This is a genomic window from Priestia sp. P1_B12_1, assembly GCF_056406695.1.
This window is the reverse complement of record NZ_JBFTZR010000001.1, coordinates 741,711-972,396: the sequence shown is the minus strand read 5'-3', so window position 1 is coordinate 972,396 and position 230,686 is coordinate 741,711. Positions and strand designations below refer to the sequence as shown.

Annotated in this window: 230 protein-coding genes, 1 tRNA gene, 1 other RNA gene, 1 riboswitch and 8 other annotated features (2 of these 241 only partly in view); of the genes, 209 read left to right on the top strand and 23 right to left on the bottom strand. The window is 38.9% G+C overall.

What is annotated here, in order from left to right; translation table 11 throughout:
* From dnaE to AC1D0Y_RS05020, 7 genes are all read left to right on the top strand, one after another.
* Window positions 1-1,388: the end of a DNA polymerase III subunit alpha gene (gene dnaE / locus AC1D0Y_RS05050; protein ID WP_477707361.1), read on the top strand. The gene continues 1,963 nt to the left of window position 1, outside the view; 1,388 of the gene's 3,351 nt are visible here — the last part of the coding sequence; its start codon lies beyond the left edge, outside the window; the stop codon is at window positions 1,386-1,388.
* 203 nt (window positions 1,389-1,591) lie between these two features.
* Entirely contained in the window at window positions 1,592-2,821 is a 1,230-nt protein-coding gene (ystJ, locus tag AC1D0Y_RS05045; protein ID WP_013059453.1) for an NADP-dependent malic enzyme, read from the top strand.
* A gap of 79 nt (window positions 2,822-2,900) precedes the next feature.
* A complete protein-coding gene (locus AC1D0Y_RS05040) occupies window positions 2,901-3,503 on the top strand; it encodes a FadR/GntR family transcriptional regulator (protein WP_221840659.1) in 603 nt (200 codons plus the stop codon).
* A 227-nt stretch (window positions 3,504-3,730) separates the two neighbouring features.
* On the top strand, window positions 3,731-4,612 hold the full coding sequence (accD, locus tag AC1D0Y_RS05035; protein WP_013059451.1) for an acetyl-CoA carboxylase, carboxyltransferase subunit beta: 882 nt from the start codon (window positions 3,731-3,733) through the stop codon (window positions 4,610-4,612).
* Window positions 4,606-5,583: an acetyl-CoA carboxylase carboxyl transferase subunit alpha gene (gene accA, locus AC1D0Y_RS05030; protein WP_013059450.1), complete on the top strand. Its 978-nt coding sequence runs from the start codon at window positions 4,606-4,608 to the stop codon at window positions 5,581-5,583. The genes accD and accA overlap by 7 nt, the downstream gene beginning before the upstream one ends.
* A gap of 479 nt (window positions 5,584-6,062) precedes the next feature.
* The gene (gene pyk / locus AC1D0Y_RS05025; RefSeq protein WP_028410522.1) at window positions 6,063-7,823 is read left to right on the top strand and encodes a pyruvate kinase; all 1,761 of its coding nucleotides are present in this window, start codon (window positions 6,063-6,065) and stop codon (window positions 7,821-7,823) included.
* Between the two features lie 79 nt (window positions 7,824-7,902).
* Complete coding sequence (locus tag AC1D0Y_RS05020) at window positions 7,903-8,295, top strand: FxsA family protein (protein ID WP_025750656.1); 393 nt, start codon at window positions 7,903-7,905, stop codon at window positions 8,293-8,295.
* Between the two features lie 39 nt (window positions 8,296-8,334).
* On the opposite strand, the gene ytvI is transcribed toward AC1D0Y_RS05020, so the two are convergent.
* Window positions 8,335-9,444, bottom strand: a complete 1,110-nt coding sequence (ytvI, locus tag AC1D0Y_RS05015) for a sporulation integral membrane protein YtvI (RefSeq protein ID WP_217598428.1) — start codon at window positions 9,442-9,444, stop codon at window positions 8,335-8,337.
* 113 nt (window positions 9,445-9,557) lie between these two features.
* Between ytvI and AC1D0Y_RS05010 the strand changes: the two genes are divergently transcribed.
* The 23 genes from AC1D0Y_RS05010 to AC1D0Y_RS04900 all read left to right on the top strand — a co-directional run bounded on the left by AC1D0Y_RS05010 (window position 9,558) and on the right by AC1D0Y_RS04900 (window position 33,005).
* Window positions 9,558-10,019, top strand: a complete 462-nt coding sequence (locus AC1D0Y_RS05010) for a DUF441 domain-containing protein (RefSeq protein WP_013059446.1) — start codon at window positions 9,558-9,560, stop codon at window positions 10,017-10,019.
* Window positions 10,020-10,379: 360 nt separating this feature from the next.
* Window positions 10,380-11,498 carry a citrate synthase gene (gene citZ, locus AC1D0Y_RS05005; RefSeq protein WP_016765709.1) on the top strand — a complete coding sequence of 373 codons (1,119 nt, stop codon included), beginning with the start codon at window positions 10,380-10,382 and terminating at the stop codon, window positions 11,496-11,498.
* Between the two features lie 75 nt (window positions 11,499-11,573).
* Window positions 11,574-12,866 carry an NADP-dependent isocitrate dehydrogenase gene (icd, locus tag AC1D0Y_RS05000; RefSeq protein WP_255255780.1) on the top strand — a complete coding sequence of 431 codons (1,293 nt, stop codon included), beginning with the start codon at window positions 11,574-11,576 and terminating at the stop codon, window positions 12,864-12,866.
* Between the two features lie 28 nt (window positions 12,867-12,894).
* Window positions 12,895-13,833 carry a malate dehydrogenase gene (gene mdh / locus AC1D0Y_RS04995; protein ID WP_013085194.1) on the top strand — a complete coding sequence of 313 codons (939 nt, stop codon included), beginning with the start codon at window positions 12,895-12,897 and terminating at the stop codon, window positions 13,831-13,833.
* Between the two features lie 133 nt (window positions 13,834-13,966).
* Complete coding sequence (locus AC1D0Y_RS04990) at window positions 13,967-14,443, top strand: MaoC family dehydratase (RefSeq protein ID WP_028410524.1); 477 nt, start codon at window positions 13,967-13,969, stop codon at window positions 14,441-14,443.
* Between the two features lie 178 nt (window positions 14,444-14,621).
* A complete protein-coding gene (locus AC1D0Y_RS04985; protein WP_013085192.1) occupies window positions 14,622-15,338 on the top strand; it encodes a response regulator transcription factor in 717 nt (238 codons plus the stop codon).
* The gene (pnpS, locus tag AC1D0Y_RS04980) at window positions 15,331-17,103 is read left to right on the top strand and encodes a two-component system histidine kinase PnpS (protein WP_014458047.1); all 1,773 of its coding nucleotides are present in this window, start codon (window positions 15,331-15,333) and stop codon (window positions 17,101-17,103) included. The genes AC1D0Y_RS04985 and pnpS overlap by 8 nt, the downstream gene beginning before the upstream one ends.
* A gap of 328 nt (window positions 17,104-17,431) precedes the next feature.
* Window positions 17,432-20,059, top strand: a complete 2,628-nt coding sequence (gene polA, locus AC1D0Y_RS04975; RefSeq protein ID WP_477707360.1) for a DNA polymerase I — start codon at window positions 17,432-17,434, stop codon at window positions 20,057-20,059.
* A 21-nt stretch (window positions 20,060-20,080) separates the two neighbouring features.
* Window positions 20,081-20,914 carry a DNA-formamidopyrimidine glycosylase gene (gene mutM, locus AC1D0Y_RS04970; protein WP_013085189.1) on the top strand — a complete coding sequence of 278 codons (834 nt, stop codon included), beginning with the start codon at window positions 20,081-20,083 and terminating at the stop codon, window positions 20,912-20,914.
* Window positions 20,915-20,974: 60 nt separating this feature from the next.
* Window positions 20,975-21,604 (top strand): sporulation membrane protein YtaF, encoded by a 630-nt coding sequence (gene ytaF / locus AC1D0Y_RS04965; RefSeq protein WP_028410526.1) that lies wholly within the window; start codon window positions 20,975-20,977, stop codon window positions 21,602-21,604.
* Between the two features lie 23 nt (window positions 21,605-21,627).
* Window positions 21,628-22,224 carry a dephospho-CoA kinase gene (coaE, locus tag AC1D0Y_RS04960; RefSeq protein ID WP_263033698.1) on the top strand — a complete coding sequence of 199 codons (597 nt, stop codon included), beginning with the start codon at window positions 21,628-21,630 and terminating at the stop codon, window positions 22,222-22,224.
* Window positions 22,225-22,442: 218 nt separating this feature from the next.
* Window positions 22,443-23,474 (top strand): glyceraldehyde-3-phosphate dehydrogenase, encoded by a 1,032-nt coding sequence (locus AC1D0Y_RS04955; protein WP_013059435.1) that lies wholly within the window; start codon window positions 22,443-22,445, stop codon window positions 23,472-23,474.
* Between the two features lie 422 nt (window positions 23,475-23,896).
* Window positions 23,897-24,277, top strand: coding sequence for an adenosylmethionine decarboxylase (gene speD, locus AC1D0Y_RS04950; RefSeq protein WP_013059434.1), 381 nt, complete (start codon window positions 23,897-23,899; stop codon window positions 24,275-24,277).
* Window positions 24,278-24,370: 93 nt separating this feature from the next.
* On the top strand, window positions 24,371-24,757 hold the full coding sequence (locus tag AC1D0Y_RS04945; RefSeq protein ID WP_098524622.1) for a cytosolic protein: 387 nt from the start codon (window positions 24,371-24,373) through the stop codon (window positions 24,755-24,757).
* A 243-nt stretch (window positions 24,758-25,000) separates the two neighbouring features.
* On the top strand, window positions 25,001-25,462 hold the full coding sequence (nrdR, locus tag AC1D0Y_RS04940; protein WP_013059432.1) for a transcriptional regulator NrdR: 462 nt from the start codon (window positions 25,001-25,003) through the stop codon (window positions 25,460-25,462).
* A gap of 72 nt (window positions 25,463-25,534) precedes the next feature.
* Window positions 25,535-26,962 (top strand): replication initiation and membrane attachment family protein, encoded by a 1,428-nt coding sequence (locus tag AC1D0Y_RS04935; RefSeq protein ID WP_217598425.1) that lies wholly within the window; start codon window positions 25,535-25,537, stop codon window positions 26,960-26,962.
* Between the two features lie 32 nt (window positions 26,963-26,994).
* The gene (dnaI, locus tag AC1D0Y_RS04930) at window positions 26,995-27,927 is read left to right on the top strand and encodes a primosomal protein DnaI (RefSeq protein ID WP_016765700.1); all 933 of its coding nucleotides are present in this window, start codon (window positions 26,995-26,997) and stop codon (window positions 27,925-27,927) included.
* A gap of 96 nt (window positions 27,928-28,023) precedes the next feature.
* The gene (ytxC, locus tag AC1D0Y_RS04925; protein WP_272801026.1) at window positions 28,024-28,884 is read left to right on the top strand and encodes a sporulation protein YtxC; all 861 of its coding nucleotides are present in this window, start codon (window positions 28,024-28,026) and stop codon (window positions 28,882-28,884) included.
* 60 nt (window positions 28,885-28,944) lie between these two features.
* Window positions 28,945-29,193: a binding site (T-box leader), on the top strand.
* A gap of 44 nt (window positions 29,194-29,237) precedes the next feature.
* Window positions 29,238-31,196 carry a threonine--tRNA ligase gene (thrS, locus tag AC1D0Y_RS04920; protein WP_153253804.1) on the top strand — a complete coding sequence of 653 codons (1,959 nt, stop codon included), beginning with the start codon at window positions 29,238-29,240 and terminating at the stop codon, window positions 31,194-31,196.
* A gap of 171 nt (window positions 31,197-31,367) precedes the next feature.
* Window positions 31,368-31,490, top strand: a sequence feature (ribosomal protein L20 leader region).
* Between the two features lie 69 nt (window positions 31,491-31,559).
* Entirely contained in the window at window positions 31,560-32,063 is a 504-nt protein-coding gene (gene infC, locus AC1D0Y_RS04915; RefSeq protein WP_013059427.1) for a translation initiation factor IF-3, read from the top strand.
* A gap of 21 nt (window positions 32,064-32,084) precedes the next feature.
* Window positions 32,085-32,285 carry a 50S ribosomal protein L35 gene (gene rpmI / locus AC1D0Y_RS04910; protein ID WP_013059426.1) on the top strand — a complete coding sequence of 67 codons (201 nt, stop codon included), beginning with the start codon at window positions 32,085-32,087 and terminating at the stop codon, window positions 32,283-32,285.
* A gap of 39 nt (window positions 32,286-32,324) precedes the next feature.
* Window positions 32,325-32,684 (top strand): 50S ribosomal protein L20, encoded by a 360-nt coding sequence (rplT, locus tag AC1D0Y_RS04905; protein ID WP_013059425.1) that lies wholly within the window; start codon window positions 32,325-32,327, stop codon window positions 32,682-32,684.
* Between the two features lie 60 nt (window positions 32,685-32,744).
* On the top strand, window positions 32,745-33,005 hold the full coding sequence (locus tag AC1D0Y_RS04900) for a DUF1294 domain-containing protein (protein WP_028410530.1): 261 nt from the start codon (window positions 32,745-32,747) through the stop codon (window positions 33,003-33,005).
* An 18-nt stretch (window positions 33,006-33,023) separates the two neighbouring features.
* On the opposite strand, the gene AC1D0Y_RS04895 is transcribed toward AC1D0Y_RS04900, so the two are convergent.
* Window positions 33,024-33,401: a hypothetical protein gene (locus tag AC1D0Y_RS04895; protein WP_016765696.1), complete on the bottom strand. Its 378-nt coding sequence runs from the start codon at window positions 33,399-33,401 to the stop codon at window positions 33,024-33,026.
* 132 nt (window positions 33,402-33,533) lie between these two features.
* Here AC1D0Y_RS04895 and AC1D0Y_RS04890 point away from each other — a divergent pair, with 132 nt between their 5' ends.
* Both AC1D0Y_RS04890 and AC1D0Y_RS04885 read left to right on the top strand, forming a co-directional pair.
* Entirely contained in the window at window positions 33,534-34,022 is a 489-nt protein-coding gene (locus AC1D0Y_RS04890) for a dUTP diphosphatase (RefSeq protein ID WP_060745473.1), read from the top strand.
* A gap of 77 nt (window positions 34,023-34,099) precedes the next feature.
* The gene (locus AC1D0Y_RS04885) at window positions 34,100-35,185 is read left to right on the top strand and encodes a M42 family metallopeptidase (RefSeq protein ID WP_028410532.1); all 1,086 of its coding nucleotides are present in this window, start codon (window positions 34,100-34,102) and stop codon (window positions 35,183-35,185) included.
* Between the two features lie 57 nt (window positions 35,186-35,242).
* Here the strand turns inward: AC1D0Y_RS04885 and sspI are convergent, their stop codons facing one another.
* Window positions 35,243-35,449 (bottom strand): small acid-soluble spore protein SspI, encoded by a 207-nt coding sequence (gene sspI, locus AC1D0Y_RS04880; RefSeq protein ID WP_013059420.1) that lies wholly within the window; start codon window positions 35,447-35,449, stop codon window positions 35,243-35,245.
* Between the two features lie 140 nt (window positions 35,450-35,589).
* On the opposite strand from sspI, the gene AC1D0Y_RS04875 reads away from it, so the two are divergent.
* The 3 genes from AC1D0Y_RS04875 (at window position 35,590) to pheT (ending at window position 40,155) form a co-directional block, all read left to right on the top strand.
* A complete protein-coding gene (locus AC1D0Y_RS04875; RefSeq protein WP_176550085.1) occupies window positions 35,590-36,354 on the top strand; it encodes a TrmH family RNA methyltransferase in 765 nt (254 codons plus the stop codon).
* Window positions 36,355-36,402: 48 nt separating this feature from the next.
* Window positions 36,403-36,638: a binding site (T-box leader), on the top strand.
* Window positions 36,639-36,692: 54 nt separating this feature from the next.
* Window positions 36,693-37,727, top strand: a complete 1,035-nt coding sequence (pheS, locus tag AC1D0Y_RS04870; RefSeq protein ID WP_014458064.1) for a phenylalanine--tRNA ligase subunit alpha — start codon at window positions 36,693-36,695, stop codon at window positions 37,725-37,727.
* 13 nt (window positions 37,728-37,740) lie between these two features.
* Window positions 37,741-40,155 carry a phenylalanine--tRNA ligase subunit beta gene (gene pheT, locus AC1D0Y_RS04865; RefSeq protein ID WP_060745471.1) on the top strand — a complete coding sequence of 805 codons (2,415 nt, stop codon included), beginning with the start codon at window positions 37,741-37,743 and terminating at the stop codon, window positions 40,153-40,155.
* 33 nt (window positions 40,156-40,188) lie between these two features.
* Here pheT and rnhC read toward each other — a convergent pair whose 3' ends face one another.
* Window positions 40,189-41,103 carry a ribonuclease HIII gene (rnhC, locus tag AC1D0Y_RS04860; protein ID WP_060745470.1) on the bottom strand — a complete coding sequence of 305 codons (915 nt, stop codon included), beginning with the start codon at window positions 41,101-41,103 and terminating at the stop codon, window positions 40,189-40,191.
* A 143-nt stretch (window positions 41,104-41,246) separates the two neighbouring features.
* Here rnhC and zapA point away from each other — a divergent pair, with 143 nt between their 5' ends.
* The 5 genes from zapA (at window position 41,247) to AC1D0Y_RS04835 (ending at window position 46,944) form a co-directional block, all read left to right on the top strand.
* The gene (gene zapA, locus AC1D0Y_RS04855; RefSeq protein WP_013059415.1) at window positions 41,247-41,507 is read left to right on the top strand and encodes a cell division protein ZapA; all 261 of its coding nucleotides are present in this window, start codon (window positions 41,247-41,249) and stop codon (window positions 41,505-41,507) included.
* Window positions 41,504-42,061, top strand: coding sequence for a CvpA family protein (locus tag AC1D0Y_RS04850; protein WP_014458067.1), 558 nt, complete (start codon window positions 41,504-41,506; stop codon window positions 42,059-42,061). The genes zapA and AC1D0Y_RS04850 overlap by 4 nt, the downstream gene beginning before the upstream one ends.
* A 198-nt stretch (window positions 42,062-42,259) precedes the next feature.
* Window positions 42,260-43,972 (top strand): DNA polymerase/3'-5' exonuclease PolX, encoded by a 1,713-nt coding sequence (gene polX, locus AC1D0Y_RS04845; protein ID WP_060745469.1) that lies wholly within the window; start codon window positions 42,260-42,262, stop codon window positions 43,970-43,972.
* A 19-nt stretch (window positions 43,973-43,991) separates the two neighbouring features.
* A complete protein-coding gene (locus AC1D0Y_RS04840; RefSeq protein ID WP_060745468.1) occupies window positions 43,992-46,355 on the top strand; it encodes an endonuclease MutS2 in 2,364 nt (787 codons plus the stop codon).
* Between the two features lie 181 nt (window positions 46,356-46,536).
* The gene (locus AC1D0Y_RS04835; RefSeq protein ID WP_013059411.1) at window positions 46,537-46,944 is read left to right on the top strand and encodes a DUF350 domain-containing protein; all 408 of its coding nucleotides are present in this window, start codon (window positions 46,537-46,539) and stop codon (window positions 46,942-46,944) included.
* A gap of 151 nt (window positions 46,945-47,095) precedes the next feature.
* On the opposite strand, the gene AC1D0Y_RS04830 is transcribed toward AC1D0Y_RS04835, so the two are convergent.
* Window positions 47,096-48,202 (bottom strand): 5-methyltetrahydropteroyltriglutamate--homocysteine S-methyltransferase, encoded by a 1,107-nt coding sequence (locus tag AC1D0Y_RS04830; RefSeq protein WP_028410538.1) that lies wholly within the window; start codon window positions 48,200-48,202, stop codon window positions 47,096-47,098.
* Window positions 48,203-48,421: 219 nt separating this feature from the next.
* Here AC1D0Y_RS04830 and AC1D0Y_RS04825 point away from each other — a divergent pair, with 219 nt between their 5' ends.
* From AC1D0Y_RS04825 to AC1D0Y_RS04790, 8 genes are all read left to right on the top strand, one after another.
* Window positions 48,422-50,113: an AMP-binding protein gene (locus AC1D0Y_RS04825; RefSeq protein WP_477707359.1), complete on the top strand. Its 1,692-nt coding sequence runs from the start codon at window positions 48,422-48,424 to the stop codon at window positions 50,111-50,113.
* 112 nt (window positions 50,114-50,225) lie between these two features.
* On the top strand, window positions 50,226-50,810 hold the full coding sequence (locus tag AC1D0Y_RS04820) for a TetR/AcrR family transcriptional regulator (protein WP_013059408.1): 585 nt from the start codon (window positions 50,226-50,228) through the stop codon (window positions 50,808-50,810).
* An 80-nt stretch (window positions 50,811-50,890) separates the two neighbouring features.
* On the top strand, window positions 50,891-51,664 hold the full coding sequence (locus AC1D0Y_RS04815) for an enoyl-CoA hydratase (protein ID WP_028410540.1): 774 nt from the start codon (window positions 50,891-50,893) through the stop codon (window positions 51,662-51,664).
* A gap of 18 nt (window positions 51,665-51,682) precedes the next feature.
* Window positions 51,683-52,456: an electron transfer flavoprotein subunit beta/FixA family protein gene (locus AC1D0Y_RS04810; RefSeq protein ID WP_060745467.1), complete on the top strand. Its 774-nt coding sequence runs from the start codon at window positions 51,683-51,685 to the stop codon at window positions 52,454-52,456.
* A 33-nt stretch (window positions 52,457-52,489) separates the two neighbouring features.
* On the top strand, window positions 52,490-53,470 hold the full coding sequence (locus AC1D0Y_RS04805) for an electron transfer flavoprotein subunit alpha/FixB family protein (RefSeq protein ID WP_028410542.1): 981 nt from the start codon (window positions 52,490-52,492) through the stop codon (window positions 53,468-53,470).
* Window positions 53,471-53,882: 412 nt separating this feature from the next.
* Window positions 53,883-54,197 carry a thioredoxin gene (gene trxA, locus AC1D0Y_RS04800; RefSeq protein WP_013059404.1) on the top strand — a complete coding sequence of 105 codons (315 nt, stop codon included), beginning with the start codon at window positions 53,883-53,885 and terminating at the stop codon, window positions 54,195-54,197.
* A gap of 224 nt (window positions 54,198-54,421) precedes the next feature.
* A complete protein-coding gene (uvrC, locus tag AC1D0Y_RS04795; RefSeq protein WP_060745466.1) occupies window positions 54,422-56,188 on the top strand; it encodes an excinuclease ABC subunit UvrC in 1,767 nt (588 codons plus the stop codon).
* A gap of 65 nt (window positions 56,189-56,253) precedes the next feature.
* Window positions 56,254-56,431, top strand: a riboswitch (Lysine riboswitch).
* Between the two features lie 141 nt (window positions 56,432-56,572).
* Entirely contained in the window at window positions 56,573-57,805 is a 1,233-nt protein-coding gene (locus AC1D0Y_RS04790) for an aspartate kinase (protein WP_028410544.1), read from the top strand.
* 51 nt (window positions 57,806-57,856) lie between these two features.
* Here the strand turns inward: AC1D0Y_RS04790 and AC1D0Y_RS04785 are convergent, their stop codons facing one another.
* On the bottom strand, window positions 57,857-58,384 hold the full coding sequence (locus AC1D0Y_RS04785; RefSeq protein WP_013059401.1) for a YslB family protein: 528 nt from the start codon (window positions 58,382-58,384) through the stop codon (window positions 57,857-57,859).
* A gap of 489 nt (window positions 58,385-58,873) precedes the next feature.
* Here AC1D0Y_RS04785 and AC1D0Y_RS04780 point away from each other — a divergent pair, with 489 nt between their 5' ends.
* The 13 genes from AC1D0Y_RS04780 (at window position 58,874) to ssuD (ending at window position 69,942) form a co-directional block, all read left to right on the top strand.
* Window positions 58,874-59,482, top strand: coding sequence for a succinate dehydrogenase cytochrome b558 subunit (locus AC1D0Y_RS04780; RefSeq protein WP_013059400.1), 609 nt, complete (start codon window positions 58,874-58,876; stop codon window positions 59,480-59,482).
* A 29-nt stretch (window positions 59,483-59,511) separates the two neighbouring features.
* Window positions 59,512-61,299: a succinate dehydrogenase flavoprotein subunit gene (sdhA, locus tag AC1D0Y_RS04775; RefSeq protein ID WP_013059399.1), complete on the top strand. Its 1,788-nt coding sequence runs from the start codon at window positions 59,512-59,514 to the stop codon at window positions 61,297-61,299.
* 3 nt (window positions 61,300-61,302) lie between these two features.
* Entirely contained in the window at window positions 61,303-62,076 is a 774-nt protein-coding gene (sdhB, locus tag AC1D0Y_RS04770) for a succinate dehydrogenase iron-sulfur subunit (protein ID WP_013059398.1), read from the top strand.
* A 63-nt stretch (window positions 62,077-62,139) separates the two neighbouring features.
* Entirely contained in the window at window positions 62,140-62,589 is a 450-nt protein-coding gene (locus tag AC1D0Y_RS04765; protein WP_477707358.1) for an acyl-CoA thioesterase, read from the top strand.
* 173 nt (window positions 62,590-62,762) lie between these two features.
* Window positions 62,763-62,987 carry a spore germination transcription factor GerE gene (gerE, locus tag AC1D0Y_RS04760; protein ID WP_013059396.1) on the top strand — a complete coding sequence of 75 codons (225 nt, stop codon included), beginning with the start codon at window positions 62,763-62,765 and terminating at the stop codon, window positions 62,985-62,987.
* A gap of 203 nt (window positions 62,988-63,190) precedes the next feature.
* A complete protein-coding gene (locus AC1D0Y_RS04755; protein WP_060745490.1) occupies window positions 63,191-63,517 on the top strand; it encodes a hypothetical protein in 327 nt (108 codons plus the stop codon).
* A gap of 148 nt (window positions 63,518-63,665) precedes the next feature.
* A complete protein-coding gene (locus AC1D0Y_RS04750) occupies window positions 63,666-64,166 on the top strand; it encodes a cation:proton antiporter regulatory subunit (RefSeq protein WP_013085158.1) in 501 nt (166 codons plus the stop codon).
* Window positions 64,167-65,378 (top strand): cation:proton antiporter, encoded by a 1,212-nt coding sequence (locus AC1D0Y_RS04745; RefSeq protein ID WP_025750630.1) that lies wholly within the window; start codon window positions 64,167-64,169, stop codon window positions 65,376-65,378. It abuts the gene before it with no gap.
* Window positions 65,379-65,568: 190 nt separating this feature from the next.
* The gene (locus AC1D0Y_RS04740; protein WP_060745489.1) at window positions 65,569-66,312 is read left to right on the top strand and encodes an ABC transporter ATP-binding protein; all 744 of its coding nucleotides are present in this window, start codon (window positions 65,569-65,571) and stop codon (window positions 66,310-66,312) included.
* A gap of 33 nt (window positions 66,313-66,345) precedes the next feature.
* Window positions 66,346-67,332, top strand: a complete 987-nt coding sequence (locus tag AC1D0Y_RS04735) for an aliphatic sulfonate ABC transporter substrate-binding protein (RefSeq protein WP_477707357.1) — start codon at window positions 66,346-66,348, stop codon at window positions 67,330-67,332.
* Window positions 67,333-67,342: 10 nt separating this feature from the next.
* Entirely contained in the window at window positions 67,343-68,197 is an 855-nt protein-coding gene (locus AC1D0Y_RS04730; protein WP_050688585.1) for an ABC transporter permease, read from the top strand.
* Window positions 68,198-68,266: 69 nt separating this feature from the next.
* Entirely contained in the window at window positions 68,267-68,821 is a 555-nt protein-coding gene (gene ssuE, locus AC1D0Y_RS04725; RefSeq protein WP_098333395.1) for an NADPH-dependent FMN reductase, read from the top strand.
* Entirely contained in the window at window positions 68,818-69,942 is a 1,125-nt protein-coding gene (ssuD, locus tag AC1D0Y_RS04720; RefSeq protein WP_060745463.1) for an FMNH2-dependent alkanesulfonate monooxygenase, read from the top strand. Before ssuE ends, ssuD begins: the two co-directional genes overlap by 4 nt.
* A gap of 66 nt (window positions 69,943-70,008) precedes the next feature.
* Here ssuD and AC1D0Y_RS04715 read toward each other — a convergent pair whose 3' ends face one another.
* On the bottom strand, window positions 70,009-70,215 hold the full coding sequence (locus tag AC1D0Y_RS04715; protein ID WP_013059387.1) for a hypothetical protein: 207 nt from the start codon (window positions 70,213-70,215) through the stop codon (window positions 70,009-70,011).
* 240 nt (window positions 70,216-70,455) lie between these two features.
* Here AC1D0Y_RS04715 and AC1D0Y_RS04710 point away from each other — a divergent pair, with 240 nt between their 5' ends.
* The 24 genes from AC1D0Y_RS04710 to yihA all read left to right on the top strand — a co-directional run bounded on the left by AC1D0Y_RS04710 (window position 70,456) and on the right by yihA (window position 98,114).
* Window positions 70,456-72,474, top strand: a complete 2,019-nt coding sequence (locus tag AC1D0Y_RS04710; RefSeq protein WP_477707356.1) for a penicillin-binding transpeptidase domain-containing protein — start codon at window positions 70,456-70,458, stop codon at window positions 72,472-72,474.
* Window positions 72,475-72,916: 442 nt separating this feature from the next.
* On the top strand, window positions 72,917-73,549 hold the full coding sequence (locus tag AC1D0Y_RS04705; protein WP_218039679.1) for a DUF47 domain-containing protein: 633 nt from the start codon (window positions 72,917-72,919) through the stop codon (window positions 73,547-73,549).
* 15 nt (window positions 73,550-73,564) lie between these two features.
* Window positions 73,565-74,563, top strand: coding sequence for an inorganic phosphate transporter (locus tag AC1D0Y_RS04700; protein ID WP_013059384.1), 999 nt, complete (start codon window positions 73,565-73,567; stop codon window positions 74,561-74,563).
* 113 nt (window positions 74,564-74,676) lie between these two features.
* Window positions 74,677-75,291 carry a PH domain-containing protein gene (locus AC1D0Y_RS04695; protein ID WP_013059383.1) on the top strand — a complete coding sequence of 205 codons (615 nt, stop codon included), beginning with the start codon at window positions 74,677-74,679 and terminating at the stop codon, window positions 75,289-75,291.
* Window positions 75,292-75,502: 211 nt separating this feature from the next.
* On the top strand, window positions 75,503-75,946 hold the full coding sequence (locus AC1D0Y_RS04690; RefSeq protein WP_013059382.1) for a MarR family winged helix-turn-helix transcriptional regulator: 444 nt from the start codon (window positions 75,503-75,505) through the stop codon (window positions 75,944-75,946).
* Between the two features lie 10 nt (window positions 75,947-75,956).
* On the top strand, window positions 75,957-76,751 hold the full coding sequence (gene racE / locus AC1D0Y_RS04685) for a glutamate racemase (protein ID WP_025601441.1): 795 nt from the start codon (window positions 75,957-75,959) through the stop codon (window positions 76,749-76,751).
* A gap of 113 nt (window positions 76,752-76,864) precedes the next feature.
* Window positions 76,865-77,950: a GerMN domain-containing protein gene (locus AC1D0Y_RS04680; protein ID WP_025601439.1), complete on the top strand. Its 1,086-nt coding sequence runs from the start codon at window positions 76,865-76,867 to the stop codon at window positions 77,948-77,950.
* 134 nt (window positions 77,951-78,084) lie between these two features.
* Window positions 78,085-78,831 carry a ribonuclease PH gene (gene rph, locus AC1D0Y_RS04675; protein ID WP_013059379.1) on the top strand — a complete coding sequence of 249 codons (747 nt, stop codon included), beginning with the start codon at window positions 78,085-78,087 and terminating at the stop codon, window positions 78,829-78,831.
* Window positions 78,832-78,840: 9 nt separating this feature from the next.
* Complete coding sequence (locus AC1D0Y_RS04670; protein WP_025601437.1) at window positions 78,841-79,434, top strand: XTP/dITP diphosphatase; 594 nt, start codon at window positions 78,841-78,843, stop codon at window positions 79,432-79,434.
* Between the two features lie 15 nt (window positions 79,435-79,449).
* Complete coding sequence (locus AC1D0Y_RS04665; protein WP_013059377.1) at window positions 79,450-79,962, top strand: metallophosphoesterase; 513 nt, start codon at window positions 79,450-79,452, stop codon at window positions 79,960-79,962.
* A 126-nt stretch (window positions 79,963-80,088) separates the two neighbouring features.
* Window positions 80,089-80,162, top strand: a tRNA-Arg gene (locus tag AC1D0Y_RS04660).
* Window positions 80,163-80,486: 324 nt separating this feature from the next.
* Window positions 80,487-80,740: a binding site (T-box leader), on the top strand.
* Window positions 80,741-80,808: 68 nt separating this feature from the next.
* Window positions 80,809-82,536, top strand: a complete 1,728-nt coding sequence (gene ilvB / locus AC1D0Y_RS04655) for an acetolactate synthase large subunit (RefSeq protein ID WP_153254654.1) — start codon at window positions 80,809-80,811, stop codon at window positions 82,534-82,536.
* Complete coding sequence (ilvN, locus tag AC1D0Y_RS04650; protein ID WP_013059375.1) at window positions 82,533-83,045, top strand: acetolactate synthase small subunit; 513 nt, start codon at window positions 82,533-82,535, stop codon at window positions 83,043-83,045. Before ilvB ends, ilvN begins: the two co-directional genes overlap by 4 nt.
* A 64-nt stretch (window positions 83,046-83,109) precedes the next feature.
* Window positions 83,110-84,135, top strand: a complete 1,026-nt coding sequence (ilvC, locus tag AC1D0Y_RS04645; protein ID WP_013085141.1) for a ketol-acid reductoisomerase — start codon at window positions 83,110-83,112, stop codon at window positions 84,133-84,135.
* Window positions 84,122-85,657 (top strand): 2-isopropylmalate synthase, encoded by a 1,536-nt coding sequence (locus AC1D0Y_RS04640; protein WP_095378878.1) that lies wholly within the window; start codon window positions 84,122-84,124, stop codon window positions 85,655-85,657. Before ilvC ends, AC1D0Y_RS04640 begins: the two co-directional genes overlap by 14 nt.
* 19 nt (window positions 85,658-85,676) lie before the next feature.
* The gene (gene leuB / locus AC1D0Y_RS04635; protein WP_013059372.1) at window positions 85,677-86,786 is read left to right on the top strand and encodes a 3-isopropylmalate dehydrogenase; all 1,110 of its coding nucleotides are present in this window, start codon (window positions 85,677-85,679) and stop codon (window positions 86,784-86,786) included.
* Between the two features lie 58 nt (window positions 86,787-86,844).
* Window positions 86,845-88,260 carry a 3-isopropylmalate dehydratase large subunit gene (gene leuC, locus AC1D0Y_RS04630; protein WP_013059371.1) on the top strand — a complete coding sequence of 472 codons (1,416 nt, stop codon included), beginning with the start codon at window positions 86,845-86,847 and terminating at the stop codon, window positions 88,258-88,260.
* A gap of 14 nt (window positions 88,261-88,274) precedes the next feature.
* On the top strand, window positions 88,275-88,865 hold the full coding sequence (gene leuD, locus AC1D0Y_RS04625) for a 3-isopropylmalate dehydratase small subunit (protein ID WP_013059370.1): 591 nt from the start codon (window positions 88,275-88,277) through the stop codon (window positions 88,863-88,865).
* Between the two features lie 101 nt (window positions 88,866-88,966).
* Window positions 88,967-89,968, top strand: a complete 1,002-nt coding sequence (locus AC1D0Y_RS04620; RefSeq protein WP_241096601.1) for a tetratricopeptide repeat protein — start codon at window positions 88,967-88,969, stop codon at window positions 89,966-89,968.
* Between the two features lie 221 nt (window positions 89,969-90,189).
* Window positions 90,190-91,476 carry a trigger factor gene (tig, locus tag AC1D0Y_RS04615; protein ID WP_016765666.1) on the top strand — a complete coding sequence of 429 codons (1,287 nt, stop codon included), beginning with the start codon at window positions 90,190-90,192 and terminating at the stop codon, window positions 91,474-91,476.
* A gap of 384 nt (window positions 91,477-91,860) precedes the next feature.
* Entirely contained in the window at window positions 91,861-93,126 is a 1,266-nt protein-coding gene (gene clpX, locus AC1D0Y_RS04610; RefSeq protein WP_013059367.1) for an ATP-dependent protease ATP-binding subunit ClpX, read from the top strand.
* Between the two features lie 152 nt (window positions 93,127-93,278).
* Window positions 93,279-94,946 (top strand): ATP-dependent protease LonB, encoded by a 1,668-nt coding sequence (gene lonB, locus AC1D0Y_RS04605; protein WP_013085136.1) that lies wholly within the window; start codon window positions 93,279-93,281, stop codon window positions 94,944-94,946.
* Between the two features lie 259 nt (window positions 94,947-95,205).
* Window positions 95,206-97,530, top strand: a complete 2,325-nt coding sequence (gene lon, locus AC1D0Y_RS04600) for an endopeptidase La (RefSeq protein ID WP_028410554.1) — start codon at window positions 95,206-95,208, stop codon at window positions 97,528-97,530.
* Entirely contained in the window at window positions 97,527-98,114 is a 588-nt protein-coding gene (yihA, locus tag AC1D0Y_RS04595; protein ID WP_013059364.1) for a ribosome biogenesis GTP-binding protein YihA/YsxC, read from the top strand. The genes lon and yihA overlap by 4 nt, the downstream gene beginning before the upstream one ends.
* 93 nt (window positions 98,115-98,207) lie before the next feature.
* Here yihA and AC1D0Y_RS04590 read toward each other — a convergent pair whose 3' ends face one another.
* Window positions 98,208-98,693 (bottom strand): LiaF transmembrane domain-containing protein, encoded by a 486-nt coding sequence (locus AC1D0Y_RS04590; RefSeq protein ID WP_013059363.1) that lies wholly within the window; start codon window positions 98,691-98,693, stop codon window positions 98,208-98,210.
* A gap of 329 nt (window positions 98,694-99,022) precedes the next feature.
* Here AC1D0Y_RS04590 and hemA point away from each other — a divergent pair, with 329 nt between their 5' ends.
* The 8 genes from hemA to ysxE all read left to right on the top strand — a co-directional run bounded on the left by hemA (window position 99,023) and on the right by ysxE (window position 107,666).
* Complete coding sequence (gene hemA, locus AC1D0Y_RS04585; RefSeq protein ID WP_028410555.1) at window positions 99,023-100,363, top strand: glutamyl-tRNA reductase; 1,341 nt, start codon at window positions 99,023-99,025, stop codon at window positions 100,361-100,363.
* Window positions 100,364-100,377: 14 nt separating this feature from the next.
* Window positions 100,378-101,211: a cytochrome C assembly family protein gene (locus AC1D0Y_RS04580; protein WP_025750612.1), complete on the top strand. Its 834-nt coding sequence runs from the start codon at window positions 100,378-100,380 to the stop codon at window positions 101,209-101,211.
* A 13-nt stretch (window positions 101,212-101,224) separates the two neighbouring features.
* Window positions 101,225-102,157, top strand: coding sequence for a hydroxymethylbilane synthase (gene hemC, locus AC1D0Y_RS04575; RefSeq protein WP_016765662.1), 933 nt, complete (start codon window positions 101,225-101,227; stop codon window positions 102,155-102,157).
* Complete coding sequence (locus AC1D0Y_RS04570) at window positions 102,157-102,930, top strand: uroporphyrinogen-III synthase (RefSeq protein WP_028410556.1); 774 nt, start codon at window positions 102,157-102,159, stop codon at window positions 102,928-102,930. The genes hemC and AC1D0Y_RS04570 overlap by 1 nt, the downstream gene beginning before the upstream one ends.
* A gap of 17 nt (window positions 102,931-102,947) precedes the next feature.
* The gene (gene hemB / locus AC1D0Y_RS04565) at window positions 102,948-103,928 is read left to right on the top strand and encodes a porphobilinogen synthase (protein ID WP_014458109.1); all 981 of its coding nucleotides are present in this window, start codon (window positions 102,948-102,950) and stop codon (window positions 103,926-103,928) included.
* Between the two features lie 16 nt (window positions 103,929-103,944).
* The gene (gene hemL / locus AC1D0Y_RS04560; RefSeq protein WP_013059357.1) at window positions 103,945-105,234 is read left to right on the top strand and encodes a glutamate-1-semialdehyde 2,1-aminomutase; all 1,290 of its coding nucleotides are present in this window, start codon (window positions 103,945-103,947) and stop codon (window positions 105,232-105,234) included.
* Window positions 105,235-105,381: 147 nt separating this feature from the next.
* Complete coding sequence (gene spoVID, locus AC1D0Y_RS04555; RefSeq protein ID WP_098965617.1) at window positions 105,382-106,539, top strand: stage VI sporulation protein D; 1,158 nt, start codon at window positions 105,382-105,384, stop codon at window positions 106,537-106,539.
* Window positions 106,540-106,616: 77 nt separating this feature from the next.
* Window positions 106,617-107,666, top strand: a complete 1,050-nt coding sequence (gene ysxE, locus AC1D0Y_RS04550) for a spore coat protein YsxE (RefSeq protein WP_028410558.1) — start codon at window positions 106,617-106,619, stop codon at window positions 107,664-107,666.
* Window positions 107,667-107,677: 11 nt separating this feature from the next.
* Here the strand turns inward: ysxE and AC1D0Y_RS04545 are convergent, their stop codons facing one another.
* Entirely contained in the window at window positions 107,678-107,875 is a 198-nt protein-coding gene (locus tag AC1D0Y_RS04545; protein ID WP_013059354.1) for a hypothetical protein, read from the bottom strand.
* 230 nt (window positions 107,876-108,105) lie between these two features.
* Window positions 108,106-108,350, top strand: a binding site (T-box leader).
* 82 nt (window positions 108,351-108,432) lie between these two features.
* On the opposite strand from AC1D0Y_RS04545, the gene AC1D0Y_RS04540 reads away from it, so the two are divergent.
* The 23 genes from AC1D0Y_RS04540 (at window position 108,433) to pheA (ending at window position 129,037) form a co-directional block, all read left to right on the top strand.
* On the top strand, window positions 108,433-111,075 hold the full coding sequence (locus AC1D0Y_RS04540) for a valine--tRNA ligase (RefSeq protein WP_098331509.1): 2,643 nt from the start codon (window positions 108,433-108,435) through the stop codon (window positions 111,073-111,075).
* Window positions 111,076-111,171: 96 nt separating this feature from the next.
* Window positions 111,172-112,470 (top strand): bifunctional folylpolyglutamate synthase/dihydrofolate synthase, encoded by a 1,299-nt coding sequence (locus AC1D0Y_RS04535; protein WP_028410560.1) that lies wholly within the window; start codon window positions 111,172-111,174, stop codon window positions 112,468-112,470.
* A 156-nt stretch (window positions 112,471-112,626) separates the two neighbouring features.
* Window positions 112,627-113,184: a DUF420 domain-containing protein gene (locus tag AC1D0Y_RS04530; protein WP_013059351.1), complete on the top strand. Its 558-nt coding sequence runs from the start codon at window positions 112,627-112,629 to the stop codon at window positions 113,182-113,184.
* 185 nt (window positions 113,185-113,369) lie between these two features.
* Window positions 113,370-113,564: a hypothetical protein gene (locus AC1D0Y_RS04525; RefSeq protein ID WP_060745455.1), complete on the top strand. Its 195-nt coding sequence runs from the start codon at window positions 113,370-113,372 to the stop codon at window positions 113,562-113,564.
* A complete protein-coding gene (locus tag AC1D0Y_RS04520) occupies window positions 113,561-114,316 on the top strand; it encodes a prepilin peptidase (RefSeq protein WP_028410562.1) in 756 nt (251 codons plus the stop codon). The genes AC1D0Y_RS04525 and AC1D0Y_RS04520 overlap by 4 nt, the downstream gene beginning before the upstream one ends.
* Window positions 114,317-114,434: 118 nt before the next feature.
* Entirely contained in the window at window positions 114,435-115,508 is a 1,074-nt protein-coding gene (locus AC1D0Y_RS04515; protein WP_286127770.1) for an SPOR domain-containing protein, read from the top strand.
* A 110-nt stretch (window positions 115,509-115,618) separates the two neighbouring features.
* Window positions 115,619-116,188 carry a Maf family protein gene (locus AC1D0Y_RS04510; protein WP_013059347.1) on the top strand — a complete coding sequence of 190 codons (570 nt, stop codon included), beginning with the start codon at window positions 115,619-115,621 and terminating at the stop codon, window positions 116,186-116,188.
* A 15-nt stretch (window positions 116,189-116,203) separates the two neighbouring features.
* The gene (gene radC / locus AC1D0Y_RS04505) at window positions 116,204-116,890 is read left to right on the top strand and encodes a RadC family protein (protein ID WP_013059346.1); all 687 of its coding nucleotides are present in this window, start codon (window positions 116,204-116,206) and stop codon (window positions 116,888-116,890) included.
* A gap of 229 nt (window positions 116,891-117,119) precedes the next feature.
* Complete coding sequence (locus AC1D0Y_RS04500) at window positions 117,120-118,145, top strand: rod shape-determining protein (protein WP_013059345.1); 1,026 nt, start codon at window positions 117,120-117,122, stop codon at window positions 118,143-118,145.
* 19 nt (window positions 118,146-118,164) lie between these two features.
* A complete protein-coding gene (mreC, locus tag AC1D0Y_RS04495) occupies window positions 118,165-119,046 on the top strand; it encodes a rod shape-determining protein MreC (protein WP_013059344.1) in 882 nt (293 codons plus the stop codon).
* Window positions 119,046-119,564, top strand: a complete 519-nt coding sequence (mreD, locus tag AC1D0Y_RS04490; RefSeq protein ID WP_028410564.1) for a rod shape-determining protein MreD — start codon at window positions 119,046-119,048, stop codon at window positions 119,562-119,564. The genes mreC and mreD overlap by 1 nt, the downstream gene beginning before the upstream one ends.
* A gap of 116 nt (window positions 119,565-119,680) precedes the next feature.
* On the top strand, window positions 119,681-120,364 hold the full coding sequence (minC, locus tag AC1D0Y_RS04485) for a septum site-determining protein MinC (protein ID WP_013059342.1): 684 nt from the start codon (window positions 119,681-119,683) through the stop codon (window positions 120,362-120,364).
* A 2-nt stretch (window positions 120,365-120,366) separates the two neighbouring features.
* Window positions 120,367-121,167 (top strand): septum site-determining protein MinD, encoded by an 801-nt coding sequence (minD, locus tag AC1D0Y_RS04480; protein WP_013059341.1) that lies wholly within the window; start codon window positions 120,367-120,369, stop codon window positions 121,165-121,167.
* Between the two features lie 120 nt (window positions 121,168-121,287).
* Window positions 121,288-122,070 (top strand): M23 family metallopeptidase, encoded by a 783-nt coding sequence (locus tag AC1D0Y_RS04475; protein ID WP_028410565.1) that lies wholly within the window; start codon window positions 121,288-121,290, stop codon window positions 122,068-122,070.
* Complete coding sequence (locus AC1D0Y_RS04470) at window positions 122,063-122,929, top strand: M50 family metallopeptidase (protein ID WP_050688563.1); 867 nt, start codon at window positions 122,063-122,065, stop codon at window positions 122,927-122,929. The genes AC1D0Y_RS04475 and AC1D0Y_RS04470 overlap by 8 nt, the downstream gene beginning before the upstream one ends.
* An 83-nt stretch (window positions 122,930-123,012) precedes the next feature.
* A complete protein-coding gene (locus tag AC1D0Y_RS04465) occupies window positions 123,013-124,482 on the top strand; it encodes an Rne/Rng family ribonuclease (RefSeq protein WP_221840672.1) in 1,470 nt (489 codons plus the stop codon).
* Window positions 124,483-124,560: 78 nt separating this feature from the next.
* Window positions 124,561-124,632, top strand: a sequence feature (ribosomal protein L21 leader region).
* A gap of 14 nt (window positions 124,633-124,646) precedes the next feature.
* Window positions 124,647-124,955 (top strand): 50S ribosomal protein L21, encoded by a 309-nt coding sequence (gene rplU, locus AC1D0Y_RS04460; protein WP_013059337.1) that lies wholly within the window; start codon window positions 124,647-124,649, stop codon window positions 124,953-124,955.
* A gap of 9 nt (window positions 124,956-124,964) precedes the next feature.
* Entirely contained in the window at window positions 124,965-125,297 is a 333-nt protein-coding gene (locus AC1D0Y_RS04455) for a ribosomal-processing cysteine protease Prp (protein ID WP_013059336.1), read from the top strand.
* 16 nt (window positions 125,298-125,313) lie between these two features.
* Window positions 125,314-125,607: a 50S ribosomal protein L27 gene (gene rpmA, locus AC1D0Y_RS04450; protein WP_013059335.1), complete on the top strand. Its 294-nt coding sequence runs from the start codon at window positions 125,314-125,316 to the stop codon at window positions 125,605-125,607.
* A gap of 171 nt (window positions 125,608-125,778) precedes the next feature.
* Window positions 125,779-126,315: a Spo0B C-terminal domain-containing protein gene (locus tag AC1D0Y_RS04445; protein ID WP_013085118.1), complete on the top strand. Its 537-nt coding sequence runs from the start codon at window positions 125,779-125,781 to the stop codon at window positions 126,313-126,315.
* Between the two features lie 51 nt (window positions 126,316-126,366).
* A complete protein-coding gene (gene obgE, locus AC1D0Y_RS04440) occupies window positions 126,367-127,653 on the top strand; it encodes a GTPase ObgE (RefSeq protein ID WP_217598409.1) in 1,287 nt (428 codons plus the stop codon).
* 33 nt (window positions 127,654-127,686) lie between these two features.
* A complete protein-coding gene (locus tag AC1D0Y_RS04435) occupies window positions 127,687-128,136 on the top strand; it encodes an ACT domain-containing protein (protein WP_013059332.1) in 450 nt (149 codons plus the stop codon).
* 28 nt (window positions 128,137-128,164) lie between these two features.
* Window positions 128,165-129,037: a prephenate dehydratase gene (gene pheA, locus AC1D0Y_RS04430; RefSeq protein WP_028410569.1), complete on the top strand. Its 873-nt coding sequence runs from the start codon at window positions 128,165-128,167 to the stop codon at window positions 129,035-129,037.
* Between the two features lie 29 nt (window positions 129,038-129,066).
* Here the strand turns inward: pheA and AC1D0Y_RS04425 are convergent, their stop codons facing one another.
* Both AC1D0Y_RS04425 and AC1D0Y_RS04420 read right to left on the bottom strand, forming a co-directional pair.
* Entirely contained in the window at window positions 129,067-129,612 is a 546-nt protein-coding gene (locus AC1D0Y_RS04425; RefSeq protein ID WP_028410570.1) for a transcription repressor NadR, read from the bottom strand.
* Between the two features lie 15 nt (window positions 129,613-129,627).
* Window positions 129,628-130,764: an IscS subfamily cysteine desulfurase gene (locus tag AC1D0Y_RS04420; RefSeq protein ID WP_060745450.1), complete on the bottom strand. Its 1,137-nt coding sequence runs from the start codon at window positions 130,762-130,764 to the stop codon at window positions 129,628-129,630.
* A gap of 89 nt (window positions 130,765-130,853) precedes the next feature.
* Between AC1D0Y_RS04420 and nadB the strand changes: the two genes are divergently transcribed.
* The 6 genes from nadB (at window position 130,854) to AC1D0Y_RS04390 (ending at window position 137,589) form a co-directional block, all read left to right on the top strand.
* Window positions 130,854-132,398, top strand: coding sequence for an L-aspartate oxidase (gene nadB / locus AC1D0Y_RS04415; protein ID WP_060745449.1), 1,545 nt, complete (start codon window positions 130,854-130,856; stop codon window positions 132,396-132,398).
* 36 nt (window positions 132,399-132,434) lie between these two features.
* On the top strand, window positions 132,435-133,328 hold the full coding sequence (gene nadC, locus AC1D0Y_RS04410) for a carboxylating nicotinate-nucleotide diphosphorylase (RefSeq protein WP_060745448.1): 894 nt from the start codon (window positions 132,435-132,437) through the stop codon (window positions 133,326-133,328).
* Window positions 133,285-134,385 (top strand): quinolinate synthase NadA, encoded by a 1,101-nt coding sequence (gene nadA / locus AC1D0Y_RS04405; RefSeq protein ID WP_028410574.1) that lies wholly within the window; start codon window positions 133,285-133,287, stop codon window positions 134,383-134,385. The genes nadC and nadA overlap by 44 nt, the downstream gene beginning before the upstream one ends.
* A gap of 214 nt (window positions 134,386-134,599) precedes the next feature.
* On the top strand, window positions 134,600-135,880 hold the full coding sequence (safA, locus tag AC1D0Y_RS04400) for a SafA/ExsA family spore coat assembly protein (RefSeq protein ID WP_050688557.1): 1,281 nt from the start codon (window positions 134,600-134,602) through the stop codon (window positions 135,878-135,880).
* On the top strand, window positions 135,870-136,835 hold the full coding sequence (locus AC1D0Y_RS04395; protein WP_286127764.1) for a phosphotransferase: 966 nt from the start codon (window positions 135,870-135,872) through the stop codon (window positions 136,833-136,835). The genes safA and AC1D0Y_RS04395 overlap by 11 nt, the downstream gene beginning before the upstream one ends.
* Window positions 136,836-136,929: 94 nt before the next feature.
* Window positions 136,930-137,589 (top strand): YhcN/YlaJ family sporulation lipoprotein, encoded by a 660-nt coding sequence (locus AC1D0Y_RS04390; protein WP_028410577.1) that lies wholly within the window; start codon window positions 136,930-136,932, stop codon window positions 137,587-137,589.
* Between the two features lie 103 nt (window positions 137,590-137,692).
* Here AC1D0Y_RS04390 and AC1D0Y_RS04385 read toward each other — a convergent pair whose 3' ends face one another.
* Window positions 137,693-138,772, bottom strand: coding sequence for a YsnF/AvaK domain-containing protein (locus AC1D0Y_RS04385; RefSeq protein WP_060745445.1), 1,080 nt, complete (start codon window positions 138,770-138,772; stop codon window positions 137,693-137,695).
* 291 nt (window positions 138,773-139,063) lie between these two features.
* Here AC1D0Y_RS04385 and AC1D0Y_RS04380 point away from each other — a divergent pair, with 291 nt between their 5' ends.
* The 7 genes from AC1D0Y_RS04380 (at window position 139,064) to yajC (ending at window position 144,275) form a co-directional block, all read left to right on the top strand.
* Window positions 139,064-139,600 (top strand): BofC C-terminal domain-containing protein, encoded by a 537-nt coding sequence (locus tag AC1D0Y_RS04380; RefSeq protein ID WP_028410578.1) that lies wholly within the window; start codon window positions 139,064-139,066, stop codon window positions 139,598-139,600.
* A 297-nt stretch (window positions 139,601-139,897) separates the two neighbouring features.
* Window positions 139,898-140,509, top strand: coding sequence for a Holliday junction branch migration protein RuvA (gene ruvA, locus AC1D0Y_RS04375; RefSeq protein ID WP_013059321.1), 612 nt, complete (start codon window positions 139,898-139,900; stop codon window positions 140,507-140,509).
* A 16-nt stretch (window positions 140,510-140,525) separates the two neighbouring features.
* The gene (gene ruvB, locus AC1D0Y_RS04370) at window positions 140,526-141,527 is read left to right on the top strand and encodes a Holliday junction branch migration DNA helicase RuvB (protein ID WP_013059320.1); all 1,002 of its coding nucleotides are present in this window, start codon (window positions 140,526-140,528) and stop codon (window positions 141,525-141,527) included.
* A complete protein-coding gene (locus tag AC1D0Y_RS04365) occupies window positions 141,524-141,724 on the top strand; it encodes a DUF2905 domain-containing protein (protein WP_013059319.1) in 201 nt (66 codons plus the stop codon). The genes ruvB and AC1D0Y_RS04365 overlap by 4 nt, the downstream gene beginning before the upstream one ends.
* A gap of 23 nt (window positions 141,725-141,747) precedes the next feature.
* Complete coding sequence (queA, locus tag AC1D0Y_RS04360) at window positions 141,748-142,776, top strand: tRNA preQ1(34) S-adenosylmethionine ribosyltransferase-isomerase QueA (protein WP_025750588.1); 1,029 nt, start codon at window positions 141,748-141,750, stop codon at window positions 142,774-142,776.
* Window positions 142,777-142,799: 23 nt separating this feature from the next.
* Window positions 142,800-143,939 carry a tRNA guanosine(34) transglycosylase Tgt gene (gene tgt / locus AC1D0Y_RS04355; protein WP_013059317.1) on the top strand — a complete coding sequence of 380 codons (1,140 nt, stop codon included), beginning with the start codon at window positions 142,800-142,802 and terminating at the stop codon, window positions 143,937-143,939.
* 72 nt (window positions 143,940-144,011) lie between these two features.
* Complete coding sequence (gene yajC / locus AC1D0Y_RS04350; protein WP_013059316.1) at window positions 144,012-144,275, top strand: preprotein translocase subunit YajC; 264 nt, start codon at window positions 144,012-144,014, stop codon at window positions 144,273-144,275.
* A 35-nt stretch (window positions 144,276-144,310) separates the two neighbouring features.
* Here yajC and AC1D0Y_RS04345 read toward each other — a convergent pair whose 3' ends face one another.
* Window positions 144,311-144,694 (bottom strand): TIGR04086 family membrane protein, encoded by a 384-nt coding sequence (locus AC1D0Y_RS04345; RefSeq protein ID WP_013085105.1) that lies wholly within the window; start codon window positions 144,692-144,694, stop codon window positions 144,311-144,313.
* A gap of 146 nt (window positions 144,695-144,840) precedes the next feature.
* On the opposite strand from AC1D0Y_RS04345, the gene AC1D0Y_RS04340 reads away from it, so the two are divergent.
* A complete protein-coding gene (locus tag AC1D0Y_RS04340; RefSeq protein ID WP_405105263.1) occupies window positions 144,841-145,494 on the top strand; it encodes a DUF421 domain-containing protein in 654 nt (217 codons plus the stop codon).
* A gap of 20 nt (window positions 145,495-145,514) precedes the next feature.
* Here AC1D0Y_RS04340 and spoVB read toward each other — a convergent pair whose 3' ends face one another.
* The gene (gene spoVB / locus AC1D0Y_RS04335) at window positions 145,515-147,065 is read right to left on the bottom strand and encodes a stage V sporulation protein B (RefSeq protein WP_477707355.1); all 1,551 of its coding nucleotides are present in this window, start codon (window positions 147,063-147,065) and stop codon (window positions 145,515-145,517) included.
* Window positions 147,066-147,189: 124 nt separating this feature from the next.
* On the opposite strand from spoVB, the gene AC1D0Y_RS04330 reads away from it, so the two are divergent.
* The 6 genes from AC1D0Y_RS04330 to dtd all read left to right on the top strand — a co-directional run bounded on the left by AC1D0Y_RS04330 (window position 147,190) and on the right by dtd (window position 155,730).
* Complete coding sequence (locus tag AC1D0Y_RS04330; protein ID WP_025750585.1) at window positions 147,190-147,483, top strand: post-transcriptional regulator; 294 nt, start codon at window positions 147,190-147,192, stop codon at window positions 147,481-147,483.
* Between the two features lie 137 nt (window positions 147,484-147,620).
* Window positions 147,621-149,858 carry a protein translocase subunit SecDF gene (gene secDF, locus AC1D0Y_RS04325; protein ID WP_050688551.1) on the top strand — a complete coding sequence of 746 codons (2,238 nt, stop codon included), beginning with the start codon at window positions 147,621-147,623 and terminating at the stop codon, window positions 149,856-149,858.
* 140 nt (window positions 149,859-149,998) lie between these two features.
* Entirely contained in the window at window positions 149,999-152,341 is a 2,343-nt protein-coding gene (gene recJ / locus AC1D0Y_RS04320) for a single-stranded-DNA-specific exonuclease RecJ (protein WP_286127763.1), read from the top strand.
* A 15-nt stretch (window positions 152,342-152,356) separates the two neighbouring features.
* Complete coding sequence (locus tag AC1D0Y_RS04315) at window positions 152,357-152,869, top strand: adenine phosphoribosyltransferase (RefSeq protein ID WP_013059309.1); 513 nt, start codon at window positions 152,357-152,359, stop codon at window positions 152,867-152,869.
* Between the two features lie 185 nt (window positions 152,870-153,054).
* On the top strand, window positions 153,055-155,253 hold the full coding sequence (locus tag AC1D0Y_RS04310) for a RelA/SpoT family protein (RefSeq protein ID WP_013059308.1): 2,199 nt from the start codon (window positions 153,055-153,057) through the stop codon (window positions 155,251-155,253).
* Window positions 155,254-155,268: 15 nt separating this feature from the next.
* Window positions 155,269-155,730, top strand: coding sequence for a D-aminoacyl-tRNA deacylase (gene dtd / locus AC1D0Y_RS04305; protein ID WP_028410584.1), 462 nt, complete (start codon window positions 155,269-155,271; stop codon window positions 155,728-155,730).
* On the opposite strand, the gene AC1D0Y_RS04300 is transcribed toward dtd, so the two are convergent.
* Window positions 155,721-156,605: an N-acetylmuramoyl-L-alanine amidase family protein gene (locus tag AC1D0Y_RS04300; protein ID WP_231504553.1), complete on the bottom strand. Its 885-nt coding sequence runs from the start codon at window positions 156,603-156,605 to the stop codon at window positions 155,721-155,723. The two genes, dtd and AC1D0Y_RS04300, sit on opposite strands and share 10 nt — an antisense overlap.
* A gap of 166 nt (window positions 156,606-156,771) precedes the next feature.
* Here AC1D0Y_RS04300 and AC1D0Y_RS04295 point away from each other — a divergent pair, with 166 nt between their 5' ends.
* The 8 genes from AC1D0Y_RS04295 to pstA all read left to right on the top strand — a co-directional run bounded on the left by AC1D0Y_RS04295 (window position 156,772) and on the right by pstA (window position 164,868).
* Complete coding sequence (locus AC1D0Y_RS04295) at window positions 156,772-156,948, top strand: hypothetical protein (RefSeq protein WP_013059305.1); 177 nt, start codon at window positions 156,772-156,774, stop codon at window positions 156,946-156,948.
* A gap of 87 nt (window positions 156,949-157,035) precedes the next feature.
* Window positions 157,036-157,268: a binding site (T-box leader), on the top strand.
* A 68-nt stretch (window positions 157,269-157,336) separates the two neighbouring features.
* Window positions 157,337-158,605 carry a histidine--tRNA ligase gene (gene hisS / locus AC1D0Y_RS04290; protein ID WP_028410586.1) on the top strand — a complete coding sequence of 423 codons (1,269 nt, stop codon included), beginning with the start codon at window positions 157,337-157,339 and terminating at the stop codon, window positions 158,603-158,605.
* 12 nt (window positions 158,606-158,617) lie between these two features.
* Window positions 158,618-160,396 (top strand): aspartate--tRNA ligase, encoded by a 1,779-nt coding sequence (gene aspS / locus AC1D0Y_RS04285; RefSeq protein WP_028410587.1) that lies wholly within the window; start codon window positions 158,618-158,620, stop codon window positions 160,394-160,396.
* Window positions 160,397-160,514: 118 nt separating this feature from the next.
* A non-coding RNA gene (ssrS, locus tag AC1D0Y_RS04280) (6S RNA) lies at window positions 160,515-160,696 on the top strand.
* 162 nt (window positions 160,697-160,858) lie between these two features.
* On the top strand, window positions 160,859-161,623 hold the full coding sequence (locus AC1D0Y_RS04275; RefSeq protein ID WP_028410588.1) for a tRNA threonylcarbamoyladenosine dehydratase: 765 nt from the start codon (window positions 160,859-160,861) through the stop codon (window positions 161,621-161,623).
* Window positions 161,624-162,045: 422 nt separating this feature from the next.
* Window positions 162,046-162,930, top strand: coding sequence for a phosphate ABC transporter substrate-binding protein PstS family protein (locus tag AC1D0Y_RS04270; protein ID WP_028410589.1), 885 nt, complete (start codon window positions 162,046-162,048; stop codon window positions 162,928-162,930).
* 124 nt (window positions 162,931-163,054) lie between these two features.
* Window positions 163,055-163,942 carry a phosphate ABC transporter permease subunit PstC gene (pstC, locus tag AC1D0Y_RS04265; RefSeq protein WP_013059300.1) on the top strand — a complete coding sequence of 296 codons (888 nt, stop codon included), beginning with the start codon at window positions 163,055-163,057 and terminating at the stop codon, window positions 163,940-163,942.
* Window positions 163,939-164,868: a phosphate ABC transporter permease PstA gene (pstA, locus tag AC1D0Y_RS04260; RefSeq protein WP_028410590.1), complete on the top strand. Its 930-nt coding sequence runs from the start codon at window positions 163,939-163,941 to the stop codon at window positions 164,866-164,868. Before pstC ends, pstA begins: the two co-directional genes overlap by 4 nt.
* A gap of 46 nt (window positions 164,869-164,914) precedes the next feature.
* Here the strand turns inward: pstA and AC1D0Y_RS04255 are convergent, their stop codons facing one another.
* Entirely contained in the window at window positions 164,915-166,192 is a 1,278-nt protein-coding gene (locus AC1D0Y_RS04255) for a replication-associated recombination protein A (protein WP_028410591.1), read from the bottom strand.
* Window positions 166,193-166,418: 226 nt separating this feature from the next.
* On the opposite strand from AC1D0Y_RS04255, the gene cymR reads away from it, so the two are divergent.
* From cymR to AC1D0Y_RS04150, 21 genes are all read left to right on the top strand, one after another.
* Window positions 166,419-166,835 (top strand): cysteine metabolism transcriptional regulator CymR, encoded by a 417-nt coding sequence (cymR, locus tag AC1D0Y_RS04250; RefSeq protein ID WP_013059297.1) that lies wholly within the window; start codon window positions 166,419-166,421, stop codon window positions 166,833-166,835.
* 23 nt (window positions 166,836-166,858) lie between these two features.
* Window positions 166,859-168,001 carry a cysteine desulfurase family protein gene (locus AC1D0Y_RS04245; RefSeq protein ID WP_028411684.1) on the top strand — a complete coding sequence of 381 codons (1,143 nt, stop codon included), beginning with the start codon at window positions 166,859-166,861 and terminating at the stop codon, window positions 167,999-168,001.
* 106 nt (window positions 168,002-168,107) lie between these two features.
* Entirely contained in the window at window positions 168,108-169,220 is a 1,113-nt protein-coding gene (gene mnmA / locus AC1D0Y_RS04240) for a tRNA 2-thiouridine(34) synthase MnmA (protein ID WP_028410593.1), read from the top strand.
* A gap of 157 nt (window positions 169,221-169,377) precedes the next feature.
* Window positions 169,378-170,037: a tetratricopeptide repeat protein gene (locus AC1D0Y_RS04235; protein ID WP_013085089.1), complete on the top strand. Its 660-nt coding sequence runs from the start codon at window positions 169,378-169,380 to the stop codon at window positions 170,035-170,037.
* A gap of 24 nt (window positions 170,038-170,061) precedes the next feature.
* Window positions 170,062-172,419 (top strand): SF1B family DNA helicase RecD2, encoded by a 2,358-nt coding sequence (recD2, locus tag AC1D0Y_RS04230; RefSeq protein WP_477707354.1) that lies wholly within the window; start codon window positions 170,062-170,064, stop codon window positions 172,417-172,419.
* Window positions 172,420-172,560: 141 nt separating this feature from the next.
* Window positions 172,561-172,752 carry a hypothetical protein gene (locus AC1D0Y_RS04225; RefSeq protein WP_013059292.1) on the top strand — a complete coding sequence of 64 codons (192 nt, stop codon included), beginning with the start codon at window positions 172,561-172,563 and terminating at the stop codon, window positions 172,750-172,752.
* 25 nt (window positions 172,753-172,777) lie between these two features.
* On the top strand, window positions 172,778-172,912 hold the full coding sequence (locus AC1D0Y_RS04220) for a YrzQ family protein (protein ID WP_013059291.1): 135 nt from the start codon (window positions 172,778-172,780) through the stop codon (window positions 172,910-172,912).
* Window positions 172,913-173,026: 114 nt separating this feature from the next.
* A complete protein-coding gene (locus AC1D0Y_RS04215; RefSeq protein WP_013059290.1) occupies window positions 173,027-174,088 on the top strand; it encodes an AI-2E family transporter in 1,062 nt (353 codons plus the stop codon).
* Between the two features lie 51 nt (window positions 174,089-174,139).
* Window positions 174,140-174,351 (top strand) — a binding site (T-box leader).
* A gap of 125 nt (window positions 174,352-174,476) precedes the next feature.
* A complete protein-coding gene (alaS, locus tag AC1D0Y_RS04210; protein ID WP_028410594.1) occupies window positions 174,477-177,110 on the top strand; it encodes an alanine--tRNA ligase in 2,634 nt (877 codons plus the stop codon).
* An 84-nt stretch (window positions 177,111-177,194) separates the two neighbouring features.
* Window positions 177,195-177,464 (top strand): IreB family regulatory phosphoprotein, encoded by a 270-nt coding sequence (locus AC1D0Y_RS04205; RefSeq protein WP_013059287.1) that lies wholly within the window; start codon window positions 177,195-177,197, stop codon window positions 177,462-177,464.
* On the top strand, window positions 177,465-177,881 hold the full coding sequence (gene ruvX, locus AC1D0Y_RS04200) for a Holliday junction resolvase RuvX (protein ID WP_013059286.1): 417 nt from the start codon (window positions 177,465-177,467) through the stop codon (window positions 177,879-177,881).
* A gap of 154 nt (window positions 177,882-178,035) precedes the next feature.
* Window positions 178,036-178,320, top strand: a complete 285-nt coding sequence (locus AC1D0Y_RS04195) for a DUF1292 domain-containing protein (protein WP_013059285.1) — start codon at window positions 178,036-178,038, stop codon at window positions 178,318-178,320.
* 412 nt (window positions 178,321-178,732) lie between these two features.
* Window positions 178,733-179,836, top strand: a complete 1,104-nt coding sequence (gene mltG, locus AC1D0Y_RS04190) for an endolytic transglycosylase MltG (RefSeq protein WP_028410595.1) — start codon at window positions 178,733-178,735, stop codon at window positions 179,834-179,836.
* Window positions 179,837-180,017: 181 nt separating this feature from the next.
* A complete protein-coding gene (locus AC1D0Y_RS04185) occupies window positions 180,018-180,674 on the top strand; it encodes an O-methyltransferase (protein WP_477707353.1) in 657 nt (218 codons plus the stop codon).
* Window positions 180,671-181,600 carry a peptidase U32 family protein gene (locus AC1D0Y_RS04180; RefSeq protein WP_028410597.1) on the top strand — a complete coding sequence of 310 codons (930 nt, stop codon included), beginning with the start codon at window positions 180,671-180,673 and terminating at the stop codon, window positions 181,598-181,600. Before AC1D0Y_RS04185 ends, AC1D0Y_RS04180 begins: the two co-directional genes overlap by 4 nt.
* Window positions 181,601-181,639: 39 nt before the next feature.
* A complete protein-coding gene (locus AC1D0Y_RS04175) occupies window positions 181,640-182,902 on the top strand; it encodes a peptidase U32 family protein (RefSeq protein WP_013059281.1) in 1,263 nt (420 codons plus the stop codon).
* A gap of 7 nt (window positions 182,903-182,909) precedes the next feature.
* Entirely contained in the window at window positions 182,910-183,545 is a 636-nt protein-coding gene (udk, locus tag AC1D0Y_RS04170) for a uridine kinase (protein ID WP_013059280.1), read from the top strand.
* A 218-nt stretch (window positions 183,546-183,763) separates the two neighbouring features.
* Window positions 183,764-184,240 (top strand): transcription elongation factor GreA, encoded by a 477-nt coding sequence (greA, locus tag AC1D0Y_RS04165; RefSeq protein WP_013059279.1) that lies wholly within the window; start codon window positions 183,764-183,766, stop codon window positions 184,238-184,240.
* A 119-nt stretch (window positions 184,241-184,359) separates the two neighbouring features.
* Window positions 184,360-184,917 carry an isochorismatase family protein gene (locus AC1D0Y_RS04160; protein WP_028410598.1) on the top strand — a complete coding sequence of 186 codons (558 nt, stop codon included), beginning with the start codon at window positions 184,360-184,362 and terminating at the stop codon, window positions 184,915-184,917.
* 122 nt (window positions 184,918-185,039) lie between these two features.
* A complete protein-coding gene (locus AC1D0Y_RS04155) occupies window positions 185,040-186,806 on the top strand; it encodes a peptidoglycan D,D-transpeptidase FtsI family protein (protein WP_264388250.1) in 1,767 nt (588 codons plus the stop codon).
* 117 nt (window positions 186,807-186,923) lie between these two features.
* The gene (locus tag AC1D0Y_RS04150) at window positions 186,924-187,589 is read left to right on the top strand and encodes a YrrS family protein (protein WP_028410600.1); all 666 of its coding nucleotides are present in this window, start codon (window positions 186,924-186,926) and stop codon (window positions 187,587-187,589) included.
* A 12-nt stretch (window positions 187,590-187,601) separates the two neighbouring features.
* Here the strand turns inward: AC1D0Y_RS04150 and AC1D0Y_RS04145 are convergent, their stop codons facing one another.
* Window positions 187,602-187,817, bottom strand: coding sequence for a YrzA family protein (locus tag AC1D0Y_RS04145; protein WP_014458162.1), 216 nt, complete (start codon window positions 187,815-187,817; stop codon window positions 187,602-187,604).
* 138 nt (window positions 187,818-187,955) lie between these two features.
* Between AC1D0Y_RS04145 and AC1D0Y_RS04140 the strand changes: the two genes are divergently transcribed.
* The 6 genes from AC1D0Y_RS04140 (at window position 187,956) to AC1D0Y_RS04115 (ending at window position 192,353) form a co-directional block, all read left to right on the top strand.
* Window positions 187,956-188,597, top strand: coding sequence for a class I SAM-dependent methyltransferase (locus tag AC1D0Y_RS04140; RefSeq protein WP_013059274.1), 642 nt, complete (start codon window positions 187,956-187,958; stop codon window positions 188,595-188,597).
* 17 nt (window positions 188,598-188,614) lie between these two features.
* Window positions 188,615-189,310 (top strand): 5'-methylthioadenosine/S-adenosylhomocysteine nucleosidase, encoded by a 696-nt coding sequence (gene mtnN / locus AC1D0Y_RS04135; RefSeq protein WP_477707352.1) that lies wholly within the window; start codon window positions 188,615-188,617, stop codon window positions 189,308-189,310.
* Between the two features lie 141 nt (window positions 189,311-189,451).
* Window positions 189,452-190,375: a PLP-dependent cysteine synthase family protein gene (locus AC1D0Y_RS04130; protein WP_028410603.1), complete on the top strand. Its 924-nt coding sequence runs from the start codon at window positions 189,452-189,454 to the stop codon at window positions 190,373-190,375.
* Window position 190,376: 1 nt separating this feature from the next.
* Window positions 190,377-191,510, top strand: a complete 1,134-nt coding sequence (locus AC1D0Y_RS04125; RefSeq protein ID WP_028410604.1) for a bifunctional cystathionine gamma-lyase/homocysteine desulfhydrase — start codon at window positions 190,377-190,379, stop codon at window positions 191,508-191,510.
* 81 nt (window positions 191,511-191,591) lie between these two features.
* Window positions 191,592-191,822, top strand: coding sequence for a YrhC family protein (locus AC1D0Y_RS04120; RefSeq protein WP_013059270.1), 231 nt, complete (start codon window positions 191,592-191,594; stop codon window positions 191,820-191,822).
* 390 nt (window positions 191,823-192,212) lie between these two features.
* Window positions 192,213-192,353, top strand: coding sequence for a YrzI family small protein (locus tag AC1D0Y_RS04115; protein WP_014458165.1), 141 nt, complete (start codon window positions 192,213-192,215; stop codon window positions 192,351-192,353).
* A gap of 169 nt (window positions 192,354-192,522) precedes the next feature.
* On the opposite strand, the gene sigK is transcribed toward AC1D0Y_RS04115, so the two are convergent.
* Window positions 192,523-193,251, bottom strand: a complete 729-nt coding sequence (sigK, locus tag AC1D0Y_RS04110; protein WP_028410605.1) for an RNA polymerase sporulation sigma factor SigK — start codon at window positions 193,249-193,251, stop codon at window positions 192,523-192,525.
* 216 nt (window positions 193,252-193,467) lie between these two features.
* On the opposite strand from sigK, the gene AC1D0Y_RS04105 reads away from it, so the two are divergent.
* The gene (locus AC1D0Y_RS04105) at window positions 193,468-193,617 is read left to right on the top strand and encodes a hypothetical protein (protein WP_013085077.1); all 150 of its coding nucleotides are present in this window, start codon (window positions 193,468-193,470) and stop codon (window positions 193,615-193,617) included.
* A 174-nt stretch (window positions 193,618-193,791) separates the two neighbouring features.
* Here the strand turns inward: AC1D0Y_RS04105 and pssA are convergent, their stop codons facing one another.
* On the bottom strand, window positions 193,792-194,331 hold the full coding sequence (gene pssA, locus AC1D0Y_RS04100; RefSeq protein WP_013059266.1) for a CDP-diacylglycerol--serine O-phosphatidyltransferase: 540 nt from the start codon (window positions 194,329-194,331) through the stop codon (window positions 193,792-193,794).
* A gap of 114 nt (window positions 194,332-194,445) precedes the next feature.
* On the opposite strand from pssA, the gene AC1D0Y_RS04095 reads away from it, so the two are divergent.
* Window positions 194,446-195,228 (top strand): phosphatidylserine decarboxylase, encoded by a 783-nt coding sequence (locus AC1D0Y_RS04095; RefSeq protein ID WP_028410606.1) that lies wholly within the window; start codon window positions 194,446-194,448, stop codon window positions 195,226-195,228.
* 73 nt (window positions 195,229-195,301) lie between these two features.
* Here the strand turns inward: AC1D0Y_RS04095 and AC1D0Y_RS04090 are convergent, their stop codons facing one another.
* A complete protein-coding gene (locus tag AC1D0Y_RS04090; protein ID WP_028410607.1) occupies window positions 195,302-195,442 on the bottom strand; it encodes a sporulation histidine kinase inhibitor Sda in 141 nt (46 codons plus the stop codon).
* Between the two features lie 549 nt (window positions 195,443-195,991).
* Here AC1D0Y_RS04090 and AC1D0Y_RS04085 point away from each other — a divergent pair.
* The 8 genes from AC1D0Y_RS04085 to AC1D0Y_RS04050 are packed head-to-tail and all read left to right on the top strand — an operon-like array spanning window position 195,992 to window position 201,084.
* Window positions 195,992-196,504, top strand: coding sequence for a YqeG family HAD IIIA-type phosphatase (locus AC1D0Y_RS04085; RefSeq protein WP_013059263.1), 513 nt, complete (start codon window positions 195,992-195,994; stop codon window positions 196,502-196,504).
* A gap of 3 nt (window positions 196,505-196,507) precedes the next feature.
* On the top strand, window positions 196,508-197,614 hold the full coding sequence (gene yqeH / locus AC1D0Y_RS04080; RefSeq protein WP_060746214.1) for a ribosome biogenesis GTPase YqeH: 1,107 nt from the start codon (window positions 196,508-196,510) through the stop codon (window positions 197,612-197,614).
* A gap of 19 nt (window positions 197,615-197,633) precedes the next feature.
* Complete coding sequence (aroE, locus tag AC1D0Y_RS04075; RefSeq protein WP_477707351.1) at window positions 197,634-198,473, top strand: shikimate dehydrogenase; 840 nt, start codon at window positions 197,634-197,636, stop codon at window positions 198,471-198,473.
* Window positions 198,474-198,491: 18 nt separating this feature from the next.
* Entirely contained in the window at window positions 198,492-198,791 is a 300-nt protein-coding gene (gene yhbY / locus AC1D0Y_RS04070) for a ribosome assembly RNA-binding protein YhbY (RefSeq protein WP_013059260.1), read from the top strand.
* Window positions 198,792-198,851: 60 nt separating this feature from the next.
* Window positions 198,852-199,424, top strand: a complete 573-nt coding sequence (locus tag AC1D0Y_RS04065) for a nicotinate-nucleotide adenylyltransferase (RefSeq protein ID WP_028410609.1) — start codon at window positions 198,852-198,854, stop codon at window positions 199,422-199,424.
* On the top strand, window positions 199,411-199,983 hold the full coding sequence (gene yqeK / locus AC1D0Y_RS04060; protein ID WP_028410610.1) for a bis(5'-nucleosyl)-tetraphosphatase (symmetrical) YqeK: 573 nt from the start codon (window positions 199,411-199,413) through the stop codon (window positions 199,981-199,983). Before AC1D0Y_RS04065 ends, yqeK begins: the two co-directional genes overlap by 14 nt.
* A complete protein-coding gene (gene rsfS, locus AC1D0Y_RS04055; protein WP_013085071.1) occupies window positions 199,976-200,329 on the top strand; it encodes a ribosome silencing factor in 354 nt (117 codons plus the stop codon). The genes yqeK and rsfS overlap by 8 nt, the downstream gene beginning before the upstream one ends.
* Complete coding sequence (locus tag AC1D0Y_RS04050; RefSeq protein WP_028410611.1) at window positions 200,326-201,084, top strand: class I SAM-dependent DNA methyltransferase; 759 nt, start codon at window positions 200,326-200,328, stop codon at window positions 201,082-201,084. Before rsfS ends, AC1D0Y_RS04050 begins: the two co-directional genes overlap by 4 nt.
* Window positions 201,085-201,124: 40 nt before the next feature.
* Here the strand turns inward: AC1D0Y_RS04050 and comER are convergent, their stop codons facing one another.
* Complete coding sequence (gene comER, locus AC1D0Y_RS04045) at window positions 201,125-201,955, bottom strand: late competence protein ComER (RefSeq protein WP_025750559.1); 831 nt, start codon at window positions 201,953-201,955, stop codon at window positions 201,125-201,127.
* A 96-nt stretch (window positions 201,956-202,051) separates the two neighbouring features.
* On the opposite strand from comER, the gene AC1D0Y_RS04040 reads away from it, so the two are divergent.
* From AC1D0Y_RS04040 to AC1D0Y_RS04030, 3 genes are all read left to right on the top strand, one after another.
* Entirely contained in the window at window positions 202,052-202,684 is a 633-nt protein-coding gene (locus tag AC1D0Y_RS04040; protein WP_477707350.1) for a helix-hairpin-helix domain-containing protein, read from the top strand.
* 96 nt (window positions 202,685-202,780) lie between these two features.
* A complete protein-coding gene (locus AC1D0Y_RS04035) occupies window positions 202,781-203,347 on the top strand; it encodes a ComE operon protein 2 (protein ID WP_014458174.1) in 567 nt (188 codons plus the stop codon).
* Window positions 203,348-203,415: 68 nt separating this feature from the next.
* Window positions 203,416-205,707, top strand: a complete 2,292-nt coding sequence (locus AC1D0Y_RS04030; RefSeq protein ID WP_477707349.1) for a DNA internalization-related competence protein ComEC/Rec2 — start codon at window positions 203,416-203,418, stop codon at window positions 205,705-205,707.
* 57 nt (window positions 205,708-205,764) lie between these two features.
* Here AC1D0Y_RS04030 and AC1D0Y_RS04025 read toward each other — a convergent pair whose 3' ends face one another.
* Entirely contained in the window at window positions 205,765-205,899 is a 135-nt protein-coding gene (locus AC1D0Y_RS04025; RefSeq protein ID WP_013059251.1) for a YqzM family protein, read from the bottom strand.
* A gap of 326 nt (window positions 205,900-206,225) precedes the next feature.
* On the opposite strand from AC1D0Y_RS04025, the gene holA reads away from it, so the two are divergent.
* Complete coding sequence (gene holA / locus AC1D0Y_RS04020) at window positions 206,226-207,242, top strand: DNA polymerase III subunit delta (protein WP_477707348.1); 1,017 nt, start codon at window positions 206,226-206,228, stop codon at window positions 207,240-207,242.
* Between the two features lie 34 nt (window positions 207,243-207,276).
* On the opposite strand, the gene rpsT is transcribed toward holA, so the two are convergent.
* Window positions 207,277-207,543, bottom strand: a complete 267-nt coding sequence (gene rpsT, locus AC1D0Y_RS04015) for a 30S ribosomal protein S20 (protein WP_013059249.1) — start codon at window positions 207,541-207,543, stop codon at window positions 207,277-207,279.
* A gap of 256 nt (window positions 207,544-207,799) precedes the next feature.
* Between rpsT and gpr the strand changes: the two genes are divergently transcribed.
* The 24 genes from gpr to era form a co-directional block, all read left to right on the top strand.
* Window positions 207,800-208,912 (top strand): GPR endopeptidase, encoded by a 1,113-nt coding sequence (gene gpr / locus AC1D0Y_RS04010; RefSeq protein ID WP_013059248.1) that lies wholly within the window; start codon window positions 207,800-207,802, stop codon window positions 208,910-208,912.
* An 84-nt stretch (window positions 208,913-208,996) separates the two neighbouring features.
* Window positions 208,997-209,332, top strand: a complete 336-nt coding sequence (locus AC1D0Y_RS04005) for a DUF3679 domain-containing protein (RefSeq protein ID WP_014458177.1) — start codon at window positions 208,997-208,999, stop codon at window positions 209,330-209,332.
* A 128-nt stretch (window positions 209,333-209,460) separates the two neighbouring features.
* Window positions 209,461-211,284 carry a translation elongation factor 4 gene (lepA, locus tag AC1D0Y_RS04000; protein ID WP_013059246.1) on the top strand — a complete coding sequence of 608 codons (1,824 nt, stop codon included), beginning with the start codon at window positions 209,461-209,463 and terminating at the stop codon, window positions 211,282-211,284.
* Between the two features lie 175 nt (window positions 211,285-211,459).
* Window positions 211,460-212,599: a radical SAM family heme chaperone HemW gene (gene hemW / locus AC1D0Y_RS03995; RefSeq protein ID WP_477707347.1), complete on the top strand. Its 1,140-nt coding sequence runs from the start codon at window positions 211,460-211,462 to the stop codon at window positions 212,597-212,599.
* A 91-nt stretch (window positions 212,600-212,690) separates the two neighbouring features.
* Entirely contained in the window at window positions 212,691-213,719 is a 1,029-nt protein-coding gene (gene hrcA, locus AC1D0Y_RS03990; protein WP_013059244.1) for a heat-inducible transcriptional repressor HrcA, read from the top strand.
* Window positions 213,720-213,824: 105 nt separating this feature from the next.
* Complete coding sequence (gene grpE / locus AC1D0Y_RS03985; protein ID WP_028410617.1) at window positions 213,825-214,385, top strand: nucleotide exchange factor GrpE; 561 nt, start codon at window positions 213,825-213,827, stop codon at window positions 214,383-214,385.
* Between the two features lie 30 nt (window positions 214,386-214,415).
* Window positions 214,416-216,233, top strand: coding sequence for a molecular chaperone DnaK (gene dnaK / locus AC1D0Y_RS03980; RefSeq protein WP_013059242.1), 1,818 nt, complete (start codon window positions 214,416-214,418; stop codon window positions 216,231-216,233).
* 235 nt (window positions 216,234-216,468) lie between these two features.
* A complete protein-coding gene (dnaJ, locus tag AC1D0Y_RS03975) occupies window positions 216,469-217,599 on the top strand; it encodes a molecular chaperone DnaJ (protein WP_013059241.1) in 1,131 nt (376 codons plus the stop codon).
* Window positions 217,600-217,716: 117 nt separating this feature from the next.
* Window positions 217,717-218,658 (top strand): 50S ribosomal protein L11 methyltransferase, encoded by a 942-nt coding sequence (gene prmA / locus AC1D0Y_RS03970; protein WP_028410618.1) that lies wholly within the window; start codon window positions 217,717-217,719, stop codon window positions 218,656-218,658.
* Window positions 218,659-218,677: 19 nt separating this feature from the next.
* Complete coding sequence (locus AC1D0Y_RS03965; protein ID WP_427075305.1) at window positions 218,678-219,430, top strand: 16S rRNA (uracil(1498)-N(3))-methyltransferase; 753 nt, start codon at window positions 218,678-218,680, stop codon at window positions 219,428-219,430.
* Between the two features lie 5 nt (window positions 219,431-219,435).
* Window positions 219,436-220,794, top strand: coding sequence for a tRNA (N(6)-L-threonylcarbamoyladenosine(37)-C(2))-methylthiotransferase MtaB (gene mtaB / locus AC1D0Y_RS03960; RefSeq protein ID WP_025750549.1), 1,359 nt, complete (start codon window positions 219,436-219,438; stop codon window positions 220,792-220,794).
* A 226-nt stretch (window positions 220,795-221,020) separates the two neighbouring features.
* Entirely contained in the window at window positions 221,021-221,194 is a 174-nt protein-coding gene (rpsU, locus tag AC1D0Y_RS03955; RefSeq protein ID WP_013059237.1) for a 30S ribosomal protein S21, read from the top strand.
* A gap of 15 nt (window positions 221,195-221,209) precedes the next feature.
* Window positions 221,210-221,653: a GatB/YqeY domain-containing protein gene (locus AC1D0Y_RS03950; protein WP_013059236.1), complete on the top strand. Its 444-nt coding sequence runs from the start codon at window positions 221,210-221,212 to the stop codon at window positions 221,651-221,653.
* A 249-nt stretch (window positions 221,654-221,902) separates the two neighbouring features.
* On the top strand, window positions 221,903-223,045 hold the full coding sequence (locus AC1D0Y_RS03945; RefSeq protein WP_477707346.1) for an NfeD family protein: 1,143 nt from the start codon (window positions 221,903-221,905) through the stop codon (window positions 223,043-223,045).
* On the top strand, window positions 223,045-224,028 hold the full coding sequence (gene floA, locus AC1D0Y_RS03940) for a flotillin-like protein FloA (protein WP_013059234.1): 984 nt from the start codon (window positions 223,045-223,047) through the stop codon (window positions 224,026-224,028). Before AC1D0Y_RS03945 ends, floA begins: the two co-directional genes overlap by 1 nt.
* A gap of 31 nt (window positions 224,029-224,059) precedes the next feature.
* Window positions 224,060-224,521 (top strand): hypothetical protein, encoded by a 462-nt coding sequence (locus AC1D0Y_RS03935; protein WP_028410622.1) that lies wholly within the window; start codon window positions 224,060-224,062, stop codon window positions 224,519-224,521.
* A 59-nt stretch (window positions 224,522-224,580) separates the two neighbouring features.
* Window positions 224,581-224,865: a sporulation protein YqfC gene (gene yqfC / locus AC1D0Y_RS03930; protein ID WP_013059232.1), complete on the top strand. Its 285-nt coding sequence runs from the start codon at window positions 224,581-224,583 to the stop codon at window positions 224,863-224,865.
* A 16-nt stretch (window positions 224,866-224,881) separates the two neighbouring features.
* Complete coding sequence (yqfD, locus tag AC1D0Y_RS03925; protein WP_028411649.1) at window positions 224,882-226,069, top strand: sporulation protein YqfD; 1,188 nt, start codon at window positions 224,882-224,884, stop codon at window positions 226,067-226,069.
* A gap of 3 nt (window positions 226,070-226,072) precedes the next feature.
* A complete protein-coding gene (locus AC1D0Y_RS03920) occupies window positions 226,073-227,047 on the top strand; it encodes a PhoH family protein (RefSeq protein ID WP_028410624.1) in 975 nt (324 codons plus the stop codon).
* A gap of 63 nt (window positions 227,048-227,110) precedes the next feature.
* The gene (locus AC1D0Y_RS03915) at window positions 227,111-229,219 is read left to right on the top strand and encodes an HD family phosphohydrolase (RefSeq protein ID WP_028410625.1); all 2,109 of its coding nucleotides are present in this window, start codon (window positions 227,111-227,113) and stop codon (window positions 229,217-229,219) included.
* Window positions 229,216-229,686, top strand: coding sequence for an rRNA maturation RNase YbeY (gene ybeY / locus AC1D0Y_RS03910; RefSeq protein ID WP_025750544.1), 471 nt, complete (start codon window positions 229,216-229,218; stop codon window positions 229,684-229,686). The genes AC1D0Y_RS03915 and ybeY overlap by 4 nt, the downstream gene beginning before the upstream one ends.
* Window positions 229,670-230,041, top strand: a complete 372-nt coding sequence (locus tag AC1D0Y_RS03905) for a diacylglycerol kinase family protein (protein ID WP_025750543.1) — start codon at window positions 229,670-229,672, stop codon at window positions 230,039-230,041. The genes ybeY and AC1D0Y_RS03905 overlap by 17 nt, the downstream gene beginning before the upstream one ends.
* A gap of 91 nt (window positions 230,042-230,132) precedes the next feature.
* A complete protein-coding gene (locus AC1D0Y_RS03900; RefSeq protein ID WP_013059226.1) occupies window positions 230,133-230,531 on the top strand; it encodes a cytidine deaminase in 399 nt (132 codons plus the stop codon).
* Window positions 230,524-230,686, top strand: the start of a protein-coding gene (era, locus tag AC1D0Y_RS03895) for a GTPase Era (RefSeq protein ID WP_013059225.1). It continues 743 nt past the right edge of the window; the window shows 163 of its 906 coding nt (coding positions 1-163); its start codon is at window positions 230,524-230,526; its stop codon lies beyond the right edge, outside the window. Before AC1D0Y_RS03900 ends, era begins: the two co-directional genes overlap by 8 nt.

The window sequence follows — 230,686 nt, the reverse complement described above, 5'->3', positions numbered from 1 at the left end:
TCGTGTATCAAGAGCAAATTATGCAGATTGCTTCAAAAATGGCCGGTTTTTCTCTTGGAGAAGCAGATTTGTTGAGAAGAGCAGTTAGTAAAAAAGAACGGGCAGTGCTGGATCGTGAACGAGCTCATTTTATCCAAGGAAGCAAGAAGAAAGGATATGACCTATCTGTTGCTAATCGAGTGTATGACCTTATTGTGCGTTTTGCTGATTATGGCTTCAACCGAAGTCATGCCGTTGCTTACAGTATGGTAGCCTATCAGTTAGCTTATTTGAAAGCACATTACCCGCTGCAGTTCTTTTCAGCTTTACTAACGAGCGTTATTGGAAACGAAGGGAAAATTGCTCAATATATTAATGAACTAAAAAGAAAAAAAATACAAGTTCTCCCGCCTTCTATTAACAAGAGCATGTATTCGTTTAACGTAGAAGGTGAAAGTATAAGGTATAGCCTTGCAGCCATTAAACATATTGGTGCAGCAGCTATGCAGGAAATAACAGAAGAGCGAAAGAAAAAAAGATTTGAAGACTTATTTGATTTTTGTGCCCGTGTTTCACAAAAAACCGTGAATAAAAAGGGGCTTGAAGCTTTGATTCTATCTGGAGGCTTTGATGAGTTCGGAGAAAATCGAGCTACTTTATTAGCAACGATTGATGTAGCGTTTGAACATGCAAGCTTGGTACTCCCAGATGATGACTTTGGATTTGGAGATGAATTTTCGTTAAAGCCTAAATATATGGAAAGAGAGGAACTGAAAATAGAAGATCGGCTTCAGTATGAAAAAGATATGCTAGGTTTTTATTTATCAAGCCACCCTGCTTCTCAGTATGAAGCCCTGAATTCCTTTTATTCTGTTGTTTCTCTTCACGATATGAAAGAATACGCTTCAGGAAAAGCGGTCTCTCTTTTAGTATTTGTGTTGGAAATTCGCGTCATTCGAACGAAAAAAGGAGAGCAAATGGCCTTTTTACGCATCACGGATGAAAGTGGAGAAGGAGAAGTTGTTGCGTTTCCCCGCGTATTTGAGCAGAATCGTCTGCTGTTTGAACAAGGGAAAGTTTTACTGATACAAGGAAAGATAGATGAAAGAAATGGGCAGCAGCAAATTGTATGTCAACGTGCTGAAGCTGCTAGTGAGGCGGTTCAAAAACTACCTTCAGAAGAATTATACTTACGTATAGAAACAAAGCAAGGTACAGAAAAGCTGCTTCATACTATTTACCAGCATTTTCAGTCTCATAGAGGGGAAATCCCCGTGAAAATTTATTATGAGGCAGAACGTCAATTGGTCAAGCTTCCCGTTCACTATTCTATTGAACGAAGCGACGAGTTAATAAAAACTTTAAAAGCAATGCTAGGAGAGAAGCACGTTGTGTTCAAGAAGATATAGTCTTTACAGATTTCATGTGATGTTATATGGTAAAATAGTTAAAAAAGTGGTCTGACCACCGTTTTTTATGAAATATAAGAATTAGATGCGTTTTTCTTGAAATGAAATGTAATTGGATTTATAACATCATATGAGTAGTGTGGGAAAGAACATGGTTCAGGCGCAGTATTTGTTATCATTTTGTTTATTGGGAGTGAAATTCATTGTCTTTACGTGAAGAAGCATTGCATATGCACCGCATTAACAAAGGTAAACTAGAATCAAAGTCCAAAATTCCTGTTCGAAACGCAGAGGATTTAAGCCTTGCTTATTCTCCTGGTGTAGCAGAACCTTGCAAAGAAATATATGATGATGTAAACAATGTATATGAATATACGATGAAAGGAAATATGGTAGCTGTTGTATCTGATGGCACTGCCGTATTGGGCTTGGGCAATATAGGTCCTGAAGCTGCTCTGCCAGTAATGGAAGGGAAAGCTGTCCTTTTTAAAAGTTTTGCCGGCGTAGATGCATTCCCAATTTGTTTAAACACGACAGATGTGGACAAAATTATAGAAACTGTTAAATTGCTAGAACCTACTTTTGGAGGCGTTAATTTAGAAGATATTGCGGCTCCTAACTGTTTTGAAATTGAAGAGCGGTTGAAAAAGGAAACAAATATCCCGGTTTTTCATGATGATCAGCATGGGACGGCTATTGTTACGGTAGCGGGCCTTCTTAATGCCCTGAAGCTGACAGGAAGAAAAATGTCACAAATCAAAGTGGTAGCAAATGGAGCAGGAGCTGCTGGCATTGCTATTATTAAATTATTATACAGCTATGGAGTGCGCGATATCATTATGTGTGATTCCAAAGGAACGATTTATGACAAGCGTCCTCACGGCATGAACCGTATAAAAGATGAAGTTGCAGCCTATACAAATCGAAGCAAAGTAGAAGGTACGTTAGCTGATGCCTTAGAAGAAGCTGACGTATTTATTGGAGTGTCGGTTGAAGGAGCACTCACACCGGAGATGATTGGAAAGATGAATCCAGACCCAATCATTTTTGCAATGGCAAATCCGGTGCCTGAAATTATGCCAGAAGAAGCTAAAAAAGCTGGCGCGAAAGTAATCGGCACCGGACGTTCTGATTTTCCTAATCAAGTGAACAATGTCTTAGCGTTTCCGGGGATATTCCGAGGTGCACTAGATGTACGTGCTACTCATATTAATGAAAAAATGAAAATGGCTGCAGTTGAGGCTATTGCTAATTTAATTACGGAAGAGGACTTGAATACAGACTATGTGATTCCAGGTCCATTTGATGCACGAGTGGCTCCGGCAGTAGCCGCCGCTGTTGCAAAAGCAGCTATGGAAACAGGCGTTGCCCGAATAAAGGTAAAGCCAGAAGCCGTAGCTGAAAACACACGTCGCTTAGCGATTATTGAATAAGGTTACATCAACTGTTCTTTGACAGGCATGATGCTTCAAGCATGCCTGTTAAAGTAATGTAAAGTGAGTGGTAGTAAACTTGAAGAATGAACGTTCAAAAGTATATGTAGAAATTCTAAAACAAATTCGCCAGCTAATGGAAGACGATCGTTTAACTACGGGGGATAAAATCCCGTCAGAACGAGAGCTTTCTGAACGGTTAGGCGCAGGACGTTCTTCCGTTCGAGAAGCGCTCAGAGCGTTAGAGCTAATTGGGTTGATTGAAACTAGAAGAGGTGAAGGTACGTTTATTAAAGAAGTAGGGGATCATCAATTTATTGATTTATTAGCTACTTTTTTAGTACAAGACGGTAAAACAAAATCAGATTTAATTCAAACGAGATATATTCTTGAAAAGAGCTGTTTGTATTTTGTTTTAGCGGAACAGGACGAAATCAATGTTTCGAAACCAATTCAAAAGCAGAATGACGATTGTTTGAAGAACTTGTTTGACTATTTGTTTTCTTTGCAGCCTAATCGGCTACTACACCGAATCTGGCTGATTATTTGCCGTTTTTCTCAAACTTTTCAACAAAACTCAGCGCCAAGCGACATTCTGATAAGTGAATTAGTAGAGGCGTTAGCTAAAAAAGATGAAGCAGCTGTATTAAATCTTCACCATCAGTGCTACAAACAAGTGTGAAAGAAGGAATTTGTCGAAAGAGACATGCCATCTTTCTACACAAAATCAAACAGTCATCTAGTAAAGTAAATAGCAACTAATAAAGTGAAGCGAACAATTCGTCCAATTTTTGTCTATCCGTCACTTGATTTGTATTTGAGGCGGATTTTCACAACTTGTAAATAGTAGAAGAAGAGGAAGAATAAAGGTTCTTATGATAAAGAAAAGAACCAAAAGGAGGTTACACCTTGTTACGAGATTTATTTACAAAAAACACAAAAACTCCAAAAAAACGAAAATATGCTACGATTCCTTCTGAGCATATGAGACAAGATGTACCTGAAGGAATTATGACCAAGTGTAAAAAGTGTAAAAAAATAATGTATACGAAAGAGTTAAATAAAAACTTAAAAGTATGCTTAAACTGTGGATATCATCATCAAATGACAGCACCAGAGCGTATCGAAAGCTTAATCGACAGCGGAACGTTTGTTGAATACGACAAAGATATGACGTCAGAAAATCCTCTTGGGTTCCCTGATTATCTTGAAAAGCTCGAAAAAGATCGTGAGAAAACTAATTTAAGTGAAGCGATTGTTACGGGTGAAGGAGATATTGAAGGCATTAAAGTAGTAGTTGCTGTTATGGATTCACACTTCCGTATGGGAAGCATGGGTTCTGTAGTCGGCGAGAAAATTACTCGCGCCATTGAAAAAGCGAAGGAAATGCATGTTCCATTCCTTATTTTTACAGCTTCAGGCGGTGCACGTATGCAAGAAGGTGTTCTGAGCTTGATGCAAATGGCTAAAACTAGCGCAGCTCTTAAAATGTTCAGTGATGAAGGCGGCTTAATCATTTCGATTATGACACATCCTACTACAGGGGGCGTGTCAGCAAGCTTTGCTTCGTTAGGTGATTATAATTTAGCCGAGCCGGGCGCGTTAATTGGCTTTGCTGGAAGACGTATTATTGAACAAACAATTAGAGAAGAGCTTCCAGAAGATTTTCAGACGTCGGAATTTCTGTTGAAGCATGGTCAGCTAGACGGAGTTATTGACCGTCATGATTTAAAAGAAACGTTAACAACTATTTTAGATATACACGTAGCAGGAGGTGACATCGAGTGGTAAGTGAATTAGAATTTGAACGCCCAATTGTCGAGTTGCGAAACAAGATTGCAGAGCTTAAAGAGTTTGCTAAAAACACAGAAGTGGATTTATCTAGCGAAATTGATAAGTTAGAAAATCGCTTAGAAAAAGTAGAAAACGATATTTACAATCATCTAAGCCCATGGAACCGTGTTCAAATTGCTCGTCATCCTGAGCGTCCTACAACACTCGATTATATTTCGCGCTTGTTTACAAACTTTTTAGAGTGTCATGGAGATCGCTTTTATGGAGATGATGAAGCAATCGTAGGAGGAATTGCCAAGTTTAATGGCGTGCCTGTTACCGTGATTGGACATCAGAGAGGTAAAGATACGAAAGAAAATATTCGCCGTAATTTTGGTATGCCTCACCCTGAAGGCTACCGTAAAGCACTACGTCTAATGAAGCAAGCGGAGAAATTTAACCGCCCAATTATTTGCTTTATTGATACAAAAGGAGCTTATCCAGGAAAAGCGGCAGAAGAGCGCGGACAAAGCGAAGCTATTGCGAAAAACCTTTTCGAAATGGCTGGCTTAACTGTACCTGTTATTTGCATTGTAATTGGAGAAGGAGGAAGCGGGGGAGCCTTGGCATTAGGTTTAGGAAATCACCTTCATATGCTTGAGAACTCCACGTATTCAGTTATTTCTCCAGAAGGAGCGGCAGCCATTCTTTGGAAAGATTCTTCTCTTGCGAAAAAAGCTGCTGAAACGATGAAGATTACAGCACCAGATTTGAAAGAACTGGGTATTGTAGATGAAATGGTTTCAGAGGTAAAAGGTGGAGCTCACCGAGATATCGATGCACAAGCTGGATACATGGAGGGCATTATCAAGAAATCATTAAAAGAGCTGATGAATTTATCAAAAGAAGAGCTAGTGGAAGAGCGTTATTTAAAATACAAAAAAATCGGACAATTTGCAGCTGAAAACGATGCCATTACTATAAAATAAAGAAACGTGCACTCTTGAAAAATAAGGGTGCGCGTTTTTGTGCGGTTTGTATAGCCCTTCTCTATTGTGTTTACAAGTTCTTCGTGGTATTTTATAGACAGCAAAAACCTTTAAGTAAAAGTAGAAAAAGAGTGTTTTTTAAAAATTTCCTATGGTTATTAGCAGCTGTGCGAGCGTTTGTCTTTTCTCCAAAACGTGAGATATATAAGACATATCAGGCAGCAAGTATTGCTGTATGAATTGCAGGGAATAGTAAAACAAGAAGCAAACGATGAAGAAATTCATCGTTAAAGTGCTGTGTATTTGTTTGCTATTTGATTCAGCGCTACGTAGGTATTTCATAAGTTACACGTAAAGCAAGGTGAACAAGTCAGGGCAACAAAGTATTTGTTCACAGCCTGCTAGTACAAGGTTAGTAAAAGAAATAGCTATTTGCCCTATCTAAAGAGTAAATAGTAAATATATAGGAGGAAATTTGAATGCGTAAAACTAAAATTGTATGTACTATTGGACCAGCGAGTGAAAGTGTAGAAAAATTAGTTGAACTAATTAACTCAGGCTTAAACGTTTGTCGTCTAAACTTCTCTCACGGTGACTTTGAAGAGCACGGTGCACGTATTGTTAACATTCGTGAAGCTGCGAAACAAACAGGTAAAACAGTAGGTATCTTACTTGATACAAAAGGACCTGAAATTCGTACAAACACAATGGAAAATGGTGCAATTGAGTTACAAGAAGGCTCTGAAATCATTGTTTCTATGACAGAAGTAGTGGGAACAACTGAAAAATTCTCAATTACATATCCAGGTCTAATTGAAGACGTACACGTAGGATCAAAAATCCTTTTAGATGACGGTTTAATCGGTCTTGAAGTACTAGAAATCAATAAAACTGACGGTGAAATCAAAACAAAAGTACTTAACCCAGGTACATTAAAAAATAAAAAAGGTGTAAACGTGCCAAACGTAAGTGTAAACCTTCCTGGTATCACTGAAAAAGATGCTAACGATATTGTATTTGGTATCGAACAAGGCATTGATTTTATCGCTGCTTCTTTTGTGCGTCGCGCATCTGATGTATTAGAAATTCGTGAACTACTAGAAAAACACAATGCAGCTCACATTCAAATCATCTCAAAAATTGAAAACCAAGAAGGCGTAGATAACATCAAGGAAATTCTTGAAGTTTCAGACGGTTTAATGGTTGCTCGTGGTGACTTAGGAGTAGAAATTCCTGCTGAAGAAGTACCATTAGTACAAAAAGATTTAATCAAACAATGTAATGCGCTTGGCAAACCAGTTATTACAGCTACACAAATGCTTGATTCAATGCAACGCAACCCGCGTCCAACTCGTGCGGAAGCAAGTGACGTTGCCAATGCTATCTTTGATGGTACAGATGCAATTATGTTATCTGGTGAAACAGCTGCAGGTTCTTACCCAGTTGAAGCTGTACAAACAATGCATTCAATCGCTTCTCGTGCTGAGCAAGCTCTAAACTACTCTGAGATTTTACAACAGCGCAGCAAGCAAGTTGGCCCATCTATTACAGATGCAATTGGACAATCTGTTGTACACACAGCGCTTAACTTAAACGCTAGTGCAATCGTAGCGCCAACAGAAAGTGGTTATACAGCGAAAATTGTTTCTAAATATCGTCCGCAATCTCCAATCGTAGCTGTTGCAGCAAATGATTCTGTTGCACGTCGTCTGTCTCTAGTATGGGGTGTTACACCAGTTGTTGGTGAGCGCGTAAATACAATTGACGATATGTTAGATCACGCTGTAAATGACGCAGTAAAAACAGGCGTTGTAGCACACGGCGACTTAGTGGTTATTACAGCTGGTGTTCCAGTTGGAGAATCAGGTGCAACGAACTTAATGAAAGTTCAAGTTGTAGGTGACGTTCTTGCTAAAGGACAAGGAATTGGTCGTAAAGCAGCAGTTGGTAAAGTAGTTATTGCTAAAACTGCTGAAGAAGCAAATGCAAAAATGACTGAAGGTGCTATCCTTGTTACAAACAGCACAGATCGCGATATGATCAGTGCAATTGAAAAAGCAGGGGCTCTTATTACAGAAGAAGGCGGTCTAACAAGCCATGCAGCTGTAGTAGGGTTAAACTTAAGCATTCCTGTCATTGTAGGCGTAGAAAACGCAACAAGCGTATTCTCAGAAGATCAAGATATTACAGTTGATGCTTCACGTGGTGTTGTATACAACGGACACGCAAGCGTACTGTAAGAACACGTAGATGATAGAAAAAAGAGAAGGGGAATCCTTCTCTTTTTGTTTAGGCAATTCAATAAGCGAAGAGGTGATGATGGTGAGGAAGCTCCTTCCGCTCCTTCTTATTGTACCTGCTGTTGAGGTAATGATTTTGATTTATTCAAGTCATCTCATTGGTGTAATGTCAACATTTTTACTGATTATTGCTACCAGTTTTATTGGTGCGTTTCTAGCGAAAAAACAAGGAACATCTCTTTTTCAAAAAGCACAGCGTCAGATGAGCCAGGGACATGTTCCGAGCGGTGAAATCCTTGATGGTATGTGTGTACTATTTGGCGGACTGTTTCTGCTGTTTCCAGGCTTCTTGACAGATGTTGTAGGCTTTATCTTTTTACTGCCGTTTACACGCAGAATCGTTAAGCCTTTCCTTTTAACGTGGCTAAGAAGATTTTTTCAAGGACGTAATCGAATGACGATTATTCGTTAACTAGAAAGTGTGTGAAAGAAGCTTCTTTCACACACTTTTTCATTTTCCTATAATAAACTGCCACGTTTCTTTAAAAACCCCCGTTGTATGAAGAGTTTTTAGAATAACAAGAATAACAGGGCCAACTATTAATCCGAAAAATCCAATCAGTTGATATCCTACAAATAAAGCAATTAATGTAGCGAGAGGATCAAGACCAATGCTTGATGACAAAATTTTTGGTTCCATAATTTGTCGCTGCACAAGTACTACAGCATATAGTACCGAGAGCCCTACAGCAAATGACATGTTATCTGTTGCAAAGGCATAAATCATCCAAGGAACAAAAACCAGTCCTGTTCCGAGGTAAGGAAGAATATCTACTAAGCCAATTAATAAAGCGACCGTAATAGCATAATCAACCCTAAGAACAAGTAAACCAAAAAGAACGATGATTGTGGTAATCGAAATAAGCGTAAGTTGAGCTTTAATAAAACCAAACAGTGCATTTTTAAGCTCCACAACAACTGTCTGTCCATTTTCTCTTACTTTTTTAGGAATAAACACGCTGCTTTTAGCCATCAGCTTGTACCAATCTTTACTAATAAAAAAAGTAGCCAGCAATGAAAAAATAAGCACAGTCGCTGCATTAGGCAATACGGATAAAAGTACTGGGATGCTTTGCAATACATTTTGCAAAAAATCGCCCACGGTTTGAGCGATATGGTTGCCTACCCCTTTAATGTTCGATAAAATAGTTGCTTGCTGACCGGTATTTAAGTTATTAAACATAGAAGTAATGCGTTCATAAAACGGAAGTATTTGTTCTGTAGCAATATTTTCAATAAATATGACCACTTCTTTGAAATTTGTGGGAACAACTTTCGCTAAATACGTACTTCCTGCAATGATTTCTGTGATAAGTAACGTAATAAGTCCGGCCAAAAGAGAGAAGATAAGAACCATTGACAGTAAAACAGCTAAGTAGCGGGGTAAGCGCAGCTTCAATTCAAATAGATTAACCATAGGGTTTATAAAAAAAGCGATGCAGCAGGCGATAATAAATGGATATACGAGAGAAGAGACATAATAACTAAGAAATATAGATGCTGCAATAATTGCCAACACACAAGCTAAGCGAAATAGTCGGTGTAAATGAAGCTTGTACACAATAAATAGAGGCCTCCTTGTAAACGATAGTTAACAAAAGAAAAAGCTACTCATAAAATATTTACGTAATACGCTTTAGATTTATCACAATAAAAAAAGAAAGGATGAGTAAAATGTTCTCACAACCCATGCTTTTTTTAGCTGTTTTACTCGTAATTGGATTAGTGGCTAAAAATCAATCATTAATCATTGCAGTTGCATTTTTACTTATTTTAAAATTAATCGGGTTAGACGGTAAGGTTTTTCCGTTTCTACAATCAAAAGGAATTAATATTGGAGTAACGGTTATTACAATTGCCGTTCTTGTGCCGATTGCAACAGGAGACATAGGATTCAAACAATTAGGAGAGGCTGTGAAATCTTCTTATGCCTGGATTGCTCTAGGAGCGGGAATTGCTGTAGCAATTATTGCCAAATATGGACTTACACTCTTGGAAGATGATCCGCATATTACGACCGCTTTAGTTTTTGGCACAATTCTTGCTGTGGCGCTGTTTCAAGGGGTGGCAGTAGGTCCGTTAATCGGTGCTGGAATTGCTTATTTATTTATGAAATTAACCGAACTTTTTTCGTAGAAATTTTTGTATAATAATAATTTTTTTAAAATTTCTTCTCTCTTTTGATTCACAAAAGTCAGATAATTGTTTATAATATATTTTGAGGCCGCATCTTTTTACATACAATTGTATGTTTTACCTATAGGGCTGTAACAAAGCAATGACACATGCAGATGTTTTGATTTTGTGTGTTATTGAAACAAATGGAAATGTAAGCATTTTCTTTACGTGGGGTAAAGGAATGTTCTTCCAAGATATATATTCAAAAGAGGCGCTTCGTATATCATTTAATGTCTAGTTGAGCAGAGGCTCAATTTTGTTTTTCACGTTTTACACAGAAAGGTATGGGGAATTTTTTCTGTAAAGGAGTGGAGATTTATGACAGCAACTCGAGGTCTAGAAGGGGTAGTCGCTACAACGTCAGCAGTAAGTTCAATTATTGATGACACTTTAACATATCAAGGCTACAATATTGATGATTTAGCGAATTATGCAACATTTGAAGAAGTGGTGTATTTACTATGGCACGGAAAATTACCTAACAAAGAAGAATTATCTGTGTTTTCTAGATTACTAGCAGAAAACGCTAAATTACCCCAAGAAGTCTTAGATCATTTCAAAACTTATCCAATTAAAGATGTTCATCCAATGGCAGCTTTAAGAACAGTCGTATCACTATTGGGGTTGTACGATCCTGAAGCTGATTTAATGGATGAAGAAGCAAATTATCGCAAAGCTGTTCGTTTGCAAGCACAATTACCAACGGTGGTAACGGCTTTTTCAAGAGTCCGTAACGGATTAGAGCCAATTGAACCAAACGAAAACTATAGCATTGCCGCTAACTTTTTATATATGTTAACCGGCGAAGAGCCAACTGATATCCAAGTAGAGGCATTTGATAAAGCACTTGTCTTACACGCTGACCATGAGCTAAATGCTTCAACTTTTACAGCTCGTGTCTGTGTGGCAACGTTATCCGATATTTATTCAGGAATTACAGCCGCTATTGGAGCGTTAAAGGGTCCTCTTCACGGGGGAGCGAATGAAGCTGTTATGAAAATGTTGTCTGACATTCAAACAGTTGAAAACGCAGAACCTTACATTCGCGAAAAGCTCGCGAAAAAAGAAAAGATTATGGGATTTGGACATCGTGTGTATCAACAGGGTGATCCTCGTGCCAAGCACTTGAAAGAAATGTCTGAAAAACTTACCAAACAAGCAGGAGATACAACGCTATACGATATGTCAGTAAAAATTGAAGAGATCGTAACAGGCGAGAAAAAGCTTCCGCCAAACGTTGACTTCTATTCAGCTTCTGTATACCACAGCTTAGGGATTGATCACGATCTATTTACTCCGATCTTTGCCGTAAGCCGCGTATCAGGATGGATTGCTCACATTTTAGAGCAGTATTCAAACAATCGTTTGATTCGTCCAAGAGCTGATTATATCGGTCCTGGAAAACAAACGTACATTCCGCTTGAAGAGCGCAGCTAAACAATGTGACGAAGGTGCTCACGTTCGTTGAGCACTTTTCCATAAGTGAAAGTAGACAAATTTTTTAAGGAGGTCATTCTCATGACAAAAGGTGAACAAATTTCTGTAGCAAACGGCGTATTAAACGTACCAAATAACCCAATTATTCCATTTATCGAAGGTGACGGAATTGGTCCGGATATCTGGGCAGCAGCTTCTCGCGTATTAGAAGCAGCGGTTGCAAAAGCATACAATGGTGAAAAAGAAATCGTTTGGAAAGAAGTATTAGCAGGTGAAAAAGCATTTAATCAAACTGGCGAATGGTTACCGGAAGAAACGTTAGATGCAATTCGCGAATACATAATTGCAATCAAAGGACCATTAACAACACCGGTAGGCGGTGGAATTCGTTCTCTAAACGTGGCATTGCGTCAAGAATTAGACTTATTCACATGCTTACGTCCTGTTCGCTACTTTGACGGCGTACCTTCTCCAATTAAGCGCCCTGAAGATACAGATATGGTTATCTTCCGTGAAAATACTGAAGATATTTATGCTGGTATTGAATATGCGAAGGGTTCTGAAGAAGTACAAAAGCTTGTTTCATTCCTACAAACGGAATTAGGCGTAAATAAAATTCGTTTCCCTGAAACTTCTGGATTAGGTATTAAGCCTATTTCTTCTGAAGGAACAGAGCGTCTTGTGCGTGCAGCAATCAACTATGCAATTGAACAAGGACGCAAGTCTGTTACGCTTGTACACAAAGGTAACATTATGAAATATACAGAAGGCGCATTTAAAAATTGGGGCTATGAGCTAGCTGAAAAAGAATTCGGCGATAAAGTATTTACTTGGGCTCAATATGACCGCATCGTTGAAAAAGAAGGTGCACAGGCTGCAAACAAAGCTCAAGCAGAAGCAGAAGCAGCAGGAAAAATTATTGTAAAAGATTCAATTGCTGATATCTTCTTACAACAAATTTTAACTCGTCCACGTGAATTCGATGTAGTAGCAACAATGAATTTAAATGGAGATTACATTTCAGATGCATTAGCAGCGCAAGTTGGTGGTATCGGAATTGCTCCAGGAGCAAACATCAACTATGAAACTGGACATGCTATCTTTGAAGCAACTCACGGTACAGCACCTAAATATGCTGGTTTAGATAAAGTAAATCCATCTTCTGTATTATTATCAGGTGTGTTAATGCTTGAACACCTTGGCTGGAACGAAGCAGCGGATTTAATCATGAAATCAATGGAAAAAACAATTGCTTCAAAAGTAGTAACATATGATTTCGCACGTTTAATGGACGGCGCAACAGAAGTGAAGTGTTCAGAGTTCGCTGATGAATTAATTAGCAATCTAGGAAAACAAGTAACAGTTTAATAGCTATTCATTTAGGGGAGGAATTATAATGGCAAATATGCGTAAAAAAGTATCTGTTATCGGAGCGGGCTTTACAGGAGCTACAACTGCTTTTTTAATTGGTCAAAAAGAGTTAGCTGATGTTGTATTAGTTGATATTCCGCAATTAGAAAATCCAGCTAAAGGTAAAGCGCTGGATATGTTAGAAGCAAGTCCTGTACAAGGATTTGACGCTAACATTACAGGAACAGCCAACTACGAAGACACAGCTGATTCTGACATTGTCATTATTACAGCTGGTATCGCGCGCAAGCCAGGTATGAGTCGCGATGATTTAGTAACAACGAACCAAAAGATCATGAAGTCTGTTACTCAAGAAGTTGTTAAATACTCACCAAACTGTCATATTATCGTGTTAACAAACCCGGTAGATGCTATGACGTACACAGTATTTAAAGAATCTGGTTTTCCTAAAAACCGCGTAATCGGTCAATCAGGCGTATTAGATTCTGCACGTTTCCGTACGTTCGTAGCGCAGGAGTTAAACATTTCGGTAAAAGATATCACAGGTTTTGTACTTGGTGGACATGGCGATGATATGGTACCTCTTGTACGCTACTCGTATGCTGGCGGTATTCCTCTTGAAACGCTTATTCCAAAAGCGCGCCTTGAAGCAATTGTTGAACGAACACGCAAAGGCGGCGGCGAGATCGTTAACTTATTAGGCAACGGAAGTGCGTACTATGCTCCTGCTGCTTCTTTAGTGGAAATGACAGAAGCGATCTTAAAAGATCAGCGTCGTATTTTACCAGCGATTGCTTACCTAGAGGGTGAATATGGTTATAACGGCATCTACTTAGGTGTTCCAACCGTATTAGGAGCTGCAGGAATTGAGCAAGTAATTGAATTAGAACTGACTGATTCTGAAAAAGCTTCTTTAGATCAATCAGCAAAATCAGTTAAAACTGTCATGGGTGTATTAGCTTAATACAATAAAATAGGTTTGAGTATAGGTTTTTATCAATATTCAAACAATATTCACAAGGAAAATTCGGGGGAAACCTCGAATTTTTCTTGTATATAAAGAAAAGCTATTACTATATACAAAAGGTGGAATGATGATGGTATTAGGTAAAAAACAAAAAATAGGTCGAAGTATTGAAGATATAAAAGTTGGAGAAAAATTAACGCTAACTGAACGAATTGAAGATAAAGATATCTTATTGTACTTAGGGCTGACAAATGATTCTAACCCTTTATACATTCAGCATGATTACGCATCCCAGACACCTTTTAAGAAACCTATTGTGCCAAGTATTATGATTACTGGTATTATGACAGCAGCCATTTCGAAGTATTTGCCCGGACCTGGAAGCCACGTTGCAGAACATACGGTAGCCTTCCCCAAAAAGATTCATCACTATAGCACGATTGAATTTTTATTTGAAGTGACAGAGGTAGATGTTTCTTCTAGAACTGTTACGATTGAGGTGGAAGCGGTCAATGAGCAAAAAGAGAAAGTAGTAACGGCGCAGTTTCTTGTGTATCCGCCGTTTAGACTTCCATCAGTGGAGACACACGACTTTGAAAATTTTTAAAATGCCGTAAATATTTATAAGTATAGAAGAAACTCTTTGACCCTATTTTCTGAAAATGTTGAAATGTATTGGAGAACGAGGCTAAAACATTGTATGATAAGAGAAGATAAATAGAAAATAATATCATTTGGATGAAGCTGCGGTTTAATTTAACTAGATGGAGGCTTATATCGTTAATATGAGTAAGAAATTATTAGTCGTAGATGATGAACAATCAATTTCAACATTATTACAATATAATTTACAACAAGCTGGCTTTACAGTAGAAACAGCTGAAGACGGGGAAGAAGGATACAACAAGGCACTAGAAGGAAAACCGGATTTAATTGTGTTAGACTTGATGCTTCCTAAAATGGATGGAATCGAAGTTTGTAAAAAGCTTCGTCAGCAAAAAGTGATGACGCCTATTTTAATGTTAACTGCAAAAGACGATGAGTTCGACAAAGTATTAGGGTTAGAGCTTGGCGCAGATGACTACATGACGAAACCATTTAGTCCTCGAGAAGTAGTAGCGCGTGTAAAAGCTATTTTACGCAGAACACAAATTATTGCTCAGGAAAATGAACAAGAGGAAGATGGCGAACGCATCATGATCGGTGATTTAAAAATTCTTCCAGATCATTATGAGGCCTACTTTAATCAAGAGCAGCTTGAGCTTACTCCAAAAGAATTTGAGTTATTATTATATTTGGCAAAATACAAAGGACGGGTATTAACTCGTGATCAGCTGCTAAGTGCAGTGTGGAATTATGATTTTGCTGGAGATACGCGAATTGTAGATGTGCACATCAGCCATTTGCGTGAGAAAATTGAACATAATACGCGAAAACCTGTTTATATAAAAACGATTAGAGGATTAGGATATAAACTGGAGGAACCAAAGGTAGATGAATAAATTTCGTTCAAGGCTACTTTTGGCTCTATTAGTACTTATTATTATTGTATTAGTAGGTCTTGGCCTGCTGCTGGGACAGTTGTTTAAAAACTTTTATTTTCAGACGTTTCAAGAGCGAATGGAAAAAGAGGCAAAGCTTGTAGAAATGTACATTAGCGAAGAAGGTATCACAAGTCCTGCTTTAAAATCTAAAGTTGATCAAATCAGCCATTCGTTAAGTGTACGAACGACTATCGTTCAAAAAGACGGAAAAATATTAGTTGACTCAAATCCAGGTAGCAAGCAGCAAAGAATCGAAAAAAGTATCGTAATCCAACAAGTATTAAAAAAGCAGTTAAACAGTAAAAAAAGCTTTGATCAAATTAAAGAAGATTACGACTTATATTACTATGGTATCCCGCTTATTATAGAAGGTAAGCAAGAGGGATTTGTTGTGCTGAGTACATCGTTTGATTCATTAAAACAAGTAAATCAGCAAATTTGGGGCCTTCTTATTGGAAGCTTAGGTCTAGCTTTGATTGTGATTTTACTCTTAGGTGTAAAGATTATGGGACGCTATACCCGTCCTATTGAATCGGCAACCAAAGTGGCTATGGAACTTGCAAAAGGGAATTATAAAGCTCGTACATATGAAGATTATGTAGATGAAACAGGGATGCTGAGTCAGTCTATTAACGCACTTGCTCGTAATCTGCAAGAGTCTATCACTAATCAAGAAATGCAGCAGGACAGGCTGCGCACGCTAATTGAAAATATGGGAAGCGGTATGCTTCTTATCGATAGTAGAGGCTATATAAACTTAGTAAATCGAGCTTATAAAGAGCAGTTTCATATACATCCGGATGACTTCCTTTATCATTTGTATTACGAGGTATTTGAGCATAAAGAAATCATTAAGCTTGTGGAAAAAATATTTATGACGGAAGTAAAGGTTCGAAAACAAGTGGTTCTGCCTTTAAATATTGAACGAAGATATTTTGATGTTTACGGAGCGCCGATTATTGGCTTAAACGATGAATGGAAAGGGATTGTGCTTGTTTTCCATGATATTACTGAGCTGAAAAAGCTAGAACAAGTTCGCCGTGACTTTGTAGCGAATGTGTCTCATGAACTAAAAACTCCTATTACGTCTATAAAAGGGTTTAGTGAGACATTGTTAGACGGTGCCATGGAAGATCCACAGCTGCGCCAGCAGTTTCTATCTATCATTTTAACGGAAAGTCAGCGCATGGAGAGCTTGATTCAAGATCTTTTAGATTTGTCTAAAGTTGAACAGCAAGGGTTTAAACTAAGTATTCATTCAGTAGATCTGAATACGCTTCTTTACGAAGTGACGACAGTGCTATCAAACCGAGCGACTGAAAAAGAAATCACCCTAACGTTAGATACGCTTCCTGAAGAAGCGTGGATTGATGGTGACAGTCAGCGCCTTATGCAAGTGTTTGTTAACTTAATCGGCAATGCGCTCATGTATACAATGCCTGGAGGAACTGTTCACGTTTCGCTTGAAGAGGAAGAAGAAACGATTACAGTTCATGTTCAAGATACAGGTATCGGTATTGATTCTGATGAAATCTCACGTATTTTTGAGCGCTTTTACCGAGTAGATAAAGCAAGAAGCCGTAATTCTGGAGGAACAGGTCTTGGATTAGCAATTGTTAAACATCTTGTTGAAGCTCATAAAGGGGAAATTGAAGTGAAAAGTGAAGTCAATAAAGGGACAACTTTTTCGGTCAAGCTGCACAAGTATTTGCCGCAGATGTAAAATGTTTACGTTCCTTTTACAATTTATTTAATGTAGCTTAATAATTAATTGATACAATTTTTCATGGAAACCCCTTCATCCAAGGAGCCAATGTGTAAGGCGAAAATAGCTTTAACCGTGCTATTTTCGCCGATTCTTTTTGACAATTTCTATCCATTCACATGTTACACCGCCTAAAATAACTAGGCGGTGTTTTTATTTTATGATGTACAGATCTTATCACCACATGAAAATAAAACGTTGAATTCAAGAGTACTTTTTGTTCTTAAAGCTTATTGTTTGCTAAAATAAAGGTAAGATAAGAAGAGAGCGAAATGGAGGAACATGAATGACACAAAAACTAGTATTAATTGACGGGAATAGTATTGCCTACCGTGCATTTTTTGCTTTGCCGCTTTTAAACAATGATAAAGGAATACATACAAATGCCATATATGGCTTTACTACAATGCTGACACGTATCTTAGAGGAAGAGAAGCCGACGCATTTACTTGTGGCATTTGACGCAGGGAAAACAACGTTTCGCCACAAAACATTTACAGAATACAAAGGAGGCAGACAAAAGACGCCTCCTGAACTTTCAGAGCAGTTTCCCTTTATTCGTGAGTTATTAGATGCATATGGGATTAAGCGCTATGAACTGCCTGATTATGAAGCAGATGATATTATCGGTACACTTTCAAAACAAGCTGAACAAAAAGGAATGGCCGTAAAAGTCATTTCCGGAGATAAAGATTTACTTCAGCTTGTGTCAGAACATGTAACCGTAGATATTACGAGAAAAGGAATTACGGATGTCGATTCCTATACGCCTGCAGCCATTGATGAAAAGTATGGTATTACGGCTGCACAAATTATTGATATGAAAGGCCTTATGGGGGACAGCTCGGATAATATCCCAGGCGTGCCCGGAGTCGGCGAAAAAACAGCCTTAAAGCTATTAAAAGAGTTCGAAACGGTTGAAAATGTATTGAAATCTATCGATCAAGTCAGCGGTAAAAAATTAAAAGAAAAGCTAGAAGATAATCGTGAATCAGCCATCATGAGTAAAAAGCTTGCAACGATTTATTGCGAAGCGCCTCTTGAAGTATCTGTAGAAGATGCAAAGTATGACGGGTTTGAATCTTCAAAGGTCATCTCATTATTTAAAGAGCTTGGGTTTAATTCTCTGCTTGCTAAATTTGGTGAATCAGCAGAAGAGGAAGCAGATTTTGAAGAACTGACGTTTGAAATAGCGCAGGAAGTTCACGATGATATGTTAACAAGCGAAGCAGCTCTGATCGTAGAAGGGTATGAAGAAAACTATCATCACAATCAGCTGCTCGGTTTTGGAATCAGCAACAAAAATGGCCACTATTTTATTGATAAAGATACAGCTCTTTCATCTTCTAAATTTAAAGCATGGTTAGAAGATGAACGTGTAAAAAAGACGGTGTTTAATGGAAAACGCACGATTGTATCGTTAAAATGGGCGGGGCATGAAATTAAAGGAATTGAACATGATGTAATGATTGCTTCTTACATCTTGAATCCTGCTGAGGCAAATGATGACCTAGCGACAATTGCAAAATTAAAAGGGTATCATCAAGTGCAATCAGATGAAGCTGTGTATGGAAAAGGAGCTAAGCGAAGCATTGCGGAAGCTGCTCAGCTAGCTGAGCATGTTATAAGAAAAGCAGCCGCCGTCGCTTATTTAAAAGAAGTGTTAGAAAAAGAATTGGTTAAAAATGAACAGTTTGAGCTGTTTGAGAAGCTTGAAATGCCTCTTGCCATTGTCCTTGCTGATATGGAATATCAAGGGGTGAAAATTGACCGGGCGCGTTTAGATGAAATGGGCGAAGATCTTCGAGAACAGCTTGAAAAAATTGAAGCGAAAATCTACGAATACGCTGGACAAGAATTTAATATTAATTCGCCAAAGCAGCTAGGAGTTGTTCTTTTTGAAAAAATGCAGCTTCCAGTCATAAAGAAAACAAAAACAGGCTATTCCACATCAGCTGATGTATTAGAGCAATTAGCTAGTACCCATGATATTATCCCAGAGATTTTACAATACCGTCAGCTAGGAAAATTACAGTCTACGTATATTGAAGGATTAAAAAAGGTTATTCATGAAAGCGATGGAAAAGTTCATACCCGCTTTAATCAAACATTAACTCAAACGGGAAGGTTAAGCTCAGTAGATCCTAACTTGCAAAACATCCCGATTCGTCTTGAAGAAGGTAAAAAAATAAGAGGTGCGTTTGTGCCTTCACAGCCTGATTGGTTAATATTTGCGGCGGATTATTCACAAATTGAGCTGCGCGTACTGGCTCATATTGCAGATGATGAAAAGCTAATCGATGCGTTTAAGCATGACTTAGATATCCATACGAAAACAGCGATGGATGTGTTCCACGTCGAAAGAGAAGAAGTAACGTCGAATATGCGCCGTCAGGCTAAAGCAGTTAACTTTGGAATCGTTTATGGCATTAGTGATTACGGTTTATCGCAAAGTTTAGGAATTACAAGAAAAGCAGCGGCTACTTTTATTGAACGCTATTTAAAAAGCTTCCCTGGTGTACAGGAGTATATGGATACGATTGTACGCGATGCAAAAGAAAAGGGATATGTAACAACGCTCTTGCACCGCCGACGTTACTTGCCTGAAATCACGAGCCGAAACTTTAACCTCCGCAGCTTCGCTGAGCGTACGGCGATGAATACGCCTATCCAAGGGACGGCAGCTGATATTATTAAAAAAGCAATGATTGAAATGGATAAGCGCTTAAAAGATGAAAATCTTCAGGCTAAGCTGCTGCTTCAAGTACACGATGAGCTGATTTTTGAAGCCCCAGAAGAAGAAATTAAAATTTTAGAGAAAATCGTACCAGAAGTAATGGAGAACGCTTTAGAGTTAGAAGTTCCGTTGAAAGTAGATTATTCTTACGGAAAGACTTGGTACGAAGCAAAGTAGTGGAAAAAGGATGTGACAAACGTGCCAGAATTACCAGAAGTTGAAACCGTCAGACGTACGTTAATTGAATTAGCCAGTGGAAAGACCATTGAGCGTGTAACAGTTAAATGGCCCAATATTATCAAACGTCCTGAACAAGTTGAACAGTTTTGTGACGCGCTTGTTGGACAAACCATTCGAGATGTTGAACGCAGAGGTAAGTTTTTGAAAATTGTGCTCGATGATTATACGATGGTTTCTCATTTACGTATGGAAGGTAAATATGCTCTCCATGAGAATGCAGAAGAACCAGATAAGCATGTACACGTCTTTTTTCACTTCACCGATGGAACAGAATTGCGATACCGGGATGTAAGGAAGTTTGGTACTATGCACTTATTTAAAAAGGGAGAGGAAGATCTGTTTCCTCCTCTTATTGGCCTTGGACCTGAACCGTTTGACGAAACATTTAATCCAAGTCAATTAAAAATGAGAATCGGCAAAACTTCTCGAAAAATCAAGCCGGTTTTACTCGATCAAAATGTCGTGGTTGGGCTTGGAAATATTTATGTAGATGAAGCACTGTTTCGCGCAGGCATTCATCCTGAACGAGTGGCCAGCCAATTAACAGACGAAGAGTATGAAAAATTGTACAAAGAAATTGTAGCGACTCTTCAAGAAGCTGTGAAACAAGGAGGCAGCACAATTCGCACGTATGTAAATACACAGGGACAAATAGGCATGTTTCAGCAGCAGCTTTATGTGTACGGAAGAAAAGGCGAATCTTGTAAAATGTGCGGTACGCCAATTGAAAAATTTGTTGTAGGCGGTAGAGGAACACATATCTGCCCAAATTGTCAGCCGGCTAAAAAATAACAATGGATGGGCTCCTTTCATATACTACGTATAGACAGAAAGGAAAGGAGTCCTCTCATCATGATAACATTTTCTTTACTTATTCTTGCTTTTGCCGTAAGTCTTGACAGCTTTAGCGTTGGTCTGACGTACGGACTTCGAAAGGTGAAAATCCCGCTGAAATCCATTTTTATTATTTCATGTTGCTCAGCATTTTCTTTAATGTTTTCTATGTTTTTAGGAAAAGTACTTACGCATCTATTTTCAGTGGATGTACTAAATAAAGTAGGCGGAGGTATTCTTGTTCTGCTTGGGATGTGGATTTTATACCAGTTTTTTTGTCCGGCAGATTCATCTCGAGTGAAAGAAGAAAAAACATTAGTGAAAATTGAAATTAAGTCAATTGGCCTAGTCATTAACGTATTGAAAAAACCAATTGCAGCAGATTTAGATAATTCAGGTTCCATCAATGGAATTGAAGCATTTATACTTGGAATTGCATTATCTCTTGATGCATTTGGAGCAGGGTTTGGAGCGGCTTTATTAGGTTATTCGCCGTATGCTCTAGCAATTGCTGTAGCTCTTATGAGTTCTCTTTTTTTAAGTGCGGGCATACAGTTTGGCAAGGTTTTTTCACGTTTATCATGGATGAAAATGTTCTCATTTGTACCAGGAGTTCTGCTCATTATTTTAGGTATTTTTAGATTTTAAATAAAGAGATAAAGGAGAGGCCAATGTCAATTGTAATTGGATTAACAGGCGGAATTGCAAGCGGGAAAAGCACGGTAACCGGAATGCTACGAGATATCAATATTCCAGTAATCGACGCTGATCACATTGCAAAAGCCGTCGTAGAACCAGGGAAAGAAGCATACAAACAAATTGTCGAGACGTTCGGCCGTGCTATTCTTCACGAGAACGCGGAGATCAATCGAGCGGCTTTAGGGGAAATTGTGTTTTATCAAGAGGAAGAACGTAAAAAATTGAATGCAATTGTACATCCTGCCGTAAGAAAAGAGATGCTTTCTCAAAAGGAAAGCTATATAGAGGAAGGTTACGAAGCCGTTGTATTAGATATTCCGCTGCTGTTTGAAAGTGATTTGACACACTTAGTCGATAAAGTAGTGGTTGTATATGTCGATGAGTCTGTGCAGCTAGAAAGGTTAAAATCGCGTAATAATCTCTCGACGGAGGATGCCTATGCGCGTATCCATGCACAGCTGCCTTTGATTCAAAAAGTAGCCTTAGCCGATGCCGTGATCAATAACAACGGTCCTATAGAGGAAACAAAACAACAGCTTTTAAGTATATTAGCCCTATGGCTAGATTAAAGAGTGAATGATTGCATTCACTCTTTTTTTATTGGGAATATTTAAGGACTTCTAAAAAAGAATGTGTTAAATATCTGTTCTCGCTATATACATATAGTAAAACTTAATTAAAATAATTTATTAAAAAAAATTAATATTATTCACTTTTTAAATATTTATGTTATACTATTCAATATAAAAAGTTAAATAGTATAACACATATAGAGAGGGGTATAGCCATGAAAGCACGTATTGCCATTAATGGTTTTGGGAGAATAGGAAGAATGGTGTTTCGCACAGCGATTATAGAGGAAAATTTAGATATTATTGCAATAAATGCATCTTATCCAGCAGAAACGTTAGCACATTTAATCAAATATGACTCTATACACGGACCATTTAATGGAGATGTCAAATGTGATGATGATGCGCTAATTGTTAACGGTAAAAGAATTCAGCTATTAAATTCACGTGATCCGCTGAATTTGCCTTGGAAAGAGCTTGGGATTGATTTAGTTGTTGAAGCAACGGGGAAATTTAATTCAAGAGAAAAAGCGCAGTTACATATTGAAGCAGGTGCGAAAAAAGTTGTGTTAACGGCACCGGGTAAACAAGAAGATATTACCATTGTGATGGGCGTAAACGAACGAGAGTTTGATGTGAATCAGCATAACATTATTTCTAATGCCTCTTGTACGACAAATTGTCTAGCTCCAGTTGTCAAGGTACTAGACGAAGCGTTCACAATTGAAAACGGTTTAATGACGACCGTTCATGCATATACAAATGATCAAAAGAATATCGATAATCCGCATAAAGATTTGCGAAGAGCCCGTGCGTGTGCTCAATCAATTATTCCTACAACAACTGGAGCAGCCAAGGCACTTTCATTAGTTCTTCCACATTTAAAAGGAAAGCTTCATGGGATGGCGCTTCGTGTACCAACGCCGAACGTATCGCTTGTCGATTTAGTTGTGGATGTAAGGAAACCTGTGACGATGGAAGATGTTAATTTAGCGTTTATTAAAGCTGCTGAAGGGCCATTAAAGAATATTTTAAATTTAACAATGGAACCACTCGTATCAATTGACTTTAATACAAATCCCCATTCAGCTATTGTAGATGGACTATCCACGATCGTAATGGAAGACCATAAAATTAAAGTGTTAGCTTGGTACGATAACGAGTGGGGCTACTCTCAGCGCGTAGTCGATTTGGTAAGATATATTGCTGCAGAAATGCGTAATGGATCAAAAATAAGAGTAAGCTAAGAAAGCTATTGATTGCTTTTAAAAAAACAGGGAGCTATCGCCCTGTTTTTTTTGTTTTTATTCAAAAGAATAGGGAAAAGCAATAAGATAAGCATGCAAAGGGGTGTTTAATTTCCTCAATTTTAATAAAAAATTAATAGTCGTTTAGAAGCTTTTACACACTGTTTCACGAGAATACAGGGGTAATTTGTATAGGTCTATCTGCAAGAACAATCTTTAATAAAATCAAAACACGTATTGCAAAATAAATGTAAACAAAGTATACTATGTTTCGTGAACTTCTTGTGTACCTTTCGGTGATGTGGCTACTTAAAGGGTTAGGACCTCTTTGGACTAACTTTCCCCCGTGGTAGTTAACATGCTATATGGCGAAAGAACTTCATGTTTAACGATTAAAAATTGTTAAAGGGGGAAATATCATTATGGAAACAATGGGTCGTCATGTCATCTCAGAATTATGGGGATGCGATTTCGATAAGTTAAATGATATTGATTATATTGAAAAAACGTTTGTTGATGCAGCTTTAAAATCTGGTGCGGAAGTTCGCGAAGTAGCGTTCCATAAATTTGCACCTCAAGGTGTAAGTGGCGTTGTTATTATTTCAGAATCACATTTAACGATTCACAGCTTCCCAGAGCATGGTTATGCAAGTATCGATGTTTATACTTGTGGTCATTTAGATCCTACAATCGCAGCAGATTATATTGCAGATGCTCTAAGTGCACAGACACGTGAAACAATTGAATTGCCACGTGGAATGGGTCCTGTTCAGGTAAAACAAACTAAAGCGAATGCACTTTAATAGTGTCGATTGATTACGTAAGTTAAGAGGTGTATTACACACCTCTTTTTAGTATATAAATTTTTAATACGCAAAAACAAAGGGGATAACAACATGGGGGTAGTACAAGCAGTTAAATCTTTATTTTCTAATCATGTAGAAACAAGCGATCACCATTCAGATCCGACTCTAAAAACGCATTATTACAAAACAACGGCCGGGAATGCATTTAAGCAAGTTCATGAAATGTTGAAGCGCATGCAAGGGATAGAGATACTTGCTGCATATGAAGAGCGAGGAGAAATTAGCTTAAACGTTGTAAAAGGAAGAAAAGCTTTTGTTGTGATTACCATTATTAACGTACGTCCTCTTGAAACCGCTATCGATTTTTCTGCTACAACAGAATCAAAAGTGGTGCCGGTTGATTTTGGTTTTAGTAAAGAACTCGTACGTACGCTTTATAAGAGCTTTGATCAAAAACTTATTCCTCTTTCTTCGTAAGTTCCTTGTCATTTTTGAATTTCAGGAAATAAAATGGGGAAATTCCTTTTCCTTTACTTGTATTCAAGCCTTGTTTTCTATAAGATGGAATAAAGCAAATCCTTTAATACAGCATCGTGTTTGTTAAAGGAAATGATGATAAAAATCATAATGAATGGCGAATAGCCGGCTAACATAGATGGAAATTAACTTATATAAGAGAAAATAAAAAGAAAAACAAGGTTTATTATTGGAGCTGAGAATATGAAGTGCCCATCCTGTCATTACAATGGAACGAGAGTGCTGGACTCGCGCCCTGTAGAAGAAGGCCGCTCTATTCGTAGAAGACGTGAATGCGAAGAGTGTCACTATCGTTTTACAACTTTTGAGAAAGTAGAAGAACTTCCGTTAATTGTTGTAAAAAAAGATGGAGCGAGAGAAGAGTTCAGCAAAGACAAAATCCTTCGAGGGTTAATTAAGGCGTGTGAAAAACGCCAAGTAAGCTTAAAACAATTAGAAGATACCGTACACGATATTGAAACAGAGCTGCGCAGTCAGGGTACATCAGAGGTGCAGTCAGATGTGGTAGGAGAAATGGTGATGGAGCGATTAGCTGCTATCGATGAAGTCTCTTATGTTCGATTTGCTTCTGTATACCGACAATTTAAAGACATCAATGTATTTATTGATGAATTAAAAGATTTAATTAAGAAGGAACGACTGTAAAAGAGCTATTGAAGTATTCTTTAGGCTCTTTTTTTGTCATTTCTATTACTTTAAAAGTAGGTAGGGAACGACATGAAAGAACAACATTGGAAAGAAATGATACCGGTCGATCGTTATGTTGTTCGTTCGAACGGCATACTGCAGGAATACGACCGAAAGATTTTAACCATGCTCTATCAGCCGTTGGTGGGTACGACCTGCTTTGGTCTGTATATGACGCTATGGAGCGAGCTGGAACAAGACCGTTTATGGGGGAAAGAGTCTACACATCATCATCTAATGTCAATGATGCAAATTAATTTGAAAGCTATTTACCATGATCGGTTAAAATTAGAAGGCATTGGTTTGTTAAAAACATATATTAAGGAAGAAGATGATGTTCGTGTGTTCATTTATGAGCTCATTCCTCCTCTTACGCCCCATCAGTTTTTTAACGACGGTGTGTTAAATGTATATTTATATAACCGACTTGGAAAATCCATCTTTCAAAAAGTGAAAAATTATTTTTCGGATTCACTCGTCGATGACCAATCGTTTAAAGATGTCACGCATTCATTTAACGATGTATTTAAATCAGTTAAAGCAACAGAGCTGGCTCCAAGTTTTCAGTCTGAAAGCAAGGATGTATTTTCTCCTGATGCTCAAACGGACTTTGTGGATTCCTCCAAACGCGCTTCTATTGAGATGAGCCCGGATTCCTTTGATTTTGATTTATTTTTAGCAGGTCTAACAGATTCAATGATTTCGAAAAGGTCCATTACATCTAAAGTAAAACAAGCGATTGAAAAACTAGCTTTTTTATACGGTATCGATCCTCTTCAAATGAAAAATGTGGTGCTCGATTCGCTAAATGAGAACGATCAAGTTGATATTGAATTGCTTAGAAAAGCAGCACAGTCCTTTTACCAATTTGAAAATGGAGAAGCACTTCCAAATCTAAGCGAACAAATTCAGCCGCCTATGCTTCGTACCATGCAGGAAAAGCAGCCGCAGACAAAGGAAGAGCAGCTTATTCAACAGCTTGAAGTGACTTCTCCTCGACAGCTTTTGATCGAGTTTTCCGGGGGAGCAGAGCCTTCAAAAGCAGATTTGCAAATGATTGAAGAAGTGATGTTTAACCAAAAACTTTCACCAGGGGTAGTAAATGTTCTGATTTACTATGTTATGCTAAGATCCGATATGAAATTGTCTAAGAGCTATGTAGAGAAAATTGCTGGACACTGGGCGCGCAAAAAGGTCCAAACTGTTCAAGATGCCATGAATTTAGCTAAAAATGAACAGAAAGAATATCAGAATTGGACTGAAGCAAAGCAAAATAAAAAAACGGCTGGACGAAAGATTGTGCGTAAAGAAATGGTGCCAGAGTGGCTGAGCGATGAAGAAAAAGAAGAGAAAAAGCAGCCTTCAAAAGAAGTGGACGGATTTGAAGAAGAAAAACGAAAGCTACAAGAAGAGCTCAAGCAGTTAGATCAAGAGCTAAAACAAAAGCATAAAGAATAAAAAGCAGGTATGATAGAGACGAGGTGAAAAAGATGAAGCCTATCAATGATTCACTAAATCAGTTAGTGAACAAAAAGGATTTTAAAGCACGCTTAGAAGCGTTAAGAAACAGTATCCTGTCTAATCCTGAAGTTAAAACATTTTTACAAGAGCATCGCCATGAGTTAGATGAGCAAATGGTCGACCGAGGTCTGATGAAGATGCATGAATTTATCGACCAAAGCAAATGCTGTGACAAGTGTCCTTCTCTGCAAAGCTGTGTCAACATGGTGAAAGGATACCACCCTCAGCTGGTTGTAAAAGGCCGTAATATTGATTTACAGTATGAACGCTGTCCTAGAAAAGTACAAGAAGATGAGCGAAAAGAACAAGAATCTTTTATTCAGTGTATGTACGTGCCGAAAGAAATTTTACAGGCAACAATGTCTGATATCGAAATTGAGCAGGGAAGATTTGAGGCCATTAAACTAGTAAGAGATTTTGTGCGAGAATATGAGCCAAATAAGAAAATGAAAGCTTTGTATTTACACGGTTCGTTTGGTGTGGGGAAAACGTATTTTCTTGGAGCAATTGCCAATGCGTTAGCCGAAAAGAAAGTGAAATCTACCATTCTGTATGTCCCGGAGTTTTTGCGTGAGTTAAAAGGTTCGTTTCAAGATCAAAGCTTCAATGAGAAAATAGAGTATGTCAAAAAAGTACCGGTTCTTATGCTTGATGATCTCGGAGCAGAATCCGTAACGAGCTGGATGCGAGACGATGTGCTCGGAACCATTTTACAATTTCGCATGCTCGAAAATTTGCCGACATTTTTCAGCTCGAATTTAAATTTTAAAGAGCTTCAACATCATTTGACTTATACCCAAAGAGGCGAGCAGGAAGAGCTCAAAGCCGCTCGTGTCATGGAACGAATTAAGTCTCTAGCCGTTCCTGTTGAAATGAATGGAGAGAATAAACGAAATAGATGAGCAGGTCGTTTTACATTTCTTGTAACGACTTGCTCATTTTTTTGCATGTTGCCCCATATACATTAATAAAGCGTGTCCAAAGGGGGGCTATGAGGAATGAAAATATTCTTTAAATATGTAGAAGACGCAGTCGTTGTATATGAGTCTTTATGCGCGAAGCGAAGCGCTTTATCATATGGTTCACAGTGCTTGAAGCTGGTGAATAATCAGCTTTTAGTCATTGATGAGACATACAATAGAGAGGCCATTTTACAAGACATGGTGATACCGGTATTAACACACGTAATTTTAAAAAAGAAAGAAAAAAAGATGATGGTAAACATATTAAAAGAACAATTTTTCTATTCAGAAGAGGAAGAGCAAGATTTGCTGCTTCAAATTATGGGGGGGATTATGGAAGGAGAGAGAGGCGAAATCCCTCAAAAAACATTTTCTTTTCCAAGAGAATTACTTATCCGCCAGGCTCTTCAAGACTTCTTCATTCATAATGTAACATTCACCTTTGAGTCTTTTCTCCAATTCCGTTTAAAAGAATATCAAGAGCGGCTGCGCTATTATGCCGAGCTGGCGATTGATGAATATAAGCTTGAACAAGACTATCAAATTCTTATTCATCAGCTGCGTCAAGCAGCTAATGAAAGACAGTCATCTACAGACGATGTGTATGTAATGCACTTGAATAAAAACAAGTTTGTACTGTACGACCACAACAATAGATATGTTCCTGAACGTGAATGTGCAGCTCTAGCAGAGGCCTTTTTATCTGAACAAGAATCATTATACATAGACTCAACTATTATCGCGCCTTTGCTAAGTTTATCTCCAGCTGCTATTCATCTGTATAGCGACCAGCATGATCATGATTTTGTATATACCATTCAAAATATCTTCCAAGAAAAAGTCATGTTATACGAAAAAAATGAATTTCCGTTTGATCAAAAGCAAAATATAACGTGAAAGGTTGATTTCTATTTTGAAAATGAATATAATAAATGCATATTGAAAAACAGCTATATGTTACAAGTTATGATGAGGACATGAGTGTATATTTACGGTTTGTAGAGAGGGAGATCCAGGCTGAAAATCTCCTAACACGGAATATATTCTTACCACCTCTAAACTTCAGTAGTAAACGAGCAGAGCCTCTAGTAATTACTGACGGAATTTCCGTTATAAAACCTCGAGCCGCTTCGGGTTCTTTGGGTTATCCAAGATACGAAGAGGAAACAAGGGTGGTACCGCGTGTATACACAACTCGTCCCTTTTTATAGGGGACGAGTTTTTTGTTTTTACAAAAAGTTTATTCAGTTATGTTAAAGGAGTGGAAAGTTGTGTCAGAAGTAATCAAAATGACATTCCCTGATGGAGCTGTTAAAGAGTATCCAAAAGGATCATCAACAGAAGATATTGCGGCTTCTATTAGCCCGGGATTAAAGAAAAAAGCATTAGCAGGCAAAGTAAACGGCGAGCTGCTGGATTTACGTACGCCAATTGAACAAGATGGCAGTCTTGAAATCATTACGCAAGATGCTCCTGAAGCGCTTGAAATTATGCGTCACAGTACAGCGCATTTAATGGCTCAAGCAATCAAACGTTTATACAAAGATACAAAAGTACAGCTAGGTGTAGGGCCGGTTATCGAAAACGGTTTTTACTATGACATCGATATGGAAGAATCAATTACTCCTGAAGATTTAGGTAAAATTGAAAAAGAAATGAAAAAAATCGTTAATTCAAATATTGAAATTGAACGAAAAGAAGTTTCTCGTGAAGAAGCCATTCAACTTTTTAAAGAAGTTGGCGATGAACTGAAGCTTGAATTGATCGATGCGATTCCAGCAGGTGAAAAGGTTACGATTTACCAACAAGGCGAATTCTTTGACCTTTGCCGAGGCGTGCACGTGCCGTCAACAGGTAAAATTAAAGAATTTAAACTATTAAGCGTGGCGGGTGCTTATTGGCGCGGAGACAGCGATAACCAAATGCTGCAGCGTATTTATGGTACAGCATTCTTTACAAAAGCAGATTTAGACGAGCATCTTCGTCTTCTTGAAGAAGCAAAAGAACGTGACCACCGTAAACTTGGTAAAGAGCTAAACTTATTTACAAATTCTCAAAAAGTAGGACAAGGTCTGCCTTTATGGCTTCCAAAAGGTGCGACAATCCGCCGTATTATCGAGCGTTATATCGTAGATAAAGAAGTAAGCCTTGGTTATCAGCACGTTTACACTCCAGTGCTCGGAAGTGTAGAACTTTACAAAACGTCTGGTCACTGGGAGCACTACCAAGATGACATGTTCCCTGCAATGGAAATGGATAACGAAGACCTTGTGCTTCGTCCAATGAACTGTCCTCATCACATGATGGTTTACAAACAAGGTATTCACAGCTATCGTGAGCTTCCAATCCGTATTGCTGAGCTTGGAACGATGCACCGCTACGAAATGTCAGGAGCATTATCAGGACTTCAGCGTGTTCGAGGCATGACGCTAAATGATGCGCATATCTTTGTACGTCCGGATCAAATCAAAGAAGAATTTATTCGTGTGGTTCGCTTAGTTGAAGCGGTTTATAAAGATTTTGGGTTTGAAAATTATTCATTCCGTCTATCTTACCGTGACCCTGAAGATACAGAAAAATACTTTGACGATGATGCAATGTGGGAAAAAGCACAAAGCATGTTAAAAGACGCAATGGATGAGCTTGACCTTGATTATTATGAAGCTGAAGGCGAAGCGGCATTCTACGGTCCAAAATTAGACGTTCAAGTTAAAACGGCTCTTGGTAAAGAAGAGACGCTATCTACGGTTCAACTGGATTTCTTACTTCCTGAACGATTTGATTTAACGTATGTAGGGGAAGACGGAAAACAACATCGACCGGTTGTTATTCACCGCGGCGTGGTGTCAACAATGGAACGTTTTGTAGCTTTCTTAATCGAAGAATACAAAGGAGCTTTCCCAACGTGGTTAGCACCTGTACAAGTTCAAGTGATTCCGGTATCACCTACGGTTCACCTTGAGTATGCAAAAGAAGTACAAGAACAGCTTCAGCTTGCCGGTATTCGTGTGGAACTTGATTCTCGCGATGAGAAAATTGGCTATAAAATCCGTGAGGCTCAAATGCAAAAAATTCCTTATATGCTTGTTGTAGGGGATAAAGAAGTAGAGGATAAAGCAGTAAACGTACGTAAATATGGTGAGCAGAATTCAGAAACAGTGGATTTCCAAGCCTTTTTACAAAATGTAAAAGCAGAAGCATCTCGTTAATGAAGAAAGCAGAGAATTGAAATTCTCTGCTTTTTTATCTAACATTTATAAAAAACTGTTGCATAAATGTTTTTCCTTTGATACAATAACTTTTGTTGTGAAAAAAGAACGAAATCATTGACTTTTGTCTTTGTTGATACTATAATAGCTTAAGTAATTGAATACTTGTTTATACAGAAGAAGAAGCACCCGCTTCTCACCTGAGTGACGCATAGAGCAGTTAGCAGGTACATCGTATCTTAATTAAAACGATAGAAGTGTGGGTGCAGTATGTACTCACACTTTTTTGTGTGAGTTAATAATCGGTCTAAGCAAGCGTATTCGCTCATTAAACCTTGGAGGTGGCTACTTATTAGCAAGGACATGATGGTAAACGAGGGCATTCGAGCTCGCGAAGTTCGTCTAATTGATCAAAACGGTGAACAATTAGGAATTAAATCAAAAAATGAAGCATTAGAAATTGCTTCACGAGTAAATCTTGACTTAGTAATGGTTGCTGCAAATGCGAAACCGCCGGTATGTCGTATTATGGACTACGGTAAATTCCGCTATGAGCAACAACGTAAAGAAAGAGAAGCTCGTAAAAACCAAAAAGTTGTAAACTTAAAAGAAGTTCGTTTAAGTCCAACAATTGATGAACATGATTTTAACACTAAACTTCGTAACGCACGCAAGTTCCTTGAAAAAGGTGACAAAGTGAAAGCGTCTATTCGCTTTAAAGGTCGTGCCATTACTCATAAAGGGATTGGCCAAAAAGTACTTGAACGTTTTTCACAAGCTTGCGAAGATGTAAGTTCAGTTGAATCGGCTCCTAAAATGGAAGGCCGCAGCATGTTCTTAGTCTTGGCACCTAAAAACGAAAAGTAATAGAACGAGGAGGAACACCCCATGCCAAAAATGAAAACACATCGTGGCGCTGCAAAGCGTTTCAAAAAGACTGGAAGCGGTAAATTAAAACGTGCTCGTGCTTACACAAGCCATTTATTCGCTAACAAATCTACAAAACAAAAGCGTAAATTACGTAAAGGTTCTTTAGTAAGCAAAGGTGACTTCAAACGTATCCGTCACTTATTAGATAACATTAAGTAATTTGGGTTGAGATAGAAACAATACAGGAGGTAAACAATTATGCCACGCGTAAAAGGCGGTACAGTAACACGCAAACGTCGTAAAAAAGTTTTAAAATTAGCTAAAGGTTTCTTCGGTTCGAAGCATAGATTATATAAAGTTGCTAATCAGCAAGTTATGAAATCTCACATGTATGCTTATCGTGACCGTCGTCAGAAAAAACGTGACTTCCGTAAATTATGGATCACACGTATTAATGCAGCTGCTCGTATGAACGGTCTTTCTTACAGCCGTTTAATGCACGGTTTAAAATTAGCAGGTATTGAAGTTAACCGCAAAATGCTTGCTGACTTAGCTGTAGCTGATGAAAAAGCATTTGCTGAATTAGCAACTGCTGCTAAAAAAGGCTTAGATAAGTAATGAATATAAAGTCTCGTCATCTTTAGATGATGAGGCTTTTTTGCTCTTGGAGGACATATCATGAATGAACTGCTGCTTACCTATTTTATTATTATTAATATCGTAGGGGTAGGAATGATGTATAGAGATAAACAAAAAGCGAAAAGACATGAGTGGCGAATTGCCGAAAGCACACTGTGGACGGTAGCTGCTATCGGAGGAGCTCTTGGAGGACTGATTGGTATGTATTGCTATCGTCATAAAACGAAGCACACATCGTTTACAGTAGGTTTTCCTATTCTTGCTGCTCTTGACTTACTTTTCTTTTTTGTTATCAGCTGAGCACAAATGATTTTGTGCTCAGTGTAAAAATTCTCGAACGGGGCTTTTCCAGCGAATAGGAGCATTTGGATACATGTCGTGTACGTGGCTTTCCAGCAGCTTGAAATCTTGTTTTTGCAGTTCGTGTAACCGAGATGGATCTGTTAACACCATTGTAATTGACAAAGATTCTGGTTCATTGGGATTGCTGTATTTTTCTCCTTCAAATAAAATACCTTTATACGTTAGTAGAAAATTTTTGCGGATATTCGTTTTTTCATCAACGACAAAAAATTGCTGATGTTCCTGAGCTGCTACAAGCTTCCGCTTTGGACTGCGAAAATGCTGAACCAGCTTTAATAGTGTGTAAGCAACAAGCGCGAAAATGAACACACGAACGATAACAATAACAAACATAACGCTCCCTCCTTTACAAGGCACAGTTTTCTTACTTTACGTTCGAGTTTCTAAAAAGTTTCATGATTTTTGATATAATTTCTTTATTGGTTTAAAAAGAAGAAGATATACATAATTACAGGAGTGATTACATTGAATTTACAACAGCTATTTACCATGCAGCGCCAGCTGGATCAGCATATAGAGGATAAGCATGAGCTTCATAAGGAAGATTTGATTCCGAGAAAGCTTTTAGCACTGCTTGTCGAAATCGGAGAGCTGGCAAACGAAACGCGCTGCTTCAAATTTTGGAGCGTCAAACCTCCGGCTGAAGATGCTGTTATTTTAGAAGAATTTGTGGACGGCGTACATTTTATCCTTTCTTTAGGGATTGAAAAAGGATACGATGATTTAACTGAGTTACCAAATGCAAAAGCAAGTGATTCAAAAACAGCACAATTTTTACAGGTATTTGCACAAGTTGCAGCTTTCGAGCAGGATCAGTCGAAAGAAAACTATGTGGACATGTTTGTATCTTACATGACGCTTGGCGATATGTTTGGTTTTTCCGCTCAACATATTGAAGAAGCATACATCTCAAAAAATGAAGTGAATTTTAAACGCCAAGAACAAGGATACTAGAAATAAAGGGATGGGAAATTTTACTTCAACCTCTTTTTAGCTATAATAGAGGTATACATATGAAAGGGGTAATCCATATGACAAAGTTAGATGAAACATTGACAATGCTTAAGGCACTAACAGATGCAAAAGGAATTCCTGGAAATGAGCGTGAACCGCGTGAGGTTATGAAGAAATATATTGCACCTTATGCAGATGAAGTAACGACGGATGGGCTAGGCAGTTTGATTGCAAAAAAAGTAGGCAACGAACAAGGGCCTAAAATTATGGTAGCCGGTCACTTAGATGAAGTAGGCTTTATGGTAACTCAAATTGATGAACGCGGCTTTATTCGTTTTCAAACGGTCGGCGGATGGTGGTCTCAAGTGATGCTTGCTCAACGCGTAACCATCGTTACATCTAAAGGAGAAGTAACGGGGATTATTGGCTCAAAGCCTCCTCATATCCTGCCTCCAGAAGTTCGTAAAAAGCCAGTTGATATTAAAGATATGTTCATCGATATTGGTGCTTCTAGCAGAGAAGAAGTAGCGGAGTGGGGAGTGAAACCTGGTGATCAGGTTGTGCCTTATTTCGAATTTACGGTTATGAACAACGAAAAGATGCTGCTAGCGAAAGCTTGGGATAATCGTATTGGCTGTGCAATCGCTATTGATGTATTAAAAGCTTTAAAAAATGAAAAACATGAAAATGTTGTGTATGGTGTAGGAACGGTGCAAGAAGAAGTTGGACTTCGAGGTGCAAAAACATCCGCTAACTTTATTGAACCGGATATTGCATTTGCTGTTGATGTCGGAATCGCTGGAGATACACCTGGTGTTTCTGATAAAGAAGCATCTTCTAAAATGGGAGATGGTCCGCAAATCATTTTATATGATGCTTCCATGGTTTCGCATAAAGGACTTCGAGATACAGTGGTAGATGTGGCAGATGAATTAAATATTCCATATCAATTTGATGCAATCGCTGGAGGCGGTACGGACTCAGGTTCTATCCATATTTCAGCTAACGGGGTTCCAGCACTTTCAATTACGATCGCAACTCGTTATATCCATTCTCATGCAGCGATGCTTCATCGTGATGATTATGAAAATGCAGTCAAATTAATTGCCGAAGTAATTAAACGCCTAGACCGAAATACGGTTAACGCAATTACGTATAATTAAAAAAAAGCTCATTCTCCTAGGAGAATGAGCTTTTTGCTGTACAGAGGAAAAGGCTATTTATTTTAAACCGTTTTCAAGTGTTGTCAAAATTTCTTCTTTTTCTGATTCTGGAGACTTTTCCCAAAGCACCTCAAATAAAACACCAAGTCCAGGGAGCATTTTTTCTTCGCCGCTTTGAATAGCGTCAGAAATTGTAGCTTCAAGCTCTTCTTTTGAGTTTCCTGAAACGTTTGCAATAACAGCATTTCGTAAATTAAGATCCATCATTTTCACCTCAGCTATCGTAAAGTTACCAATAGTTTTTGTTTTCTTTGCGATTTCTATGTACAATAAAGTGAAACTTATCTAATGATTATTGAGCAAAATGTAATCGAACTATTTATTTTTATATAGATAAAGGAGTTATGTTTGTGAAACAAATTGATTCAGTTAAAAATCCGCAGGTAAAAGCGTGGAAAAAGCTGCATAATAAAAAAGACCGTGATAAACAGGGCCTTTTTATGGTAGAAGGCTTTCATTTAGTCGAAGAAGCTATCAAAAATGAGGGTTGCGTAAAGGAACTAATTATACGCCAATCGATCGAAGTGCCATCACAGTGGAACATAGAGGGTATCGAAATAACCGTTGTTAACGAAGCAATAATCAAATTATTATCTGACACCGAAACACCTCAAGGAATTATCGCTGTGTGTTTTCAAACGAAGCATGCAGAAATCATTCATACAGCACAGAAAGTATTGCTTTTAGACGCGGTGCAAGATCCAGGTAACCTAGGTACGATTATTCGAACCGCTGATGCTGCCGGAGTGGACGCTATTATCGTTGGAGAGGGCAGCGTGGATGTGTACAACCCAAAAGTCGTTCGTTCAACGCAAGGAGCGATTTTTCATCTTCCAATTGTAAAAGGTGATTTACTCGAAATGATTTCACTGTTAAAAGAAAGAGGAATAGCAGTTTATGGCACGTCGCTACAAAATGGAAAGGTCTATACACACATAAAACCTTCAAACGAATTTGCGCTGATTGTAGGAAATGAAGGAAACGGCGTAAGCGAGAAAGTGCTGGAACAAACGGATCAGAATCTGTACATTCCCATCTATGGAAAGAGCGAGTCGCTAAATGTTGCCATCGCTTCTGGAATCTTACTTTATTATTTACGCGGAATGTAGTTGCATCGAGAACGTGTTTTCACTATAATAATACAATAGTTACATATGTAAAAAACGATGAAAGAGAGCAGTAGCTTATGTCCGTTTATGCAGGGAGAAAATGCCGTGACTGAAAGCATTTTTATAAATGTAATAAGTGAATTCACCTCTTGAGTTGACACTTAGACCATCTTACATAGATGTAAAGGTGTTCCGGAGATTCCGTTAACTTGAATGAAGTGAACTGTATACGTCTGCGTATATAGTTAACAAGGGTGGTAACGCGACTAATCCTCGTCCCTTTTTTGGGAGGAGGTTTTTTTATTTGTCATTTTTTACGTTAAAAGGAGGAATAAGTGATGAAAGAACGTTTACAAGAACTTCAACAAGAAGCAATTGCAAAAGTCGAAGCAGCAAGTGCTTTAAAAGAATTAAACGACGTACGCGTAGCTTATTTAGGAAAGAAAGGCCCTATCACAGAAGTACTTCGCGGTATGGGAAAACTTTCAGCTGAAGAGCGTCCTGTAATGGGAGCACTTGCAAATGAAGTGCGTGAAGCTATTGCATCTAAAATTGAAGAAAAACAAACGGCGTTAGAAGCAGCTGAGGTAGAGCGTAAACTTGCTTCAGAAACAATCGACGTAACGCTGCCAGGACGCCCTGTTAAAGCAGGTACGCATCACCCGCTAACAAGCGTGGTTGAAGAAGTAGAAGATTTATTCTTAGGAATGGGCTATGAAGTAGCAGAAGGACCGGAAGTAGAGCAGGACTACTATAATTTCGAAGCGCTGAACTTGCCAAAAGGTCACCCAGCACGTGATATGCAAGATACGTTCTATATTACGGAAGAAACACTTCTTCGTACGCATACATCAACTGTTCAAGCTCGTGTTATGAACAAGAATGAAGGCAAAGGACCTGTTAAAATTATTTGCCCGGGTAAAGTGTACCGCCGCGATGACGATGATGCTACGCATTCTCATCAATTCATGCAAATTGAAGGTCTTGTAGTAGACGAAAACATTCGTATGAGCGATTTAAAAGGCACGCTTGAAGTATTTGTGAAAAAGATGTTCGGTGCAGACCGTGAAATTCGTCTTCGTCCAAGTTTCTTCCCGTTCACTGAGCCGTCTGTAGAAGTAGACGTATCGTGTGCAAAATGTGGAGGTAAAGGCTGTAATGTATGTAAACAAACAGGCTGGATTGAAATTTTAGGAGCTGGCATGGTTCATCCAAATGTCCTTGAAATGGCTGGATACGATTCAACTAAATATCGTGGTTTTGCTTTTGGAATCGGTGTAGAGCGTATTGCTATGTTAAAACACGGCGTGGATGATATTCGTCATTTCTATACAAATGATGTTCGTTTCTTAGATCAATTTAAACAAGTATAAAGGAGGGGCTACGATGTTTGTATCTTATCGTTGGTTACAAGAGTATGTTGACTTATCAGGCGTAACGGCAGAAGAGTTAGCAGATAAAATCACAAAAAGTGGAATTGAAGTTGAAGGTGTAGAAAACTTAAATAAAGGCATCAGCGGAGTGGTAATTGGTCACGTTGTAGAACGTGAACAGCATCCAAATGCTGATAAATTAAGCCGCTGTCAAGTAGATCTTGGCGGAGGAGAAATCGTTCAAATCGTGTGCGGAGCACCAAACGTGGCACAAGGTCAAAAAGTAGCGGTTGCAAAAGTGGGAGCTGTACTTCCAGGTAACTTTAAAATCAAGCGTGCTAAGCTTCGCGGTGAAGAATCGAACGGTATGATTTGTTCTCTTCAAGAGCTTGGCATTGAAAGCAAGCTTGTGGCAAAAGATTATCAAGAAGGCATCTTCGTGTTCCCAAGCGATGCTGAAGTAGGAGCGGATGCACTAGATGCATTAAACTTAAACGATGAAGTATTAGAACTAGGGCTAACACCAAACCGTTCAGACTGCTTAAGTATGTTAGGCGTAGCACATGAAGTGGCTGCTATTTTACGTCGTGAAGTGAAGTATCCGTCAGTAAACGTGCAAACGTCTGATGAGCAAGCAGCTGATTATCTTTCCGTTAAAGTAGAGGCAAAAGAAGACAATCCGCTTTACGTAGCGCGCGTTGTGAAAAACGTAAAAATTGCTCCGTCACCATTATGGATGCAAACGCGTTTAATGGCAGCTGGTATTCGACCTCATAACAACGTTGTTGATATTACCAACTATATTTTGCTTGAATACGGCCAGCCGCTGCATGCTTTTGACTATGATCGTCTTGGTTCAAAAGAAATTGTTGTACGTCACGCGTCAGAAGGCGAAAAGTTTGTAACACTTGATGATCAAGAGCGCGTATTAAAAGGCAATCAGCTTGTCATTACAAACGGCAGTGAGCCGGTAGCTCTTGCAGGTGTAATGGGCGGAGCGAACTCCGAAGTAAAAGACGATACGGTAAATGTTCTCATTGAATCAGCTTACTTCAAAGGCTTAACGGTTCGCCAAGCTTCAAAAGACCACGGTCTTCGCAGTGAGGCAAGCGCTCGTTTTGAAAAAGGAATTGATCCTAACCGTACGCGTGTAGCTGCTGACCGCGCAGCAGAATTAATGGCTGAATACGCTTCAGGTGAAGTGGTAAGCGGTACTGTAGAAGTAGATACACTAACTGTGGAACCTGCTGTTGTAGCTGTGTCACTTGGCCGTATTAACGATGTGCTTGGTACAGAGCTATCAATGGAAGAAGTACAAGACATTATGAACCGTCTTCAATTTGAAAACAAAGTGGAAGACGAAACCATTGTTGTAACAGTGCCAACTCGTAGAGGCGATATTACAATTGAAGAAGATATCGTCGAGGAAGTAGCGCGTATGTATGGCTATGACAACCTTCCTACAACGCTTCCTGTAACAGTGGCAACTCCAGGAAAACTAACAGAGTATCAGCTTGGACGCCGTAAAGTTCGCCGTTTCTTAGAAGGTGCGGGACTAGCACAAACAACAACATATTCGCTAACGAGCGCTGAAAAAGCTACTCAGTTTGCACTAAATGCAACAAGTACGATTGGTCTAGCAATGCCGATGAGTGAAGATCGCAGCATCCTTCGTCAAAGCTTAGTGCCTCATTTGCTAGAAGCAGTGAAGCATAATAATGCTCGCCAGTCGGATTCTATTGCACTATACGAAACAGGCTCAGTGTTCTTATCTAAAGGTGAAGGAGAATTACCGGATGAGCAGGAGCGCGTAGCTGGTGCAATCACGGGTCTATGGCATGCTCACGGCTGGCAAGGTGAAAAGAAAGTCGTTGATTTCTATGTGATTAAAGGTGTACTAGAAGGGTTATTTGCACAGCTTGGTTTAGAGAAACGAATCTCATATGCTCCTGTTAAAAAAGACGGTATGCACCCTGGACGTACAGCGGCTGTATGGTTAGATGAAAAAGAAATTGGATACGTAGGTCAAGTTCATCCTGTTGCTCAGAAACAGTATGGTCTTCGTGAAACATACGTATTTGAATTACACCTTCAAGAGCTATTAGCTGCAGATGTCGAAGAAGTTCGTTATTCAGCTATTCCAAGATTCCCATCTATTACACGTGATATTGCACTTGTGGTAGATAAAAACGTTCTTGCAGGAGAAGTTCAGCGCGTCATCTATACGACGGGCGGAGAACTTTTAAAAGACGTGACGGTATTTGATCTATATGAAGGCGAGCGTATGGAAGAAGGCAAGAAATCTGTAGCTTTCTCTTTACGATACTTAGATCCTGAACGTACATTAACTGATGAAGAAGTAGCAAAAGCACATGGTGCAGTGTTAGAGGCTGTAGAAAAAGAATTTGGTGCAACGCTTCGTTCATAAGAATAAAAAAAGAGATGTGGATTTCCACATCTCTTATTTTTTAGCTAATTTTAAAGCTTTTTCCGTATTAGCAAAATGAATTTTAGCTAAAGAGTTCAGCGCATTCACGCCATGTTTCTTAATGATTTTAGCAGCGGCGATATCAACTTGTGCGCCAGCTCCCCGAGGAATAACCATCCCGGTCTTTTCCGTCAGCAAATCCATTTGTTTTAAAAATGCGTATCTGGCAATAATGGAAGCAGCAGCTACAGATAAATGAACGCTTTCTCCTTTTGTGCTGAAAAAGACATTTTCTTTGATAATTTCTTTTTCCTTTACCACGTGTTTATAATAGGTGTTTTTTTCGACAAACTGGTCAATTAAAATGGCATCGGGTTTTTCAGGATCCAATTTTTTTAACACGTTGGATAAAGCTTTGTTGTGCAACAGAGCTTTCATTTTACCTTGTGACATGCCTTTTTCTTGAAATGCATTATACTTTTCGTTATGTAAAACAAGCAAACTATAGGGAATAAACGAAACAAGCTGCTTGGCAATTTCAATAATTTTAGCATCCGTTAACTCTTTTGAATCTCGTACTCCTAATTCTTTTAATAAAGGAAGCTGCTCTTTTTGAACATAGGCAGCAACTACGGTCATAGGACCAAAATAATCTCCTGTCCCTACCTCGTCAGAACCGATGACAGATAGTGAGCTGAAGTTTGATGGGAGGTGTGAGACAGGAGCCTTTTTCGCAGCATCTAAAGGACCTCCCCACTGAGCCGCTTCTGTTTCAGCTTCTTTTCCTTGAAAAAGTACTTTTCCAGAGCGGTACGCAGTGATGGAACAGCCGGGAGTTTTAGCTGCAAAAATACTTCCCTGCGGAAGTTTGGGCTGTAGATAGGATGTGTAATGAATCTTCATTTTAGCTATTTGATCAGCTGATACCTTAATAACAGCATGTGACATAATGCTTCACTCCTTTCGGGGTATTTTAGTTTACTTTATAAGCACTATCCCTTATGATAGCTTAAATATAGATATGTTTCCATTGAAGTCTTCTTCGTGGTATGATAGGGATTAGGATTTTTCGTGGAACGGAGGATTTTCTCGTGTCAAGACAAGATAAAACACGTGCGACAGTTGACATCTTTGGTCAGCAGTACAGCATCGTCGGTAGCGAAAGTACAAGCCATATTCGACTTGTCGCCTCTATAGTGGATGAAAAAATGCGTGAAATCAGTACTAAAAACCCTTCTTTAGATATCAATAAATTAGCAGTATTAACAGCTGTGAATGCTGTACACGAATATATAAAACTGAAAGAAGACTATGAGAGACTTGAACAAAAACTTTATGGAAAAGAGGAATGACTGAGTCAATGCTTAATATCATTTTAATTATATTGCTTCTTTTAGGCTTTGTAACCGGTCTTAAAAGAGGATTTATTTTGCAGCTCATTCATATTGTCAGTTTTGCGGTTTCGTTTATCGTCGCTTATATGTTTAGTGGAGATCTGGCAAGCCGACTTCGCTTGTTGATTCCGTTTCCGGACAATATTCAGCAGCAAAGTGTCGCATCGTTTGTATTTGATTCTGGAACGATAGAAGACGCTTTTTATCGAATGATTGCATTTGCGATTTTATTTTTTGCTACTCACATTGTACTTCGCCTTGCAGGCTCTGTTTTAACGGCTTTAACCGAACTGCCAATTCTGCGCCAGTTAAATAAATGGGGCGGAGGTGCACTTGGATTCGTTGAAGTGTATATCATCGTTTTTATTTTGTTATACATTGGAGCCGTGATTCCTGTAAGTGAAATTCAAACGCCAATTCAACAGTCTTCAATTGCAATCAATATCGTACAAAATACTCCATACTTATCGTCTGCGATTCAAGATTTGTGGACTCAGTATGGTGTAATGTAATGAAATTACAATAGCTTGTTGAGAGGGTGTGTCGAAAGTGTCATAATACTTTTGAGATACCCTCTTTTTTTATCGCAGTCTGACCTGCGGTTTTCATGAGGATAAAAATATGTCTAGATGAAAATTTGGGAGAGTACATATGTCACTCATCATGTTTTTGAAAGTTTCGTTATTATGATAATAGGCTGGTGAAAAGAGATGAATAAAAAGGATATTATTAAATTGTTAGAAACAATTGCTACATATATGGAATTAAAGGGAGATAACTCTTTTAAAATTTCCGCTTTTCGAAAAGCAGCTGCAGCGCTAGAAACGGACGAAAGAACGCTGACAGAGATTGAGGATTTTACCAAGCTCCAAGGGATTGGAAAAGGAACGGCTGCAGTCATTACAGAGTATATGGAAACAAATGAGTCAAGCGTATTAGAAGAACTAAAGCAAGAAGTTCCTGAAGGACTTATTCCTTTGCTTAAGCTGCCGGGGCTTGGAGGTAAAAAAATCGCTAAATTATATAAAGAGCTAGATATTCGAGATATGGAATCACTGCATCAGGCGTGTATGGAAAATCGAGTGCAGGGACTAAGCGGTTTTGGTAAAAAGACAGAAGAAAAAATTATCGCTGCCATTGAAGAGTTTGGGAAGCGTCCTGATCGTTTGCCTCTTGCTTTTATGCTTCCAATAGCGGAAGAAATTTTAGAAGCCCTTAAACAGATGCATAGCATTGATCGTTTTTCTCAAGCAGGGAGCATTCGCCGCATGAGGGAAACCGTAAAAGATCTTGATTTTATTATTTCAACAGCTGAGCCTCATGCTGTCCGTGAACAGCTAGTATCGCTGCCAAATGTGAAGGATATCATTGCAAATGGAGATACAAAAGTATCCGTAACGTTAGCCTATGAGTACGATGTGTCTGTGGATTTTCGTCTTGTAGAAGATAAAGCGTTTGCCACAACGCTTCACCATTTTACAGGATCAAAAGACCATAATGTGCGTATGCGTCAATTAGCAAAAGAACGCGGTGAAAAAATTAGCGAGTATGGCGTTGAAAATACGGAGACAGGCGACGTCATGACTTTTGAGTCTGAACAAGCATTCTATGAACATTTTGGCCTGTCTTTTATTCCGCCTGAACTTCGTGAAGATGGAACGGAAGTAGATGCATTTATAAAGCCTCAAACGCTTGTGACCTACGGTGCCGTAAAAGGTGATTTGCATATGCACTCCACGTGGAGCGACGGGGCGTATTCGATTGAAGAAATGGCGGAAGCATGTCGCGCGCGAGGCTATGAGTACATGGCGATTACAGACCATTCTCAGTATTTAAAAGTAGCTAACGGTCTAACGCCTGAACGCATTCGTAAACAGCGTGAAGAAATTAATCGTTTAAACGCACAGTTCGATGATTTTACAATACTAGCAGGAATTGAAATGGATATTTTGCCTGATGCAACACTTGATTATGATGATGAAATGCTAGCTGAGCTAGATTTTGTTATTGCGTCCATTCACTCTAGTTTTTCGCAATCACGCGAAGAAATTATGAATCGCTTAAAGCAAGCGTTAAACAATGTTCATGTAGATTTAATCGCTCATCCGACGGGTCGTTTGATTGGTCGCCGCAACGGATATGATGTAGATATTGATATGCTAATTGAATTAGCTAAAGAAACAAAAACGGCTCTTGAACTAAACGCGAATCCAAACCGTTTAGATTTAGCCGCTGAACACATAAAAAAAGCCCAAGAGGCAGGAGTTAAAATTGCTATTAATACAGATGCTCACAATCTAGACATGCTAGAGCATATGGAAATTGGAATATCTACGGGAATTAAAGGCTGGCTTAAACCAGAAACGGTATTAAATACGTATAGTCTCAAAGAATTAACCGCCTTTTTAAATCGACATAAATAAGCAACAGGAGGAATCAGTTTTGCAATCACGTATTTTTCATGTACTAGAGTTTAATAAAGTTAAGGAACAGCTTCAGAAAAAAGTAGCTTCTTCTTTAGGCCGAGAAAAAGTAGCGAATTTGATTCCCTCGACTCAGTATGAAGAAGTAGTCAAATGGCAGGAAGCAACAGATGAAGCGACAACCGTGCTGCGATTGCGTGGCAACGTACCGCTAGGGGGCATTTTTGACGTTCGACCTAGCGTGAAGCGTGCTGAAATTGGGGGAACGCTAAGCTCTAATGAACTTCTTGATGTAGCAAGCACTATTTATGCTGCAAGACAAGTCAAGCAATTTATCGAGCAAGTAGTGGAAGACGAAGATTTACAGCTTCCAATTATAACTGAACATATCGAAAAACTAATGCCTCTTCCTGAGGTAGAACAAACAATTAAAATGAGTATTGATGAGAATGGCACAGTGCTGGACGGTGCAAGCGACCAGCTAAGAGGCATTCGTCAAAAACTTCGCTCAACGGAGTCTCGTATTCGCGAAAAGCTAGAGAGCCTTATTCGCTCCTCGTCTGCTCAAAAAATGTTGTCAGATGCAATTGTTACCATTCGAAACGAACGTTTCGTTATTCCTGTTAAGCAAGAATATCGCAGTGCGTATGGAGGCATTGTGCACGATCAGTCTTCATCCGGAGCAACTTTATTTATTGAGCCTCAGGCGATTGTGACGTTAAACAATGAGCTTCAAGAAGCAAAGGTAAAAGAAAAACAAGAAATTGAGCGTATTCTCATTGCTTTAACCGTTCAGGTAGCGGAAGTGGCAAATGAACTCCGTCAAAACGTGTATCTGTTAGGTGAGCTGGACTTCATGTTTGCTAAAGGACGCTATAGCCATGAGCTAAAAGCTTCAAAACCTAAAATGAACGACCGAGGCTATATTAAGTTAGTGAAGGCAAAACATCCTCTTATTGCACAGGAAGACGTCGTTGCGAATGATATTGAGCTAGGTGATCAATATACGTCTATCGTTATTACAGGACCAAATACCGGCGGTAAAACCGTAACGTTAAAAACACTTGGATTATTTACGTTAATGGCTCAAGCGGGTTTGCAGATTCCTGCGCTGGATGGATCGGAAATGGCTGTGTTTAAGCACGTATTTGCTGATATTGGAGATGAGCAGTCGATTGAACAAAGTTTGAGTACCTTTTCATCTCATATGGTCAACATTGTAGATATTTTACAAAAAGTAGATCACGAAAGTCTGGTCTTGTTCGATGAATTGGGAGCAGGAACGGATCCTCAAGAAGGTGCAGCGCTTGCGATTTCGATTTTAGATCAAGTATATGAAAAAGGAGCTCGCGTAGTTGCGACTACTCACTATCCTGAATTAAAGGCGTACGGCTATAACCGTGAAGGAGTGGTCAATGCTAGCGTAGAGTTTGATATTGAAACATTGAGCCCTACTTACAAGCTGCTGATTGGTGTACCGGGTCGAAGCAATGCTTTTGAGATTTCAAAACGTTTAGGTTTAAGTGCTGAAGTAATTGAACGTGCCAAAGGCTATATTGGCTCAGAAACAAATAAAGTAGAAAATATGATTGCCTCTCTTGAAGATAGCCGCCGTCAATCTGAACACGAGCTAGAAGAAGCTGAAGAGCTAAGAAAAGAGGCTCAGAAGCTTCATAAAGAATTACAGAGTCAGATTATTGAGTTTAATGAAAAACGAGATAAGCTGTACGAAAAAGCTGAAGAAAAAGCTCAAGCCACAGTTAAAGCAGCATCTGAAGAAGCAGAGAAAATCATTAGCGATTTGCGTAAAATGAGTCAAAAAAATCATGCGCTTGTAAAAGAGCATGAATTGATTGAAGCGCGTAAACGTCTAGAAGATGCAGTTCCAACTCTTGAAAAAAGTAAAAAGAAACCGGCTGCGCCGAAAAAACAAGAGCGCACTCTTCAAGCTGGAGATGAAGTGAAAGTCTTAAGCTGGGGACAAAAAGGAACGCTTGTAGAACGAGTAAGCAATAATGAATGGCAAGTACAAATGGGGATCATGAAAATGAAGGTGAAAGAAAAAGATCTCGAATATATCAGTTCTCCAAAACCTGTAGAAACCAAGCCGCTTGCTACGGTAAAGGGAAAAGATTATCATGTAAATCTAGAATTGGATTTAAGAGGAGAGCGCTATGAAAATGCGCTGATTCGAGTTGAAAAATATATTGATGATGCTTTGTTAGCCAACTATCCGCGCGTTTCGATTATCCACGGTAAAGGAACTGGAGCTCTTCGTAAAGGCGTACAGGAATATTTGAAAAATCATCGTTCTGTTAAAAATATTCGTTTCGGAGAGGCTTCTGAAGGAGGTTCTGGCGTTACGGTTGTGGAATTTAAATAAAAGAACGCTGAAATAAAGGTGTCAGTCGATGCGCTGAACAAGCATATATGAAGATAGAAAATCCGACATGGCTCATGGACTATGCTGGGTTTTTTATCTCTTTTAAGAACGATACAAGTAAAGGAAAGAGACCTGTCAGTTCATTACGTAGAGCGTAATATAAATTAGGAGTGATGCAAAAATGAGGGATTTTTGGAAAGACCCGTATATTGAATCCGCCGCTTATTACAGCGTGGTTGTCTTGAGCATTGTCGTCTTTCTTGTTGTGTTTGAGCTCGTTACTAAGTATAAGAATTGGGAAGAGATTCAAAAAGGAAATATGGCTGTTGCGATGGCAACAGGTGGGAAAATATTTGGATTAGCTAATATTTTTCGCTATTCGATTGAGCATAACGACAATTTGCTAAGAATGCTCGGATGGGGAATATATGGGTTCGTTCTTTTACTAGTCAGCTATTTTATTTTCGAATTTTTGACGCCAAAATTTCGAATCGATGATGAAATTGAACAAGATAACAGAGCCGTTGGGTTTATTTCACTTGTTATTTCAATCGGTATGTCCTATGTAATAGGAGCAGGGATAGGATAGGAGAGAGTGATGGAGAAGTTAGCGAAAATTTTACTCGTTTTATGCGGAGTGTTTATGCTTATTGGTCTTATCTATTTATCTATATAGCTTTTCCTAACATTATGATGACAGCAAAAAAGCTGACCTTAAAGCAGGTCAGCTTTTTTAATGATTACTTCCATACGTCTTCAGCAATTGAAATCACGTGCTTTACTTTATCCCACTGCTGCTCTTCAGTAAGTAAATTTCCTTCTTCTGTAGAAGCAAATCCGCACTGGGGACTTAAACAAATTTGATCAAGAGAAACAAATTCTGCTGCTTCAGCAATTCGTTTTTTCACTGCTTCAGGATCTTCTAAATCTCCAAATTTTGATGTGATAAGACCAAGGACAATCTGAAGATCATCTCGCTTTACATGTCGAAGAGGTTCGAATCCTCCTGAGCGTTCATCATCAAATTCTAAAAATAGTCCATCTACGTTTAACTGACTGAAAATAGCTTTTGACGCATTTTCATATCCGCCGCTTGCTGTATAAGTAGACTGGAAATTCCCTCTGCAAATATGCATTGTAATGACCATATCATCTGGCTTATGCGCAATGGATTCATTGATCGCATCCGTAAAACGTTTCAGTAATTCTTGGGGCGTGAAACCTTTTGAAGCGATTTGTTCTTGTCCTTTTTCTGAGAAAAAGACTGCCCACGCAGTATCATCTAACTGTAAATAGCGGCATCCGGCATCATAAAATGCTTGAATGGCTTTTTGATATGTTTTAACTAAATCAGCAAAAAATACATCCGTATCCGAATAAGCAGACTCTTCAATATGACCTCTGAAAAACAGCATATTGGGACTTGGAATGGTGAACTTAGCTACGTGTTCTTTTCCAGCAGCTTGATGAAGAAATTTATAATCTTCAATCATAGGGTGGTGATTAAAATCTAGTTTTCCAGTTACTTTTATACCGTGAGCTTTTGTTTGGACCCCGTGAAACTGAATTCCCGACTCTGCTTCGTAAAGTTCTACGCCAACAAGCTCTGACAGAAAATCAAAGTGCCACCACGCACGGCGAAACTCACCGTCTGTGACGGCTTTTAATCCAATTTGCTTTTGCTTTTCTACGAGCTTACGAATTTCTTCATCTTCAATTGCTCGAAGCTGTTTATTTGTCATTTCCCCGTTTTCCACTTGTAATCGTGCTTGCTTGATACGCTCGGGACGCAAAAAGCTTCCAACGTGATCTGCTTTAAACGGTCCTTTAGTCAATGTTGTTGTCAATTCATACAGCTCCTTAAAAAAAATCTAATTTTTATTATATACAAAAAATTCGGATAATGTACAGGGGTAAATCCAATTTTTATTTATTACGCTGCAGGATGAAAGAGTGATTAGGGAGGAAAGAGAACATTGAATAACGATTGCATCTAAAAAAAGAATGAACTATAATTTTAATTAGAAAATTCTAATTTTTTATTTTTTTTGAGGGAGAGGATACGTGTGGAATCCACCGAAAAGATATGGCTTTCTCAATATCCGGATGAAATACCTGCTAGGCTTCATTATGAACAAAAAAATTTAGCACAGCTTTTTGAAGAGGCAGTTCAAAAGGATCCTAAAAAAAGCGCAATCTATTTTCTAGGGAAAAAAATGACGTTTTCCCAGCTGCATCAAGATTCCCTAAAGCTGTCATCTTACCTTATTGAACTGGGATTAAAAAGAGGGGATAGAGTAGCCATTATGCTTCCAAATTGCCCTCAAGCAGTCATTTCCTTTTATGCTGTTCTTCTTGCCGGAGGAGTAGTCGTTCAAACAAATCCTTTGTATACGGAAAGAGAGTTAGAGTATCAGCTTAATGATTCAGAAGCGGCCATGATTATTGCACTCGATTTGCTATATCCGCGTGTAGTAAAAATGAAAGCGTTAACAAAAGTGAAGCACGTAGTCATCACCTCTATTCAAGATTATCTCCCATTTCCCAAAAACATAATGTATCCATTTATTCAGCGCAAGCAGCAGAAGATAAGCGTGGATGTGAGTCATACGGAGACTACTCATTTATTTAAACGTATTATAAATGAATCCTCTCCAGCAGTATGTAACGCTGAGGGAATTTCAGACGAAGATATCGCGATTTTACAATATACCGGGGGAACAACGGGTTTTCCAAAAGGAGTCATGCTTACTCATAAAAACTTGGTAGCCAATGCAACGATGTGTTCACATTGGTTATACCGCTGCAAGCATGGAGAAGAAAAAGTGCTTGGAATTATCCCATTTTTTCATGTGTATGGTTTAACAACAGTTCTTGTTCTATCGGTTTTGCAAAATTATGAGATGGTTCTTCTGCCTAAATTTGATGCAAAAACGACGCTCAAAACCATTCATAAGCAGCAGCCTACTTTATTTCCAGGTGCTCCGACAATTTACATCGCATTATTAAATCATCCTGATTTAGCAAAATACAACCTATCTTCCATTGATTCATGTATGAGCGGTTCGTCTCCCCTTCCTGTAGAAGTGCAGGAGCAGTTTGAAAAGATCACCGGAGGTAAACTGGTAGAAGGATATGGATTAACAGAAACCTCTCCTGTGACTCATGCTAATTTTCTTTGGGAAGAGAGAATACCAGGAAGCATTGGAGTACCTTGGCCAGACACGGATGCCAAAATTCTCTCGTTTGAAACAGGTAAAGAAGCTGCTGTAAGCGAAGTAGGAGAAATTGCGGTTAAAGGTCCTCAGGTCATGAAAGGATATTGGAAGCAGCCTGAAGAAACGGAGGCTGTTATGCGAGACGGATGGTTGCTAACAGGTGATGTTGGCTATATGGATGATAAAGGTTATTTTTATGTAGTAGACCGAAAGAAAGATATTATTATTGCCGGGGGATATAATATCTATCCTCGAGAAGTTGAAGAAGTATTATATGAGCATGAAAAAATTCAAGAAGCTGTAGTAGTAGGTGTTCCTGACCCATATAGAGGAGAAACGGTGAAGGCTTACATTGTATTAAAAAATGGTGTAAGATGTACTGAAGAAGAGCTAAATGAGTTTTCCAGAAAGTATTTAGCTGCTTATAAAGTTCCGCGCCTTTATGAATTTCGAAATGAGCTTCCCAAAACAGCGGTCGGTAAGATTCTGCGACGAGCGCTGATTGATGAAGAAAATGAAAAGCATAAAAAGGCGACGTAATCGATCGTCGCCTTTGATTTTTTTACTGAAACATAATTGACAGATACTTGCGGTTTCTTTATTATAAAGATATGAATGAATAATCATTCATATTTTAAAGGAGCGTATAAGATTGAGAAGAAATAAGCCAAAGTATAAACAGATTATCGATGCAGCTGTAGTAGTAATAGCAGAAAACGGATACCACAATGCTCAGGTGTCTAAAATTGCTAAGCAGGCTGGAGTTGCAGACGGTACGATATATTTATATTTTAAAAACAAAGAAGATGTCTTAATTTCCTTGTTTCAAGAGAAGATGGGACAATTTGTAGAAAAAATTTATGAAGAACTGGCGGGAATTGAAACCGCGGCAGAAAAACTTCATGTGTTAATTGACAAACATTTTTCGTTTCTAGCAGAGGATCATCATTTAGCTACAGTGACACAGCTCGAACTGCGTCAATCGAACAAAGATTTAAGATTGAAAATTAACGATGTATTAAAAGATTATCTGACTCTCATTGATTCTATTTTGCAGACAGGAATTGAAACGGGTGAGTTTTCTGAAAATATAGATATTCGTCTTGCGCGACAGATGATTTTTGGAACGATTGATGAAACTGTCACAACATGGGTAATGAACGATCATCGATATGGTCTAATAGAATCGGTAGATAAAGTCCATTCCCTGCTGTTAAACGGCTGCAGCGGCTCATAATCGTAAGTGAGCCTGCTGCTCCCCTGCGAGGGGAAAAAGCGCAAGGTAATGAAAATAGAAAGAAAGGGTGGCGTAAACAAATGGAGATTATCCAGGTTGAAACTGTTGATGCAATAAGCTTCATTACGTTAAATAGACAACCTGCTAACGCTTTGTCTCAAGATTTATTAAAAGATCTTTCAAGTGTTTTGAAACATTTGGAAGATAGTAAAGAGACAAGGGTTATCGTTATTAAAGGTGAAGGGAAATTCTTTTGTGCCGGAGCTGATATAAAAGAATTCACATCGCTTCAGCAGGAAAAAGAATACGAGAAGCTTGCTGTTAACGGTCAAGAGCTCTTTGAGTATATTGAAAATTACCCAAAACCAGTGATTGCAGCTATTCATGGGGCTGCTTTAGGCGGAGGGTTGGAGCTTGCTATGAGCTGCCATATCCGTTTGGTAACGGAAAACGCTAAGCTGGGCTTGCCTGAGCTGCAGTTAGGAATTATACCAGGTTTTGGAGGAACTCAGCGATTGCCTCGTTATGTAGGAGTTCATAAGGCTTGTGAGATGATGCTGACCAGTGATCCAATATCCGGAAGCGAGGCAGTGGAGTTAGGATTGGCAAATGCAGCTTTTGAAGAAAGTCAGCTTATCAATGAAACATTTTTACTTGCTAGAAAAATTGCCAAAAAAAGCCCGATTTCTGTTAAAGCTACCTTGCAGCTGCTTCAGCATGTAAAAACAGATGCTTACTACAGCGGCATTAAAAAAGAAGCGCAGTTTTTTGGAAGCGTATTCAAAAGCCAGGATGCTCAAGAAGGCGTAGCCGCTTTTATTGAAAAGCGCCAGCCTAAATTTTTAGGAAAATAAGCTTAGGAGGGGAATTGAATGAATATTTACGTGTTAGTGAAAAGAACATTCGATACAGAGGAGAAACTTTCATTAAAAAATGGTCAAATTGTTGAAGATGGGGCTGAATTTATTATTAATCCTTACGATGAGTATGCAGTTGAAGAAGCTATTCAGCTAAAGGAAAAGCATGGCGGGGAGATTACGGTCGTGAGTGTAGGAGGGGAAGAATCAGAAAAAGAACTCCGAACAGCTTTGGCTATGGGAGCAGATAAAGCGGTTTTAATCAATACGGAAGATGACATAGAAGATGGCGATCAGTACACGACTTCTAGGCTGCTGGCACATTACTTAAAAGAACAATCTGCTGACTTGATTTTGGCAGGAAACGTAGCGATTGACGGAGGTTCGGGCCAAGTGGGACCGCGCGTAGCAGAACAGTTAGAAATCCCTTATATTACGACGATTACAAAATTGGATATCGAAGGTGAAAAAGTGACTGTTGTACGCGATGTGGAAGGTGATTCTGAGGTTATCGAAACGTCGCTTCCTCTTTTAGTAACAGCTCAGCAGGGACTTAACGAACCTCGCTATCCATCTCTTCCAGGGATTATGAAAGCGAAGAAGAAACCGTTGGTTGAAGTGGAATTGGATGATTTAGATTTAGATGAAGATGATGTAGAAGCAAAAACAAAGACTATTGAAATTTATTTGCCTCCGAAAAAAGACGCAGGACGCGTATTACAAGGAGATATAAAAGATCAAGTGACAGAACTGGTCAATTTACTGCATAAGGAAGCAAAAGTCATTTAATAAGTCAAAAGTCAAAACAATGGGGGGATTGCAATGGGACGCAAAGTGTTAGTTCTAGGAGAAGCACGTGATGGGGGATTACGAAACGTATCGTTTGAAGCGATTTCCGCAGCATCTACTGTAGCTGACGGTGGAGAAATTGTTGCAGCGTTAGTAGGAAAGAACGTAAAAGCTTTAAGTGAAGAGCTTATTGCGTACGGAGCGAATAAAGTTGTTGTGACGGAGCATGAAGATTTAGCTGCTTACACATCGGATGGCTACGCTCAGGCGTTATTAGCCATCATTGAAAGTGAACAGCCTGAAGCTATCGTATTTGGCCATACGGCTCTTGGCAAAGACCTAGCGCCAAAACTGGCAGCTCGCTTAGACAAAGGACTTATTTCCGATGTGACGGATGTAGAAGTTGGAGGGGATCAAGTAGTCTTCACCCGCCCAATTTATTCTGGTAAAGCATTTGAAAAGAAAATCATGACCGATGCTTTTACGTTTGTCACAATTCGTCCAAATAATATTTCACCGCTTGCAAAAGACGACGGACGTACAGGTGATGTAGAGGATTTAAATGTTGAAATCAAAAACCTGCGTACAGTTGTAAAAGAAGTTGTACGTAAAGCAACGCAAGGGGTTGATTTATCCGAAGCAAAAGTCGTGATTGCAGGTGGTCGAGGTGTAAAAAGCACGGAAGGTTTTGGACCTCTCCAAGAACTAGCGGACGTGTTAAATGGAGCTGTTGGGGCGTCTCGCGGAGCATGCGATGCAGATTACTGCGACTATTCTCTTCAGATCGGTCAGACGGGCAAAGTAGTCACACCAGATTTATACATTGCCTGCGGAATCTCAGGAGCCATTCAGCATTTGGCCGGCATGTCAAATTCAAAAATTATTGTTGCTATTAACAAAGATCCTGAGGCTAATATTTTTAAAGTAGCTGATTACGGAATCGTTGGAGATTTATTTGAAGTGGTGCCTCTGCTAACGGAAGAATTTAAAAAGCTGAAAGTACAGTCTGCGTAAGAGGCTGGGACAAAAGTATTTTAGACGAAGTGAAGAACGAACTATTGATCAAGATGTTTGATTAGTGGTTCGTTTTTTTGTTGGGGTAAACTTTATGTGTGTGGGTCTTTCTAGCAGCAGTTGATTTCTGTGCAAGACTCCTGCAGAAAGCGAAGTCTTGCACAGAAATCAACTGCGGTGGCACAAGCGGTTCAGCCTTTGTATACTATTTGTTCACCTTTAGATGGAATTCATTTCGTTATGTCTCAACCTCACGGAAAACGAAATTTTCTACGTATGTTTTTATGTAAATTGTACAAACTAGAGCGAAGAATAAACAGTATAAATGTAAGCAAAAAGTTAGCAAACCTTATTTGAAGGTGATATACTGTGAGTAGAATTTGGATATTGCATATATTTAGGAGGAATTAAAATGGCTATTGCACATGCTACAGATAAAAACTTTACAGATGAAATTAAATCAGGCCTAGTGCTTGTTGACTTTTGGGCACCATGGTGTGGCCCTTGTAAAATGATTGCTCCAGTTCTTGAAGAAATTGATGGTGAACTTAACGATAAAGTTAAAATCGTGAAAGTAGACGTTGATGAAAACCAAGAAACAGCTGGAAAATTTGGTGTTATGAGTATCCCAACTTTAGTATTATTTAAAGATGGAGAGAAAGTTGATCAAGTAGTTGGTTTCCAACCAAAAGAAGCATTAACAGAATTAATTAATAAACACGCGTAAGTCAAAACCTAGCTCAGGCTAGGTTTTTTCTTTTTCTCCACTTTTTCTCTTTTGGGAATACTTTTATTTAGCGAATATGCGTTCGTTTGTTTTATACTAGATGTAAGGAACACCGTCACAAATCTGGCTTATGTGCATGTATTGTAAAGCAGAAAAGAATGTAGGCTACGCTTCATAAGCGAATGTATAGATGGACAGAGTAAGAGAAGAGGAAGGAGAAAAGTATGAATGATTATTTAAAAGAAAAGCTGGCTATTTTACCGGATCAGCCCGGCTGCTACTTGATGAAAGATAAATATGGAACGGTCATTTACGTAGGAAAAGCAAAAGTATTAAAAAATCGAGTGCGCTCCTACTTTACCGGATCTCATGACGGAAAGACGCTTCGACTTGTAAACGACATTGTCGATTTTGAATATATCGTCACATCTTCTAATTTAGAAGCGCTTATTTTAGAAATGAATTTAATTAAAAAGCATGATCCAAAATACAATATCATGCTTAAAGATGATAAGGGCTATCCCTTTATTAAGATTACAGCTGAAAAACAGCCCCGGCTTGTTATTACAAGAAAAATAAAAAAAGATAAAGGGAAATACTTCGGTCCTTATCCTAACGTTCAAGCTGCAAATGAAACCAAGCGGCTTCTTGATCGCATTTATCCACTAAGAAAGTGCTCTACCATGCCAGACAGACCTTGTTTGTATTACCATATCGGGCAATGTCTAGCTCCTTGCGTAAAAGAAGTAAAAGAAGAGCAAAACAAACAAATTATTGAAAATATCACTCGGTTTTTAAATGGTGGATATGAGCATGTCAAAACAGAGTTAACTGAAAAAATGTTAAAAGCTTCAGAAGAACTTGACTTTGAAAGGGCTAAAGAATATCGAGATCAAATTGCTCATATTGAAGCGACAATGGAAAAGCAAAAAGTAACGTTTAATGATTTTGTTAATCGAGATGTGTTTGGCTATTCTTATGATAAAGGCTGGATGTGTGTTCAAGTTTTCTTTATTCGCCAAGGGAAATTAATTGAGCGAGAAGTTTCTATGTTTCCTTTTTATAAAGAGCCAGAAGAAGATTTCTTAACTTTTATCGGTCAGTTTTATGCCAAAAATATTAAGCCAAAAGAAGTGCTGGTTCCAGCAACGATTGATGCAGAGTTAGCTGAGAAATTAGTAGAAGTAGAGGTTCAGCATCCAAAGCGAGGCAAAAAGAAAGAATTAGTAGAACTTGCGTGTAAAAATGCAAAAATTGCGCTCGGTGAAAAATTCTATTTAATTGAACGAGATGAAGAGCGCACGGTTGGCGCAGTTGAACGGTTAGGAGAAGAGCTTGGAATTGCAGCGCCTTACCGGATTGAAGCATTTGATAACTCAAATATTCAAGGGACAGATCCCGTTTCTGCGATGATTGTTTTTGTTGATGGGAAACCGGAAAAGAAAGAATATCGCAAATATAAAATTAAGACCGTAAAGGGACCAGATGATTACAGTTCCATGAGAGAAGTCGTTCGCAGACGGTATTCCAGAGCGTTAAAAGAAGGTCTTCCGCTTCCAGATTTAATTGTTGTAGATGGGGGCAAAGGGCATTTAGCTGCAGTACAGGACGTTCTCGAAAATGAATTGGGACTTTTAGTGCCTACAGCAGGTCTTGTCAAAGATGATAAGCACAGAACCTCCAACCTGATGATTGGTGAGCCTCCTCAAATCATACCGCTTGAACGCAATAGTCAAGAATTTTATTTGCTTCAGCGAATTCAAGATGAAGTTCACCGCTTTGCGATTACTTTCCACCGTCAAGTGCGCTCTAAGTCCGCTTTTCAGTCTGTTCTGGACGACATTCCGGGAGTGGGAGAAAAGCGTAAAAAAGCTTTGTTAAAGTATTTTGGTTCGGTGAAAAAATTGAAAGAAGCAACGGTTGATGATATTCGAAATTCAGGTGTTCCTCAAAACATTGCTGAAAAAATTTATGAAACATTACAAAAATAGTCTTGAAATAATAGAAAATATTTGATAAGCTATTAACTAATTTCATACGACACTTCATCAAATGAAGTGAAGATAGAGGTGCAAATTTAATCAGTACGTATCAGGAAGGGTATGAGCCCTTATGAATGAGACGGAAAGGGAAATTTGCCGAAGTGAACATTACCTCATAGTAATGATTGCTGGTTCTGCGTTGAATAAACGTAGGATTGTCAAGATGTAGATTCTTGGAGAGCTATCTCACGGCAGTGGACGGTTATGTTTTATAATTTTCGTTCGTTAAGCAATGAGAGCTCATCTCATTGCTTTTTTTATTGTCTGAGTAAAAAAATTTAGCTTCTCATCATCCTGCATATGCAAATTTATTGAAAAGGAATGAACAAAATTATGGCATTAATCGTTCAAAAATTTGGTGGAACATCTGTTGGTTCTGTTGAACGTATCCAACATGTAGCAAACCGTGTTATTCAAGAAGCAGAGCGCGGTAACCAAGTAGTTGTTGTTGTATCGGCAATGGGCAAAACGACAGATGCACTGGTGAAATTAGCAAGTGATATTACGGACAGTCCAAGCAAACGCGAAATGGATATGCTTCTTACAACTGGAGAACAAGTAACGATTTCCCTGTTAACAATGGCCCTTCAATATAAAGGGTATGAAGCAACTTCGCTAACAGGTTGGCAAGCTGGTATCCAGACGGAAGCAGTTCACAGCAATGCACGAATCCAGCACATTGACACGACACGTATTCAAAGCCAATTAGATAGAGGCCGAATCGTAGTAGTAGCTGGATTCCAAGGCTGTTCAGAAGATGGAAGCATTACAACATTAGGTCGAGGCGGCTCTGACACTACGGCAGTAGCTCTTGCCGCAGCATTAAAAGCTGCAAAATGTGATATTTATACAGACGTAACAGGAGTGTTTACGACAGATCCGCGCTATGTAGAAGATGCTCGTAAGCTTCACTCTATTTCATATGACGAAATGTTAGAATTAGCTAATTTGGGAGCAGGGGTGCTGCATCCGCGCGCTGTTGAGTTTGCAAAAAATTATCAGATACCGCTAGAAGTGCGTTCAAGCTTAGAAAACGAGAATGGAACGATTGTTGAGGAGGAAGTTTCAATGGAACAAAACTTAGTCGTAAGAGGAATTGCGTTTGAAGATAATATTTCACGAGTGACAATTGAAGGGTTAAACAATGAGTTGCAAACTCTTTCTACTATTTTTACAGCATTAGCAAAAGAACAGTTAAATGTGGACATTATTATTCAAAACGTAACGGCTAATAATCGTCTCTCTATCTCATTTTCTATTAAAACCGTAGACGTAGATGCCGCTCTTGCCGTCTTAAAAGAGTATAAATCTACTTTAGGATATACGCGTATTGAACATGAAAGCGGTCTGGCTAAAGTATCAATTGTCGGCTCTGGCATGATTTCTAATCCAGGCGTTGCAGCCGAAATGTTTGAAGTGCTGGCAGGGGAGAAAATTGAAGTGAAGATGGTCAGCACGTCTGAAATTAAAGTATCTACAGTTGTACCGCACGCTGATATGGTAAAAGCTGTTGAGACGCTTCACGTAGCATTTGAATTAGAAGAGCAGCAAGCAGTGCACGTATAAAGAAGAGAAAAAAGACGTGGTATCTCCACGTCTTTTATATATACGTATTTCCTACTTTTTATAGCGCTCCGCGCGTGTTTCGGTAGGTAAGATATCTTTTCGGTCCCACTGCACGGAAATCAGCACTTTTCCGTTCTTTTCTTTATGTGTTAAGTAGGCTTCTGTTAGGCAGTTGTTTTGACGCTGAATCTGTTCAGCCACAAATCCTGACTCAAGATGAAACGAACAAGTTTCCTGCTGAAATCTTTTGCTGACCACATCACCTGATAACTCAAGCTCGAGTGAATATTTATCTTTTTTTGCAAGCGTCAGTGTTCCCCAGGAAGCTGCTTTAAAAAAAGCGACGATTTCATCCATTGTATTTAATGGGTATTTCCGCGCAAGGTGTTTTCCTGCCCAGTATGAAATGGTATTTGTTTCGTCTCCAAGAAGCTCTGGAATTAACACGTCACGCAAAAGGCTGTATCCGAAATATGAAACGTGATCAAGAGTTCTCTCTGTTTCAGCTGTGACGTTAGGTTCTGATGTTTCCATCGTCTCTTCAAGTTCTTGCTGTGATTCTGTTTGTAAATTGCTCATGCTTTCCCCTCTTTCTTTACTACTATTATATACAAATCTAAAAAACCTCTCACGCATTTTTTTAATAAAATGTAAGAGGATCTTTATTATGGTAAAAAGAGTTAGATGTAAAGATGAAAAATCCATAATATACCTTTTAAAAGGGTACTTTTACCTGTGTAAATGTTTTGTGAACTTGTTTACAATAAAAGCATAAAGTAAACGCTTACTTATTTGTGGCAAGCAATATTATAATAGAAAGAAAAAATCTGTAACATCAATACAGTAAGCGTTAACAAATATAAAATTTTATAAATTTATATTTTATAGAAGATTTAAACATCTTGCCTTGACGCTCTTAATCGATGGGAGTAAAATTAACCTGTCACATACTTTATTAGGAAATGCAAAGGTTTTCATTTCCTGTATTCACGATTAATCTATTTGTCTAGTGGGAGTAAGAAAGTTCTTCACAAACTATGTTCATTTAACTAAGGGGGGTCTACGCAGATGGCGGCAAACAGAGAGTTTCAATATCGGAGAATCCATTCATTACTTGGGGTAATACCAATCGGGATTTTCTTAACACAGCATTTAGTTGTGAATCATTTCGCGACAAAGGGAGAAGAATCATTTAATCAAGCAGCTCACTTCATGGAGAGCTTACCTTTCCGCTATGCTCTAGAAATTTTCATTATTTTCTTACCAATCGTTTTTCACGCAATATACGGTCTTTACATCGCATTCACTGCTAAAACAAACGTTAACAACTACGGTTTTTTCCGTAACTGGATGTTTATCCTTCAGCGTGTTTCAGGTGTAATCACACTTATCTTCATCACATGGCACGTATGGGAAACCAGAATACAAGCTGCGCTTGGAAAAGAAGTAGATTTTCAAATGATGGAACGAATTTTAAGCAACCCGGCAATGCTTGCATTCTACATAGTTGGTGTTGTATCTACGATCTTCCACTTTGCAAACGGTCTATGGTCATTTGGAGTTAGCTGGGGGTTAACTGTAACACCACGTTCTCAAAGAATTTCAACTTATGTGACATTAGCAATCTTCTTAGCACTTACATTTGTAGGTGTTCGTACATTATTCGCATTTGCATAAAATTAAGGTTTTGAAGGAGTGGGGTTCCGATGAGTAACGGAAAAATCATCGTAGTCGGTGGCGGTTTAGCTGGCTTGATGGCAACAATAAAAATTGCTGAGTCTGGCAAGCAAGTAGATTTATTTTCACTAGTTCCGGTAAAAAGATCTCACTCAGTTTGCGCGCAAGGTGGAATCAACGGAGCCGTAAACACGAAAGGTGAAGGGGATTCACCATGGGAACACTTTGATGACACAGTGTACGGCGGAGACTTTTTAGCCAACCAGCCACCTGTAAAAGCAATGTGTGAAGCAGCTCCTGGCATTATTCACTTACTTGACCGCATGGGTGTTATGTTTAACCGTACTCCTGAGGGTTTGTTAGACTTCAGACGATTTGGCGGGACGCAGCATCACCGTACGGCTTTTGCTGGGGCAACAACGGGTCAACAATTATTGTACGCATTAGATGAGCAGGTTCGTCGCTATGAAGTTGCCGGACTTGTGACAAAGTACGAAGGATGGGAATTCTTAGGTGCTGTTCTTGATGATGAGCGCAGCTGTCGCGGAATTTCTGCACAGAATTTAAAATCAATGGAAATTAAAACGTTCCCAGCTGACGCGGTTATTATGGCTACAGGTGGACCTGGAATTGTTTTTGGAAAATCGACGAACTCAGTTATTAATACCGGTTCAGCGGCATCTATCGTGTATCAGCAAGGTGCATACTATTCAAACGGAGAGTTTATTCAAATTCATCCAACTGCTATCCCAGGAGATGATAAGCTTCGTCTTATGAGTGAATCTGCTCGTGGAGAAGGCGGACGCGTTTGGACATATAAAGACGGTAAACCTTGGTATTTCTTAGAGGAAAAATATCCTGCATACGGTAACTTAGTACCTCGTGATATTGCCACTCGTGAAATTTTTGACGTCTGCGTAGCGCAGAAGTTAGGAATTAACGGAGAGAACATGGTTTATCTGGACCTTTCACATAAAGATCCAAAAGAGCTAGACATTAAACTTGGAGGTATCATCGAAATCTATGAAAAATTCATGGGCGATGATCCGCGCAAAGTACCAATGAAAATTTTCCCAGCCGTACACTATTCAATGGGCGGTTTATGGGTGGATTACGATCAAATGACAAATATTCCTGGCTTATTCGCAGCTGGTGAGTGTGATTATTCACAGCACGGAGCGAACCGTTTAGGAGCAAACTCCTTATTATCAGCTATTTATGGTGGGATGGTTGCTGGTCCTAAAGCCGTTGAATACATCAATGGTTTAGAAAAGAGCGCAGATGCTATTTCTTCAAGCGTATATGATCGTCATGTGAAAGAAGAAGAAGAGAAATGGAACAATATCATGAATCTTCAAGGCACAGAAAATGCATACGTTCTTCATAAAGAGCTAGGGGAATGGATGACTGACAACGTGACAGTCGTACGATACAATGACAAACTGTTAAAAACAGATGAAAAAATTCAAGAATTAATTGAACGCTATGATCGTATTAACATTAATGATACGGCTAAATGGAGTAATCAAGCGGCAACATTTACTCGTCAGCTGCAAAACATGCTTCAGCTTTCACGGGTTGTAACGCTAGGAGCTTACAACCGTAACGAAAGTCGCGGTGCTCATTATAAGCCAGATTTCCCAGATCGTAACGATGAAGAATTCTTAAAAACAACAATGGCATCTTTTGTGGATAAGAAAACGGCTCCTTCTTTCCATTATGAAGAGGTAGACGTATCGTTAATCAAACCGCGTAAGCGCGACTACACAAAGAAAAAAGATGAAAAACCAAAAAAACAACAAGAGGGGGTTCGTTAATCAATGAGTGAACAACAAACAGTCCAAAAGACAGTGCGCTTCATTATTACACGTCAAGATTCAGCTGAATCTGCTCCTTACAATCAGGAGTTTGAAATTCCGTATCGTCCGAATATGAACGTTATTTCAGCACTGATGGAAATCAGACGTAACCCTGTTGATGCTTCAGGTAAAGAGGTTGCTCCGATAAACTGGGAAATGAACTGTTTAGAGGAAGTATGCGGAGCCTGTTCAATGGTCATCAACGGTAAACCTCGTCAGTCATGTACGGCTCTTGTTGATAAACTAGAACAGCCAATTCGCTTACAGCCAATGAAAACATTTCCGGTGGTTCGTGACTTGCAAGTAGACCGCAGCCGTATGTTTGATTCACTAAAAAAAGTAAAAGCCTGGGTTCCAATCGATGGCACATACGATTTAGGGCCAGGACCGCGTATGCCTGAAAAGAAACGTCAGTGGGCGTACGAGTTATCCAAATGTATGACATGTGGCGTTTGCTTAGAAGCTTGTCCAAACGTAAACGACAAGTCAAACTTCATCGGTCCAGCACCGCTTTCTCAAGTTCGCTTGTTTAATGCCCATCCAACCGGTGCGTTAAATAAAGGAGAACGTTTAGAGACGATTATGGGTGATGGAGGACTAGCGAACTGCGGGAACTCTCAAAACTGCGTTCAATCATGTCCAAAAGGAATTCCATTGACTACTTCAATCGCAGCTTTGAACCGCGATACAACAATTCAAGCATTCAGAAGTTTCTTTGGTAGCGATCAAGTATAATCACTCAAAACCTCTCCACGCGGAGAGGTTTTATTTTGTCTATGACGAACGGAGGGAATACAGATGAATAATATTTCGTATATTGAAGACATGGATCATTGGAAAGAGTCATTTTCGTTTAAGCAGGAGATCAAGGTAAGATTTTCAGAAACAGATATGTTTGGGCATTTAAATAATACGGTTCCTTTTGTTTATTTTGAACAAATACGTACGGAATTCTTTCACCATATTGGCTTTATGCAAAAGTGGACGAGTGAGCATGAGGGAACGATACCGGTGGTGGCTGATTTGCAGTGCGATTATGTCAAACAAGTGTATTTTGGCAACGTGCTATCTGTTTTTGTAAAAGCTCATAGAATTGGACGTTCGTCGGTTGATTTACACTATATGATTCAAAATAAGCAAAAAGAGGTTGTGCTCACCGGGAGAGGAACAATGGTGCAAATTTCTAAAGAAACAGGAAAAAGCGTGCCTTGGGATGAAGAGATGAAAGGGTGTTTATCAAATATATGAAAATGGCTTGAAGGCTCTTTCTTCAGGCTTTTTTCTTTTTTAAAGGTAAAAAAGAGTTTTTTGCATATTTTTTCTAAAACTAGTAACCGCGTAGGCATACCGCACATAAGATATGTTGACTAAATTTACACCCATCCGATAGTTCAACTCAGGATCAGGCAAGGAGGGTTACATTGAAAGAAAAAGAGTTTCAACCTAAACCGCTACTTACAAAGCGTGAACGAGAAGTATTCGAGCTTTTAGTACAGGACAAAACAACAAAAGAAATCGCGAGTGAACTATTCATTAGCGAAAAAACAGTTCGAAATCATATTTCTAATGCGATGCAAAAGCTTGGAGTCAAGGGGCGTTCTCAAGCAGTCGTAGAACTCCTTCGAATGGGAGAACTTGAACTATAACATGAGCTGGCTTTCTTCTTAGAAAGCCAGCTTTTTGTATATTTTTTTAAGTGTCGCATACATATCTAAAAAGAATGGCGTTAAGAAAATATTATAAAAAAGGTAAATCTTTATAAAAAAAACTTATTGCTTGAAATTGAATTTCAGAGTACGTATACTTTTAAGTAAGGAGATACTAGTTCAGAAGAAAGAGAGGTGAGATGATGAAAAATGTATGGATGAGCTTATTGTTATGCATGATATTCTGTTTGCCTTTTGCGAGTTTGCCAGATAAATTTATTGATAACGACTTTGAAAAAGTGAAGGTCACAAAAAGTTCGGTTCAGCATTACACCGATATTGTGCACATGTCTCCAGGAGCTAAGCACAGCGTTAAACAAATAGGATCCCTCATACAAAGCGCGATAGTAACTTTTGCTTTAGTATGGACGAGTGCCAAACTCATCATTCCAACGCATCAAATTGCGTATTTTATCCTCAAGAAAACACTTTTTTATCCAAAAATCTTTCAATCAAGTTACCTCAATTAAATAAAAAAGGTTGAAATTTCAACAGCCTTTTCTTCAAACCTAAAATTACCAACTATCCTTAGGCTTATTTGCTATGCGGATTTTCTATGCAGATAACGCGACAAAATTAAAAAATTCTTTTTAAAAACTTTATAGGAGTGATCATTCGATGATGATTAAAGAAACGGAGTTACCAGGAATCGGCCGTAAATTTGAAATTGAGACAAGCGGAGGAAACCGCGTAGTCGTTATCATTCATGATGATGGACGACGTGAAATCTACCACTTCGATCAAAAAGATTTAGAAGAAAGCATTTTTGACATTACGTTAACAGATACGGAATCAAGACAGCTAGCGGCAATTTTAGGCGGCATGATTTACAAGCCAAAAGCAATGGAAACCATTGAAGTGGCATTCAATGACTTAGTTATTGAATGGTACAAAGTTGAAAAACAAGCGAAAGCTCACAGTAAAACAATTGGTGAAATTGACGTTCGCAGCAACTATGATGTCACTATCATCGCCGTCATTAAAAACACGCAAAAAAAATTATCCACACCAGGACCAGATACGTTAATTGAAGAAGGAGATACGCTTGTCATCTCTGGTGAAAGAGGAAATTTAAAAACGCTCATTAAAGAATTGCTTTCACAAGGAGGTAGTTCATAATTGGATCATTTAGTATTTGAAGTTGGGACAGCTTTGTTACTAGTTGCTTTAGCGGCTATACTAGCACATAAATTTAAATTTACGATTATTCCATTCCTCATTCTTTTGGGCATGGCGGTTGGTCCCCATGCTCCTGAGTTTGGCTCATTCAGTTTAAAGTTTATTGAAAGCCAAGAGATTATTGAATTTATGGGGAGAATTGGAGTTCTCTTTTTACTGTTTTATTTAGGATTAGAATTTTCAGTTGGAAAGCTAATTAAATCAGGTAGGTCCATCGCGGTGGGAGGATCTATTTATATTTTAATTAACTTTACTTTAGGATTATTGTATGGATACCTGACAGGAAATCCTCTTCTTGAAGTGCTGATTATCGCTGGAATTATTACGATTTCGTCCAGCGCAATTGTCGCAAAAGTATTGGTTGATTTAAAACGAACAGCGAATCCAGAAACGGAACTGATATTAGGGATCATCATGTTTGAAGATATTTTCTTAGCCGTTTATCTTTCTGTCGTTTCAGGGTTGGTGCTTGGAGACCACGGATCGCTTGCTGGATCTTTAACATCTATTTTAATTGCGTTTGGCTATATGATGCTGTTCTTTATCATTGCTCGAAAAGCCACGCCGCTACTAAATAAACTTTTAAATATTTCATCAAACGAAATCTTTATAATCGTCGTTTTTGCGGTATTGTTTTTTGTGGCAGGCTTCTCAGAAACAATTCACGTGGCAGAAGCAATTGGTGCGTTATTGCTTGGACTTGTCTTTTCTGAAACGGAACATCGTGATCGTATTGAACATCTTGTCGTACCGTTTCGTGATTTCTTTGGAGCTATCTTTTTCTTCAGCTTCGGGTTAAGTATTGATCCTCTCACACTGTGGGATGCAGGCTGGCTTGCGCTTGGCGCAGTTGCGCTTACGATAATTGGTAACTTTACAGCCGGTATGATTTCAGGAAGAAAAAGCGGGCTGTCACACAAGGCCTCTACCAACATTGGGTTAACGATTATGTCACGAGGCGAGTTTTCGATCATTATGGCTAACATTGGAATTGAAGGAGGATTATCTGCAATTCTTCAGCCATTCGCCGCGCTTTATGTACTGATTTTAGCTATTATTGGCCCTTTGTTAACGAAGGAGTCTAAGCATATATACGGATTTTTAAACTCGGTATTTAAATGGAAAAAACCAAATCCTCAAGAATCAAAGTGATAAAATATATAAAACACAGTTGACAAATCGGATTAATATGATAAAATTCAAAATAATCCAATAACAAATCAGTTAAATATAGCAACGGGCTGATCGGTCAACCGAAAGCTCCTACCTTTTTCAGGTAGGAGCTTTTGTGTTTTTAGATGAACGAGCTTTTGATTTGAAAATTCAAGGAGGAGGAACTGCTGTGAGTGTTGTCATTCAATCTGTTAACAGAACATTTCAAAAAGGAGAACAAGTAACTCAAGCATTGCGAAATGTAAATCTTACGATTAATAAAGGTGAATTTATAACCGTTATTGGTCCGAGCGGATGTGGAAAAAGTACGCTGCTTAAAATGATTGCAGGACTTGATATGGATTATGAAGGGCGTATTGAAATAAACGGGAAGCATATAGGCGGACCTAGCATTAAACAAGGAATGATCTTTCAAGAACACCGCTTGTTCCCATGGCTTAATGTGGAGCAAAATATAGCGGCTGACTTATCGCTGAAAGATTCGAACGTTCGGCGCCGCGTAGATGAGTTAATTGATATTGTCAGGCTGAAAGGATTTGAAAAAGCTTATCCTCGAGAATTATCTGGAGGGATGTCTCAACGAGTCGCTATTGCGCGTGCTCTTTTAAGAAATCCAGAAGTTTTATTGTTAGATGAACCCTTCGGTGCATTAGATGCTTTCACTCGCACGCATTTGCAAGATGTGCTGCTAGACATATGGAAAAAAGAAAAAACAACCATGATTTTTGTTACCCATGATTTAGACGAATCCATTTACTTGGGTACTAAAATTGTGATTATGAGTGCCAGACCAGGAGAAATTAGCCGGGTCGTTCCAGTAGAAATTAGTCATCCGCGAAAAAAGACAGAACCACCTTTTCAGCAGCTGAGGCAGCAAGTACTGAAAGAATTTGAAGAAGCAGGAGAACATTAAAGATTCAATAAGACAGAGAAGGAGACAGAGCAGATGAAAAAGCTACTTTTAACTGCAGCTATTGTACTTGTTCTCGCATTGGCTGGGTGCGGGACGAAAGAAAAAGCGAGCGGAGAAGATTCAAAAAACGTTACGATTAATATTGGTATCCAACAAAGCTTAGGTCCTTTAATGCTGGCACAAAACCAAAAATGGTTTGAAAAAGAATTTAAAAAAATAGGTGTAAATGTCAAATGGACAGAGTTTCAAAGCGGTCCTCCGCAATTTGAGGGTATAGCATCTGGACACTTGGATTTCGGCCAAGTTGGAAATTCACCGGTTATTTCTGGTCAAGGGGCAGACATTCCGTTTTTAGAAATTGCTAATTCCAGCGACGGGTTGAAAGGAAACGCTATTTTAGTAGGGAAAAACAGCAAGATTAAAAGCGTAAAAGATTTAAAAGGTAAAAAGATCGCGGTTGCGAAAGGAAGCAGCGGTTTTAATTTATTGTACAGAGCTCTTGACCAAAATGGGTTGAAGCCAAGTGATGTAAAGATTATTCAGCTTCAGCCAGACGAAGCTCAGCCAGCATTTGAAAATGGGTCAGTGGATGCATGGTCAATCTGGGAACCGTTTATCTCACTGCAAAACTTAAAAAATGAAGCTCGTATTTTAGCAGACGGCGATTCATTAAAGGTTGTTTCACCAGGTTTTACTATTGTAAGAGAAGGCTTTGCAAAAGATCATCCAGAGTTAGTCGTTAAGTTTTTACAAGTTTATCAAAAAGCGCTTGAATGGCAAAACGAACATTTTGAAGAATCTGTGGATATTTTAGCAAAGCAAAAAAATCTAGATAAAGACGTAGTAAGACAAGTGTTAAAAAATAATCCTGCCTATAATCGCCCAACTTCTAAAGAAATTATTGCAGAACAACAGCGAACAGCTGATTTTCAACAATCTTTAGGCGTTATTAAAAAGAAAATTGATACTGGAGATGTTGTTGATAATTCATTTATTGAAAAAGCATTAAAAGAAAAATGAGGTGATGAAAATGAGTAAAACATCTGTGGTTTCAGGACACGTCCAGTCTTCAGCAGCTCACTTGCAGAAAGTGAAAAAAAGAAAGGAAGAAGTGAAAAATAAGCAGGGAATTTTCCTTCGGTCTCTTGTCGTGCCACTTCTGCTTATCGTGGTGTGGCAAATCATTGGTTCCGCGGGCTATGTATCTAAAACTGTTCTTCCTACACCTGTTGATATTGTACTTTCTTTTAAACAACTCATCGTATCGGGGGAACTTGGAGCTAATCTTCAAATCAGTATTTTGCGTGCCGCCATAGGTTTTGCCGTTGGAGCTGGACTAGGGTTACTATTTGGTGTAATTGTCGGTTTCTCAAAGAAAACGGAGCACTATATGGATCCATCTATTCAAATGCTTAGAACTGTTCCACACCTTGCATTGGCGCCTTTATTTATCTTATGGTTTGGCTTTGGTGAAATTTCAAAGATATTGCTAATCGCAAACGGTGCATTTTTCCCAATCTATGTTAATACGTATCTAGGCATTCGCGGCGTTGATTCGAAATTATTTGATGTTGCTCGTGTTCTTCAATTTAGTAAATGGAAACAAATCACAAAACTTATTTTACCAGCTGCTCTTCCTAATATTTTACTTGGTGTCCGGTTATCTTTAGGTATTGCATGGCTCGGACTGGTAGTTGCTGAATTAATGGGAGCAAGTGAAGGTGTAGGATACATGATTATGGATGCTAGACAGTTTTCTCAAACGGATGTAGTTTTTGTCGGAATTATCATTTTTGCTGTTGTAGGCAAATTAACCGATTCATTTGTTCGAGTATTAGAAAAGCGTCTTCTTAAATGGAGAGACAGCTACGCAGGTGAAAAATAAAAGAAGGATTTATACACGTATTAATCCTTGTAAATCTATCAGTTTTATAAACGAAAAGGAGAGATGATAATGAGCCAGGTTACAATTATTACAGGAAGCCCTTCAAAGCAATCAAGGTCAGCTGCTTTAAGCGAGTATATTGCAGCATATCTACAAGATGAAAAATATGAAGTGAAAACCGTGCATGTCCGTGACTTGCCCGCTGAAGACTTAGTATATGCTAACTTTTCTAGCCCTGCGATTCAAGAAGCTCAAAAGAAAGTCGCAGATGCTGATGCCGTTATTATTGTCAGCCCAATCTATAAAGCTAGCTACACAGGAATTTTAAAAACATTTTTAGATTTAATACCTGAAAAAGGTTTTCACAATAAAACCGTGCTGCCGATAGCTACAGGGGGAACCATTGCTCACCTACTGGCTCTTGATTATGTATTTAAGCCGACTTTATCCGTTTTAGGGGCTACTGCTCTTATTCATGGAGTTTATATTGTTGATTCTGAGGCGGCTTATACGAAAGAAAATGAAATTGAGTTTATTGCGGAAGAAGCAGAAGCGAGAATTAAACGTTCATTAAAAGAGCTGGGATATCATCTAGAACAAACGAAAAGGAGTGTTGAATCATGAAAATACTATGGTTTATTCCTTCCCATGGAGATGGAAGATATTTAGGGACAAATCGAGGAGGTCGTTCAGCAGACTATTCATATTTTCGGCAAGTTGCTCAAGCAGCTGACCGTTTAGGGTTTGAAGGAGTTTTGATTCCAACGGGGAAATCATGCGAAGACCCTTGGCTATTGGCTGCTTCACTTATACCTGAAACAGAGCGTTTGAAATTTTTAGTAGCTGTACGTCCCGGCATTATGGCCCCTTCCGTGGCAGCGCGCATGACCTCGACTCTTGATCGAATTTCAAACGGTCGTTTACTAGTTAATGTAGTAGCAGGAGGAGATCCGGCAGAATTAGCGGGAGATGGCCTTTTCTTATCACATGATGAACGTTATGAAGCTGCGGATGAATTTTTAGATGTGTGGAAAGGGTTATTGGCTGGAGATACGGTTAATTATGAAGGAAAACATATTCATGTAGAGAATAGTGAGCTGTTGTATCCACCTGTTCAAAAACCTTCTCCACCTATTTATTTTGGCGGATCTTCACCCGCCGGACAAAAAGTTGCAGCAAAACATTCTGACGTGTATTTAACATGGGGCGAACCTCCTGAACAAGTAAGAGAAAAAATAGCGGCTGTGAGAAAGCAAGCAGAAGCAGAAGGCAGAACCGTTAAGTTTGGGATTCGTTTGCATATTATTGTACGGGAAACCGAAGAAGAAGCTTGGCAAGCAGCCGATCGATTAATTCAGCATTTGGACGAAGACACGATTCAAGCAGCACAGCGTACTTTTGCTAGGTATGACTCAGTCGGGCAGCAGCGAATGGCGAGCCTTCATAGAGGAACCCGAGAAGAACTTACGATTAGCCCTAACTTATGGGCAGGTGTAGGGCTCGTCCGGGGAGGTGCAGGAACTGCACTAGTAGGCAGTGCTGAAAATGTAGCGAAACGAATAAAAGAATATGAAGCTTTAGGAATTGAATCTTTTATTTTATCAGGCTATCCGCATTTAGAGGAAGCTTATCACGTAGGAGAGTTATTGTTCCCGCTTTTAAATATTGATGACGGTGAAGGAAAGAGTAAAAGCATCGGTGAGATTATTGCAAACGATAGGTTTCCAAAAGCTTCAACATCGTAAAAGAAGAACCGGTGAAAAATTCACCGGTTCTTCTTTTACATTCATCTCAGCCGAGAGACGAGTTCGTTAAATTGTTGGTTTAGGTTTTTCAGGTGCAGCTTGTTTATCTTTTCGACTTTCTTGAATATATACTTTAAATAGAAAAATATTTAAACAGCCCAGTGTGAGGAATAACGGTGCAAAATAATATTCTTGAGACATAAGTAGGACGAAAACGCTTCCAAAACAGAACAGAGAACTAAACATAAAGTAAAACTGTAAGAATCTTCTCATTTTAGTCGCCTCCTATTCTTTTTCTTCTTACAATTATTATATCAAATACTTTCCAAAAAAGACACAAAATATTCACAAAATGTTCAATTTTTTTCTTGTTCACCTATTGATTTTTTTGTCGATATGTAAATTTAGTGGGTTGTAATACCAATTAATTCCTGATCATAACTTTCCGATGGAAAGTTTATGTAAAATTTTATATGATAGAGAAATGGTATTGAAAAAAGGGGGAAAATCATCATGAGACGAATTGGGTGGCTATTTTTTACTATGGCAATTCTCTTATTAATAACTGCCGGTTGCTCAAATGATCAACAGAAAGCACAGGATCGATTTGATAAATATGTAGCCATGTGGAATAAAGAAGATTTTAAAGGCATGTATGGATACTTGTCTAAAGATGCTAAAAAGACGATTTCAGAAAAAGATTTTATAAATCGATATAAAAATATCTATGATGCAATTGAAGCGGGCAAGCTTAAAGTGAAGGCAAGTAAAATAGAAGACTTAGAAATAAAAGACCATAAAGCTGTTTTACCTTTTGAAGTAAACATGAACTCTGTAGCCGGTGAAATCTCATTTAAAGAAAATGCTGCTGTGGTTCAAGAAAAACAAGGGGATACAGAGAATTGGTATATTAATTGGAAGCCTAATATGATTTTTAAAGGACTTAAGCAAGGAGAGCAAGTGAGAGTAGCTGCTCAGTCAGCTGTGCGTGGAGAAATTATGGATCGTTCAGGGAAATATTTAGCTCAAAATGGAGAAGCGATTCAAGTTGGAGTTGTTCCCCAGCAGTTTTCTAAAGGCGGCGAGCAAGCTATACAACAATTAAGCAAGACTCTTGCTCTTTCAGAAAAAAGTATTAATCAAGCACTGAGCGCTTCTTGGGTGAAAAAGAATCAATTTGTTCCTATTAAAACAGTTAGTCAAAAAGACGCCTCTAATTTAGAGAATTCTTTGAAAAAAGTAGAAGGCATTCAACAAAAAAAGGTAAATGCGCGCGTATATCCTTGTGAAGAAGCGTGTGCCCATTTAGTTGGATACGTTGCGCCTGTCACAGCGGAATATTTAAAAGAGCATAAAGATGAAGGCTATAATGCTCAGTCTAAAGCTGGAATGATTGGCTTAGAGTCTTTATATGAAGATAAGCTTCGTGCTCGAGACGGCGTCACGATTTATACAGTAGATAAAGATGGCAATAAAAAGAATGAAATTGCAAAAGTGAATCCAAAAGACGGGGAAAGCATTCAAGTTACGATAGACATGAATGTTCAAAAATCCCTTTATGAACAGTTAAAAGATGAAAAAGGAGTAGCTACTGCTCTTCAACCTAAAACGGGAGAAATATTAGGTCTTGTAAGCACGCCAGCTTTTGATCCGAATTCTTTTTCTTTTGGAATCGATGCTAATACGTACCAATCCCTTTCAACGAATCCCGATAAGCCGTTAATGAATCGCTTTACCAAAACGTATTCTCCGGGATCTACATTTAAGTTAGTCACGGGAGCTTTAGCGGTTGATGAAGGCGTGGTAAATCCAAACGAAAGTATATCAATCAGCGGGAAGAAATGGCAAAAAGATAAAAGCTGGGGGAATTTCTACGTAACACGAGTGGGAAGCAAGCCGAATGTTAATTTACGTGATGCTTATGTTACATCTGATAATATTTATTTTGCGCAGACTGCTTTGAAGCTAGGTTTAGACAAATTTAACAGTGGTTTAAAACAGTTTGGGTTCAATCAAAAAATGCCTGTTAATTATCCTTTTGAAACGTCTAAAATTGCAGGTGATCAAGATATTAAAGATGAGGGAGTATTAGCAAACTCTGGCTATGGCCAGGGGAAACTGCAAGTGAATCCTCTCCACTTGGCATTGATGTATACATCGATTGTCAACGATGGAAACATAGTAAAGCCTATTCTTATGAACAGTGATGAGAGTGGAATATGGAAAAAACAAGTAATATCTAAAGAAACGGCGCAATTAATTCAAAATGATTTAGTTGATGTCATTGAAGATAAAAACGGTACGGGTCATGCTGCAAAGATAGATGGGTTAACCCTGGCTGGAAAAACTGGAACGGCAGAATTAAAGAAAACTCAAGGTGAAAAAGGGCAGGAAAACGGCTGGTTTGTAGCTGTGGATACAAAACAGAAAAACCTACTCGTTTCAATGATGATTGAAGGAGTAGAAGATAAAGGCGGAAGTCATTACGTCGTGCCGAAAGTAAAAAATGTATTTCAGCAATATAATAAGTAAATAATAAAAGCCAGTTCTAAAGGAGCTGGCTTTTATTATTTACACAAGAGGAGTAATGTTAAGTTTTTGTAAATCCCAGTTTTATACAAACTCTGAAAACCCTTATTTTAAAGGGAATGAACGTATTATTGTTAATGTATTGTAAAGAGACCTAAAAAAATGTGTTTGAAAAGTTATTGACAATTAACAATAATAGGAGTAATTTTTGACTTGGCGTAAAAAAATGAATCGCATAACCTATAAGTAAAAGAACCATCTTTTGGGACTTTTGCTCTGGTAAACGTTTGTTTTTTTCGAATTTTTTGATACACAAGAGAGGTGGTTTCTCTCGTTATAGTAATGAACAGCTAAGTTTTATCCATTACTTTAAATGAAAAAAGAAACTAGAACACATATAAAAAGATAGAGAGAAAAAACGAGTGGTAAAGTTTCGATAAATTGGATGGAGGATTGCAACGTGATCAAAAGAAAAAAAGACAAGTTTTCTGAAATGTTAATGGACATTGCCCAAAATATTAAGGACTCAGCAGATTTTTTAGGCAGCTTTGAACTTCAAAATGTATCTGACCTAAAGGAATTTGCCAATGTTTTAAAAGCGTATGAATCAAAAGGTGATAAATACGTGCATACAGTGATTACTGAGTTGAACAAAGCATTTATTACTCCAATTGAGCGTGAAGATATTTTACAGCTAGCAATGAGCATGGATGATGTACTTGATGGCATCGACAGCTTTGCTGCTTTAATGGAAATTCATTCAATTACGACATTTGATGAATATGTAGCTGAATTTGTTAAAAATATTCAAGGCTGTGCTGAAGAGATTTTAATTACTATTAATTTGTTGTCTGAGAAAAAGCTTCTTCAAATTAGTGAGCATGCAATTAAAATTAAAGAGTATGAGTCACATTGTGATACATTATATCGTCGTGCATTAAAACAATTATTCGCAACATGTAAAGATCCAATTAAAGTTATTCAATATAAAGAAATTTATGAAACGCTAGAAGAAATCGCGGATTATTGTCAAACGGTTGCAAACAACTTAGAATCAGTTATTATGAAGAATGCGTAACGGGGCTATATTATAATGGATTCGATGCTAATATTAACTATTCTAATTGTAGTTGGTGCACTTGGTTTTGACTTTATCAACGGATTTCACGATACAGCTAATGCCATTGCGACTTCTGTTTCAACCAAAGCTTTAAAACCGCGACATGCAATTCTTTTAGCCGCAACCATGAACTTTGTCGGTGCTATGACGTTTACGGGCGTAGCCAAAACGATTACAAAGGATATCGTTGATCCTTATACGCTTCAAAACGGTTCTGTCGTTATTTTAGCAGCATTAATTTCTGCTATCGCGTGGAACCTAATCACATGGTATTTCGGTATCCCGAGTAGTTCTTCTCATGCAATTATTGGATCGATTGCAGGAGCAGCTATTGCAGCTGCTGGATTTGGTGCTTTAAATTACAAAGGTTTCATCAAAATCATTGAAGCCCTTCTAATTTCACCAGTTCTAGCCTTTGTAGTAGGTTATATTGTCTATACGATTATCAAACTAACGTTTAAAAACCATAACTTGACGAAAACGAATAAGCGTTTTCGACGCGTTCAAATCCTGACTGCAGCCCTACAATCTTACACACACGGTACGAATGATGCGCAAAAAGCAATGGGTATCATTACGCTAGCGCTTATTGCTAACAATATGCAAAGCGGTACTGAGATTCAGTGGTGGGTACAGCTGGCTTGTGCGGTCGCAATGGGGCTTGGAACGTCAATTGGTGGATGGAAAATCATTAAAACCGTCGGCGGTAAAATTATGAAAATTCGTCCTGTTAATGGAGTAGCTGCGGACTTAACAGGGGCTGCCATTATCTTTGGAGCAACGTTTATTCATCTACCTGTCAGTACTACTCATGTTATTTCATCTTCTATCTTAGGTGTAGGTTCTGCTCACCGAGTGAAAGGTGTAAAATGGGGAACTGCACAGCGCATGGTGATTACATGGGTTATCACATTGCCAATTTCAGCTTCATTAGCTGCACTTATCTATATGATTTTAAATTTGTTATTTTAATAAATGTGGAGCTTCTTTTTAAGAAGCTCCTTTTTTTATTTACATCCCCTCATTTGCACAGTACACTTAAAACATGAAAATAACACAATTGTTTTTAAAAGGGAGATGGGGAAATGTTTGGAAAAGTGGCTGCTGATGTATTGGGGCTAAGTGATATTGGTTCTGTTATTAAGCCGGTTGATTATGACAAGGTAGATGCAGACGATTACGTTATGCATGAAGAACAAGAAAAAATTTATTTTCTAATCAAATCAAAGTCAGATGAATATTGCTTTACCAATAAAGCGCTCATTCATCTTGATGGAACAAGTGCTACAAGCAAAAAGCGAATGCTTCGCCGCTATAACTACAGCACAAATCACATTTCAAACGTGATGCTAGAAACGGCTGGAACTGTCGATTTAGATGTGGAAATTAAATTTAAAATTGGCTCGGAGACTTTTTCTATCGATGTACACAAAAAGCATATAGAAGAGGTAAAAGATTTATATAAAGCGCTGTTTAAAATGTCTGAAATAACGCGTGAAAATGAAATTGCGCTCGATTTTGCTAAACAAAGCATTCAGCTAGCTTCTTCTACGCTAAGCAGTACACGAAATACAAGTGGAAGTGTTGCTGGTGAATTTAAAGAAATTAACGAAGCCGCGTTTTCTTGGTTATTAGATAAAAAAACAGCCTACACAACAAAAGATTTCAGCTCAGTTTTCGAGCTGTATATCAATAATTAATAGAAACAGCTGCTCCTTTTATGGAGCAGCTGTTTTTTAATACTGAATGAGAGTATGTAGACTTATGATGAACGTTGTAGAATCCTCATGTTAACCTTGAAAAATCACTGAAAAAAGAGCACAATATAAAATAGAAAAGAGAAACAATAGAGACGGGTTTAGCTGAAAGAAATAATAGAAAATAAGACTTATAGGTGGAAAGGATTACGGTATGACAGCAAAAAATAATGAGGATACAGTGGCAGAATTAGAGAAGTCACTTCGACATATTGCAGCGATTGTGAAACAAAAAGGAAGAGAAATTTTAGAAGACTATACGATTACGCCACCTCAGTTTATTGCTTTGCAGTGGCTGTTTGAACGTGGAGATATGACGATTGGCGATTTATCAAATCGTATTTTTCTCGCTTGTAGTACAACGACAGATTTAGTAGATCGTATGGAAAAAAATAAGTTGGTGGTTCGGGTGAAAGATCCAAAAGACCGCCGCGTAGTGCGTATTCATTTGCTTCCTGAAGGAGCACGTGTTATCGAAGAAGTAATTGAAAAGCGACAAACGTATTTAAATGGCGTACTGGCAAACTTCTCTCCGAGTGAAACGGAAGTTTTACGAGTAACGTTACGAAAATTGCATGATGAAATGAAAGAAAAATGAGGCGATTGTTTTGAGTAGACCAATTGGTGTTATAGATTCAGGTGTGGGCGGATTAACGGTAGCAAAGGAAATTATGAGACAGCTTCCGAAAGAACAAATTATGTATATTGGAGATACAGCCCGCTGCCCATACGGTCCTCGTCCTAGTGAAGAAGTACGAGCTTTCACGTGGGAGATGACTAATTATTTAGTAGATAAAGATATTAAAATGCTTGTTATTGCGTGTAATACGGCTACGGCAGTTGTGCTGGATGAAATTCAAGAACAGCTCGATATTCCGGTTATAGGCGTCATTGAACCAGGATCACGCGCTGCGCTTAAAGTAACTAAAAATCATAAAATAGGCGTAATCGGCACAAATGGAACCGTGAAAAGTCAAGCCTATACACATGCACTCCGCGCTCTTCATACGAGAGTGGAAGTGGAAAATTTGGCATGCCCTTTGTTTGTACCTCTTGTAGAGAGCGGTAATTATGAAGGACCGGAAGCGCAGCGAATTGTAAAAGAAACATTAAAACCTTTTTATCATACAGATATGGATACCCTTATTTTAGGATGTACGCATTATCCGTTATTAAAGCCAGTTATTCAAGAAGCAATTGGGCCTCGAGTTCAGTTAATCAGTTCTGGCGAAGAAACGGCAATAGAGGTAAGTGCCATTCTTTCTTATAGCAATTTACTCGCTCCTAGAAACATGGAGCCTGAACACTACTTCTTTACAACAGGATCAACAGAACTGTTTCAATCTATTGCATCTAAATGGTTTGAGCACCCTGTATATAATGTTGAACATATCAAGCTTTAAAACCGTGCATATTATGCTCGGTTTTTTTTGTGGACAAAAACTTTTTTGAGCTGGTCTAAAATGCAAAAAAGCTCGTATACATAGTAGTACAAACAGTCTGAGGAGGGAAAGGAATGTCCAAAAAGACCCAACTTGTTCTCATATCCGCCGTGGTGACCACATCTGTATTGTTATCCGGCTGTGGACTTTTCGGAGGGGATAACGCAGCAAAGGAAATTGATCCGCCAAAGGATGTCACCTATGTGAAAGATGAAAAATCATTAGCGACTGAAGCGAAAGTAACGGAAGCTAATAAAAAACAAAGTAAAGCGGCAGAAACATCTGCGCCTACCAAAAGAGAACTCTACTTAATTGATAAAAACGGGTACGTTGTTCCCCAGACGCTTGAAATTCCTAAATCAAAAGGTGTCGCTAAACAGTCTCTTGAATATTTAGTAGAGGGTGGACCAGTCACAAACTTATTGCCAAATAATTTCCGAGCGGTTCTTCCTGCTGATACAAGAGTTTTAGGGACAAAGCTGGAAAGTGACGGGACGATGGTAGCAGATTTTTCACCTGAATTTGCTGAATATAAAAAAGAAGATGAACTCCGTATCCTGCAGGCCGTCACTTGGACGCTGACGCAGTTTGAAGGCGTAAATAAAGTTAAAATTCGCATTAACGGCTATGATAAAGATGAGATGCCTGTAAATCATACGCCAATCAGTAAAGGGTTGAGCAGAGCAGATGGCATTAACTTTGATAATACTGGAGTAGTTGACGTAACTCAAACAAAGCCAGTTACGATTTATTACTTAGCTCAAGAGGGCAAACAAACTTACTATGTTCCTGTCACAAAACGAATTGCTTCTGATGACAAGGATATGTACACTGCAATTGTGAACGAACTTGTAGAAGGACCTGCGCCTGCATCAGGTTTAGTGACAGATTTTAATCCCGATGCAAAGCTCGTAGCAGCTCCAAAGTATGCGGACGGTGAGTTAACGCTTAACTTTAATAAAAACATCTTTGGAAATTTAAAAGGCACGGAAATTTCTCAGCATGTTCTTGACTCCTTGGTGTTATCGCTGACAGAACAAAAAGCCGTAGACAGCGTTGCCATTAAGGTGAATGGCAAAAAAACGCTAAAAGATGAAAAAGGGAAAAAATTGACGGAACCAGTTTCAAGACCGAAAAATGTGAACACAGGTAGTTTTTAAAAACAAATTTTTGTTATACTAGTAAAGGACTAAGTAGAAAGAGGTCTGCTGAAATAGCGACCTCTTTCCGCTGTTTTATAGTTAAAATGGAAGAGACTATTACATATAAATGAATTTATAGGAGGACATGCTTAATGCGTTTGGACGGTAGGGAATTTAATGAATTGAGACCTGTATCTCTTCATACTTCATACTTAAAGCATCCAGAAGGATCTGTATTAATCTCGGTGGGAGACACAAAGGTTATTTGTACAGCAAGCATAGACGACAGAGTGCCTCCTTTTATGCGTGGACAAGGAAAAGGATGGATTACAGCTGAATATTCTATGCTGCCTCGAGCTACGGCACAAAGAAATATACGTGAATCATCAAAAGGTAAAGTCACAGGACGAACAATGGAAATTCAGCGTCTAATCGGACGAGCTCTTCGTTCTGTAGTCGATCTGGAAAAGGTCGGAGAAAAGACAATTTGGATTGATTGTGATGTTATTCAAGCTGATGGAGGCACAAGAACAGCATCGATTACAGGTGCTTTTGTGGCTATGGTTTTAGCGTTTGGAAAGCTGGTTGAAGAGAACAAGCTAACAGAAATCCCTATTCGTGACTACTTAGCTGCGACTTCAGTAGGTATTCATGGAGAAAATTCGATTTTAGATTTAAATTATGAAGAAGATTCGACAGCGGAAGTTGACATGAATATTGTGATGACAGGAAGCGGACAGTTTGTAGAATTACAGGGAACGGGAGAGGAATCGACGTTTTCGAGAGAACAGTTAAACCATCTTCTAGATTTGGGAGAAAAAGGTGTTTATCAATTGATTGAACAGCAAAAGGAAGTTCTTGATCACCTGGCTGCTTACATTCCGGTTAAAGAAAGGTAAGGGATTGACGTGCGTGAAATCATTATTGCAACTAAAAATGCAGGCAAAGTAAAAGATTTTGAAACACTTTTCTCGCCAAAGGGATTTAAAGTAAAATCGCTTCTTGATTTTCCTGAGATTGAAGACGTGGAAGAAACGGGCGTTACATTTGCAGAGAATGCGACACTAAAAGCAGAGGCCATTTCATCCGCATTAAATAAGCCGGTCATTGCCGATGACTCCGGGCTTGCTATTGACGCCTTAAACGGGGAGCCAGGCGTTTATTCCGCGCGTTATGCTGGTGAAAATAAAGATGATAATGCTAATATAGAGAAGGTACTTCAAAAGTTAAATGACGTGCCGTTTGAAAAGCGCACGGCACGCTTTCACTGTGCTCTTGCTATTGCAGTGCCTGGAAAGAGAACCGAAATTGTAGAAGGCACGTGTGAAGGGCACATCTTGGAGGAAAAAAGAGGGGAAAACGGTTTTGGGTACGATCCCATTTTCTTTGTAGAAAAATGGAGATGCTCCATGGCAGAATTGACCAAAGAGCAAAAAAATCAAATTAGTCACCGAGCAAATGCGTTAAAAAAACTAGCACCGCTAATTGATGCGCAATTTTAGAAGGAGTGATGACGTGTGAAACTATTAATTGTAAGCGATAGCCACGGGTTACAAGAAGAACTGCTCACTATCAGAGAGAGACATGCTGATGTAGATAAGATGATCCATTGTGGGGACTCTGAGTTGCCGCAAGACAGCAAAGAAATGTCTGCGTTTTTAGGCGTTCGAGGAAATTGTGACTACGATGCATCTTACGTTAATGATCGAGTAGAGTCGCTTGGAGAAGCTACGTGTCTGGTTACACACGGTCACTTATATAATGTTAAAATGTCTATGATGAATCTGCATTACAAAGCGAGAGAAGTCGGGGCAAACGTTGTTTGCTTTGGGCATTCTCACATAGCGGGAGCTGAGCTCATGGACGGAGTTTTATTTATCAATCCAGGAAGTATGTTACTTCCTCGTATGAGAAAAGAACGTACGTATGCTATACTAGTAATGGATGGTACAGAAGCTACCGTGCAGTTTTACGATATAAGCGGTAAACATATTCCTAGCATGCAGTTAACCTGTACACTTTCAGCATAATATAGCCAAATATAGGGAGAAGAGAAGGTTTTTTACCTCTCTTCTCATAAAATTTCAAAAAAAACGTTGACTTTTAAATTATATTTGAATATAATAAGTATTGTCTTTGATACACTTTAACATTATGTCCCAGTAGCTCAGCAGGATAGAGCAACGGCCTTCTAAGCCGTCGGTCGGGAGTTCGAATCTCTCCTGGGACGTCCGGAAAAAACCGGCTTTTACTTTTTAGTAAAAGCCGGTTTTTTTATTTATCTTAAAAGTGAATGTTTGTTCATTCAGTGTGTACAAATGAACGTTTCACAAAAACTTTTTGAACTGCTGTAAACCCTTATTACATCAATAATGAAAACGCATTCAAATATTCTGTTTAGTCTAAATTGTCTAAAAAAATCTTGAAAAGTGGTTGACTATGCATAGAAATGGGCGTAAGATAGTCCTCAAATATAAGTTTTCTAAAAATTTTAATTAATTGTAATTAATTTAAAATATGATGTGTAAAGCATTTTTCAAAAAGCATATAGCGTTTTAAAACGTTGAAGAGGATAAGTAGTTTTGATGTTTAGGTATCAACAGAGAGTCGGGTTGCTGGAAGCCGACGTTACCAACTCAAAATGAACTCACCTCAGAGTGTCACCCTGAAATTCAGTAAGGGCGACCGAGTGTACTTCCAAAGCACTCGTTATCAAAAAGAATGTACAGTATACATTCATAAGGTAATCATTACGATTACAAACGAGGGTGGTACCGCGTAAAGTACAAAAGACTTTTCGCCCCTTGACCTATATCATTTGATAGGGTCTATTTAGGGGTGAGAAGTCTTTTTTCTTTTATCTAGAAAACGAAAGGATGAGAAAAGTGGGAGCCAATATGCAAACGAAAGAACCTGTAAGCACTGGGGCACAAATGAATGGAGCTGACATGTTGATTGAATCTCTAAGAAGAGAAAATGTTGACGTCATCTTCGGTTACCCAGGGGGAGCCGTTTTACCGATTTACGATAAGCTATATGGTTCAGGAATGTTTCACGTACTTGCTCGTCACGAACAAGGTGGAATTCACGCAGCAGAAGGGTACGCAAGAATTTCAGGCAAACCCGGTGTAGTTATCGCAACAAGTGGTCCTGGTGCAACAAATATCGTAACAGGTTTGGCAGATGCGATGATTGACTCACTTCCTTTAGTTGTTTTTACTGGTCAAGTAGCTTCAAGTGTAATTGGTTCTGACGCGTTCCAAGAAGCAGATGTATTAGGGATCACAATGCCAATTACAAAACATAGCTATCAAGTACGCAATATCAGCGATATGCCGAGAATCATCAAAGAGGCATTTCATATTGCGACAACAGGAAGACCTGGTCCAGTCTTAATCGACATTCCAAAAGATATGGCACAGGGTGATGGAACATTTAATTACGAAGGAGAAATTGATTTACCTGGCTATCAGCCAACTTATTTTCCAAATCAGCTGCAGGTTAAAAAATTAACAGACGCAGTAGCAGCTGCAAAACAACCTGTTATTCTAGCAGGTGCGGGAGTGTTATTGAGTAAAGGTTCAGAAGAATTAAAAAATTATGCTGAACGTCAAAATATTCCGGTTATTAATACGCTTTTAGGGTTGGGTTGTTTTCCTGCAGATCATCCGCTTCATTTAGGAATGGCTGGCATGCACGGAACCTACACAGCAAACATGGCAATTTATGAGAGTGATCTTCTCATTAGTATCGGTGCACGCTTTGATGACCGAGTAACAGGTAACTTAAAGCATTTTGCACCAAATGCAAAAATTGCTCACATTGACATCGACCCAGCGGAAATTGGAAAGAATGTTCCAACCAAGATTCCAATTGTTGGAGATGCGAAAGAAGTATTGAAGCAATTGCTTCTGCAAGAAGGAGAAGTTGGAGATTATACGAAATGGCATGAGAAATTAGCGGCGTGGAAGCAAGAATATCCATTATGGTATCAGAACTCAGGGGATGTGTTAAAGCCACAAAAAGTAGTTGAGTTGCTTCACAAGTATACAAATGGAGATGCCGTTGTTACAACGGACGTTGGGCAACATCAAATGTGGGTAGCTCAATACTACACATTTAATAATCCAGATCGATGGGTAACTTCAGGTGGTCTTGGCACTATGGGCTTTGGATTACCTTCTGCAATCGGCGCTCAGCTGGCAAACAAAGATAAAACAGTTGTAGCAGTCGTTGGTGACGGTGGATTTCAAATGACGCTTCAAGAATTAGGAGTTATTAGAGAATTAAATTTACCTGTAAAAGTGGTTGTACTTAACAATCAGTCGCTTGGTATGGTTCGTCAGTGGCAGGAAATCTTCTATGAAGAACGCTACTCACACTCTTTAATTCCGAATCAGCCTAATTTAATGAAGCTTGCAGAAGCTTATGATATCAAAGGTTTACAAGCTTCTACTGAAGAAGAAGCGCATGCGGCTTTGAAAGAAGCAATGGAAACAGATGGACCTGTTCTACTAAATTTCTTTGTCGCACCTAAAGAAAACGTATATCCAATGGTTGCACCTGGAAAAGGATTACATGAAATGGTAGGGGTGAAACCATGAAGCGAATTATTACAGCAACTGTATTAAACCGTGCGGGCGTATTAAATCGCGTGACGGGGTTATTTACAAAAAGAAATTTCAATATTGAGAGTATTTCGGTAGGTCACACTGAATCTGAAGATGTATCACGCATGACGTTTGTTGTGAACGTAGAGCATGATAACGCTGCTGAACAAGTGATTAAGCAGTTAAATAAGCAGATTGACGTGTTAAAGGTTCAAGATATTACGGATCAAGCAGTGGTATCAAGAGAGCTTGCTTTAATGAAAGTAGCCTCTACGCCAGCGAGCCGTAACGAACTTTATGCAGTAATTGAGCCTTTCCGTGCAACCATCATTGATGTAAGCCGCGACAGCTTAATTATTCAAGTAACAGGTGAATCCAGCAAGATTGAAGCGATGATTGATCTGCTTCAGCCTTATGGATTAAAAGAAGTAACGCGCACGGGTACAGTAGCTGTTCCGCGCGGTACGCAAAAAGCAGCAGCCAAACTTTCATCAATCATTTAATTCTAGCTAGTTACTAACCAAGTAAACTATATAAAACTATATAAACTAAGAGGAGAGATTTATTATGACAAAGGTATATTATAACGGAGATGCAAAGGATCAATTATTACAAGGTAAAACAGTAGCAATCGTAGGCTATGGTTCACAAGGTCACGCCCATGCACAAAACTTACGCGACAGCGGAGTAAACGTGGTAGTAGGATTACGTAAAGGTAAATCATGGGACCAAGCAGAGCAAGACGGTTTCACTGTATTATCTGTAAAAGATGCAGTTCAACAAGCAGAAGTAGTAATGGTATTACTTCCAGATGAGTATCAGCCAAAAGTTTATAACGAAGAAATTCTTCCAGGACTAAAACCAGGAAAATCTTTAGTATTTGCTCACGGTTTCAACATTCACTTTAACCAAATCGTAGCACCTGAATTCGTTGACGTATTCTTAGTAGCTCCAAAAGGCCCTGGTCACCTTGTAAGAAGAACGTATGAAGAAGGAGCTGGCGTACCGGCGTTATTCGCAGTATTCCAAGATGTAACTGGAGAAGCAAAAGACGTAGCGTTAGCTTATGCTAAAGCAATCGGTTCAGCTCGTGCGGGTGTGTTAGAAACAACATTTAAAGAAGAAACAGAAACAGATCTTTTCGGTGAGCAAGCAGTACTTTGCGGTGGGTTAACTTCATTAGTTAAAGCTGGTTTTGAAACGCTTGTAGAAGCTGGCTACCAACCGGAAGTTGCATATTTTGAGTGTTTACACGAATTAAAATTAATTGTTGACCTTATGTATGAAGGCGGAATGGAAGGCATGCGTTATTCAATCTCTGATACCGCTCAATGGGGTGACTTCGTTTCAGGACCACGCGTTGTAGATGAGCGTTCAAAAGAGCAAATGAAAAAAGTGCTTGAAGATATCCAAACAGGTAAATTTGCAAAAGGCTGGATCCTAGAAAACCAAGCAAATCGTCCGGAATTTACAGCTATCAATAACCGTGAAAACGAACATTTAATTGAAAAAGTTGGCGCTCAATTACGTGAAATGATGCCATTTGTTAAAAAACAAAAGAAAGAAGCGGTGATCGCTAGTGCAAAAAATTAAACTATTTGACACGACGCTACGCGATGGTGAACAGTCACCTGGAGTCAATTTGAACCTACAAGAAAAGCTTGAAATTGCTAAGCAGTTAGAGCGATTAGGTATCGACATCATTGAAGCCGGATTTCCCGCTTCTTCAAAAGGTGATTTTCAATCCGTAAAAGAAATTGCGTCTATTGTCAAAAATTCTTCTGTAACAGGCCTTGCAAGGTCTGTTACAAAAGATATTGACATTGCATGGGAAGCGTTAAAAGAAAGTGCAGAACCAAGACTGCATGTTTTTATCGCTACTTCCGAAATTCATATGCAGCATAAATTGAAAAAGACACCTGATGAAGTACTTGAAACAGCAGTGGAAATGGTGAAGTACGCAAGTAAAAAATTCCCGGTTGTTCAATGGTCTGCTGAAGATGCATGTCGAACAGATTTACCGTTTTTAGCTAGAATTGTAGAAGCCGTTATTGATGCTGGTGCAAAAGTCGTTAATATTCCAGATACAGTAGGGTTTATCACTCCTGGCGACTATCAATCAGTATTTAATTACTTAAAAGAACATGTGTCAAATATTCATAAAGTTGATTTGTCAGCTCACTGTCACGATGACTTAGGGCTAGCTGTGGCCAATTCAATGGCTGCGATTGAAGCAGGAGCTACTCAAATTGAAGGAACGATTAACGGAATCGGAGAACGTGCGGGTAACGCAGCTCTTGAAGAAGTAGCACTTGCGCTTCATGTCCGTCAAGATTTCTATCAAGCGAGCACAGGTCTTATCTTGCCTGAAATTAAGCGTACGAGTGACATTATCAGTAAGCTTACCGGAATGAATATTGCACCAAATAAAGCAATTGTAGGAAAGAATGCTTTTGCTCATGAATCAGGTATTCACCAAGATGGCGTCTTAAAAAATCCGTTAACATATGAGATTATTTCCCCAGAACTTGTGGGTGTTAAACAAAATCCAATTGTGCTTGGTAAACACTCAGGCCGTCATGCGTTCCGTACACGCTTAGTAGAGCTTGGATTCACATTGGAAGATACAGAAGCAAACGTGCTTTTTGAGAAGTTTAAAGACTTAGCAGATAAGAAAAAAGACATTACCGATGATGATTTATTGGCATTAGTCATTCAAAAGCAAGTTAGCAAAGAAAGTGAATATAAGCTTGAAAGTCTGCAAGTTCAGTATGGTACGAACAATATTCCAACGGCTACGATTACGCTTCGCAAAGAAAATGGCGAAGAGATTCAAGAAGCAGCTACCGGATCTGGAAGCGTGGAAGCTATCTATAATACGCTGCAGCGCTGTGTTGAACAAGATGTAAAACTATTAGACTATCGTATTCAGTCTATTAACGGTGGGCCGGATGCACTGGCTGAAGTATTTGTGAAGGTTGAAAGTGAAGGAACTGAAGCAAGCGGACGCGGAGTAGCATTTGACGTATTAGAATCGTCAGCGAAAGCATATCTGAACGCCATTAATCGTTTAATCGCTATTCAGCAGCATCGTACAAAGCAAGAAGTAATGTGAACTGAAGGGAGAGACCACCATGACAAAAAAAGTCGCTGTATTACCGGGTGACGGCGTAGGAACAGAAGTAACCAAAGGCGCTGTTGCCGTTTTAAAAGCAATTGGAGAGCGCTTTGATCATCAATTTGAGTTTACGTATGGACTAATTGGCGGAGCTGCAATTGATGAAGCGGGCACACCTCTTCCAGAAAGTACAATTGAGACTTGTAAGCAGGCCGATGCTGTATTACTTGGATCGGTGGGAGGGCCAAAATGGGATCGTAACCCTTCACATTTGCGACCGGAAAAAGGTTTGCTAGCTATTCGAAAAGAACTGGATTTATATGCTAATCTTCGTCCAGTGACGTTTTATGATAGCTTAGCGGATGCCTCTCCTCTGAAAAAAGAATACATTGAAGGTGTTGACTTCATTATCGTCCGTGAGCTAACAGGAGGCTTATATTTTGGTAAGCCTAGCGAGCGCCGAACAGAAGGAAATGAAGAAACAGTTGTCGACACATTATTTTATAAGCGTACAGAAATAGAAAGAATTATTCGCCAAGCATTTGACACGGCTGTAAATCGACGTAAAAAAGTAACGTCTGTTGATAAAGCGAATGTGCTTGAGTCTAGTAGAGTGTGGCGTGAAGTAGCTGAAGAAGTAGCAAAAGACTACCCGGATGTAGAGCTTGAGCATATGCTTGTAGATTCAGCTGCTATGCAGTTAATTCGTAATCCGAAGTATTTTGATGTAGTGGTAACTGAAAATATGTTTGGTGATATTTTGAGTGATGAGGCTTCTATGCTGACAGGATCGTTAGGAATGTTGCCATCTGCCAGCTTAACGGCTGATGGTCCGTCTCTATACGAACCGGTTCACGGTTCTGCACCAGATATTGCTGGTCAAAACAAAGCTAATCCGATTGCCGCTATTTTATCTGCAGCAATGTTGCTTAGACATTCGTTTGGATTAGAAAAAGAAGCAGCAGTGATTGAACAAGCGGTTGAAAGTGTATTACATGCAGGTCATCGAACAGCTGACTTAGCAGACGGTAATCATTATTTAGGTACCGATAAAATGGTGGAGGCGATAACTGCGGTAATTGCCAATGATTCTGCCATTTCAAGCATTATGACAGCTTACAGTTAATCATGCGTTTCTCACGTTTTGTGAGAAACGTTTTTCATAATCAGAAAGGAGGAGCAGTATGAAACCAAAAACAATTATTGATAAGCTTTGGGAACAACATGTTGTACGTCGAGAAGAGGGGAAGCCGGACTTATTATATATCGATCTTCATCTTATTCATGAAGTAACGTCTCCTCAAGCATTTGAAGGTCTTCGCGTGGCAAATCGCCAAGTGAAGCGTCCAGACTTAACGTTTGCTACAATGGATCACAACATTCCAACAGTTGACCGTTTTAATATTAAAGATCCGATTGCAAAGAAACAAGTAGACAAACTATCTGAAAACTGTCATGAGTTTGGTGTGAAGCTTTTAGATTTAACAAGTGAAGAGCAAGGAATTGTGCATATCATTGGACCGGAATTAGGATTAACTCAGCCTGGAAAAACCATTGTGTGCGGAGATAGTCATACATCTACTCACGGTGCATTTGGAGCGCTTGCTTTTGGGATAGGAACTAGTGAGGTAGAGCATGTTTTAGCAACACAAACGCTATGGCAAGCGAAACCAAAAACGCTACAAGTGAAAGTGAATGGCAAAAAGCAGCCTGGCGTTTATGCTAAGGACATTGTGTTAGCAATAATTCAAAAATTCGGTGTGAATTTTGGAACGGGTTCAATCGTGGAATTTACGGGCGAATGTATTCGCGATCTTTCAATGGAAGAGCGCATGACCATTTGTAATATGTCTATTGAAGCCGGTGCAAAAGCTGGTTTAATCAGTCCAGACGATGTCACGTTCTCTTATATTAAAGGACGTCAGTATGCTCCTAAAGGAGAACAGTTTGAAAAAGCAGTGGAAGCTTGGGCAGCTTTAGCAACAGATGAAGGTGCAACGTACGATGAAACGCTGGAAATTGATGCAGATACAATTGAACCTGTTGTAACATGGGGAACAAACCCGGCGATGAGTTCTTATGTTAGCAAGCAAGTTCCTACATTAGAAGAGTGTAAAACAGAAGCTGAGAGAAAGTCTTTGTCACGAGCACTTGAGTATATGGGCTTACAGCCTGGTATGGCAATAGAAGAGATTCCAGTTCAGCATGTATTTATCGGTTCATGTACGAATGCTCGTTTGTCTGATCTTCGTGACGTGGCAGCCTTTATTAAAGGAAAGAAAGTGTCACCAGATGTGCGAGCGATCATTGTACCAGGTTCTCAAAAAGTAAAGCGAGTGGCTGAAGAAGAAGGGTTATCTGCTATTTTTATTGAAGCAGGTTTTGATTGGAGAGACTCAGGCTGCAGCATGTGTCTAGGCATGAACTCTGACTTAGTTCCACAAGGCGAACACTGTGCGTCCACTTCTAACCGGAATTTTGAAGGACGTCAAGGAAAAGGCGCCAGAACGCATTTAGTAAGCCCGGTAATGGCAGCAGCGGCAGCGGTATATGGACATTTTGTTGATGTACGCAAACTACAAGAACAAGCGGTGCGATAAGGAGGAGAACACAGATGAATGCTTTTACAATCCATACAGGGAAAGTAGCAGGTCTCGACCGAGCAAACGTAGATACTGATCAAATTATCCCAAAGCAATTTTTGAAAAGAATTGAGCGTACTGGCTTTGGCCAATTTCTATTTTTTGATTGGCGATATAATGAAGATGAGACGTTAAATGAAACGTTTGAATTAAATCAGCCTCAAAATCAAGGAGCAACAATTCTTGTAGCTGACGAGAACTTCGGATGTGGTTCGTCACGTGAACACGCGCCATGGGCGCTTTTAGACTACGGGTTTCGTGCTATTATCGCACCTTCATTTGCGGATATTTTTAAACAAAACTGTCTAAAAAATGGTATTTTACCTATTGTTTTACCAAAAGAAGATGTTTCCTATTTAATGAAAGAGTCTCAAAGTGCTTCTTACGCCTGTACAATCGATCTTCATCAGCAAAAAATTACCGATGAAGCAGGTTTTGAACGTACGTTTGATATCAATGGTCATTGGAAATATATGCTTGTTAACGGATATGATGAAATTGGCTATACGCTTTCTTTTGAAGACGACATTTCTGCTTATGAAGCAAAAACGGTAAGATATTAACCAAAAATCGAGCAAAATTATGATTTTGCTCGATTTTTTTGCGTTCCGTTAACCGAATTGCTAAACTGTAAAGCAAATGGACCGCGAAGTGGGGAGAAAACATGTCGAATGAACAACAAAACAAAATTGTAGCTTTTCCTCTATTAAAAGAACGGTTGGTTGAAAAAGCTACAGATCATATGCAGCACAAGCAATTTCAAGAAGCACTTCCTTTATTTGAGCAGGCCTACGAACTTGATAATAAGCATCATGAAATCTTGCTTGGCCTTGTTATTTGTCACGTGGAGCTCGGTGATGCAGGCATAGCTAAAGAATTATGTGAGCAAATGCTGAAAGAAGATATTGGCGATTATTATCATAATTTGCAAATGTACCTCATGGTGTTAATTCAGCTTGGTCACTATCATGAAGGATATGTCACTCTACAAGCAGTTATTCAAGAACACAAACTCCCTTCTGAACATGCTGAACAGCTTTATCAGCTGTTGGAGTTCTGCAAGAATAGAATGAATCAAGAACAAGTCATAGAAGAACAAACAGAAGAAGAACAGCTAGAGCAGTTTAAATCATTCACAGCTCTAGACAATATTCAGGATCAGCTTGAATGGGTTCATTCATTAAAAACAAAGAGAATTGAAAAGCAGCGCGTCTTTCTGGAACAGCTATTTTCATCTGAAGCTGTTCACCCTATCGTAAAAACAGTCGCTTTAAAAACAGTTATGGAAGAAGAAGTAGACATTGATTTTATGATTACTAAGTTTGGAGAGACGAAAAAAGTAAATGCGCTTCAGCTTCAACGAACAACACCGTATTTGTTTGCCGAGCAAGTAGAAGCGCAGTTGACGGAAAAGCTGGAGCATGAAAATCCTACATTGCTGCAGGTTGCCGTTGAAATATGGCAGCGTCATTTATTTATTACATTTCCGTTTTTACCGGGTGATAATGTAAAACTTTGGACAGCAGCGGTGTATGCTGTTAGTCTGATGATGCAAGGAGAAGAGTCAGATGCAGCTGTAGCAGAGGAAGACGAAAGTTTCTCCGCAGCTGAATTAAGAAAGGCAATTAAAGAGCTAAAAGAAATTGAAGAAATTTCTTTTATATAAAATGTGGTGTTTAGTTGAAACGTCATTGTTGTATGTTATAATATAATGGTTGTAAAATGCACTTAAATACGTATAGTAGAATTTCATCTTTACATTACATTCCTACTTACTTTAAAGTAATAGGGAGTTAAATAGATAATGATTGAGGGTTGAACTGATAGGCTATCTGCATTATCTAGTTTAGAAATCACTACTTAAAATGATTTTGGAGGGAAACATTCATGTCTGCAAAATGGGAAAAACAAGAAGGAAATCAAGGCGTTTTAACAGTAGAAGTTGAAGCTGCTGAGTTTGATAAAGCCTTAGATAAAGCATTCACAAAAGTTGTAAAACAAGTAAACGTACCAGGGTTCCGTAAAGGTAAAATGCCTCGTCCACTTTTCGAAAAACGTTTTGGCGTAGAATCTTTATACCAAGATGCACTAGACATCTTATTACCTGAAGCTTACAGCAATGCAATTGTTGAAGCTGGTATCGAACCGGTTGATCGTCCAGAAATCGATGTTGAAACAATCGAAAAAGGACAACCTCTAGTTTTCACTGCTAAAGTAACTGTTAAGCCTGAAGTTAAATTAGGCGAATACAAAAACTTAGAAGTAGAAAAAGTAGATACAACTGTAACAGATGAAGACGTTGAAGCTGAATTAAAAACACTTCAAGAGCGTCACGCTGAACTAGTTGTTAAAGAAGAAGGAACTGTAGCTGAAGGTGATACAGCTGTAATCGACTTTGAAGGTTTCGTTGATGGCGAAGCATTCGAAGGCGGAAAAGGCGAAAACTATTCTTTAGAAATCGGTTCTAACACATTCATCCCTGGCTTTGAAGAGCAACTAGTTGGTCTTGAAGTAGGCGCTGAAAAAGAAGTGGAAGTAACATTCCCTGAAGAGTATCACGCTGAAGAGCTAGCTGGTAAAGCTGCTAAATTCAAAGTGAAATTACACGAAATCAAATCTAAAGAACTTCCAGCTTTAGACGATGAGTTTGCAAAAGACGTAGATGAAGAAGTAGAAACTTTAGAAGCGTTAAAAGCAAAAACAAAAGAAAAATTACAAAGCGATAAAGAGAATCAAGCGGAATCAGCTCTTCGCGACACTTTAGTAGAAAAAGCTGCTGAAAACGCTGAAGTAGAAATTCCAGAAGCAATGTTCAATACTGAAATGGATCGTATGATGCAAGAATTTGAACAACGTTTACAAATGCAAGGTCTTAACCTTGAACTTTACTTCCAATTCTCAGGTCAAGATGAAAAAGCTCTTCGCGACCAAATGCGTCCGGATGCTGAAAAGCGTGTGAAAATCAACTTAACGCTAGAAGCTATTTCAAAAGCTGAAAATCTTGAAGTAAGCGAAGAAGAAGTAGAAAAAGAATTAGAAAACATGGCAGGAATGTACAACATGCCTGTCGAAGAAATTAAGAAAGTGCTTGGCAGTCTTGATAGCATTAAAGAAGACATGAAAGTACGTAAAGCAGTTGAATTTCTTGTAGAAAACAGCAAAGCTGTTGCATAATAGTAAGTAAGAAACAAGGCGCGACTTGATCGTGCCTTGTTTTATAAACTTCAATAGTTTTTTTATATCATAACCAACACCGTAGAAGCAGCTTTAACCCATTGTTTGAAATCCGTGGTTATGAAATAGGCCCAATAAGAGGACACTATATAATAGCAGATCTCCATTCTGTTATGCTCATCAACAACATATACATAAAACGTTTTAGTATCTATTCAAGAAAATGTATGGTAAAATGCAATACAAATCTTTTCATAGCGCTTTTACTATGTGATAAAGAGGGGCATTTACCTACAAATAGATGAGTTGTTCATGTTGTTGGGCTATAGCGCGGATAGAAATCAGCTTCGAGCACTTTAGTAAATACTACAAGGGGTGAAAATTATGTTTAAATTTAACGATGAAAAAGGGCAGTTAAAATGCTCATTTTGTGGTAAAACACAAGAACAAGTACGCAAGTTAGTTGCGGGTCCAGGTGTTTACATATGCGATGAATGTATTGAACTTTGCACGGAAATCGTAGAAGAAGAGTTAGGTACAGAAGAAGAAGTAGAATTTAAAGATGTACCAAAACCAAAAGAAATTCGTGACATTTTAGATGAGTATGTAATTGGTCAAGAGGATGCGAAAAAATCGTTATCCGTTGCGGTATACAACCATTACAAACGAATCAATTCAAACAGTAAAATTGATGACGTTGAGTTATCAAAAAGTAATATTGCATTAATTGGACCTACAGGAAGCGGTAAAACTTTACTAGCTCAAACATTGGCTCGTATTTTAAACGTACCGTTTGCGATTGCAGATGCAACATCTCTAACAGAAGCGGGTTATGTAGGAGAAGATGTTGAAAACATCTTATTAAAATTAATTCAATCAGCTGATTACGATGTGGAGAAAGCTGAAAAAGGTATCATCTACATCGATGAAATTGATAAAGTAGCGCGTAAGTCTGAAAACCCATCTATTACACGTGATGTATCAGGTGAAGGTGTGCAGCAGGCTCTTCTTAAAATCTTAGAAGGTACTGTAGCAAGCGTTCCTCCTCAAGGTGGACGTAAACACCCTCATCAAGAATTTATTCAAATTGATACAACAAATATCTTATTTATTTGCGGTGGTGCATTTGACGGAATCGAACCTATTATTAAGCGTCGTCTAGGTAAAAAAGTAATTGGTTTCGGTTCAGAAACAAAACAACAAGACTTTACAGAAAAAGAGTTACTAGCAAAAGTATTACCGGAAGATTTATTGAAATTTGGTTTAATTCCAGAGTTTATTGGTCGTTTACCGGTTACTGCTAGCTTAGTGCCTCTTGATGAAGAAGCGCTAGTTGAGATTTTAACAAAACCGAAAAATGCACTAGTGAAACAATATCAAAAAATGCTTGAACTTGATGACGTTGAACTTGAGTTCGAAGACGAGGCTTTAGTAGAAATTTCTAAAAAAGCTATCGAGCGTAAAACAGGTGCTCGTGGTCTACGTTCAATCATTGAAGGTATTATGTTAGATGTAATGTTTGATCTTCCTTCACGTGATGATATTACAAAATGTATTATCACAGGTGAAACTGTTCGTGATCAAGCGGCTCCTAAGTTCGTATTAGAAGACGGATCTACTATTCAAGAAGGCAGCAAAACATCAGCATAAAAAAAGCCGGGTACTCAATTTGAGTACCCGGCTTTTTTCTGGTGATGAAGCACAACTAAATTTTACTTTTTACTAGAATCCTGTTTATTCCTACTGCTGCAGGGAGATAATAACTGATAATTATCTTACTAAACTGCGCAGGAGGTTTATCTATGAACTGGACGAATATTGCCTTAATGGTCCAACTCTTTTTTGGTATCATCATTGGCTTATATTTTTGGAATTTATTACGCAATCAGCGTACGCAAAAAGTCTCAATTGACCGGGATTCAAAGAAAGAAATGGAGCAATTGCAGAAAATGAGAGCCATCTCTTTAACTGAGCCGCTTGCCGAACGTGTAAGGCCGTCTAGCTTCTCCGATATTGTCGGACAAGAGGATGGAATTCGGTCACTAAAGGCTGCCCTTTGCGGTCCTAATCCACAGCACGTGATTGTATACGGTCCGCCTGGAGTAGGAAAAACGGCAGCAGCACGTTTAGTGTTAGAAGAAGCAAAAAAAAATAAAAAATCACCTTTCAAACAATCGGCTGTATTTGTAGAGTTAGATGCAACTACGGCGCGTTTTGATGAGCGAGGCATTGCTGATCCTTTAATTGGGTCTGTTCATGATCCTATTTACCAAGGAGCAGGTGCCATGGGCCAAGCTGGAATTCCGCAGCCAAAACAAGGAGCGGTTACAGATGCACACGGGGGAATTTTATTTATTGATGAAATTGGAGAGCTCCATCCTATTCAGATGAATAAGCTGTTAAAGGTTCTAGAAGATCGAAAAGTATTTATGGAAAGCGCCTATTACAGCGAAGAAAACACACAAATCCCGACACATATTCACGATATTTTTCAAAATGGTTTGCCAGCAGACTTTCGTTTGATTGGTGCGACGACTAGAACACCTAATGAAATTCCGCCTGCCATTCGTTCCAGATGCGTAGAGGTATTTTTCCGTGAGCTTGATCGCGACGAAATTATTACAGTTGCAAAAAAAGCAGCAAATAAAGTAAGAATGGATATATCAGAAGAAGGTTTATCTCTGTTTTCTACATATGCACGCAATGGACGTGAAACGGTTAATATGATGCAAATTGCGGCTGGATTAGCGATATCAGAGGAACGAACGGATATTAAAAATGAAGATATTGAATGGATTGTTCATTCTAGTCAACTATCTCCAAGACACGATCCGAAAATTGCAGATGAGGAAAAAGTGGGACTTATTAATGGATTAGCTGTGTACGGGCCCAACTCTGGAGCACTTTTAGAAATTGAAGTCAAAGCGATTCCTGCAAAAGAGAAAGGGAACATTATTATTACGGGTATCGTTGAAGAGGAAAGTATAGGGACTCAAGGGAAGTCTATTCGTCGTAAAAGTATGGCTAAAAGCTCAATTGAAAATGTCATAACGGTTCTTCGCTCAATGGATGTTCCTGCCGATGAGTATGATATTCATGTAAACTTTCCGGGAGGCGTTCCGATTGATGGACCTTCTGCGGGTATTGCTATGGCAACAGGTATCTACTCAGCGATTTATGAAGTGCCAATTAAACATACGGTAGCAATGACAGGAGAAATTGGTCTGCACGGCAACGTAAAGCCAATTGGCGGCGTGATTCCAAAAATCAAGGCAGCAAAACAAGCAGGCGTTCAGACGGTAATTGTGCCAAAAGAAAATATGAATGCAATGGTAGAAAAGGTAAAAGGTATCGACATTATTCCTGTCCATCATTTAACAGAGGTGTTTGAACAAGCGCTATTGTCTGTGCATGAGCATGTTGCACATTTGTCGGTAGATCCAGCTATTTCAACTAGAGAATCTAGCTAATTCTATCATGATAATTAAAAATTAATGGTCAGATGAATATTCATCGCCTTTTTCGCGTATAAAACCTTTATACACAGCCAACGAAAAAGGCGTTTTTTTATGAAAAGAGCTTAAAAAGATATATTTTGCCTTTTAATTCTTTCTCATGGTACAATTAGTAATTACTATTGTTAGACATGTGTATACAAATGAGATAAAATTGTTAAAAGAATTCACACTTTACATACTTTAATTGACGAGCATTGGAGGTGTTCATTGCATGGCAGAAAAAGAAAAATTGACAATGCCGCTATTGCCTTTACGAGGTTTGATCGTCTATCCGACAATGGTGCTTCATTTAGATGTTGGGCGAGATAAATCTGTGCAAGCATTAGAAAAAGCAATGATGGATGATCACTTAGTTTGTTTAGTATCACAAAAAGATATGGGTATTGATGAACCAACAAAAGAGGATTTATATAGAACTGGGACGTTAGCAAAAATTAAACAAATGCTAAAGCTGCCGAATGGAACGATGCGTGTCTTAGTAGAAGGACTAAATCGCGTAAACGTTACAGAATTTGAAGACAGCGAAGAATATTTTGTTGTGCACGTGGAAAAGCAAAACGAAGAACATCAGGTTGATGTAGAAGATAAAGCGCTGATGCGCACGCTTTTAGACTATTTCGAACAATACATAAAACTTTCCAAAAAGGTGTCCGTTGAAACTCTTTCAACGGTAAGCGACATTGAAGAACCAGGAAGACTAGCGGATATTGTAGCCTCTCATCTACCAATAAAAATTCAGCTCAAACAAGAAATTTTAGAAATAACTGATGTGAAGGAAAGATTAAATACGATCATTTCTCATATTCAAGACGAGCAAGAAGTTCTGCAGCTGGAGAAAAAAATTGGACAGCGTGTAAAGAAATCAATGGAACGCACTCAGAAAGAGTATTATCTTCGTGAGCAAATGAAGGCGATTCAAAAAGAGCTTGGAGACAAAGAAGGAAAGACAGGAGAAGTAGCAACACTTCGCGAAAAAATTGAAGCAAGTGGGATGACGGACCATGTCAAACAAGTGGCGTTTAAAGAATTGGATCGCTATGAAAAAATTCCTGCTACCTCCGCTGAAAGCTCAGTCATTCGAAATTATATCGAGTGGTTGATTGCGCTACCTTGGACAAATGAAACGGAAGATACGCTCAATATTCATAATGCTGAACAAGTGCTGAACGATGAGCACTATGGCCTTGAAAAAGTGAAGGAACGCGTATTAGAATATCTAGCTGTGCAGCAGTTGACAAAATCTCTTAAAGGCCCTATTTTATGTTTAGCAGGACCTCCTGGCGTAGGGAAAACCTCCCTAGCCCGTTCAATTGCCACGTCTCTAGATCGTCATTTTGTACGAGTGTCTCTAGGCGGCGTGAGAGATGAGTCAGAAATCCGCGGTCATCGTCGCACGTACGTGGGAGCTATGCCTGGACGCATTATTCAAGGAATGAAAAAAGCAGGAACGATTAATCCGGTATTTCTGCTTGATGAAATCGATAAAATGTCAAATGATTTCCGTGGAGACCCGTCTTCTGCTTTGTTAGAAGTATTGGATCCTGAACAAAACCATAATTTCAGCGATCACTATATAGAAGAAACGTATGATTTATCAAAAGTGATGTTCGTGGCTACAGCCAATAACTTAGCTACGATTCCGGGGCCGCTGCGCGATCGAATGGAAATTATTCAAATTGCTGGTTACACGGAGCTGGAAAAGCTTGAAATCGCGAAGCGTCACCTATTGCTGCGCCAGCTAGAAAATCACGGATTGCAAAAGGGCAATTTGCAGATTCGTGATGACGCGTTAACAGCAATCATCCGTTTATATACGAGAGAAGCTGGTGTTCGTAACCTTGAACGCGAAATTGCTTCCATTTGTCGAAAAGCAGCTCGCATCGTAGTCTCTGGCGAGAAAAAACGCGTGGTGGTGACGGCCAAAACGCTTGAAGAATTCCTTGGTAAGCCTAGGTTCCGTTACGGACAGGCTGAGACGGAAGATCAAGTCGGCGTTGCTACAGGTCTTGCTTACACAACTGTAGGAGGAGACACGCTAGCCATTGAAGTAAGCTTGTCCCCTGGTAAAGGAAGACTAGTGCTAACCGGAAAGCTTGGAGACGTGATGAAAGAATCAGCTCAGGCAGCATTTAGCTACGTGCGTTCAAATGCAGAGAAACTAGGAATTGATGAAAAGTTTTATGAAAAACATGATATTCATATCCATGTTCCAGAAGGAGCTGTACCAAAGGATGGACCTTCTGCAGGAATTACCATTGCCACTGCTCTAGTATCAGCACTAACGGGTAAACCAGTGCGTAGAGAAGTAGGAATGACAGGAGAAATTACACTAAGAGGTCGCGTATTACCAATCGGCGGTTTAAAAGAAAAGTCACTTAGTGCACATCGTGCCGGATTAACTAAAATATTAATCCCTCATGATAATGAACGTGATATTGAAGATATCCCTGACAGTGTACAAGAGGAATTAGACATCGTTCTTGTGTCACATGTGGACCAAGTATTGGAACATGCGCTAGTAGGAGAGGTAAAATGAAAGTAACTCAAGCCGATATTGTTATCAGTGCCGTACGCCCTGAACAATATCCTAAAGAAAACCTGCCAGAGTTTGCGTTAGCAGGCCGTTCAAATGTAGGAAAATCATCTTTTATTAATAAGATGCTCAATCGCAAAAGCTTAGCGCGTACGTCGTCTAAGCCCGGAAAAACTCAAACGCTTAACTTCTTTTTAATTAATGAAATCCTTCACTTTGTAGACGTACCTGGCTACGGATTTGCAAAAGTGTCTAAAAAAGAGCGTGAAGCATGGGGGAAAATGATTGAAACGTATTTAACAAATCGTGAGCAGCTTAAAGCTGTGTTAATGATTGTTGATCTACGCCATGCCCCTTCAAAGGATGACGTTATGATGTATGAGTTTTTGAAGCACCATGACCTTCCCGTTATGGTTATTGCAACGAAAGCTGATAAAATTCCTAAAGGAAAATGGCAAAAGCACTTAAAAGTAGTGAGAGAAACGCTGGACTTAGATCCAAATGATGAATTAATTCATTTCTCATCTGAAACAGGTGAAGGAAAAGATAAAGCGTGGAAATCTTTGCAGTATCGCATGACTCACTGAACAAAGGAATAGAATCTAAAAAAATGGAACGTTTATCATCACTCTAACAGGAAGTGAGTCAAACGTTCCATTTTTTTAACTTGTTTACATAGATTACTTTCGTTTGAAAAATAATAAATATAGCCCAACTAGTAACAATAAAATAGGCCAGAAGGTTGTTAAATAATTTACGCCATCTTCAACTTTTGGCAAAAATAGTTTAAGACGGTCTGAAAACATCATTAAAATGGCAATAATTAAAAGGGTGCCGCCTTGGAAAAAGCCTGATTTGGCTTTTCTAGCACTAAGTAAAAAGCTAATGGCCACCATAAAAACGACCATGCTAATATTCGTAGGCCAAAAGGGAATTTGTTCACTTACATAGAAATGAATACCTAAAGTGATTAATATGTAGCTTGCAAGCAAGTTTGAATGATCTTGAGATAAAGCAGACTCAGTTAACAGGGCTGCTCCTATTAAAATTAACAGTACAGGCCACGTGTATACCTTTGCTGCAATGCTCATATGTAGTTCATTCAGTAAGAAAAAGATTCCAAATCCAACTAGTAAGACACCAAAAAACATTGATTGCTTTTTCATAGTAACCTCCAGGTGTTTCAAAACAGAAAACGTGATAAAACGCTGCTTTTTTGATACAATTTATTACGGAATAACAGTTAATATCTTAACACATGTTTTCAAAGACTGTTCACATTTTTTTTTCGAATGACTTATAGAACATGTTATAATAGTTAGAGATAAGGCGAAGCTTACACCTGTGTAATGTCCGCCGCTTTTTACGAATAGTAGAATAAAGAACGCCGGATTTTACGGGCAGTTATCTCACTGTAGCTCTTTGGAAATTTAGGGGTTACTGCCCGTCAAATTCGGACAAATAAGCACATTTCAATTATAGGGGGTATGTACAAATGCATATTATAGCAGTCGGCTTAAACTTTCGAACAGCCCCTGTTGAAATAAGAGAAAAGCTTAGTTTTAATGAGCAAGAACTAGCATCTGCCATGAAAACGTTAAGCGGCCAAAAAAGTATTTTGGAAAACATCATTGTTTCAACATGCAATCGTACGGAAATTTATGCTGTTGTTGATCAATTACACACGGGCCGTTATTATGTAAAAGCATTTTTAGCTGAATGGTTCGGAATAGATAAAGAAGAGTTTTCACCTTATTTAACCATCTATGAAAATGATGGAGCCATCGAACATTTATACCGAGTAGCATGTGGATTAGATTCAATGGTGATTGGTGAAACACAAATTCTTGGACAAGTGCGTTCAAGCTTTTTGCTTGCTCAAGAAGAAGAGACAATTGGAACGGTTTTTAATCAGCTGTTTAAACAAGCTGTGACATTAGCCAAAAAAGCTCATCATGAAACAGAAATTGGTGCGAATGCAGTTTCTGTCAGCTATGCAGCTGTAGAGCTTGCTAAAAAGATTTTTGGAGACTTATCATCCAAACATGTGTTGATTCTTGGTGCGGGAAAAATGGGTCAGCTTGCCGTACAGAATTTATATGGCAGCGGAGCTAAAAAAGTAACGGTAGTGAATCGAACATTTGAAAAGGCACAAGAGCTAGCAAACCGTTTTTCTGGAGAAGCGAAACCATTTGCTGATCTTCAACATGCTTTAAGCGAAGCAGATATCTTAATTAGTTCAACAGGAGCTAATGATTATGTAGTAACGAAACAAATGATGAGTGAAGCCGAGCGTACGCGTAAAGGTCGTCCATTGTTTATGGTAGACATCGCCGTTCCGCGTGACTTAGATCCAGAACTAGATGAGCTAGAGACGGTCTTTTTATATGATATCGACGATTTAAACGGGATTGTAGAATCCAATTTGCAAGAGCGTCAAAAAGCTGCGGATGAAATTGAAATTATGCTTGAAGCTGAAATTGTTGCTTTCAAGTCTTGGCTTGGTACATTAGGCGTTGTGCCTGTTATTTCTGCACTTCGTCAAAAAGCACTTGCCATTCAAGCTGAAACGATGAAAAGCATTGATCGTAAGCTCCCAGATTTATCTGAGCGTGAGCGCAAAGTTTTAAATAAACATACAAAAAGTATAATTAATCAACTTCTTCGCGATCCAATTTTACACGCGAAAGAATTGGCTGGAGAGAAACATGCTGAAGAGTCTTTAGAGCTGTTCATGAAGATTTTTAATATTGAACAGGAAGTTGCTTTGCAAAAAGAAAAAGAAGAGCAGCTTCGTACATCGATTACGTCTCATTCAGTAGCTTATCAGTCTTAAGTGAGGATTGAATAATGGTTGATATGGAATTAACCAGAATCTATGAATTGATTGTGATTTTATACGCCGCGAGCGTTTTATTATATTTTATTGATTTTGTACAAAATAACCGGAAGGCAAACTCGATAGCCTTCTGGTTACTTTCTATTGTGTGGGTTTTGCAAACAGCCTTTTTAATTTTACGAATGTTTGAGACGGGAAGGTTTCCTATTCTTACCGTTTCTGAAGGGCTGTATTTTTACGCGTGGGTGTTAATTACTCTTTCACTTGTGATTAATCGCCTGTTCCGCGTTGATTTTATGGTGTTTTTTACAAATGTGATTGGTTTCTTAATTATGGCTATTCATACGTTTGCTCCACTTGAAACATACACTGCTGTCCAGTCGGAGCGCCTTGTGTCAGAATTATTAATCATTCATATTACCATGGCTATTTTATCTTACGGCGCTTTTTCAGTCTCTTTTGTTTTCTCCGCTTTGTATCTTGTTCAGTATAATTTATTGAAAAAGAAGAAATGGGGCAAGCGCTTGCTAAGAATTGAAGATTTAACAAAGCTAGATTACATGTCCTATGTATTAATTTTAATTGGTGTACCGCTGTTATTGCTTTCGTTAATCTTAGGAATCATATGGGCTTATATTAAATACGTAGATTTTCATTGGTACGATACAAAAGTGTTAGGTTCATTTTTAATGTTTGTTGCATACAGCGCTTACTTGTATGCTAGACTGCGTAGAGGTATTCAAGGAAAGGCAATCGCAATGTGGAATATTGGATTGTTCTTAGTCTTACTTATTAATTTCTTTTTATTTGGCAGTTTATCGAATTTTCACTTTTGGGGTTCGTAATTAGGAGGACAACATGCGAAAAATTATTGTCGGCTCTCGTCGAAGCAAACTTGCGTTAACACAGACCAAGTGGGTCATTGAACAGTTAAAAAAACAAGGTCTTCCTTTTGAGTTTGAAATTAAAGAAATGGTTACAAAAGGGGACCAAATTTTAAATGTAACGCTGTCCAAAGTAGGCGGTAAAGGTCTTTTTGTAAAAGAAATTGAACAAGCCATGTTAGATGAAGAAATTGATATGGCCGTTCATAGTATGAAAGATATGCCAGCTGTTTTGCCAGAAGGATTAACGATTGGATGTATTCCTTTACGAGAAGATCATCGTGATGCGCTTATTTCAAAAAATGGTGAACGATTTGAGGAGCTACCAAGCGGTGCTGTGATTGGGACAAGCAGCTTGCGTCGAGGGGCACAGCTTCTATCTATGCGTTCAGATATCGAAATTAAATGGATTCGAGGAAATATCGACACACGCCTAGAAAAATTAAAAAATGAAGATTACGATGCAATTATCTTGGCAGCTGCAGGGTTATCTCGTATGGGCTGGTCGAGAGATACGGTCACTCAGTACCTAGAGCCGGAAATAAGCGTTCCCGCTGTAGGACAAGGAGCTTTAGCTATCGAATGCCGAGAAAATGACCATGAATTATTATCGCTTCTTCAAGCTCTAAATCATGATGAAACCGCTCGTGCTGTTAGAGCTGAACGCGTATTTTTAAAAGAGATGGAAGGCGGATGCCAAGTGCCGATTGCGGGTTATGGGCGTATATTGGACGGCGGAAACATTGAGCTAACGTCGCTAGTCGCGTCTCCTGATGGCAAAACAATTTACAAAGAGCAAATTACGGGAAAAGACCCCGTTGCTATCGGTTCAGAAGCTGCTGAGCGCTTAACATCTCAAGGAGCTAAGCTTTTAATTGACCGTGTAAAAGAGGAGCTGGACAAATAATGAGTCATGAGGCTCCTCTTTTTTTAAAAAAAGTTTTGATTACAAGAGAAGCGAAGCAGGCTCATTCATTTGCAGCACAGATTAAAAAGCTTGGAGGCATACCTTTGAGCTTACCAGTCCTCACGTTCGCACGTTCTAACAATGAAAAAGAAGTGGAAGATGTCCTGCTGTCGATTGACTGTTTTGATTGGATTGTTTTTACAAGTCAAAACGGCATTTCTTTTTTCTTTGAATGGCTAAAAGAGTTAAATATCAGTTGGAGTGCTTTAAAAAGATTAAAAGTGGCTGCGGTTGGAGAAAAAACCGCAAAATTGCTAGAAAAACACGATGTTAACGTGCAACTTGTTCCAAAAGAATACGTTGCGGAATCACTTCTTGAGTCGTTAAAAGCAAATGTGTCACATCACGAGCGAGTTCTCCTTGTACGAGGACAATTAGCCCGCTCTGTTTTAAAAGATGGGTTAAAAGAGTGTGAGGTAACGGATTTAGTTGTATATCAGACCATTCGAAATCAAGGCTCTGAACGCTTGGTTAAGCAACATGTAGAAACAGGAATTGATGCCATTACTTTTACAAGTTCTTCTACAGTTAGATTTTTTGTCGAGTCAGTTAAAGATATTCCGAATTGGCTTGAGCTTATAAATAGAACCAAAGTTGTTTGCATCGGCCCTATTACGAGTCAGACAGCGAGCGAATATGGAATTAAGCATCTTGTTCCTAACACATACACAATAAATGGTATGATAGATATGTTGGTTAGTTGTTTTGAATAATAAAGGAGGATTTTAACATGAAAGATTTACAATTTACACGTCATCGTCGTCTTCGTAATTCTGTAAATATGCGTGCGCTTGTACGTGAAACACATTTACATCCTGAAGACTTTATATATCCTATTTTTATTGTAGAAGGTGAACAAAAAAGAAATGCTGTAAAATCAATGCCAGGTGTGGATCAAATTTCTTTAGACTACTTGAATGATGAAATCCAAGAGCTAGTTGATTTAGGAATCAAGTCAGCTATGGTGTTTGGTGTTCCCGCTGAAAAAGATGCGGTCGGCTCACAGGCATACCATGACCACGGAATTGTTCAAAAAGGTATTCGTCAAATTAAAGAAAATTTTCCAGACTTTGTTGTTATCGCAGATACATGCTTATGTCAATACACAGATCATGGCCACTGTGGTGTAATTGAAGACGGAAAAATCTTAAACGATCCTAGCCTTGACTTATTAGCGCGTACAGCGGTTAGTCAAGCTAAAGCAGGAGCGGATATTATTGCGCCTTCAAACATGATGGACGGTTTCGTGGCAGCTATTCGCCACGGTCTAGACGAAGCTGGATTTGAAGATGTTCCTGTGATGTCTTATGCTGTTAAATATGCATCTGCTTTTTACGGACCATTCCGCGATGCAGCGCATTCTTCTCCTCAATTTGGAGACCGTAAAACATATCAAATGGACCCAGCTAATCGCTTAGAAGCACTTCGAGAAGCAGAATCTGATGTAGAAGAAGGAGCAGATTTCTTAATTGTAAAACCAGCTCTATCTTATTTAGATATTATGCGCGATGTGAAAAATACGTTTAATTTACCGGTAGTGGCTTATAATGTGAGCGGTGAATATTCGATGATTAAAGCGGCAGCTCAAAACGGCTGGGTAAATGAAAAAGAGATTGTTCTTGAAAAATTAATTAGCATGAAGCGTGCAGGAGCGGATTTAATTGTAACGTATCATGCTAAAGACGCAGCACGCTGGTTATCTGACAAGTAATTAAGGAGGCTTACACATGAGAAGTTATGAAAAGTCAAAAGCAGCTTTTTTAGAAGCGCAGCAATTAATGCCGGGTGGAGTAAACAGTCCTGTTCGTGCATTTAAATCAGTAGATATGGATCCTATTTTTATGGAACGAGGAAAAGGCGCTACGATTTACGATATTGACGGCAACAAATATATTGACTACGTCTTATCATGGGGACCTTTAATTCACGGACATTCCAACGATCAAGTAGTTGAAGCAGTAAAAAAAGTAACGGAATCTGGTACAAGCTTTGGTGCACCAACATTAATTGAAAATGAGCTTGCTAAGGTTGTTATTGAGCGCGTTCCTTCAATCGAAATCGTTCGTATGGTGAGTTCAGGTACGGAAGCAACGATGAGCGCACTGCGTTTAGCACGTGGCTATACGGGCCGCAACAAAATTTTAAAATTTGAAGGCTGTTACCATGGACACGGTGACTCTCTTCTAATTAAAGCTGGCTCAGGCGTTGCAACGTTAGGTCTACCAGATAGCCCAGGAGTGCCTGAAGGAATCGCTAAAAACACGATTACAGTGCCGTACAATGATCTAGAAAGCGTACAATATGCTTTTAAAGAATTCGGAGATGACATTGCCGGAGTAATCGTTGAACCGGTAGCAGGAAATATGGGTGTGGTACCGCCTCAGCCAGGTTTCTTACAAGGGCTTCGTGATATCACATCAGAATATGGCTCACTGCTCATCTTTGATGAAGTAATGACAGGGTTCCGCGTAGCGTACAACTGTGCACAGGGATACTACAACATTACGCCTGACTTAACTTGCTTAGGAAAAGTAATCGGTGGCGGTTTACCAGTAGGTGCTTACGGCGGTAAAGCTGAAATTATGGAGCGAGTTGCACCAAGCGGCCCGATTTATCAAGCAGGTACATTATCAGGTAATCCGCTTGCGATGACAGCTGGATACGAGACGTTAACGCAGCTGACACCTCAATCCTACGATGAGTTCATTCGTAAAGCAGATCGCTTAGAAGAAGGATTGATGGCAGCAGCTGAAAAATATGATGTGCCGTTTACCGTAAACCGAGCTGGTTCAATGATCGGTTTCTTCTTTACAAACGAACAGGTAATAAATTACGAAACAGCGAAAACATCGAATTTAGATTATTTTGCAGCTTACTATCGTGAAATGGCTAATGAAGGCGTGTTTTTACCTCCCTCTCAATTCGAAGGAATGTTTTTATCAACTTCTCATACAGATGCAGACATTGAACATACAATTGCAGCAGCTGAAAAAGCTTTTTCAAAGTTGCGTGGATAAACAGCTAAATAAGATTGTCTTTTATATCAAAGCTTACGGAGGATTCCGTAAGCTTTTTTAGTTTTAAAGACATATTTTAATTTATTTGTTCATACATCTTTAATGACCGCGCTATTACCTGGCGGGTGTTGGAAGGGGGAGAACAATTTGTCGCAGGATAATTTATCATGTCTGCGTTTTTCCGTAGAAGAATCAGTATGGTTTCAAAAAGGACAGGAAGTCTCACAACTTTTGTCTATCTCCTTAGAGCCTCAAGTATCTATTCAAGAATATGACCAATACGTGTCTATTCGAGGAGCATTACAATTAACAGGTGAATACGAAACGTACGAGGGAGAGCACTCGTTACGAGAATATACAAATGAGAATCAAGTGCAATCTATCTCTGTCCGTGAAGACGGAACGGCTGAATTATCACATCAATTTCCTGTTGATATTACCATTCCTAAAAATCGTATTCAAAGTATTGAAGACGTATATGTATCTATTGATTTATTTGATTATGAATTGCCAGGCACAAATCAGCTGCAGCTAATGGCAGACTTGTCCATCACAGGATTGTACGGAGAACAGCATGAAGAACGAGAAGAAGAGGAAGAGTTTTCGGAGGAACAGCATATCGTCTCCTATGAAGAAGTGGACGATGCTGAAGAGGTATATACTGAAAACGTTGCTCAAGAAGAAGAAGAACAAGAGGAACAAGAGGAACAAGAGTTTGACGTAAGCTATCGTGAAGCTCCCGCACTTTTAGAAGCAGAGGCTATTGAAGAAGAGCATTCAGAAGAGGCCCCTAGTTATTTTTCATCTGTATTTAAAAAAGAGTCTCGTGCTGAGCCGGTCGTGGAATATGAAGAGGAAGCATATGAACCATTTGAAGTCGAAGTGAAAAAAGAGGCCCCAATCGAGGAAGAAAGAGAAGACAATGTGATTGAACTGTTTCAGCTTCGTCAAGAGCAAGAAAGCTTCGAAGAATCGCAAGCTAGTGAATTGAATACGTATGCTGACGTTCAACGAGAGGCTGAGCAAGAAGAAGCTGAGCAAGAAGAGGAAAAGATTATTGTTGAATTTCGGAAAGAAGAAAATGAAAGCGGCCGAAATGAAAACGCCCTTTATTTAACAAAGCTCTTTTCGCGGGAAGAAGAAGCTTTTTCAACGTGGAAGCTTTGTATTGTTCAAGACGGAGATTCGCTTGATACGATAGCAAACCGCTATAATACGAATGTACAAAACATTTTACGAGTAAATAATTTAGAAGATGAATATGAGCTGGAAGAAGGAAGCATCTTAAATATTCCCGTTCGTTAAAGTCGGAAAGAAAACAGTTTTGACGCATATAATGTCTTAACTGTTTTCTTTATTTTTTACGAGGAAGGAGAATATAGATGCAGCGGACAGTAGCAGACTACAAAGTATTGTTAAAAGAATATGACTTAGATGTTGACTTTATTGAAGACTATGGAAAAGTAAAAAAAGTCTATACGAAAACCGGCGTGTTTGCGCTTAAAGAAATAGCGAATCATCAAGAACGAAATCAAAACTTCATTCAAAAGCTGCAGAACGTTTATCAAAAAGGATGGATGGGATTTGTCCCTATTTATCAAACGAAGCGTTCTCAGCCCATTGTTTCAGATGAAAGCGGCTCGTATTACTTAATGCCGTGGCTCCCAAATAATCCGACCGAAGAGCGTGATATTCGATATCATAAATTATTTCAAGAGCTTGCTAAGCTTCACGGCGCTTCGGCGCAGGAAGTAGAAGTGAAAAAAGAAGATATAGAAAATCATTACACATCGATGAAAGAAACGTGGGAAAAGCGTCAGGAAGAGTTGAAGCAGTATGTAGCAGAATGCGAGAAAAAAATCTATATGTCCCCGTTTGAATTGCATTACTGTACGTTTTATTATGAAATGACAAGAGCGCTTGAATTTGGTTTTGGAAAGCTCGATCAGTGGAACGATGAAATGGAAGAAAAGGAAAAGATCCGGCTGGTTACTTCTCATGGAAAGCTATCGGCTAAACATTTTATCTATGACGAGCGGGGAAATGGTTTTTTTATTAATTTTGAACATGCAAAAGATGCTTCACCTATTTATGATTTAGTCTCATTTTATTTTCGGACTCTTCGCACATACCCAGTAACGACCTATGACAGCTATGAGTGGTTTAGTACGTATGAAAAACATTTTGCTCTCAGAGAAGAGGAACGGCTGCTTTTACACAGTTATTTGGCGTTTCCAGAGCCCCTGTATCAGTGTATCGTTCAATATAGGCAGCATAAAGAAAGTAAAACAGAGCTTGAACATATGCAGTCATTTATTCGAGCATACTGGCTGACGAAAAACATTGAACAGCTCAATATTAAAATATTTGAAGTAGATCAGCAAAAAAAAATGGCAGCGGAAGCAGCTGCACAAGCCCAAGCGAACGAATAGCGCTTGGGTTTTTAAATCCAGTCGGAATATAAAGCAACCGCTAGTATGGCAAGCAGTGCCAACAACAGTACATCAAAGGTTGTAGGGAAAAATAGTGTACGTATACCTTGAAAAATTGTCAAAGGAACAATAAACTGTCCACAAGCCGCTCCTGCTGTTTTGAGCCACCGCTGCAGTTGATACGAATTTACATTTATTCGTTTCTTCATTTGTACATGCCCCTTTCAATCCACGTGCCCAGGTTAAAGTAAGTATATGAAAAAAGAAAGAAATGGTGCCATTTTTTTAAGTTGGCTCTTCATTTTATTTCCAAAATTAGCGAGCGAATGAAAAAATAAAGAGCAGAACAAAAAAATTATGAATATAATCATAAAAAAATGGAGAAGATTATTGACGATTCAACATTTTTTCATATAGTATAATTAAGAGAAATTCATACATAAATACAGTGAATAGGAAGAGTACGGGATGTTCGTCTTTCAGAGAGAGAAATCAGTTGCTGTGAGATTTCTTAAGAATGTGCACTCGGAATGTCGCCTATGAGTAGCTTTTTTGAACAGCTGCATAGTTCAGTAGAAAAAGCCGGTTAATCAACCGTTATGAAATGAAGTGTATAGGCTTATCAAACGGGATACGTCTATAAAAAAAGGTGGTACCGCGAAATCAACTCCTTTCGTCCTTTTATTAGGAAAGGAGTTTTTTTATGTTTATAAAAGCTTTACACAGTTTCTAAAGACTGAAACTTTATATTATGGAGGTATACATTATGTCTGAAAAAGAAGTGACTCTTCCAACGAAGTATGATCCAAAAGCCGTTGAAGAAAATCGTTATCAGTATTGGTTAGACGGGAAGTTTTTTGAAGCAACAAATGACCCTGAAAAAGAGCCATATACAATTGTAATTCCACCCCCAAACGTAACGGGTAAGCTGCATTTAGGCCACGCTTGGGATACAACGTTACAAGACATCTTAACGCGTATGAAGCGTATGCAAGGCTATGACGTTTTATGGCTTCCTGGCATGGACCATGCGGGGATTGCAACGCAGGCAAAAGTAGAAGAAAAGCTTCGCAGCGAAGGGAAAAGCCGCTACGATCTAGGCCGCGAAAATTTTGTGGCCGAAACGTGGAAATGGAAAGAAGAATATGCAAGCTTTATTCGCCAGCAGTGGTCGAAGCTAGGACTTGGCTTAGACTATTCACGCGAGCGCTTCACGCTTGATGAAGGCCTTTCTAAAGCAGTGCGCGAAGTATTCGTAACGCTTTACAAAAAAGGGTTAATCTATCGCGGAGAATATATTATTAACTGGGATCCAGCTACGAAAACAGCTCTTTCAGACATCGAGGTTATTTACAAAGATGTACAAGGTGCGTTTTATCATATGCGCTATCCGTTGGCAGATGGTTCTGGACATATCGAAATCGCAACAACTCGTCCTGAAACAATGCTAGGAGATACGGCTGTAGCTGTTCACCCTGAAGATGATCGCTATAAGCACTTAATTGGCAAAAAGGTTGTCCTTCCGATTGTAGGTCGTGAAATTCCAATCGTAGGCGATGATTATGTAGATATGGAATTCGGTTCTGGTGCGGTAAAAATTACGCCTGCTCATGACCCGAACGATTTTGAAATTGGAAACCGTCATAATTTAGAGCGTATTTTAGTGATGAATCAAGATGGTACGATGAATGACAAAGCAGGTAAATATGAAGGAATGGATCGTTTTGCTTGCCGTAAGCAAATTGTTAAAGACCTTCAAGAAGACGGTGTATTGTTCAACATTGAAGACCACATGCATTCAGTAGGTCACAGTGAACGAAGCGGCGCCGTTGTTGAACCTTATTTATCAACTCAGTGGTTTGTAAAAATGCAGCCTTTAGCAGATAAAGCAGTAGATCTTCAAAAACAAGAAGAAAAAGTAAACTTTGTGCCTGATCGTTTTGAAAAGACATACTTACACTGGATGGAAAATATTCGCGACTGGTGTATTTCGCGTCAGCTTTGGTGGGGACACCGCATTCCAGCTTGGTATCATAAAGAAACTGGAGAAGTATACGTAGATCATGAGGCTCCAGCAGATATCGAAAACTGGGAACAAGATTCAGATGTATTAGACACATGGTTCAGTTCAGCGCTATGGCCATTCTCAACAATGGGCTGGCCTGATGTGGATGCAGCTGATTTCAAACGTTACTACCCAACAAACGTGCTTGTAACGGGCTACGATATTATTTTCTTCTGGGTATCTCGCATGATTTTCCAAGGTCTTGAATTTACGGGTAAACGTCCGTTTGACGATGTACTCATTCACGGTCTTGTACGAGATGCTGAAGGTCGTAAAATGAGTAAATCACTTGGTAACGGTGTAGATCCAATGGAAGTAATCGAGAAATACGGTGCAGATTCTCTTCGCTACTTCTTATCTACAGGAAGCTCACCAGGACAAGATTTACGCTTCAGCTTTGAAAAAGTCGAAGCGACGTGGAACTTTGCAAATAAAATTTGGAATGCTTCTCGTTTTGCATTAATGAATATGGACGGCATCACATTTGAAGAGCTTGATTTATCAGGCGAAAAGTCTGTTGCTGATAAATGGATTTTAACGCGCTTAAATGAAACGATTGAGCACGTAACAAAATTAGCTGACAAATATGAATTCGGTGAAGTTGGACGTATTCTCTATAACTTTATTTGGGATGATTTCTGCGATTGGTACATTGAAATGGCTAAACTTCCTCTTTACGGAGAAGATGAAGCAGCTAAAAAGACAACTCGCTCAATTTTAGCTTATGTACTTGATAACACAATGCGACTTTTACATCCATTCATGCCGTTTATTACCGAAGAAATTTGGCAAAGCTTGCCGCATGAAGGCGAATCAATTACAGTAGCTAAATGGCCGGAAGTAAGCCCTGAGCTTTCTGATAAAGAAGCAGCTAACGATATGCGTTTACTTGTAGATATTATCCGTGCTGTTCGTAACATTCGTGCTGAAGTGAACACGCCGATGAGCAAACAAGTAAAATTATTTATCAAAGCTAAAGATGAAAATATTCAAAGCCAGCTCGAAAAGAACCGTGCGTATGTAGAACGTTTCTGTAATCCAAGTGAGCTTGTGATTTCAACAGAGGTTTCATTAGACGAAAAAGCGATGACTGCTGTTGTAACAGGCGCAGAATTAATTTTACCTCTTGAAGGTTTAATTAATATCGAAGAAGAAATCGCGCGTTTAGAAAAAGAATACGACAAGTTAAACAAAGAAGTAGAACGTGTACAAAAGAAATTAAACAACCAAGGCTTTATTGCAAAAGCGCCTGCTAAAGTAGTAGAAGAAGAGCGTGCAAAAGAGCAGGATTATGTTGAAAAACGCGAAGCTGTTCAGTCTCGTATTGCTGAATTACGCGGATAATCAATGGGTTAATGAACCAACAGAAAAAGCGTGGCTTGTATAGCGACGCTTTTTCTCTACATAATAATAGCGATGGAAAAGAAAGGTGAATAAAAGATGATAACGACATATGAAGAAGCGCTTGATTGGATTCATAACAGACTTCGCTTTGGAATCAAGCCGGGGTTAGAACGAATGGAATGGATGCTAGAGCAGCTTGATTTTCCGCAGCAAAATCTAAATGCTATTCATGTTGCTGGGACCAATGGTAAAGGTTCTACCGTTTCTTATTTGCGAAACATGTTGGAAGAAGCAGGGTATAAAGTTGGAACCTTTACTTCTCCTTATATCGAAACATTTAATGAGCGGATCAGCGTGAATGGACAGCCTATTTCAAATGAAGCAATGACCGCTCTTGTTCAGGAAATAAAGCCTGTTGTGGAGCGACTAGAACATACAAGTTTAGGATCAGCAACGGAATTTGAAGTGATTACAGTCATGGCTTTTCTTTATTTCGGCTATCATGAGTCAGTTGACTATGCTGTGTTTGAAACAGGGCTTGGAGGACGGTATGACTCAACAAACGTTGTGAATCCTATGGTGAGTATTATTACAAACATTGGATTTGATCACATGGCAATACTAGGTGATACGGTAGAAGAAATTGCATCAGAAAAAGCGGGGATTATTAAAAAAGAAGTCCCTATTATTACTGGGGCAGAGCAAGTAAAGGCGCTTGATGTCATTACTGAAGAAGCAAAGTCAAAGCAGGCTTCGTTATTTGTATTAGGAAAAGATTTTGACATTAAAAACTATGAGCCCTTAGCAAACGGGGAAGGCTTTGCGTTAAACACGCCGTATGGCATATTTGAAGACTTGAAATTAAATATGCTTGGCTATCATCAAGTGAAAAATGCAGCTTTGGCTCTCATGGCCGTTTGTTATTTAAAAGAAAAGAAAAAGCTTTCTATCTCCAATGAGCAAATGATAAAAGGGATTCAGCATACAAAGTGGAACGGCCGCTTTGAGATAGTAAATGAGCATCCTTTAACGATTATTGATGGGGCTCATAATGCAGAAGGCATTGATAGCTTGTTATCTACTTTACGCCTTCATTATGAAGATCGAAACATTCATTTAGTTTTCAGCTGCTTAAATGATAAAAGCGCTGATCGAATGGTCCAAGAACTTGAAACAATCGCTGCAAGTATTACATTTACGTCGTTTGACTTTCCTCGTGCTCGCGCAGCTGGGGAGCTTTATGAGATGAGTACTCATCATAATAAGCATATGGATGAGGAGTGGAAAGAAGCAATTGCTTACGTAAAGGAAAAGGCAACAGGGGAACAAGACATGGTCGTAATTACAGGGTCTCTGTATTTTATATCAGAAGTGCGGGCTTTTCTTCTAAAATGAGCAAAAGCAGCAAATGACATCTTGCTGCTTTTAACATAATGTGAGGAAGGGATACGGATAATAAGGAAGCACTAAGTTCAAAGTATTGTCACTTTCACCCCCTAGGTAAGTGATATATAATAAACATGTACATCACTAAATAAGGAGATTGTTAACATGAGTAAGAATAATGAAAAAATTGTACCGAAAAGTAATAAAAACTTTACCGGTATTATTCTTACCTTTTCAGTGATAGCGAATGTTATTATTTTACTGCTATTCTTTTCGAATATTGGCTATCAAGGAAAAGTAAGTTTTGATTTGACTATCTTTCCACGGTTAAATGCTATTTTGAATAGTTTTACATTTATTTTTTTAGTTGCAGCGTTGATTTCAATTTTCAGGAAAAATATCAATGCTCATAAAGGTTTTATTTTAGCAGCATTCACTTCCACACTGCTCTTTTTAGTTTCATATTTAACGTTCCACTACATTTCCACAGAAACAGCTACGTTCGGTGGAGAAGGAATCGTTCGTCCCATTTACTTCTTCATTTTGATCACACACAGTTTCCTAGCAGCGATTATTGTTCCGCTGGCACTGTTTGCACTTGTGTGGGGCTGGACAATGCAAGTTGAAAAACATAAAAAAATTGTGCGATGGACAATGCCAATCTGGCTTTATGTAAGTCTTACAGGTGTAATTGTCTACTTATTTATGGCTCCTTACTATTAAAAGACGTCTGCTTTTGCAGACGTTTTTTTATGCTGTTTTTGTTTTTTAGTGGTATAATCCTTATTACCTATAAAAAGTGTGTTTTAAGGAAGGAGGCATACAGAATATGACTTTTATGGGTATTATGATTCAGTTTATTAATAAAGGAGCTGTTTGATACTAATCAATAAAGGAGAGATATTGAAATGGATAAACTGTCAACGAGGAATAAAGGAATTTCTCTAATGAAAGTGATCATAATGGTTATCATAATAGGTCTTCTAGCAGCTTTTCTCATTCCGTTTATTGGCAGCTATTTAAAGGAAAAAGATACATTCCTTCACTCAAAAGAACATCTGCAATTAGTAAACAAGACGCCTGATATGGAAGAAATAGTATGAGTTTAATTTATCTCTATGCATTTGTTTCAGGCATCACGTTAGGTTCATTTTATAACGTAGCAGGCCTTAGAATTCCTCAGAAAAAATCTATTTTGTCTCCAAGATCTCATTGTCCACACTGTTTATACGTTCTTTCTCCACAACAATTAATTCCCATAGTCTCCTACATCAAAAATGCAGGAAAATGTAGTATGTGTCGCAAAAAAATCTCCTTCATCTACCCATTCATAGAATTTTCGACAGGAAGTTTATTTGTATATGCTGTTTTTAGATTGAATACGACGTTAGAGCTGATTGTCATATTAACCTTTGTTTCTTTTTTAACAATTATAGTTGTCTCAGATATAGCCTATATGATTGTCCCAAATAAAGTGCTGCTATTCTTTTTGCCTATCTTTCTTCTTGAGCGTCTTTTCATTCCATTAACTTCGTGGAGTGATTCTTTAATGGGAGGAGGAACCGCATTTTTTCTCCTTTTTCTAATCGCATTTCTCAGCAGAGGAGGGCTTGGAGAAGGAGACATTAAATTGTATGGTCTGATTGGTATTGTGCTTGGAGTAAAGCTTGTTTTGCTATCGCTTTTTTTAGCTATATTAATAGGCGGAACCGTTAGTATAGGAGCGTTATTAATGAAAAAGGCAAAGGTAGGTGTACCAATTCCCTTCGTTCCTTTTATTTTTATAGGGACAATCGCTGCTTATTTTCATGGAAACGAATTGATAGATTGGTATGTTAGCAACTATTTTTATTGAGCTTCAAGTCTTCGACAAATTTAAAATTTCTGTAACTAAATAGCGAAAACCTTTTGTAACAAGACGACAAATGTCTTGTTATTTTTTTTTTCTTCTATGATAGCATGGAAAAAAGTGTATGTTTTATGTCGGTTTACCTCAGCTTGCAACCGGTACTAAGACTACGTTAACTAAAGGCGGTGGGGCAGTGGACAAGCAGGAACGAAAGATTTCAATTAAAATCAACGGTCAATCCAAGGAAGAACAAGCACAAGAAAAAGACGAATTTACGTGGGTTCTTCCGGAACCGTCATCCAAAGATTCTCATGTGGAAGAAAATAAAGTGGTGTTTATTGAAGATGTAAGAAATGAAAAAAAGAAAAAGCCGCGATTACATCCTAAAAATGTTTCGATTAAAACGGTAAACGGGGGTGTGATCAAACGAACAGCTGTGATTGTACTGCTAGCAGTCGGAATAGGCAGCGGCATCGGTATGGTCGGTGTGAAAATGATGACAGGAAGTGAACAGCCTGTAAGCAAAGCACAAACAAGTGAGCAAACGAAAGAAGAAAAAGCTGCTCAAACAGCGTCTACCACTGAAAGTGTTGGTAAAGCTGAAAAGAAAAGCGAACAGGAATCGAAGGGGACGTCAGCTGCTGCTTCTACTTTAGAACCTTTTTCCTTTTACATTGTACAAGCAGGTGCCTTTTCATCAAAAACTGCTGCGAACAAAGCAATGGATAAATGGAAAGAAGAGAACCAAGCAGGCGAGATCTTTTCACCTAAAACCTATTCTCTTGTCGTTGGTGCTGCCACTGGAGAAGAAAAAGCGGAGGCGCTTAGTAAAACGTATAAACAACAAGGTAAAGATGTATATGTAAAGTCTTATGAAATTAAGCCCACTAGCGAATTAGGGAAAAAAGATCAAACGGTTATAACGACAGCGCAGCCGTTTATGGCTAATCTTTTAGATCAATCTGTTAAAGCGATTGAAGGAGAGCGGGTAGCGGATATCAAATCTCTGAAAAAAGAGCTGACAAAAGTTCAGAAAGAAGCGTCAAATGAAGACATTAAAACCATGGTGAGCACCCTTCAAAAAGCTGCGGCTTCTCTTTCTTCATATGAAGACAATAAAAGCAGTAAAAATGCTTGGCTTGCTCAGCGATACGTGTTAAAAGCTCTTCAGCAGTATGAAAGCCTTGTAACGTCTTAACGAGTGAGGTAGTGTAATGCTGCCTCACTTGTTTATTGTCATTTGGAGATGAAATTGCTAAAATAACGGTGTGTCCTTCTTTTTTAAATCAAAATGCAAAGGTGAGATGTATGAAACAAACATTAATTTTAGCCTCAGGCTCCCCTCGTCGAAAAGAATTACTTCAGCAGCTTCACATTCCCTTTACCGTTCACGTTAGTACAATTGAAGAAATCGTCAATCCATCATACACTCCGTCCGAGGTAGTAATGGATTTAGCTAGGCAAAAAGCAGTGGACGTCGCTTCGCATCATAAAGAGGACATTGTCCTAGGTGCCGATACAGTTGTGGTATATGGCAATCGTATTTTAGGAAAACCAAAAACGAAACAAGAAGCGATTGAAACACTTACGATGCTGTCAGGTCAAAAACACCAGGTATTAACTGGAGTAGCGTTCGTATCAAATGCAAAAGTTCATACGTTCTATGAACAAACAGATGTAGAGTTTTGGCCGATTGAACAAGATGAAATCGTACAGTACGTAGAGTCAGGAGAGCCTATGGATAAGGCTGGTTCTTATGGAATTCAAGGTCTCGGTGCTGCGCTAGTTAAAAAAATCGAAGGAGACTATTTCTCCGTGGTGGGCTTGCCGCTCTCCCGAACAATACGTGAGCTAAAACAATACGGTTTCGTCTACTAAAAAGGAGTGGCGAAATTGGATCAATCATTGTTAATTAAAGATTTCCCTCAAGATGAAAGACCTCGAGAGCGCCTTGTGTCAATGGGTGCTTCTAGTCTTTCTAACCACGAGCTTATTGCTATTTTACTGCGCACTGGAACCAAAGATGAATCTGTTCTTCAGCTGTCCAACCGCATATTAACGCATTTTGAAGGTCTTCAACTGTTGCAGCATGCATCGCTTGATGAAATGATGAATATTAAAGGTATCGGACCTGCAAAAGCGATTCAAATTATAGCGGCTATTGAAATAGGTAAGAGGATTGTACAGCGGAAATCTAGTCAGCGATATACCATTCATGGCCCTGAAGACGGAGCTAATTATGTGATGGAAGAAATGCGCGTGCTGTCTCAAGAGCATTTCGTCTGTTTATACCTCAACACGAAAAATCAAGTTCTCCACAAGCAAACCATTTTTATCGGAAGCCTCAATTCATCGATTGTCCATCCAAGGGAAGTATTTAAAGAAGCCTTTCGCCGTTCAGCTGCATCCCTTATTTGTATTCATAATCATCCCTCCGGCGACCCTACTCCCAGCAGAGAAGATATAGAGGTAACGAAGCGCTTAAAAGAGTGCGGATTTATCATAGGAATTGAATTGTTAGATCATTTAATTATCGGAGATCGAAAATATATTAGTTTAAAAGAAAAAGGATACATGTAAGGCTATGCTTTTTAAAATCCTTGGGTTATAATAGTAGTCATGATTTTAAATGACAAGTTCTTTACAATCATTCGTTATTAATAGACAAAGTATGACTTTTTATCATACAATATTTGGCGTTGACATCTATGAAAAAAGTATAGAAAATAAAAAATGTTACTTATGAAATGAAGAAATTGAATTATGGAATTTTTACCTTTGCATTTTGGTAAGAGAAAGGAAGAGACACATGTTTGGAATCGGTACTAGAGACCTTGGAATAGATTTGGGTACTGCAAATACGCTCGTTTATGTAAAAGGAAAAGGAATTGTTGTGCGTGAGCCGTCTGTTGTGGCTTTGCAAACTGATACAAAACAAATCGTTGCGGTAGGTAACGATGCAAAAAATATGATTGGTCGTACACCTGGGAACGTAGTAGCCCTTCGTCCGATGAAAGATGGAGTTATTGCAGATTACGAAACAACTGCGACGATGATGAAATATTACATCAATCAAGCTCAAAAAACAAAAAGTTTGTTTGCGGGTAAGCCGTATGTAATGGTTTGTGTACCTTCTGGCATTACAGCTGTTGAGAAACGTGCCGTTATTGATGCGACTCGTCAGGCTGGCGCGCGTGATGCGTATACAATTGAAGAACCGTTTGCTGCAGCAATCGGCGCCAATCTACCGGTTTGGGAGCCAACGGGAAGTATGGTAGTAGATATTGGTGGAGGAACAACAGAAGTTGCGATTATTTCTTTAGGAGGAATCGTAACATGTCAGTCAATCCGTATCGCTGGGGACGAGATGGATGAAGCGATTATTCAATATATTCGCAAGAATTACAATTTAATGATCGGTGAGCGTACGTCAGAAGCATTAAAAGTAGAAGTCGGTTCTGCCGGAATTCCAGAAGGTATTGAAAACATGGAAATTCGCGGACGTGACTTACTAACAGGTCTACCGAAAACAATCGAAATTTCAGCAGAAGAAATTGCAGAAGCGCTAAAAGACACAGTGGCTTCTATTGTAGATTCAGTAAAAAGTACATTAGAAAAAACACCACCTGAACTTGCGGCAGATATTATGGATCGCGGTATTGTATTAACAGGCGGTGGCGCATTGCTACGTAATTTAGATAAAGTTATTAGTGAAGAAACAAATATGCCGGTTGTCATCGCAGAAGATCCGCTTGACTGTGTTGCAATTGGAACTGGTAAAGCGTTAGAACACATTGATTTATTTAAAAATCGTACAAGCGATTCATATCGCTAAATATTAAGAGGTGTAGATCGTGCCACAATTTTTCTTAAATAAACGTTTAGTTATTTTATTAGTCAGTATTATTGTATTAGTGGCATTGATTGGTTTTTCGTTAAATGGTCGTAAAAATGTAACGTGGCCTGAACAGTTTGTCAAAGATACGGTTGGTCTTGTTCAGGCTACCTTTAATGAACCCGCACAATTTGTAGCGGGTTTCTTTCAGAATGTAGGTGACTTAAAGCGTACATACGAAGAAAACGAGGTATTAAAAGCTCGTTTAGACGAACGCATGCAATTAGAAACGAAAGCCAACGCTTTGCAGCAAGAAAATAAAAAATTAAGAGCACAGCTCGACAAAAAAACGGATTTAAGTCAATACAACCCAATCGAAGCAACAGTTATTGCTCGTAATCCAGACCGTTGGCATGAGGTAATTGCCATTGATAAAGGGACGGTTCATAATGTGCAGGAAAATATGGCTGTTATGACTCCTGAAGGGCTGATTGGTAAAGTGAAGCATGCATCTAAGTTCACATCTACTGTGCAGTTAATTAGTTCATCAGATCGTACAAACCGTGTATCTGCTAAAATTCAGGCTAAAAAAGAAGTGTTTGGTTTAATTGAAGGCTATGATGATAAAGAACAGGCGCTTGTTATGCGTCGTATTCCATTTGATGCTGATATTAAAGAAAAGCAAAAAGTAGTAACGTCTGGTCTAGGACAAGAAGACGGCATTTTCCCTAGCAATCTTCCAATTGGCGTTATCACAAAAATTGAGCCTGATGAATATGGATTAACGAAAAAAGCTTATATCAAACCTGCTGCTGACTTGTATGACCTAGATAACGTAGTTGTAGCTAAAAGAAGTGCGCCCGCTGCTGAAGACGATTTAGGGGCGGAGGAGGCTAACTGATGAAGCGGTTTGTCCTTCCTATTCTCGTGCTTGTCGTTTTTATGTTTGAAAGTATCTTTGTTAATTTTATCGCCATGGCATCACCATGGCGAGACTGGATTCTATCGCCTCACTTTGTTGTAGTGGTACTGGCTTTTATGTCAGTGTATTATCACCCAAAGCAAGCGATGCTATATGGGGTAATCCTTGGATTCATGTACGATATTGCCTTTACGGATGTCTTAGGAGTATACGCGCTTGGATTGCCGGCCGTATGCTATATCGTATCAAAACTAATGAAGATTTTTCAGCAAAATACGCTTATCGTAATCTGCATGTCGCTATTAGCTGTAGCCATTATTGAGTTTTATGTATATGGAATTAATAGCATTATTAATATATCTGATATGACCATTGGTCGCTTCTTGCAAGAGCGATTTTACGCAACCATCATTTTAAATGCCATATTTGCACTCATTTTTGCATTTCCGCTTCAAAGGTGTTTTCAATATTTCGCTAAATTTATCGATGAACGCTGATCGGAACATATATTACGCTTCTCGTTCATGATAGGATAAAAATGCTGATTGAAGAAACGAAAAAAAGGAATTGAGTAAGTCTCTGTCGAAATTATATATTCGTTGAGGTGAGCGTCTTGAATAAACAAAAGCAACAAAATGTGACAATTAAAGGAACAAAAGATGGATTAACGTTGCATCTCAATGATACATGTTCATTTGCAGAGCTTTTGACGGAACTTAAGACGAAGCTTTTGACAAATAAGCATGGCGATGCCGATCAGATCGTCACAGTGTATGTCAAAATCGGAAATCGTTATTTAACTACAGAGCAGGAAACCGAATTGAAGGCGCTCATAGAAGAAAATCAGTATTTAGTAGTTAAACAAATTGATAGTAACGTTATTTTAAAGCAAGATGCAGTCCGAGTAAGAGAAGAAAGTGAATTAGTATCTGTTACAAAGGTAGTTCGTTCAGGACAGGTTCTCCATGTAGAAGGCGATTTGCTTCTAGTCGGAGACGTAAATCCCGGAGGAACCGTTGTAGCTGGAGGAAATTTATTTGTACTAGGTGCTTTAAAAGGGATTGCTCATGCAGGATATCGTGGCAATAAAAACGCCGTTATTGCTGCATCGTTAATGAAACCTTCACAGCTGCGCATTGCTGATATCATTACCCGATCAGAAGAAGAGCGCAGTGAGAAGGAAGAGAATATAATGGAATGTGCATACTTAGATGATAATGATCAAATGGTGATAGATCGCGTGCAAACTTTACCGCATCTAAGACCGAATTTGACCAGGGTAGAAAGGAGAATTTGACAGTGGGAGAGGCTATTGTTGTTACGTCTGGTAAAGGTGGAGTTGGAAAAACAACGACATCAGCCAATTTAGGTACTGCTCTAGCATTAGCTGGAAAGCGCGTGTGTCTAGTAGACACTGATATCGGCTTACGCAACTTGGATGTTGTAATGGGGCTTGAAAATCGTATTATTTATGATCTTGTAGACGTGGTAGAAGGTCGATGCCAACCGCAAAAAGCCTTGATTAAGGACAAGCGTTTTGAATGTTTGTACTTACTTCCTGCTGCTCAAACGAGTGACAAAACAGCTGTTCAACCAGAACAAATGCGAGAGTTAGTTCTTCAGTTAAAGCAAGACTATGACTATGTAGTTATTGATTGCCCAGCTGGTATTGAACAAGGCTATAAGAATGCCGTAGCTGGCGCTGATAAGGCACTCGTTGTGACAACACCGGAAGTTTCAGCTGTTCGTGATGCTGACCGTATTATTGGATTATTGGAGCAAGAGGATATCGAGTCTCCAAAACTGGTTATTAACCGAATCCGTAGTCATATGATGAAAAATGGAGACATGCTGGACGTGGAAGAAATTTCTCAGCTTCTGGCTGTTGATTTAATTGGAATCGTTGCTGACGATGAAAATGTTATTCGTGCTTCTAACAACGGTGAACCAATTGTCATGGACCCATCAAGCAAAGCATCAATTGCATATCGTAATATTGCAAGACGTATTCTAGGTGAAACGGTTCCTCTTCAATCACTAGATGAAGAAGATAAGGGAATGTTTGCACGTATTAAACGATTCTTTGGTGTTCGTTCTTAAAAAGCTTCCGATAGAGGAAGCTTTTTTTATTTGTGTGATTTTGTAGAGTCAAGCTGTCATAAGCTCCACGGACAAGTCATATAGTTGATTATACGATAAGAACAAGGAGAATGATGAATCATGAATCGACGTGCTGATGAAATCCGTAAACGAATTGCTGAGCGTAAGCGAAAACAATTAAATACAACGAAGCGTCTTCCTCAAGAACCTCTTCATACGTCCTTAATGAGTGAAGAAGAAAAGTATGGATCGATGGATTATTCTACGGTTGAATACACACCATCAGCAAAGGAATATCACCCGTTATTTCGAAAAGAACGCTTTTTATTTAAAATTTTAGCTTCAGCCTGCTTAGTGTTAATTGTAGGGATTATGTTCAAGAACGCTTCTCCTACTTTTGAACAGGCCAGAGTGGTGGTTCAACAAACAATGGATAAAGAATTTCAGTTTGCAGCTGTTTCCTCCTGGTACGAAGATAAGTTTGGGAAGCCGTTAACGCTATTGCCGAATAAAGAGTCTAGCAAAACGGAGCAAAGTGTAAGCGGAGAATATGCTACTCCAGCTTCAGGGAAAGTAACGGAAACATTTGCTCAAAGTAAGCAAGGTGTGACGGTTCAAACAGGAGTGGATTCTGTTGTAGAAGCAATGAGTGAAGGTATTGTAAGGTATGTAGGAAAACGTGATGATACTGGGAATACGGTTATTATTCAACATGCGGATGGAACCGAAACTTGGTATGGACAGCTCAAAAAAATCAATGTTAGTATGTATGATTTTGTGAATAAAGGCAAAGAAGTAGGAATTGTGGAAAACAGTAAAAAAGGCGATGCTGGAACATTCTATTTTGCTATTAAAAAAGGCGATAAGTTTGTGGATCCTAGTCAGGTGATTCAATTTGAATAGTGCTTTTTCGTTATTGATGAAAATTCACATTCATCCATTGTTTTGGGGGATTTTCGTAATTGGTATCTTAACGGCTACGGTAAAGCAGCTTTTTTTGTTATTTATTATTGTAATTATTCATGAACTGGGCCACGCCGTAGCGGCTCAGTGTTTTTCTTGGCGGATTCGCAGAATTATGCTCTTACCTTTTGGGGGAGTAGCAGAAGTAGATGAACATGGGAATCGTCCATTTCGAGAAGAGTTTATTGTGACAATAAGTGGACCTCTTCAGCATCTCTGGATGTTTGGAGCTGCTTTCTTATTAATGAAAATAAATGTATTGTCTTTGGAAACGTATGAGCAATTTATGTTTCAATGCACGGTGATTTTACTGTTTAATCTTTTGCCCATTTGGCCATTGGACGGAGGGAAGCTGCTTTTTTTAATTTGCAGTCGGTCTTTACCATTTTTAGAAGCGCATAAGCTTGCGCTCCGGTTATCAACGTTTTTTTTAGCTGTCGGTATTATTTACGCCGTTATTATGCATCCTTTTCAGCTGCACTTATGGATTGTTATTTCATTTTTAATTATATCTGGATATTTAGAATGGAAGAGCAGGCAATTTGTCTACATGCGCTTTTTGTTGGAGAGATATCATGGAAAAGAGCATCCAATTGGAGCTTTAAAAACACTAAGTGTATCAACCAGTGAGACGCTCCATCAAGTTCTGCAAAAATTCCAAAGAGGTTGTAAGCATATGATTATTGCTACATCTCAAACAGGCGAGCATGTACAAATTGATGAAAATGAACTTTTACACGCTTACTTTGTAGAAAAAAGAACAAATAGCCAACTAGACGAACTTGTAACAGTTTACTGATTTCTAGTAACATAGAATAGAATGAAAAAAGTTCGGTTGCACTGACCGAACTTTTTCCTGTGAATTTAGATTAAAGTGAGGCAATGTATGTGAAGGCATGTATTATTAATGCGGCTACTTCTTCAAAACGTATAGCCGTGATAAACGATAAAGCACTAGAAAAAATCTATTTACAAGAACAAAGCGAGAATCAAATTATTGGTGATATATATTGGGGTAAAGTAGTAAAAGTACTGCCGAATATGCAAGCAGCCTTTATCGATATCGGTTTATCAATGAACGGATTTATTCATCGAAATGAACTTGTATCCTATCAGCAGTTAGAGAATCCTCACAAAGATCAGCAGCCGATGTCTGCTTTTATTCGTGAAGGAGAAAAAGTATTGGTTCAAGTTGTAAAAGAAGGCATTGGGACAAAAGGGCCGAAGCTGACGGGTATCATTGAATTTTCTTCTGATGAGCTTGTATATTTACCGCACGGAAACTATGTCGCTGTATCCAAAAAAATAGCGGAGCCAGAACGACAACAGTGGAAACAGCTTGGTGAGCGGTTAAAACAAGGGATGGAAGGCTTTTTATTTCGAACAGCGATTGCAGAAAAATCAGAAGCCGCGGTCCAACATAAAATAAAAGAGCTACAGAAAAAATATGAGCGCCTTGAACGACAGACACAGGGAATGAAAGCTCCTGCCCTAGTCAGCAAAGGACAAGATTTTCTCGAAACAAGAGTGCAAGCTGCACTTCAACAAGGAATTGATGGGATAGTAGTAGATGACTTCGACCTATATCAGCATCTTCAAACTACCTACCCTAACTCATCAATAGAGTACTATAAAGGAAATGAAAATATTTTCTCTTTTTACGATGTGGAACGGCAAATAGAGAAGCTTTTAAAGCGAATCGTGTGGCTCAAAAGCGGAGGCTATATCGTTATTGACGAAACGGAAGCGATGACGGTCGTGGACGTGAACACGGGGAAGTTTTCAGGAAAAGATAATATTCGAAAGACAATGCTTCAAACAAATATGGAAGCTGCGTATGAACTGTCCAAACAGATGCAATTACGTCACTTAGGCGGCATGATCTTAATTGATTTTATAAATATGCCTCATAAAGAAGATCGGACAGAAGTAGAAAGGTATATGAAAAAGCTATGTGAACAAGATGAAGTGCGGACGAATGTAGTTGGCTTTACAGAGCTCGGCATATTGCAATTAACGCGGAAGAAAGTGCGTAATAGTATTGGATCAACACTAACTATGCCTTGTGAAGTATGTGAAGGAACCGGTAAAATGATTGATTCCAAAACGGCTGCTTTTCAAATTGAACGTGTAATTTGGGAACATCGCGGCGCGGAAGAAGAGGCTATTTGGATTGAGACGCGAAGTGATGTTATAAATGAAATGAAGGCTCAAGGATTTCTCAACGCTTTAGAAAAAATGGTAAAAAAAACCGTATATCTTACGCCAAGCGATGATTATACAAACGCATTTGTTTTGCGTCAATTGGGGTCGAATGAGCAGATCCAAAAAAGGGTCTCTGCTTCTATATAAAATTTTAGAAGAAAACATGAATTCCAATTGACACTAACCTTTGATTTGTAGTAAGATTTAATATGTTGGTTTGTAGCACCCGTGCTACAACCGCTCAGAACAGGTTTTAAGTTCACTTGAACACCTGTGATGGCGAGTCTTAGTTTTTAGAGGAGGTGCAGAGAATGTACGCAATTATTGAAACTGGTGGTAAGCAAATTAAAGTAGAGGCTGGTCAAGCAATCTACGTTGAAAAACTTGCTGGTGAACAAGGCGAAACAGTTACTTTTGACAAAGTATTATTTGTAGGTGGCGACAGCGTGAAAGTTGGTGTTCCTTTCGTAGAAGGTGCAACAGTTACGGCTAAAGTTGAAAAACAAGGTCGCGCTAAAAAGATCACTGTATTTAAATACAAAGCAAAGAAAAACTATCGTCGTAAGCAAGGTCACCGTCAACCTTACACAAAAGTTGTAATCGACGCTATCAACGCGTAATTATAACAAATGATTAAGGTGACGATTTCTCGTGATGCAAATAAGAAAGTTGACGGGTTCACGATGAGTGGACATGCTGACTTTTCCGAACACGGAAAAGATCTTGTTTGTGCGGGAGCATCTGCAGTTTCATTTGGAACAATTAATGCTATCTTTTCAATAAGTGGGGTTGAACCGCACTTAGAGCAAGGTGGAGATGGTGGGTATCTCCGTTGTGAGATTCCAAAAGATGTGGATTCGTTCACATTGGAACAGATTCAATTGCTATTAGAAGGTATGGTTGTTTCACTGAAAACGATCGAATTAGATTACAGTAATTATATAAAAATTAACGACAACTAAACAGGAGGTGGATGTCATGTTAGTAAGATTAGACCTTCAATTCTTCGCTTCTAAAAAAGGAGTAGGTAGTACTAAAAACGGTCGTGATTCAATCTCGAAACGTCTTGGTGCTAAACGTGCTGATGGCCAATTCGTATCTGGTGGTTCAATTTTATACCGTCAACGCGGTACTAAAATTTACCCAGGTGCAAACGTAGGTCGTGGTGGAGATGATACTTTATTCGCTCAAATCGACGGTATCGTTAAATTTGAACGTTTCGGTCGTGACCGTAAAAAAGTATCTGTATACCCTGTTGCTCAAGAAGCATAAGATACAAAAAGAAAACTCTAACCCAAGTAGGTTAGAGTTTTCTTTTTGTAGAATATTTCACCTATTACCCATTGGAATTTGTTATAATCGAACATATCTAAGAAGATTGATACGAGATGTTTGTCAGCATTGTGAAATACTTATGCTCGAGTCAAAGTTAGGAGTGCTAAGATGGAAAAAGAATGGGATGTCGTAGAGGTATTAAGATACGCGCGGCATGATTGGTTAAATAAGCTGCAATTAATCAAAGGCAATCTAGCGTTGAATCGGCTTGATCGAGCGAATGAAATCATTGAAGAAATTGTAAATGAATCCAAACATGAATCCAAGTTAACAAACATCAATATGCGACTGTTTGCGGGCTTTGTTATGACCTATCATTGGAATAACCATGCTGTTCGCTTAGATGTGGAAGTGCTCGGAGAATTGAAGGATTTATCACAATACGATGAGTTCGTATACAACTGGTGTTGCTATTTGACAGAAGCACTCGAAAAATATGTTGATTATCATGCAGAAAACTATTTGAGTATTTCAGTATGCATTGAAGAACAGGGAATTCGTTTCTTTTTTGACTTTAGTGGAATACTAACAGATATACAGAAGCTACAAAACAAGCTACAATGTTATGAGTGCGCTCAAGGAGTTGCATTGGTTGAACAGCATATGTCTGAAGATGAATTTAGCCTTATGCTCACAATAAGTTAACAGCGCTTTTGCTATTGCAGGAGCTAAGATATAGAACGGAGTGAAAAATAAATGTTTGTAGATCAGGTCAAGGTATATGTAAAAGGTGGCGACGGAGGAAATGGAATGGTTGCCTTTCGTCGCGAAAAGTACGTACCAAAAGGAGGTCCTGCAGGTGGTGACGGTGGTCACGGTGCAGATGTCATCTTTGAAGTAGAAGAAGGATTGCGTACGCTGATGGATTTCCGCTATAAGCGTCACTTTAAAGCAAGCCGTGGTGAACATGGAATGTCAAAAGGACAGCACGGACGTAACGCTGAGCCGATGGTTGTAAAAGTTCCACCAGGTACGGTTGTGTTAGATGAAGATACGAACGAAACGATTGCTGATTTAGTTGAGCACGGCCAGCGCGCAGTGATTGCTAAAGGTGGACGCGGAGGGCGTGGGAATACGCGTTTTGCTACACCTGCAAATCCAGCACCGGAGCTTTCAGAAAATGGAGAGCCAGGTAAAGAGAGAAATGTAATTCTTGAATTAAAAGTATTAGCCGATGTAGGATTAGTTGGTTTTCCAAGTGTTGGAAAGTCGACGTTATTATCCGTAACGTCTGCTGCAAAGCCAAAAATTGCTGAATATCATTTTACAACAATTAATCCGAATTTAGGAGTAGTTGAAACAGAAGATAATCGCAGTTTTGTGATGGCAGATTTACCAGGGCTAATCGAAGGTGCACATGAAGGTGTAGGATTAGGTCATCAGTTTTTACGTCACATTGAACGTACCCGCGTTATTGTCCATGTAATCGATATGTCAGGTTTAGAAGGCCGCGATCCATATGAAGATTACTTAACTATTAATGAAGAGCTGCGTCAATATAATATGCGTTTAACTGAACGTCCGCAAGTAGTGGTAGCAAATAAAATGGATATCCCGCAAGCTGAAGAGAATCTAGCTGCATTCAAAGAAAAAGTAGGAGGCGAAGTGAAAGTCTTCCCAATTTCTGCAGCAACGCGTAATGGAATCCGCGAACTGTTATTTACAGTAGCTGATCTTGTAGAAACTACGCCGGAATTCCCAATGCAAGAAGAGGAAGATCTATCTATGCACCGCGTATTGTACAAGCATGAAAAGAAAGAAGTGGAATTTGTTATTACGCGTGATAGCGATGGCTCATACGTATTAAGCGGTGAAAAAATCGAAAAATTATTCAAGATGACCGACTTCTCACGTGAAGAATCCGTTCGTCGATTTGCGCGTCAGCTTCGAGGCATGGGCGTCGATGAAGCCCTTCGTGAACGAGGAGCAAAAGATGGCGATATTGTAAAGCTGTTTGAATATGAATTTGAATTTATTGACTAATTGTTGTTCATAGGATAAGGGGAGGGGCTTTACTTGCATAAGAGCGATAAGCAGTTTTATTTAGTTCGCGAAGATGTATTACCAGAAGCGATGAAAAAAACATTGGATGCGAAGCTGTTAATTGAACGGGGAAAAGCTGAATCGGTAGCAGATGCTGTACAAGCCGTAGACTTGAGTCGCAGTGCTTTTTATAAGTACCGCGATACGGTCTTTCCGTTTCAGACGGTTGTCAAACAGCGAATTATTTCACTATTTTTTCATATTGAAGATCGATCAGGAACTTTATCACATTTATTGAGCACCGTTGCATCATCGGGATGCAATGTGTTAACGATTCACCAAACCATCCCTTTACAAGGGCGTGCCAACGTAACTCTTTCATTAGATACAGCAAGCATGAATGTTGAATTAAATGAAATGCTGCGAAGACTGAAAAGCTTAGAGTTTGTAGATAAAGTGGACGTGCTTGGTTCAGGGGCATAATGGCAAACAGATATAGATAAGGAGAGGCATGATTGTGGGGAAAGTAGGATATTTAGGACCAAAGGCAACATTTACACATGTAGCCGTCCAAGGCGTATTTAAACAGCACGACCATATTCCATACAAAACAATTCCAGCATGCATTGATGCAGTGGATAACGGAGAAATTGAGTATGGAATTGTACCGTTAGAAAATGCACTTGAAGGATCTGTAAATTTAACACTTGATTATCTTATTCATGAACGTCGTCTGCCGATTGTTGGGGAAATTGTGCTTCCGATTCGTCAGCATTTAATGGTTCATCCATCTCGTGCAGAACAGTGGAAAAACATTGAAACGATTTATTCTCATCCTCATGCAATTGCGCAGTGTCATAAATTTTTACACGGAGAATGTACGTCAACTGCAGTAGAAGAGATGACATCAACGGCGTTTGCTGCGAAGTATGTAAGCGAACACCCTGAGCTTAATATTGGAGCTATTGCGAATGGGTTAGCAGCCCATGAATATGGATTACATATTGCCTGCCCGAACATTCATGATTATGATCATAATACAACAAGATTTGTTATTTTGCATAAAGATGGAGCGCAAGAGGTGCCATTTTTAGCTGGAAACGGGTGCAAGACAACGTTAATGATTACACTTCCATCTGATCAGGCAGGAGCGCTTCATCAAGTGCTTTCAGCCTTCTCCTGGCGTAAGCTAAATCTGTCTAAAATTGAATCCCGTCCTATGAAAACAGGCCTTGGAAACTATTTCTTTATCGTTGATATTGAACAAAAAATGGATGAAGTATTAATCCCTGGGGCTATGGCTGAACTTGAGGCACTAGGCTGTAGCGTAGAGCTTTTAGGAAGCTATCCCCATACACTACTTGAAACAGAAATCCCGCTTTAAAGCGGGATTTTTTTTGTTATAACACCTTTTTATTCATTCGAAACTAAATAGCCTTCCGCTTCAAGAGCTAAGCAGGCAGCATTCAGTTTTTCAATTGTATCTGCTTCAATCGTATGAAGGTGAATCCCATCTGTTAGCTGAGATAAATAAGTTGCGTTTGTTTCTTGAATTTTTTCTATAAACGTTTCTACTTCTTTTCGGGTTTGAATCATAACGGAAGCCGTTAATTCACCATACACAGGGTGTTCAACGGTTACATCTTTTACGAGAACGCCGTGGTCAACAAGCAGGAGAAGCTCCTTTTCAGCATCTTCTGGCGTATGCTGACAGGCAATAATTCGCTGATGCACGGTAGTTTGAGATGGATTTTGAATGTAAATATATCCTTGGCTTGTTGCGATAATGGGCTCATTTTTAGCTTTAAGCAGCGAAATATCTTGTACAATGACTTGGCGGCTAACGTTCGTTCGTTTCGAAAGCTCACTGCCTGTCATTGGTTTATTCTCTGTTTTTAACCATTGTAGAATAAGTTCTCTTCTTTCTTCTCCAAGAATTTTCTTTTGAGTTTCTGGCACCTTTAATCCCTCCTTTTACACTTTCATAAATTCTTGCTGTAATAAATGAAAAACGGATATGAGTCGATCAATATGCTTAAACGTTGAATGTTGACTGAATGAAATACGGACAAAATTCTTAGCATTCGCAGTTGATTTGCCAATCGCAAGTAGAGAAGCTAATGGTTCCTGCTGATTTACCTGACAGGCACTTCCCGTAGAGATAGCAATTCCGTGACGATTACATTGTAACATAACATATTGACCCTGTATGTTTGAAAACGTCAGTCCCATAATTCCAGGAAAATGAGAGTTCCCAAGGCCTTCTACTTCTATAAAAGGAGCAAGAGGCTCTAGGTTTTCTAGTAAGTACGATTTTAAGCGCTCATAATGGCTTTGAACGGTCTTCATTTCTGCATATGCGTATTCAGCTGCTGCAGTAAAGGCAGCAATGCCCGCTGTATTTACAGTCCCAGGGCGAAAGCCTTTTTCATGAGTTGCTTTATGGTAAATAGGCTTCCAAGAAGAACTTGAATTCATGTATACCATTCCTACACCTTTTGGTCCGTAAATTTTATGACTAGAGACTGAGATGCTATCAGCTTTGAGCTTTTTAACATCAATAGGAAGCTTACCAAAAGATTGAACACAATCACAGTGAAAGAGAATTTCTTTTTTAGATAAAAAATGGCCAATATCCTCAACTGGCTGAATTGTACCCAGCTCATGATTGATGTGCTGAATGGCTACTAGCACAGTATCAGGTCGAAGCGTCTTCTTTAAGTCGTCTACAGACACAACTCCGTTTTGATCTACAGGTACGTAAGATAGGGAAAATCCTTCTTTTTCAAGCTGCTGCAACGTATGAAGCACCGAAGAATGTTCAAGTTTCGTTGTCACTATATGTTTTCTTTCATCATTTTTTCCTTTTAAAAGAGAACGAATAGCTAAGTAATTAGCTTCTGTTCCCCCGCTTGTAAAAAAAAGATCATCCTCTCGACAATTTACTAACAGGCTTAATTTTTTTCTGCATAGCGTAAGTAAATTTTCTGCTTGTGTTCCAAGTGTGTGAAGACTGCTGGAGTTTCCATAATAGCTTGTTGCCGCTTCAGTATATACTTCAATTGCTTCTTGTCTCATTGGCGTTGTTGCTGCATAGTCCAGATAAATCATTTTCTCCCTCCGATAAAAAAACTTCTTGTCTTTCATTTAATAATATGTAAATATAGGTGTCAAGACACATGTAAATAAAGAGGTGTAAAATGTTAGAGACGGATGTTTTAATTATTGGAAGCGGATTAGCAGCGTTTTCTGCAGCTTATGAACTGTGTCGTCATAACAGAGTTGTAATGGTAACGAAAGGGAAAATTGACCGCAATAACTCAGTTCTTGCTCAAGGCGGAGTAGCAGCTGCTATTGGAAGCAGCGATCACTGGAGTGAACATCTCTATGATACGTTGGTTGCGGGCAATAAGCATTGCAATGAACAAGCGGTACGCACTTTAGTGGAAGAAGGTGCGGCTGTAGTAAATGAATTGATTCATAAAGGAATGAAGTTTGATAAAAATCCAGATGGTACGCTGCATTTTGGAAAAGAAGGAGCCCATCGTACGAATCGTATTCTCCATGCAGGTGGGGATGCAACAGGACAAGCGCTGTTCGCTTTTTTGAAAAAAGAAGTACTGCCATATATTACAGTCATTGAAAACGAAATGATTCAGCATTTAATAACTGTAGATGGAACGTGCAGAGGTGCTATCGGACAAGGTGAAAACAACAAAATTACTATATATCATGCTCGTCAAACGGTTATTGCTACCGGAGGAATCGGCGCTTTGTACAAGCATACATCCAACCAGCCGCTTGCGACGGGAGATGGGCTAGCGCTTGCGTACAGGGCTGGAGCAAAATTAGCGGACTTAGAATTTGTTCAGTTTCATCCGACGCTTTTGTATCAAAATGAAGCGAAAGGTCTAGTATCCGAAGCGGTTCGAGGTGAAGGTGGCGTACTGGTAAATGAATGGAATGAACGCATAATGGAAGGCGTTCATCCCTTTAAGGATTTAGCACCGCGAGATGTTGTAGCAAGGACAATTTTTAATGAAATAAAAAAAGGAAGATCCATATTTTTAGACATTGAAAAAGTGGCTCATTTCCAACAAAAATTTCCTACGATTACGGCACTGTGTCGGAAGTATAAAATTCAACTGGACAAAAAACGAATACCTGTTACTCCAGGCGCACATTTTTTAATGGGTGGAATTGAAGTAGATGGTTACGGACAAACAAGCGTTGAAGGATTGTATGCCGTGGGGGAAGTTTCTTCTACAGGCGTTCATGGAGCAAATCGTCTAGCAAGCAATTCATTGTTAGAGTGTCTTGTATTTGGAAAACGGACAGGGCGTCATATTTTACATAAAGCGAGAACGATATCTCGTTATCCCCCCGTCCGTTACGTCTATAAAGACGTGCCTAAAACACTGCCTGCCACAAGACAAATTCAGCATAAAATGATGGATTGTGTAGGAATCATTCGTCATGAAAACGAATTGGCTACTATTGTGCATGAATTCACAAATTATCTGGATGGAATACCTCTTGACCAAGAAGTTATATATTCGAGGAAAGCTGCGACCATCTGCAATATGCTAACTGCAGGTCTGCTTATTGCCGAGTCCTCTCTTGCAAGAAAAGAAAGTAGAGGAGGTCATTACCGAAGTGACTTTCCGCATGAAAACCAAGAATGGGAGCATAAGCGAATTATTAAGCAGTCTGCTGCTTCAACAAAACAATCATTGATTTTATAAGCAAGAAAATCTAAAAAGAAAGGTGAAGGTAGCACAATGAACACGTTGAAATTACAAAAACTATTGCAGTCTTTTTTTATAGAAGACATTGGAGATGGAGATATAACCTGTGAAGCTATTTTTTCTCCGTCTGACCAAGGGGAAGCTGTGTTCACGGCAAAGCAATCAGGTATTATCGCAGGAGTAGAATTGATTAAAGAAGGATTTCATTTAATAGACCCTAACGTGAAAGTGAATTTGGAGAAAAAAGATGGAGATGTTCTTAATCCTGGAGATAAAATAGCTACCGTTTCAGGACCCGTGCGATCTATTTTGACCGGTGAACGGGTAATCTTAAACTTACTTCAAAGAATGAGTGGCATTGCCACGATGACGGACAAAGCCGTAGCGCTGCTTGGCAGCTCACATACGCGTATATGTGACACGCGAAAAACAACGCCTGGTATGAGAATGTTAGAGAAGTATGCCGTTCGTGCTGGAGGAGGTTATAATCATCGTTTTGGATTGTACGATGGCGTCATGTTAAAAGATAACCATATTGCACATGCAGGATCTATTCTAGACGCTGTTGTGAAAGTAAGAGAGCAGGTTGGACATATGGTTAAGGTGGAAGTGGAAATTGAAAACAAAAGTCAGTTGCTAGAAGCAATAGAGGCAGGAGCAGATGTCATTATGTTCGATAACTGTTCTCCAGAAGTCATTAAAGATTGGATACCACTGGTTCCCGCTCATATTGTCACAGAAGCATCCGGTGGAATTACGCTTGGTACGCTTCATTCTTTTAGAGACAGCGGAGTGGACTATATTTCACTTGGAGCTTTAACGCATTCAGCAGGGGCTATCGATATCAGCTTGGACTTATTAACAGAAAGGGGAACAGGAAATCATGAGTTTATTACAAACGCTTCAGCAGCAAACGCTGCCCGCTAAATATATAGAGCTCACAGAAAATGAAATGAAAAGAAGAGTACTAGAAATCAAGAAAAAGCTCGGAAGCAAATTGTTTCTGCTCGGCCATCATTATCAAAAAGATGAAGTGTACGAATTTGCAGATGCGGTAGGAGACTCCTTACAGCTGGCTCAAATAGCAGCTGAAAATAGAGAAGCTGAGCATATTGTGTTTTGCGGCGTTCACTTCATGGCAGAAACAGCTGATATTTTAACAGCTGAAAATCAAAAAGTCATTTTACCCGATATGCGAGCTGGCTGTTCAATGGCTGATATGGCTACTATTCAGCAAACAGAAAAGGCATGGCCTGTCTTACAGGATCTTTTCGGAGATACAATTATTCCGCTTACGTATGTGAATTCTACAGCTGCAATTAAATCTTTTGTAGGCGAACATGATGGGGCAACTGTAACATCTTCAAATGCAAAAAATATGGTGGAGTGGGCATTTTCTAAAAAAGAGCGCATTCTCTTTTTGCCAGATCAGCATTTGGGCAGAAACACAGCTTATGATTTAGGTGTTGAACTAGATGAAATGGCCATTTGGAATCCTATTGAAGAAATGCTTGAATATGAAGGGGATATAAACAATATCAAGGTGATTCTGTGGAAAGGTCACTGTTCTGTGCATGAAAATTTCACGGTTAAAAATATTGATTATTTACGCGAGAAGCAGCCTGAGATGAATATTATTGTTCATCCGGAATGTTCTTATGAAGTGGTGCAAAAATCAGATTATGCAGGTTCTACAAAATATATTATTGATACAATTGAAAAAGCCCCTTCAGGCTCTAAATGGGCCATTGGCACGGAAATGAACTTAGTAAAACGGATTATCAACAGTCATCCGGATAAAGAAATTGTTTCGCTTAATCCCTATATGTGTCCTTGTTTGACGATGAACCGAATTGATTTGCCTCACTTGCTGTGGGCTTTAGAAAGCATCGAAGAAGGAACAGAAGTGAATCAAATCAAGGTGGATAAACATACAGCACAAGGGGCGATCAAAGCGCTAACGAATATGTTAGAACGAGCATAAAGATTTTTAAGACAATTAAAAAGAGAAGGTCTAAAAGAAGACTTATTGACATATTGTTTGTGTTGATAAGTCTTTTTTTCTTTATCATAAAAACTTGAACCAAACTGTGGGCAAAATGAATAAAAAAATGGTTCAAGGCATATCTTGTGATGAACAAACAGAACTTACTTTGATTTTGCACATATAGATGGCAGAGACTCTACTCGGGAGGGGAATGACGTTGAAAATCCATATCGTTCAAAAAGGGGATACCCTTTGGAAAATCGCTGAAAAGTATGGGGTTAATTTTGAAGAGTTAAAAAAAGCGAATTCTCAATTAAGCAATCCAGACATGATCATGCCTGGAATGAAAATTAAAGTGCCGACAAGCGGAGTGCCTGTTCAAAAAGAAGGAGCTCCTTCACCTGGTATAAAAGAAATGCCTAAAGTTCAACACCCTTATAGTGACCAATCCACAAAAGCTTATCCAGTAACGGAAATTGATGAAAGTCCGGATGAGAAAAAGTCAGCTAATCAGCCTGCTCAAACACCGTTTATGCAACCAATAAAAGAAGCACCAATCGCACAGCCAAAGAAAGAAGCACCGATTGCTCAACCGAAAAAGGAAGCGCCGATTGCGCAGCCAAAGAAAGAAGCGCCGGTCGCGCAGCCTAAAAAAGAAGCACCAATTGCGCAGCCTAAAAAAGAAATGCCAGTTGCGCCAAAGCTTCCTAAATTAAAGCCAATTGCACCTGAGATTGATATTAACAATTATTACACCGTTAATATGGCGATGCAGGCTCCAAAAAAAGAAGCACCAAAAGAACTACCTAAGCATGAATCGCCAGAAAGTCCTGAGATGGAGAGTATAGAAATGCCTCCTCAAATGCCATGTTACCCAATCATGCCGATATCGCCTGTAATGCCAGGCTGCGGGTTTAATTACATGCCGTGTCCTCCGCCAATGTATGCACCGCAGCCATATCCAATGCCAATGTATCAACAGGCTCCAATGTATCATCACGGTTATGAAAACGAGTCGTTTGAAGAACATGCGATGGGCGCTCACATGGCACCGATGCCAATGTATCCAATGATGCCACACAGCTGCTATGGACCGGTACAATGTTCTCCTTGTCCGCCTCCATGGGGATATCAGCAGCCCGTTTATCCGGCCTATCATCAAGCACCGATGTATCCACAAGTGCAAGGAGCTATGACGGGTGGCCATTATGAAAGTTCTTCCGATGGTTATGGAAACGCGCCTTACCATTATGGGCAGCACTATGCGCCACAGCAGCAAGGAGACTGCGGATGCGGTGAACCAAGACCTGAAGACTATGCACCACAGCAGCCTTATCCACAGTACCAACAGCAGGTACCTTATGGCTTTCAGGACCCAAGGGCACCCTATCCAGCCCCATATGGCATGATTGGTGTACCTCCGTATCCTGCGTTTGATCCAAATGCATTTAGTATTCCAGAATACGATGAGTACGACGAAGATGAAGATTGATTATTATACACGAGACGATTTTAATTTAAATCGTCTCTTTCTCTATTTGAAAAAAAGAGATATTCACGTTGAGACCTATCGTATGAAAAAGCCTCATGTTATCATAGCGGATACGAATAAAGGAAAAAAAGTAATAAAAGCATACAGAGACAAAGGTAAAATTGAACATGTTTATCATTTTTTATCTCAGATTCAACAAGGGTATGCTGTTAATTTCGAAGCTTACCCAGAAGGCGAACTTTATATAAAGGACCGTCATTTGTACTGGGCGATGATGCCTTTTGTTAAGCAAGTAAAAGAGGTAACGTATGAAAGTTTTCAAGATCGGGAAGAAGTATTACAAACATTGATTCGCTATCATGGAGAAGTTCATAAAAAGAAACTAGCCGCCTATACAAAGCTTTCTGAATATGACCTTATTTTAAAATGGAAAAAGCGGCTTTCCTCTTTTCGAGAAACCTCACATGTATTTAGGGAATTTAATCAATTTCATGTATATAACGACATTGCGACTTGGGGAGAAAAAGCTTTAGTCTTAATGGAGCGCTTCAAAGATAGTGGGTTAAACTGTTCCATTATTCACGGTGACGTTGCTTCACATAATTTCTTGAAAACAAACCACTTGGGTATTGTTATGATTGATTTTGACTTATCGGCTAAAGCTCCTGCTCTTTATGACTATGTCCAGCTTGCCCAGCGCTTTTTGCCTTACGTCCAGTGGTCGATGAAAGAACTACTTCAACACTCGAAAATAAAAGAATTAAGCAAGCAGCGTTTTTTTCTTGCTTCTTTGCTATTTCCATCGATGCTGATGAGAAACTGGAATATAAATGCCTCTGCTTTATCATGGGCAAACCGTCAAAGATTAATGCAGCAATCGGTTGAAGAATGGTCCCAGCGTACCCGTTTTTATCGAGTGATTTACCAGCACTTACAAAACCTACATGACATGTAAAGAGTTTATAAACACTTCATCGAATAAGAAACGGCTCGTCTTTTAATCCTAATAGTAAGCTCAGAGTAAGTAGAGCTTAAATTAGGGGGCGATTATGTTGAATAGGTATGTAGCAACTTCTTTAGCTTTTGCATGTATGATGGGACTTGGCGCTTGCAATAACAAAGACCAAGGTATGGAACAGCGCTATACAGATACGACACAGCCTGTTGGCTATCATACAAATGAAAAAGCGAATGAACATCGCGTAGATAATCCGAAAGGTCCAATGACTGAAGTTTTAGATGGGAATGGAACACCTAATTATCCGTTAAACGTAAGTGATGGACGTTTTGACAATCCGACAAACCCTTATGGAAACATCAATAATACAAATGATCGTACAAATGGCGTTGCTAATATGTATTATGGTGAAGATTATCCAAAAGACTTTACGGAAAAAGTGGCTGATCGAGCTGCAAGCGTTAAAGGTGTAGAAAATAGCCGCGCCGTTGTCCGTGGAGATCAGCTATTAGTTGCTGTAGATCCGGCCAAAGACATAAATAACGGCCGTTTAAAACAAAACGTGCTCGATAAAGTAAAGCCTATTGCAAAGGACTACAATGTTCAAGTAAAAGTAGATCATGATGTATTTATGAACGCTCGTTCTCTTGATGACGATATTCGAAATGGAAAAGACCGAAATACGATTCAAACTAATTTCAATGGTCTATTTGAATCAGTTGATGAGAATGTCAATCATAAACATCGTTAAATGAAGAAGCAGCTGTCTGTGAAGGACGGCTGTTTTTTTGATGAGAAGACATATAAAAAAGCTGCCATTGAAGCCAGGCAGCTATTCCTCGAACATGTAACTATTAATTTTTCTTGTTAGAAGCAGATTTGTTTGTTGTTTTGGATTCCGCTTCTTCCTTTTGAGCGTTAGTTTCATTTTGTTTGAGGCGACCTTCTCTTTTTTTCGTATCTGCTGGTGCCGTAGCGACACTCTTTGTATTTTTTACATTTTTTGCAGAAGAGCTTGTCTCATTAGCTTGTGTGTTTGGCTTCTCGTTGTTAGTTGTCTGACTATTTTCGTATTCAGCTTCCACGTCGCTTGCTAGAGCTGCAGAAACTTGAGCGTAAGTATGGTCTGTATAGTTCATCATATTTTCGTATACTTCAGGGCTCGCGAGTCCATCAGGTTCTACGCTTGCTTCTTCTTTCTTAATTGTTTCAGTCCATTCTTTTGTTTCTTGAATAAGTTTTTTTCCTATAATTACTTCTTCAACAATAACTGGTCTTTTGGTTATTTCTACTCGTTCTTCCATGATTGGAACACGAATAATTTCATCTTCTGTAAGTGGCCCAGCGTTATAGTCTCCGTCAACTACAGGGCGACGTTCAATATAAAACTCTTCTCTCGTAACAGGAACGTGTACAGTTCTTTCTTCCTCTATTACTTTTTTGTGGAGTTTTACTTCACCGACTTGGACGCGTTCTTTTAAGACATCTAATTTTTCTTCACGTAATTGGACGGCTCTATGCTCATTGTGTTCCGTATAGGTTCCGTACGCTGGAGTTTGTTCAGAGCTTACGGCATCTATCAAGATTAGAATTTTACCAGCAGCTATATCTGTCTCGCACTGCACGGCTGAGAAGTCTGGTATGCCCATGCGGATTAATTTTGATTTCAAGCCGTTTCCTTGTTTGAGCCCCATGCCGCCTGTCATCATGGTAAAAAAGTTATCCATCATGACGCCAGCTAATGAACTTACGGCAGGTGAACCAGCTTCAATAATTACATTTGTATCGTGACCTATTTGAAATGTATTGCTTTTACTGTTAGAAATAACCATAATATCTGTTTCTCGATAACCTTGACGCTTTAAATTATGGATAACATCTAAAGCTTCTTTCTCTGAAAAAAAAGTTCCGACTACACGTTTATTCATTCTCATTACTTCAGCTCCCTTTTTTATGAAAATAGATAATAGAAGTCCTTACAATTACTTCCACTATGTACATACCCTGCGAAAATTTAATTAAAACGTTTAAGAGAAAATTTTACAAATAGTGTGCAAATGTAACAGATACTCCATGTTTTCTTACCATAATATCGTAAAAGGGATTTGCTTCATAAAATAAGAGGATAAAAGAAAATAAGTAGGTCAAACTATTAGTGTAGATTTTCACAAAACCTTTTTAGATAATACTAAAAAGAGTATGATTAACGTGTGAGGTGAAGGTGAGTGAAGAAAGTCATTCATCAAGCAGCTTTTTTAATGCTAGTAAGTGTTGTGCTTTGTATAATGCCATACCGTGCAGATGCGAATGAAAAGGAGCCGATGACATTATTTCTTGAGCGCGTGTATGTGGATGGAGTCGTAAGTCAAGAGGTGATCAAAAGCCCTTCTATGACGAAAAAACAATTAATGAAAAAATATAAAAATTGGCGACTGCTTAAAGAAACGGATCAAGAGCTAGTTTTTAGAACAAGCATAGACGATATTTCACCTATTTTAAAAGAGAACGGTTATGTAGGGCTTTCTGTTAATGGTATTCTCTCAGCATTTGAAGGCAAACCAGCTTCGTCGCAGCACATTATACAATCGTTTTTTCAAATTGACATCAAGAGGCTTGAGAGCTATCAGCATGAACAATTAAAGAAAGGTATTCGCGTTCAATCAAAAGATGAATATCTTTCCCTCATTAATTTCTATAAAATCTATCAGCTCCAGCAGCGGCCGCTTTCAATCAAGCAGCCGTTTTTTAGTATGGTAAAATAATTATTGAATTCAACATTCTAAATTGCTTCTATTTGCTTTTGGCGATATGTTAAAATGGTATTCAGCAGTCTAGTATTGTATATATTTTAAAAGGTCATTCATCAATAAAAGTGTGCGGTTCTACTTTTTACAGCTATTGTAAAAATAGGTTGTCAAAGATGGAAAGAGGCAAACGTTCTCTTGAACGTCTTTTTAAAAAGCAGCTTTAAAGGAAAATAGAGAACGATGCGGGCAGGATTCTTCGTAGGCAAATTTGAAGGTCACTGCCCGCGCGTACGTGATTAAGGAGAGAGCTTATTGTTTGATTATATCAAAGGCACTGTTACATATATAAATCCTGAGTATGTAGTAATCGAAAACAACGGGATAGGCTATCAAGTCTTTACGCCGAATCCATATGTATTTTCAATTGATGAACAACCAAAGACGGTTTACACCTATCAATATGTAAGAGAAGACGTAATTGCACTTTACGGGTTTGCTTCCCGAGAACAAAAGGATTTATTTATGAAGTTAATTAGCGTGTCAGGAATCGGCCCAAAAGGCGGTTTAGCTATTTTAGCGTCAGGTAATCCAGCGCAGGTTGTCCAAGCTGTGGAAGAGGAAGACGAGAAGTTTTTAGTTAAGTTTCCAGGAGTAGGTAAAAAAACAGCTCGACAGATGATTCTAGATTTAAAAGGAAAGCTGCATGATATTGTACCAGATGCCGTTCCTTCTTTATTTGCAGATTTGGACGCACAAGAAGTCAAATCTCAAAGTTCAGAAGCACTCGATGAAGCGATTGAAGCACTTAAAGTATTAGGTTATGCAGAAAGAGAAATCAAAAAAATTGTTCCGGCTTTAATGAAGGAAACGATGACAACGGATCAGTATATTAAAGAAGCGTTAAAGCGATTATTGAAACAATAAGTAAGGGAGGAGTAAAATGGACGATCGTATTGTAACGGGAGATGTTCTTGGTGAAGAAGAAATCATCGAGCAAAGTTTGCGGCCTCAAACCTTACAGCAGTATATTGGTCAGCATAAAGTAAAATCCCATCTGGACATTTTTATTAAAGCTGCCAAAATGCGAAGCGAAACGTTAGATCACGTGCTTTTATATGGTCCTCCAGGGTTGGGGAAAACAACTCTTGCTACTATTATCGCTAATGAAATGGGCGTGCAAATCCGAACGACCTCAGGACCCGCTATTGAGCGTCCAGGCGATTTAGCCGCAGTTTTAACCAGCTTAGAGCCTGGAGATGTGCTTTTTATTGATGAAATTCATCGATTAAATCGTTCGGTTGAAGAAGTACTGTACCCAGCAATGGAAGATTTCTGTTTGGATATTGTTATTGGAAAAGGACCGAGTGCACGTTCCGTCCGTCTGGATTTGCCTCCGTTTACGCTAGTAGGTGCCACGACAAGAGCAGGGCTTTTATCTTCTCCTTTGCGTGATCGCTTCGGCGTTTTAAGCCGTTTAGAATATTACCAAGAAGAAGATCTTGCTTCGATAGTAGAAAGAACAGCCGCTATTTTAGATGTAGAGATTGATGAGAAAGCTACGTTTGAGATGGCTAGACGTGCTAGGGGAACTCCGCGTATTGCGAATCGCTTGCTTCGAAGAGTCAGAGATTTTGCTCAGGTCAAAGGAGACGGAGCCATAACCGAAAGGCTTGCCAACGAAGCATTAGAAATGTTGCAGGTGGACCGTTTAGGTCTTGATCATATTGACCATAAATTATTAAGAGGGATTATCGAAAAATTTAGGGGCGGCCCTGTAGGGTTAGACACAATATCGGCTACTATTGGTGAAGAGTCTCACACAATTGAAGACGTATACGAGCCGTATCTATTGCAAATCGGCTTTTTGCAGCGAACGCCTCGAGGACGAATTGTGACGCCTTTGGTCTATGATCATTTTCAGCTGGAGGTGCCTGATCAGTGAATGATATGCCTAAGATGCTTATCACATTAGGGGGCATTTTAGTCGTCATTGGCCTGTTATGGCAGTTCGTTGGCAAGCTTCCTGGCGATATTTTTATCAAAAAAGGAAATACAACCTTTTATTTCCCGATTGTGACATGTATTCTAGTAAGCGTTGTGTTATCACTTATTTTTTATGTAATTGGCAAATTTAAATAATTAAGTAGAAACAGGTGAACATTTTGAAAGTAGATTTATTTGATTTTCATTTACCAGAAGAATTGATTGCCCAAACGCCGCTTGAGCAGCGAGATGCGTCAAGACTCATGGTATTAAACAAAGAAACAGGAAATGTGAAGCATCATATGTTTCATGACCTTCTTGATTATGTGCAAGAAGGAGATTGTTTAGTGTTAAACGACACGCGTGTTCTTCCTGCACGATTATTTGGGACAAAAGAAGATACAGGTGCTAATATTGAAGTATTGCTTTTAAAACAAACACAAGGCGATACGTGGGAGACGCTTGTAAAACCGGCTAAACGAGTAAAAGAAGGCACGGTTATTTCGTTTGGTGACGGACGTCTGACAGCTGTATGTAAAGAAACGAGCGACCAAGGCGGACGTTTGTTAGAATTCAACTATGAAGGCATCTTTTATGAGGTTCTAGAACAACTGGGAGAAATGCCGCTGCCGCCTTATATTAAAGAACGCTTGGATGATCAAGAGCGCTACCAAACGGTTTTTGCTCGCGAACAAGGTTCTGCAGCAGCGCCAACAGCAGGTCTTCATTTTACAGAAGAGATGCTTGAACAGTTAAAAGAAAAAGGTGTGCATATTGCATTTTTAACGCTTCATGTCGGATTGGGTACATTCCGTCCAGTCAGCGTTGACGACTTAGAAGAACACGATATGCACTCAGAGTTTTATCAAGTGAGTGAAGGAACTGCTGCTTTACTAAACAGCGTACGCGAAAAAGGCGGTCGTATTATTTCAGTAGGCACAACTTCTACCCGTACCCTTGAAACGATTGCAACTGAGCATAACGGCAAATTTGTTGCTTCTTCAGGCTGGACCAATATTTTTATCTTCCCAGGGTATGAATTTAAAGCAATTGATGGAATGATTACAAATTTCCACCTTCCAAAATCTACGCTCATTATGCTTGTAAGTGCCTTAGCAGGAAGAGAAAACGTTATTTCTGCCTATGAACAAGCTGTAGCAGAGAAGTATCGCTTTTTCAGCTTCGGCGACGCGATGCTAATTTTGTAATTTAACATGAAAGGAATACATCAATGACAGCAATTCGTTACGAACATATAAAAACTTGTAAACAAACAGGAGCGCGTTTAGGGATTGTCCATACGCCTCACGGCTCATTTGAAACGCCTATTTTCATGCCAGTAGGCACATTAGCTACAGTAAAAACAATGTCTCCGGAAGATTTAAAAGCAATGGGGGCAGGCATTATTTTAAGTAATACGTATCATTTATGGCTTCGTCCAGGTCATGAAATTGTTAAAAAAGCGGGTGGCCTTCATAAATTTATGAACTGGGATCGTCCCATCTTAACGGATTCAGGCGGCTTCCAAGTTTTTAGCTTAAGTGATTTGCGCCGTATTGAAGAAGAAGGCGTTCATTTCCGCAACCATTTGAATGGAGACAAGCTTTTCTTATCTCCAGAAAAAGCGATGGACATTCAAAATGCGCTTGGGTCTGATATTATGATGGCATTTGATGAATGCCCACCTTATCCAGCAGAATATGACTACTTAAAACGTTCAGTTGAACGCACAAGCCGCTGGGCAGAGCGATGCCTTGAGGCTCACAGCCGCCCTCAAGACCAAGGTCTTTTTGGGATTGTTCAAGGCGGAGAGTTTGAAGATTTACGCCGTCAAAGTGCAGCAGATTTAGTTTCAATGGACTTCCCAGGTTATGCTGTGGGAGGGCTGTCAGTTGGAGAACCAAAAGATGTAATGAATCGTGTGCTTGAGTTTACGACGCCATATTTACCAACCGACAAACCACGTTATTTAATGGGAGTGGGATCACCTGACTCGTTAATTGATGGAGCGATTCGCGGGATTGATATGTTTGATTGCGTATTACCAACGCGTATTGCACGTAACGGAACGCTTATGACAAGCGAAGGTCGTCTTGTTGTTAAAAATGCAAAATATGCAGAAGACTTCGGTCCGATTGATCCAAACTGTGACTGCTACACGTGTCAAAATTATTCAAGAGCGTATATTCGCCACTTAATTCGTTGTAATGAAACGTTTGGAATTCGTTTAACATCTTACCATAACTTATATTTTCTGCTAAACTTAATGGAGCAAGTCCGTGAAGCCATTCGCGAAGACCGACTTGGCGATTTCCGCGATGAGTTCTTTGAAAAATATGGATTTAACGGCCCGGACGCAAAGAATTTCTAGGTCACTACAGGAATTTTCATCAAATTTATGAATGAGTACCTGTTGATAATATAAATAAAAGGAGGAGTTTTCATGGGAGTTTTACAAAATATTTGGCCATTACTTTTAATGTTTGTCATTTTCTATTTCTTGTTAATCCGTCCACAGCAAAAACGTCAAAAAAACGTACAGCAAATGCAATCAGCACTTAAAAAAGGTGATAAGGTTGTTACAATTGGCGGTATGCATGGTTTGGTAGACGCAATTGATGAGTCACAAGTTGTGGTTCGCAGCACTGACGGTTCAAAATTAACGTTTGACCGCAATGCTATTCGTGAAGTAAGAAGCGTAGATTAATAAAAAAACGTCACGTACATGTACGTGACGTTTTTTTATGCTTCTCGTGAACCGGCAATGTTTACGCCAACAATTCCCCCTAGAATAGCGACTCCAATAAATCCAGCGTGAAATAAGAGCTGCTGTGCAGAAAACAGGTGACTATAGCCGAGGAATTGTAGTAAAAACATTAAAAAAGAATAAGAAACACCAGTGGCTCCTCCAACGAGAAGTCCCTTTGAACCGTTTCGGCCTCCCGCGATAAATCCTCCGATAAACAGTGTAATAAATGAGAGAATAAGTAAAAATAAACGTACGGATTGCTCTTCAAGCGATGTGAATTTTAAAATAAGCGAAAAGATAATGCTAATCGCTAAAGCCATCACTAAGATTGTTGCTACTCCTGCAAATACAGCGTTGCTCATTCGTTTTGCACCCAACTTGTTTCCCCCTCATGAAATAAAAAGATAGGTGAACCCTTAGTACGAGCATATTCGGGATGACTTCAAAATAGACGCATAAAAGTAAGGCTATTTTAAAATAAATGGTACAAACTACAAGGGAATACATAAAGGAGGTCTTTGCAGTGGAACTATTGATCATGGTTGCGCGAACCGTGCTTTTATATGTAGTAGTTTTAATTATTTTTCGCGTTATGGGTAAAAGGGAAATAGGAGAACTGAGCATTTTGGATTTAGTTGTCTTTATTATGATTGCTGAAATGGCAGTAATGGCTATTGAAAACCCAAAAGATCCCTTGCTGTATTCAATTCTTCCGATGTTAACGCTTCTTATTATTCAAATCGGCTTAGCTATATGGTCTCTTAAAAGCAATCGAATGCGAAATTTTATTGATGGCAAACCTAGTATTATTATTGAGAATGGAAAAATAAACGAACATGAAATGAAAAGGCAGCGATATAACTTCAATGACTTGCTCGTGCAGCTGCGTGATAAAAATATAAAAAATGTAGCTGATGTTGAATTTGCTATTTTAGAATCTTCAGGAAGGCTATCCGTGTTTGAGAAAGATCAGCAATCAGGTGAAAAAGGCAATTTGAATTTGCCTTTTATCATTGACGGCATTATTCAAGAAGAGCATCTGCTGCATGAACATAAAACGACGGAATGGTTAAGGACAGAGCTGGAAAAGCGAGGGTATTCAAACTTAGATAAGATTTCATATTGCAGCTACGACAACGGAAAATTTTTTATAGATTTGGTAGATGTGAAACAATAAAACGCGGATTGCTCCGCGTTTTATTTTCGTTTAAAATAGCGTAAAACAGAAAAACGGTTTAATTCTTCCTTTGTTATCAGTCTAAAAAGCAGCAAAAACAGTACGTATACAATGCTTGTAAGTGCAATCGATAAAACGGTTCGTAAGCTCAAAGGGATGGAAGTGAAAAGGTTCATATAAGCGAATTGTCCGGTAAAACCTGATATTCCCATTACAGAAAAACTGCGAAGATACTCAAACACATGAATCTTATATGTGATTTTTTTCATGACGGTAGACAGGTGTAAAAGAGTGACAAGCATCATTCCCACAACAATTGCAAGACCAGCTCCCATAATGCCTAGATTTGGCTGAGTTGCGAGTAAGAAGATAAGAGATGTTTTGACCGCTGCTCCTATAAAACTGTTAATCATGGCTGCTTTTGCAAGGTCTAGCGCCTGCAGAACAGCTTGAAGCGGCCCTTGAAAGTAATAAAAGATAAAAAAAGGCGCCATTACTTTGACAAAAATAGCAGCTTTGTCAGAACCATACATCAATTCCATTACCGGATTAGCAAATACATAAAGAACAACAACGGCCAGTCCGCCTGTTACAAACGACAAGCGGAGAGCTTGATGAAGCCGATATTCGATTTGCTTCATTTGATTCTGTGCAAGAGATTCACTGATTGCGGGAACCAAAGATGTGGATAGAGACACCGTTACAAAAGAAGGCAGCATCAGGAGAGGGAGTGCAAAGCCTGTTAATTCCCCGTACTGCTTCGTTGCTACAGCTGTCGCTACTCCTGCAATTGCTAAACTTTGAGCTACTACAATCGGTTCTAAAAACCAAGAAATTGACCCAATCATGCGGCTTCCTGTCGTGGGAAGAGCGATTCGCATTAAGTCAAAGAACGTATCTTTGCCCGCATGTAAAGAAGCAAAAAATTTTCGTCTTACCGTTATTTTCTTCTTTCGCTTGAACATAAACACCATATAAAACAGTGAAGCTAGTTCTCCAAATACAGAAGATAGCATAGCGCCAGCCGCAGCGTACTCAATTCCATAGGGCAAAAATGCTTTTGTACATACGGCAATTAACGTAATGCGCACCACTTGTTCGATAATTTGAGAATAAGCAGCAGGCTTCATTTGCTGCTTTCCTTGAAAATATCCGCGAATGACAGACGAGACGGCGATGATTGGAATAACTGGAATAATCGCAAGCAGCGGATAGATCGTACGTGAATCTGTAAAGAAGGTTTTTGCTACAACGGGAGCGAATAATATTAGTCCGAGCGTAAATAAAACGCTCAGCGTACACGTAATACTTAAAGAGACGACAAGTATTTTTTTTATTTTATGCCTGTCACCTAAAGCTTCTGCTTCTGCCACTAACTTGGATATGGCAACCGGTAGCCCAAGCTGTGTTAAGGTGATTACTAATACCAGCGTGGGGACCGCCATCATATAAAGTCCCACACCTTCGTCTCCAATCATTCGAGCCACCACAATTCGATTGACAAACCCGAGTACACGTGTAATTAAGCCAGCAATTATTAAAATAATAGTTCCCTGTAAAAATTTAGACATATACTCACTGCTTTCTTGAGGTTTATACAGTGAATATATGCGCCCCCGGTGTCCAAGCATGACAAGTATTCCTCATACGAGAAAGAAATTTTACGCGAAATGTCAAACAGAAAGGAGGATCGATATGACACATCCATTTATTTCAGCTTCGAAAGAACTTATACAGCCTGTCTTATCCAGCAAAATGGAAGAATTTCATATGCTTGGATATGAAGAAGTAACGGAGAACGATTTATTGAGTTATTTAGAAATGAAAAAATGGAAAAAAGAAAAGGAGCTATCTCTCCATCAAGTGGTAAATGATATTTTATCTGTTAAGATCACGCAGGTGATGAGCTATGTAACAATTGAATCTTATAAATCTGATATGTTCTCAAGTGTTAATAATGGAGAAGACTGGAAAGAATTATTAAAGTAGAGCTTGTAAAATACATGTAATAAAATTTGATAAGGTCTTTATTTGACAGACATTAGGTTATGAATGATAATTAGATTGGTCATTTATCTATTGTTATCATTTCATGTTTTTTACATAAGAAGGAGGATTTTCTGTCGATGGTTAAAAGAGGACGTATCGTTGCCTTTTTCCTCTTAGTACTGCTTGTGTTTAGTACAATCGGAACAACGATGACTGGAATTACAAAAGATATTAAACTTGGCCTCGACCTTCAAGGTGGATTTGAAATTTTATATAAAGTCAGTCCAGCTAAAAAAGGCGATGTCATTGACAAAAAGGCACTTAACAGCACGGTTGAAGCGTTGCGTCAACGTGTCGATGTACTGGGAGTTAGTGAGCCCAGCATTCAAATTGAAGGAAACGATCGTATCCGCGTTCAGTTAGCTGGTGTCACGAATCAAAAGCAAGCCAGGGATCTGTTATCAACTCAAGCAAACTTAACGTTCCGTGACGTGAACGATAAGGTGCTGATGGATGGTACAGACTTAGCGCAAGGCGGAGCAAAGCAATCGTTTGACCAAAGCAATCAGCCTAGCGTCTCACTAAAGTTAAAAAATGCGAAAAAATTTGAAAAGATCACGCGAGAGCTTTCTCAAAAACCAGCACCTAACAATTTAATTGTCATTTGGCTGGATTATGAAGAAGGAAAAGACTCATACCAAAAAGAAGCGACAAAACAAAATCCGAAGTATCTATCTGCAGCCTCTGTTAGCAGCGTGTTAACACAGCCAGATGTTGAGATTTCAGGTGGAAACTTCACAGTGAAAAGTGCAACACAGCTGGCGGAATTGCTAAATGCCGGGTCGCTGCCGGTTAAATTGGATGAGCTATACTCTACATCCGTTGGAGCACAGTTTGGAGAAGAAGCTCTTCACACGACTATATTAGCGGGTATTATCGGCATTGGAATTATCTTCCTTTACATGCTGTTTTTCTACCGTTTACCGGGGCTTATTGCCATTATTACACTCAGTTTTTATATCTACTTGAACTTAGTTGTATTTGACTTGATGCATGTGGTTATGACGCTTCCAGGTATCGCGGCTCTTATTCTCGGCGTAGGTATGGCAGTAGATGCAAATATTATTACTTACGAGCGGATTAAAGATGAGCTGAAAACAGGAAGATCTGTTATATCGGCATACCGGGCAGGAAATCGTCGCTCTCTTGCCACCATTTTTGATGCCAATATTACAACGATGCTAGCGGCTCTTGTATTGTTCTTTTATGGTCAAAGTTCAGTAAAAGGATTTGCTACAACGTTAATGATCGGGATTGTGCTAAGCTTTGTAACTGCTGTTTATGGTACTCGTTTACTAATGAGTCTTTTAGTAAACAGCCGCTGGTTTGATAAAAAACCAGGCTACTTTGGCGTGAAGAAAGAGCAAATTCACGATTTAAGCAAAGACGACGGCACAACCGTTTTACCTACAGCGTGGGATAAGATTGACTTTGTTAAATACCGTAAAGCGTTCTTCACGTTCTCAAGCGTGCTCGTCATTATCGGTATTATCTCGGTTGCCGTGTTCAGGCTGAACCTCGGTATTGACTTTACAAGCGGAACTCGCATAGAGATTCCGGCGAATCATACCGTTACGCAGGCTGAGATACAGCGCGAAATGAAGTCTCTCGATATCGAAACGGATGACGTAGTTATTACAGGGAAAAGTAATGATACGGGTGTCGTACGTGTAGTCGGGGTCTTGAATAAAAAAGAAATTGCCAATTTAAAAGATCACTTTAAAGATAAATACGGTTCTGAACCAAATGTAAGCACCGTTTCACCGACAGTAGGAAAAGAATTAGCGAAAAATGCAATGATGGCGATTGTAATTGCTTCAATCGGAATTATCATTTATGTAACGATTCGATTTGAATTTTACATGGCGCTTGCAGCCGTACTTGCTCTGTTGCATGATGCGTTCTTTATCGTTACGGTCTTCAGCTTAACGAAGTTAGAGGTTGATTTAACGTTTATTGCTGCTGTCTTGACGATTGTTGGTTACTCAATTAACGATACGATCGTTACGTTTGACCGCATTCGTGAAAATATGCAGAAATTCAAATCCAAAACGTTTGACGACTTGGCGTTTATCGTAAATCTAAGTTTGCGTGAAACGTTTACTCGCTCAATGAACACCGTGTTAACAGTTGTGATTGCAGTTGTAGCACTTCTTCTATTCGGAAGTGAATCGATTCAAAACTTCTCAATTGCTCTGTTAGTAGGTTTAATCCTTGGTGCATATTCATCTGTGTTTATTGCTGCTCAGCTATGGCTTGTGTGGAAAGGAAAACAGTTGAAGCGTGAGGAACAAAAAGAAGTAGAAAGCAAGTAATTCAAAAACGTGCGAAGTATTCGCACGTTTTTTTGTGCGTGAAAATTCAAGGCGTACTGTCAGAAAAATGTGCTTATTTTCTTTCGTTGCTCCATTTCATCCACTCTAGTATAATAATGTGGGTTAAGGGGTGAAGAGACATGTTACAGTCAAAAAAACGTTGGAATGTTCAAGAATGTGATGAACAACTTGTTAATGAATTTGTAGAAAACCTCAATATTACACCTCTAGTAGCTTCGTTATTACTTAATAGAGGCATGACAACAGTAGAAGCGGCGCGTGAGTTTTTACACGTTGATGCACAAACGTTCCACGATCCGTTTTTGTTGCACGATATGGACAAAGCAGTAGCTCGTATTCAGCAAGCAATTGATCATAATGAAAAAATTATGATCTATGGAGATTACGATGCTGACGGCGTCAGCAGCACTTCTGTTATGTTATCTGCTTTACAGCAGCTTGGCGCTGATGTTGATTTTTATATTCCTAATCGCTTTACAGAAGGTTATGGGCCGAATAAGGCGGCATTTGATAAAATAAGCGCAGGCGGCTATCAGCTGGTGATTACGGTAGACACAGGTATTTCGGCAGTCGAAGAAACTGCGTATGCACGTGAATTAAACTTTGATTTAATTATTACGGATCACCACGAGCCGGGGCCGGTTTTACCGGATGCTTATGCAATTATTCATCCAAAGCTGCCGGGAAGTACATATCCATTTAAAGAACTGGCAGGTGTAGGAGTGGCTTTTAAACTCGCTCATGCGCTGTTAGGGGAGCTTCCGGAACATCTGTTAGAACTAGCAGTAATTGGGACGATTGCTGACTTAGTTCCTTTAGTGGACGAAAACCGCTTAATTGCTCGCAAAGGTCTTGATTATCTCAAGCTCACGAAGCGCACGGGAATTGAAGCGCTGCTGAGCGTATGCGGAGTAAAACGTGAAGAAATTAATGAGGATACAATTGGATTTGCGATGGCTCCTCGCATTAATGCAGTAGGACGTCTTCAAGGTGCTGATCCAGCTGTTCATTTACTTATGACGACAAATGCTGAAGAGGCAAAAGGTTTAGCTAAAGAAATTGATGCGTTAAACAAGGAAAGACAGCAAATCGTAAACGATATTACAGAAGAAGCCGTTGAATTTGTTGAGAGTATGTATCCTCCGGATGAAAACAGCGTTCTTATTGTAGAGGGAGAAGGATGGAATGCAGGCGTTGTTGGAATTGTCGCTTCTAGGCTCGTAGAAAAATTCTATAGACCAACAATTGTACTAAGTATTGACTCTGAAAACCGTATTGCCAAAGGTTCAGCAAGAAGTATCGAAGGTTTTGACTTATTCGCGAACTTATCTAAGTGCCGTGACATTTTGCCGCATTTTGGAGGGCATCCAATGGCAGCCGGCATGACATTAAACAGCGATGATGTAGAAGAGCTGCGCAGACGTCTTAATGAACAAGCAAGCAACGTGTTGACCGAACAGGATTTTATTCCAATTACATCAGTTGATACAGTATGCACAACAGAGGAAATTACGCTGGAAAACATTGAACAAATGAGTGCGCTTGCTCCATTCGGTATGCATAACCCGAAGCCAAAAGTTCTCATTAAAGATGTTCATACAACATCTATGCGGAAAATTGGTGCTAATAAAAATCATTTAAAACTCGTATTTGAAGACAGCGGTGTATCGGTTGATGCAGTAGGATTTGGGTTAGGCTATATATTAGATGAAGTATCTCCTATAGCTAAAGTATCATTAGTAGGTGAACTATCTATTAATGAGTGGAATAATATGCGCAAGCCGCAGCTGATGGTGGAAGATATTTCTGTAGATGAATGGCAGATGTTTGATTATCGCAGTGCAGTTGATGTCAAACGTTTCTTTCAGCAGGTATTTACGGATCAAATGAAAGTTGTTGCTTTTCACGCTTCAACAATTGATAAATACAAGTCGCTGCTGCCGATGGAGCATGTTGTTCTTATTCAAGATGAAGAACAGGCAAAAGCATGTATGTTTGCAGGGGAACAGATCGTTTTATTAGATTTGCCTCCTTCACAGAAATGGCTTGAATGTTTGTTTGTCCAAGGTATCCCTTCTAGAATATACGCTATTTTCTTAACGGAAGAAGACCATTATTTTGATACAATTCCAACTCGCGATCATTTTAAATGGTTTTATGGCTTTTTAGCGAAAAAGAGTCCATTTGATTTAAAACGCTACAAAGAAGATTTAGCGATTCATAAGGGCTGGTCAAAAGAAACGATTGATTTTATGGCAAAGGTGTTTTTTGAGTTAGAATTTGTTACAATAAACAATGGCTTAATTTCGTTAGTGAAAAATTCTGCGAAACGTGATTTAATAGAATCTGCGACTTATCGCCAAAAGCAGCAGCAGATTGAAATAGAAAAAAACTTTATTTATACGTCATATGTACAGCTTAAAAATCAATTTCAAGATATTTTTAAGCGTTCGATTGAATGAGGAGGCAACATTAGAATGAATTTTAAAGATTATATTACAATTGTACCTGACTGGCCAAAACCAGGTATTACATTTAAAGATATCTCAACATTAATGGACAATGGTGATGCATACCGTGCCGCAACGGATGAGATTGTAAAATATGCCAATGATAAACAAGTTGATATTATCGTAGGGCCAGAAGCTCGCGGATTTATCGTTGGTTGTCCAGTAGCATATGCGTTAGGTATCGGTTTTGCACCTGTTCGTAAAGAAGGAAAATTACCGCGTGAAGTAATCAAAGTAGATTACGGTTTAGAATACGGTAAAGACGTATTAACGATTCACAAAGATGCAATTAAGCCAGGTCAGCGCGTGTTGATTACAGATGATTTATTAGCAACAGGCGGTACAATTGAAGCGACAATTAAGCTTGTCGAAGAATTAGGCGGAATTGTTGTTGGAGCTGCGTTCTTAATTGAACTTTCTTACCTTGACGGCCGTGACAAACTAGACGGTTATGATGTATTCACATTAATGACGTATTAAGAAGAACGATCACATAAAAAAGAGTACCTGATACAGGTGCTCTTTTTTCGTTAAAAAACGTTAATACGTAAAATGGAAATGATGTAAATTTGATAAATTAAACGCAAAGGCTTTACATCCTTGGATTTTTTCAAGATAATAGTTACAATATGAATTAAAAATGCTAGTTGATAAAAGGTGATTTCATGGCAAATGAGCAAGTCCTAACAGCGGAACAGGTCATTGACAATACGAAGCGATATTTAAATGAAGAAGACGTGGCTTTTGTACAAAAAGCATATGATTTTGCAAAAGAAGCTCACAAAGAACAATATCGCAAGTCGGGTGAACCATATATTATCCACCCGATTCAAGTCGCAGGAATTTTAGTTGATCTAGATATGGATCCAGCAACAATTGCAGCTGGATTTCTACATGATGTGGTTGAAGATACAGAGATAACACTAAAAGATTTAGAAAAAGCTTTCAATGAAGAAGTAGCAATGTTAGTAGACGGCGTAACGAAACTGGGAAAAATTAAATATAAGTCTAAAGAAGAGCAGCAGGCTGAAAATCACCGCAAGATGTTTGTAGCAATGGCTCAAGATATTCGAGTCATACTGATCAAACTTGCGGATCGTCTTCATAACATGCGTACGCTAAAGCATTTACCGCAGGAAAAACAGCGACGCATTTCAAATGAAACGCTTGAAATTTTTGCTCCTCTTGCTCATCGTCTTGGTATTTCAAAAATTAAGTGGGAGCTTGAAGATACAGCTTTACGTTACTTAAATCCTCAGCAATATTATCGCATTGTAAATTTGATGAAGAAAAAGCGTGCGGAACGCGAGCAGTATTTGGCTGAAGTTATCGATGAAGTTCGAGAGCAAGTAGATGAAGTGTCGATTAAAGTTGAAATTTCAGGACGTCCAAAACATATTTATTCCATCTATCGTAAAATGGCACTGCAAAACAAGCAGTTTAATGAAATTTACGATTTACTAGCTGTGCGCATTATTGTAAATAGCATTAAAGACTGCTATGCGGTGTTAGGAATTATTCACACGTGCTGGAAGCCAATGCCAGGACGGTTCAAAGATTATATTGCAATGCCAAAACAAAATATGTACCAGTCTCTTCATACGACGGTTATCGGACCAAAAGGTGATCCGTTAGAAGTTCAAATTCGAACGTTTGACATGCACCAAATTGCTGAGTATGGAATTGCTGCTCACTGGGCTTACAAAGAGGGAAAAACAGCTGAGCATGCTTCATTTGAAGAAAAGTTGACGTGGTTTAGAGAAATTTTAGAATTTCAAAATGACGCAAACGATGCAGAAGAGTTTATGGAATCTCTAAAAGTTGATTTGTTTTCTGACATGGTTTACATTTTTACGCCAAAAGGCGACGTCATTGAGCTTCCTTCGGGTTCTGTTCCAATTGATTTTTCCTATCGTATTCATTCTGAAATCGGAAATAAAACCATTGGAGCAAAAGTCAACGGCAAGATGGTTACGCTTGATTACCGTTTGAAAACGGGGGACATTATCGAAATTTTGACGTCTAAGCATTCGTATGGTCCAAGCAAGGACTGGTTAAAGCTTGCTCAAACGTCTCAAGCCAAAAATAAAATTCGCCAATTCTTTAAAAAGCAAAGCCGCGATGAAAATATTGAAAAAGGCAAAGAGCTGGTTGAAAAAGAAATTCGTCAAATGGAGTTTGACTTAAAAGAAGTATTAACAGCTGATAATATCAAACGAGTAGCGGAGAAGTTTAATTTCTCAAACGAAGATGATATGTATGCAGCTATTGGGTATAACGGATTAACTGCGGCTCAAGTAGCTAATCGTTTAACCGAGAAGTGGAGAAAGCAGCGCGATCAAGAACAAGAGATCCAAATTGATGATATTGCACGCGACACTGCGGCCAAGCGTGTTCGCCAGCATAAGCGAAAAGATTCCGGGGTTATCGTACCGGGTGTAGAGAACATGCTGATTCGCTTGTCTAAATGCTGTAATCCAGTTCCTGGAGATGAGATTGTTGGTTTTATTACAAAGGGACGGGGAGTATCTGTTCATAGAGCAGATTGTTTAAACGTTCACACAGATGATGCTGAAAGCCGTCTTATTCCTGTAGAGTGGGAAACACATATTAAAGAAGGCAAAGAGTTTAATGTGGAAATTGAAATTTCAGGATACGACCGCAGAGGCTTACTAAATGAAGTTCTGCAGGTTGTAAACGAGACTAAAACGAATATTTCAGCCGTTTCAGGAAAATCGGACCGAAACAAAATGGCTACGATTCATATGTCAATTTCTATTCATAACATCAGTCACCTTCATAAAGTGGTTGAGCGCATTAAGCAGCTTCGAGACATTTATTCAGTTCGCCGAATTATGCATTAAGAAAGGTCGTTATACATGAGAGTAGTCGTACAAAGAGCAAAGAATGCAAAAGTAACTGTTGCAGGTGAGACGGTCGGTGAGATTAAGCAAGGGTATATGCTTTTAGTGGGCATTACCCATGACGATACTGAAGCTGATGCAGAGTATGTAGCAGATAAAATTGTGAATTTGCGAGTGTTTGATGATGAGTCTGGCAAAATGAATTTGTCGCTTCTAGATGTAGAAGGAGAAATTTTATCGGTATCTCAATTTACGCTTTACGGAGATTGCCGAAAAGGCAGAAGACCAAACTTTATGGGAGCTGCTAGGCCAGATCATGCTGTAACGCTTTACAACTATTTTAATAAAATATTATCAGAAAAAAATGTTCGAGTAGAGACCGGCGCATTTGGTGAAATGATGGACGTATCATTTACAAATGACGGACCGGTCACACTTATTGTAGAAAGCAAAGAAAAAACGCAGACTCACAGATGAGCCTGCGTTTTTTCTTTGCTTTGAAAGTAATGATTTAACCCTTCAGCGATAGCGGACGTCATCATTTGCTGATAACTGATGGAATTAATATACGTTTCTTCCCGTTCGTTGCTTAAAAAGCCCAGTTCAATTAATGTACTTGGACGTGTATTTTCGCGAAGAACATAATAGTTTCCAAAACGTTCTCCTTTGTCTTTCAATTTTGCATGATTAATAAGGGACTGATGAATAGAATGTGTGAGTGGACTGTCCTGATGCTGATGGTAATAATACGTCATAAGGCCAGTTAGCTGTGAGCTGTTCGTACTGTTGTAGTGAATGCTTATAAAAGCATCTGCTTTAGTCGATTGCAGCGTGCGCTGTGAAAGTAGAAGGTACTTATCATGGGTGCGGGTTAAAATGACGTGTGCGCCTTCTTTTTGAAGTTTGTTTTGTAAAATAAGTGCTGTTCGGAGAGTGAGGTCTTTTTCATATGTGCCCTGTGTGCCGATGGCTCCTTTGTCTTTTCCTCCATGGCCTGCATCAATAATAATTGTTTTGCCCTTTAGGTGCCGCAAGCTTTTACTCAGCGTATAAACAGGCTGGCGCTGCGCTACCTGCATGCTAGGCTGAACGCTGCTGAGCGCTACGGTTTTCGTGAATTTTTTAAACACCCATCCTTGAATATCCGAGCTTTCTACATAATACCAATCTCCTTGACGGTCTGAAACGGATAGTCTTGTATTCTTCGTCAATTTATTTGTAATTGAAAATGAACGTCCTGGACCGCTGCGTACATGAAGAGAGTCAGCTGTTACAATAATGGGTTGATGCACCGGTACATTTGGGCGCTCAAATGAGGACGAGCACAGTAACAAAAGGATACTTGCAGTCAAAACAGATACAGACTTCATGTTAAGATGGCGAATAGATAGACCTCCTTTTTATAACAAAATAGAGTATTCGATGAAAAGAAAAAAAATCCTTTCTCTTATGTAAAAACATCTTTTTTGGGCAATGCTAATAAAAGGATAAGTAAGTGTAGGCAGGGAGGAAGAAACAATGAAGTTTAGTGAAAAAGGTGAACAATCATTTCAGCAGGTAAATCCGGTATTTGGCATTCATTTTCATGATTTTATTGACAGAGAAAGTGAAGCTTCATCCCTTGAATTGGCTTCTGAATTTGGTTTAACGCTTCGAGATATTCAGAAACTAAGAAAACAATTAGACCGCTCTTAATATGAAAGGTGCTTGACAACTGCTCATTTCATTCGTAATATAGAAAGCAATTGCTAAATTAAAATGAATGTATAACATTTTTATATTGATAAGCCAAAGATCGAGAAAAGTAGTAAAGATGACACATGGCTAGAGAGGAAATGTCTTAGGCTGAAAGCATTTCTACATGATGACTTTATGAAAGAACACTCAGGAGGCTTCACTCTGAAAAGGGAAACTTAGTAGGAGATGAACGTGTTCGTGCGTTAACGAAATGAGTGGAAACATGTCATATGTTTCAATTAGGGTGGTACCACGTGAGATCAACTCTCGTCCCTACTATGGAAAAATAGTAGAGGCGAGAGTTTTTTTGTATTGTAAATTTTAAATATAGGAGGCATATCACGTTATGTCAGTTCAAATACCTAGAGGCACACAAGATATTTTACCGGGCAAAGTAGAATATTGGCAGTTTGTTGAACAGCGAGCAAGAGAAATCTGCCGTGCGTTCAACTACCAAGAAATTCGTACACCAATGTTTGAACACACTGAATTATTTTTGCGCGGAGTGGGAGAAACAACAGATATCGTGCAAAAAGAAATGTACACATTTAAAGATCGAGGTGACCGCAGCTTAACGCTTCGCCCAGAAGGAACAGCTGCAGTTGGACGATCATTTGTGTCAAATAAGATGTTTGGAAATCCAACGCAGCCAACCAAGCTGTTTTATATTGGCCCTATGTTTCGCTATGAACGACCTCAAGCGGGACGTTTCCGTCAATTCGTTCAGTTTGGTGTAGAAGCATTAGGGGTAAATGATCCAGCTATTGATGCTGAAGTTCTTGCCCTGTTAATGAGCTTTTACCAATCGCTTGGATTGAAAAAATTAAAGTTGGTTGTTAACAGTTTAGGAGATACAGAAAGTCGTCAAGCTCACCGTCAAGCGCTTATTGACCACTTTGCACCTCGCATTGGAGAGTTTTGCAGCGACTGCCAAAGCAGATTGGAGAAAAATCCTCTTCGTATTTTAGACTGTAAAAAAGATCGGGACCATGAACTGATGGCTACAGCGCCGTCTATTCTTGATTATTTAAATGACTATTCAAAAGAATATTTTGAAAAAGTACAGCAGTACTTAACCGATTTAGACATTGACTATGTTGTAGATCCGACGCTAGTACGCGGGTTAGATTATTATAATCACACAGCATTTGAACTAATGAGTGAAGCAGAAGGATTTGGCGCCATTACAACTCTTTGTGGCGGAGGCCGTTATAATGGGCTGATTCAAGAAATCGGCGGACCTGAAACACCGGGTATCGGATTCGCTTTAAGTATCGAACGCTTATTATCTGCATTGGAAGCAGAAGGAATTGAGCTTCCGGTAGAAACAGGCGTAGATTGCTATGTAGTAACTATGGGCGATGAAGCAAAAGAAAAATCCGTTTCAATTGTGAATACGCTTCGACGTGCAGGCTTTGTAGCCGATAAAGATTATCAAGATAAAAAAATGAAAGCTCAGTTTAAAGCAGCTGATCGTGTACAAGCAAAATTTGTTGTTGTTCTAGGTGAAGATGAGCTAGCAAAACAAGTTGTAAACGTAAAGAATATGGAATCTGGCGAACAGCAAGAAGTATCAATTGATCAATTGGTCAGCTATTTGCAAGAACAAGTATAAGGGGGAACCATGATGACAAAACGTTCATACTACTGTGGTGATGTAACAGAACAAGCAACTGGCGAAACAGTTCTATTAAAAGGATGGGTTCAAAAACGCCGTGATTTAGGGGGATTAATCTTTATTGATTTACGCGACCGCGGCGGAGTTGTACAGGTTGTATTTAATCCTGAAAAATCTGCTGAAGCGCTAAAAATTGCTGAAGATGTACGTAATGAATTCGTACTGGAAGTGCAAGGAACTGTTGTAGCTCGTGAAGAGGGAACCGTTAACCCGAACTTAAAAACAGGTAAAATTGAAGTTCACGCTGAGCAGATTACGGTATTAAACAAAGCCAAAACACCTCCTTTTGCTATTGCGGATCAAACGGAAGTATCAGAAGATGTTCGATTAAAATATCGTTATTTAGATCTTCGACGTTCTGAGATGTTTAACACGCTTAAAATGCGCAATGACATTACAAAAACAATTCGTGACTTCTTAGATCAAAATGACTTTTTAGATGTTGAAACACCTATTTTAACGAAAAGTACGCCAGAAGGCGCACGTGATTATCTTGTACCAAGCCGCGTGCACGAAGGGGAGTTTTATGCTCTTCCTCAATCACCGCAAATCTTCAAGCAGCTGCTAATGGTAAGCGGAGTTGAGCGTTATTATCAAATCGCTCGCTGCTTCCGTGATGAAGACTTGCGTGCAGATCGTCAGCCTGAATTTACTCAAATCGATATTGAAACATCATTTTTATCTCAAGAGGACATCATGACAATGACGGAAGAAATGATGTCTAAAGTAATGAAGCGTGTAAAAGATTTAGATATAACGACGCCTTTCCCGCGCATGTCATATGATGAAGCGATGAGTCGCTACGGTTCAGATAAGCCGGATACACGTTTTGAAATGGAGCTAGTCAACTTATCGGAGCTTGTGAAAGACTGCGGATTCAAAGTATTTAGCGCAGCAGTTGAAAACGGCGGAGAAGTAAAAGCCATTAACGTAAAAGGTGCCGCTTCTAGCTATTCACGTAAAGATATCGATGCTCTAACAGAGTTCGTGAAAATTTACGGTGCTAAAGGGTTAGCATGGCTGAAAGTTGAAGCTGACGGCTTAAAAGGACCGATTGCAAAATTCTTCAATGAAGATGAGCAAAAGCAATTTGCGGAAGCTCTTCAAACGGAAGAAGGAGATTTACTTTTATTTGTAGCTGATAAAAAGTCAGTTGTAGCAGATGCACTTGGCGCTCTTCGCCTAAAGCTTGCAAAAGAACAAGGAATTATTGATGAAACGAAATTTAACTTCCTATGGGTAACAGATTGGCCTCTTCTTGAGCATGACGAAGAAGACAACCGTTACTACGCGGCTCATCATCCATTCACAATGCCAGTTCGTGAAGATTTACCAATGTTAGAAAGCGATCCTGGACAAGTCCGTGCACAAGCATATGACTTAGTATTGAATGGCTACGAACTTGGCGGAGGATCTTTACGTATTTACGAGCGTGATATTCAAGAAAAAATGTTTAAAACGCTTGGATTTACATTAGAAGAAGCATATGAGCAGTTTGGTTTCTTACTTGAAGCATTTGAATACGGTACTCCTCCTCACGGCGGAATTGCGTTAGGTCTTGACCGTTTAGTTATGCTTCTAGCAGGACGCACAAACTTGCGTGATACAATTGCCTTCCCTAAAACAGCAAGTGCAAGCTGTCTATTAACAAATGCACCTGGTGAAGTAAGTGAAGCGCAATTAGACGAGCTGCATTTGCAGGTAAAAAAGCAAAAAACAGAAGCGTAATCGATTGAACCGTCTGTTAAATCGAGCCTGTCACGTTCCAGTGACAGGCTCGATTTTTTTGTTTTACTTATTAATTGCAAAGTGATTTTTTCTGTGATAAGATACTTTCAAGAACTAAATAGTCCTGATGTGTTCGTCCTTAATCCAGTTTTGACCGAACAATTTTTTGCTTGGGAGCTCGGAGTTTTTAACGAGCGTACATGCCTCATCTCGAGGACTTACAATGGTTAAAGCAGAGCACCCACCTGCCGAGAGCGGGTTCAAAACGAAGGCACTCGAGACGGCACGATCGGGACTAGCATACATATAAAAAATCCTCTATGTAATTATTTGCATAGAGTTTTTTTATGGATAAATAACGAATGCTCATGTTCGTTTTGCTAAAAATATGGTATAGTCAATTTCGTTGTTTATTTGAATTATTCATACACGTTAGTGTATTTAATAGAGGAGTGTTTTAACATGTTGCATCAGTTTTCGCGTAATGAACTGGCGATAGGAAAAGAAGGGCTAGCTACTTTAAAAGGCAGCACAGTTGCTATTTTAGGGATAGGAGGAGTAGGGTCGTTTTCTGCTGAGGCTTTGGCTAGGTCAGGAGTAGGGCGTTTAATTCTTGTAGATAAAGACGATGTTGATATTACAAACGTAAATCGTCAAATTCACGCGCTGCTTTCTACGGTAGGTCAGCCCAAGACAGAATTAATGAAACAGCGTATTTTAGATATTAACCCAGACTGTGACGTCGTTTCTCTTCAAATGTTTTATACGGAAGAAACGTATGAAGAGTTCTTTAGTTACGAACCGGACTTCGTAGTGGATGCATCCGATACGATTTCGTATAAAATTCATTTAATGAAAGAATGTTTAAAACGTGATATTCCGATTATTTCAAGTATGGGTGCTGCGAATAAAATGGATCCAACACGTTTCAAAATTGCAGACATTTCAAAGACACATACAGATCCGATTGCAAAAGTGGTTCGTACTCGTCTGCGTAAAGAAGGAATTCGCAAAGGAATTAACGTCGTTTTTTCTGATGAACGTCCAATCGTTATTCGCGAAGAAGTTCGCAAAGAAGTAGGAAACGATCAAGCGCAAATTCGAAAAGCGAAAATGCCCCCATCTTCTAATGCTTTTGTTCCATCTGTAGCAGGATTAATTATGGGCGGTCATGTTATCAATGAATTATTAACTGATATTAAGATTCGCCGCGTAGGTGATCAATAAAAAGAAGGCTATCGCAGCCTTCTTTTTTTTATGGAAATATCTGTTCTATTTATGCTTTGGATGGAATCTTCTGTTTGATATGTATAAAAAGTACTAATAAATTGAAAAATATGGCTTGATGGTGAATTTACATTGTATTAAAAAAAGAGATTTATGTAAATTTATTTAACGCTTTATTTACATAAAATTTACGTTTTGGCTTTCTTTCTTTTGTATCTTCTACAGTAATGTCCAGAAAGTCTTATATATCAAGGGTTTTAATAGAAATAAGAAAAAATAAACCCCAAATAAGTAAGTTTACAGTAACTTAAAATTCACTTCATATAAAGACAACAATCTACTCGTATAATGTGTCTTGTACCTGTTGTTCGAGTACAAAGGACTAGTACTAATTACACATATATTTATTGGAGGGTAATGTAATGAAAACAAAGGGTTTTAAAGTAACATTAGCAGCTTTTTTAATGGTAGGAGCACTAGCAGCATGTGGTAAAGACGGAGCAAGCAACGACAGTGGTTCGGGCAGCAAAGAAGAAGTGTCAGGTACGTTAACAGCAGCGGGATCTACAGCTTTACAACCACTTGCAGAAGAAGCAGCGAATGGAATTACTGAAAAATATCCAAACCTTTCAGTAACGGTACAAGGTGGAGGTAGTGGAACTGGTGTTAACCAAGTAGCATCAGGAGCAGTTGACATCGGAAACTCTGACGTTCCAGCAGCCGATAAAATCGAAGATAAATCAAAAGCAGATAAACTTGTCGATACGAAAGTAGCGGGCATTGGGTTCGCACTTGTTGTAAATAAAGATGTAAAAGTAGAATCGTTAACACAAGAGCAAATTCAAAAGATTTTCTCTGGTGAAATTAAAAACTGGAAAGAAGTTGGCGGAAACGACGAAAAAATTAACGTAATCAACCGTCCAGCATCATCTGGTACACGTGCTACATTCGAGAAAACATTAATGGGTGACGCAAAAGTAAATGACAGCGTTGGTACAGCTCAAGATTCAAACGGAGCGGTTGAGCAATCAGTAAACTCAACGCCAGGAGCAGTAAGTTACCTTGCTATGTCGTATTTAATTGGCGATAAAAAAGAAAGTCTAAAAATGCTTAATATTGATGGTGTGGAGCCAACAACAGAAAACATTGTTTCTAAAAAATATCCGTTTTGGTCTTATGAGTACATGATTACAAACGGTGAGCCAAAAGATGGTGCAAAAGAGTACATTGACTATGTAGCTGGTAAAGACTTTGCTAAGCAAGTAGAAGATATGGGATATATCCCAATGACTGAGTTCAAAAAATAAGAGTGTTTTTAAAAAGAATAGGGCTGACTAACACAGTCAGTCTTATTCTATTTGAATGTTAATAAAGTATATAGCGAATAAAAAGAAAAGCGAATATATACTGAATATGTAAGGAGACAGAGCGATGAAGGGGAAAAAATCCATTAATTATGTAAAAAGCGAATACATTGGCCGTACGCTTTCTACATTTTGCGGTATTTTAATTGTACTTGTTACGTTAGCTATTATCGTATTTATTTGTGAAAAAGGCATACAGTCATTTTTACAAAGTAATATATCAATCGGTGAAATGTTGACTTCAACAAAATGGAGCCCAAACAATAAAGAATACGGGGCACTTGTGTTTATCCTGGGTTCCATGCTTGTATCGATCGGAGCCGTTATTATAAGTGCTCCAATTGGAATTGCTATCGCCATTTTTAACAACTATATTTCGCCTAAATTTGGGTCAACGGTTTTACGACCGGTTTTAGAACTTTTAGTCGGAGTTCCTTCAGTGGTATACGGCCTTTTAGGGGTTACCATTTTAGTACCGCTTCTTCGCGATAACTTCGGCGGAGTGGGCTTTAGTTTGATTGCCGGAATTATTGTCTTAAGCGTCATGATTCTTCCGACAATTGCAAGTATTGCTGACGATGCAATTCGAAGCGTAGCACCTGAATATTTAGAAGCTTCTTATGGACTAGGTTCAACAAGATGGCAGGCAATTAGCCGAGTCATTATTCCATCTGCTAAAACAGGTATTTTAACAGGTATCGTGTTAGGGCTTGCCCGCGCATTCGGAGAAGCGCTAGCTGTTCAAATGGTTATCGGAAATACGGTTAAGCTTCCTGAAAGCTTATATAGCCCAACGGCAACATTAACAGGTATTTTAACAATGGATATGTCTAATACGCTAAACGGAACGGCATGGAATAACGCATTATGGACGTTAGCCATGATTTTACTGCTTATTTCTTTCGTGTTCATTTTAATTATCCGAGCAATTGGGAAACGAGGTGCTCATCAATGAGAAACAAAAATGCACGCACAGTAAATAATATATGGACAGGTATTTTTTATGGCATTGCCGCTCTAGTTGTGTTGCTATTAGTGTATTTAGTTGTTGAAATTATCGCTAAAGGCTGGGGATTTTGGGATCCGAACTTTTTATTTGGAAAGCCAAGCAATACGATGGCAGGAGGCGGTATCGGACCACAGCTGTTTAACTCGTTCTACATGCTTGTTTTAACGCTGATCATTTCTATTCCTCTTGGTTTAGGAGCCGGAATTTACTTAGCGGAGTACGCGAAGCAAGGTCGTTTTTTAAATTTCGTCCGCTTATGTATTGAAACAATGGCGTCATTACCGTCCATTGTAGTTGGTTTATTTGGATTATTAATTTTCGTCACATTTTCCGGCTGGGGCTATACGCTTATCGGCGGAGCACTTGTGATTACAATTTTGAATTTACCGGGTTTAACGCGCGTATGTGAAAGTGCGATTGCATCTGTTCCTGCGAGTGTAAAAGAAGCAAGTTTAGGTTTAGGTGCAACTAAATGGCAGACAATTGTCAAAGTCGTCATTCCATCAGCGATTCAACAAATTATCACAGGCGTTATTTTAACAGCGGGACGAATCTTTGGAGAGGCAGCTGCGTTGATTTATACGGCTGGCTTAACGACGCCGATGTTAAATTCAAATGCCGACTTAACAAGTCCTGTAAACCCGTTTAATATTTTTCGACCAGCAGAGACGCTTGCCGTTCACATTTGGAAATTAAACTCTGAAGGAATCGTACCTGATGCAAGATTGATTGCAACAAAGTCAGCTGCTATTCTAATCATTATGGTTCTGTTGTTTAACATAGTCGCTCGTTTAGTCGCTAAACTTTTAGACAGCTACTTTAAAGGTTCAACAAAAACGAAAAAACGAAAAGACGTTAAAAGTGCAGCTTAATAGATAAAGACAAAAAAGAAAATGGCTTTGAAACTGAGCAACAGTTTCAGCCATTTTCTTTTTTTAATGTCTCTAAACGATTGAAAACTTTTGAAAAGTATTTTTCTTGTCCATTTTGTTTAGGATGAAAATATTGTTTGTTTTTGATGCGATCCGGTAAATACTGTTGAAGGACCCATCCGTTATCAAAATCATGCGGGTATTGATATTCAACGCCTCGGCCAAGGTTCTCTGCTCCTTTGTAATGAGCATCCTTCAAATGAGGGGGAACGTCGCCGGACAGCCCTTTTTTAATATCGCTTATCGCTTCATCTAATGCTTTGTAAGCAGCGTTGGATTTCGGTGATAGGCAAAGCTCAATAACGGCGTTTGCAAGCGGGATACGTGCTTCTGGGAGTCCTAATCGCTCAGTTGCTTGAATGGCTGCGAGAGTTCTCATGCCGGCATCCGGATCAGCTAGTCCAATGTCTTCATAGGCAATGACTAAAAGGCGACGATTGATGCTGATCAAGTCTCCTGCTTCAATTAGCCGTCCCAAATAATGAAGAGCGGCATTTACGTCGCTGCCGCGAATCGATTTTTGAAAAGCCGATAATACATCATAGTGAGCGTCACCATTTTTATCATGTGAAAAATATTTTTGCTGCAGACATTCTTCTGCCGTTTGTAAGGTAATAACGATTTTACCATCGCTTTCGCCTGTTGATAAAACAGCCAGTTCCAGAGCATTCAAAGCCGAGCGCACGTCACCGTTACAGCTGTTGGCAAAGTGGTTCATGGCGTCATCTTCTATGATAATTTTTCTATCCCCAAATCCGTTGGATGAGTCGTTGAGTGCCCTTGTTAGCGCCATTTTGATATCATCTGGCGTAAGAGATTTTAATTCGAAGATTTGGCATCTGCTTCGAATAGCAGGATTAATTGCGTGATAAGGGTTACTTGTTGTCGCTCCGATTAGAATGATCATGCCATTTTCTAAATAAGGAAGCAAAAAGTCTTGCTTGGCTTTGTCAAGGCGATGAACTTCATCTAACAGGAGAATTACTTTGCCTGACATTTTGGCTTCTTCGGCGACAATTTCCATATCTTTTTTATTGTTTACAACGGCATTCAACTGACGAAACGCCGTGTTGGTTGTTTTTGCAATAGCTGTGGCAATTGTTGTTTTTCCAACGCCTGGAGGTCCATATAAAATCATCGAGCTTAAGTGATTTGCTTTTACCATTCGATAAATCATTTTATCTTTGCCAACTAAATGCTGCTGTCCGATAACATCATCTAAATGAGTCGGACGCATTCGAAATGCGAGAGGTTTTGTAGCCATATTTTTCTCCTTTCTTTTCTTTCACTGTATCATAAGAGGTGAATAGGTGGTGGAAATTTATCTTATAGGCATAGTATGTTATAATATCAACAGTTACATTTGCAAGAAATGCGTATAGAGAAGTTCATATAGCTTAGTAAAAAACGACTCATCACAGTATTCAGTGACAACGTGAGGGTCTTATTTTTTTCATAAATAAAAAAAGTGTATTGAAGGAGTGTATCGTATGAAAATTTCAACAAAAGGACGCTACGGTTTAACGATTATGATTGAGCTTGCGAAGCGCTTTGGCGAAGGTCCTATCTCGCTTAAAACTATTGCTCAAACGCATGACTTATCTGAACATTATTTAGAGCAGCTTATTTCACCGCTGCGTAACGCTGGGCTTGTAAAAAGCGTGCGCGGAGCTTATGGAGGTTACATCTTAGCACATGAACCTGCTAACATTACTTCTGGAGATATTATTTCTGTTTTAGAAGGTCCTATTAGTCCTGTAGAAGGAATTGAAGATGAAGAGCCTGCAAAACGCGAGCTGTGGATTCGTATTCGAGATGCGGTTAAAGAAGTGCTAGATAGTACAACGCTTGAAGATTTAGCAAATCATTCTGATGATGATCAAGCGTCTTATATGTTTTATATTTAATAATGAGCTAGGAGGCGTTTATTTTGGAACGTATTTATGTTGATCATGCAGCAACGTCTCCAATACATCCAGCAGTCGTTGAGAAAATGACGACTTTTATGCATGAGTACTTTGGAAATCCGTCTAGTATTCATCACTACGGGCGGGAAAGTCGACGCTATTTAGACGAAGCTCGCCAAACGATTGCAGCAAGTATTGGAGCACACGAAAATGAACTGATTTTTACAAGTGGTGGGACAGAAGCAGATAATATGGCACTGATCGGAGTAGCTCTTGCAAACCGCCATAAAGGAAATCATATTATTACCACGCAAATTGAACACCACGCTGTGCTTCATACGTGTGAATATTTAGAAACACAGGGCTTTGAAGTGACTTACTTGCCAGTTAATGAGTACGGACAAGTATCTGTGGATGAAATAAAATCAGCCCTGACCGATCAAACAATTCTTGTGTCGGTGATGTTTGGAAATAATGAAGTAGGTGCTATTCAGCCAATTGGAGAAATTGGAGTTCTATTAAAAGAGCATGGAGCATATTTCCATACGGATGCAGTGCAAGCTTATGGATTAATTCCGTTAAATGTGCAACAATTAGGTGTCGATCTTTTATCCGTTTCGGCTCATAAAATTAACGGACCAAAAGGGATGGGCTTTTTATATGCAGCTGCTCACGTTTCACTGTCTCCTTTGCTATTTGGAGGAGAACAAGAGCGCAAACGACGAGCTGGAACTGAGAACATGACAAGTATTGTCGGGTTTGAAGAAGCTGTGAAAATTTCGCAACAAACGCTGCAAACACGTGCAGATGAATATAGAAGATACAAAGAAATAATGGTAGCTGTGTTGAAAGAAGAAGGTATTTCGTTTGAAATTAACGGACATCTTGAAAATGCTCTGCCACATGTGTTAAATTTATCATTTCCAAAAACAAATGTTGAATCGATGCTCGTAAATTTAGACTTAGCAGGAATTGCGGCATCGAGCGGTTCAGCTTGCACAGCGGGAGCAATCGATCCTTCTCATGTGCTTGTAGCTATGTTTGGAAAAGGGTCTGAACGTTTAACAACTTCTATTCGATTTAGCTTTGGCTTAGGAAACTCAGCTGAGCAAATTGAAAAAACCGCACGTCAAACAGCAAACATCGTTAAGCGACTAACGATGTAAATAGCAGCCATCAGTAGGGTCTTCATCCCTCACTGATGGTTTGTGTCGTTTCTTTCGCTTTTTAGCGAACAATTTAATTAAAATGAAGAAAACGGAGGTGGCGAAGTTGACAAAATCACCTAAAGATACACGTGTGGTAGTCGGAATGAGCGGAGGCGTTGATTCATCTGTAGCAGCTCTTTTATTAAAACAACAAGGATACGATGTGATCGGAATCTTTATGAAAAACTGGGACGATACGGACGAAAACGGCGTTTGTACTGCGACTGAAGATTATAACGATGTTATTCGCGTATGTAATCAAATTGGTATTCCCTACTATGCAGTCAACTTTGAAAAACAATATTGGGATAAAGTATTTACCTACTTTTTAGATGAATATAAAGCAGGTCGTACACCGAATCCTGATGTAATGTGTAATAAAGAAATTAAATTCAAAGCCTTTTTAGAGCATGCAATGACGCTAGGAGCAGATTATCTAGCGACAGGACATTATGCACGCGTTGCGTACCGCGACGGGGAGTATAAAATGCTTCGAGGCGTAGATGGAAATAAAGATCAAACGTATTTCTTAAATCAATTAGGACAAGATCAGCTTTCCAAAGTAATGTTCCCGATTGGTGAAATTGAGAAATCAAAAGTGCGTGAAATTGCAAAAGAAGCAGGCCTTGCTACAGCAACGAAAAAAGACAGCACAGGTATTTGCTTTATTGGTGAACGCAACTTCAAAGAATTTTTAAGTCAGTATCTTCCTGCTCAGCCAGGTGTAATGCAAACGCTTGACGGCGAAGTGAAAGGCAAGCATGACGGTCTCATGTACTATACAATTGGCCAACGCCATGGTTTAGGTATTGGCGGCAGCGGTGAACCTTGGTTTGTAGTCGGAAAAGATTTAGAAAAAAATGTTTTGTACGTCGATCAAGGTTTTCACAATGAGTTGCTCTATTCTACATCTCTTACAGCAACCAATGTCAGCTGGGTAAGCGACCTTGACTGGTCGTCACCAATGACGTGTACAGCAAAATTCCGCTATCGTCAAACCGATTCAGCAGTAACTGTTGAAAAAGTCGATGATGATACAATTAAGGTTATTTTTGCTGAACCTGTTCGCGCAATTACGCCAGGTCAAGCAGTTGTGTTTTACAAAGACGATGAATGTCTTGGCGGAGCAACAATTGACAAAGTATTTCAAGAAGAAGAGCAAATCTGGTACGTATAATTCATATAAGCAAGAACGAAAAACCTCGGCCGTATATAGCTGAGGTTTTTCTATGATATACTTTACTTATTGGGTAAACTAATAACTTACATATTGTAGATTTTCATGATGTGAAAATCTTTTAAATCATAACTAAAACAGTGGAGTGAACGAAAAAATGACAGATAAAAATCAGCTAGGAATCCAGTATATGCAGGAAGGGAAATTTGAAGAGGCTGCTAAAACATTTTCAGAAGCAATTGAAGATAATCCAAAAGATCCAATTGTGTATGTGAATTTTGGCAATTTGTTAGCGGCTGTTAGTGAGATGGATCGTGCTTTGAAATTTTATGAACGTGCGATTGAATTAGATGAAGAAACGGCAACAGCGTATTACGGAGCAGGAAATATTTATTTTAATGCAGAGCAGCTTGAGCAGGCAAAGCACTACTTTGATTTAGCAATCAAAAAAGGCTTAGACTCATCCGATGCGTACTTTATGCTTGGTTTAACGCTGTTTCATATGGAAGAAATTCGTTTCGCGATGCCTTATCTTCAGCGGGCGGTAGAACTAAACGAACATGATGTAGAAGCAAAATTTCAGTACGGTCTTTGTTTAGCACAGCTCGAAATGGTAGATGAAGCAATTGCTGAATTTCTTAAGGTAGTCAATCAAGAGCCAGAACATGCCGATGCTTTTTATAATTTAGGCGTAGCTTATGCTATGAAAGATGACAAAGACAAGGCGATTGAGATGTTAGATGAAGCTTTAAACGTGCAGCCAGATCACGTAATGGCAGCAAATGCCAAACAAGTGCTGTCTACATTAGAACATTAAGAAAGCGGGTAAAGGAAGGATAACATGAACGAAGAACAAGTGAACCCTTCACAGCCAGAACGTCATTATATAAGCGGCACGTCGATTGTAACGGTCTTTCATAACGAAGAAAACTTATATAACGTTACGCGGATACGGATCAAAAAAACAAATTTAGAGATTGAAGATAAAGAAACGGTCGTTACAGGCTATTTTCCTAAGCTGAATGAAGATGAAGTATACACGTTTTACGGAGACTTCAAAGAGCATCCAAAGTTTGGTCTGCAGTTTCATGTTGAACAGTTTAAAAAAGAACTTCCGCAATCAAGGCAAGGGGTTGTTCAGTACCTGTCTAGCGATTTATTTCACGGCATCGGTAAAAAAACCGCTGAAAACATTGTGGACGCCCTAGGAGAACGCGCTATTTTTCGTATTTTGCAAAATGAGTCTGTGCTAAAAGAGGTTCCGAGGCTTTCAGCCGACAAGGCAGAAGCTTTAGTCACGCAGCTTCGTGAACATCAAGGGTTAGAAGAAGTAATGGTAAAGCTGACAGACCTCGGGTTTGGACCGCAGCTTTCGATGAAGATTTTCCAAGCGTATAAACAAGAAGCGCTTGAAATTGTTCAAAATAATCCTTATCAGCTCGTAGAAGATATTCAAGGTATTGGTTTTAGCAGGGCCGATGAACTTGGAAAGAGGCTTGGTATGGCAACCAATCATCCTGATCGTTTGCGCGCAGGTATTTTATACGTCATTGAGCAAGAATGCAATCAAATGGGGCATGTATACGTTACGGCAGACCAGCTGTATGGAAAAACAGCAGAGCTTCTTCGGAAAAGCAGGCATGAGAATCTGTCTGAAATGGATCTTACAAGAGAAGTGGACGCATTAAAAGCAGATAAAAAGCTTATCATCCAAGACGAAAAAATTTATTTTCCTCCCCTTTTCTATGCTGAAAAAGGGCTGGTTAAAGCTATTCAAAAAATTATGGCTCAAACGCAGTACGAAGAGCAGTTTCCGGAATCAGAATTTTTATTGGCTCTGGGTGAACTAGAAGAGCGGTTAGACGTCCAATATGCACCGTCTCAGCGCAAGGGTATACAAACCGCTTTAATGTCTCCAATGCTTCTCTTAACAGGTGGACCAGGTACAGGAAAAACAACGGTTATTAAAGGAATAGTCGAACTTTATGCAGAACTTCACGGATGTTCGTTAAATCCAGGGGACTATAAAAAAGATGAGGCTTTTCCTGTTTTACTTGTGGCACCTACGGGACGAGCTGCTAAACGAATGAGCGAAGCGACGGGACTTCCGGCAGTTACGATTCACCGATTATTAAAATGGAACGGACAAGAAGGATTTGATCATAATGAGGAAAATCCAATTGACGGAAAATTACTGATTGTAGATGAAGTATCAATGGTAGATTTGTGGCTCGCTCATCAGCTGTTTAAATCTCTTCCTGCTAATTTACAGGTTATTTTAGTTGGAGACGAAGACCAGCTTCCTTCAGTAGGTCCGGGACAGGTATTAAAAGATTTACTGAGTTCCGAAGTAGTTCCTACCGTCCGTCTGACAGATGTATACAGGCAAGCGGAAGGATCGTCAATTATTGATTTGGCTCATGAAATAAAAAAAGGAAAGCTTCCGGAAGACTTATCGAGGCAGCAAGTAGATCGTTCCTTTATTCGTTGTCAAGGACAGCACATTACGAACGTTGTGCAACAAGTTTGCGGGAATGCGTTAAAAAAAGGCTATACGGCTAAAGATATTCAAGTTTTAGCTCCTATGTATAAAGGTCCTGCAGGGATTGATAAACTGAATGAAGTTCTTCAGGAATTATTTAACCCGGCTTCTGAGCAAAGAAGAGAGCTTAAGCACGGAGATATTACGTACCGAGTCGGAGATAAAGTGCTGCAGCTTGTAAATCAGCCGGATAGCAACGTATTTAACGGAGATATGGGAGAAATCGTTTCGGTTTTCTTTGCCAAAGAAAATACGGAAAAACAGGATATGCTGGTTATTTCATATGAAGGAAATGAAGTAACTTACACAAAGCAAGACTTTAATCAAATAACTCATGCATACTGCTGTTCCATTCATAAATCACAGGGAAGTGAATTTCCCATTGTTGTGCTTCCAATTGTTAAAAGCTATTACCGGATGCTGCGACGCAATTTACTTTATACCGCCGTTACGCGAAGCAAACAGTTTTTAATTTTATGCGGAGAAGACGAAGCGTTTCAGCTTGGGGTTAGCCGAAATGAAGACAGCGTTCGCCAAACGAATTTACAGCCGCTGCTTCGAGAAAGCTTGGATAACGACATAGAAGATCCCGAAATTCCATTTATGAAAGATGCAAATATTGGGATGGAAAACGTTACGCCGTATGATTTCATGTAACCTTTCGCATGCTAACAAAGAGTTAAATAAACTCCTTTGTTGCCATCCTTCTTTGCTAATTGTCAGAAAATAAAGTATGGACATGGAAAGAAGTGGACATAATGCGTTTATATAAGTAGAACGTATAAAGAGGTGTCGACTTTGTTTAAATGTCCAAACTGTAAAAGTATTGACGTTGGCAAAATTGGTGTAAATCAGTATTACTGCTGGAATTGTTTTATTGAAATGACTATTTCAAAAGGACAAATTAATACTCACCAAGTAGAAGAAGATGGAACATTGAGCTCGCTTGATGATTTATTCTCAGACGACGAGCGCACAATCAATTTCTAATTCTTTTTTACCGGGAGGAAGAGCAATGGGCAGAATCATTCCGTCAGTAGTCGCTTTCGGTCTTGGAGCTTATGCATTTAAAATGGCAGATGATCGAGAGATGTTTACAAAAAGAAATATGAAAAAAATGCGTAAACGTATGATGAAAGCTATTCACTAATAAAAAAAGCACTATTGCACTGAGCTGCAATAGTGCTTTTTTGCAGGCAGAAGAGACAACTGCATGTATAAACTCCTTTCTTTATCAAAAAATAGAAGAGAGGAGGAGTTTACGTTGAAAGATAGTTCATTCAAATGGTTCTATAGATTCGGACTGCTGTTATTAGCGCTGCTGTGCATATTAGTCTTTTTTAAAGTCCAGTTTTTATGGCTTCCTGTTATTTACATGTTTTTAAAAGCACTGCTGCCTTTTTTTATTGCAGCATTCATTACATATTTACTTCATCCGCTTATTGAAAAAACGCATGATAAAGGCGTGCCTCGTCCTCTAGCTATTTTACTGATCTACATCATCTTTTTTGGAGGAATTGGGTTTGGAGCCTATAAGTCGTATCCTATTTTTGTGGAACAAGTAAAAGATTTAAACGAACAGCTGCCTCATTTTACGAATACATATAGACATTGGGTAGAATCGATTCATGATCGTACAACTTCACTTCCAAACGGTGTACATGAGAAAATTGAAGGCAGCATTGATGATGTAGAGGCTACGCTCAACGTGTGGCTTACAAAAGTGGCGGAAGGATTAAAGTCATTGATTACCTCTTTTTTGATTTTAATCATTATTCCATTTATTGTTTTTTATATGCTGAAGGATTTTTCCTCTATTAAGAAAGCAACAGCTTATGTCACGCCTAAAAAGTGGCACAAACCAGGCGAACGTTTTTTATCGGATGTGAATGAATCACTCGGCAATTACATTAGAGGGCAATTTTTTGTTTGTCTCATTATTGGTGTGATTGCCACAGCGGCACTGTGGTTCTTTCATGTGCCTTATGCACTTCTTTTAGGCTTCATTATTGGCGTAACGAATATCATCCCTTATTTTGGCCCGATTATTGGTGCGGTTCCAGCGGCTATTATTGCAGCCACAATCTCGATAAAGTTGGTTATTACCATTGTCATTATAATCTTTGTGCTGCAGTTTCTAGAGGGAAATGTGCTGTCTCCGCTTATCGTAGGAAAGAGCCTTCATATTCATCCTTTGTTTATCATGCTTGCGCTCCTTTTAGGAGGAGAATTTGGAGGAGTATTGGGTCTCATTTTGGCTGTGCCAATTTTAGCAGTCATTAAAATATCTATTTTGCATATCCGCTCTTATACGCTCAAACATTGACAAAGAGCGGTTAATTTGTCATAATATCGCCATAAGAAAACGCTACATATTTTAAACACAATGATGGATCGAGTACGTTGCACACTAGTTTTTAGAGAAGGGCTTCCTTGGCTGAAAGAAGCGCTAAACAAAGAGCAGCGGAACGCTAGTCCAGAGTGCAGGCTAAAACCTGCCGTGTCAGCAACGTTAACGCTATGAAGGTGATAAATGCTTTTGGCATTTATAATCAGGGTGGTACCGCGAGTTCAACTCTCGTCCCTGCTACAGGGATGAGAGTTTTTTTGTGTGCAAATAACTAGTAATTGCTTTTGTACACAGAGAAAATAGATGCTTTTATGTCATCATTTTTTTGTCTATAAATAAGAAGAGTATTAAAGGAGGACCAATCATGAAAAAACTGACGTCAGCACAAGTTCGTCAAATGTATTTAGATTTCTTTAAAGAAAAAGGCCATGATGTAGAACCAAGCGCATCTTTAGTTCCGCATGAAGACCCGTCTTTATTATGGATTAACAGTGGAGTAGCTACATTAAAAAAATATTTTGATGGTCGTGTTATTCCTCAAAATCCGCGTATTTGTAACGCACAAAAATCCATTCGTACAAACGATATCGAAAACGTAGGTAAAACGGCTCGCCATCATACGTTTTTTGAAATGCTTGGTAATTTCTCTATCGGTGATTATTTCAAAGAAGAAGCCATCCAATGGGCATGGGAATTTTTAACGAGCGATAAATGGATTGGATTCGACGCAGATAAGCTATCTGTAACAGTTCACCCCGAAGATGAAGAAGCATTTAAGATTTGGAATGAAAAAATGGGCGTGCCTAAAGAGCGCATCATTCGTTTAGAAGGTAATTTCTGGGATATTGGAGAAGGTCCGAGTGGTCCAAATACAGAGATCTTTTATGATCGCGGAGAAGCATATGGAAATGACCTAACTGATCCGGAATTATATCCAGGTGGAGAAAATGAGCGTTATTTAGAAATTTGGAACCTTGTATTTTCTCAATTTAATCACAATCCTGATGGCACGTACACGCCGCTTCCAAAGAAAAACATCGATACGGGAATGGGCTTAGAGCGTATGGTTTCTGTTATTCAAGACGTGCAAACAAACTTTGATACAGATTTGTTTATGCCAATTATTGAAGCAACAGAAAACATTTCAGGCGCTAAATATCGTACAAATGATGAGCAAGATACGGCATTTAAAGTTATTGCTGACCATATTCGTACGGTAACATTTGCTGTAGGTGATGGTGCGCTTCCTTCAAATGAAGGTCGTGGGTATGTGCTGCGCCGTTTGTTACGCCGAGCAGTTCGCTATGCTAAAAAGCTAAACATTAATCGTCCGTTCATGTACGAGCTAGTGCCGGTAGTAGGTGAAATCATGGTTGATTTCTATCCCGAAGTAAAGGAAAAAACGGATTTTATCCAGCGCGTAGTAAAAAATGAAGAAGAGCGTTTTCACGAAACGTTAAATGACGGACTAGCTATTTTGGGAACCGTTATTAAAAAAGAAAAAGCGCAAAACAGTGATATGGTACAAGGCGAAGATGTTTTCCGTTTATATGACACGTATGGATTCCCTGTTGAATTAACGGAAGAATATGCAGAAGATGAGAACATGAAAATTGATCATGCAGGTTTTGAACGCGAAATGGAAGCACAGCGTGAGCGTGCACGTGCTGCTCGTCAAGATTCTAGCTCTATGCAAGTTCAAGGCGGCGTACTTGGTGAAGTAACTGTTGCAAGTGAGTTTGTTGGTTATGATAAAAATGAAGTAGAAACAGTTGTTGAAGCAATTATTGTAGACGGTGAGCTTGTTGACCGCGCTGAAGCTGGAACAGAAGCGCAAGTCATCTTAAGCCACACGCCATTCTACGCAGAAAGCGGCGGTCAAATTGCGGACCAAGGTACGATTCAAAGTGCTTCAGGAACAGCGGAAGTAAAAGACGTTCAAAAAGCGCCAAACGGCCAAAATGTCCAAACGGTAGCTGTAACAAACGGTGAGCTTGTAAAAGGTGAAACATATACGGCGGGGCTTGATGAAGAAAACCGCAGTGCGATTGTGAAAAACCATACGGCAACACATTTATTGCATCAAGCATTAAAAGATACGTTAGGAACGCATGTTAATCAAGCGGGTTCTTTAGTAACAGCGGATCGCTTGCGCTTTGACTTCTCTCACTTTGGTCAAGTGACACAAGAAGAGCTTGAGAAAATTGAACAAATCGTTAATGAAAAGATTTGGGACAGTATCTCTGTACAAATTGAAAACAAAGCAATTGACGAAGCAAAAGCGATGGGTGCAATGGCGCTATTTGGTGAGAAATACGGAGATATCGTGCGCGTAGTACAAGTAGGCGACTACAGCTTAGAATTATGTGGTGGATGTCACGTGCCAAATACGTCTGTTATCGGTTTATTTAAAATTGTATCAGAATCGGGAATCGGTGCAGGTACTCGACGCATTGAAGCTGTAACTGGAAAAGCTGCCTATCAGTTAATGAACGATCAAGTAGGCTTACTAAAAGAAGCTGCGGCAAAAGTAAAATCCAATCCGCGTGATTTAGTAGGGCGCGTTGAAGGATTACTAGAAGAAATTCGTAATCTTCAGCGTGAAAATGATTCACTATCTACAAAGCTTGGCAATATTGAAGCTGGCAATCTCGTTGACCGCGTACAAAACATTAATGGTGTGAATGTCCTAGCAGCGAAAGTGAATGCAACGGATATGAATAACCTTCGTGCAATGGTTGACGATTTAAAACAAAAATTAGAATCCGCTGTGATCGTATTAGCTTCTCCACAAGGTGAAAAGGTAAATATTATTGCAGGTGTAACAAAAGATTTAATTGCTAAAGGCCATCACGCTGGCAAACTTGTTAAAGAAGTAGCGACGATTTGCGGCGGAGGCGGAGGCGGACGCCCTGACATGGCGCAAGCTGGAGGAAAAGACGCTAGCCAAATTGAAAAAGCACTTGGCACTGTAGAAGAATGGGTTAAATCCGTTTAATTCTCCTCTTTCTTGGTGTACAATATAAATAAGACTTAGCATAGTGCACAATGTGTTCACAAATTAAGAGAGTGAGGTGGGACCGTGAGTTCATTTGATAAAACCATGCAATTTAATTTTCAAGATGAGCCAGCTGAAACAAACGTACATGAAGTATTGTTTACGGTTTATGACGCACTGCAAGAAAAAGGCTACAACCCAATCAACCAAATCGTTGGGTATTTGTTATCAGGAGACCCTGCTTACATTCCTCGTCATAACGATGCGAGAAACACAATTCGCCAGTTAGAGCGAGACGAGCTCATTGAAGAACTTGTTAAATCTTATTTACAACAGCATCGAAAGGATTCATAAATGCGCGTATTAGGATTAGATGTAGGAACCAAAACAATTGGTGTGGCAGTTAGTGATGAAATGGGATGGACAGCGCAAGGAATTGAAACAATTAAAATTGCAGATGAGCAGATGGAGCAATCATATCCTCGTTTACAGCAGCTAATTGACGAATATTCCGTAGAGAAAATCGTAGTGGGTCTTCCTAAAAATATGAATGGTACGATTGGCCCTCGAGGCGAAGCGTGCATTGAGTTTGCTGACAACGTCAAAGAAAAACTTAACATTGAAACGATGATGTGGGACGAGCGCTTGTCGACGATGGCAGCAGAGCGAGTACTGCTGTCTGCCGATGTAAGCCGTAAGAAACGCAAAAAAGTAATCGATAAAATGGCAGCTGTTATGATTCTTCAAGGATACTTAGACAGCAAGCAGTAAGAAAAGCAGCAGGCTTTGCCTCAGCTGAAAAGTTATGAATTTCCCTTTTGCATATTCTTTTGTACGTAAAAGGGAAGTGAAATAACTGAACGGCTTGCTTTTCGCTGAAGAAAAAGTTAAGCTAAGAGCTTACAATATAAAATGAGGTGCAAACATGAGCGTAGAAGAAAATAAAATTACAATCGTCGATGAGAATGGAAATGAGCAGCTATGCGAAATTTTATTCACATTTGATTCTGATCAATATAACAAATCATATGTAATTTACTATCCAATCGGAGCAGACCAAGATGATGAAGAGGAAATTGAAATTCATGCATCTGCTTTCACACCAAGTGAAGATGGTCAAGACGGTGAGCTTCAACCGATTGAAACAGAAGAAGAGTGGGACATGGTTGAGGAAATGGTTAATACATTCCTTGACGAAGAAGGCGAATAATTATAGTGAAAAAGCTGATGACAATCGTTATCAGCTTTTTTTTACATAGCGGCTGTTCTTTTTAGATATAAAAAGGTTTTTCCTTGCATTCTTAGGGCAGATTGTATGATAATGACGAAAAATAAGATAAATTGTAGTATAATAATTCCTGCGTGTGAGAGTGCATTTTAATAAAAGAATTCATTGTTTGAACGGATGAAACTAGACTTTGGGCAGACAATAACATAAATCATGGAAAAATTTTAGAAGAGGCGAGAGTTTAAGGAAGCGATACCATCTCACACCTATAGGCGATACGAATGAATCGCAATCTCATGTCTCCTCTCTGTTTATACTTATAAAAAATCAAGAAGAAAAGAGGTGAAACTGGTTGTATCTTCTTTTACAGAAGTAGATTTAACCAGGAAGCTGCTTGTCGCAACAAACATTTTTACCACCTAATCGTTCAAGAAAAAAACGAGTTATTTTTATTACAATTATCGTACTTCTTTTACTAGTTGGCGGTGCATTTTTCTATGCTCAATCCCGCTTAACGCCCGTGGATCGAAACAGCAATAAAAAAGTAAATGTGACCATTCCACAAGGTTCTTCCGTCCAATCGATTGGTACGGTATTGAAAAAAGAAGATTTAATTAAAAGCAAAAGTGCATTTCGCTATTACGTAAAATTAACCCATGTGTCTGGATTTCAAGCTGGAACGTATTTATTTTCTCCTTCCATGAGTTTAGGAGAAATGGTTGAAAAAATGGAAAAAGGCCAGGTTTCAAAACAACCTGATATTCGTGTCACCATTCCAGAAGGACGCCAGCTTGTGGAAATTGCTGATATCATTGCTAAAAATACAAAGTTTACAAAAGACGAAGTCATGAAAAAGCTAGACGATAAGGCATTCGTCAATAAAATGAAAGAAAAATATCCAGATTTAGTAACGGATGAAGTGATGCAAAAAGATATTAAACATCCGCTAGAAGGTTATTTATATCCCGTTACGTATGATTTTTATGATAAAAATGTGTCGTTAGATGAAATATTGGATAAAATGGTAGGGAAAACAAATAATGTATTAGGTCAGTACAGTGGGCAAATGGAGAAGAAAAAATTCAGTGCACATAAATTGTTAACAATGTCTTCTCTGATTGAAGAGGAAGCAACTGCAAAAGTCGACCGAGAAAAAATTGCCAGCGTCTTTTATAATCGCCTTGAAAAAAATATGCCTCTTCAAACGGATCCAACCGTCTTATATGCCTTAGGAGAGCATAAAGACCGCGTGTTCTATAAGCATTTAGAAGTGGACTCTCCTTACAATACGTATAAAGTAAAAGGGTTGCCTCCAGGACCAATTGCCAGCTCTGGTTTGATGTCAATCAAAGCTGCGTTACATCCAGCCAATACAGATTATTTATACTTCTTGGCCACACCTGAAGGAAAAGTTATTTTCACCAAAACCTTAGAAGAACATAACAAAGAAAAAGCCAAGCATATTACAGGTAAAGAAAAGCAAAATACCGAAAAATAAGTGGGAATTTAAAATTGGGGAATCGCGATACTTCGCATTCCCCATCTTTTATGTTAAAATATATCGGGTTTACGTAAAAACGAAAAAAACTTATAATAGACTAGTTGTCTTACTATTTTGCAGTAATAAAACGTTATGAAAACATAATGTAAAATGTACTTCTGAGAACGGAGGAAGTGTTTTGCTTTTACAAAACGTAGAGCAGTATGTGGAAAAGCTTATTCCTAAGCGCCAGGAGCTTATTGAAGAAATGGAAGCTTATGCAAAAGAACATCACGTTCCAATTATGGAATTGATTGGTGTTGAAACGCTATTGCAAATTCTTCGTCTTCATCAGCCAAAACATATATTAGAAATTGGAACAGCGATTGCATATTCGTCTATTCGAATGACCCATGCGCTTCCAGAGGCACGAGTGGTTACGGTAGAACGAAATGAAGAGCGTTACCAAAAAGCGCAAGAATTTATTGAACGGGCGGGAAAACAAGATAAAATTGTGTCGTTGTTTGGAGATGCACTAGAGCTTAGAGATGAGATTGAACGTCATGGTCCTTATGATGCAGTGTTTATTGATGCAGCTAAAGGTCAGTATCAGCGTTTTTTTGAACAGTATGAGCCGATGCTATCTTCTAAAGGAATGATTATTTCGGATAACGTACTATTTAAAGGTCACGTAGCGACCGATTTGGCCGAAGTAGAAACACGTCGACGCCGCAGCTTAATTAAAAAAATTCAGGCATACAATACGTGGCTGATGAATCATCCCGATTATTATACAACTATTCTCCCTATTGGAGACGGAATCGCGATTAGTATTAAAAGAGGTGACCAAGAATGAAAAAACCAGAACTATTAGTGACACCAACTGCAGTTTCAGAAATCGAATCATTACTACAAGCTGGAGCAACAGCTATTATGGTTGGTGAACAGCGCTACGGTTTGCGTTTAGCAGGTGAATTCAAACGTGAAGATATCGTAGAAGCTGTAAATATTTCTCATCAGCATAATGCAAAAGTCTACGTAGCGATGAACGGATTATTTCACAATGATAAAATCGCCGAACTAAATGAATATATTTTATTCTTAAAAGAAGCAAGCGTGGATGCGATTGTTTTTGGAGATCCTGCTGTATTGATGGCAGTGCGTGAAACAGCTCCAGAAATGAAGATGCACTGGAGTACTGAGACAACGGGAACAAACTGGTATTCATGTAACTACTGGGGGCGTAAAGGAGCTAAGCGTGCAGTTCTTGCTCGTGAGCTAAGCATGGATAGCATCATTGATATCAAAGAAAAAGCCGAGGTAGAAATTGAAGTTCAGGTGCATGGCATGACGTGTATGTTCCAATCAAAACGTTCACTTCTTGGCAACTACTTTGAGTATCAAGGAAAAGTCATGGAAATTGAAAATCGTAAAGTAGAAAAAGATATGTTTTTACTTGATAATGAGCGAAACAATAAGTATCCAATTTTCGAAGATGAAAATGGAACGCACATTATGAGTCCAAATGATATGTGCATTATCGATGAGCTTTCCGAGATGATTGACGCTGAAGTAGATGTATTCAAAATTGACGGCGTGTTAAAGTCACCGCAATATATTTTAGAAGTAACAAAAAAATATCGTCAAGCGATTGATTTATGTGTAGATGACCGTGAAGAATACGAAAATGTTAAAGACGATTTGTTAGAAGAAATTGAAAGCTTGCAGCCAATTAACCGCCCGTTAGACACAGGGTTTTTCTTTAAAGAAACGGTATATTAAAAAGCTTGCAAAGAAAGATAAACAAAGGAGGTACAAACGATGGCTGTTCAAATCGATACTGTAGTAGAAGGTAAACGAGTTATTACTAAGAAGCCTGAGTTGTTAGCTCCAGCCGGTAACCTTGAAAAATTAAAAGTTGCCGTACACTATGGAGCAGATGCTGTGTTTATCGGAGGAAAAGAGTTTGGCCTTCGTTCAAATGCAGATAACTTTACATTTGAAGAAATGGCAGAAGGTGTTCAGTTTGCAAACAAATACGGCGCACGTATTTATGTTACAACAAACATTTTTGCTCATAATGAAAATATGGACGGACTTGAAGATTATTTAATGGGATTAGAGCGCGCTGGTGTTTCTGGAATCATCGTAGCTGATCCGTTAATTATCGAAACCTGTCGACGCGTTGCACCTAAGCTTGAAGTACATTTAAGTACGCAGCAATCACTTTCAAACTGGAAAGCCGTTCAGTTCTGGAAAGAAGAAGGATTAGAACGTGTTGTACTTGCTCGTGAAACGGGTGCTGAAGAAATGCGCGAAATGAAAGAAAAAGTGGATATTGAAATTGAAGCTTTTATTCACGGAGCGATGTGTATTGCTTATTCAGGCCGCTGTGTGCTAAGTAATCATATGACAGCGCGAGATTCAAATCGCGGAGGCTGCTGTCAATCATGCCGTTGGGACTATGATTTATTTAAAGTAGAAGACGGTAAAACGGAAACGGCTTTATTTGATGAGCAAGACGATCCGTTTGCAATGAGTCCAAAAGACTTAAATTTAATTCAATCTATCCCTCAAATGATTGAGCTGGGTATTGATAGCTTAAAAATTGAAGGACGTATGAAGTCGATTCACTATATCGCAACAGTGGTGAGCGTATATCGCAAGGTGATTGACGCATACTGTGCAGATCCTGAGAATTTTGTGATTCAAAAAGAATGGCTTGATGAGCTAGACAAATGTGCAAACCGCGATACGGCTCCTGCCTTTTTTGAAGGAGTTCCTGGAGTGGATGAGCAAATGTTTGGCGTACACGGCAAGAAAACAAAATTTGATTTTGCTGGTTTAGTATTGAACTATGATGAAGAAACAAGCATCGTGACATTGCAACAGCGTAACTATTTTAAACCTGGAGAAGAAGTGGAATTTTTCGGTCCGGAAATTAAAAACTTTACGCAAAAAATAGATAAAATTTGGGACGAAGATGGCAATGAACTAGATGCTGCGCGTCATCCGCTGCAAATTGTGAAATTTAAAGTGGACCAACCTCTATTTTCATATAACATGATGCGAAAGGGGATTTAAATATAAAATGGGGAAAAAGCCCGTTGTAATCGGTATCGCTGGTGGATCCGGTTCTGGTAAAACAACTGTAACCAAAGCTATTTATGAATATTTTAAAGGGCATTCTATTATGCTTCTTGAGCAAGACTATTATTATAAAGATCAAAGCGATGTACCGTTTGAACAGCGTTTGCAAACAAACTACGATCATCCTTTAGCATTTGATAATGATTTGCTGATTGAACACTTGCAAAACTTATTAAATTATGAGAGCATTGACAAACCGGTATATGATTATGCAATTCATACGCGTTCTGAGAAGGTAATTAGAGAAGAACCAAAAGATGTTATTATCTTAGAAGGTATTCTTGTACTAGAAGATCAGCGCTTGCGTAATTTAATGGATATCAAGCTATACGTAGATACAGATGCGGATCTTCGTATCATTCGTCGTATGCTTCGTGATATTAAAGAACGAGAGCGTACGCTTGAGTCAGTTGTTGATCAATACGTATCTGTCGTTCGCCCGATGCATAATCAGTTTGTTGAACCAACAAAACGCTATGCAGATATTATCATTCCTGAAGGCGGTCAAAACCACGTAGCGATTGACTTGATGGTCACTAAAATTCAAACAATTCTTGAACAAAATGCCATTTTATAATAACATAGCATAGATGCAGGAATTTTTTTGAAGACAATGCAGACATATTCTGCTAACTAAACACAAACATTATAAAGAATAGAGAAACGAGCAGCTTCTGTTTTGAAGCTGTCATTTCTCTATTAACTGATTTTTCCACAGAGTGGAAAATTTTTTGTACATACAGAAATGGACTGTATACACTAGAGATTTTGAGTTCAAGAAGGAGTGAAGGGATTATGGCACAAGAAAAAGTATTTCCAATGACAGAAGAAGGAAAGCTAAAGCTAGAGCAAGAGCTAGAATATTTAAAAACAGTAAAACGTAAAGAAGTTGTAGAGCGTATCAAAATTGCCCGCAGTTTTGGAGATTTATCGGAGAACTCTGAGTACGATTCTGCAAAAGACGAGCAGGCTTTCGTAGAAGGCCGTATTACAACGCTTGAAAATATGATTCGCAATGCGAAAATTATTGAAGAAGATGTAGAAAATTCTTCTATTGTATCATTAGGTAAATCTGTAACATTTGTAGAGTTGCCAGATGGTGACGAAGAAACGTATACAATTGTAGGTAGTGCAGAAGCAGATCCGTTTGAAGGGAAAATTTCAAATGATTCGCCAATTGCTAAAAGTCTAATGGGCAAACAAATTGGAGATCAAGTAACTGTTCAAACTCCTGGTGGAGATATGTCAGTGAAAATTGTATCTGTTAAGTAAAACATCTGGTTGGAAGCGTTCTACTGAATGCTCGTAAGTAAAAAAGCTGACACGCGTCAGCTTTTTTTATATGATTTTAAAAAACGGAGAGAATAGAAAAGATATGTAAGAAAGGAAAGATGAAGATGAAAGATATCGATTTTACTAAAACAGCGCTTGTTTTAATTGATTTACAAAAAGGGATTGTTCCAATTGGAGGAGACGAAATTGTGGAGAAATCTGTTCAGCTTGTGAATCGTTTCCGCGAACAAAATGGATTTATTAGTTTTGTACGAGTAGATTTTCAAGATGGAAAAGATGCGTTGACGCCAGAAACGGATCAAAAGCCATCTGCTCCTCAAGAAAGACCTGCAGACTGGGCGGAATTCGATCCAAGACTTAATGTTCAAGAGAATGATTACATTGTGACAAAACGTCAGTGGGGAGCCTTTTTTGGGACAGATTTAGACCTTCAGCTTCGCCGAAGAGGAATTGATACAATTGTCCTTTGCGGAATTGCAACAAATATTGGTGTAGAAAGCACAGCTCGTGAAGCATTTCAGTATGGGTATAACCAAATTTTTATCACGGATGCCATGGCGACATTTACAAAAGAAGAGCATGAAGCAACTCTTTCTTACATCTTTCCGAAAATAGGAAAGCTAAGAACAACTCAACAATTTTTAACAGAAAATTAATAATAAAAACTTGCTGAATCAGCAAGTTTTTTTGTGAAATGAAAAAAAGAATGAATATTTCTTAAGATAATGGTTTTAAAAGTAATGGCAACGTCGACACTTGTAAAGAGTGAGGTGTAGTCATGAAAATAATTCACAAGCGAATTTATATTACTCTTATTTTTATTTTATTATTAATTAGTGGACTGGGAGCACGGCTTGTTCAACTTCAGCTTGTCAGCACAGAATCTTTTACTGACAAAAAGATTAACTTAATTGAAGGAAGCGTAAAACAGCGTACGCAGGAAATGGTGGTAGATGACGGGCGAGGGAAATTTGAAGATAAAAATGGACAGTCTTTAACATCTATCACGCACAATCGCTTAGTCTTGTTTCCATTTTTAGAAAAAATGAAGTGGCCTGTTCAGCAAGTAAGTGAAATCGTGGGAATGCAACCAAAGGAACTAACGAATAGACTAGCGAATGCTAAAACACCGGTTGTTATTACAAAAGAGTTATCCCATGCACAAGTCGAAAAAATAAATGCATTAAAGGTGCCTGGCGTATTTGGAATTCCTCTAAAAGATGAGCGTCCAGTTCCTCTTGCTGAACATTTAATCGGACTAGAGGCACAAAGCAAACAAATAATTGAAGAGAAGTATAGTGACAAATTGAAAAATGGAGCAATTAAATCAACTACGCCTGTAGGTATCTCAGGGATGCAGAGGGCTTTTGACGAGTTTTTGCTGCCTGAACAGGAGTCTAAGCTCCTTTATCATGTTGATCGCCTAGGTGGGCCTATGTTTGGCATCGATGTAAAGTACACGGGTACAGCTAACCCTTATTATCCAGTCAGTGTGCGTACGACGCTTGATTTGTCTGCTCAGGAGCTAGTGGAGAATACATTAAATCATTATAAGTTAAAAGACGGAGGAGCCGTCTTAATTGATATAAAAAGCAATAAAGTAATTGCGATGGCCAGCAGGCCTTCGATTAATAAGAAAGATCCATTTAAAAAGCAAAACGGTTCAGACAGCGTAGAAAATCGTTTGCTGACGCCACAAACTCCTGGATCTATATTTAAAACCGTAACAGCAGCTGCAGCGCTTGAACAAAATAAAATTCAGCCTTCTTTGACCTATAACTGCGATAAAAGTATTTATGGCAATAATGTAGAAGAAGATCATCAAAAAGGGCAGCTGACGTTTGAAGAAAGCTTCGCGCAAAGTTGTAATGCAACGTTTGCCCAGCTAGCAAAAGAAATGATAATATCTAATCCGAATATCCTTGAACAATATGCTGATAAGTTAGGACTTATTCAGCCTGTAGGATGGACGGGCGATGTGTTTCACTTTGAACATTTCAAGCAGTTTTTAGGAGAAAAATCGGGAAGAGTATGGACAAATGCAAGAGAAAAAAAAGTACCAAATGCTGTAGGGCAAACGGCAATTGGACAGCTTGATGTAAAAGTGACTCCGCTTGCAGTAGCAAATATGATGGCGTCAATTGCACGCGGAGGAGAAAAGAAACAGGTAAAAGCTGTAGATGCGCTAGAGTATAAAAACAATACGTCATTGTATACATTTAAAGAGCATGAGTTAAAAGGAGATACCATTAATAAAGCCACAGCTGCTTCTATGCAGCAGCTTTTAAAAGGTGTCGTACAGAGCGAAAAAGGAACAGGAAGAAGATTTCAAACGCTTCCTTATGAAGTGGCAGGAAAGTCAGGAACTGCTGAAATCAATGTGAAAGACGATATCGTCAATAAATGGTTTGCGGGTTACTTTCCTGCAGATAATCCAAAATATGCAATGGTAGTAGTGGATTTAAATACAAAAAGTGCGATATCTCCCACAAACAGCGTATTTTATGATATTGTTAAAGGGATGTATGACTTAAATACACGTTAAAATAAGAAGAATTTGTAAAAAATATTACAAATATACTTCAAATAAATTTTGATGCTTCATGTATAAGAAAACACATGTTAGAATAAAGCATTATAAAAGTTGGAGGAAATTGTAGCAATGAATAACAATCGTTCTTCAAGACACGAAAACAAAGAAAAAAAAGTAAACCGATTATATAATCTGTTAATTGCTGTCGTAGCAGTTTTAATTGTATTTGTCGGTGGTACGATGATTCTTGGAAACAAGGATAAATCGGATAACCAAGCGGAAACAACTCAAAACAATCCGCAAACAAATGACCAAAAAACGGACAAGACGGCTAAAAAAGACGATGATTCTTCGAAAGAGGATCAAGCGACAGATGATCAAGCAACGGACGATCAAAGTTCCGAAGATGACCAAAGCTCTGAAGATGATCAAGCAACAGATGAAGAATCAAACGACTCAGATTCCCAGGCTGAAGTAGAGAAAAATCCAGAGCCTGGCGTGGCAGAACGCAAGGTAGATCCTTCATGGGATTCAGTAGGTACATCACAAGATGCACCTGCAGCAACATATAAAAAAGGATCAACGGATTGGAACGAAATGCTAAAAGCTGTAGGCGAAGGGTCAGGCATTAGTCCAAGCAATATGACCGTATGGCGTTTAGGGAATAACGGTGGCGTAGGTAAAGCCGTAGCTACGGTTAGTCCTAAAGGCAACTCTTCAACAAAATACCGCGTTCAAATTGAATGGGTAGATGGAGAAGGCTGGAAGCCCGCGGTAGTGGATAAGCTTCAATAAAAAAGCAGCGCGCTAGCGCTGCTTTTTTATTTTGAAATGAACAACTGCAGAGTACAGTTTTTTACCTTGTTCATAGTCCACAGACATTTGATGAGATACGCTGTGCACCTCAAGTAATATCGCTTTATTTTGATCAATTTTTTCAGCAATTTGTTTTTCAAGCACTTTAACATCAGGCGCTTCAAAAAATTCTATTTTATCTTCAATCATTTCAAATTCAAAGTTCATCTTACGACCTCCTTACCTCATTACTATAGTATAGCAAATAGAAAGTTAAAAGCTTAAAATATTTGTAAATGAAGAACAAACGATAGCTAAAAACATACTATATCCATAAGAATTATTAGTTATGAGGAGGCGTTTTTTATGGGGCTAGAGTTTTTAGATATCTTTGAAAAGTGGGCGAATGAGTATGATGCATCGGTAAGCGGGAAAGATGAACAGTATAGAGAAGTGTTTCGCAATTATAATGAAATCTTAGAATATGTAGCAGACCGTTCAATAGGGCATGTGATAGAATTTGGAACAGGGACTGGAAATCTAACAAAAAAACTGTTAGAAAAAGAACTGACTGTAGTAGGAATTGAACCTTCAGTACCAATGAGACAATTGGCACACCAGAAATTAGGGGCAGATGTTTTAGTCACACCAGGAGACTTTTTACAATTTGATACATCATTGTTTCCAGCAGAGAGCTTAGTTAGTACGTATGCTTTTCATCATTTAACAGATAAAGAAAAAGAAGAAGCTGTGATAAACTATGGAAAGTTACTTCAAACCGGTGGTAAAATAGTGTTTGCTGATACAATGTTTGAAACAGCGGATTCATTTGCTGATACCATTGTTCAGGCAAAACAAAAAGGATATACGCAACTAGCAGAAGATCTAGAGAGGGAATACTATACAACGATTCCCGTCTTAAAGCAAATCTTTGAAAGCAATGGTTTTCACATAACCTTTACACAATTTAATCACTTTGTGTGGGTATTGGAGGCAACGAAACAATAGTAGAAAGAGGTTTTAAAATGAAAGTAGCAATCATTGGAGCAATGGAAGAAGAAGTGACGATTTTACGCGATAAAGTTGAGAATCGTCAAGAAACAGTAATCGCAGGATGTGAATACTCAACAGGAACAATCAGCGGTGTGGAGGTTGTATTATTAAAATCAGGTATTGGAAAAGTAAATGCTGCGTTATCTACAGCCATCTTACTAGAGAAGTTCAAACCTGATTACGTTATTAACACAGGATCAGCAGGCGGCTTCCATCCAGAGTTAAACGTAGGGGATGCGGTTATTTCAACAGAAGTTCGTCATCATGATGTAGATGTAACGGTATTCAACTATGAATACGGTCAAGTGCCAAACTTGCCTGCAGCTTTTAAAGCAGATGATAAACTAGTTCGTCTTGCTGAAGAAAGCGCTCTTGAAGTAACGGATATGAAAATTGTAAAAGGACTAATTGCTACAGGAGATTCGTTCATGAACGATCCTGTGCGCGTAGAGTTTGTTCGCTCTAAGTTTCCAGACCTGTATGCAGCTGAAATGGAAGCGGCGGCTGTCGCTCAAGTATGCTATCAATTTGGCGTACCGTTTGTTATTCTTCGTGCTCTTTCTGACATCGCCGGCAAAGAATCAAATGTTTCTTTTGAGCAATTTTTAGAAAAAGCGGCTGTTAACTCAACGAAATTAGTATTGAATTTTATTACAAAATTAAAATAAGCTGTTCGTAAAATATAGAGTTTGTTTTCGTCTACACTCTGCATCGTTTGTCATAACATGGGGTGTAGACTATATTTTTATTTAATTCCGACTTTATTTATAGGTTAAGTTATATTATTTGATAGCGAGGTGTTCAAGATTATGAAGGTAACCAAAAACGTTCATGAATTGATTGGAAACACACCTATGATTGAGATTACACAATTTGATTTACCCAGAGAAATCAGGATATTTGCTAAACTGGAATATGTTAATCCAGGAGGAAGTGTAAAAGATCGCTTAGGAAAAGAACTGCTGCAAGAAGCTCTTAGCTCTGGAAGACTGAAGCGAGGCGGAACGGTGGTTGAGCCTACTGCTGGGAATACGGGGATTGGGCTGGCTTTAGCTGCTCTTCAGCACGAAATAAACGTTATACTATGTGTTCCAGAAAAATTCAGTATTGAAAAACAGCAGCTTATGAAGGCTTTGGGGGCAACGGTGGTTCAAACGCCTACTGAAGCTGGTATGAAAGGTGCTATAAACAAGGCTCAAGAGCTGCTGCGTGAAATACCTGATTCTTATTGTCCTCAGCAATTTGCTAATCCGGCCAATCCTATGACTTATTACAAAACCTTAGGACCAGAAATATATGAACAGCTTGATGGAAAAATCGACGTGTTTGTAGCTGGAGCAGGTACGGGTGGAACATTTATGGGGACAGCAAAATTTTTGAAAGAAAAAAATCCTTTTCTAAAAACAGTCATTGTTGAGCCAGAAGGTTCGATTTTAAACGGAGGGAGATCCGGCCCTCACTTAACTGAAGGAATTGGAATGGAGTTCATCCCTGATTATATGGAGCGGTCTTATTTTAATGCTATTCATACTGTTGAAGATGTTTGTGCTTTTCAAAGAGTAAAAGAGCTGGCTTTAAAAGAAGGTTTACTAGTAGGAAGTTCTTCAGGAGCAGCCTTCGAAGCAGCCCTGCTCGAAGCAAAAAATGCAGAAAAAGGCGCTCATATTGTTACCATTTTTCCCGATAGCAGCGAACGGTACTTAAGTAAAAATATTTACGGTGGAGGAAGATAAGATGAAACGTAAAACACAGTTGATTCATGGCGGAATTGTTGGCGATGAACAGACGGGTGCTGTCTCTGTTCCTATTTATCAAGTGAGCACTTACAAACAAGAGGGAGCTGGAAAACATACGGGATACGAGTATTCGAGAACCGGTAACCCTACACGACACGCCTTAGAAGAACTTATTAAAGAAATTGAAGGAGGGTATGCTGGGTTTGCGTTTGGATCTGGTATGGCAGCTACTACTGCTGTATTCATGCTGTTTAACAGCGGAGATCATGTGTTAATTACAGATGACGTATACGGAGGAACGTACAGAGTGATTACAAAAGTACTGAGCCGTATTGGCATTGAAGCTAGTTTTATTGATACAAGCGACATCGAAAATATTAAGAAAGAAATTCGCCCCAACACAAAAGCTATTTATATCGAGACTCCCACAAATCCTCTCCTAAAAATAACTGACTTGCAGCAGGCTTCTTCAGTAGCTAAACAGCATCATTTACTTACCATCGTTGATAACACATTCAGTACCCCGTATTGGCAAAATCCTATCGAAAAAGGAGCGGATATTGTTCTGCACAGTGCAACTAAGTATCTAGGCGGCCACAGTGACGTTGTAGCAGGGCTAGCCGTTGTGAATTCGCCTAAATTGGCAGAAGACCTTCATTTTATTCAAAATGCGACTGGAGGCATTTTAGGACCCCAAGATTCTTGGCTTTTAATGAGAGGGGTTAAAACATTAGGAATACGAATGGAAGAACATGAATTCAACACTGGGAAAATAGTAGAATTTTTACTTGCTCATCCTGCTGTTACAAAAGTATATTATCCAGGATTAAAAACCCATCCAAACCACCTCATTGCTAAAAAGCAGGCAAGAGGTTTTGGGGGAATGGTTTCTTTTGATGTGGGAAGCGAAGAAAAAGCGGAACAAGTACTGAGCAAAGTGAAGTACTTTACATTAGCAGAAAGTTTAGGAGCCATTGAAAGCCTCATTTCCATTCCTGCCAAAATGACTCACGCTTCTATACCGAGCGACCGACGTAAAGAGCTAGGAATTACAGAGGGATTAATTCGTATTTCTGTAGGTCTTGAAGATGTAGAAGATTTAATTGAAGACTTAGAAGAGGCATTGAAATAAGGGTGGTAAAAATAGGATTTTCGTAGACCTATAGATCTATGATAAAGTAGAGTTATAACATTCTACTGAGAAGGTGATTGTATGAAAGCTCAACACATCAAAGCAAAAATTGAAGATTACAGCCGCTTTATTTACGTCCTTCTAGCCGTAAGTACATTCTTGTACATTGGTGTTATGATTGGCCAAGGTGAAAAAAGTGATATGCAGCTTGGAATAATGGAAGCGATCGTTATTCTTTTTGCCGCCCTTGCCTTTTATTTTAGTTATCAAACTAAAAAACTGAAAAAAGAACTAATGAAAGAAAAAGAATAATAGATATAAAAGGCGATTATACATCGTCTTTTTTTTTATGAGGGTTAAAGAAATAAAAAAATTCCCTATTTTTCAAAAAAACAGTTTACTTTTTGTGAGTCCGTGGATATAATTACCATTGTAAGGAAAATACTTTATTAAAAGGAGGTCGAGTCATATGTTAAGACGTTTATCAGTTATGGATCATCCAGCTTCAACTATGTCCAAAAATCGTCTATATACGTATACTATTCGGCCGTGTTCCTGTATCAAGTAACTTTCTTACCTTGATCATTAAAACACGTTAATTCACCACAGGTGCGAATAGTATCCCTGTGGTTTTTATTATTTTTCAGCCACAGGATGCTTATGCATTACTGTGGCTTTTTTGTGTATAAGGAGGTGATTGTAATGACACTGAACATTTTCTTTTTAACTATTACCATAAAGTCCCGTCAATACTCAGAGGAAGAAATTAAGCATGAACAGTATGTAAGACAATTAGAAGAAGAAATAAAAGACCGCAAGTATGAGTTTTATCGTCATTTCTAATTTGAACAGTGGAAAGGAGTGGATGAATGATGATTAATCAAAAAGGATATATCGTTGTATGGCTGCTTGTGGAGAAAGATTCCACCTAAATGATTAGTAGGGGGAGTAATGATGTGTTTGCTACGGATTATTATTTGGAAACTATTTTAAAAAAGAGCGGAAAGAAGGATTAATTATCCTTCTTTCCGCTCTTTTTTTTCTCTTTTTCGGCTCTGTAAAATTCGTGAAACATTTTCATCAGCGCTCGCTTTTCAATTCGCGAAACGTAACTTCTTGAAATATTTAATTCCTTTGCAATTTCTCGCTGGGTTTTTTCATCCTGCAGATCCAAACCGAAGCGGCCAACAATTACTTCCTTTTCTCGATCATCGAGGATATCGATGTATTCTTTTATTTTTTCTAATTCCATATTTAGTTGAATCATATCAATTACATCGTCTGATTCTGATTTTAATACATCAATCAAACTGATTTCATTTCCTTCTTTATCCTGGCCAATTGGATCATGCAGCGACACATCTTTTTTTGTTTTTTTGAGCGCTCGCAAGTGCATCAATATTTCATTTTCAATACAGCGTGCGGCGTAAGTAGCTAATTTTGTTCCTTTTCCTTGCGAATAACTTTCGATTGCTTTAATTAAACCGATTGTCCCAATTGAAATTAAATCCTCCGCATCCTCTCCCGTATTTTCAAACTTTTTAACAATATGCGCAACGAGTCGGAGATTGTGTTCAATAAGAAGGTTTCGCGCTTCTTGGTCTCCTTGTTCCATTAAAGATAAATATCTCTTTTCTTCAGCAGCAGACAAGGGTTGAGGAAACGCATTGTTTTTTACGTAGGAAACAAGGAAAACCAATTCTTTAAAGAAATAGCCTAGTGCGGTAAATAATGCAGACATCTCTTCACCTCCATAAGGGGATATCAACCTGTGAGAGACTAACATTACACTATATGTAAAAAGAAGGATGTCTTTGCCTGTACGTTTAAAATTCCCCCCGGGGACAAGAGAGTTTGAAAAAGTCCACAGATTTTTCTTTAGAGATAGTTAACAGCCTATACAGAGAAAAAGTATGTACATACGCTAGTAGTAGTTCATAGTGTAAGGAGGGAGAGTATGTACGGTTACGGAGGCTGCTGTTATCCTAATTATCCAGCATACCCATGTGGAGGAGGCTTCGGCTGGGGACTTGGATTGTTGATTGTTCTGTTTGTCCTGTTATTAATTTTCGGAAGCTTCTATTGGTTTTTTAGCTGCTGGTATTAAAAAAACTCATGCATGCGCATGAGTTTTTTTAGATGACATATCCTACCGAATAGAACCATTCATTTTTAAGAATTCTTAAGGAATTTTCGCTTTGTTTCTTAAAGAAGATGATTTATTCTATAATTAAGAAAAGAAGCAAGATGATAATATTCCTCTGTAAAAGTAAATGGAGCTCTATACTTTTTTTAGCTTGAAAGTACTAATCATCAAGCAAGCGAGTACGATAATTAAAAACATATAAAAGTGTGAAGGCAAATAAGGGACGCCCAAGTAGCTAAGAGTTAATAAACAACCTGCTGCGGTAATAGGGAGCCCTGTAAAATACCCAGTATTTTCTGTGATGTTAAAGCGGGCAAGACGAAGTGCTCCGCAAGCAATGTAACAGATGGTAACAATTGAACCTGCAGCACCAAAGTGAGACAAAATACTTTGATAAAGTAGTAGAGCTGGAGCGATGCCAAATGATATAATATCGCACATGGAGTCCAGTTGTTTTCCAAGTTCAGATTCAATTTGCAGCTTTCTGGCTACCATGCCGTCGAATCGGTCTGCTAACGCTGCTAAAAAAATTAGTAATAAACTTAAGTTCAATTCATTTTTCATGACAAATAAAATAGCAAAGCTTCCTAAACTTAAATTAACAATCGTTAAGGAGTTTGCCGCTTGGGATCTCAGCTTTTTAATTGTATGATCTAGATAGTCTAATAAAAACAATTTCCTCACTCCTTTAAAGGATGGAATGAACTAAAGGTAAAAATAATGGTAATTTCATTGTAGACGCAAACCTTATTCTAGTAAAGAACTATTCAGTATGTGGAGGTAAAATTATTGTTGCAGCACCTGTATCGAACGTTTATTGAGCTTACGAATCACCAAGGATCATCGAAGCTCATTCGAAAATTCACTTTCTCTAAATGGAGTCGGTTTGTTATACCCTCCTATACAAAAGTTTTTAAAGTAAATAAAGAAGAAATGGACAAGCCTCTGCATCACTATCAAAACTTACACGAGCTATTTATTCGCCGTTTGAATCCTTCTGCCCGTCCGGTCGATCAGCAGAAAGACAGCGTTGTCAGTCCTGTAGATGCAAAGATAGAAGCATATGGAGTCATTACGCCTCAAAAAGAAATGATTGTAAAAAACAAACCCTATTCTATACAGGAAATGGTTTCAAATGATCTCATTCTTGAAAAATATATAGAGGGACAGTTTATTATTCTCTATCTTAGTCCGAAAGACTATCATCGCATTCACAGTCCTCTTAAAGCCCAAGTGGGGAATACGTGGACCGTTGGACAAAAGTCTTATCCAGTAAATTCATTAGGAATCAAGTACGGGAAAGAACCGCTGGTGAAAAATTTCCGGAAGCTCACGGAGTTAACGTTTGAAAATGGTCACATGCTGATGGTAAAAGTAGGAGCCATGTTTATCAACAGCATTGAAGCGGTTTCTAAAAAAGAAGTAGTCGAAAAAGGGGAAGAAATGGCTTACTTCACGTTTGGTTCGACCGTCATTTTATTATTTGAGAAGAACTCAATCACTTTTGATTCTAACGTTCACTCAGGTTCTTATGTAAAGTATGGAGAACCAATTGCTCATTTGAAAAAATAGAGCCTATATAATAAAAGAGTAGATAAATAAATGAAGATGCAGCTTTCTTTTATTAAGAAGGCTCTTTTATTCGTTAAGAAGGAATTTGTATGTTAATCTTTAATGATCTTCTTTCAATTTCCTCTTCAATTAATTTTATAAAATCAGGGCTTAATTGCAGTTCGGTTGCTTTGCTGTATGATTCAATAAGCAGCTCATCTGATAATTTTCTCATAAGATTGCCGCCACCTCCTACTAAAATAAATATCCTAAAAAGTTATATTTAAATGCTAATAAATTCCTTATTTATAATCTAACATGAATCAAATAAAGGAACAATCGTTCTGTTATCCACAGCTTTCGGTGGATAAAATGTGGGTATGTTGTTTATAATTACCATTAATTGCTGAACTATAACAGAGGATAATGTGTATAAACTTATCCACATAATTAGGCTTATCATTTTTTGTCGAAAACTTTTAACAGAATTTGTTTACCACTTACCCTATTTGATAAGTAATAAACGTTTTCTGCACTATTTTTTATTTTAAGTTTGCAGAGAGTGAATATATCGTAAGCCCACGAACAAATAGAGGTTTGCTACCTTTTGTCAATAACTTTCTGTATAAAGTTAAAGCATTCACAAGGCATATCCTTTATACTAAGAAAAGACCTGTTTTTGAAGAGAATAAAATTTTAGGTTGGAAAATAACAAGAAGTCGTTATAATGATAGACGGCGTTAATTTTAGTATGTAACTATATATTCGAGGTGCATGATACGTGTTGAAACTTTTTTTACCAAATGAACATGTGAAAAACGTGTTTCAAATTAAGCCAGACGATTTGAAAGAGCGCGGAATAAAAGGAATTATTACCGACTTAGATAACACGTTGGTGGAATGGGATCGCCCTGATGCCACTCCGGAATTAATTGAGTGGTTTCAGTTAATGAAAGATAGTGGAATTAAAATTACGATTGTATCGAATAATGTGGAGAAACGAGTCAAGCTGTTTTCAGATCCAGTTGGACTTCCATTTGTATATAAAGCACGCAAACCGATGCGTAAAGCATTTAGGAGAGCTCTTCGTGATATGGAGCTGCAAAAAGATGAGGTTGTAGTTATTGGCGACCAGCTTTTAACGGATGTATTAGGAGGAAATCGTCTCGGCGTATATACAGTTTTGGTTGTACCAGTTGCGCAAACAGATGGATTTGTAACGAAATTTAACCGTAAAATGGAACGAAGAATTCTAGGTTGGATGAAACGAAAAGGTATGATTAACTGGGAGGATTAAAACGTGAGTGAAGAAAAATTACAGTGCGTAGGATGCGGAGTGGAGATTCAAACAGAACGACCGGATGAACTTGGCTATGCTCCAAAATCAGCACTAGAAAAAGAAGCTATTATTTGCCAGCGATGCTTTCGCTTGAAGCATTATAATGAAGTACAAGATGTTTCCTTAACAGACGATGATTTTTTAAAAATCTTAAATGGAATTGGTCAAACGGACGGTTTGGTTGTAAAAGTTGTAGATATCTTTGACTTTAACGGCAGCTGGTTACCTGGTTTGCATCGATTTGTTGGAAATAACAAGGTTCTTTTAGTGGGAAATAAAGCAGATTTACTGCCAAAGTCTATAAAGAAAAATAAACTCATTCATTGGATGAAGCGAGAAGCGAAAGAGCTTGGGCTAAAATCAGTGGATGTGTTCCTTATGAGCGCGCAAAAAGGACAAGGAATTCGCGAAATTGCTGAAGCCATTGAACATTACCGCGAAGGTAAAGATGTATATGTTGTGGGATGTACAAACGTTGGTAAATCAACATTTATTAATGCCATTATTAAAGAAGTAACGGGAGAAAAAGATATTATTACTACATCTCAATATCCGGGTACAACGCTGGATATGATTGATATCCCGCTTGATAACGGCGCGTCTTTATATGATACGCCTGGCATTATTAATCACCATCAAATGGCTCACTATGTAGATAAACGCGACTTAAAGTTAATTTCTCCTAAAAAAGAAATAAAGCCGAAGATTTATCAGCTAAATGAAGGGCAAACGTTATACTTTGGAGGACTGGCGCGCTTAGATTATGTACAGGGAGGCCGCAAGTCATTAACATGTTATGTATCGAACGATTTGCATATCCATCGTACGAAGCTTGAAAAAGCAGATGAGTTGTATGAAAAGCAAGCAGGTGAACTGCTTCAGCCGCCGCGCCCAGAGCAAATGGATGAGTTTCCTGAACTGGTTGCACATGAATTTACAATAAAAAATGAAAAAACGGATATTGTTTTTTCAGGGCTTGGCTGGGTGACGGTTAATGAGTCAGGTTCAAAAGTTGTGGCGCATGCACCAAAAGGAGTCGGCGTATTTGTGCGCGATTCTTTAATTTAAACAAAAAGGGGAAAAAATCTTGAGTACATTATATGGGCTAGTTGGTTATCCGCTTGGGCATTCACTATCGCCATTGATGCAAAATGATGCCTTTAAACGTCTGAATATGGATGCTCATTATGAAGCTTTTCCAATTGAACCTGTTCATTTTGAGTCAGCCATTGGAGAGCTAAAAGATAAAAACATTCAAGGATTTAATGTCACGATTCCTTATAAAGTTGATATTATGAAGCATTTGGATGAAGTCGATCCATTAGCAAAGGCAATTGGCGCTGTAAATACAGTTGTTAATCAAGATGGCCGTTATATTGGATACAATACCGACGGAGAGGGGTATGTGACGTCTTTACTCAAAGCAGTAGAAGGAAGCTTATCCCAAAAAAGAATTTTAATTATTGGAGCTGGAGGGGCTGCAAAAGCTATTTTTTATACAATTGCAGCTCAGCATGCTCCCGACGTAATTGCGATATGCAATCGTACCGTCGAAAAAGCAGCTGTATTAGCTAACGAGCTGCCTTTTTCGACGAAAACGGCGGCGATGTCTATTTCTGATGTAGAAAAACAATTAGATACATTTGATATTATTATTAATACCACTTCAGTGGGAATGTATCCTAATGTTGATGAGCTGCCTTTAGCACTTACTTTCTTGCAAAAAGAAGCCGTAGTCAGCGATATTATTTACAACCCTTTAAAAACAAAGCTTTTAAAAGAGGCTGAAGCAAAAGGGGCAGGCACTCATAACGGTGTCGGTATGTTTGTACTGCAAGGTGCACTTGCATTTGAAAAGTGGACGAACGTCCGTCCTGACGAAGAGGCAATGGAACACATTGTTCTTTCAACACTAACTAAGAGATAAGATACAACGGAGGTTTTTATGTTAACAGGTAAACAAAAACGTTTTTTACGTTCAAAAGCACATCATTTAAATCCAATTTTCCAAGTAGGAAAAGGTGGAGTCAACGAGAATATGATTGGTCAAATTGCTGATGCATTAGAAGCAAGAGAATTATTAAAAGTAAGCATTCTGCAAAACTGTGACGAAGATCGTGACACGGTTGCTGCTCGATTAACAAAAGGAACAAAAGCAGAGCTTGTACAAGTGATTGGAAATACAATTGTATTATATAAAGAATCACGCGAAAATAAGCAGTTAATGCTTCCAAAAGTGAAATGAAATAGAGCGGGGAAACCCGCTCTATTTAAAAATGAAGTAAATTAAAGGAGTCGGGGATTGTTGAAGAGTATTGGAATTTTAGGTGGAACATTCAATCCGCCTCATTTGGGGCATTTAATGATGGCAAATGAGGTTTTGCATGCCTTGAAATTAGATGAGATATGGTTCATGCCGTCGTATATTCCACCTCATAAAACAATCAAAGAGCCTATTGAGCCATATCATCGTTTACAAATGCTAAAGCTAGCTATTGAAGAACATGATCAATTTATCCTGCAGCCGATTGAATTTGAGCGCAAAGAGCCTTCATATACATATGATACGATGAGAATACTAACGGAGAAATATCCAACGTATCAGTTTCATTTCATCATTGGTGCTGATATGGTAGAATATTTGCCGAAGTGGTATGAAATTGATGAATTAGTCAATTTGGTTACATTTGTAGGTGTAAAACGCCCGGGGTATACCATTACGTCCCCTTACCCGATAAAAGAAGTAGAAGTTCCGCAGTTTGATGTCTCCTCTTCCTTTATTCGCGAACGAGTAGTAAAGAAAGAAACCATTCGTTATTTTATACCTGCTGGTGTTAAACAATATATCGAGGAGAATCAATTATATGAATCGAACTGAGGCATTAGCAATCGTAAAGAAACAGTTAACAGAACGTCGTTATATTCATACTGTCGGGGTAATGGAAACAGCAATTGAATTAGCTAAGCGTTTTGAAGCAGACGAAAAAAAAGCAGAACTGGCTGCTATTTTTCATGACTATGCCAAGTTTCGTCCAAAGGAAGAGATGAAGCAAATTATTATTGATCAAAACATGAACCCTTCTTTATTGGAATACAATACCGAATTATGGCATGCTCCAGTAGGCGCGTTTTTAGTGAGAAATGAAGTAGGGATTACGGATAAGGAAGTATTGGATGCAATTGCTTACCATACATCCGGAAGACCTGGCATGACGTTACTTGAAAAAATTGTGTACGTTGCTGATTACATTGAACCCGGAAGGAGATTTCCAGGTGTTGATGAAGTGCGGGAGTTAGCTAAAACGGACTTAAATGCAGCACTTATTCAATCACTGAAAAACACCATTTCTTTTTTAATGACTAAACATCAGGCCGTTTATCCCGATACGATGATGACATATAATGATTTAATCTTAGGAGGTCAAACACATGACTGAACGTGAATTGCTATCTCTTGTTGTAGAAGCAGCAGACGATAAAAAAGCAATCGATATCGTAGCGTTAAATATGGAAGGAATCTCACTTGTGGCAGATTATTTTGTTATTTGTCACGGTAACTCAGATAAACAAGTGCAGGCAATCGCTCGTGAAATTAAAGAAAAAGCACACGAACAAGGCATTTCTGTGAAGCGTTTAGAAGGATTTGAGCAGGCTAAGTGGGTTCTTGTTGATCTTGGAGATGTTGTGGTTCACATTTTCCATAAAGATGAGCGCGGATATTATAACTTAGAACGCTTATGGGGAGATGCACCATTTGTAAGTTCAGAAGAGCTACAGCTATGAGCAGGTACGGAGAATTTGCCTACGTATATGATCAGCTAATGGCAGACGTTCCGTATGACGATTGGGCTGAATTTTTTAATCAGCAGGTGGCAAAAGCGAAAACAAAGCCTGACAGTATATTAGACCTTGCCTGCGGCACGGGGGAACTCTCCGTTCGATTTGCACAAGAAGGTTTCTCCGTAGTAGGCGTTGATTTGTCTGATGATATGCTTATGGTAGCCCAGGAAAAGGCGGCAGAAGCAGGGGTAACGCTATCTCTTTTTCAGCAAAACATGGCGGAACTTGAGTTATTGAAAGAGTTCGACTGTGTAGTAATCTTTTGTGATTCTTTGAACTATTTGCAAAGTGATAAAGAAGTTCAAGAAACCATTCAACGTGTATATAAGCACTTAAAACCAGGTGGGCTCTTTGTATTTGATGTTCATTCAGTGCACAAGATGAAGGACGTATTTGGAAATCAATCTTTTTCTTACGTTGATGAAGACGTGTCATATATTTGGAACTGCACCTATGACGATACAGACATGCGCGTAGAGCATGATATTACGTTTTTTGCTTATGATGAAGAAATGGATGCATATCATCGCTTTGATGAGGTGCATGCTCAGCGCACTTGGTCGATTGACCATTATCAATCTTGGCTGGGCGAAGCTGGTTTTATAAATATAGAAGTAAGTGCAGATTTCAAAATGAGTGAGCCTACTTCAAACAGTGAGCGCATCTTTTTCTCTGCGCAAAAAAAAGAAGCCGAGTAGAGGCTTCTTTTTTTGTTTCAAAGCAGGATTTCTACAGAAATTATGGAATAAGACTATCAAACTGATTGTGAACAAGCTCAATGTCTTCGTCAAATTTTTCATGTGTTTTTTGAAATACGTGCACAAACATCTCTCCGAGTTCAGCTTCTAAAACTTTAATACCTTCTCCGGTTACACCGCCTTTTACGCATACTTTATCCTGCAAGGTAGGAAGCGTAAATATTTCTTTTTCCAACAGTTTTCCCATTCCAATAATCATATCACTGGCCATGACGGTAGCTTCTTCTTCAGAAATATTTGTTTCTTGAACTGCTGCATCAATAAAGCGTTGAAGCAAAAAGCTGAAGAATGCAGGACCGCAGCTTACGATATCGGATGATACGCGCGTAATCGTTTGATCAATAGCCACAGGCTTTGACATAGATGAAAATAATTCATGTAAATAATTTTGGTAAAAAGGCGTACATCTTTCTCCAAACGTGAAAAGAGAAACACCTGCTAATGCCCGATTCGTAATGCTAGGGATAATTCTAGCTGCTTGACTCGGAATGAGGCGTTCGATTTGTTCTACGCTAATTGGACTGGTAATGGATACAATGCAATGATCTTTCGTCAGCAGTGGTTCTAATTTTATTAAAAGGGGGTGAATATCCAATGGCTTAACACAAATAAAAATGACTTTGGATGCGTGAACAACTTCTTCAGCTGTATCAGCAACATGAATTTTTTTATGCTGCTGTTGAATCTCTTTGGCTCTTTTTTTTGTGCGATTCATAATAGTAATTTTAGAAGGACGTACGGCTTTTGATTCAATAAACGCATCAATTAATATTTTCCCCATGTTTCCTGTTCCGATAAACCCTATGTTCACTGATTCATTCCCTCCTTCAAAAGCCTTTTCTTCTAAACACTATGAAGACATAATGGAATTTATGACGTTACTTCAAAATTCAAAGGAGTGTACAATTTGACTTTTTCAAAAAAACACTGGCTAATCGGGTGTATTTGCTTAGCAGTTGGCTTGGCTTTTTATATCTATCGCACAGGTGGAGAGAAACCGGAAAGTTCTCTTCAAACCTCAGATATGATAAGGGCAGAATCTTCTGCTGCAAAAAAAGGAGAGTCGTCTGATCAAGTAATTTCGAGCCAAGATTCTCCGTTTGTTATGGTGGATATTAAAGGAGCTGTTCAGAAGCCTGGTGTATACCAGCTTCCCAAAGATGCAAGGGTAAAAGATGCTCTAGCACAAGCCGGAGGCGCTACGAAAGAAGCGGACTTAAGACAGCTCAATTTAGCTAGCAAGCTACAAGATGAAATGGCAGTTTACATTCCAACTGCTGGAGAAGAAATCCCGCCTTCATCTCCTGTTTCTTCAATCTCTTCCTCAGGAACTTCAAACGATCAGCCCCTTGTTAATATCAATACAGCGAACACTGATGAACTGCAAACGTTAAATGGCATTGGACCTTCAAAAGCGAGTGCCATCATTTCATATCGAGAGGAAAATGGCTTATTTCAAACAGTAGAGGATTTGGGGCAAGTATCAGGTATTGGCGAGAAGTCGCTAGAAAAAATCAAAGCTCAAATTACGGTACAGTAGAGACTTATTGACGAAAAAGGAAAAGAAACGCTACACTATGAAAGAGACAAGTATAATGATAATTATTCAGTTTTAAATAAAAAGGTAGGGAATGAGATGAACCGGATTTCATGGGATCAATATTTTATGGCACAAAGCCATTTGCTAGCTTTAAGAAGCACTTGTGAACGTCTGGCTGTTGGGGCTACAGTGGTGCGTGATAAACGTATTATAGCTGGAGGATACAACGGCTCGATCAGCGGAGGCGTGCATTGTGCTGACGAAGGTTGTTATGTGATTGATGGACACTGTGTAAGAACTGTCCATGCAGAAGTGAATGCACTCTTGCAGTGTGCTAAGTTTGGTGTGAAAACAGAAGATGCGGAAGTATACGTCACGCATTTTCCGTGTTTAAACTGCTGTAAAGCCCTTATTCAAGCGGGAATTAAAACAGTATATTACGCTAATGATTACAAAAATCACCCGTATGCTGTTGAGTTATTTCAACAGGCGGGAGTGAAAACAGCAAAAGTTGAACTTGATGAAGCAGTCATTGACTTAAAAAGTAAAGAGAAGCTTCAATTTGTGACGGATGTTCTCGCTCGTTTAGAAAAAAGCGGAGCGGACGAAGCAGAAGTGATGAATTTACAGCGTGAAGCTCTCGCTTTATTTACGGCAAATTAAAGGTGAAAGAGGTTTTTTACTATGTAACAGTAAGAAGCCTCTTTCTTTTAAGAAGAAAGGAGCTAAAAGTGAAAGGATATTATATTTACTGTGCTTTTAGCATGATGATAGCTTTATATGTATATGATAATTATTCTGCTGTAAGCCTGTTTTTGCTAATCGTGCTTTTCATTTTTCAATGGCTACAATGTCCGAGGAAAGTGGTTATTGCTTCTGCACTGTTGAGTGTTTTGTGCGTCTACCTATTAGCTGAGACAAATAAGCATAACAAAACGGTTCTTTTAGCTGAATCTTCTTCTTTTACAGGCGAAATTTCATCTGTGCCGCATAGTGACGGCGACAAGCTTACTTTTAAGTTTACGGTTCAAAATGAAGAGGTCATGGCTTTTTATAAACTAAAAACGTTGGAAGAGAAACAGCAGCTCGAAAAGCTAACGATTCATCAAGTTTGTCAACTAGCGGGGCAATTAACTTCTCCTTCACCTGCCCGCAACCTTCATGCATTTGATTATCAGCAATATTTGTACCATCAGTCTATTCATTGGCAGCTTAACGTTAAGAGACTTGATTTGGTAAAATGCCAGCTCCCCACTCTAACTCCACTTACGTACCTTACCTTTATTCGTCAAAAAGGAATTAATTATATTCAACAAAATATGTCGGATCCAGGCGCTGGGTTTATGCAGGCACTAATTTACGGCGAGCGCACCGGCATCGAAGAAGAGAGTATCAAGCGCTATCAGCAATTTGGTTTAATACACTTGCTTGCCATATCAGGTCTTCATGTTGGACTGCTGACAGCAATGTGTTTTTATTTGCTCATTCGGATTGGAATAACGCGCGAGCGAGCCATTACGCTTTTACTTTTGCTTCTTCCTGTATACATGGTTTTGGCTGGTGGCAGCGCTTCAGTTGTCCGAGCTGTTTTTATGAGTATGCTGATGCTTATATCGATAAAAATACAAAGAAAAATTCTTTTAGTTGATAGCATCAGCCTTGCTTTTATGGCCATGCTGCTTTTTAAGCCGTACTATTTATTTGATGTAGGATTTCAGCTTTCTTTTGCCGTTAGTTTTGCATTGATTTTATCGAGTCAGACGATTTTACCCCGTTTTCATTCTTCTTTCAGCCAGCTCATGGCTGTTTCAGCGATTGCACAAATCAGTTCACTTTCTTTACTGCTGTACTATTTTTATGGAGTATCTCTCCTCAGTTTGCCATTAAATATGGTGTTTGTACCTCTGTTTTCTCTTGTTATATTACCTCTTTGTTTGCTCATTCTTTTTGTTCATATCCTCTTGCCGGGAGTGAGTGAACTGCTGGAGCAAATTCTTCATGTTCTTTTACTTGTTTGTGAAAAATTGCTTGGCTTTTTTGAGTGGATTCCCGCTGATTTTGTAACAGGAAAGCCCCACATTGTGCTGTTTTTGGGCATGTACGTATGCATTTATGCTTTATTTGTGGCGGTCGAAGAAGGGCGATTTTTCGTTCGCTATATGTTTCTTCTCCTGGCATTGTTAGCCGCCCAATGTATGTATCCTTATTTGAATCCAAAAGGAACGGTCACAATGGTCGATGTAGGACAAGGAGACTGCTTTATCATTGAGCTTCCTTATCGAAAAGGTGTGTATATGATCGATACCGGAGGAACGGTTTCATTTCCAAAAGAACCATGGCAAAAACGCCGTTCTTCTTTTGACGTGGGAGAAGACGTACTTGTTCCGTTTTTGCATTCAAAAGGAATAACAAGGGTCGATAAAATGATTATCACACATGGTGATTATGATCACGCAGGGGCGGCACAGCATTTATTTTCACAAGTGGCTGTAGGAGAGCTGGTGCTTGGAGAAAAAGCTGAATTAAATGAGGTAGAGACTGGTTTGGTAATCGCTGCTCAAAAACAAAGCGTACCTGTTCACATTGTTCAGCAAGGAGATAGCTGGCAAGATGGAGGTGTGTTATTTCAGATTATTTCTCCAACAGGTTTCGAAGAAACGAGCAATAACGGCTCGATTGTAATAGACGCTAAGTTAGGAAATTTAAGATGGCTATTCACCGGAGATTTAGAAAAGGAAGGAGAACAAAGAATATTGAAAGACTTTCCAAATCTTAAAGCAGATGTATTAAAAGTTGGGCACCATGGCAGTAAAACCTCAACTTCAGAAGAGTTTGTTCAACATTTAAATCCTAAAGTAGCGCTTGTTTCAGCGGGACAAAAAAATCGTTATGGTCATCCTCATCAAGAAATATTAGAGCTTCTGAAAAGCTGCGGGGTGTATATTTATCGAACGGATGAAGATGGTGGAGTAATGTATGAATTTACAAAAAAGTCAGGAACGTTTTCAAAGCAACTTCCATAGTCTATAGTAAGAAAAACGAACTAAAAAAGACTGCTAAGAAGCAGCCTTGAAGCAATTTTACGAACCCAAGTAGTGAATCACAGTTGCAATAACAAATAAGGCAGTGAAAAAGCCAAATGAAACACCAAATCCTACGGCAGAATCGACAGCGTCGTTGCGTTTACTTTGGACACTTTCTTCAAATTGGTTCATTAACACCCCTCCTGTTTACAGTATAGTCTAACTTTTTTAAAAAATCTAGACAATTTAAAAGCGTTTTCACAAACTGACAACAGTTAACAACTATACTTTACGAGCATGAGGAGAAAATAGAGATAAGGGTTTAATCATTAACAAATAAGTAACCTAGGGCTTATATTGTTAATGTTTATCATAAACTGAGGAATTGTCGTTTTAAGGCAATTCCTTTTGTATTGTTGCCAAAAACTCATAACACCTTTACGATAGAAATTGTATTTTGTTTATCAGTAACTATACATAATCAATATAGATGAATAAAAAAGAGGAGCGTATATACGTTGGCAGTTGATAGCTTAAAAAGTATTACCCAAAATAATATAGCCCCCGTTTACTTAATACACGGGGTCAATGCATTTATGAGTAAAAAGATTAGAGATAAAATCGTCGACTATACGTTGAATGAAGAAGATAAAGAATTTAACTTGTCACTATACGATTTAGAAGAAACATCGATTGATCAAGTTCTAGAAGATGCTGAAACGCTTCCTTTTTTAGGAGACAAGCGTGTAGTCGTTGCGAAAAATGCAGCATTTTTAACGGCTGAAAAATCGAAAGATAAAGTAGAGCATGATCTAGCAAAACTTCAGCAATATGTGGAGCAGCCCCCGTCTTTTTCAACGTTAATTCTGCTAGCTCCTTATGAAAAGCTGGATGAAAGAAAAAAAATAACAAAATTATTAAAAAAACAAGCAGCTTACATCGAAGCGAACGAATTTGGTGAAAAAGAAATGAAGCAGTGGATTCGTAATTTACTTTCAAAAGATGGAGTGAATATGGATGAAGATGCTGTGACTCTCCTTATTCAGCTTGTGGGTCTTAATGTAACGCTTGTGACAAATGAAATTGAAAAAATGGTGTTATACGTTGGACAAGGCGTAGTTATTACAAAAGAAGTTGTGCTTAAGCTTGTGGCAAAAACGCTTGAACAAAATGTATTTACGCTTATTGACGCTGTTATTCAGCGAAAGGTTTCTACTGCTTTAAATATGTATCAGGATTTACTGCGTAATAACGAAGAGCCTATTAAAATTTTATCTTTGTTAGCGACGCAGTTTCGCTTGATTTATCATACGAAGCAGCTGTCTAGTCAAGGGTACGGTCAGCAGCAAATTGCTCAAACGATTAAGGTACATCCGTTTCGTGTGAAAATTGCTTTGCAGCAGAGCAGAAGTTTTGAGGAACAGCAGCTTAAAGAAATTCTAAAGGATTTAGCAGAGGCAGATTATGAAATGAAGACGGGGAAAATGGATAAAGCGCTTATTTTACAGCTGTTTTTATTAAAAAGAGCGCAATAAAAAAACGATCCTAATGGGATCGTTTTTGTCTCAATTATGCAGATAAACCGTTAAGTTTTACTGCTAAGCGAGATTTTTGACGAGCTGCAGCATTTTTGTGGATAATACCAGATTGTGCAGCTTTGTCTAATTTTTTAGAAGCAACAGCAAATGCTGCTTTTGCGTTATCTACATCGTTGTTTTCAACTAAAGCTTCAAAGTTTTTGATTGCAGTACGCATAGCTGATTTAGCTTGAATGTTATGAGCACGGCGAGCTTCAGTAGTTTTTACACGTTTGATAGCTGATTTAATGTTTGGCATCCGTTTCACCTCCCGAAATGATAACAATCGAGATTATATAGAACTCGACATTCTTCACAATAAGAACAAAAGATATTTTATCAAACACAAGGACAGAATGCAATAGCCTTGACAAGGAATTTTATATGACAGACCTCTCTTCAAAAGCTTGTAGCTGATATTGCGCCTTTCTTTCCACTTTTCATTTCTTAAATGCATGAATCTGTCAGTCCTCGGTGACAATAATTCCAACAAAGATTGTCTAGGAGGTTAAGAAGTGGAAAAAGAACTTGATTTAAGTCAATATAGCGTGCGCACGGATTTAGCTGTCGAAGCAAAAGACATAGCGTTAGAAAACCAGCCTAAACCGAATAACCAGTCAGAAATCAAAGGCGTAATTGTAAAAGAAAAAGAAGAACAAGGTGTCAAAATTTCAATGGTAGAAATTACGGAAGAAGGCGCAGAAGCAATCGGTAAGAAAAAAGGCCGATATGTAACCCTTGAATCGGTAGGTATTCGCGAGCAGGATACTGAAAAGCAAGAGGCCATGGAAGAAGTATTTGCTAAAGAGCTGAATTTTTTTATTAAAAGCCTCAACATTCCAGATGATGCTAGCTGTCTTGTAGTGGGTCTTGGAAACTTAAGTGTTACACCAGATGCGCTTGGACCAAAGGCAGTAGATAATTTGTTGATTACAAGGCATTTGTTTGAGCTACAGCCTGAAAGCGTGCAAGATGGCTTTAGACCCGTTAGCGCCATTGTTCCGGGAGTAATGGGAATGACGGGTATTGAGACAAGTGATATTATCTTTGGCGTTGTAAAGAAAGTGAATCCAGATTTTATCATTGCAATCGATGCGCTGGCCGCTCGTTCGATTGAACGGGTAAATGCTACCATTCAAATTTCAGATTCAGGTATTCATCCGGGGTCTGGGGTTGGAAACAAGCGCAAAGAAATCAGTTATGAAACACTTGGCATTCCAGTTATTGCAATAGGTATTCCAACGGTAGTGGATGCTGTTTCCATTACAAGCGATACAATTGACTTTATCTTAAAACATTTCGGCCGAGAAATGAAAGAGCAGGGAAAGCCGTCTAAGTCGCTGCTTCCGTCCGGTATGACGTTTGGAGAAAAAAAGAAGCTCACGGAGGATGACTTACCCAATGAAGAGCAGCGTCAAACGTATCTCGGGATGATTGGCACCCTTCCTGATGAAGAAAAAAGACGTCTTATTCATGAAGTGCTTGCACCTTTAGGTCATAATTTGATGGTTACGCCAAAAGAAGTGGATATGTTTATTGAAGATATGGCTAATGTAGTTGCAGGAGGACTTAACGCTGCTTTGCATCATGAAGTGGATCAAGAGAACTTTGGAGCATATACTCATTAATACGCTTTTAGATGAATGAGTTCTTCACAATATAGTCATAATGGTTAGTACTACAGAAGATAAAGAAGTAAGGGGCCTAATAATATGATTAAATTCACTTTAAAATCAGTAGTGCTAACCATTTTTTTACTGTGCGTCGTATTTTTAGGGATGCAGACGGCTCAGCAAGGATTGATTAAAATGAAGGGATATAATGATCCTTCGATTGAACATGTTATTAATGTGTCTAAAACGTCAGATGGTCAGGTGGAAGCTGCAGTTTTAGGTTCAAAAAAAGTCGTGAATATTGATGAAAAACAGCAGTTTCTAGAAAAACGAAAGGCTTTTAACTTTTTCTCCTCGCTAGGTCAAAGTCTAGCGGAAGGCGTGAAAAGTACAATAGGAAAAGCTTTTAAGGCTATCCATCATCTTCTTAATTAAAAGCAGAATTTCTTTCTGCTTTTTTGTATGGAAAAATCCCCAATGGAATGCTTATTGAATGTTGACGAATGTGTTGTTATAATTTAATTTAGTGTATTTTGCCGATTTTCAGTAGGAGTGAAAAAAATATGGATAGAGAAGCAAGATTGAAACGACAATCGAAAATTAGAAACTTTTCGATTATTGCTCATATAGACCACGGTAAGTCAACATTAGCAGACCGTATTTTAGAAAAAACAAATGCGTTAACACAGCGAGAAATGAAAGCTCAGCTTTTAGATTCGATGGATTTAGAACGTGAACGTGGAATTACCATAAAATTAAATGCTGTGCAGCTTCAATACAAAGCAAAAGATGGAGAAGAGTATACTTTTCATCTAATTGATACACCGGGACACGTCGATTTTACATATGAAGTGTCGCGAAGTTTAGCCGCGTGTGAAGGTGCTATTCTAGTAGTAGATGCAGCTCAAGGTATTGAAGCTCAAACATTAGCAAACGTGTATTTAGCACTTGATAACAACCTTGAAATTTTACCTGTCATTAATAAGATTGACCTGCCGAGTGCAGAGCCAGAGCGAGTGCGCCAAGAAGTTGAAGACGTAATTGGATTAGATGCGTCGGAAGCTGTATTAGCTTCAGCTAAAGCAGGAATTGGTATCGAAGAAATTTTAGAACAAATTGTTGAAAAAGTTCCTGCTCCTGAAGGGGATCCAGATGCACCGCTTCAAGCGCTGATCTTTGATTCATTTTATGATGCATACCGAGGTGTAGTTGCATCTATTCGTATCGTACAGGGACGAGTAAAAGTAGGCGACAAAATTAAAATGATGGCAACAGGAAAAGAGTTTGAGGTAACGGAGCTAGGTGTGTTAACGCCAAAAGCCGTTGCTAAAGATGAACTTTCTGTTGGCGACGTAGGGTTTTTAACAGCAGCTATTAAAAACGTTGGAGATACGCGAGTAGGGGACACGATTACTCTTGCTAAAAATGGAGCAAGTGAACCTCTTCCTGGTTATCGTCGTCTGAATCCAATGGTATACTGCGGACTGTATCCAATTGATACAGCGAAGTATAACGATCTTCGTGAAGCACTAGAAAAGCTAGAGCTAAATGACTCTGCACTTCAGTTTGAACCAGAGACGTCTCAGGCCTTAGGGTTTGGTTTCCGATGTGGATTCTTAGGGTTGCTTCACATGGAAATTATCCAAGAGCGTATTGAGCGCGAATTTAAAATTGATTTAATTACAACAGCTCCAAGCGTTATTTATGACGTGTATTTAACAGACGAGACTCATCTGTCTGTAGATAATCCGTCTAATATGCCGGACCCACAAAAGATTGAACGCGTGGAAGAACCGTATGTAAAGGCAACGATGATGGTACCAAACGATTATGTTGGTGCTGTGATGGAGCTTTGTCAGAAGAAGCGGGGCAACTTTATTGATATGCAGTACTTGGATGCTAATCGCGTGAGTATTGTATACGAAATTCCGCTAGCTGAAATTGTATATGATTTCTTTGATCAATTAAAATCAAATACAAAAGGCTACGCGTCGTTTGATTACGAGCTTATCGGATATCAGCCTTCGAAACTTGTGAAGATGGATATTCTCTTAAACGGCGAAACGGTCGATGCACTGTCCTTTATCGTGCACAGAGATTCGGCTTACGATCGTGGTAAAGTCATTGTAGAAAAGCTTAAAGAGCTTATTCCACGTCAACAGTTCGAAGTGCCGATTCAAGCGGCAATCGGTCAAAAAATTGTGGCGCGTTCAACAATTAAAGCCATTCGTAAAAACGTTTTAGCAAAATGTTACGGAGGAGATATCTCTCGTAAACGTAAACTTCTTGAAAAACAAAAAGAAGGTAAAAAACGTATGAAGCAGGTCGGTTCTGTTGAAGTACCGCAGGAAGCATTTATGGCTGTGCTTCGCATGGACGAAGATTAATAGCTGAAATTCTATTATTTAACATGTCAAATTAGTTTTGAAAATCAAGCTAATCTGATACGATAGTAAAGAGTTTTGAGCGCTGTAAATAAGTGTGAACGAACATAGATAAAAATACCGCAGAGAGACTCTGCGGTATTTTTATCATTTATAAATGTGATTGAGGTGAAAGTCCATGGTGAAGGCAGCATATCTGCATATCCCGTTTTGTCATCATATTTGTCACTATTGTGACTTTAATAAAGTGTTTTTTAAAAATCAGCCCGTTATGCCGTATTTGGAAAGCATGCGAGAAGAAATGAAACAAACAGTCGAACGTTATCCAACGACCAATTTAAACACGATATTCGTTGGGGGTGGAACGCCCACAGCGTTAGATGAACAGCAGCTAGAGTATTTTTTAGAATCCATTCGTATGTATCTTCCTTATGACGAAAAAGGTGAGTTTACATTTGAAGCGAATCCGAATGAATTGACGAAAGAAAAACTTCAGCTTCTTCATGATTATGGCGTGAATCGTTTAAGCATTGGTGTACAAACGTTTAATGAAAGATTATTGGAGAAAATTGGACGTGTGCATTCAAATAGACAGGTATTTGATTGTATTGAGCAAGCGAGAAAGATTGGAATGTCGAATATAAGCTTAGACTTAATTTATAGCCTGCCGGAACAAACGGTAGCTGATTTCTCTTCTACGCTTCAAACCGCTTTTTCATTAGAGGTAGAGCACATGTCTGCCTATTCGTTGATTATTGAGCCTAAAACGGTATTTTATAATTTAATGAACAAAGGGAAACTGCCTCTGCCTGCTCAAGAAGAAGAAGCAGCTATGTATGAGCTGCTTATGAAAGAAATGGACAAACAAGGTTTTCATCAATATGAAATCAGTAATTTCGCAAAGCCAGGCTACGAGAGTATTCATAATCTAACCTATTGGAACAACGACGATTATTACGGAATTGGCGCAGGCGCACATAGCTATATAAACGGAATAAGACGAGCAAATATTGGACCATTAAAAAAGTACATTGATTCGGTCGAGCAAAAAGGAAATGCATATCTCAATGAAGTGAGCGTGACCGAGGCTGAAAAAATGGAAGAAGAAATGTTTTTGGGCCTTCGTAAAACGAAAGGAGTCTCAAAAGAGGAGTTTAAGAAAAAATTCAATCGAGAATTAAAAGATGTATTTGGAGAACCTATTCAAGAATACAAAGAGAAAGGACTTTTGGGTGAAGACAATAGCTCAGTCTTTTTAACACACAACGGTCGATTTTTGGGGAATGAAGTTTTTCAAGCCTTTATTGGGATAATCTAATATCAAATCGTTGACATCGCTATAGTGATTTGGTAATTTATTATTAGATTTAGCACTCAGAGTTTTAGAGTGCTAACAGAGGTGATGAAGCGTGCTTACTGATCGACAGTTATTAATTTTACAAGTCATTATTGATGATTTCATTCGATCTGCGCAGCCGGTAGGCTCTCGAACATTATCTAAGAAAGAAGAGTTTAATTTTAGTTCGGCTACGATTCGCAATGAGATGTCAGACCTAGAAGAACTTGGATTTATTGAAAAAACTCATACTTCTTCAGGGCGCGTTCCGTCTGAGAAAGGTTATCGTTATTATGTTGATCATCTAGTGTCCCCGCAGCACTTGAAAGCAAGCGACGTTTCCACGGTACGTTCGGTATTCGCTGAACGCATTGTAGAACTGGAGCAGCTCGTTCAAAAGTCAGCGCAAATTTTATCTGATTTAACGAGTTTAACGTCTATTGTGCTAGGACCAAAAGCGGTCAGCCATAAGTTAAAACAGCTGCAGATTTTACCTTTAACGGCTCAGTCAGCTGTTGCCATTATTGTGACCGATACAGGACACGTTGAAAGTCGGACGATTACGCTGCCGAGCAGTATTCAACCTTCCGATATTGAAAAAATGGTTAACATTTTAAACGAAAAGCTCATCGGCGTTCGCATTACTGATTTACATGATAAAATGTACAAAGAAGTAGCGACGCTCTTAAAAAGCCATATTCAAGGGTATGAGCAGACGATGGATATACTCAATGATGCATTAAAGCTCAACATGAATGGCAAATTAGTAGTTGGCGGCAAAACGAATATGTTTGCTCAGCCGGAATTTCATGATCTTAATAAAATTCGCGGGCTGTTTAACATTATTGAACATGAACAGCAGTTTTATAAGCTGTTAAGCCCAAATGAGGCTGGCATACATGTGAAAATTGGTCATGAAAATAAATTGAATGAAATGGTAGGGTGCAGCTTAATTACAGCTAGTTATTCCTTTGGTCACGAACAGCTTGGCACAATTGCTATACTGGGACCGACCCGCATGGAATATGCGCGTGTGATTAGTTTGCTTACACTGCTGTCATCAGATATGTCTCAAGTATTAACAAACTTGTATAAAGAATAAAGGAATCGGGTGGAATATATTACTTCCATCCTTTCCCTGTGATAAAATAAAAAACGTTGTTTAAAATGTGAAAATGTGTGTAAACATTTAAGGGAGGTGAATGAATTGTCAAACGAAAAGCAAGTAGAAGAACAAAACGAAGAAGTGGTTGAAGAAGTTCAAACAAACTCTGCTGAAGCAACTGAAGCTGAAGCGTCTGAGGAAGTAAACCCTCTTCAACAAGAAAATGATCAATTAAAGCAACAGCTTGAAGAAGAAGAGAATCGCTACTTACGTCTACAAGCTGATTTCGATAATTTCCGTCGTCGTTCACGTCTCGATGCAGAAGCTGCTCAAAAATACCGTGCTCAATCATTAGTTTCGGATATTTTACCAGCACTTGATAACTTTGAACGTGCATTACAAGTTAACACAGCGGACGAACAAACTAAATCCGTGCTGCAAGGTGTAGAAATGGTATACCGTCAATTAGTAGAGGCACTTCAAAAAGAAGGTGTTGAAGCAATTGAATCAGTCGGGAAAACATTCGATCCATACGAGCATCAAGCAGTGATGCAAGTAGAAGACGATGAATACGAACCGAACACGGTAGTAGAAGAGCTTCAAAAAGGTTACAAATTAAAAGATAAAATCATCCGCCCTGCGATGGTTAAAGTGAATCAATAACACTACATATTATGAAGGAGGTCATTGTCAATGAGTAAGATCATTGGTATCGATTTAGGTACAACTAACTCTTGTGTCGCTGTATTAGAAGGTGGCGAACCAAAAGTAATTCCAAATCCAGAAGGAAACCGTACAACGCCATCAGTTGTGGCATTCAAAAACGGTGAGCGTCAAGTTGGGGAAGTGGCGAAACGTCAAGCTATTACAAACCCTAACACAATTATTTCAGTTAAACGTCATATGGGTACAGACCATAAGGTGGAAGCTGAAGGCAAGCAATACACGCCTCAAGAAATGTCAGCTATCATTCTTCAACATTTAAAAGGTTATGCTGAAGAGTATTTAGGTGAGCCTGTAACAAAAGCTGTTATCACAGTTCCGGCTTACTTTAATGATGCTGAGCGTCAAGCAACAAAAGATGCTGGTAAAATTGCTGGTTTAGAAGTAGAGCGTATTATTAACGAGCCTACTGCAGCAGCACTTGCGTACGGATTAGAAAAAACAGATGAAGATCAAACAGTTTTAGTTTATGACCTTGGTGGCGGTACGTTTGACGTATCTATTCTAGAACTTGGCGACGGCGTATTTGAAGTTCGCGCAACTGCAGGTGACAACCGCCTTGGTGGTGACGACTTTGACCAAGTAATCATCGACTATTTAGTCGCTGAATTCAAAAAAGAAAACGGCGTTGATTTAAGCAAAGATAAAATGGCGCTTCAACGTTTAAAAGATGCGGCTGAAAAAGCGAAAAAAGATTTATCAGGCGTAACATCTACACAAATTTCTTTACCATTTATCACTGCTGGAGAAGCTGGCCCTCTTCACTTAGAGGTATCTTTATCACGTGCTAAATTTGACGAGTTATCAGCAGGCCTTGTAGAACGTACAATGGCTCCTGTGCGTCAAGCTTTAAAAGATGCAGGCCTTTCTGCAAGCGAACTTGATAAAGTAATCTTAGTTGGTGGTTCAACTCGTATCCCAGCGGTACAAGATGCGATCAAAAAAGAAACTGGTCAAGATCCTCACAAAGGTGTAAACCCTGATGAAGTAGTTGCACTTGGTGCAGCAATTCAAGGTGGCGTATTAACGGGTGATGTAAAAGACGTTGTATTACTAGACGTAACGCCTTTATCACTAGGTATCGAAACAATGGGTGGCGTATTTACAAAGCTAATTGAGCGTAATACGACGATTCCAACAAGTAAATCACAAGTATTCTCAACGGCTGCAGATAGCCAAACGGCTGTAGATATTCATGTTCTTCAAGGTGAGCGTCCAATGTCTGCAGACAACAAAACGCTAGGTCGTTTCCAGTTAACTGATATTCCACCTGCACCACGCGGAGTACCTCAAATCGAAGTGTCATTCGATATTGACAAAAACGGTATCGTAAACGTTCGTGCAAAAGATTTAGGCACAAACAAAGAGCAAGCTATTACAATTAAATCTTCAACAGGTTTATCAGATGACGAAATCGACCGCATGGTAAAAGAAGCGGAAGAAAACGCAGATGCTGATAAGCAACGTAAAGAAGAAGTGGAACTACGCAATGAAGCAGATCAATTAGTGTTTACAACTGAAAAAACACTAAAAGATCTTGAAGGAAAAGTAGAAGAAGCTGAAGTAACAAAAGCTAACGAAGCAAAAGATGCTTTAAAAGCAGCGATTGAAAAGAATGACCTTGAAGAAATCAAAGCGAAAAAAGATGAACTTCAAGAAATCGTTCAAGCGTTAACTGTAAAATTGTATGAGCAAGCTCAACAAGCTCAGCAAGCAGGTGAACAAGGCGCTCAAAATGATGATGTTGTAGATGCAGAGTTTGAAGAAGTAAACGACGACAAAAAATAATGCATCTTGACGACTAACGTGAATGACGCCATGGTGCGATTCACATCTTTTTAAAAAGTCAAAGTCAAGCTTATTTCTTGGCTTTGACTTTTTTAACGTGGAAAAGCGAAAGGGAAAGTTTTTCACTTGGCTCTCTGCGTGCACGGGAGCAATAGAAAGTAACTTTTATGTTGCTATGGAATTATTAATAATGATACAATTACGTTTATGTGAAACGATTCGGGAGTGAGTATTGATGAGTAAGCGAGATTACTATGAAGTACTCGGTATCAGTAAGAGCGCTACAAAAGATGAAATAAAAAAAGCATACCGCAAGCTTTCTAAACAATATCATCCAGATATTAACAAAGCGGAAGATGCTGCTGACAAATTTAAAGAAGTAAAAGAAGCATATGAAGTATTGAGTGATGACCAAAAAAAAGCACAGTACGATCAATTTGGTCATACTGATCCAAATCAAGGCTTTGGCGGCTTTGGTGGAGGCGGCTCAGACTTTGGTGGCTTCGGCTTTGAAGATATTTTCAGCTCGATCTTTGGTGGTGGTGGTCGCAGACGTGACCCTAATGCTCCGAGACAAGGTGCCGATTTACAATACACGATGACACTTTCTTTTGAAGAAGCTGTTTTCGGAAAAGAAACAACAATTGAAATTCCACGTGAAGAAACGTGTGAAACATGTCACGGTTCAGGTGCAAAACCTGGAACAAAAGTCGATACATGTTCGCACTGTAATGGTTCAGGTCAGTTAAACGTTGAACAAAACACGCCGTTTGGCCGCGTGGTAAATCGACGTGCGTGTCATCATTGTAATGGTACGGGAAAAATCATTAAAGACAAATGTGCAACGTGCCACGGTGACGGTAAAGTAACAAAACGACGTAAGATTAATGTTAAAATTCCAGCTGGTGTAGATGATGGTCAACAGCTGCGCGTAAGTGCTCAAGGAGAACCAGGGGTAAATGGTGGTCCTCCGGGAGATTTATACGTAGTGTTCCACGTGCGCACTCATGAATTCTTTGAACGTGATGGAGACGATATCTACTGCGAAATGCCTTTAACGTTTGCTCAGGCAGCGCTAGGTGATGAAGTAGAAGTACCAACTCTACACGGCAAGGTGAAGCTGAAGATTCCTGCTGGTACACAAACGGGAACGAAATTCCGTTTAAAAGGAAAAGGTGTGGCAAACGTACGAGGATATGGTCAAGGAGATCAGCATATTCACGTTCGAGTTGTAACTCCAACAAAAATATCAGAAAAACAAAAACAATTATTGCGTGAGTTCGCTGAACTGAGCGGTCAAGAAGCCGTTGATGAGCAGCATGATTCCTTTTTTGCAAAAGTAAAACGAGCAATTAAAGGAGAATAATTGTCTTTCATAGTAAACAGAGACAGGTTGGTAAAGGTACTTTGCCAACCTGTCATCTGTCATGTTCATATTTAAAATCCTATATTACTGAAGGCAGAAAGGATGAAGTTGGTAGCAATGAAATGGTCTGAAATTTGTATTCATACAGCGCAAGAAGCAATTGAACCCATCTCTCATATTTTACATGAATCAGGAGCTAGCGGGGTAGTCATTGAAGATCCTGCTGATTTAGTGAAGGACAGAGATACAACTTTTGGTGAAATCTACGATTTAAACGTAGAAGACTACCCAGAAGAAGGTGTAGTGATTAAAGCATATCTTCCAGTTAACAGCTTTTTAGCAGAAACTGTGGATGGTATCAAAAAAGAAATTAATGGACTGCTTGTTTACGACTTTGATTTAGGAGCTAACAAAGTTACGATCAGTGAAGTGAACGAGGAAGAGTGGGCCACTGCTTGGAAAAAATATTACCATCCGGTGAAAATTTCAGAGCGTTTTACGATTGTACCAACTTGGGAAAACTATGAAAAAGTAAGCACAGATGAATTGATTATCGAGCTTGATCCCGGAATGGCTTTTGGGACAGGTACGCATCCAACAACGGTTATGTCTCTTCAAGCATTGGAAAGAACAGTGAAAGCAGGAAATACTGTTATTGACGTGGGTACAGGTTCAGGAGTGCTAAGCATTGGCGCGGCTCTGTTAGGAGCAAGTAATGTACAAGCTCTAGACCTTGATGAAGTAGCGGTACGTTCTGCTCGCGAAAATATTGAATTGAATCAAGTTGGGAACGTCGTAACAGTAGGTCAAAACAACTTATTGCAAGGTATAGAAGGACCGGTTGACATTGTTGTGGCGAATATTCTAGCTGAAGTAATCGTTCGTTTTGTAGACGATGCTGCAAAAGTATTAAAGCCAGGAGGCATGTTCATTACATCAGGTATTATTAGTGCGAAAAAAGAAGATGTCAAAAAAGCGTTAACGGGAGCGGGCTTTGTTATTCAAGAAGTAACGCTTATGGAAGACTGGGTAGCAATTATTGCGCAAAAACAAGCTTAACAAGTGAGAAGGTGTCAAGATGCAACGTTATTTTCTGCCAAATGATCAATTTCAAGAGCAAAGTGTCATAGTGACACAAGATGATGCCCATCATATCTCACGCGTCATGAGAATGAATGAAGGATCACAGTTTATTGCCTGTAATGAACAGGGGCAAGCTGCTTTGTGTGAAATTGAAAATATTTCCGCTAACGAAGTGAAAGCATCTATTATAGAATGGATAAGCGAAGAAAAAGAGCTTCCAGTCCATGTTACAATTGTGAACGGTCTGCCTAAAGGGGATAAGCTGGAGCTTATTATCCAAAAAGGGACAGAACTTGGGGCGTATAAGTTTATCCCTTTTATTGCGGCTCGTTCAGTTGTTAAATGGGATGATAAAAAGAGTCAAAAAAAAGTAGATCGCTGGAACAAGATTGCTAAAGAGGCTGCAGAACAATCTCATCGTACGATTGTACCAGCAGTAGAAGCCCCAATTTCTTTTAAAAAACTATTAGAAATTAGCGGTGACTATACTCATAAAGTTGTAGCCTATGAAGAAAGAGCAAAGCAAGGAGAAACATCTCATCTGCACGCTGTTCTTTCGGCTTTAAAACCCGGCCATTCCGTGCTTGTGGTTGTAGGTCCCGAGGGTGGTTTGACCGAGCAGGAAGTAGAAGTATTAGAAGAAAATGAATTTACAATAAGCGGATTTGGTCCGCGAATTTTACGAGCAGAAACAGCTCCTTTATATGCGCTGTCTGCTATATCTTATCAAACTGAGTTAATGAGGTGACGATTATGTCAACAGTTGCTTTTCACACGCTAGGGTGTAAAGTAAATCACTATGAAACAGAAGCAATTTGGCAATTGTTCAAAGGCCAAGGCTATGAGCGTGTTGAATATGAACAAACTGCCGATGTATATGTAATTAATACATGTACGGTAACAAATACAGGAGATAAAAAAAGCCGTCAAGTTATTCGCAGAGCTGTGCGGAAAAATCCAGATGCGGTTATTTGTGTAACTGGGTGTTATGCTCAAACTTCGCCAGCTGAAATTATGGCCATTCCTGGTGTTGATATCGTAGTAGGTACACAAGATCGCGTTAAGATGCTTGATTATATTGAACAATTTAAAAAAGAGCGTCAGCCGATTAACGGCGTAGGAAACATTATGAAAACACGCGTATATGAAGAGCTAGATGTACCGGCTTTTACAGACCGTACGCGTGCTTCGTTAAAGATTCAAGAAGGCTGTAACAACTTCTGTACATTCTGTATTATTCCATGGGCGCGCGGTTTAATGCGATCTCGTGATCCTAAAGAAGTAGTAGCACAAGCACAGCAGCTAGTGGATGCGGGCTATAAAGAAATCGTGTTAACAGGTATTCACACTGGCGGATACGGAGAAGACATGAAAGATTACAATCTTGCCCAGCTTCTTCGTGATTTAGAGTCTCAAGTAAAAGGATTAAAACGCATTCGTATTTCGTCAATTGAAGCAAGTCAAATTACGGACGAAGTGATTGAGGTACTAGATCAATCAGAAATGGTTGTACGTCATTTGCATATTCCTCTTCAATCAGGTTCAAATACGGTATTGAAGCGCATGCGTCGTAAGTATACAATGGAGTTCTTTGGTGAGCGCTTAAACCGTCTGAAAGAAGCTCTTCCTGGATTAGCGATTACATCAGATGTTATTGTTGGCTTCCCAGGTGAAACAGAAGAAGAGTTTATGGAGACGTATAACTTTATTAAAGAGCACGGTTTTTCAGAGCTTCATGTATTCCCGTATTCTAAACGTACAGGTACGCCAGCGGCTCGTATGACCGACCAAATTGATGAAGAAGTAAAAAATCAACGTGTGCATCGTTTAATCGAACTTTCAAATCAATTGGCAAAAGAATATGCTTCAACGTTTGAAGGAGAAGTACTAGAAGTAATTCCGGAAGAAAAATATAAAGAAGATCCTGAAAGTGGTTTATATGTAGGATATACTGATAACTACTTAAAGGTTGTGTTTAAAGCGTCTGAAGAAATGGTTGGAAAGCTTGTAAAAGTGAAAATTTCAAAAGCTGGATATCCTTATAATGAAGGTGAGTTTGTTCGCGTGCTAGATGAGGTTCATCTTCAAGATCAGGTGAAAATGAGCTCATAACACTTATTGGAAAGCTGCGTGTATATGCAGCTTTTTTCATACGTGTAAAAAAGCTGAACGAGTAATGTTTTATCAAGAAAGTTCATAAAATAAAGGGGGAATAACTGCATTACTTTATGTAAAGCGGTTGACCTTAAGGAATCATTATATTATAATTGCAAAAGACATGTCTAACATGTCATTTCATTATGATGTTAGTGGTTTTGTTCGGAGGGAGGGAATTAGAATGTCAAGAACAGTTGTTCGTAAAAACGAATCGCTTGAAGATGCTCTTCGTCGCTTCAAACGTTCAGTTTCAAAAACTGGTACGTTACAAGAAGCAAGAAAGCGCGAATTCTATGAAAAGCCTAGCGTAAAGCGTAAGAAGAAATCTGAAGCTGCTAGAAAACGCAAGTTCTAATAAGAGGGTGGATTTATGAGTCTTCTCGAGCGTTTAAATAGTGATATGAAACAAGCGATGAAAAACAAAGAGAAAGAGAAGCTTGGGGTCATTCGTATGGTCAAAGCATCTCTTCAAAACGAAGCCATTAAGTTAGGAACTGACCTAACTGAAGCAGACGAGTTGACGGTTATTTCTCGCGAATTCAAACAACGTAAAGACTCCCTCCATGAATTTGAGAAAGCAGGTCGTCAAGATCTTGTTGATAAAATTCATTCTGAATTAGCGGTTTTAGAAGTTTACGCTCCTAAACAGCTAACTGAAGAAGAGTTATCTGAAATTATTAAAACGACGATTGAAGAAACGCAGTCTTCCTCTAAAGCTGATATGGGGAAAGTTATGGGAGCGCTTATGCCGAAAGTAAAAGGCAAAGCGGATGGCTCTCTTGTTAATAAGCTTGTCCTTCAACACTTATCATAAAAAACACCTTACCTTGTGTAAGGTGTTTTTTATATGGATAACAATCGAACGTATGTTTTGTTTTTCTTGTGCAAAGAATAAAATAGATAAATTTTAAAAAATTTGAAACTATTGTTAAAGTTATTCGTATATACAGATACATGCTCATACTATCTATGGAAGGAGGGAAGTGTATTCGGTGAAAACCTTATTTTCTTTCGTGTGCTTTCTTATCTTAGCCACTGGGTTATTACTATTAGCACCGCTGACGTGAAGCGTGTACACGTTATTCCTGTAAATAAAACGGTAGAAAATGGACTGCTTTCTTTTCTAAACAGATCCATTGAAGATGCGGAAAATGACGGTGCAGATTTGATTATATTGGACATAGATACTCCTGGAGGAGCTGTAGATGCAGCTTCTGAAATAGCTAAAAGCTTAACCTCAACACCTATTCCTACCGCTGCTTTTGTCGATAAAAAAGCATTATCAGCCGGAGCGTATATTGCACTTAACGCCGATCAAATTTATATGACACCCGGTTCTACAATGGGGTCGGCAGCTGTGATTGACCAACAGGGAAATGCCGCAGGAAAAAAAGCTCAGTCCTACTGGTTATCGGCTATGAAGAGTGCAGCAGAGCAAGTTGGTTATTCAGAAGGGACTGTGAAAAATTTAGACGATCTCCTAAGCGTACTTGGCTATGAAGATGCTAAACTGACGTATGCGAAAATGAGTGTAAGTGAACAAATTGCTCGTTTTCTTACCCATCCACTTGTTGTTCCCATTTTATTATCCATTGGTGCTTTAGGAATTGTAATTGAATTGTTTACGCCTTCATTTGGTATTGCGGGTTCTATTGGAATAGCTTCACTTCTTTTATTTTTCTATGGTCATATGGTAGCAGGGTTAGCTGGCATGGAAGCGCTCGTTTTATTTATAGCAGGAATTATATTGCTTCTGTTAGAGATTGTAGTACCAGGCGGAGTTTTAGGACTACTAGGGCTTGGAGCTATCATTTTAAGTTTTTTTATGTCAACAGATAATAATGTCGAAATGGGAATTTCTCTTGTAATTGCAATAGTGGTGGCACTGGGAGGTGCGTTTGTGATGATGAAATTTTTTAAAAGAAAGCTTACACCTTTCAAAAAAATGGTGCTTAATGATTCACTTAATACCGAATCTGGCTACGTGTCGAATCAAAATCGTTATGAATTAATAGGAAAACAAGGTAAAACAACAACACCGCTTCGTCCTTCAGGTACCGTGCTCATCGATGAAGAGTATGTGGATGTAGTCACTGAAGGCGGATATTTAGACAAAGATGTGTTAGTAAATATTATAAAAGTAGAGGGATCAAGGGTTGTGGTGCGGAAGCTTACAGAGCCTTTGAAAAAGGAGGACCTTAATTAATGGAAGTAGGTAGCGTATTGTTTTTTGTAGTTATTGGTCTAGCAATTATTGCTTTAGCTGTTTTTTTCACTTTTGTACCGATTATGCTATGGATTTCAGCATTAGCAGCAGGCGTTCGTATTAGTATTTTCACACTGGTCGGAATGAGACTTCGTCGAGTGATACCATCTCGCGTTGTGAACCCGTTAATTAAAGCAAGTAAAGCAGGTTTAGGTATTACCATTAATCAATTAGAAAGCCACTATTTAGCAGGCGGTAACGTTGACCGCGTGGTAAACGCGCTGATTGCAGCGCACCGAGCAAATATTGAGTTAACATTTGAGCGCGGAGCAGCTATCGACTTAGCGGGCCGTGATGTGCTAGAAGCTGTACAAATGAGCGTTAATCCAAAAGTTATTGAAACACCTTTTATTGCAGGGGTGGCTATGGATGGAATCGAAGTCAAAGCAAAAGCTCGAATTACTGTTCGTGCAAACATTGATCGACTAGTAGGGGGAGCAGGAGAAGAAACGATTATTGCCCGGGTTGGCGAGGGGATTGTTTCTACAATCGGTTCGCAAAAAGATCACAAAAAAGTATTGGAAAATCCCGATATGATTTCTCAAACGGTGTTAGGAAAAGGGTTGGATTCAGGAACAGCGTTTGAAATCTTATCCATTGATATTGCTGACATCGATATTGGTAAAAATATTGGGGCAGTTCTTCAAACAGACCAAGCGGAAGCAGATAAAAATATTGCACAAGCAAAAGCCGAAGAACGTCGTGCTATGGCCGTTGCTCAAGAACAAGAAATGCGTGCAAAAGTAGAAGAAATGCGTGCAAAAGTAGTAGAAGCAGAAGCAGAAGTACCGTTAGCGATGGCAGAAGCACTGCGCTCTGGAAATATTGGCGTCATGGATTATATGAACATTCAAAACTTGACTGCTGATACGGATATGCGTGATTCAATTGGAAAAATGTCTAAAGAAGACGATGAGAAATAATGAATCAGCTTAACAAGGAGGTTTTCTCCTAATGAATATCGTTGAAACGCTTATTAAACTAATTATTAATAATGCTTTCATTTTTGTCATCATTGGAGGGATTATTTTTAACGTTGTGCAGCGTTTTATGGCTCAGTCAAAAGAGGAAGAACAGCAGCGTTCTAAAAGAGCTCCTATGCCTCCTGTAAACAATCCTTCAAGGCGGGAAAGACCTAGATATCGACCTGTCAAAGAAGAGCCCAAAACAGCTCGTATGGAGCCGGAAACTGTTCCATCAGCAGAAACAAATCCTTTGCAAGAAAAATTGGAAGAGCTAAAAAATCGTCCGTATCATGAACCGTCTATTCAAAAGAAAATCACGGTTGACAAACCAAAAATCACAGGTGAGAAAAACGTTTTCAAGCCCATTTCTCGTAAAGAAGCTGTTCAAGGAGTGGTATGGTCCGAAATTCTAGGGCCGCCAAAATCGAAACAACGTAAATATAAACGATAAATAGATGTGATACATTAACCCCCTTTCTCATAAACATGAGATGAAAGGGGGTTCTTTTTATGAGCAAAAAGTGGAGACACCAAATGAAAAGATGGATGACAAAAACAATGGAACTACCCGCTGATGTATTAATGGATCTTCCCCGTATTACGTTAGTTGGACAAATACACATTTATATTGAAAACCATAAAGGTTTATTAGCCTTTTCTGATACTGAAATACGCGTGTTACTAAAACAGGGACAAATGTTAATTCGAGGTGAAGGACTGGTCATTAAAGTAATACTGCCAGAAGAACTGGTTTTAGAAGGTAAAATCAATCAAGTTCTTTATTTAGAACAATAACACAAGGAGGAAAAAAATGAAGAATGGATGGACAAACTTTGTTATTGGTACCGTACGTATTCGAATTGTTGGAAAAGGAATTGAACGTTTCTTAAATAATTGTGTGAGACAACAGATTATGATTTCGAATGTCCATAAAGTTGACGGTCAGCTAGCGACAGCAACAATATTATTGAAAGATGTAAAGAAAATTCGTATACTAATTCGCAACGCAGATTGTAAAATTTACTTTATAAGAGGCAGGGGTTTTCCTTTTTTAACAAAACGAGTGATCAAAAATAGTGGATTTGCTTTAGGTTTTCTTTCTTTTTTTATTATTCTTGGTTTGCTTTCCAACATGGTGTGGAAAGTGGAAATTAGCGGTGCAGAACCACAAACAGAACATCAAATGACTAAGCAACTCGCCAAAATAGGTGTAAAAAGAGGAGAGTTTCAATTTCTGTTAGAGAGTCCTGAAAAAATCCAGCGCTATTTAACGGATAATATGAACAATATTACCTGGGTGGGAGTAGAAGTGCGCGGCACTTCTTATCACTTCCAAGTGGTTGAAAAAAATGAGCCCAAGCCTCAGCAAAAAACACCTTACCAACATTTAATTGCTAAAAAGAAAGCCATTATTACGAATTTGTTTGTCGAAAAAGGACAACCTTTAGTCAAGGTTAATGATTTTGTCAATGAAGGCGAGGTCTTAGTTTCCGGTATTATTGGAAACGAAAAAAATAAAAAAGTAGTAGCTGCTAAAGGGAAAGTCTACGGTGAAACATGGTATAAGTCTGAGGTGGAAGTGCCTTTAAAAACTGATTTTCAGGTATTAACGGGTAATGGATATACGAAGCACTATTTAGATTTTCAAGCTTTTAAAATGCCTCTTTGGGCTTTTAACAAAGAAAAATACGGTTCAAAGGTGACAGAAAAAGTGGAGCATCCACTCTATTTTTTTAAATGGAAGTTACCTCTGTCGTATGAGAAAGTTGCTGTACGAGAAGAACAGAACTCGCAGCGCGTCTATTCTAAACAAGAGGCGGTGGAAAAAGCTTTGGAAATCGGTCGAAAAAAATTACTATCAACTTTAGGTGAGGATGCTAAAATAAAAGGTGAAAAAGTTTTGCACCAAGAACAGGACAATGGTAAAGTTAGATTATCAATACATTACCAAGTTATAGAAAATATTGCGAACACTCAACCAATTATTCAAGGAGATTGATGAATGTCAGAACAGCTAGTAACAATTAACGTACAACTTGATGATTCAAACGAAGCCATTTCATTATTTGGCGTACAAGATGCGAATTTAAAGCGAATTGAAGAAGAAATGCAGGTCTCTATCATTTCAAGAGGTGAGACTGTTGTAGTCTCCGGAAGTACAGAAAATGTTCAGCTAGTGGAAGAAATGCTTAAAAAGTTACTGAACATTATCCGAAAAAATATTTCCATATCTGAACGAGATGTTGTGTATGCGATTCAATTAGCTAAGAAAAATTCTCTCGAGTTTTTTGAAGATGTATATGAAGAAGAGATTGGTAAAAATGTAAAAGGTAAGACTATTCGTGTTAAGACATTAGGACAAAGTCAATACATTTCGGCTATTAAGAAAAATGATTTGGTATTTGGAATTGGGCCTGCTGGTACTGGTAAAACGTATTTAGCCGTTGTCATGGCCGTTAATGCTCTTAAAAATGGTCACGTGCAGCGTATTATTTTAACACGTCCTGCTGTTGAAGCAGGTGAAAGTCTTGGCTTCTTGCCAGGAGATCTGAAAGAAAAAGTAGATCCGTACTTGCGGCCTCTGTACGATGCATTACATGATGTATTAGGAACAGAACATACGCAACGCCTAATCGAACGCGGAGTTATTGAAATAGCACCCCTTGCTTATATGCGAGGTCGTACACTAGATGATGCGTTTGTTATCTTAGACGAAGCGCAAAACACCACGATGGCGCAAATGAAGATGTTTTTAACACGACTAGGATTTGGGTCTAAAATGGTGATTACAGGAGATATTTCACAAATTGATTTACCAAAAGGAGCTCAGTCTGGTCTAGCGGCTGTCTCGAAAATCCTGACCAATGTTAAAGGTATTTCGTTTATTCATCTAGAACAGTCAGATGTTGTGCGCCATCCACTTGTGGGACGCATCGTTCAAGCGTACGAACAAGCTGACCAAAAGACCCTTTCTTAATAGGGTCTATTTTTTGTAAAAGGGGGTACGTTTGTGTCAACGTTTCGGATAATCAAGCAAACAATGGCACAGATCGAGCGATTACGGTTAATTCAAATTGGGTTATATGCCTTGTTAGGTGTAATGATGTTTGCGTCTATGTATAGCAATGTAAAGCCGCAGGAATTAGATCTCAGATTACTATCTATTTCCCCGCAAACCATTTACTCACCCGTTACCATTGAAGATAAAGAGAGCACAGAGAAAAAACGGGCAGAGGCAGAACAAGCCGTTGAAGATGTGTATACACAAAAAACAGAATACGCACAGAACCAAGTCGATCTTGTTGCATCTATTTTTGATGCGATGATGGAAGTTAATACAGAATATGAAAAAGAAGATCATGAAGATGACAGTATCGATGCTGTATTAAAAACCAAACAAAAAATGCTAGAGGACAAGCTTCCTGAAGACATTCAAAAAAACTTGCCAAAAGATACCATTAAGCAGCTGCTTCAGTCTTCTAACAGTGATTTATCGATTGCGAAAGATGCTGTAGTCACGGCCGTTCATCATGTGATGAAAGATCAAGTGAAGATTAGCGATGTAGAAGAGAAAAAAGATCAAGTAGAAAGTCAGCTTGTTTACACCAATGTCAGCAATTCTCTAAAGGATTCGATGAATGCAATTGCTAAATTCGCTATCATTCCAAATGTGATTTATGATCCACAAAAAACAGCTGAAAACCGTCAAGCAGCTGTGGAAAAAGTGGAGCCTGTCCGAATCAAACAAGGCCAGATTATTGTAGAAGAAAATCAGCTTATTAATCCTGATATATATCGTCAGCTCCAGCTCGCGGGATTGTTGAATAATAAAGGATCTATTCAGCCTTTTGCGGGGTTAGCTTTGCTGATTGTAATGATGATAGCGGGCCTCATTTACTATTTGCGTGAATTTCACACCAAGACATATCAGCCCTTGCTGTTGTATGTATTGGTAGCAACCATTACGATTGGCCTCATGAAAATTTTAAGCTTGTTTCAGCAAATTGATTTATCAGAAATTGGTTTCTTAGCTCCTGTTGCGGTGGGAGGTTTGCTGATTCGAATTTTAATGGATGAACGCATTGCTATTTTATCAAGCATTGTATTTGCTATTTGTGGAAGCATTATTTTTAATGGTGAATTGACAACCTCGTTTAATATGAACATTGGGATCTACTTTTTAATTAGCAATATTGCTGCTATTTTATTTTTAAGCAGGCAGCACAGACGTTCACGGATTTTGCAGGCAGGTCTATTTGTAGCTATGGTAAACGTAATTATCAGCTTTGCTATTATTTTTATTAAAAATGGCCAAATCGGCACTGTAGAGCTTGGCTATTACAGCATGATGTCAATTGCATCTGGTGTTATTGCTTCCGTTTTAACTATAGGTTTGCTTCCGTTTTTTGAAAGTGGATTTGGCATTTTATCTACGATGAAGCTGATTGAATTATCGAGTCCTACTCATCCGCTATTACGCAAAATCTTAACCGAAACACCTGGAACATATCATCACAGCGTAATGGTGGCAAACTTATCTGAAGCGGCGTGCGAAACAATAGGAGCTAACGGTTTATTAGCGAGAGTCGGGGCTTATTACCACGATATTGGTAAAACGAAGCGACCGCAGTATTTTATTGAAAATCAAATGAATATTACTAATCCGCATGATAAACTAAGTCCGAAGACTAGTAAAAATATTATAATCGCACATGCTACAGATGGAGCTACCATTTTGCGGAATCACAAGTTTCCAAAAGAGATTGTAGATATTGCAGAGCAGCATCACGGAACAACTCTTCTTAAGTTTTTCTATCATAAGGCACTTGAACAAACAGAAGAAAAAATTGATGAAAAAGAATATCGCTATCCTGGACCAAAGCCTCAGTCTAAAGAAGCAGCGGTTATTTGCATAGCTGATAGTGTAGAAGCAGCCGTAAGGTCAATGTCCAATCCCACTCCGGAAAAAATTGAGAACTTGGTGCGAAATATTATTAAAGATCGCTTGCAGGATGAGCAGCTTAGCGAGTGTAACGTAACGCTCAAAGAGTTAGAGTTAATTCGTCAAGCACTATGTGAAACTTTAAATGGGATTTTTCATTCCCGAATCGAATATCCAGAGATAAAAAAAGAGAAGGTGAAGGTATGAGTTTAGTTATTGATTTTATTGATGAAACAAACGAAGTAAGTGAAGAACAGCAAAAAGAGCTTGAAAAGCTGCTTGAAGCCGCTGCTATATATGAAAATCTGCAAGAGGATGCAGAAGTGTCCGTTACATTTGTGGATAATGATCGAATTCAAGAAATCAATCATCAATATCGCCATAAAAATCAGCCAACGGATGTAATATCGTTTGCGCTAGAAGAAATGGGCGAAGATGAAATGCAAATTATCGGAGATGAGATGCCAAGAGTCCTAGGGGACATTGTCATTTCGATTCCAAAAGCTCATGAGCAAGCAGAAGAATACAATCACTCGTTTATGAGGGAGCTAGGATTCTTAACGGTTCACGGTTTCTTGCACTTGCTTGGATATGACCATGAAACATCAGAAGATGAAAAAGAGATGTTTACACGTCAAAAAGATATTTTAGAACAATATGGACTCTCGCGATAAAAAGGGGATAGCTAAAGTTGTCAGTAGCTTTGGCTATGCAATAGAAGGGTTTATTTATGTTTGTAAAACACAGAGAAATATGCAAATTCACGTAGCAGCTTCTTTCATCGTCCTTTTCTTAGGCGCCGTGCTGTCAATTACAGCTGGTGAATGGACGGTTGTGCTGCTTCTGATTGCAGGCATGTTCAGCTTGGAGTTAATGAATACAGCAGTTGAAAAAGTTGTCGATTTAGTTTCTCCTGAATATCACATACTAGCAAAACACGCAAAAGATGCAGCCGCAGCCGCGGTGTTGGTCTATGCGTGTTTTGCTGTCCTTATAGGAGGAATTATTTTCTTAAAGTATTTGTTTTAAAAAGGATTCTTTTTGGTTCTTTACACCCCCGTGGTATAATAAAAAAGGACAAGTTAAAAGACATGTAGAAGCGCAAAAGGAGAGCGGATAAATGGATAAGACCGGACTGATTGATGAGGCGAAAAAAGCACGTGAAATGGCTTATGTACCGTATTCAAAATTTAAAGTTGGTGCAGCTTTATTGACGAAGGATGGAAAGGTTTATCGCGGCTGCAATATTGAAAATGCAGCTTATAGCATGTGCAATTGCGCTGAGCGTACGGCTTTATTTAAAGCCTATTCAGAAGGAGATAAAGAGTATGCAGCACTTGCTGTAGTAGCTGATACTGATCGTCCTGTTTCTCCGTGTGGAGCATGCAGACAAGTAATCTCTGAGCTTTGTCCAAAAGAAATGAAAGTTATATTAACCAATTTAAAAAATGACATACAAGAATTAACTGTGGAAGAATTACTTCCAGGAGCATTTTCATCGGAGGATTTACATGAGTAATAATGAATTTAAGTCAGGTTTTGTTTCAATTATTGGAAGACCAAACGTAGGGAAATCAACTTTTTTGAACCGAGTAATTGGTCAAAAGATCGCGATTATGAGTGACAAACCGCAAACAACTAGAAATAAAATTCAGGGTGTGTACACGGAAGATC

Coding starts and splice junctions, on each gene's coding strand:
- ssuE (WP_098333395.1), top strand. CDS start 68,267: ATGAGCCAGGTTACAATTATTACAGGAAGCCCTTCAAAGCAATCAAGG.
- rpmA (WP_013059335.1), top strand. CDS start 125,314: ATGTTAGTAAGATTAGACCTTCAATTCTTCGCTTCTAAAAAAGGAGTA.
- ilvC (WP_013085141.1), top strand. CDS start 83,110: ATGACAAAGGTATATTATAACGGAGATGCAAAGGATCAATTATTACAA.
- AC1D0Y_RS04385 (WP_060745445.1), bottom strand. CDS start 138,772: ATGAGAATGAATAAACGTGTAGTCGGAACTTTTTTTTCAGAGAAAGAA.
- AC1D0Y_RS04875 (WP_176550085.1), top strand. CDS start 35,590: ATGTTTGTGAAACAAATTGATTCAGTTAAAAATCCGCAGGTAAAAGCG.
- AC1D0Y_RS04420 (WP_060745450.1), bottom strand. CDS start 130,764: ATGATTTATCTGGACTATGCAGCAACAACGCCAATGAGACAAGAAGCA.
- AC1D0Y_RS04255 (WP_028410591.1), bottom strand. CDS start 166,192: ATGGCTACAAAACCTCTCGCATTTCGAATGCGTCCGACTCATTTAGAT.
- AC1D0Y_RS04945 (WP_098524622.1), top strand. CDS start 24,371: ATGGGGGTAGTACAAGCAGTTAAATCTTTATTTTCTAATCATGTAGAA.
- yqfD (WP_028411649.1), top strand. CDS start 224,882: ATGAAGAATGGATGGACAAACTTTGTTATTGGTACCGTACGTATTCGA.
- AC1D0Y_RS04090 (WP_028410607.1), bottom strand. CDS start 195,442: ATGAGAAAATTATCAGATGAGCTGCTTATTGAATCATACAGCAAAGCA.
- AC1D0Y_RS04105 (WP_013085077.1), top strand. CDS start 193,468: ATGTACGGTTACGGAGGCTGCTGTTATCCTAATTATCCAGCATACCCA.
- AC1D0Y_RS04680 (WP_025601439.1), top strand. CDS start 76,865: ATGTCCAAAAAGACCCAACTTGTTCTCATATCCGCCGTGGTGACCACA.
- dnaJ (WP_013059241.1), top strand. CDS start 216,469: ATGAGTAAGCGAGATTACTATGAAGTACTCGGTATCAGTAAGAGCGCT.
- AC1D0Y_RS04535 (WP_028410560.1), top strand. CDS start 111,172: ATGATAACGACATATGAAGAAGCGCTTGATTGGATTCATAACAGACTT.
- obgE (WP_217598409.1), top strand. CDS start 126,367: ATGTTTGTAGATCAGGTCAAGGTATATGTAAAAGGTGGCGACGGAGGA.
- mdh (WP_013085194.1), top strand. CDS start 12,895: ATGGCAAATATGCGTAAAAAAGTATCTGTTATCGGAGCGGGCTTTACA.
- yqeK (WP_028410610.1), top strand. CDS start 199,411: ATGAATCGAACTGAGGCATTAGCAATCGTAAAGAAACAGTTAACAGAA.
- AC1D0Y_RS04395 (WP_286127764.1), top strand. CDS start 135,870: ATGAAGATTGATTATTATACACGAGACGATTTTAATTTAAATCGTCTC.
- ruvX (WP_013059286.1), top strand. CDS start 177,465: ATGCGCGTATTAGGATTAGATGTAGGAACCAAAACAATTGGTGTGGCA.
- lepA (WP_013059246.1), top strand. CDS start 209,461: ATGGATAGAGAAGCAAGATTGAAACGACAATCGAAAATTAGAAACTTT.
- AC1D0Y_RS04455 (WP_013059336.1), top strand. CDS start 124,965: ATGATTAAGGTGACGATTTCTCGTGATGCAAATAAGAAAGTTGACGGG.
- AC1D0Y_RS04620 (WP_241096601.1), top strand. CDS start 88,967: ATGTCGAATGAACAACAAAACAAAATTGTAGCTTTTCCTCTATTAAAA.
- AC1D0Y_RS04180 (WP_028410597.1), top strand. CDS start 180,671: ATGAAAAAACCAGAACTATTAGTGACACCAACTGCAGTTTCAGAAATC.
- AC1D0Y_RS04755 (WP_060745490.1), top strand. CDS start 63,191: ATGAAAAATGTATGGATGAGCTTATTGTTATGCATGATATTCTGTTTG.
- AC1D0Y_RS04530 (WP_013059351.1), top strand. CDS start 112,627: ATGAGTAAGAATAATGAAAAAATTGTACCGAAAAGTAATAAAAACTTT.
- tgt (WP_013059317.1), top strand. CDS start 142,800: ATGACAGCAATTCGTTACGAACATATAAAAACTTGTAAACAAACAGGA.
- AC1D0Y_RS04900 (WP_028410530.1), top strand. CDS start 32,745: ATGAATGAACTGCTGCTTACCTATTTTATTATTATTAATATCGTAGGG.
- hemL (WP_013059357.1), top strand. CDS start 103,945: ATGAGAAGTTATGAAAAGTCAAAAGCAGCTTTTTTAGAAGCGCAGCAA.
- hisS (WP_028410586.1), top strand. CDS start 157,337: ATGTCAGTTCAAATACCTAGAGGCACACAAGATATTTTACCGGGCAAA.
- AC1D0Y_RS03905 (WP_025750543.1), top strand. CDS start 229,670: ATGGACTCTCGCGATAAAAAGGGGATAGCTAAAGTTGTCAGTAGCTTT.
- AC1D0Y_RS04140 (WP_013059274.1), top strand. CDS start 187,956: ATGGGGCTAGAGTTTTTAGATATCTTTGAAAAGTGGGCGAATGAGTAT.
- nadC (WP_060745448.1), top strand. CDS start 132,435: ATGAACACGTTGAAATTACAAAAACTATTGCAGTCTTTTTTTATAGAA.
- AC1D0Y_RS04580 (WP_025750612.1), top strand. CDS start 100,378: ATGGTTGATATGGAATTAACCAGAATCTATGAATTGATTGTGATTTTA.
- trxA (WP_013059404.1), top strand. CDS start 53,883: ATGGCTATTGCACATGCTACAGATAAAAACTTTACAGATGAAATTAAA.
- AC1D0Y_RS04220 (WP_013059291.1), top strand. CDS start 172,778: ATGGGCAGAATCATTCCGTCAGTAGTCGCTTTCGGTCTTGGAGCTTAT.
- pstA (WP_028410590.1), top strand. CDS start 163,939: ATGAGAAACAAAAATGCACGCACAGTAAATAATATATGGACAGGTATT.
- hemW (WP_477707347.1), top strand. CDS start 211,460: ATGGTGAAGGCAGCATATCTGCATATCCCGTTTTGTCATCATATTTGT.
- AC1D0Y_RS04155 (WP_264388250.1), top strand. CDS start 185,040: ATGAAAATAATTCACAAGCGAATTTATATTACTCTTATTTTTATTTTA.
- rplU (WP_013059337.1), top strand. CDS start 124,647: ATGTACGCAATTATTGAAACTGGTGGTAAGCAAATTAAAGTAGAGGCT.
- AC1D0Y_RS04570 (WP_028410556.1), top strand. CDS start 102,157: ATGAGTCATGAGGCTCCTCTTTTTTTAAAAAAAGTTTTGATTACAAGA.
- ruvB (WP_013059320.1), top strand. CDS start 140,526: ATGGACGATCGTATTGTAACGGGAGATGTTCTTGGTGAAGAAGAAATC.
- mreD (WP_028410564.1), top strand. CDS start 119,046: ATGAAGCGGTTTGTCCTTCCTATTCTCGTGCTTGTCGTTTTTATGTTT.
- pheA (WP_028410569.1), top strand. CDS start 128,165: ATGATTGTGGGGAAAGTAGGATATTTAGGACCAAAGGCAACATTTACA.
- AC1D0Y_RS04885 (WP_028410532.1), top strand. CDS start 34,100: ATGACAAAGTTAGATGAAACATTGACAATGCTTAAGGCACTAACAGAT.
- AC1D0Y_RS04985 (WP_013085192.1), top strand. CDS start 14,622: ATGAGTAAGAAATTATTAGTCGTAGATGATGAACAATCAATTTCAACA.
- AC1D0Y_RS04120 (WP_013059270.1), top strand. CDS start 191,592: ATGAAAGCTCAACACATCAAAGCAAAAATTGAAGATTACAGCCGCTTT.
- ilvN (WP_013059375.1), top strand. CDS start 82,533: ATGAAGCGAATTATTACAGCAACTGTATTAAACCGTGCGGGCGTATTA.
- AC1D0Y_RS04710 (WP_477707356.1), top strand. CDS start 70,456: ATGAGACGAATTGGGTGGCTATTTTTTACTATGGCAATTCTCTTATTA.
- AC1D0Y_RS03965 (WP_427075305.1), top strand. CDS start 218,678: ATGCAACGTTATTTTCTGCCAAATGATCAATTTCAAGAGCAAAGTGTC.
- dtd (WP_028410584.1), top strand. CDS start 155,269: ATGAGAGTAGTCGTACAAAGAGCAAAGAATGCAAAAGTAACTGTTGCA.
- AC1D0Y_RS04780 (WP_013059400.1), top strand. CDS start 58,874: ATGGCGGCAAACAGAGAGTTTCAATATCGGAGAATCCATTCATTACTT.
- AC1D0Y_RS04935 (WP_217598425.1), top strand. CDS start 25,535: ATGAAAGAACAACATTGGAAAGAAATGATACCGGTCGATCGTTATGTT.
- AC1D0Y_RS03935 (WP_028410622.1), top strand. CDS start 224,060: ATGAATATCGTTGAAACGCTTATTAAACTAATTATTAATAATGCTTTC.
- lonB (WP_013085136.1), top strand. CDS start 93,279: ATGAACTGGACGAATATTGCCTTAATGGTCCAACTCTTTTTTGGTATC.
- nadB (WP_060745449.1), top strand. CDS start 130,854: ATGTTAGAGACGGATGTTTTAATTATTGGAAGCGGATTAGCAGCGTTT.
- AC1D0Y_RS05020 (WP_025750656.1), top strand. CDS start 7,903: ATGGTGAGGAAGCTCCTTCCGCTCCTTCTTATTGTACCTGCTGTTGAG.
- AC1D0Y_RS04805 (WP_028410542.1), top strand. CDS start 52,490: ATGGGACGCAAAGTGTTAGTTCTAGGAGAAGCACGTGATGGGGGATTA.
- pheS (WP_014458064.1), top strand. CDS start 36,693: ATGAAAGAACGTTTACAAGAACTTCAACAAGAAGCAATTGCAAAAGTC.
- AC1D0Y_RS04715 (WP_013059387.1), bottom strand. CDS start 70,215: ATGAGAAGATTCTTACAGTTTTACTTTATGTTTAGTTCTCTGTTCTGT.
- AC1D0Y_RS04590 (WP_013059363.1), bottom strand. CDS start 98,693: ATGAAAAAGCAATCAATGTTTTTTGGTGTCTTACTAGTTGGATTTGGA.
- AC1D0Y_RS04515 (WP_286127770.1), top strand. CDS start 114,435: ATGTTTTATGTCGGTTTACCTCAGCTTGCAACCGGTACTAAGACTACG.
- AC1D0Y_RS04160 (WP_028410598.1), top strand. CDS start 184,360: ATGAAGATGAAAGATATCGATTTTACTAAAACAGCGCTTGTTTTAATT.
- cymR (WP_013059297.1), top strand. CDS start 166,419: ATGAAAATTTCAACAAAAGGACGCTACGGTTTAACGATTATGATTGAG.
- AC1D0Y_RS04895 (WP_016765696.1), bottom strand. CDS start 33,401: ATGTTTGTTATTGTTATCGTTCGTGTGTTCATTTTCGCGCTTGTTGCT.
- lon (WP_028410554.1), top strand. CDS start 95,206: ATGGCAGAAAAAGAAAAATTGACAATGCCGCTATTGCCTTTACGAGGT.
- AC1D0Y_RS04025 (WP_013059251.1), bottom strand. CDS start 205,899: ATGAACCAATTTGAAGAAAGTGTCCAAAGTAAACGCAACGACGCTGTC.
- AC1D0Y_RS04315 (WP_013059309.1), top strand. CDS start 152,357: ATGAATTTTAAAGATTATATTACAATTGTACCTGACTGGCCAAAACCA.
- AC1D0Y_RS04525 (WP_060745455.1), top strand. CDS start 113,370: ATGGATAAACTGTCAACGAGGAATAAAGGAATTTCTCTAATGAAAGTG.
- yqfC (WP_013059232.1), top strand. CDS start 224,581: ATGAGCAAAAAGTGGAGACACCAAATGAAAAGATGGATGACAAAAACA.
- spoVB (WP_477707355.1), bottom strand. CDS start 147,065: ATGTCTAAATTTTTACAGGGAACTATTATTTTAATAATTGCTGGCTTA.
- ssuD (WP_060745463.1), top strand. CDS start 68,818: ATGAAAATACTATGGTTTATTCCTTCCCATGGAGATGGAAGATATTTA.
- AC1D0Y_RS03915 (WP_028410625.1), top strand. CDS start 227,111: ATGGCACAGATCGAGCGATTACGGTTAATTCAAATTGGGTTATATGCC.
- aspS (WP_028410587.1), top strand. CDS start 158,618: ATGACAAAACGTTCATACTACTGTGGTGATGTAACAGAACAAGCAACT.
- AC1D0Y_RS04150 (WP_028410600.1), top strand. CDS start 186,924: ATGAATAACAATCGTTCTTCAAGACACGAAAACAAAGAAAAAAAAGTA.
- AC1D0Y_RS04005 (WP_014458177.1), top strand. CDS start 208,997: ATGATTAAATTCACTTTAAAATCAGTAGTGCTAACCATTTTTTTACTG.
- AC1D0Y_RS04955 (WP_013059435.1), top strand. CDS start 22,443: ATGAAAGCACGTATTGCCATTAATGGTTTTGGGAGAATAGGAAGAATG.
- AC1D0Y_RS04785 (WP_013059401.1), bottom strand. CDS start 58,384: ATGAGCAATTTACAAACAGAATCACAGCAAGAACTTGAAGAGACGATG.
- rpsT (WP_013059249.1), bottom strand. CDS start 207,543: ATGCCAAACATTAAATCAGCTATCAAACGTGTAAAAACTACTGAAGCT.
- AC1D0Y_RS04730 (WP_050688585.1), top strand. CDS start 67,343: ATGAGTAAAACATCTGTGGTTTCAGGACACGTCCAGTCTTCAGCAGCT.
- nrdR (WP_013059432.1), top strand. CDS start 25,001: ATGAAGTGCCCATCCTGTCATTACAATGGAACGAGAGTGCTGGACTCG.
- rplT (WP_013059425.1), top strand. CDS start 32,325: ATGCCACGCGTAAAAGGCGGTACAGTAACACGCAAACGTCGTAAAAAA.
- AC1D0Y_RS04545 (WP_013059354.1), bottom strand. CDS start 107,875: ATGAAGAAACGAATAAATGTAAATTCGTATCAACTGCAGCGGTGGCTC.
- AC1D0Y_RS04735 (WP_477707357.1), top strand. CDS start 66,346: ATGAAAAAGCTACTTTTAACTGCAGCTATTGTACTTGTTCTCGCATTG.
- AC1D0Y_RS04475 (WP_028410565.1), top strand. CDS start 121,288: ATGAATCGACGTGCTGATGAAATCCGTAAACGAATTGCTGAGCGTAAG.
- AC1D0Y_RS04790 (WP_028410544.1), top strand. CDS start 56,573: ATGGCATTAATCGTTCAAAAATTTGGTGGAACATCTGTTGGTTCTGTT.
- AC1D0Y_RS04235 (WP_013085089.1), top strand. CDS start 169,378: ATGACAGATAAAAATCAGCTAGGAATCCAGTATATGCAGGAAGGGAAA.
- pstC (WP_013059300.1), top strand. CDS start 163,055: ATGAAGGGGAAAAAATCCATTAATTATGTAAAAAGCGAATACATTGGC.
- udk (WP_013059280.1), top strand. CDS start 182,910: ATGGGGAAAAAGCCCGTTGTAATCGGTATCGCTGGTGGATCCGGTTCT.
- AC1D0Y_RS04695 (WP_013059383.1), top strand. CDS start 74,677: ATGTTTGGAAAAGTGGCTGCTGATGTATTGGGGCTAAGTGATATTGGT.
- AC1D0Y_RS04765 (WP_477707358.1), top strand. CDS start 62,140: ATGAATAATATTTCGTATATTGAAGACATGGATCATTGGAAAGAGTCA.
- hemB (WP_014458109.1), top strand. CDS start 102,948: ATGAAAGATTTACAATTTACACGTCATCGTCGTCTTCGTAATTCTGTA.
- AC1D0Y_RS04270 (WP_028410589.1), top strand. CDS start 162,046: ATGAAAACAAAGGGTTTTAAAGTAACATTAGCAGCTTTTTTAATGGTA.
- prmA (WP_028410618.1), top strand. CDS start 217,717: ATGAAATGGTCTGAAATTTGTATTCATACAGCGCAAGAAGCAATTGAA.
- floA (WP_013059234.1), top strand. CDS start 223,045: ATGGAAGTAGGTAGCGTATTGTTTTTTGTAGTTATTGGTCTAGCAATT.
- leuC (WP_013059371.1), top strand. CDS start 86,845: ATGAAACCAAAAACAATTATTGATAAGCTTTGGGAACAACATGTTGTA.
- AC1D0Y_RS04050 (WP_028410611.1), top strand. CDS start 200,326: ATGAGCAGGTACGGAGAATTTGCCTACGTATATGATCAGCTAATGGCA.
- alaS (WP_028410594.1), top strand. CDS start 174,477: ATGAAAAAACTGACGTCAGCACAAGTTCGTCAAATGTATTTAGATTTC.
- citZ (WP_016765709.1), top strand. CDS start 10,380: ATGACAGCAACTCGAGGTCTAGAAGGGGTAGTCGCTACAACGTCAGCA.
- polA (WP_477707360.1), top strand. CDS start 17,432: ATGACACAAAAACTAGTATTAATTGACGGGAATAGTATTGCCTACCGT.
- dnaK (WP_013059242.1), top strand. CDS start 214,416: ATGAGTAAGATCATTGGTATCGATTTAGGTACAACTAACTCTTGTGTC.
- yajC (WP_013059316.1), top strand. CDS start 144,012: ATGGGAGTTTTACAAAATATTTGGCCATTACTTTTAATGTTTGTCATT.
- AC1D0Y_RS03950 (WP_013059236.1), top strand. CDS start 221,210: ATGAGTCTTCTCGAGCGTTTAAATAGTGATATGAAACAAGCGATGAAA.
- recJ (WP_286127763.1), top strand. CDS start 149,999: ATGTTACAGTCAAAAAAACGTTGGAATGTTCAAGAATGTGATGAACAA.
- AC1D0Y_RS04390 (WP_028410577.1), top strand. CDS start 136,930: ATGTTGAATAGGTATGTAGCAACTTCTTTAGCTTTTGCATGTATGATG.
- AC1D0Y_RS04145 (WP_014458162.1), bottom strand. CDS start 187,817: ATGAACTTTGAATTTGAAATGATTGAAGATAAAATAGAATTTTTTGAA.
- rpmI (WP_013059426.1), top strand. CDS start 32,085: ATGCCAAAAATGAAAACACATCGTGGCGCTGCAAAGCGTTTCAAAAAG.
- AC1D0Y_RS04330 (WP_025750585.1), top strand. CDS start 147,190: ATGACACATCCATTTATTTCAGCTTCGAAAGAACTTATACAGCCTGTC.
- polX (WP_060745469.1), top strand. CDS start 42,260: ATGAATAAAAAGGATATTATTAAATTGTTAGAAACAATTGCTACATAT.
- AC1D0Y_RS04810 (WP_060745467.1), top strand. CDS start 51,683: ATGAATATTTACGTGTTAGTGAAAAGAACATTCGATACAGAGGAGAAA.
- AC1D0Y_RS04310 (WP_013059308.1), top strand. CDS start 153,055: ATGGCAAATGAGCAAGTCCTAACAGCGGAACAGGTCATTGACAATACG.
- AC1D0Y_RS04275 (WP_028410588.1), top strand. CDS start 160,859: ATGTTGCATCAGTTTTCGCGTAATGAACTGGCGATAGGAAAAGAAGGG.
- ytaF (WP_028410526.1), top strand. CDS start 20,975: ATGATAACATTTTCTTTACTTATTCTTGCTTTTGCCGTAAGTCTTGAC.
- AC1D0Y_RS04035 (WP_014458174.1), top strand. CDS start 202,781: ATGAACCGGATTTCATGGGATCAATATTTTATGGCACAAAGCCATTTG.
- leuB (WP_013059372.1), top strand. CDS start 85,677: ATGACAAAAAAAGTCGCTGTATTACCGGGTGACGGCGTAGGAACAGAA.
- ilvB (WP_153254654.1), top strand. CDS start 80,809: ATGAGAAAAGTGGGAGCCAATATGCAAACGAAAGAACCTGTAAGCACT.
- AC1D0Y_RS04750 (WP_013085158.1), top strand. CDS start 63,666: ATGATGATTAAAGAAACGGAGTTACCAGGAATCGGCCGTAAATTTGAA.
- uvrC (WP_060745466.1), top strand. CDS start 54,422: ATGAATGATTATTTAAAAGAAAAGCTGGCTATTTTACCGGATCAGCCC.
- nadA (WP_028410574.1), top strand. CDS start 133,285: ATGAGTTTATTACAAACGCTTCAGCAGCAAACGCTGCCCGCTAAATAT.
- AC1D0Y_RS04835 (WP_013059411.1), top strand. CDS start 46,537: ATGAGGGATTTTTGGAAAGACCCGTATATTGAATCCGCCGCTTATTAC.
- infC (WP_013059427.1), top strand. CDS start 31,560: ATGATGGTAAACGAGGGCATTCGAGCTCGCGAAGTTCGTCTAATTGAT.
- AC1D0Y_RS04465 (WP_221840672.1), top strand. CDS start 123,013: ATGTATGTGAAGGCATGTATTATTAATGCGGCTACTTCTTCAAAACGT.
- ytxC (WP_272801026.1), top strand. CDS start 28,024: ATGAAAATATTCTTTAAATATGTAGAAGACGCAGTCGTTGTATATGAG.
- greA (WP_013059279.1), top strand. CDS start 183,764: ATGGCACAAGAAAAAGTATTTCCAATGACAGAAGAAGGAAAGCTAAAG.
- AC1D0Y_RS04500 (WP_013059345.1), top strand. CDS start 117,120: ATGTTTGGAATCGGTACTAGAGACCTTGGAATAGATTTGGGTACTGCA.
- mtaB (WP_025750549.1), top strand. CDS start 219,436: ATGTCAACAGTTGCTTTTCACACGCTAGGGTGTAAAGTAAATCACTAT.
- speD (WP_013059434.1), top strand. CDS start 23,897: ATGGAAACAATGGGTCGTCATGTCATCTCAGAATTATGGGGATGCGAT.
- sigK (WP_028410605.1), bottom strand. CDS start 193,251: ATGTCTGCATTATTTACCGCACTAGGCTATTTCTTTAAAGAATTGGTT.
- rnhC (WP_060745470.1), bottom strand. CDS start 41,103: ATGTCACATGCTGTTATTAAGGTATCAGCTGATCAAATAGCTAAAATG.
- dnaI (WP_016765700.1), top strand. CDS start 26,995: ATGAAGCCTATCAATGATTCACTAAATCAGTTAGTGAACAAAAAGGAT.
- pyk (WP_028410522.1), top strand. CDS start 6,063: ATGCGTAAAACTAAAATTGTATGTACTATTGGACCAGCGAGTGAAAGT.
- hemA (WP_028410555.1), top strand. CDS start 99,023: ATGCATATTATAGCAGTCGGCTTAAACTTTCGAACAGCCCCTGTTGAA.
- ysxE (WP_028410558.1), top strand. CDS start 106,617: ATGCAGCGGACAGTAGCAGACTACAAAGTATTGTTAAAAGAATATGAC.
- safA (WP_050688557.1), top strand. CDS start 134,600: ATGACGTTGAAAATCCATATCGTTCAAAAAGGGGATACCCTTTGGAAA.
- AC1D0Y_RS04130 (WP_028410603.1), top strand. CDS start 189,452: ATGAAGGTAACCAAAAACGTTCATGAATTGATTGGAAACACACCTATG.
- AC1D0Y_RS04850 (WP_014458067.1), top strand. CDS start 41,504: ATGACTGAGTCAATGCTTAATATCATTTTAATTATATTGCTTCTTTTA.
- AC1D0Y_RS03900 (WP_013059226.1), top strand. CDS start 230,133: ATGGATAAGACCGGACTGATTGATGAGGCGAAAAAAGCACGTGAAATG.
- thrS (WP_153253804.1), top strand. CDS start 29,238: ATGTTAAAGGAGTGGAAAGTTGTGTCAGAAGTAATCAAAATGACATTC.
- pnpS (WP_014458047.1), top strand. CDS start 15,331: ATGAATAAATTTCGTTCAAGGCTACTTTTGGCTCTATTAGTACTTATT.
- coaE (WP_263033698.1), top strand. CDS start 21,628: ATGTCAATTGTAATTGGATTAACAGGCGGAATTGCAAGCGGGAAAAGC.
- AC1D0Y_RS04125 (WP_028410604.1), top strand. CDS start 190,377: ATGAAACGTAAAACACAGTTGATTCATGGCGGAATTGTTGGCGATGAA.
- pheT (WP_060745471.1), top strand. CDS start 37,741: ATGTTTGTATCTTATCGTTGGTTACAAGAGTATGTTGACTTATCAGGC.
- AC1D0Y_RS04445 (WP_013085118.1), top strand. CDS start 125,779: ATGGAAAAAGAATGGGATGTCGTAGAGGTATTAAGATACGCGCGGCAT.
- yhbY (WP_013059260.1), top strand. CDS start 198,492: ATGTTAACAGGTAAACAAAAACGTTTTTTACGTTCAAAAGCACATCAT.
- AC1D0Y_RS05010 (WP_013059446.1), top strand. CDS start 9,558: ATGTTCTCACAACCCATGCTTTTTTTAGCTGTTTTACTCGTAATTGGA.
- recD2 (WP_477707354.1), top strand. CDS start 170,062: ATGAACGAAGAACAAGTGAACCCTTCACAGCCAGAACGTCATTATATA.
- AC1D0Y_RS04705 (WP_218039679.1), top strand. CDS start 72,917: ATGGAGGATTGCAACGTGATCAAAAGAAAAAAAGACAAGTTTTCTGAA.
- tig (WP_016765666.1), top strand. CDS start 90,190: ATGTCTGCAAAATGGGAAAAACAAGAAGGAAATCAAGGCGTTTTAACA.
- rpsU (WP_013059237.1), top strand. CDS start 221,021: ATGTCAAGAACAGTTGTTCGTAAAAACGAATCGCTTGAAGATGCTCTT.
- sdhB (WP_013059398.1), top strand. CDS start 61,303: ATGAGTGAACAACAAACAGTCCAAAAGACAGTGCGCTTCATTATTACA.
- ybeY (WP_025750544.1), top strand. CDS start 229,216: ATGAGTTTAGTTATTGATTTTATTGATGAAACAAACGAAGTAAGTGAA.
- leuD (WP_013059370.1), top strand. CDS start 88,275: ATGAATGCTTTTACAATCCATACAGGGAAAGTAGCAGGTCTCGACCGA.
- yihA (WP_013059364.1), top strand. CDS start 97,527: ATGAAAGTAACTCAAGCCGATATTGTTATCAGTGCCGTACGCCCTGAA.
- AC1D0Y_RS04175 (WP_013059281.1), top strand. CDS start 181,640: ATGGCTGTTCAAATCGATACTGTAGTAGAAGGTAAACGAGTTATTACT.
- AC1D0Y_RS04115 (WP_014458165.1), top strand. CDS start 192,213: ATGACACTGAACATTTTCTTTTTAACTATTACCATAAAGTCCCGTCAA.
- AC1D0Y_RS04520 (WP_028410562.1), top strand. CDS start 113,561: ATGAGTTTAATTTATCTCTATGCATTTGTTTCAGGCATCACGTTAGGT.
- AC1D0Y_RS04195 (WP_013059285.1), top strand. CDS start 178,036: ATGAGCGTAGAAGAAAATAAAATTACAATCGTCGATGAGAATGGAAAT.
- sspI (WP_013059420.1), bottom strand. CDS start 35,449: ATGGATCTTAATTTACGAAATGCTGTTATTGCAAACGTTTCAGGAAAC.
- AC1D0Y_RS04700 (WP_013059384.1), top strand. CDS start 73,565: ATGGATTCGATGCTAATATTAACTATTCTAATTGTAGTTGGTGCACTT.
- AC1D0Y_RS04690 (WP_013059382.1), top strand. CDS start 75,503: ATGACAGCAAAAAATAATGAGGATACAGTGGCAGAATTAGAGAAGTCA.
- mtnN (WP_477707352.1), top strand. CDS start 188,615: ATGAAAGTAGCAATCATTGGAGCAATGGAAGAAGAAGTGACGATTTTA.
- AC1D0Y_RS04510 (WP_013059347.1), top strand. CDS start 115,619: ATGAAACAAACATTAATTTTAGCCTCAGGCTCCCCTCGTCGAAAAGAA.
- hemC (WP_016765662.1), top strand. CDS start 101,225: ATGCGAAAAATTATTGTCGGCTCTCGTCGAAGCAAACTTGCGTTAACA.
- rsfS (WP_013085071.1), top strand. CDS start 199,976: ATGACTGAACGTGAATTGCTATCTCTTGTTGTAGAAGCAGCAGACGAT.
- clpX (WP_013059367.1), top strand. CDS start 91,861: ATGTTTAAATTTAACGATGAAAAAGGGCAGTTAAAATGCTCATTTTGT.
- rph (WP_013059379.1), top strand. CDS start 78,085: ATGCGTTTGGACGGTAGGGAATTTAATGAATTGAGACCTGTATCTCTT.
- AC1D0Y_RS04295 (WP_013059305.1), top strand. CDS start 156,772: ATGAAGTTTAGTGAAAAAGGTGAACAATCATTTCAGCAGGTAAATCCG.
- secDF (WP_050688551.1), top strand. CDS start 147,621: ATGGTTAAAAGAGGACGTATCGTTGCCTTTTTCCTCTTAGTACTGCTT.
- AC1D0Y_RS04990 (WP_028410524.1), top strand. CDS start 13,967: ATGGTATTAGGTAAAAAACAAAAAATAGGTCGAAGTATTGAAGATATA.
- AC1D0Y_RS04540 (WP_098331509.1), top strand. CDS start 108,433: ATGTCTGAAAAAGAAGTGACTCTTCCAACGAAGTATGATCCAAAAGCC.
- AC1D0Y_RS04815 (WP_028410540.1), top strand. CDS start 50,891: ATGGAGATTATCCAGGTTGAAACTGTTGATGCAATAAGCTTCATTACG.
- AC1D0Y_RS03920 (WP_028410624.1), top strand. CDS start 226,073: ATGTCAGAACAGCTAGTAACAATTAACGTACAACTTGATGATTCAAAC.
- sdhA (WP_013059399.1), top strand. CDS start 59,512: ATGAGTAACGGAAAAATCATCGTAGTCGGTGGCGGTTTAGCTGGCTTG.